The sequence below is a fragment of the Polynucleobacter sp. es-MAR-4 genome (assembly GCF_018882055.1).
In the GTDB taxonomy this organism is placed as follows: domain Bacteria; phylum Pseudomonadota; class Gammaproteobacteria; order Burkholderiales; family Burkholderiaceae; genus Polynucleobacter.
The window spans coordinates 340,817-571,502 of sequence record NZ_JACVPF010000002.1 but is presented as its reverse complement, the minus strand read 5'-3'; the positions used below and the strand labels follow the sequence as shown (position 1 = coordinate 571,502).

General features: G+C 45.1%; 239 protein-coding genes, 1 tRNA gene and 2 pseudogenes (2 of these 242 cut by a window edge). 165 read left to right on the top strand and 77 right to left on the bottom strand.

The features are described 5' to 3' along the window. The 13 genes from ICN16_RS08995 to hisD all read left to right on the top strand — a co-directional run. Positions 1–763 carry the 3' portion of a glutamate synthase subunit beta gene (locus ICN16_RS08995; RefSeq protein WP_216136693.1) on the top strand. 701 nt of this gene lie to the left of the window's left edge, so 763 of the gene's 1,464 nt are visible here — the last part of the coding sequence; its start codon lies off the left edge, out of view; the stop codon is at positions 761–763. 10 nt (positions 764–773) lie between these two features. Beyond that, the gene (locus tag ICN16_RS08990; protein WP_370625627.1) at positions 774–1,640 is read left to right on the top strand and encodes an ABC transporter ATP-binding protein; all 867 of its coding nucleotides are present in this window, start codon (positions 774–776) and stop codon (positions 1,638–1,640) included. A 17-nt stretch (positions 1,641–1,657) separates the two neighbouring features. Beyond that, entirely contained in the window at positions 1,658–2,434 is a 777-nt protein-coding gene (mlaE, locus tag ICN16_RS08985) for a lipid asymmetry maintenance ABC transporter permease subunit MlaE (protein ID WP_216136953.1), read from the top strand. A 21-nt stretch (positions 2,435–2,455) separates the two neighbouring features. After that, a complete protein-coding gene (gene mlaD, locus ICN16_RS08980) occupies positions 2,456–2,938 on the top strand; it encodes an outer membrane lipid asymmetry maintenance protein MlaD (protein ID WP_216136692.1) in 483 nt (160 codons plus the stop codon). Further along, a complete protein-coding gene (locus tag ICN16_RS08975; protein ID WP_216136690.1) occupies positions 2,935–3,687 on the top strand; it encodes a VacJ family lipoprotein in 753 nt (250 codons plus the stop codon). Before mlaD ends, ICN16_RS08975 begins: the two co-directional genes overlap by 4 nt. 70 nt (positions 3,688–3,757) lie before the next feature. Further along, positions 3,758–4,399: a phospholipid-binding protein MlaC gene (locus tag ICN16_RS08970; protein WP_216136688.1), complete on the top strand. Its 642-nt coding sequence runs from the start codon at positions 3,758–3,760 to the stop codon at positions 4,397–4,399. 18 nt (positions 4,400–4,417) lie between these two features. Next, positions 4,418–4,678: a lipid asymmetry maintenance protein MlaB gene (locus tag ICN16_RS08965; RefSeq protein WP_216136686.1), complete on the top strand. Its 261-nt coding sequence runs from the start codon at positions 4,418–4,420 to the stop codon at positions 4,676–4,678. Between the two features lies 1 nt (position 4,679). Beyond that, a complete protein-coding gene (locus ICN16_RS08960; RefSeq protein ID WP_216136685.1) occupies positions 4,680–5,432 on the top strand; it encodes an ABC transporter ATP-binding protein in 753 nt (250 codons plus the stop codon). Next, positions 5,429–6,217 (top strand): ABC transporter permease, encoded by a 789-nt coding sequence (locus tag ICN16_RS08955; protein ID WP_216136683.1) that lies wholly within the window; start codon positions 5,429–5,431, stop codon positions 6,215–6,217. Before ICN16_RS08960 ends, ICN16_RS08955 begins: the two co-directional genes overlap by 4 nt. A gap of 61 nt (positions 6,218–6,278) precedes the next feature. After that, positions 6,279–6,527 (top strand): BolA family protein, encoded by a 249-nt coding sequence (locus tag ICN16_RS08950; RefSeq protein ID WP_216136682.1) that lies wholly within the window; start codon positions 6,279–6,281, stop codon positions 6,525–6,527. Between the two features lie 33 nt (positions 6,528–6,560). Further along, the gene (murA, locus tag ICN16_RS08945) at positions 6,561–7,835 is read left to right on the top strand and encodes a UDP-N-acetylglucosamine 1-carboxyvinyltransferase (RefSeq protein WP_216136681.1); all 1,275 of its coding nucleotides are present in this window, start codon (positions 6,561–6,563) and stop codon (positions 7,833–7,835) included. A 20-nt stretch (positions 7,836–7,855) separates the two neighbouring features. After that, positions 7,856–8,482 carry an ATP phosphoribosyltransferase gene (hisG, locus tag ICN16_RS08940; protein WP_088526716.1) on the top strand — a complete coding sequence of 209 codons (627 nt, stop codon included), beginning with the start codon at positions 7,856–7,858 and terminating at the stop codon, positions 8,480–8,482. An 11-nt stretch (positions 8,483–8,493) separates the two neighbouring features. Further along, a complete protein-coding gene (gene hisD, locus ICN16_RS08935; RefSeq protein ID WP_216136680.1) occupies positions 8,494–9,816 on the top strand; it encodes a histidinol dehydrogenase in 1,323 nt (440 codons plus the stop codon). A 35-nt stretch (positions 9,817–9,851) separates the two neighbouring features. Here hisD and hisC read toward each other — a convergent pair whose 3' ends face one another. Beyond that, complete coding sequence (hisC, locus tag ICN16_RS08930; RefSeq protein ID WP_216136679.1) at positions 9,852–10,925, bottom strand: histidinol-phosphate transaminase; 1,074 nt, start codon at positions 10,923–10,925, stop codon at positions 9,852–9,854. A gap of 126 nt (positions 10,926–11,051) precedes the next feature. On the opposite strand from hisC, the gene hisB reads away from it, so the two are divergent. The 10 genes from hisB (at position 11,052) to tatC (ending at position 16,759) form a co-directional block, all read left to right on the top strand. Beyond that, positions 11,052–11,639, top strand: a complete 588-nt coding sequence (hisB, locus tag ICN16_RS08925) for an imidazoleglycerol-phosphate dehydratase HisB (protein ID WP_062307133.1) — start codon at positions 11,052–11,054, stop codon at positions 11,637–11,639. A gap of 62 nt (positions 11,640–11,701) precedes the next feature. Then, entirely contained in the window at positions 11,702–12,364 is a 663-nt protein-coding gene (hisH, locus tag ICN16_RS08920; RefSeq protein WP_216136678.1) for an imidazole glycerol phosphate synthase subunit HisH, read from the top strand. Positions 12,365–12,384: 20 nt separating this feature from the next. Beyond that, on the top strand, positions 12,385–13,146 hold the full coding sequence (hisA, locus tag ICN16_RS08915; protein WP_216136676.1) for a 1-(5-phosphoribosyl)-5-[(5-phosphoribosylamino)methylideneamino]imidazole-4-carboxamide isomerase: 762 nt from the start codon (positions 12,385–12,387) through the stop codon (positions 13,144–13,146). Between the two features lie 11 nt (positions 13,147–13,157). Next, entirely contained in the window at positions 13,158–13,916 is a 759-nt protein-coding gene (hisF, locus tag ICN16_RS08910; protein ID WP_216136674.1) for an imidazole glycerol phosphate synthase subunit HisF, read from the top strand. Positions 13,917–13,955: 39 nt separating this feature from the next. Continuing rightward, positions 13,956–14,360 carry a phosphoribosyl-AMP cyclohydrolase gene (hisI, locus tag ICN16_RS08905; protein ID WP_216136951.1) on the top strand — a complete coding sequence of 135 codons (405 nt, stop codon included), beginning with the start codon at positions 13,956–13,958 and terminating at the stop codon, positions 14,358–14,360. 44 nt (positions 14,361–14,404) lie between these two features. Beyond that, complete coding sequence (locus tag ICN16_RS08900; protein ID WP_216136672.1) at positions 14,405–14,806, top strand: phosphoribosyl-ATP diphosphatase; 402 nt, start codon at positions 14,405–14,407, stop codon at positions 14,804–14,806. 3 nt (positions 14,807–14,809) lie between these two features. After that, entirely contained in the window at positions 14,810–15,166 is a 357-nt protein-coding gene (locus tag ICN16_RS08895; protein WP_216136670.1) for a histidine triad nucleotide-binding protein, read from the top strand. A 16-nt stretch (positions 15,167–15,182) separates the two neighbouring features. Continuing rightward, positions 15,183–15,413 carry a Sec-independent protein translocase subunit TatA gene (tatA, locus tag ICN16_RS08890; protein ID WP_216136669.1) on the top strand — a complete coding sequence of 77 codons (231 nt, stop codon included), beginning with the start codon at positions 15,183–15,185 and terminating at the stop codon, positions 15,411–15,413. 27 nt (positions 15,414–15,440) lie between these two features. Continuing rightward, positions 15,441–15,917, top strand: a complete 477-nt coding sequence (gene tatB / locus ICN16_RS08885; RefSeq protein ID WP_216136668.1) for a Sec-independent protein translocase protein TatB — start codon at positions 15,441–15,443, stop codon at positions 15,915–15,917. Positions 15,918–15,949: 32 nt separating this feature from the next. Continuing rightward, positions 15,950–16,759, top strand: a complete 810-nt coding sequence (gene tatC / locus ICN16_RS08880; protein WP_216136667.1) for a twin-arginine translocase subunit TatC — start codon at positions 15,950–15,952, stop codon at positions 16,757–16,759. On the opposite strand, the gene ICN16_RS08875 is transcribed toward tatC, so the two are convergent. Next, positions 16,744–18,219: a tetratricopeptide repeat protein gene (locus tag ICN16_RS08875; RefSeq protein ID WP_216136666.1), complete on the bottom strand. Its 1,476-nt coding sequence runs from the start codon at positions 18,217–18,219 to the stop codon at positions 16,744–16,746. The two genes, tatC and ICN16_RS08875, sit on opposite strands and share 16 nt — an antisense overlap. A 208-nt stretch (positions 18,220–18,427) precedes the next feature. Here ICN16_RS08875 and ICN16_RS08870 point away from each other — a divergent pair, with 208 nt between their 5' ends. After that, on the top strand, positions 18,428–19,714 hold the full coding sequence (locus tag ICN16_RS08870) for a porin (RefSeq protein ID WP_216136664.1): 1,287 nt from the start codon (positions 18,428–18,430) through the stop codon (positions 19,712–19,714). A 182-nt stretch (positions 19,715–19,896) separates the two neighbouring features. Here the strand turns inward: ICN16_RS08870 and ICN16_RS08865 are convergent, their stop codons facing one another. Next, positions 19,897–22,326, bottom strand: coding sequence for a tetratricopeptide repeat protein (locus ICN16_RS08865; protein ID WP_216136662.1), 2,430 nt, complete (start codon positions 22,324–22,326; stop codon positions 19,897–19,899). Between the two features lie 128 nt (positions 22,327–22,454). Continuing rightward, entirely contained in the window at positions 22,455–22,877 is a 423-nt protein-coding gene (gene mscL, locus ICN16_RS08860) for a large conductance mechanosensitive channel protein MscL (protein ID WP_216136660.1), read from the bottom strand. 137 nt (positions 22,878–23,014) lie between these two features. Here mscL and petA point away from each other — a divergent pair, with 137 nt between their 5' ends. The 9 genes from petA (at position 23,015) to ICN16_RS08815 (ending at position 30,412) form a co-directional block, all read left to right on the top strand. Beyond that, entirely contained in the window at positions 23,015–23,617 is a 603-nt protein-coding gene (gene petA / locus ICN16_RS08855; RefSeq protein WP_215302386.1) for a ubiquinol-cytochrome c reductase iron-sulfur subunit, read from the top strand. A 10-nt stretch (positions 23,618–23,627) separates the two neighbouring features. Further along, positions 23,628–25,028 carry a cytochrome bc complex cytochrome b subunit gene (locus ICN16_RS08850; protein WP_216136659.1) on the top strand — a complete coding sequence of 467 codons (1,401 nt, stop codon included), beginning with the start codon at positions 23,628–23,630 and terminating at the stop codon, positions 25,026–25,028. A 29-nt stretch (positions 25,029–25,057) separates the two neighbouring features. Continuing rightward, positions 25,058–25,831, top strand: coding sequence for a cytochrome c1 (locus tag ICN16_RS08845; RefSeq protein ID WP_370625626.1), 774 nt, complete (start codon positions 25,058–25,060; stop codon positions 25,829–25,831). A 79-nt stretch (positions 25,832–25,910) separates the two neighbouring features. Further along, on the top strand, positions 25,911–26,522 hold the full coding sequence (locus tag ICN16_RS08840; protein WP_062307169.1) for a glutathione S-transferase N-terminal domain-containing protein: 612 nt from the start codon (positions 25,911–25,913) through the stop codon (positions 26,520–26,522). A 28-nt stretch (positions 26,523–26,550) separates the two neighbouring features. After that, positions 26,551–26,952, top strand: a complete 402-nt coding sequence (locus ICN16_RS08835) for a ClpXP protease specificity-enhancing factor (RefSeq protein WP_216136657.1) — start codon at positions 26,551–26,553, stop codon at positions 26,950–26,952. Between the two features lie 18 nt (positions 26,953–26,970). After that, positions 26,971–27,046 (top strand) — tRNA-Thr (locus ICN16_RS08830). A gap of 127 nt (positions 27,047–27,173) precedes the next feature. Continuing rightward, entirely contained in the window at positions 27,174–28,859 is a 1,686-nt protein-coding gene (locus ICN16_RS08825; protein WP_216136655.1) for a tetratricopeptide repeat protein, read from the top strand. Then, positions 28,852–29,532 (top strand): glycosyltransferase, encoded by a 681-nt coding sequence (locus ICN16_RS08820; protein WP_216861911.1) that lies wholly within the window; start codon positions 28,852–28,854, stop codon positions 29,530–29,532. The genes ICN16_RS08825 and ICN16_RS08820 overlap by 8 nt, the downstream gene beginning before the upstream one ends. A 166-nt stretch (positions 29,533–29,698) precedes the next feature. Then, a complete protein-coding gene (locus tag ICN16_RS08815) occupies positions 29,699–30,412 on the top strand; it encodes a hypothetical protein (protein WP_216136653.1) in 714 nt (237 codons plus the stop codon). Positions 30,413–30,433: 21 nt separating this feature from the next. Here ICN16_RS08815 and ICN16_RS08810 read toward each other — a convergent pair whose 3' ends face one another. The 6 genes from ICN16_RS08810 to hemA all read right to left on the bottom strand — a co-directional run bounded on the left by ICN16_RS08810 (position 30,434) and on the right by hemA (position 36,735). Beyond that, a complete protein-coding gene (locus tag ICN16_RS08810) occupies positions 30,434–31,732 on the bottom strand; it encodes an MFS transporter (RefSeq protein ID WP_216136651.1) in 1,299 nt (432 codons plus the stop codon). 27 nt (positions 31,733–31,759) lie between these two features. Next, positions 31,760–33,034: a DNA recombination protein RmuC gene (gene rmuC / locus ICN16_RS08805; RefSeq protein WP_216136648.1), complete on the bottom strand. Its 1,275-nt coding sequence runs from the start codon at positions 33,032–33,034 to the stop codon at positions 31,760–31,762. A 33-nt stretch (positions 33,035–33,067) separates the two neighbouring features. Next, positions 33,068–33,376, bottom strand: coding sequence for a Grx4 family monothiol glutaredoxin (grxD, locus tag ICN16_RS08800; protein ID WP_216136645.1), 309 nt, complete (start codon positions 33,374–33,376; stop codon positions 33,068–33,070). 91 nt (positions 33,377–33,467) lie between these two features. After that, positions 33,468–34,406 carry a peptide chain release factor N(5)-glutamine methyltransferase gene (prmC, locus tag ICN16_RS08795; RefSeq protein WP_370625625.1) on the bottom strand — a complete coding sequence of 313 codons (939 nt, stop codon included), beginning with the start codon at positions 34,404–34,406 and terminating at the stop codon, positions 33,468–33,470. Further along, the gene (gene prfA / locus ICN16_RS08790; protein WP_216136642.1) at positions 34,339–35,418 is read right to left on the bottom strand and encodes a peptide chain release factor 1; all 1,080 of its coding nucleotides are present in this window, start codon (positions 35,416–35,418) and stop codon (positions 34,339–34,341) included. The genes prmC and prfA overlap by 68 nt, the downstream gene beginning before the upstream one ends. Further along, entirely contained in the window at positions 35,419–36,735 is a 1,317-nt protein-coding gene (hemA, locus tag ICN16_RS08785) for a glutamyl-tRNA reductase (protein ID WP_216136639.1), read from the bottom strand. Position 36,736: 1 nt separating this feature from the next. Here hemA and ICN16_RS08780 point away from each other — a divergent pair, with 1 nt between their 5' ends. After that, positions 36,737–37,036: a hypothetical protein gene (locus tag ICN16_RS08780; RefSeq protein ID WP_255533712.1), complete on the top strand. Its 300-nt coding sequence runs from the start codon at positions 36,737–36,739 to the stop codon at positions 37,034–37,036. On the opposite strand, the gene ICN16_RS08775 is transcribed toward ICN16_RS08780, so the two are convergent. Genes ICN16_RS08775 through ICN16_RS08760 form a run of 4 tightly spaced genes read right to left on the bottom strand, consistent with a single transcriptional unit; the run spans position 37,033 to position 41,589 of the window. Then, positions 37,033–37,809, bottom strand: coding sequence for a uracil-DNA glycosylase (locus ICN16_RS08775; protein WP_216136637.1), 777 nt, complete (start codon positions 37,807–37,809; stop codon positions 37,033–37,035). The genes ICN16_RS08780 and ICN16_RS08775 overlap by 4 nt on opposite strands. Continuing rightward, complete coding sequence (locus tag ICN16_RS08770) at positions 37,809–39,593, bottom strand: M61 family metallopeptidase (protein WP_216861910.1); 1,785 nt, start codon at positions 39,591–39,593, stop codon at positions 37,809–37,811. Before ICN16_RS08770 ends, ICN16_RS08775 begins: the two co-directional genes overlap by 1 nt. Positions 39,594–39,605: 12 nt before the next feature. Next, positions 39,606–40,322 carry a DsbC family protein gene (locus ICN16_RS08765; protein ID WP_216136634.1) on the bottom strand — a complete coding sequence of 239 codons (717 nt, stop codon included), beginning with the start codon at positions 40,320–40,322 and terminating at the stop codon, positions 39,606–39,608. Further along, positions 40,315–41,589 (bottom strand): FAD-dependent monooxygenase, encoded by a 1,275-nt coding sequence (locus ICN16_RS08760; RefSeq protein WP_216136631.1) that lies wholly within the window; start codon positions 41,587–41,589, stop codon positions 40,315–40,317. The genes ICN16_RS08765 and ICN16_RS08760 overlap by 8 nt, the downstream gene beginning before the upstream one ends. 39 nt (positions 41,590–41,628) lie before the next feature. Here ICN16_RS08760 and ychF point away from each other — a divergent pair, with 39 nt between their 5' ends. After that, the gene (gene ychF, locus ICN16_RS08755) at positions 41,629–42,723 is read left to right on the top strand and encodes a redox-regulated ATPase YchF (RefSeq protein ID WP_216136628.1); all 1,095 of its coding nucleotides are present in this window, start codon (positions 41,629–41,631) and stop codon (positions 42,721–42,723) included. Positions 42,724–42,787: 64 nt separating this feature from the next. Here the strand turns inward: ychF and ICN16_RS08750 are convergent, their stop codons facing one another. Further along, the gene (locus ICN16_RS08750) at positions 42,788–43,138 is read right to left on the bottom strand and encodes a hypothetical protein (RefSeq protein ID WP_216136625.1); all 351 of its coding nucleotides are present in this window, start codon (positions 43,136–43,138) and stop codon (positions 42,788–42,790) included. Positions 43,139–43,277: 139 nt separating this feature from the next. Here ICN16_RS08750 and ICN16_RS08745 point away from each other — a divergent pair, with 139 nt between their 5' ends. After that, complete coding sequence (locus tag ICN16_RS08745; protein WP_216136622.1) at positions 43,278–43,808, top strand: hypothetical protein; 531 nt, start codon at positions 43,278–43,280, stop codon at positions 43,806–43,808. On the opposite strand, the gene trpC is transcribed toward ICN16_RS08745, so the two are convergent. The 5 genes from trpC to rpe are packed head-to-tail and all read right to left on the bottom strand — an operon-like array spanning position 43,805 to position 48,446. Further along, positions 43,805–44,608, bottom strand: coding sequence for an indole-3-glycerol phosphate synthase TrpC (gene trpC, locus ICN16_RS08740; protein ID WP_216136620.1), 804 nt, complete (start codon positions 44,606–44,608; stop codon positions 43,805–43,807). The genes ICN16_RS08745 and trpC overlap by 4 nt on opposite strands. Positions 44,609–44,619: 11 nt before the next feature. Beyond that, a complete protein-coding gene (gene trpD, locus ICN16_RS08735; protein ID WP_216136618.1) occupies positions 44,620–45,642 on the bottom strand; it encodes an anthranilate phosphoribosyltransferase in 1,023 nt (340 codons plus the stop codon). 23 nt (positions 45,643–45,665) lie between these two features. Next, positions 45,666–46,232 (bottom strand): aminodeoxychorismate/anthranilate synthase component II, encoded by a 567-nt coding sequence (locus ICN16_RS08730; protein ID WP_215334222.1) that lies wholly within the window; start codon positions 46,230–46,232, stop codon positions 45,666–45,668. Continuing rightward, a complete protein-coding gene (gene trpE / locus ICN16_RS08725; protein ID WP_216136615.1) occupies positions 46,216–47,721 on the bottom strand; it encodes an anthranilate synthase component I in 1,506 nt (501 codons plus the stop codon). Before trpE ends, ICN16_RS08730 begins: the two co-directional genes overlap by 17 nt. Next, positions 47,721–48,446: a ribulose-phosphate 3-epimerase gene (rpe, locus tag ICN16_RS08720; RefSeq protein ID WP_216136612.1), complete on the bottom strand. Its 726-nt coding sequence runs from the start codon at positions 48,444–48,446 to the stop codon at positions 47,721–47,723. The genes trpE and rpe overlap by 1 nt, the downstream gene beginning before the upstream one ends. Before the next feature lie 49 nt (positions 48,447–48,495). On the opposite strand from rpe, the gene apaG reads away from it, so the two are divergent. The 3 genes from apaG (at position 48,496) to ICN16_RS08705 (ending at position 50,950) form a co-directional block, all read left to right on the top strand. Further along, positions 48,496–48,870: a Co2+/Mg2+ efflux protein ApaG gene (gene apaG / locus ICN16_RS08715; protein WP_015420328.1), complete on the top strand. Its 375-nt coding sequence runs from the start codon at positions 48,496–48,498 to the stop codon at positions 48,868–48,870. 124 nt (positions 48,871–48,994) lie between these two features. Further along, the gene (locus tag ICN16_RS08710; protein ID WP_216136609.1) at positions 48,995–50,149 is read left to right on the top strand and encodes a murein transglycosylase A; all 1,155 of its coding nucleotides are present in this window, start codon (positions 48,995–48,997) and stop codon (positions 50,147–50,149) included. Between the two features lie 24 nt (positions 50,150–50,173). Next, entirely contained in the window at positions 50,174–50,950 is a 777-nt protein-coding gene (locus ICN16_RS08705; protein ID WP_216136607.1) for an enoyl-CoA hydratase, read from the top strand. 20 nt (positions 50,951–50,970) lie between these two features. Here the strand turns inward: ICN16_RS08705 and ICN16_RS08700 are convergent, their stop codons facing one another. From ICN16_RS08700 to bioA, 4 genes are read right to left on the bottom strand one after another with little or no spacing between them, the layout of a single operon-like run. After that, positions 50,971–52,164, bottom strand: coding sequence for a M20 aminoacylase family protein (locus ICN16_RS08700; protein ID WP_216136605.1), 1,194 nt, complete (start codon positions 52,162–52,164; stop codon positions 50,971–50,973). Positions 52,165–52,183: 19 nt separating this feature from the next. Beyond that, the gene (gene bioD, locus ICN16_RS08695; protein WP_216136602.1) at positions 52,184–52,906 is read right to left on the bottom strand and encodes a dethiobiotin synthase; all 723 of its coding nucleotides are present in this window, start codon (positions 52,904–52,906) and stop codon (positions 52,184–52,186) included. Beyond that, the gene (locus tag ICN16_RS08690; RefSeq protein ID WP_216136600.1) at positions 52,903–54,132 is read right to left on the bottom strand and encodes an 8-amino-7-oxononanoate synthase; all 1,230 of its coding nucleotides are present in this window, start codon (positions 54,130–54,132) and stop codon (positions 52,903–52,905) included. Before ICN16_RS08690 ends, bioD begins: the two co-directional genes overlap by 4 nt. Next, positions 54,129–55,475, bottom strand: coding sequence for an adenosylmethionine--8-amino-7-oxononanoate transaminase (bioA, locus tag ICN16_RS08685; RefSeq protein ID WP_216136597.1), 1,347 nt, complete (start codon positions 55,473–55,475; stop codon positions 54,129–54,131). Before bioA ends, ICN16_RS08690 begins: the two co-directional genes overlap by 4 nt. Positions 55,476–55,564: 89 nt before the next feature. On the opposite strand from bioA, the gene bioB reads away from it, so the two are divergent. The 19 genes from bioB to lpxC all read left to right on the top strand — a co-directional run bounded on the left by bioB (position 55,565) and on the right by lpxC (position 76,547). Continuing rightward, positions 55,565–56,602, top strand: coding sequence for a biotin synthase BioB (bioB, locus tag ICN16_RS08680; RefSeq protein ID WP_216136594.1), 1,038 nt, complete (start codon positions 55,565–55,567; stop codon positions 56,600–56,602). Positions 56,603–56,615: 13 nt separating this feature from the next. Next, positions 56,616–57,245, top strand: coding sequence for a 2-polyprenyl-3-methyl-6-methoxy-1,4-benzoquinone monooxygenase (gene coq7 / locus ICN16_RS08675; protein ID WP_216136591.1), 630 nt, complete (start codon positions 56,616–56,618; stop codon positions 57,243–57,245). Positions 57,246–57,519: 274 nt separating this feature from the next. Then, entirely contained in the window at positions 57,520–57,948 is a 429-nt protein-coding gene (mraZ, locus tag ICN16_RS08670; RefSeq protein WP_216136937.1) for a division/cell wall cluster transcriptional repressor MraZ, read from the top strand. 12 nt (positions 57,949–57,960) lie between these two features. Next, a complete protein-coding gene (gene rsmH / locus ICN16_RS08665; RefSeq protein ID WP_216136588.1) occupies positions 57,961–58,911 on the top strand; it encodes a 16S rRNA (cytosine(1402)-N(4))-methyltransferase RsmH in 951 nt (316 codons plus the stop codon). After that, entirely contained in the window at positions 58,908–59,174 is a 267-nt protein-coding gene (ftsL, locus tag ICN16_RS08660) for a cell division protein FtsL (protein WP_088527827.1), read from the top strand. Before rsmH ends, ftsL begins: the two co-directional genes overlap by 4 nt. Further along, on the top strand, positions 59,171–60,943 hold the full coding sequence (locus ICN16_RS08655; protein WP_216136585.1) for a penicillin-binding protein 2: 1,773 nt from the start codon (positions 59,171–59,173) through the stop codon (positions 60,941–60,943). Before ftsL ends, ICN16_RS08655 begins: the two co-directional genes overlap by 4 nt. After that, positions 60,940–62,493 carry a UDP-N-acetylmuramoyl-L-alanyl-D-glutamate--2,6-diaminopimelate ligase gene (locus ICN16_RS08650; RefSeq protein ID WP_216136584.1) on the top strand — a complete coding sequence of 518 codons (1,554 nt, stop codon included), beginning with the start codon at positions 60,940–60,942 and terminating at the stop codon, positions 62,491–62,493. The genes ICN16_RS08655 and ICN16_RS08650 overlap by 4 nt, the downstream gene beginning before the upstream one ends. After that, positions 62,490–63,938 (top strand): UDP-N-acetylmuramoyl-tripeptide--D-alanyl-D-alanine ligase, encoded by a 1,449-nt coding sequence (gene murF, locus ICN16_RS08645; RefSeq protein ID WP_255533708.1) that lies wholly within the window; start codon positions 62,490–62,492, stop codon positions 63,936–63,938. The genes ICN16_RS08650 and murF overlap by 4 nt, the downstream gene beginning before the upstream one ends. Next, positions 63,929–65,098: a phospho-N-acetylmuramoyl-pentapeptide-transferase gene (gene mraY, locus ICN16_RS08640; protein WP_216136581.1), complete on the top strand. Its 1,170-nt coding sequence runs from the start codon at positions 63,929–63,931 to the stop codon at positions 65,096–65,098. The genes murF and mraY overlap by 10 nt, the downstream gene beginning before the upstream one ends. 10 nt (positions 65,099–65,108) lie before the next feature. Then, positions 65,109–66,728 carry a UDP-N-acetylmuramoyl-L-alanine--D-glutamate ligase gene (gene murD, locus ICN16_RS08635; RefSeq protein WP_216136578.1) on the top strand — a complete coding sequence of 540 codons (1,620 nt, stop codon included), beginning with the start codon at positions 65,109–65,111 and terminating at the stop codon, positions 66,726–66,728. After that, positions 66,725–67,996, top strand: a complete 1,272-nt coding sequence (ftsW, locus tag ICN16_RS08630) for a putative lipid II flippase FtsW (protein WP_216136575.1) — start codon at positions 66,725–66,727, stop codon at positions 67,994–67,996. The genes murD and ftsW overlap by 4 nt, the downstream gene beginning before the upstream one ends. Continuing rightward, complete coding sequence (gene murG, locus ICN16_RS08625; protein WP_216136573.1) at positions 67,993–69,066, top strand: undecaprenyldiphospho-muramoylpentapeptide beta-N-acetylglucosaminyltransferase; 1,074 nt, start codon at positions 67,993–67,995, stop codon at positions 69,064–69,066. Before ftsW ends, murG begins: the two co-directional genes overlap by 4 nt. Then, positions 69,063–70,499 (top strand): UDP-N-acetylmuramate--L-alanine ligase, encoded by a 1,437-nt coding sequence (murC, locus tag ICN16_RS08620; protein ID WP_216136572.1) that lies wholly within the window; start codon positions 69,063–69,065, stop codon positions 70,497–70,499. The genes murG and murC overlap by 4 nt, the downstream gene beginning before the upstream one ends. Positions 70,500–70,506: 7 nt before the next feature. After that, complete coding sequence (locus ICN16_RS08615) at positions 70,507–71,505, top strand: D-alanine--D-alanine ligase (protein WP_216136933.1); 999 nt, start codon at positions 70,507–70,509, stop codon at positions 71,503–71,505. Continuing rightward, positions 71,502–72,368, top strand: a complete 867-nt coding sequence (locus ICN16_RS08610) for a cell division protein FtsQ/DivIB (protein ID WP_255533707.1) — start codon at positions 71,502–71,504, stop codon at positions 72,366–72,368. Before ICN16_RS08615 ends, ICN16_RS08610 begins: the two co-directional genes overlap by 4 nt. A 9-nt stretch (positions 72,369–72,377) precedes the next feature. Then, positions 72,378–73,607, top strand: a complete 1,230-nt coding sequence (gene ftsA, locus ICN16_RS08605) for a cell division protein FtsA (RefSeq protein WP_173959480.1) — start codon at positions 72,378–72,380, stop codon at positions 73,605–73,607. 45 nt (positions 73,608–73,652) lie between these two features. Then, the gene (gene ftsZ / locus ICN16_RS08600) at positions 73,653–74,993 is read left to right on the top strand and encodes a cell division protein FtsZ (RefSeq protein ID WP_216136571.1); all 1,341 of its coding nucleotides are present in this window, start codon (positions 73,653–73,655) and stop codon (positions 74,991–74,993) included. A gap of 111 nt (positions 74,994–75,104) precedes the next feature. Beyond that, complete coding sequence (locus ICN16_RS08595) at positions 75,105–75,605, top strand: peroxiredoxin (RefSeq protein ID WP_215387106.1); 501 nt, start codon at positions 75,105–75,107, stop codon at positions 75,603–75,605. A gap of 27 nt (positions 75,606–75,632) precedes the next feature. Then, on the top strand, positions 75,633–76,547 hold the full coding sequence (gene lpxC, locus ICN16_RS08590) for a UDP-3-O-acyl-N-acetylglucosamine deacetylase (protein WP_216136570.1): 915 nt from the start codon (positions 75,633–75,635) through the stop codon (positions 76,545–76,547). A gap of 2 nt (positions 76,548–76,549) precedes the next feature. Here the strand turns inward: lpxC and ICN16_RS08585 are convergent, their stop codons facing one another. After that, positions 76,550–77,053 carry a hypothetical protein gene (locus ICN16_RS08585; RefSeq protein ID WP_216136569.1) on the bottom strand — a complete coding sequence of 168 codons (504 nt, stop codon included), beginning with the start codon at positions 77,051–77,053 and terminating at the stop codon, positions 76,550–76,552. Between the two features lie 55 nt (positions 77,054–77,108). Here ICN16_RS08585 and secA point away from each other — a divergent pair, with 55 nt between their 5' ends. The 4 genes from secA to ICN16_RS08565 all read left to right on the top strand — a co-directional run bounded on the left by secA (position 77,109) and on the right by ICN16_RS08565 (position 82,473). Beyond that, complete coding sequence (gene secA, locus ICN16_RS08580) at positions 77,109–79,874, top strand: preprotein translocase subunit SecA (RefSeq protein ID WP_216136568.1); 2,766 nt, start codon at positions 77,109–77,111, stop codon at positions 79,872–79,874. Positions 79,875–79,939: 65 nt separating this feature from the next. Beyond that, positions 79,940–81,175, top strand: a complete 1,236-nt coding sequence (gene argJ, locus ICN16_RS08575) for a bifunctional glutamate N-acetyltransferase/amino-acid acetyltransferase ArgJ (protein WP_216136567.1) — start codon at positions 79,940–79,942, stop codon at positions 81,173–81,175. 11 nt (positions 81,176–81,186) lie between these two features. After that, positions 81,187–82,047, top strand: coding sequence for an ATP-binding protein (locus tag ICN16_RS08570; RefSeq protein ID WP_216136566.1), 861 nt, complete (start codon positions 81,187–81,189; stop codon positions 82,045–82,047). A 6-nt stretch (positions 82,048–82,053) separates the two neighbouring features. Continuing rightward, positions 82,054–82,473, top strand: coding sequence for an NUDIX domain-containing protein (locus tag ICN16_RS08565; protein ID WP_216136563.1), 420 nt, complete (start codon positions 82,054–82,056; stop codon positions 82,471–82,473). Here the strand turns inward: ICN16_RS08565 and zapD are convergent. The 6 genes from zapD to ICN16_RS08535 are packed head-to-tail and all read right to left on the bottom strand — an operon-like array spanning position 82,470 to position 87,795. Then, positions 82,470–83,222 (bottom strand): cell division protein ZapD, encoded by a 753-nt coding sequence (zapD, locus tag ICN16_RS08560; RefSeq protein WP_216136560.1) that lies wholly within the window; start codon positions 83,220–83,222, stop codon positions 82,470–82,472. The two genes, ICN16_RS08565 and zapD, sit on opposite strands and share 4 nt — an antisense overlap. Positions 83,223–83,257: 35 nt before the next feature. Continuing rightward, positions 83,258–83,920 carry a dephospho-CoA kinase gene (gene coaE, locus ICN16_RS08555; RefSeq protein WP_216861908.1) on the bottom strand — a complete coding sequence of 221 codons (663 nt, stop codon included), beginning with the start codon at positions 83,918–83,920 and terminating at the stop codon, positions 83,258–83,260. Beyond that, positions 83,875–84,324: an A24 family peptidase gene (locus tag ICN16_RS08550; RefSeq protein WP_255533706.1), complete on the bottom strand. Its 450-nt coding sequence runs from the start codon at positions 84,322–84,324 to the stop codon at positions 83,875–83,877. Before ICN16_RS08550 ends, coaE begins: the two co-directional genes overlap by 46 nt. A gap of 50 nt (positions 84,325–84,374) precedes the next feature. After that, complete coding sequence (locus ICN16_RS08545) at positions 84,375–85,433, bottom strand: type II secretion system F family protein (protein WP_216136555.1); 1,059 nt, start codon at positions 85,431–85,433, stop codon at positions 84,375–84,377. 5 nt (positions 85,434–85,438) lie between these two features. Further along, entirely contained in the window at positions 85,439–86,509 is a 1,071-nt protein-coding gene (locus ICN16_RS08540; protein ID WP_216136554.1) for a GspE/PulE family protein, read from the bottom strand. Beyond that, a complete protein-coding gene (locus tag ICN16_RS08535) occupies positions 86,506–87,795 on the bottom strand; it encodes an HlyC/CorC family transporter (protein ID WP_216136553.1) in 1,290 nt (429 codons plus the stop codon). Before ICN16_RS08535 ends, ICN16_RS08540 begins: the two co-directional genes overlap by 4 nt. Before the next feature lie 117 nt (positions 87,796–87,912). On the opposite strand from ICN16_RS08535, the gene ICN16_RS08530 reads away from it, so the two are divergent. Then, positions 87,913–88,407, top strand: coding sequence for a methylated-DNA--[protein]-cysteine S-methyltransferase (locus tag ICN16_RS08530; protein ID WP_216136552.1), 495 nt, complete (start codon positions 87,913–87,915; stop codon positions 88,405–88,407). Here the strand turns inward: ICN16_RS08530 and ICN16_RS08525 are convergent. Beyond that, complete coding sequence (locus tag ICN16_RS08525) at positions 88,404–89,393, bottom strand: squalene/phytoene synthase family protein (RefSeq protein ID WP_216136551.1); 990 nt, start codon at positions 89,391–89,393, stop codon at positions 88,404–88,406. The genes ICN16_RS08530 and ICN16_RS08525 overlap by 4 nt on opposite strands. 108 nt (positions 89,394–89,501) lie before the next feature. On the opposite strand from ICN16_RS08525, the gene ICN16_RS08520 reads away from it, so the two are divergent. Beyond that, a complete protein-coding gene (locus ICN16_RS08520) occupies positions 89,502–90,917 on the top strand; it encodes a sodium:solute symporter family protein (protein WP_216136550.1) in 1,416 nt (471 codons plus the stop codon). Between the two features lie 101 nt (positions 90,918–91,018). Beyond that, positions 91,019–92,038, top strand: a complete 1,020-nt coding sequence (locus ICN16_RS08515) for a 2-dehydropantoate 2-reductase (protein ID WP_215387118.1) — start codon at positions 91,019–91,021, stop codon at positions 92,036–92,038. Positions 92,039–92,158: 120 nt separating this feature from the next. Here ICN16_RS08515 and ICN16_RS08510 read toward each other — a convergent pair whose 3' ends face one another. Then, positions 92,159–92,926 (bottom strand): fumarylacetoacetate hydrolase family protein, encoded by a 768-nt coding sequence (locus ICN16_RS08510; RefSeq protein WP_216136549.1) that lies wholly within the window; start codon positions 92,924–92,926, stop codon positions 92,159–92,161. Positions 92,927–92,981: 55 nt separating this feature from the next. On the opposite strand from ICN16_RS08510, the gene ICN16_RS08505 reads away from it, so the two are divergent. Beyond that, on the top strand, positions 92,982–93,917 hold the full coding sequence (locus ICN16_RS08505; RefSeq protein WP_216136546.1) for a glycine/sarcosine/betaine reductase selenoprotein B family protein: 936 nt from the start codon (positions 92,982–92,984) through the stop codon (positions 93,915–93,917). On the opposite strand, the gene ICN16_RS08500 is transcribed toward ICN16_RS08505, so the two are convergent. Then, the gene (locus ICN16_RS08500; RefSeq protein ID WP_216136541.1) at positions 93,914–94,918 is read right to left on the bottom strand and encodes a polyprenyl synthetase family protein; all 1,005 of its coding nucleotides are present in this window, start codon (positions 94,916–94,918) and stop codon (positions 93,914–93,916) included. The two genes, ICN16_RS08505 and ICN16_RS08500, sit on opposite strands and share 4 nt — an antisense overlap. A gap of 75 nt (positions 94,919–94,993) precedes the next feature. Here ICN16_RS08500 and rplU point away from each other — a divergent pair, with 75 nt between their 5' ends. From rplU to proB, 4 genes and pseudogenes are all read left to right on the top strand, one after another. After that, the gene (gene rplU / locus ICN16_RS08495) at positions 94,994–95,305 is read left to right on the top strand and encodes a 50S ribosomal protein L21 (protein WP_041484800.1); all 312 of its coding nucleotides are present in this window, start codon (positions 94,994–94,996) and stop codon (positions 95,303–95,305) included. Positions 95,306–95,338: 33 nt separating this feature from the next. After that, complete coding sequence (rpmA, locus tag ICN16_RS08490) at positions 95,339–95,599, top strand: 50S ribosomal protein L27 (protein WP_215328605.1); 261 nt, start codon at positions 95,339–95,341, stop codon at positions 95,597–95,599. 87 nt (positions 95,600–95,686) lie between these two features. Next, positions 95,687–96,781, top strand: a complete 1,095-nt coding sequence (obgE, locus tag ICN16_RS08485; RefSeq protein WP_216136538.1) for a GTPase ObgE — start codon at positions 95,687–95,689, stop codon at positions 96,779–96,781. Between the two features lie 29 nt (positions 96,782–96,810). Beyond that, a pseudogene (gene proB / locus ICN16_RS08480) lies at positions 96,811–97,587 on the top strand (glutamate 5-kinase); the annotation flags it as partial. Positions 97,588–97,619: 32 nt separating this feature from the next. On the opposite strand, the gene ICN16_RS08475 reads toward proB, so the two are convergent. Continuing rightward, a complete protein-coding gene (locus ICN16_RS08475) occupies positions 97,620–98,189 on the bottom strand; it encodes a CNP1-like family protein (RefSeq protein ID WP_255533705.1) in 570 nt (189 codons plus the stop codon). Continuing rightward, positions 98,186–98,782 carry an RNA pyrophosphohydrolase gene (locus ICN16_RS08470; protein ID WP_216136533.1) on the bottom strand — a complete coding sequence of 199 codons (597 nt, stop codon included), beginning with the start codon at positions 98,780–98,782 and terminating at the stop codon, positions 98,186–98,188. The genes ICN16_RS08475 and ICN16_RS08470 overlap by 4 nt, the downstream gene beginning before the upstream one ends. Before the next feature lie 50 nt (positions 98,783–98,832). Here ICN16_RS08470 and ICN16_RS08465 point away from each other — a divergent pair, with 50 nt between their 5' ends. Next, complete coding sequence (locus tag ICN16_RS08465) at positions 98,833–100,575, top strand: proline--tRNA ligase (protein WP_216136532.1); 1,743 nt, start codon at positions 98,833–98,835, stop codon at positions 100,573–100,575. Between the two features lie 19 nt (positions 100,576–100,594). On the opposite strand, the gene ffh is transcribed toward ICN16_RS08465, so the two are convergent. After that, positions 100,595–101,977 carry a signal recognition particle protein gene (ffh, locus tag ICN16_RS08460; RefSeq protein WP_215376715.1) on the bottom strand — a complete coding sequence of 461 codons (1,383 nt, stop codon included), beginning with the start codon at positions 101,975–101,977 and terminating at the stop codon, positions 100,595–100,597. 20 nt (positions 101,978–101,997) lie between these two features. On the opposite strand from ffh, the gene ICN16_RS08455 reads away from it, so the two are divergent. From ICN16_RS08455 to ICN16_RS08435, 5 genes are all read left to right on the top strand, one after another. Continuing rightward, positions 101,998–102,846: an inner membrane protein YpjD gene (locus tag ICN16_RS08455; RefSeq protein WP_215376718.1), complete on the top strand. Its 849-nt coding sequence runs from the start codon at positions 101,998–102,000 to the stop codon at positions 102,844–102,846. Beyond that, positions 102,803–103,666 (top strand): 1,6-anhydro-N-acetylmuramyl-L-alanine amidase AmpD, encoded by an 864-nt coding sequence (gene ampD, locus ICN16_RS08450; protein ID WP_370625624.1) that lies wholly within the window; start codon positions 102,803–102,805, stop codon positions 103,664–103,666. The genes ICN16_RS08455 and ampD overlap by 44 nt, the downstream gene beginning before the upstream one ends. A 274-nt stretch (positions 103,667–103,940) precedes the next feature. Beyond that, a complete protein-coding gene (locus ICN16_RS08445; protein ID WP_216136531.1) occupies positions 103,941–106,907 on the top strand; it encodes a ribonucleoside-diphosphate reductase subunit alpha in 2,967 nt (988 codons plus the stop codon). Positions 106,908–106,952: 45 nt separating this feature from the next. Beyond that, entirely contained in the window at positions 106,953–108,137 is a 1,185-nt protein-coding gene (locus ICN16_RS08440) for a ribonucleotide-diphosphate reductase subunit beta (RefSeq protein WP_216136530.1), read from the top strand. Positions 108,138–108,471: 334 nt separating this feature from the next. After that, positions 108,472–108,783 (top strand): histone H1-like repetitive region-containing protein, encoded by a 312-nt coding sequence (locus tag ICN16_RS08435; RefSeq protein WP_216136529.1) that lies wholly within the window; start codon positions 108,472–108,474, stop codon positions 108,781–108,783. A gap of 203 nt (positions 108,784–108,986) precedes the next feature. On the opposite strand, the gene ICN16_RS08430 is transcribed toward ICN16_RS08435, so the two are convergent. The 7 genes and pseudogenes from ICN16_RS08430 to ICN16_RS08405 form a co-directional block, all read right to left on the bottom strand. Further along, the gene (locus tag ICN16_RS08430; RefSeq protein WP_216136528.1) at positions 108,987–109,946 is read right to left on the bottom strand and encodes a carbohydrate kinase family protein; all 960 of its coding nucleotides are present in this window, start codon (positions 109,944–109,946) and stop codon (positions 108,987–108,989) included. A 57-nt stretch (positions 109,947–110,003) separates the two neighbouring features. Then, positions 110,004–110,603, bottom strand: coding sequence for a DUF3426 domain-containing protein (locus ICN16_RS09890; protein ID WP_255533729.1), 600 nt, complete (start codon positions 110,601–110,603; stop codon positions 110,004–110,006). A gap of 27 nt (positions 110,604–110,630) precedes the next feature. Then, positions 110,631–111,551, bottom strand: a pseudogene (gene prmA / locus ICN16_RS09885) (50S ribosomal protein L11 methyltransferase); the annotation flags it as partial. A gap of 27 nt (positions 111,552–111,578) precedes the next feature. Then, entirely contained in the window at positions 111,579–112,949 is a 1,371-nt protein-coding gene (accC, locus tag ICN16_RS08420) for an acetyl-CoA carboxylase biotin carboxylase subunit (RefSeq protein WP_215334274.1), read from the bottom strand. A 52-nt stretch (positions 112,950–113,001) separates the two neighbouring features. Then, positions 113,002–113,463, bottom strand: a complete 462-nt coding sequence (accB, locus tag ICN16_RS08415; protein WP_216136523.1) for an acetyl-CoA carboxylase biotin carboxyl carrier protein — start codon at positions 113,461–113,463, stop codon at positions 113,002–113,004. Between the two features lie 36 nt (positions 113,464–113,499). Continuing rightward, positions 113,500–113,949: a type II 3-dehydroquinate dehydratase gene (aroQ, locus tag ICN16_RS08410; protein WP_216136520.1), complete on the bottom strand. Its 450-nt coding sequence runs from the start codon at positions 113,947–113,949 to the stop codon at positions 113,500–113,502. A 249-nt stretch (positions 113,950–114,198) separates the two neighbouring features. Continuing rightward, positions 114,199–114,726: a TlpA disulfide reductase family protein gene (locus ICN16_RS08405; protein WP_216136517.1), complete on the bottom strand. Its 528-nt coding sequence runs from the start codon at positions 114,724–114,726 to the stop codon at positions 114,199–114,201. Between the two features lie 26 nt (positions 114,727–114,752). Here ICN16_RS08405 and mpl point away from each other — a divergent pair, with 26 nt between their 5' ends. From mpl to mtgA, 6 genes are read left to right on the top strand one after another with little or no spacing between them, the layout of a single operon-like run. Beyond that, positions 114,753–116,159, top strand: coding sequence for a UDP-N-acetylmuramate:L-alanyl-gamma-D-glutamyl-meso-diaminopimelate ligase (gene mpl, locus ICN16_RS08400; RefSeq protein ID WP_216136515.1), 1,407 nt, complete (start codon positions 114,753–114,755; stop codon positions 116,157–116,159). A gap of 5 nt (positions 116,160–116,164) precedes the next feature. Continuing rightward, a complete protein-coding gene (gene fabG / locus ICN16_RS08395; protein WP_216136919.1) occupies positions 116,165–116,893 on the top strand; it encodes a 3-oxoacyl-ACP reductase FabG in 729 nt (242 codons plus the stop codon). Between the two features lie 2 nt (positions 116,894–116,895). Beyond that, positions 116,896–118,884, top strand: a complete 1,989-nt coding sequence (locus ICN16_RS08390; protein ID WP_216136512.1) for a ribonuclease catalytic domain-containing protein — start codon at positions 116,896–116,898, stop codon at positions 118,882–118,884. Beyond that, positions 118,868–119,728, top strand: a complete 861-nt coding sequence (locus ICN16_RS08385) for an energy transducer TonB (RefSeq protein WP_216136915.1) — start codon at positions 118,868–118,870, stop codon at positions 119,726–119,728. The genes ICN16_RS08390 and ICN16_RS08385 overlap by 17 nt, the downstream gene beginning before the upstream one ends. A gap of 41 nt (positions 119,729–119,769) precedes the next feature. Then, positions 119,770–120,678 (top strand): shikimate dehydrogenase, encoded by a 909-nt coding sequence (aroE, locus tag ICN16_RS08380; protein ID WP_216136509.1) that lies wholly within the window; start codon positions 119,770–119,772, stop codon positions 120,676–120,678. 17 nt (positions 120,679–120,695) lie between these two features. After that, a complete protein-coding gene (gene mtgA, locus ICN16_RS08375) occupies positions 120,696–121,436 on the top strand; it encodes a monofunctional biosynthetic peptidoglycan transglycosylase (RefSeq protein WP_216136506.1) in 741 nt (246 codons plus the stop codon). A 22-nt stretch (positions 121,437–121,458) separates the two neighbouring features. Here the strand turns inward: mtgA and pyrF are convergent, their stop codons facing one another. After that, on the bottom strand, positions 121,459–122,304 hold the full coding sequence (gene pyrF, locus ICN16_RS08370; protein WP_216136503.1) for an orotidine-5'-phosphate decarboxylase: 846 nt from the start codon (positions 122,302–122,304) through the stop codon (positions 121,459–121,461). Between the two features lie 74 nt (positions 122,305–122,378). Here pyrF and corA point away from each other — a divergent pair, with 74 nt between their 5' ends. Next, complete coding sequence (corA, locus tag ICN16_RS08365) at positions 122,379–123,350, top strand: magnesium/cobalt transporter CorA (RefSeq protein ID WP_215376764.1); 972 nt, start codon at positions 122,379–122,381, stop codon at positions 123,348–123,350. Between the two features lie 18 nt (positions 123,351–123,368). Here the strand turns inward: corA and ICN16_RS08360 are convergent, their stop codons facing one another. From ICN16_RS08360 to thiL, 3 genes are read right to left on the bottom strand one after another with little or no spacing between them, the layout of a single operon-like run. Further along, positions 123,369–123,893, bottom strand: a complete 525-nt coding sequence (locus tag ICN16_RS08360) for a CinA family protein (protein WP_216136500.1) — start codon at positions 123,891–123,893, stop codon at positions 123,369–123,371. Continuing rightward, positions 123,890–124,471 carry a phosphatidylglycerophosphatase A gene (locus ICN16_RS08355; protein WP_216136497.1) on the bottom strand — a complete coding sequence of 194 codons (582 nt, stop codon included), beginning with the start codon at positions 124,469–124,471 and terminating at the stop codon, positions 123,890–123,892. Before ICN16_RS08355 ends, ICN16_RS08360 begins: the two co-directional genes overlap by 4 nt. After that, the gene (thiL, locus tag ICN16_RS08350) at positions 124,468–125,490 is read right to left on the bottom strand and encodes a thiamine-phosphate kinase (RefSeq protein WP_216136494.1); all 1,023 of its coding nucleotides are present in this window, start codon (positions 125,488–125,490) and stop codon (positions 124,468–124,470) included. Before thiL ends, ICN16_RS08355 begins: the two co-directional genes overlap by 4 nt. Positions 125,491–125,574: 84 nt before the next feature. Here thiL and ICN16_RS08345 point away from each other — a divergent pair, with 84 nt between their 5' ends. Next, a complete protein-coding gene (locus tag ICN16_RS08345; RefSeq protein ID WP_216136492.1) occupies positions 125,575–127,902 on the top strand; it encodes an NADP-dependent malic enzyme in 2,328 nt (775 codons plus the stop codon). A 138-nt stretch (positions 127,903–128,040) separates the two neighbouring features. Next, positions 128,041–128,661 (top strand): barstar family protein, encoded by a 621-nt coding sequence (locus tag ICN16_RS08340; protein ID WP_015420405.1) that lies wholly within the window; start codon positions 128,041–128,043, stop codon positions 128,659–128,661. 32 nt (positions 128,662–128,693) lie between these two features. Here the strand turns inward: ICN16_RS08340 and ICN16_RS08335 are convergent, their stop codons facing one another. Beyond that, entirely contained in the window at positions 128,694–129,455 is a 762-nt protein-coding gene (locus ICN16_RS08335) for a 16S rRNA (uracil(1498)-N(3))-methyltransferase (RefSeq protein WP_216136490.1), read from the bottom strand. A gap of 43 nt (positions 129,456–129,498) precedes the next feature. On the opposite strand from ICN16_RS08335, the gene tkt reads away from it, so the two are divergent. Next, positions 129,499–131,493, top strand: a complete 1,995-nt coding sequence (gene tkt, locus ICN16_RS08330; protein ID WP_223146541.1) for a transketolase — start codon at positions 129,499–129,501, stop codon at positions 131,491–131,493. A gap of 56 nt (positions 131,494–131,549) precedes the next feature. Next, entirely contained in the window at positions 131,550–132,578 is a 1,029-nt protein-coding gene (gene gap / locus ICN16_RS08325; protein WP_215328738.1) for a type I glyceraldehyde-3-phosphate dehydrogenase, read from the top strand. 114 nt (positions 132,579–132,692) lie between these two features. Here the strand turns inward: gap and fur are convergent, their stop codons facing one another. Further along, the gene (fur, locus tag ICN16_RS08320; RefSeq protein WP_216136910.1) at positions 132,693–133,145 is read right to left on the bottom strand and encodes a ferric iron uptake transcriptional regulator; all 453 of its coding nucleotides are present in this window, start codon (positions 133,143–133,145) and stop codon (positions 132,693–132,695) included. A gap of 82 nt (positions 133,146–133,227) precedes the next feature. Between fur and ICN16_RS08315 the strand changes: the two genes are divergently transcribed. From ICN16_RS08315 to hemL, 10 genes are all read left to right on the top strand, one after another. Continuing rightward, positions 133,228–133,914 carry an outer membrane protein assembly factor BamE gene (locus ICN16_RS08315; protein ID WP_255533702.1) on the top strand — a complete coding sequence of 229 codons (687 nt, stop codon included), beginning with the start codon at positions 133,228–133,230 and terminating at the stop codon, positions 133,912–133,914. Between the two features lie 69 nt (positions 133,915–133,983). Beyond that, positions 133,984–134,784, top strand: coding sequence for a 4-hydroxy-tetrahydrodipicolinate reductase (gene dapB, locus ICN16_RS08310; protein ID WP_216136907.1), 801 nt, complete (start codon positions 133,984–133,986; stop codon positions 134,782–134,784). A 63-nt stretch (positions 134,785–134,847) separates the two neighbouring features. Beyond that, entirely contained in the window at positions 134,848–137,520 is a 2,673-nt protein-coding gene (leuS, locus tag ICN16_RS08305; protein WP_216136485.1) for a leucine--tRNA ligase, read from the top strand. A gap of 36 nt (positions 137,521–137,556) precedes the next feature. Further along, positions 137,557–138,084 carry an LPS assembly lipoprotein LptE gene (lptE, locus tag ICN16_RS08300; protein ID WP_216136483.1) on the top strand — a complete coding sequence of 176 codons (528 nt, stop codon included), beginning with the start codon at positions 137,557–137,559 and terminating at the stop codon, positions 138,082–138,084. Between the two features lie 19 nt (positions 138,085–138,103). Next, entirely contained in the window at positions 138,104–139,165 is a 1,062-nt protein-coding gene (gene holA / locus ICN16_RS08295) for a DNA polymerase III subunit delta (protein ID WP_216136481.1), read from the top strand. Positions 139,166–139,198: 33 nt separating this feature from the next. Further along, positions 139,199–140,485: a glutamate-5-semialdehyde dehydrogenase gene (locus ICN16_RS08290; RefSeq protein WP_216136479.1), complete on the top strand. Its 1,287-nt coding sequence runs from the start codon at positions 139,199–139,201 to the stop codon at positions 140,483–140,485. Positions 140,486–140,525: 40 nt separating this feature from the next. After that, positions 140,526–140,951, top strand: a complete 426-nt coding sequence (locus ICN16_RS08285; RefSeq protein ID WP_216136476.1) for a CopD family protein — start codon at positions 140,526–140,528, stop codon at positions 140,949–140,951. Between the two features lie 71 nt (positions 140,952–141,022). After that, positions 141,023–142,489, top strand: a complete 1,467-nt coding sequence (locus ICN16_RS08280; RefSeq protein WP_216136473.1) for a class I SAM-dependent RNA methyltransferase — start codon at positions 141,023–141,025, stop codon at positions 142,487–142,489. 24 nt (positions 142,490–142,513) lie between these two features. Beyond that, a complete protein-coding gene (locus ICN16_RS08275; protein WP_011902084.1) occupies positions 142,514–142,684 on the top strand; it encodes a rubredoxin in 171 nt (56 codons plus the stop codon). 54 nt (positions 142,685–142,738) lie between these two features. Further along, the gene (hemL, locus tag ICN16_RS08270) at positions 142,739–144,031 is read left to right on the top strand and encodes a glutamate-1-semialdehyde 2,1-aminomutase (RefSeq protein ID WP_216136470.1); all 1,293 of its coding nucleotides are present in this window, start codon (positions 142,739–142,741) and stop codon (positions 144,029–144,031) included. A gap of 39 nt (positions 144,032–144,070) precedes the next feature. Here the strand turns inward: hemL and ICN16_RS08265 are convergent, their stop codons facing one another. Together ICN16_RS08265 and ICN16_RS08260 are read right to left on the bottom strand one after the other, a co-directional pair. Beyond that, a complete protein-coding gene (locus ICN16_RS08265; protein ID WP_216136468.1) occupies positions 144,071–144,910 on the bottom strand; it encodes a symmetrical bis(5'-nucleosyl)-tetraphosphatase in 840 nt (279 codons plus the stop codon). A gap of 37 nt (positions 144,911–144,947) precedes the next feature. Next, entirely contained in the window at positions 144,948–146,438 is a 1,491-nt protein-coding gene (locus ICN16_RS08260) for a deoxyribodipyrimidine photo-lyase (RefSeq protein ID WP_216136466.1), read from the bottom strand. A gap of 76 nt (positions 146,439–146,514) precedes the next feature. Between ICN16_RS08260 and ICN16_RS08255 the strand changes: the two genes are divergently transcribed. From ICN16_RS08255 to ICN16_RS08220, 8 genes are all read left to right on the top strand, one after another. Then, positions 146,515–147,333, top strand: a complete 819-nt coding sequence (locus ICN16_RS08255; RefSeq protein WP_216136464.1) for a YdcF family protein — start codon at positions 146,515–146,517, stop codon at positions 147,331–147,333. Positions 147,334–147,496: 163 nt separating this feature from the next. Further along, a complete protein-coding gene (locus tag ICN16_RS08250; protein WP_370625636.1) occupies positions 147,497–148,036 on the top strand; it encodes a YqgE/AlgH family protein in 540 nt (179 codons plus the stop codon). 15 nt (positions 148,037–148,051) lie between these two features. After that, on the top strand, positions 148,052–148,444 hold the full coding sequence (gene ruvX / locus ICN16_RS08245) for a Holliday junction resolvase RuvX (RefSeq protein ID WP_216136462.1): 393 nt from the start codon (positions 148,052–148,054) through the stop codon (positions 148,442–148,444). Between the two features lie 47 nt (positions 148,445–148,491). Next, on the top strand, positions 148,492–148,992 hold the full coding sequence (pyrR, locus tag ICN16_RS08240) for a bifunctional pyr operon transcriptional regulator/uracil phosphoribosyltransferase PyrR (RefSeq protein ID WP_216136461.1): 501 nt from the start codon (positions 148,492–148,494) through the stop codon (positions 148,990–148,992). Next, the gene (locus ICN16_RS08235) at positions 148,992–149,939 is read left to right on the top strand and encodes an aspartate carbamoyltransferase catalytic subunit (RefSeq protein ID WP_216136460.1); all 948 of its coding nucleotides are present in this window, start codon (positions 148,992–148,994) and stop codon (positions 149,937–149,939) included. Before pyrR ends, ICN16_RS08235 begins: the two co-directional genes overlap by 1 nt. Positions 149,940–149,959: 20 nt before the next feature. After that, positions 149,960–151,315, top strand: a complete 1,356-nt coding sequence (locus ICN16_RS08230; RefSeq protein ID WP_370625623.1) for a hypothetical protein — start codon at positions 149,960–149,962, stop codon at positions 151,313–151,315. Positions 151,316–151,330: 15 nt separating this feature from the next. After that, positions 151,331–152,230 carry a DUF6492 family protein gene (locus tag ICN16_RS08225; protein WP_216136459.1) on the top strand — a complete coding sequence of 300 codons (900 nt, stop codon included), beginning with the start codon at positions 151,331–151,333 and terminating at the stop codon, positions 152,228–152,230. A gap of 8 nt (positions 152,231–152,238) precedes the next feature. Beyond that, positions 152,239–153,186, top strand: coding sequence for a glycosyltransferase family 2 protein (locus ICN16_RS08220; protein ID WP_216136457.1), 948 nt, complete (start codon positions 152,239–152,241; stop codon positions 153,184–153,186). A 6-nt stretch (positions 153,187–153,192) separates the two neighbouring features. Here ICN16_RS08220 and ICN16_RS08215 read toward each other — a convergent pair whose 3' ends face one another. Beyond that, the gene (locus tag ICN16_RS08215) at positions 153,193–154,074 is read right to left on the bottom strand and encodes an alpha-1,2-fucosyltransferase (RefSeq protein WP_216136455.1); all 882 of its coding nucleotides are present in this window, start codon (positions 154,072–154,074) and stop codon (positions 153,193–153,195) included. A gap of 75 nt (positions 154,075–154,149) precedes the next feature. Between ICN16_RS08215 and ICN16_RS08210 the strand changes: the two genes are divergently transcribed. From ICN16_RS08210 to waaC, 7 genes are read left to right on the top strand one after another with little or no spacing between them, the layout of a single operon-like run. Then, positions 154,150–155,220 (top strand): glycosyltransferase family 10 domain-containing protein, encoded by a 1,071-nt coding sequence (locus ICN16_RS08210; protein WP_216136452.1) that lies wholly within the window; start codon positions 154,150–154,152, stop codon positions 155,218–155,220. Positions 155,221–155,263: 43 nt separating this feature from the next. Beyond that, entirely contained in the window at positions 155,264–156,202 is a 939-nt protein-coding gene (locus ICN16_RS08205) for a hypothetical protein (RefSeq protein WP_216136449.1), read from the top strand. Between the two features lie 34 nt (positions 156,203–156,236). Next, positions 156,237–157,298 carry a dTDP-glucose 4,6-dehydratase gene (rfbB, locus tag ICN16_RS08200; RefSeq protein ID WP_216136446.1) on the top strand — a complete coding sequence of 354 codons (1,062 nt, stop codon included), beginning with the start codon at positions 156,237–156,239 and terminating at the stop codon, positions 157,296–157,298. 12 nt (positions 157,299–157,310) lie between these two features. Further along, positions 157,311–158,249 carry a dTDP-4-dehydrorhamnose reductase gene (gene rfbD / locus ICN16_RS08195; RefSeq protein ID WP_216136443.1) on the top strand — a complete coding sequence of 313 codons (939 nt, stop codon included), beginning with the start codon at positions 157,311–157,313 and terminating at the stop codon, positions 158,247–158,249. 35 nt (positions 158,250–158,284) lie between these two features. Continuing rightward, entirely contained in the window at positions 158,285–159,211 is a 927-nt protein-coding gene (gene rfbA / locus ICN16_RS08190; RefSeq protein ID WP_216136901.1) for a glucose-1-phosphate thymidylyltransferase RfbA, read from the top strand. Then, on the top strand, positions 159,208–159,786 hold the full coding sequence (gene rfbC / locus ICN16_RS08185; protein ID WP_370625622.1) for a dTDP-4-dehydrorhamnose 3,5-epimerase: 579 nt from the start codon (positions 159,208–159,210) through the stop codon (positions 159,784–159,786). The genes rfbA and rfbC (ICN16_RS08185) overlap by 4 nt, the downstream gene beginning before the upstream one ends. A gap of 35 nt (positions 159,787–159,821) precedes the next feature. Further along, positions 159,822–160,826: a lipopolysaccharide heptosyltransferase I gene (gene waaC / locus ICN16_RS08180; protein WP_370625621.1), complete on the top strand. Its 1,005-nt coding sequence runs from the start codon at positions 159,822–159,824 to the stop codon at positions 160,824–160,826. Positions 160,827–160,834: 8 nt separating this feature from the next. Here waaC and ICN16_RS08175 read toward each other — a convergent pair whose 3' ends face one another. Next, the gene (locus ICN16_RS08175) at positions 160,835–162,307 is read right to left on the bottom strand and encodes a TolC family protein (protein ID WP_255533700.1); all 1,473 of its coding nucleotides are present in this window, start codon (positions 162,305–162,307) and stop codon (positions 160,835–160,837) included. Between the two features lie 258 nt (positions 162,308–162,565). Here ICN16_RS08175 and ICN16_RS08170 point away from each other — a divergent pair, with 258 nt between their 5' ends. The 4 genes from ICN16_RS08170 to trmB are packed head-to-tail and all read left to right on the top strand — an operon-like array spanning position 162,566 to position 165,676. Beyond that, positions 162,566–163,411: an undecaprenyl-diphosphate phosphatase gene (locus ICN16_RS08170; protein WP_216136436.1), complete on the top strand. Its 846-nt coding sequence runs from the start codon at positions 162,566–162,568 to the stop codon at positions 163,409–163,411. A 40-nt stretch (positions 163,412–163,451) separates the two neighbouring features. Continuing rightward, on the top strand, positions 163,452–163,910 hold the full coding sequence (locus ICN16_RS08165; RefSeq protein WP_216136434.1) for a DUF2721 domain-containing protein: 459 nt from the start codon (positions 163,452–163,454) through the stop codon (positions 163,908–163,910). 22 nt (positions 163,911–163,932) lie between these two features. After that, positions 163,933–164,868 carry a UDP-glucuronic acid decarboxylase family protein gene (locus ICN16_RS08160; RefSeq protein ID WP_216136432.1) on the top strand — a complete coding sequence of 312 codons (936 nt, stop codon included), beginning with the start codon at positions 163,933–163,935 and terminating at the stop codon, positions 164,866–164,868. Further along, on the top strand, positions 164,861–165,676 hold the full coding sequence (trmB, locus tag ICN16_RS08155; protein WP_370625620.1) for a tRNA (guanosine(46)-N7)-methyltransferase TrmB: 816 nt from the start codon (positions 164,861–164,863) through the stop codon (positions 165,674–165,676). The genes ICN16_RS08160 and trmB overlap by 8 nt, the downstream gene beginning before the upstream one ends. 74 nt (positions 165,677–165,750) lie before the next feature. Here the strand turns inward: trmB and ICN16_RS08150 are convergent, their stop codons facing one another. The 4 genes from ICN16_RS08150 to ribBA all read right to left on the bottom strand — a co-directional run bounded on the left by ICN16_RS08150 (position 165,751) and on the right by ribBA (position 169,627). After that, positions 165,751–167,229, bottom strand: coding sequence for an NAD-dependent succinate-semialdehyde dehydrogenase (locus ICN16_RS08150; protein WP_216136431.1), 1,479 nt, complete (start codon positions 167,227–167,229; stop codon positions 165,751–165,753). 190 nt (positions 167,230–167,419) lie between these two features. Further along, positions 167,420–167,938, bottom strand: coding sequence for a transcription antitermination factor NusB (gene nusB / locus ICN16_RS08145; protein ID WP_255533699.1), 519 nt, complete (start codon positions 167,936–167,938; stop codon positions 167,420–167,422). Between the two features lie 17 nt (positions 167,939–167,955). Then, positions 167,956–168,471, bottom strand: a complete 516-nt coding sequence (ribH, locus tag ICN16_RS08140) for a 6,7-dimethyl-8-ribityllumazine synthase (protein WP_216136429.1) — start codon at positions 168,469–168,471, stop codon at positions 167,956–167,958. A 19-nt stretch (positions 168,472–168,490) separates the two neighbouring features. Continuing rightward, positions 168,491–169,627 carry a bifunctional 3,4-dihydroxy-2-butanone-4-phosphate synthase/GTP cyclohydrolase II gene (gene ribBA / locus ICN16_RS08135; RefSeq protein WP_216136427.1) on the bottom strand — a complete coding sequence of 379 codons (1,137 nt, stop codon included), beginning with the start codon at positions 169,625–169,627 and terminating at the stop codon, positions 168,491–168,493. 77 nt (positions 169,628–169,704) lie between these two features. Here ribBA and ICN16_RS08130 point away from each other — a divergent pair, with 77 nt between their 5' ends. The 6 genes from ICN16_RS08130 to ICN16_RS08105 all read left to right on the top strand — a co-directional run bounded on the left by ICN16_RS08130 (position 169,705) and on the right by ICN16_RS08105 (position 173,395). Beyond that, positions 169,705–170,082: a hypothetical protein gene (locus tag ICN16_RS08130; RefSeq protein WP_216136425.1), complete on the top strand. Its 378-nt coding sequence runs from the start codon at positions 169,705–169,707 to the stop codon at positions 170,080–170,082. Continuing rightward, positions 170,018–170,635, top strand: coding sequence for a hypothetical protein (locus ICN16_RS08125; RefSeq protein WP_216136424.1), 618 nt, complete (start codon positions 170,018–170,020; stop codon positions 170,633–170,635). The genes ICN16_RS08130 and ICN16_RS08125 overlap by 65 nt, the downstream gene beginning before the upstream one ends. Then, the gene (locus ICN16_RS08120) at positions 170,632–170,961 is read left to right on the top strand and encodes a hypothetical protein (protein ID WP_216136423.1); all 330 of its coding nucleotides are present in this window, start codon (positions 170,632–170,634) and stop codon (positions 170,959–170,961) included. The genes ICN16_RS08125 and ICN16_RS08120 overlap by 4 nt, the downstream gene beginning before the upstream one ends. Beyond that, positions 170,954–171,520, top strand: coding sequence for a GspH/FimT family pseudopilin (locus ICN16_RS08115; protein WP_255533698.1), 567 nt, complete (start codon positions 170,954–170,956; stop codon positions 171,518–171,520). Before ICN16_RS08120 ends, ICN16_RS08115 begins: the two co-directional genes overlap by 8 nt. A gap of 88 nt (positions 171,521–171,608) precedes the next feature. After that, positions 171,609–172,724, top strand: coding sequence for a bifunctional diaminohydroxyphosphoribosylaminopyrimidine deaminase/5-amino-6-(5-phosphoribosylamino)uracil reductase RibD (ribD, locus tag ICN16_RS08110; protein WP_216136422.1), 1,116 nt, complete (start codon positions 171,609–171,611; stop codon positions 172,722–172,724). Between the two features lie 53 nt (positions 172,725–172,777). After that, positions 172,778–173,395, top strand: a complete 618-nt coding sequence (locus tag ICN16_RS08105) for a riboflavin synthase (RefSeq protein WP_216136421.1) — start codon at positions 172,778–172,780, stop codon at positions 173,393–173,395. A 6-nt stretch (positions 173,396–173,401) separates the two neighbouring features. Here the strand turns inward: ICN16_RS08105 and queC are convergent, their stop codons facing one another. From queC to tolQ, 7 genes are all read right to left on the bottom strand, one after another. Continuing rightward, positions 173,402–174,142 carry a 7-cyano-7-deazaguanine synthase QueC gene (gene queC, locus ICN16_RS08100; protein ID WP_216136420.1) on the bottom strand — a complete coding sequence of 247 codons (741 nt, stop codon included), beginning with the start codon at positions 174,140–174,142 and terminating at the stop codon, positions 173,402–173,404. Positions 174,143–174,154: 12 nt separating this feature from the next. Then, the gene (gene ybgF, locus ICN16_RS08095) at positions 174,155–174,886 is read right to left on the bottom strand and encodes a tol-pal system protein YbgF (RefSeq protein WP_216136418.1); all 732 of its coding nucleotides are present in this window, start codon (positions 174,884–174,886) and stop codon (positions 174,155–174,157) included. Between the two features lie 5 nt (positions 174,887–174,891). After that, the gene (gene pal / locus ICN16_RS08090; protein ID WP_216136415.1) at positions 174,892–175,392 is read right to left on the bottom strand and encodes a peptidoglycan-associated lipoprotein Pal; all 501 of its coding nucleotides are present in this window, start codon (positions 175,390–175,392) and stop codon (positions 174,892–174,894) included. A 130-nt stretch (positions 175,393–175,522) separates the two neighbouring features. Beyond that, complete coding sequence (gene tolB / locus ICN16_RS08085; RefSeq protein ID WP_216136891.1) at positions 175,523–176,776, bottom strand: Tol-Pal system beta propeller repeat protein TolB; 1,254 nt, start codon at positions 176,774–176,776, stop codon at positions 175,523–175,525. A gap of 57 nt (positions 176,777–176,833) precedes the next feature. Continuing rightward, the gene (gene tolA / locus ICN16_RS08080; protein WP_216136412.1) at positions 176,834–177,640 is read right to left on the bottom strand and encodes a cell envelope integrity protein TolA; all 807 of its coding nucleotides are present in this window, start codon (positions 177,638–177,640) and stop codon (positions 176,834–176,836) included. A gap of 19 nt (positions 177,641–177,659) precedes the next feature. After that, on the bottom strand, positions 177,660–178,079 hold the full coding sequence (locus tag ICN16_RS08075) for an ExbD/TolR family protein (RefSeq protein WP_216136889.1): 420 nt from the start codon (positions 178,077–178,079) through the stop codon (positions 177,660–177,662). A 2-nt stretch (positions 178,080–178,081) separates the two neighbouring features. After that, a complete protein-coding gene (tolQ, locus tag ICN16_RS08070; RefSeq protein ID WP_216136409.1) occupies positions 178,082–178,738 on the bottom strand; it encodes a protein TolQ in 657 nt (218 codons plus the stop codon). Positions 178,739–178,814: 76 nt separating this feature from the next. Between tolQ and glyA the strand changes: the two genes are divergently transcribed. Further along, on the top strand, positions 178,815–180,059 hold the full coding sequence (gene glyA, locus ICN16_RS08065; protein ID WP_216136406.1) for a serine hydroxymethyltransferase: 1,245 nt from the start codon (positions 178,815–178,817) through the stop codon (positions 180,057–180,059). Between the two features lie 36 nt (positions 180,060–180,095). Further along, positions 180,096–180,542 carry a transcriptional regulator NrdR gene (nrdR, locus tag ICN16_RS08060; RefSeq protein WP_015420459.1) on the top strand — a complete coding sequence of 149 codons (447 nt, stop codon included), beginning with the start codon at positions 180,096–180,098 and terminating at the stop codon, positions 180,540–180,542. Between the two features lie 22 nt (positions 180,543–180,564). Here the strand turns inward: nrdR and ICN16_RS08055 are convergent, their stop codons facing one another. The 7 genes from ICN16_RS08055 to ICN16_RS08025 form a co-directional block, all read right to left on the bottom strand. Further along, on the bottom strand, positions 180,565–181,527 hold the full coding sequence (locus ICN16_RS08055; protein WP_370625619.1) for a GDP-mannose 4,6-dehydratase: 963 nt from the start codon (positions 181,525–181,527) through the stop codon (positions 180,565–180,567). Between the two features lie 4 nt (positions 181,528–181,531). Continuing rightward, positions 181,532–182,197 carry an adenylate kinase gene (gene adk, locus ICN16_RS08050; protein WP_216136404.1) on the bottom strand — a complete coding sequence of 222 codons (666 nt, stop codon included), beginning with the start codon at positions 182,195–182,197 and terminating at the stop codon, positions 181,532–181,534. A 104-nt stretch (positions 182,198–182,301) separates the two neighbouring features. Next, a complete protein-coding gene (kdsB, locus tag ICN16_RS08045; protein WP_216136403.1) occupies positions 182,302–183,057 on the bottom strand; it encodes a 3-deoxy-manno-octulosonate cytidylyltransferase in 756 nt (251 codons plus the stop codon). Between the two features lie 26 nt (positions 183,058–183,083). Further along, positions 183,084–183,263, bottom strand: coding sequence for a Trm112 family protein (locus ICN16_RS08040; protein ID WP_216136400.1), 180 nt, complete (start codon positions 183,261–183,263; stop codon positions 183,084–183,086). A gap of 18 nt (positions 183,264–183,281) precedes the next feature. After that, positions 183,282–184,382: a tetraacyldisaccharide 4'-kinase gene (gene lpxK, locus ICN16_RS08035; protein WP_216136397.1), complete on the bottom strand. Its 1,101-nt coding sequence runs from the start codon at positions 184,380–184,382 to the stop codon at positions 183,282–183,284. Positions 184,383–184,398: 16 nt separating this feature from the next. Further along, on the bottom strand, positions 184,399–184,854 hold the full coding sequence (locus ICN16_RS08030) for a biopolymer transporter ExbD (RefSeq protein WP_216136394.1): 456 nt from the start codon (positions 184,852–184,854) through the stop codon (positions 184,399–184,401). Then, the gene (locus ICN16_RS08025; RefSeq protein WP_216136392.1) at positions 184,851–185,501 is read right to left on the bottom strand and encodes a MotA/TolQ/ExbB proton channel family protein; all 651 of its coding nucleotides are present in this window, start codon (positions 185,499–185,501) and stop codon (positions 184,851–184,853) included. Before ICN16_RS08025 ends, ICN16_RS08030 begins: the two co-directional genes overlap by 4 nt. 314 nt (positions 185,502–185,815) lie before the next feature. Here ICN16_RS08025 and xseA point away from each other — a divergent pair, with 314 nt between their 5' ends. Further along, positions 185,816–187,021 carry an exodeoxyribonuclease VII large subunit gene (gene xseA, locus ICN16_RS08020; RefSeq protein ID WP_216136390.1) on the top strand — a complete coding sequence of 402 codons (1,206 nt, stop codon included), beginning with the start codon at positions 185,816–185,818 and terminating at the stop codon, positions 187,019–187,021. Between the two features lie 86 nt (positions 187,022–187,107). Further along, complete coding sequence (locus tag ICN16_RS08015) at positions 187,108–188,157, top strand: GSU2403 family nucleotidyltransferase fold protein (RefSeq protein ID WP_216136388.1); 1,050 nt, start codon at positions 187,108–187,110, stop codon at positions 188,155–188,157. A 4-nt stretch (positions 188,158–188,161) separates the two neighbouring features. Here ICN16_RS08015 and murB read toward each other — a convergent pair whose 3' ends face one another. Then, positions 188,162–189,202 carry a UDP-N-acetylmuramate dehydrogenase gene (gene murB, locus ICN16_RS08010; protein ID WP_216136385.1) on the bottom strand — a complete coding sequence of 347 codons (1,041 nt, stop codon included), beginning with the start codon at positions 189,200–189,202 and terminating at the stop codon, positions 188,162–188,164. A gap of 129 nt (positions 189,203–189,331) precedes the next feature. Between murB and ICN16_RS08005 the strand changes: the two genes are divergently transcribed. From ICN16_RS08005 to ICN16_RS07970, 8 genes are all read left to right on the top strand, one after another. Further along, complete coding sequence (locus ICN16_RS08005; protein ID WP_216136384.1) at positions 189,332–189,817, top strand: YajQ family cyclic di-GMP-binding protein; 486 nt, start codon at positions 189,332–189,334, stop codon at positions 189,815–189,817. Continuing rightward, complete coding sequence (gene xerD / locus ICN16_RS08000; protein WP_216136884.1) at positions 189,801–190,733, top strand: site-specific tyrosine recombinase XerD; 933 nt, start codon at positions 189,801–189,803, stop codon at positions 190,731–190,733. The genes ICN16_RS08005 and xerD overlap by 17 nt, the downstream gene beginning before the upstream one ends. Before the next feature lie 77 nt (positions 190,734–190,810). Next, positions 190,811–191,446, top strand: coding sequence for a glycerol-3-phosphate 1-O-acyltransferase PlsY (gene plsY / locus ICN16_RS07995; RefSeq protein ID WP_216136383.1), 636 nt, complete (start codon positions 190,811–190,813; stop codon positions 191,444–191,446). Further along, a complete protein-coding gene (locus ICN16_RS07990) occupies positions 191,443–191,814 on the top strand; it encodes an MAPEG family protein (RefSeq protein ID WP_216136382.1) in 372 nt (123 codons plus the stop codon). Before plsY ends, ICN16_RS07990 begins: the two co-directional genes overlap by 4 nt. Positions 191,815–191,856: 42 nt before the next feature. Further along, positions 191,857–192,651, top strand: a complete 795-nt coding sequence (locus tag ICN16_RS07985; RefSeq protein ID WP_216136381.1) for a GTP cyclohydrolase I — start codon at positions 191,857–191,859, stop codon at positions 192,649–192,651. Between the two features lie 4 nt (positions 192,652–192,655). After that, positions 192,656–192,880, top strand: coding sequence for a hypothetical protein (locus ICN16_RS07980; protein ID WP_216136379.1), 225 nt, complete (start codon positions 192,656–192,658; stop codon positions 192,878–192,880). Positions 192,881–193,047: 167 nt separating this feature from the next. After that, the gene (locus ICN16_RS07975) at positions 193,048–193,356 is read left to right on the top strand and encodes a high-potential iron-sulfur protein (protein ID WP_216136376.1); all 309 of its coding nucleotides are present in this window, start codon (positions 193,048–193,050) and stop codon (positions 193,354–193,356) included. Between the two features lie 111 nt (positions 193,357–193,467). Next, positions 193,468–194,007, top strand: coding sequence for an HPP family protein (locus tag ICN16_RS07970; RefSeq protein ID WP_216136373.1), 540 nt, complete (start codon positions 193,468–193,470; stop codon positions 194,005–194,007). Positions 194,008–194,090: 83 nt separating this feature from the next. On the opposite strand, the gene ICN16_RS07965 is transcribed toward ICN16_RS07970, so the two are convergent. Next, positions 194,091–194,237 carry a hypothetical protein gene (locus ICN16_RS07965; RefSeq protein ID WP_216136372.1) on the bottom strand — a complete coding sequence of 49 codons (147 nt, stop codon included), beginning with the start codon at positions 194,235–194,237 and terminating at the stop codon, positions 194,091–194,093. 188 nt (positions 194,238–194,425) lie between these two features. On the opposite strand from ICN16_RS07965, the gene ICN16_RS07960 reads away from it, so the two are divergent. From ICN16_RS07960 to ICN16_RS07910, 11 genes are all read left to right on the top strand, one after another. After that, positions 194,426–195,895, top strand: a complete 1,470-nt coding sequence (locus ICN16_RS07960) for a mannose-1-phosphate guanylyltransferase/mannose-6-phosphate isomerase (protein WP_216136371.1) — start codon at positions 194,426–194,428, stop codon at positions 195,893–195,895. A gap of 53 nt (positions 195,896–195,948) precedes the next feature. Beyond that, positions 195,949–197,076, top strand: coding sequence for a GDP-mannose 4,6-dehydratase (gmd, locus tag ICN16_RS07955; RefSeq protein WP_216136370.1), 1,128 nt, complete (start codon positions 195,949–195,951; stop codon positions 197,074–197,076). 12 nt (positions 197,077–197,088) lie between these two features. Beyond that, a complete protein-coding gene (locus tag ICN16_RS07950) occupies positions 197,089–198,069 on the top strand; it encodes a GDP-L-fucose synthase (RefSeq protein WP_216136369.1) in 981 nt (326 codons plus the stop codon). A 64-nt stretch (positions 198,070–198,133) separates the two neighbouring features. Then, a complete protein-coding gene (locus ICN16_RS07945; RefSeq protein ID WP_216136368.1) occupies positions 198,134–199,144 on the top strand; it encodes a hypothetical protein in 1,011 nt (336 codons plus the stop codon). Positions 199,145–199,156: 12 nt separating this feature from the next. Next, the gene (locus tag ICN16_RS07940; RefSeq protein ID WP_216136367.1) at positions 199,157–200,563 is read left to right on the top strand and encodes a hypothetical protein; all 1,407 of its coding nucleotides are present in this window, start codon (positions 199,157–199,159) and stop codon (positions 200,561–200,563) included. A 3-nt stretch (positions 200,564–200,566) separates the two neighbouring features. Then, entirely contained in the window at positions 200,567–201,577 is a 1,011-nt protein-coding gene (galE, locus tag ICN16_RS07935) for a UDP-glucose 4-epimerase GalE (RefSeq protein WP_216136366.1), read from the top strand. Between the two features lie 41 nt (positions 201,578–201,618). Further along, entirely contained in the window at positions 201,619–202,911 is a 1,293-nt protein-coding gene (locus tag ICN16_RS07930) for an oligosaccharide flippase family protein (RefSeq protein ID WP_216136364.1), read from the top strand. Continuing rightward, positions 202,908–204,122 (top strand): glycosyltransferase, encoded by a 1,215-nt coding sequence (locus tag ICN16_RS07925; RefSeq protein WP_216136362.1) that lies wholly within the window; start codon positions 202,908–202,910, stop codon positions 204,120–204,122. The genes ICN16_RS07930 and ICN16_RS07925 overlap by 4 nt, the downstream gene beginning before the upstream one ends. Further along, positions 204,122–205,279 carry a glycosyltransferase family 9 protein gene (locus ICN16_RS07920; RefSeq protein WP_216136360.1) on the top strand — a complete coding sequence of 386 codons (1,158 nt, stop codon included), beginning with the start codon at positions 204,122–204,124 and terminating at the stop codon, positions 205,277–205,279. The genes ICN16_RS07925 and ICN16_RS07920 overlap by 1 nt, the downstream gene beginning before the upstream one ends. Continuing rightward, positions 205,276–206,322: a glycosyltransferase family 9 protein gene (locus ICN16_RS07915; RefSeq protein ID WP_216136358.1), complete on the top strand. Its 1,047-nt coding sequence runs from the start codon at positions 205,276–205,278 to the stop codon at positions 206,320–206,322. Before ICN16_RS07920 ends, ICN16_RS07915 begins: the two co-directional genes overlap by 4 nt. Next, on the top strand, positions 206,312–207,439 hold the full coding sequence (locus tag ICN16_RS07910) for a glycosyltransferase family 9 protein (RefSeq protein WP_216136356.1): 1,128 nt from the start codon (positions 206,312–206,314) through the stop codon (positions 207,437–207,439). The genes ICN16_RS07915 and ICN16_RS07910 overlap by 11 nt, the downstream gene beginning before the upstream one ends. Before the next feature lies 1 nt (position 207,440). Here ICN16_RS07910 and ICN16_RS07905 read toward each other — a convergent pair whose 3' ends face one another. The 3 genes from ICN16_RS07905 to ICN16_RS07895 form a co-directional block, all read right to left on the bottom strand. Continuing rightward, positions 207,441–208,271, bottom strand: a complete 831-nt coding sequence (locus ICN16_RS07905; protein WP_216136354.1) for a glycosyltransferase family 32 protein — start codon at positions 208,269–208,271, stop codon at positions 207,441–207,443. Positions 208,272–208,301: 30 nt separating this feature from the next. Further along, entirely contained in the window at positions 208,302–209,636 is a 1,335-nt protein-coding gene (locus ICN16_RS07900) for an exopolysaccharide biosynthesis polyprenyl glycosylphosphotransferase (protein ID WP_216136353.1), read from the bottom strand. A 64-nt stretch (positions 209,637–209,700) separates the two neighbouring features. Then, positions 209,701–210,798 carry an EpsG family protein gene (locus tag ICN16_RS07895; protein WP_216136352.1) on the bottom strand — a complete coding sequence of 366 codons (1,098 nt, stop codon included), beginning with the start codon at positions 210,796–210,798 and terminating at the stop codon, positions 209,701–209,703. A gap of 131 nt (positions 210,799–210,929) precedes the next feature. On the opposite strand from ICN16_RS07895, the gene ICN16_RS07890 reads away from it, so the two are divergent. From ICN16_RS07890 to ICN16_RS07795, 20 genes are all read left to right on the top strand, one after another. Next, positions 210,930–211,802 carry a GNVR domain-containing protein gene (locus ICN16_RS07890; RefSeq protein ID WP_216136350.1) on the top strand — a complete coding sequence of 291 codons (873 nt, stop codon included), beginning with the start codon at positions 210,930–210,932 and terminating at the stop codon, positions 211,800–211,802. A 78-nt stretch (positions 211,803–211,880) separates the two neighbouring features. Next, positions 211,881–212,849, top strand: coding sequence for a UDP-glucose 4-epimerase GalE (gene galE, locus ICN16_RS07885; RefSeq protein WP_216136348.1), 969 nt, complete (start codon positions 211,881–211,883; stop codon positions 212,847–212,849). Then, complete coding sequence (locus tag ICN16_RS07880; protein WP_216136347.1) at positions 212,849–213,511, top strand: hypothetical protein; 663 nt, start codon at positions 212,849–212,851, stop codon at positions 213,509–213,511. The genes galE (ICN16_RS07885) and ICN16_RS07880 overlap by 1 nt, the downstream gene beginning before the upstream one ends. Beyond that, positions 213,504–214,595, top strand: a complete 1,092-nt coding sequence (locus ICN16_RS07875) for a hypothetical protein (protein WP_216136346.1) — start codon at positions 213,504–213,506, stop codon at positions 214,593–214,595. Before ICN16_RS07880 ends, ICN16_RS07875 begins: the two co-directional genes overlap by 8 nt. Positions 214,596–214,644: 49 nt before the next feature. Continuing rightward, entirely contained in the window at positions 214,645–215,415 is a 771-nt protein-coding gene (gene rfbF, locus ICN16_RS07870; RefSeq protein WP_216136345.1) for a glucose-1-phosphate cytidylyltransferase, read from the top strand. Then, entirely contained in the window at positions 215,409–216,500 is a 1,092-nt protein-coding gene (rfbG, locus tag ICN16_RS07865; protein WP_216136344.1) for a CDP-glucose 4,6-dehydratase, read from the top strand. Before rfbF ends, rfbG begins: the two co-directional genes overlap by 7 nt. Positions 216,501–216,545: 45 nt before the next feature. After that, complete coding sequence (locus tag ICN16_RS07860; protein WP_216136342.1) at positions 216,546–218,288, top strand: glycosyltransferase family 39 protein; 1,743 nt, start codon at positions 216,546–216,548, stop codon at positions 218,286–218,288. Further along, positions 218,281–219,456 (top strand): glycosyltransferase family 2 protein, encoded by a 1,176-nt coding sequence (locus tag ICN16_RS07855; protein WP_216136340.1) that lies wholly within the window; start codon positions 218,281–218,283, stop codon positions 219,454–219,456. Before ICN16_RS07860 ends, ICN16_RS07855 begins: the two co-directional genes overlap by 8 nt. 182 nt (positions 219,457–219,638) lie before the next feature. Continuing rightward, complete coding sequence (rfbH, locus tag ICN16_RS07850; RefSeq protein ID WP_370625635.1) at positions 219,639–220,982, top strand: lipopolysaccharide biosynthesis protein RfbH; 1,344 nt, start codon at positions 219,639–219,641, stop codon at positions 220,980–220,982. 3 nt (positions 220,983–220,985) lie between these two features. Then, positions 220,986–221,543, top strand: coding sequence for a dTDP-4-dehydrorhamnose 3,5-epimerase (rfbC, locus tag ICN16_RS07845; RefSeq protein ID WP_216136338.1), 558 nt, complete (start codon positions 220,986–220,988; stop codon positions 221,541–221,543). A gap of 1 nt (position 221,544) precedes the next feature. Then, on the top strand, positions 221,545–222,453 hold the full coding sequence (locus ICN16_RS07840; RefSeq protein ID WP_216136335.1) for an NAD(P)-dependent oxidoreductase: 909 nt from the start codon (positions 221,545–221,547) through the stop codon (positions 222,451–222,453). Continuing rightward, on the top strand, positions 222,437–223,042 hold the full coding sequence (locus ICN16_RS07835; protein WP_216136334.1) for a DapH/DapD/GlmU-related protein: 606 nt from the start codon (positions 222,437–222,439) through the stop codon (positions 223,040–223,042). The genes ICN16_RS07840 and ICN16_RS07835 overlap by 17 nt, the downstream gene beginning before the upstream one ends. 9 nt (positions 223,043–223,051) lie before the next feature. Further along, positions 223,052–224,035 carry a glycosyltransferase gene (locus ICN16_RS07830; protein ID WP_216136333.1) on the top strand — a complete coding sequence of 328 codons (984 nt, stop codon included), beginning with the start codon at positions 223,052–223,054 and terminating at the stop codon, positions 224,033–224,035. A 38-nt stretch (positions 224,036–224,073) separates the two neighbouring features. After that, positions 224,074–225,378 carry a hypothetical protein gene (locus tag ICN16_RS07825; RefSeq protein ID WP_216136332.1) on the top strand — a complete coding sequence of 435 codons (1,305 nt, stop codon included), beginning with the start codon at positions 224,074–224,076 and terminating at the stop codon, positions 225,376–225,378. After that, positions 225,375–226,304: an NAD-dependent epimerase/dehydratase family protein gene (locus tag ICN16_RS07820; RefSeq protein WP_216136331.1), complete on the top strand. Its 930-nt coding sequence runs from the start codon at positions 225,375–225,377 to the stop codon at positions 226,302–226,304. The genes ICN16_RS07825 and ICN16_RS07820 overlap by 4 nt, the downstream gene beginning before the upstream one ends. A gap of 74 nt (positions 226,305–226,378) precedes the next feature. Beyond that, on the top strand, positions 226,379–227,644 hold the full coding sequence (locus ICN16_RS07815) for a glycosyltransferase (RefSeq protein WP_216136330.1): 1,266 nt from the start codon (positions 226,379–226,381) through the stop codon (positions 227,642–227,644). Further along, entirely contained in the window at positions 227,634–228,818 is a 1,185-nt protein-coding gene (locus ICN16_RS07810; protein ID WP_216136329.1) for a hypothetical protein, read from the top strand. The genes ICN16_RS07815 and ICN16_RS07810 overlap by 11 nt, the downstream gene beginning before the upstream one ends. Before the next feature lie 6 nt (positions 228,819–228,824). Then, positions 228,825–229,625 carry a glycosyltransferase family 2 protein gene (locus ICN16_RS07805; RefSeq protein ID WP_216136326.1) on the top strand — a complete coding sequence of 267 codons (801 nt, stop codon included), beginning with the start codon at positions 228,825–228,827 and terminating at the stop codon, positions 229,623–229,625. Positions 229,626–229,803: 178 nt separating this feature from the next. Then, complete coding sequence (locus ICN16_RS07800) at positions 229,804–230,310, top strand: acyltransferase (protein ID WP_216136324.1); 507 nt, start codon at positions 229,804–229,806, stop codon at positions 230,308–230,310. A 1-nt stretch (position 230,311) separates the two neighbouring features. Next, positions 230,312–230,686: the 5' end (the start) of a glycosyltransferase gene (locus ICN16_RS07795; RefSeq protein ID WP_216136322.1), read on the top strand. Its footprint extends 771 nt past the window's final position; only the first 375 of its 1,146 coding nucleotides appear in the window; the start codon lies at positions 230,312–230,314; the stop codon falls past the right edge of the window.

Sequence of the window (230,686 nt, the reverse complement as noted above, 5' to 3'; positions counted from 1 at the left end):
ACCTGATCAGTTGATGAAAGATTTTGACGCTGTTGTTATTAGCGGTGGATCTGAGCAGCCACGTGACTTGCCAGTACCTGGTCGCGAATTGAAGGGCGTTCACTACGCTCTAGAATTCTTGATTCCACAGAACAAAGAAAACGCAGGCGATTTCAAAAATGAAATTTCTGCAGCCGGTAAGCATGTAGTAGTCATTGGTGGTGGTGACACTGGATCTGATTGCGTGGGAACATCCAATCGTCATGGCGCTGCCAAGATCACGCAATTTGAATTGCTTCCACAGCCACCAGAAGTAGAAAACAAGCCTTTGGTATGGCCTTATTGGCCAACTAAGTTGCGAACATCCTCTTCGCATGAAGAAGGTTGTGAGCGCGATTGGTCTGTTGCAACTAAGCGTTTTGAAGGCAAAGACGGCAAACTTGAAAAGTTGATTTGCGTGCGCCTGGAATGGAAAGACGGCAAAATGACAGAAATGCCAAATTCTGAATTTGAGATTAAGGCGGATCTCGTGTTCTTGGCGATGGGCTTTGTGTCTCCTGCAGCTCAGGTTCTCAATGCTTTTGGTGTTGAAAAAGATGCTCGCGGTAACGCAAAAGCCACTGTCGATGGCCAAAATGCCTATCAAACTAATATTCCTAAGGTATTTGCTGCTGGCGATATGCGTCGCGGACAATCTTTGGTGGTTTGGGCGATCCGTGAAGGCCGTCAGGCTGCCCGTGCAGTGGATGAGTATTTAATGGGGTCTTCTGTTCTGCCGCGATAATATCGAGGATATGAACAGTAGCCACTCCAACTTGATGGAAAAGAAGCAGCAAACCTCTAGTGGTGGCCATGGCGAAGTTGTCGTTGCAATTAAGGATGTCAACTTTTCCTATGCTCCCGGGGAGCGGCAAATTCTTTCGGGACTCAATATGGAGTTCCGTCGTGGGCAGGTGGTTGCCGTCATGGGTGGTTCCGGTTGTGGCAAGACTACTATTCTGAGACTCATTGGCGGTCAATTCGCTGCACAGTCTGGACAGGTTTTGTTTGAAGGCCAAGATATTGGCAAAATGAATGGCGCCGAGTTAATGGCCGCCCGTCGTCGTATGGGAATGCTTTTTCAGTTTGGCGCACTCTTTACTGATCTCAGTGTTTTTGAAAACGTCGCTTTTCCTTTGCGTGAACATACCAACTTAAGTGAAGAGTTACTGCGCTCATTAGTGCTCATGAAACTTAATGCTGTTGGCTTGCGTGGCGCACGTGATTTGATGCCAGCACAAATTTCTGGTGGCATGGCGCGTCGTGTTGCATTGGCAAGAGCGATTGCGCTTGATCCACCTTTGATCATGTATGACGAGCCCTTTGCAGGCTTAGACCCTATTTCTTTAGGAATTACTGCACGCTTGATTCGCGATCTAAACCAAGCCTTGGGTGCAACCAGCTTATTGGTTACTCACGATGTCGAAGAAACTTTTGAAATTGCCGATTACGTTTATTTCATTGCTAATGGCCGCATTGGTGCAGAAGGCACTCCAGAGGAATTAAGTCGCTCAAGTGATCCATTTGTGCGTCAATTTTTGGATGCCTCCCCTGATGGCCCCGTACCGTTTCATTACCCTGGTCAAAGCCTTGCAGAGGATTTTGGAGTGAGCTTGAAATGAGCATACTTCATAAGACCATGGATCTTTTCGGCGACCTCGGATTTTTTATTCGTCGCAATTTAACGAGTCTTGGGCTTGCAGCGCGCATGTTTGCTGCCGTAATCTGGCGCTCTGGATTTTTATTAAAGAGACCCCGTTTAGTTTCTGATCAAATTCTTTTTGTGGGTAATCACTCTTTTGTGATCATCGCAGTATCTGGTTTATTTGTTGGCTTCGTTTTGGGTCTGCAGGGTTATTACACCCTCAATCGTTATGGTTCAGAGCAGGCTTTGGGTTTATTGGTTGCGCTTTCACTGACCCGAGAATTAGGTCCAGTGATTACGGCTTTGTTGTTTGCTGGCCGTGCTGGTACCTCGTTAACTGCTGAAATTGGCCTGATGAAAGCCGGTGAACAATTGAGTGCTATGGAAATGATGGCTGTAGATCCATTAAGCCGTGTGATTGCACCGCGCTTATGGGCTGGCATTATTGCGATGCCGATTTTGGCTACGATTTTTACTGCTGTTGGTGTGATGGGTGGTTACTTTGTTGGCGTTCCTTTAATTGGGGTTGATTCTGGAGCCTTCTGGTCTCAGATGCAGGGCGGAGTAGATCTCTTTTCCGACATTGGGAATGGCCTAATTAAAAGTTTGGTATTTGGTGTGGCAGTGACTTTTATTGCCTTGTATCAAGGTTATGAGGCTAAGCCGACACCAGAGGGTGTGTCGCAAGCAACCACAAGAACTGTGGTGATTTCCTCCTTATCGGTTTTAGCATTGGACTTCTTGCTTACCGCGATGATGTTCTCGAATTAGAAAGAATAAACTGGGACTCTTATGAGAAAAAGTGCAATTGATGTTTGGGTTGGAATCTTTGTAGCCATTGGATTATTGGCTGCCTTGTTTCTTGCATTAAAAGTCGGCAATATGAATGCTGTTTCTTTTGCACCTACTTACAAAATTTCTGCGCGTTTTGATAATATCGGTGGACTTAAGCCACGTGCACCCGTTAAAAGTGCTGGTGTAGTTGTTGGCAGAATTGCCAACATCTCTTTTGATGACAAGACTTATCAGGCAACCGTCACCATGACGATTGAGGATACCTATAAGTTTCCAAAAGATTCTGCAGCAAAGATTTTGACATCGGGTTTGCTGGGTGAGCAGTATATCGGCCTTGAAGCAGGCGGATCAGACGATATGCTAACTAACGGCGAGAAGATTTCTCAAACACAGTCAGCGATTGTTTTGGAAAATCTGATCAGTCAATTTCTTTACAACAAAGCAGCAGACAGCGGCCAAGAAAAGGGCGCAGCGAAATGACGTTGTTTGTTTTGCGAAAGATCAGGACAGCAATTTTGCTTGGTCTGATTGCTGCCACAGTTGGTTGCGCATCGATTCCTGCTGGCGCAGAGCGATCACCTCAAGATCCGTGGGAGCCATTTAATCGCTCAGTATTTGAGTTTAATGAAGGCTTAGATGCTTATGTTTTAAAGCCAGTAGTTGCTGGCTATCGCTTTGTATTGCCCGAGTTTGTGCGCGATGGAATTTACAACTTCTTTAGTAATTACAACGATATCTACACTGCGCTCTTTAACTTGCTACAAGGTAAGCCGGGTTATGCATTCAATGATTTCATGCGGGTAGTGGTCAATACAACCATGGGTTTGGGCGGACTGTTAGATCTGGCAACACCTGGTGGCTTGGAAAAGCATAAAGAGGATTGGGGTCAAACTTTGGGTGTTTGGGGTGTGCCTTCTGGCCCATATGTTGTTTTGCCCTTCTTTGGGCCAAGCAATGTGCGCGATACCTTTGGTACTGTGGCCGATTTAGAGTCTGACTACCTTTTCACTTACGTGAAAGATATTGGCTTAAGAAATAGCATTACCGGTTTGCGCGTAGTAAATGCTCGCAACACGTATTACGAAGCTGGTGATTTGTTGGATGGCGCTGCAATTGATAAGTACAGCTTTATGCGCGATGCTTATATTCAAAGACGGGCATATCAAATTAATGAGGGTCGTAATGATGAAGAGCCCCTCATGCCGGTTTACGAAAATCCCTATGAATAAGCAGTTCATCAATTCGATTTGAAGTGACTAAAATGAGTCTCAATATAGATAAAGATTGTGGGCGTGGAATATGAAAATTTTTAAAAAAATCAGCAGTTTTATTTTTGCAGGCTTGCTGTTTGCGGTCGGCACTGCTTTTGCTCAGACCCCTGATCAATCCACTCCGCCAGACGCTTTAATCAAGATGGTTGTTACGGATGTAATGGCAAGCGTCAAGGCTGATCCTGATATTCAGAAGGGCAACATTCCGAAGATTGTGGAATTGGTAGAAAAGAAAATTGTTCCTTATACCGATATGCGTCGCACAACAGAAATGGCGATGGGACCTAATTGGAAAAAAGCAACACCAGAGCAGCAAGCGCAACTTTCGATGGAATTTAAAAATTTACTGATTCGTACCTACTCAGGTGCTTTGAGTCAATTGCGCGACCAAACTGTGCAATTCAAAGCTTTGCGCGCGGCGCCAGACGATAAAGAGGTGGTTGTGAAAACGGTTGTAATTGGCCGTGGTGACCCAGTGCCCTTGGACTATCGCCTTGAGAAAACAGCCAATGGCTGGAAGGTTTATGACATGAACATCATGGGCGTTTGGTTGGTTGAAGCCTACCGCAACCAGTTTTCTAATCAAATTAGTCAAAATGGCATTGAGGGTTTGGTGAAGTTCTTGCAAGACCGTAATAAACAATTGGCTACCGCTAAGCCAAGTAATTAATTGTTAAATAAAGACACCATGCCTTTTCTTTTGCCGAAAAACGTTACGCAAGAAAATGCCTTGCAGTTGCAAAAAGAGGGCTTGTTAAATATCCCCAGTTTGCAGTCGATCGATTGCTCTGCGCTAAAAGATTTTGACTCGACAGTATTGACTGTTTTGTTGGCATGGCAAAAAAATCTCTTTTCTGAAGGTAAGTCTATTTCGATAGAGCATGCGCCAGAGAAGCTAAAAGTTCTAGCTGGCGTATATGGCGTTGCTGAGTTGCTAGGCTTGTCATAGCATGCACTCTGCAATATCGATTAAAAACGTATCAAAAAATTATGGCGCACTCCAAGCGCTAGACGATGTTTCCTTATCAATTGAGCAAGGCGAGTTCTTTGGCTTACTTGGCCCTAATGGTGCAGGCAAGACAACACTGATTTCTATTCTGGCTGGTTTAGTTACTGCTGATAGGGGTCATGCTGCAATCATGGGGGCTGATGTTCAAAGTCAATTCCGTGATGCTCGCCGGATGTTAGGAGTCGTGCCGCAGGAGTTGGTATTTGATCCTTTCTTTACCGTTAGAGAGACGCTGCAATTTCAGTCTGGTTATTTTGGGATTCGTCATAACGATGCCTGGATTGACGAGATCATGGCTAATCTAGATCTCACGAATAAAGCTGATAGCAATATGCGTTCTTTATCTGGTGGTATGAAGCGCCGGGTATTGGTGGCTCAAGCTTTGGTTCACAGGCCGCCTGTAATTATTTTGGATGAGCCTACTGCTGGCGTTGATGTAGAGCTACGTCAATCCCTCTGGCAATTTATCAGTCGCCTAAATCAAGATGGGCACACGATTGTATTAACAACTCATTACCTTGAAGAGGCTGAGGCATTGTGTCAGCGTATTGCTATGCTTAAACAAGGCAAGATTGTTGCTTTAGATACCACGGCCAATTTATTGAGTCAGTATGGCTCGGTGAAAAAAGATGGCGAGGGCAAGACGGATCTCGAAGATGTATTTGTCAACATCATGTCGGGAGGTGTGCGATGAAGTCTACTTTGAATAAATTACCCATCTCTTATGGCAGCGGTTTCCCAACACTACTCCGTAAAGAAATTAAGCGTTTTTATAAGGTTGCGTTCCAGACTGTTGCTGCGCCAGTACTGACTGCTGTCTTGTATTTAATGATTTTTGGTCATGTCCTTGAGGGCAAAGAAGTTTATGGTCGACTGAATTACACGGCCTTCCTGATTCCGGGCTTAGTGATGATGAGCGTGTTGCAGAACGCATTTGCCAATACTTCTTCATCACTCATTCAATCCAAGGTAACTGGCAATCTTGTTTTTGTTTTGCTTGCCCCTTTTAGTCATCTAGAGTTTTATGCTGCCTATGTCTTAGCTGCAGTGTTCCGTGGAATCGTGGTGGGCTCAGGCGTGTTGCTAATCACGGCATGGTTTGCAATGCCATCCTTTGAGTACCCACTATGGATCATGGCATTCGCACTGTTGGGTGCTGCAATTTTAGGAAGCATGGGTTTAATTGCTGGCATTTGGGCTGATAAATACGATCAATTGGCTGCTTTTCAGAATTTCATCATCATGCCGGCGACTATGCTGTCTGGTGTGTTCTATTCCATTCATTCTCTGCCTTCAGCATGGCAAGTGGTGTCGCATTTCAATCCATTCTTCTACATGATTGATGGCTTTCGTTACGGTTTCTTTGGGGTATCAGATATATCGCCTTGGAATAGTTTGGCGATTGTTGCTTGTTTCTTTTTTTTGGTTTCTGCTATTGCTTTGCGTTTACTCCAAAAAGGTTACAAGCTAAGAAACTAGCAGCAGATGCTCGTGCTTAAAAATACGTATTAAAGAATGATTAAGAAATTAGGAGATTGTGATGTTGCCAACCCCAGAACAAATTGAAGGCTATATTCAGCAAGGCCTGGCATGTACTCATGTCAAGGTAGAGGGTGATGGACAACATTTCTTTGCGACGATTGTGAGTCCGGAGTTTGAAGGCAAGCGTTTGATTCAGCGTCATCAGCTGGTGTATGGCGCTATGGGTGATCGCATGAAGGCAGAGGTACATGCTTTATCAATTAAGGCGTTTACTCCTGCAGAGTTCTCGCAAAATAGCCCAACTTAAATTACGACATTAGATTTTTACTGGAATAGATTCATGGACAAATTACGAATGGTTGGCGGCACTCCGCTCAAGGGCGAGGTAGTGATTGCTGGCGCTAAGAATGCAGCACTTCCTATTTTGTGCGCCTGCTTGCTTACTGATCAACCTATCACCCTGCGTAATGTTCCAGACTTGCAAGATGTGCGGACGATGCTCAAGCTCCTGCAGGAGATTGGCGTAACAGTCACTTTTCCAGATGTGAATGATCGTAATTGCGTGGTACTAAACGCGGCAAATATTAAAAGCTCTGAAGCAACTTACGAAATGGTGAAAACCATGCGCGCCTCCATTTTGGTTCTGGGCCCATTGCTTGCCAGAATGCATAGCGCCAAGGTTTCTTTACCTGGTGGTTGCGCCATTGGTGCCCGTCCAGTCGATCAGCACATTAAGGGCTTAAAGGCCATGGGTGCCACCATCAAGATCAAGAGTGGTTATATTCAAGCAGAAACTAAATCTGCCACGGGCCGCTTGCAAGGCGCTTCGATTTTGACTGACATGATTACTGTGACTGGCACAGAAAATTTACTGATGGCCGCTACCTTGGCATCTGGCACAACGATTTTAGAGAATGCCGCCCGTGAGCCTGAAGTAGGGGACTTGGCTGAGTTACTTGTCAAAATGGGTGCGAAGATTACCGGTATTGGAACTGATCGCTTGGTTATTGAAGGCGTTGAAAAGCTCCACAGTGCAGAACATGCCGTCATTGCTGATCGTATTGAGGCGGGTACATTCTTATGTGCAGTCGCTGCTGCTGGTGGTGAAGTGTTGGTAAAACACTGTCGCCCAGACACATTGGATGCTGTGATCGTCAAACTCAAAGAAGCTGGCTTAGAAATGGAAGTGGGCACTGATTGGATCAAAGCCTCTATGAAAAGTCGCCCTAAGGCTGTTAGTTTCCGCACTTCTGAGTACCCAGCCTTCCCGACAGATATGCAGGCTCAGCTCATGGCGGTGAATGCGATTGCCCAGGGCAATGCCACCATTACTGAAACTATCTTTGAAAATCGCTTTATGCACGTTCAAGAGATGAACCGCCTTGGTGCTGATATCGCCATTGAGGGTAATACCGCTATTGCCCAAGGTGTGGAGAAGCTATCCGGCGCCATTGTGATGGCTACCGATTTGCGTGCATCTGCTAGCTTGGTGATTGCAGGTTTGGCCGCCCAAGGCGAAACCCAGGTAGATCGGATTTATCACTTAGATCGCGGATATGACCGCATGGAGCAAAAGTTGACCCTCTTGGGCGCCAACATTCAGCGAATCAAGTAAGCCTGATAGATAATTAGTCCATGAAGTTAACTTTAGCCCTCTCGAAGGGGCGTATCTTCGAAGAAACCGCCGAGATCTTATCCAAGATCGGTATCCGTCCGCTTGAGGACCCAGAAAAGTCACGCAAACTGATTATTGAGACCTCCAATCCGGATGTTCGCCTGATCATTGTTCGTGCTTCGGATGTGCCAACCTATGTTCAGTTTGGTGGCGCAGACTTCGGTGTTGCAGGTTTGGATGTATTGATGGAAAACGGTACCGACGGTCTATATGTTCCTTTTGATTTGAACATTGCTAAATGTCGTATGTCAGTTGCCGTCAAAGAAGGTTTTGATTACGCCGCTGCTGTAAAGCAGGGGTCACGTTTAAAAGTTGCCACCAAGTATGTCAATTGCGCACGTGAACACTTTGCTAATAAAGGCGTGCACATCGACACCATTCATTTGTATGGCTCCATGGAGTTAGCCCCTTTAGTTGGTTTGGCGGATGCGATTGTAGATTTGGTGTCTACAGGTAATACCTTGCGTGCTAATGGCTTGGTTGAGGTTGAGCCTATCGCTGACATCAGTGCACGCTTGGTTGTCAATCAGGCATCCTACAAGCGTAAGCGCACGCAATTACAGCCATTCTTTGAATTGTTGAAGTAAAGAAAATTCTCATGTCAGCAGAAGTCAAAGTCAAACGCCTTAATAGTAAAGATGCAGGGTTTAAAGAAACTCTGCTCTCTAGCCTTTCTTTGCCAATGGCAGATGATGAAGCGATTGATGCTGCGGTAGTAAAAATTCTGGCCCAAGTCAAAAGTGAAGGTGATGCAGCTGTACGCTCCTTTACAAAGCAGTTTGATCGCTTAAATGTGGCTAGCGTTACTGAGTTAGAGATTTCTCAAGAAGAATTAAAAATAGCTTACGAAGGTTTATCAGCTGAACAAAAAAATGCTTTGGATATTGCCGCGCAAAGAGTGCGCGCGTATCACGAGAAGCAAAAGATTGAAGCAGGTTGCCACTCTTGGGAATATGAAGAGGCCGATGGCACACGCTTAGGTCAGAAGGTTACAGCCTTAGATCGCGTGGGTATTTATGTTCCAGGCGGTAAAGCGGCTTACCCATCTTCCGTATTAATGAATGCGATTCCCGCAAAAGTGGCTGGCGTCAAAGAAGTCATCATGGTGGTGCCAACCCCCGATGGCGCTCGTAATCCTTTGGTCTTGGCTGCCGCCTATTTATCTGGCGTTGATCGTGTCTTTACAATTGGTGGCGCCCAAGCTGTTGGCGCCTTGGCTTATGGCACACAAACTATTCCGCCAGTGGACAAAATTGTTGGCCCTGGTAATGCCTATGTAGCCGCTGCCAAGCGCAGAGTGTTTGGCACTGTTGGTATCGACATGATCGCTGGCCCTTCAGAAATTTTGGTTCTCTGTGATGGCTCTAGCAATCCCGATTGGATTGCGATGGATTTATTTTCGCAAGCTGAACACGATGAGTTGGCTCAATCTATTTTGCTTTGCCCAGATGAGAAATTTATTGAGCAAGTGCAAGCAAGTATTAACAAGTTACTGCCTGAGATGCCGAGAAAAAAAGTGATCGAAGCATCGCTTGCTAATCGCGCTTTATTAATTCATGTCAATAATATGAGTGAGGCTTGTGAAATCGCTAATGCGATCGCTGCTGAGCATTTAGAAGTTTGTGCAACTGAGCCACGTAAATGGGCTGAGTTGATTCGTCATGCTGGCGCTATCTTTATGGGTAACTACACCAGCGAATCTCTGGGTGATTATTGCGCAGGTCCAAACCACGTTTTACCAACAGCGCGTACTGCGCGCTTCTCTTCGCCTTTAGGTGTCTATGACTTCATCAAGCGCTCAAGCATGATTGAAGTGAGTGAGGCAGGCGCTCAAACCCTGGGTGCTGTGGCCAGCACGCTTGCACACGGTGAAGGTCTGACGGCTCATGCTCGTGCAGCTGAGATGCGCCTGAAAAAATAAACTCAATCGCGGTTGAGAAAAAATTGCAGTACAACTTAAGCGCTAGCTAGAATCTCTTTCAGGGCAGCAATCAATTCGTTGGTTTGATCATCGGTACCAATGGTGATGCGCAGGAATTCTTCAATGCGTGGTGATTTGAAGTGACGCACGATAATTCCACGATCGCGTAATGCTTGATACAGCTTCGCTCCGGCATGTTCTGGGTGACGTGTAAAAATAAAGTTGGCTGTTGATGGCAGCGTATTAAAACCCAATGTGCTTAATTCAGTGACTAAGCGTTCGCGAGTTTGAGCTACTTTTTTGCTGGTAGATTCCAAATGGGCTTGATCTTGAATTGCAGCAATTGCTCCAGCTTGCGCCAAACGTCCTAGTGGGTAGGAGTTAAAACTGTTCTTCACTCGCTCTAGGCCTTCAATCAATGCTGGGTGGCCCACTGCAAATCCAACGCGAAGTCCTGCTAGGGCACGTGACTTCGATAGGGTATGAACGACCAAGAGGTTTTCTGGGCACGCATTTCCGCGAAGCAGGGGGATGCAAGACTCAGTCCCGTAATCGACATAGGCCTCATCAATCACCACGACTGAATCTGTATTTCTGCTCAACAGAGCTTCGATATCTGATCGCGGAATGGCTCGACCAGTAGGGGCATTGGGATTGGGGAAAATGATTCCACCATTGGGGGTTTTGAAATCCTCTACCCGAATCTCAAAATCAGGGCCCAGGGCCACTGTTTGATGGTTAATGCCAAATAACTTGCAATAGACTGGGTAGAAGCTATAGGTGATATCTGGAAATTGAACTGGTTTTGCTTGTTTGAGCAGACCTAAAAATACGTGGGCTAGGACCTCATCAGAGCCATTCCCTAAAAACACCTGTTTCGGGTTCAGTCCATGTAAATCGGCAATGGCTTTTTTCAGTGCCACCCCTTCAGGGTCGGGATAGAGCCTTAAATCATCCGTATTTTGTTGATTTATGGCGGCTAGAGCCTTGGGGGATGGACCATAAGGGCTCTCATTCGTATTGAGCTTTACCAACCGCTCCATTTGCGGTTGCTCCCCAGGAACGTAAGGGGTGAGGGTCTGAACAACGGGGCTCCAAAAGCGGCTCATGTGGGACTCTAGTCAAAAATCAGCAAAAGTGAATAAACGCTAGTAATCAAAATCGGCATTTATATCTGTATTAGGAATGATATTATGAGGCTTCAATCAACACTTCGCCTCGCGGCGCACTGAAGCATGCGGCAAGCCGACGTTACCCGAAACACTTCGGAAACCAAAATTCAAATTGCTATCAATTTAGATGGCACAGGTAAAGCTGAGCTAGCCTCTGGCGTACCCTTCCTAGACCATATGTTGGATCAAATTGCCCGTCACGGCATGATCGACCTTAAAGTGGTCGCTAAGGGCGATACCCATATTGATGATCACCACACTGTTGAGGATGTGGGTATTACCTTGGGTCAGGCGTTTGCTAAAGCAGTAGGTGACAAAGCCGGTATCACTCGTTACGGCCATTCTTACGTGCCTTTAGATGAAACCCTTTCTCGCGTAGTAATCGACTTTTCTGGTCGACCAGGACTGGAATTTAACGTGCCATTTACCCGCGCACGCGTAGGTGACTTTGATGTTGATCTCAGCATTGAGTTCTTCCGTGGTTTTGTAAACCATGCAGGAGTGACTTTGCACATCGATAATTTACGTGGCATTAATGCTCACCACCAGATTGAGACTGTGTTCAAGGCCTTTGGCCGTGCATTGCGCATGGCTTTGGAGTTGGATCCACGTGCTTCTGGTGTTGTTCCTTCTACTAAGGGCAGCCTCTAATCTAGAAAATTTCTAGTGTTGAGTAGAAGACTGTCAAAAAACCACAGAACATAGGCTAACAATTGGCGCAAACTATTGCGATCGTTGACTACGGAATGGGGAATCTACGTTCCGTATATCAGGCCTTTCATCATGTGGCTCCCGATGCCAATGTTTTGATTGCGCACACCCCTGAAGAAATTCTCTCCGCAGAGCGGGTAGTGCTCCCAGGGCAGGGTGCTATGCCAGATTGCATGAAACATCTAGAGGAGTCTGGTTTATTGGAGGCGTTGCTAGATGCCGCTAAAAATAAACCGCTCTTGGGTGTTTGTGTGGGCGAACAGATGCTGTTTGATCAAAGTGCCGAAGTGCGAGCCAATTCCAATGCTGCTTGGACACCTTGCTTGGGATTAATTCCTGGTGAGGTGCGACGCTTTGAATTGGCTGGCAAATTGCAGCCAGATGGATCAGCTTACAAGGTTCCCCATATGGGCTGGAACCAAGTACGCCAAGATCGCCAGCATCCACTTTGGGATGGCATTCCAGACTTGGCCAGTTTTTATTTTGTTCATAGTTACTATGTTGTGCCGCAGCGCAAGGAAGATATTGCGGGCTCTACCGAATATGGTGATTGGTTTACTTCTGCAGTTGCAAGGGATAATATTTTTGCAACGCAATTTCATCCAGAAAAAAGTGCAGAATACGGATTAAAGCTCTACAAAAATTTTGTTTCTTGGCAACCTTAATACTTATCTAAGCTAACGCTATGCTGCTGATACCCGCGATTGATTTAAAAGATGGCCACTGTGTTCGACTCGAGCAAGGTGACATGGATAAAGCCACTGTATTTTCCGAAGATCCAGGCGCCATGGCTGCGCATTGGATTGGTAAAGGCGCGCGTCGTTTACATCTCGTCGATCTGAATGGTGCATTTGCTGGCAAGCTGAAAAATGAGTCTGCGATTAAGTCGATCCTCAAGGCGGTTGGTGACGAGATTCCGGTTCAACTGGGTGGCGGTATTCGCGATCTTGAAACAATTGAACGTTTATTAGATGACGGTATTAGTACAGTGATTATTGGTACTGCTGCAGTCAAGAGCCCTGGTTTTGTTCAGGATGCCTGCACAGCTTTCCCTGGCCACATCATGGTTGGCTTGGATGCGCGTGATGGCAAAGTGGCAACAGATGGTTGGAGCAAGATCACGGGTCATGAAGTAATCGACCTTGCTAAGAAGTTTGAAGATTACGGCGTTGAAGCAATCATCTATACCGACATTGGTCGCGATGGCATGATGAAGGGCATCAACATGGATGCCACAGTTAAGTTGGCTCAGGCTATTCGGATTCCGGTGATTGCCAGCGGCGGTTTATCTAACAATCAAGATATTGAAGCGCTCTGCGAAGCAGAGGCTGAGGGTGTGATGGGTGTAATTGCTGGGCGCTCAATTTATGCTGGCGACTTAGATTTAACTGCTGCGCAAAAATATGCCGATGAGTTAACGCTTAAGTTCGCCAAGAAAATTATTTAGATTGCTCAATAGTGCTCACTAAACGAATTATTCCTTGTCTTGATGTGACGGCAGGGCGCGTTGTGAAAGGCGTGAACTTTGTTGGTTTGCGCGACGCAGGTGATCCTGTTGAGATTGCTAAGCGCTACGACACACAAGGTGCAGATGAGCTTACCTTCTTGGATATCACCGCCACCTCAGATGGTCGTGATCTGATATTGCACATCATTGAAGATGTTGCTTCTCAAGTATTTATTCCTTTAACAGTTGGCGGTGGTGTGCGCGCAGTTGCTGATGTTCGCCGCTTGCTGAATGCGGGCGCTGACAAAGTGAGTATGAATTCTTCTGCAGTGGCGAATCCAGATTTAGTTTCGGATGCGGCTGCTTATTACGGTTCGCAATGCATTGTTGTAGCGATTGATGCCAAGAAGACTGAGGCAGGAAACTGGGAAGTCTTCACTCATGGCGGCAGAACTGCGACTGGCATGGATGTCGTTACATGGGCTTCTGAAGTTGCTCAGCGTGGTGCCGGAGAAATTCTTCTCACTAGTATGAATCGCGATGGTAGTAAAGACGGTTTTGATCTTGAGTTAACTGCAGCCGTTAGTGATGCGGTTAGCGTTCCGGTGATCGCATCTGGTGGCGTCGGCAATTTGCAGCACTTAGTCGATGGCATTACTAAAGGTCATGCTGATGCAGTGCTTGCGGCAAGTATTTTTCATTATGGTGAATACACTGTTGGTCAAGCAAAAGAATATATGGCGAGCCAGGGTATTCCCATCCGCATTTAAGTGCAGACGATCCACTAAGAAAATAATTCGAAGATGAGCATGAAAAATACCTTCACTCCAATTGAGTCTTTAGAGGCTGGAGCATGGCTAGATGCCGTTACTTGGAATGAGCAAGGTTTGGTTCCAGTGATTACTCAGGAAGTGGGTAGTAAAGATATTTTGATGATGGCCTGGATGAATCGCGACGCTTTGTTGGCCACTTTGCGCTTAGGCGAGGCTGTGTATTGGACTCGCTCCAGACAAAAACTATGGCACAAGGGTGAAGAATCTGGCCATACTCAAAAGGTAAAAGAAATCCGACTCGATTGCGATGGCGATACCATTTTGCTGATGGTTGAGCAAAAAGACGGTATTGCTTGTCACACTGGCGAACATAGTTGTTTCTTTATGCGATGGGATTCGGCTAAATCTGCCTGGGATGACGAGTCTAAGGACCCTAAATAACCCATCCCTCGTCTTCCTAGCAATAAAAGACATAAAATCACCTGATGACTAGTTCAGCACAAAATCCTTCTAATTTAGACTCCGCCTTGGCTCATCTGGCCAATGTGGTTGACCAGCGTCGAGATGCATTTAAGGCTGGCCAGGCCGATCCCAAGACCTCTTACACCGCCTTACTCTTTTCTAAGGGTGATGATGGGATCTTGAAAAAGATTGGCGAGGAAGCCACAGAGGCGGTGATGGCGGCCAAAGATGCGCGTAACTCCAATCTGGCTCCAGAACAACAAAAGCTCTTGGTGGGTGAGATGGCTGACCTTTGGTTTCATTGTCTTATTGCCTTGTCACAGTTTGGTTTGAGGCCTGAAGACGTGATTTCTGAGTTGGAGCGTCGCCTAGGCACTTCTGGCATCGAAGAAAAAGCTGCCAGAAAAGCTGCAAGCAAGGAGTAATTCATGTCCCACGATCCAAATTGCCTGTTTTGCAAGATTTCTCAAGGCTTAATACCATCCCAGAAGGTCTATGAGGATGAAGAAATCTATGCTTTTAAAGATATCAACCCAGCTGCGCCAATCCATTTTTTGATGATTCCCAAAAAGCATATTCCTATGCTGGAGTCTGCGGAAGTGGTGGATGCGCCATTGCTAGGTAGAATGATGGAATTAGCACCGCGTCTCGCCAAAGAGCAAGGCTGTCGTCCCGGAAAGGATGGTGGTTTTAGATTAGTGGTGAACAATGGTGCAGATGGTGGGCAAGAGGTTTATCACTTGCACTTGCATGTGATGGGCGGTCCGCGCCCCTGGAAAAAATAGTCCAAGGAGATTAAAAATGGGTTCATTTAGCATTTGGCATTGGTTGATTGTTTTGGTGATCGTGATGTTGGTATTCGGTACCAAAAAATTGCGCAATATCGGCTCTGACTTAGGTGGCGCTGTTAAAGGCTTCAAAGATGGTATGAAAGCCCCTGAGGGAGCTGAAGAGCCAAAAGAACAAATTCAGAGCGCTGCTGCATCAACAGAAAAAACTGTAGATGTACAAGCAAAAGACGTAAACAAGTAATTCAGATTTAAATAATGCGCAGCTGCAATGATTGATCTCGGAGTTTCAAAGCTTGCACTCATTGCAGTAGTTGCATTGGTGGTGGTTGGTCCCGAGCGTCTTCCTAAGATCGCCCGCATGGCAGGTAATTTATTTGGGCGCGCTCAACGCTATATGGCTGAGGTCAAGTCTGAGGTGAGTCGACAGATGGATGTTGAGGAGTTTAAGAAACTCCGTGAAGAAAGCGTTTCCGCATTTAAAGATGTTGAGAACTCTATTCAGTCTACTGTTCAAGAGGCTGGTGCGAATCTCAGCGATCAAGCTGATATTTATGAGAATAATTTCACGAGAGCCCCTCTTGATGAAAAAGAAGTATTTCGTAAGTCTATGCGCCAGGGTCGTAAAAGTTGGGGTGTGAGACGTGCCGCTAGGCCGGTATGGTTTAAGCATTCCACTGGCATGCGTACTAGAGTCCAATCAGGCGCTGCACGCATGAAGCGCTTTCATCACAGTGCTGGTAAATAAACCAGCCCAAATAAAAGCAAATACGAATAGTAATGACGCAAAATAATTCAACAGAAGATTCAGGCTTACAAGAATCTTTCTTGTCTCATTTATTTGAGTTGCGTGATCGCATCATTAAGTCAGCCTTAGCAATCATTGTGGTGTTCGTTTGCTTGGTTTATTGGGCGCCTGATATTTTTCATTTGTTTGCCCAACCATTGCTTCAGGCATTGCCCGCTGGCGGAAAGATGATCGTTACTGATGTGACGGGTTCATTCTTTGTACCTATGAAAGTCACGATGTTGGTTGCTTTCTTAATTGCCCTGCCGGTAGTGATGTATCAGTTATGGGCGTTTATTGCCCCGGGTTTATATCAACACGAGAGAAAGTTGATCGTGCCCCTGGTTATAAGTAGCTACAGCCTTTTCATTTTTGGTATGGCGTTTGCTTACTTCCTGGTGTTCCCTACCGTGTTTCAATTCATGGCAAGTTACAACGCACCTTTAGGCGCAGAGATGTCGACAGATATTGATAACTATCTTAGCTTTGCGATGACTACCTTCTTGGCGTTTGGCATTACCTTTGAGGTACCAGTAGTTGTCGTGGTGCTTGTGCGCATGGGTATCGTGCCACTAGCTAAGCTCAGAGAAATTCGTCCATACGTCATTGTTGGTGCATTTGTAATTTCAGCGATCGTGACGCCACCAGATGTGCTCTCGCAATTGTTGTTGGCAGTGCCAATGAGCTTGCTCTATGAGCTGGGATTGTTGATAGCGCGTTTCTATGTTCCCAAACCATCAGAGGATGATGGAGATACAACCGACACCAAATCAAAAGACATCGACCCTCAAGCCACTGCTTGATCTTGTGAGAAGGTGGTTTTAAGCCACTCGCTTACTCTATCAAAGCGATAACGTCGTTGTCGCAAATTACCCTCTTGGTCTGCTTCACTGCCTGCAAAAGCCTTGCCTGCTGCTAAGAGTGAGCGACGTTGTTGGGTGGTATCAATTTGGATCAATCTAGGTAGAATTTTTGGCAACTCATGCCGAATATCTACTACGACACAATGCTCATGCTGCAGTTCGCCAACATCACATAAAAGCAATTCAGCTTTGCTGAAGTTAAATTGATTCGCGATGATGAGTCTATGGCACAGCAAGATCCACTCATGATCAAGCTTATATTCCGCATGATGATTTAATGCTTCTTCTGCGAATGTTGCTAACTCATGCCAATCATTTTCTTTCGGGTTAGAAACATTCTCCAAAATCTTCCCTAGCAATTCTTTTGCCTCAGGCACTCCTTGCTGGTGTGCTTGCCAAATCCAATAAGAGGCTTGAAGACCCCGAATTTTCTCTTCTACTTTTTCACGCTTGCGCCATAAGTTTGCGCCTCTTCTAAATTGTGCTTGCGCATGACCTAGATCTGCGGCACGATCAAAACACCGATCACTTTCAGCAGCGTTATATCCGGAGAACTGAGGACGGCGATAAATTTCTCCTAATGCAAACCAAGCATCGCGATCACCATCTTTGGCAGCCAGCTCTAACCAATAGGCTGCTTTCTTGAGGGAGGCATTGGATTTACCTACAGGCTCATTCACAAGCTTGCCAGCAGGTTCATTCTCATTAAATTGCGCTAGACGTAAACCTAGCGTGAGTTTGGCAATCGTCAATCCCAGCTCAGCTGCTTGCATGAGTGCTGCTTCGTTCTTGTCGGAGATCCAAGCATTCCAAAGAGAGGAAAGTGCCTCATCTTTTGGTTGCAGCTGAATTAATAGTTCTTTCGCAGAATTGGTAAACGCCGTATCTGAGTCAGCTAGCCCTAGAAGAAATTCCTTTGCCGTCTTTTGCAAAGAAAAAAAATCAGCTCCATCATTTCCTTGCTTCAAAAGCCACGCTGAAAGCTCTTCCTGTAAATCTTTTTTATTGGGGTTGAGTAAAAGTTCTGCAAGTTGCCATTGGGCTGCATAGCTGGCATCAATATCAGATTGGGCAATCCTCCAAAATGATTCCCAGCCAAAAGAAAATGCCGGTGAATTAAAGGTTCCCTCCAAAGGCACGGCCGAGATTTGCTCTAGGATTTCTAAAATTTCTGGTGAATAGCCACCCAAATCAGAAATTTCAGTATTACTTAAGCTTAACTGGCTAACTATCTGATTCTGAAGGGATAAGTAGGCTTTTTCCAGCCAAATCAATGCGTTAGCTGGTTGAATTGGAGTTTTCAAGGCGCCAGTCAAATAGGCATATGCCAAATTTTGTTGTGCGGATACATCACCTAATCGTGCAGATTGGAGGATTTTTAAGAATTCACGACTTGCCATGTGACAATTTTGGCATTCCAGGCCTTAAAAGAACAGAAATCAAAGCTCTTGTTGCCCTGATACAACGAAGAAAGCCAAAAAACTGCCTTTTGACAAGCAAAAAGAGCTCCTAATTGCCCTTAACCCCAGTCTAGCGGGGCAAAACAAGCAAAATTCATAGGTCCCAGTTTTATTCGGGCATTACTTTCAATTTATGGAGATTTAAAGAATGAAAAAATCGCTATTAGCAGTTGCAGCAATCGGCGCGTTTGCGTCAGCAGCTCAAGCTCAGTCATCTGTGACTGTTTACGGTATTTTGGACGTTGGTTATGTTGGTGGCAATGCAAAAGCTTCCACAGTTAACGCTACTGGTGGACAAATTACACCAGCTGAAAACGTTAGCTTGTTTGGCCAATCTGCTCAAACAACTAGCCGTTTAGGCTTCAAAGGTACTGAAGATTTGGGCGGCGGTTTGTCAGCTCTTTTCACATTTGAAACAGGTCTTCAGCCACAACAAACTTCACTCTCTTCCTTTAATAACCGTCAAGCATTTGTTGGCTTGGCTAAAAAAGGTGCGGGTAATGCACGTATCGGTACTCAGTACACTCCAATTCACGAAGCTGTAGGCGCTACTGGTGCTAACCAACAGAACAACTTAGTTGGTGACGTAATCTACCCACAAAATACTGGCCTCACAAACCGCGACGGTAGCGCAAGCAACGCCAACGCTGGTTACACAGTACGTTCAAACAACATGTTGCGCTTTGAGTCAGAGTCTTTTGCTGGTTTCACTGGTAAGGCTTTCATGGTTCAAAATGCACGTAATGAGAACCAAACTTCATACGCTACAAATTCAACATCTACTGCAACTGCTGCTTACACAAGTGGTCTAGGTTACGTTGGTGGCAACACAAATAGCAATGGTTGGGGTCTTGGCGTTAACTACACATGGCAAAAATTGTTGGTTTCAGCTAACTACCAGTCATTCACTACAGAAAACGCATGGAATCAACAAACTAATCAAGTTGCTGTAGGCGTTGCTGGAACTACTCCTGTGACACGTACTCAAGCTGCTCAAACTGGCATCTTGACTAACATGAAAGACAACCAAGTTTACGCTGGTGCAACTTATGACTTCGGTATCTTGAAGGCTTACGCTCAGTACGTAAACCGTAAAGAGACTTCTGGTCTTGATTCAAATGCATACGCTAAGCGTTCAGCTCAGCAAATCGGTGTACGTAGCTTCGTAACACCAACTGTTGAAGTTTGGGCATCTGGTGGTATGGGCCGTTACACAGCATTCGGTTACGCTAACCCAACAACTGACTTTACTGGTTACCAGTTGGGTGCTAACTACTGGTTGAGCAAGCGTACAAACTTGTACACAATCTTTGGTGCAACTAATACATCACAAAGCTCTGGCCAAGTTGTTCTGTCAAACGGAACTACTTCTATGGCTCGTTCATTCAGCGCAAATGCTAATAACTACGCTGTTGGTGTACGTCACACTTTCTAATTGGATGCTAGCTTAGGCTAGTTGAAAGTTAGTTTGGTATTAAATGAACCCACTGTGGAAACACAGTGGGTTTTTTCTTGGGGATAGAAATTGAAGCGCCAGTACTGCTATAGATTGGTGATTGCTACAATGACTGAAAAAGCGGAGTTAAATTCCGTCATAAGAAAAGCTTGAGCAATGCTTTAAATGGTGGGGCTTGAAGAAGACCCACGAAGTTTATCTATTAGGAAGTATTCTAGGGCTCTGACAACGCTAGTATCCTCGTAGAGTAAATGCTTCATTTCATGCATTTGCTTTCTTACTTCCCCGGAGAATTGTTGATCTTGAGCTAACTTAACAGCTAACTCAATGTACTCAACATCATCGGATGCAATTAGTCGAGATAGCCCAATTCGTCTTAGTAGACCAACGGCAAGACGGCCCCGCATAAATCGATCATCTTTTGTCACGATTGGTAGCGTGCATTCAATGGCCTGTATTGCAGTATTAAACCCAGAAAAACCTATCGTGTCTAAAAAAACACTGGATTTACCCATCAACCCATAAAATTGGCTCGAATTAAGCCAAGGAATGAAGACAACGAATTCATCAATAGATAGGTTCGCAGCATTAAATTTTGCTGTGAGGCGCAGTTTCACTTTATGAGATAGATCTTCATGGTGATGAAAGAAGACTAGCTTGCATTTCCCCAGGCGCTTTGCAATTTCAACCAAAATCCAATCATTTTTAGGATCATATTTATAGGGCGTTCCAGGGCATAGCAAAATCGGCGTTTCTTCATCAAAAGAGACTCCCTCGAGCACAGGCTGAACCGGCGTTATAGGAATCCGGTAGTAGCAACTGGCTAAATTGGGAAGTTGAATAAGGGTTTCCGTATAAGCATCAATGCCTTGTGGCTCATATAATTCCCCCGATAAATAGTAGTCAATAGTTGGCAGGCCAGTCGTTTCTGGGTGCCCCCAGGCCACCATTTGTAGATCACTCAGCCGAAGGCTTGCAAGTTGAGCGGTTAATTGATGCATTCCAATTTCTGGATAAATTAATGCATCAATATTTTTTTCAGAAATTAATTTAGCCCACGAAAGAAGCGAAGACTCGCCATTTGAGAAGGAGGTGGATTTTAGTTTTGCGAAGTTTGTTTCTTCATCAAGCACAGCCCCCAAATAAAATAGATGCACTTCAAATCGATTTGGATCTAAGTTACTTAAAAAACCTTTTGTGATTGCATGCCAAACTGAGTGGTCATAAATATGACTACTAACAATGCCAATCTTAATTTTGCTGTATTCAATCTTTTTTGATGGACCTATTTGATTTGTCAGCTGCCAATGATGCATGAATCGATCGCAAATCAGTCCGTACTCTTTAAGCAGTTCCTTATTATTCAAATTTTGGTAAGCCAAATAGAATGGCTGGTGCATTCCAACTACTTTGTGTAGGCCATCTAATTTGTTATCAGAGATCGATTCATTCAATAGCTTTAGTTCAAGTAAAAATTGATTTCTTAAAAATTCAAGATCTTCATCTTCACTCAAAAGAGTGGGGATATAAGTAAAAGCTTTAGTCCATCTTGCAGGATAAAAATCAGGATTTAAATCTAACGCTTTTTGAAAATGTGATCTGGCTTCAAGTGCTTGCGATAACTCTAGATAGGTGGCACCCATGCTGAACCAGTAGTCTGGTTTATTGGGATCAATCTCAAGTGCTTTCTTAAACTCAACTATGGCCTGCCTGTAGCGCTTTGTTTGGCTTAGTGCAACGCCCTTATGATAATAGGAGTCAGCAAAATGAGGGTTAAGCTCAATAGCCTTGTTGTATTCGTATAGGGCATCGGAGGGTCGATGCAGCTTATGGAGAGCAACTCCCTTCCCATAAAAATTTTCATACAAATTCGGATTGAGATGAGTTGCTTTGTCAAAATGAATGAGCGCTTGGTTATATTGCCCAAGCTCATTAAGGGTAATGGCCTTATTGGAATGAGCTTTGTCAGATAGGGGCTGGAGTCGCAATGCTTCATCACAGGCAACCAGGGCTTCATGATGTTTCCCCAGTTTATTGAGGGGTAGACTTTGATTTAGCCAAGCCTCAAATAAATGTGGATTTAGTCTACACGCTTCTTGATAGGATTTAATTGAATCGTCAAATAAATTGAGACTGCAAAGAGAACTTCCTCTGTTTATCCAGGCCTCTGGGATTTGAGGGTTAACTTTAATTGCTTGGTCTGCATTGTTTAAGGCGTGTTGATATTCTTTTAATTCGTTATAGGCTGAGCTGACATTGATCAGTGTGTCTGCATCATTAGGGTCAATCTTTAACGCTAATTCATAGGCCTTAATTGCTTCTTGATTGTTACCACTCAATGAATAAACTAAACCTAGGTTGTAATAAATTTTTATTTGATCAGTTATTTTTGAGCTTAAGCTTTTTAGTATGAGTAGGGCGTCTGGCAGTTTGCTGTGTTGTGCGCACGAAATACTTAATTCAAGTAAGTAGTTGATGTTTGCTGCGCCCTGCTCTACAGCAGTAAAAATTAAAGCTTCCTGATTTACAAGCGTGTTATTTCGTATGCGATCAATGATTTCTAAAATGATCTGTGGCGGATTTGCATTCATTACTAATCTTATTAAATAACTCTTGTTCTAAGTTAATGAATTTACGCCCCATCAATGTAGCCTGATTTATAACCCGCAAAAGTAAGGGCTATCGGCGATGGGCTGCCACACATTAAACGGGGGAGTGCTTATTTTTTAAGGCTGTCACGAATTTCACGCAAAAGCATAATATCTTCCGGTGTTGGTGGTGCTGGTGGAGCATCCATGACCCGAATCTTATTAACAACTTTCACCATCTGAAAGATCACAAAGGCCAGTAGGATGAAGTTAATGGAGATGGTGATGAAGTTGCCATAGGCAAAAATGGGCACCCCAGCTTTCTTAAGAGCATCAAAAGTTCTTGGAACGCCCTCTGGAATCTTGCCCAGCACCAAAAATAGGTTGGTAAAGTCAATATGACCCCCTAAAAGGGTGGAAATGACCGGCATCACGATGTCATTGACTAATGAGTCCACAATCTTTCCAAATGCTCCGCCGATGATTACACCCACGGCTAGGTCAATCACATTGCCTTTAACTGCAAAGTCCCGAAATTCCTTTAAAACAGCCATAAATCCCCCTCTTTTCTAATTCATTGGGATTATCTCAAGATTAACCCCATAACTTTGTTGCATACCCCATTTTTTACTTTAAAATCTTACCTTTAAGCAATTTCCACCTATAAATGCTCTTCCGAGGAATTTTGTAAATGAGTGACAAGCCCTGTATGGACAAGGATCGCCGCAATTGGTTGATCGCTACTTCAGCGGTTGGCGGCGTAGGCGCAGCCGCAGCCCTTTACCCTTTTGTTGATAGTTTTGAGCCTTCTGAGCGAGCTAAAGCCGCTGGGGCTGCGGTAGAGATCGATATTGCTGGCATGCAGCCAGATGAGATGAGAATGGTTGAGTGGCGCGGTAAGCCTGTATGGGTTGTCCGTCGCACTCCTGAGCAGGTTGCAGAGCTATCTAAAATTGATTCAGAGCTCGCAGACCCTGATTCTTTAAGGGATCCAGCCCAATTTACACCTCCTTATGCCCAAAATCAATGGCGCTCTATTAAGCCTGAGTACCTCGTAGTTGTGGGTATTTGCACCCATTTAGGCTGCTCCCCAACGGCGAAGTTTGAATCGGGCCCACAGCCATCATTGCCAAATACTTGGCCAGGTGGCTTCCTTTGCCCATGCCACGGCTCTACATTTGATATGGCAGGCCGCGTATTTAAGAACAAACCAGCCCCAGACAATATGGAAGTGCCGCCACATATGTATTTGAGCGATACCAAGATTCTGGTTGGCGAAGATAAGAAGGCCTAAGGAGAGATAAATGGCATTTCACGAAAAAGAAGTCCCTGCGGATGCTTCCGGCGCACAAAAGCTCATGGCTTGGGTGGATTCACGCCTACCAGTAACAGAAGCGTTTAAGCGTCACATGAGCGAGTACTACGCTCCAAAGAACCTCAATTTTTTCTATATTTTTGGTGCATTAGCTATTGTTGTTTTGGCTATTCAGATCATTACCGGCATTTTCTTGGTAATGAACTACAAACCAGATGCTGCTAAAGCGTTTGAGTCTGTTGAATACATCATGCGTGAGGTTCCATGGGGCTGGCTGATTCGCTACATGCATTCCACTGGCGCTTCGATGTTCTTTGTAGTGGTTTACATGCACATGTTCCGTGGCTTGATCTACGGCTCTTATCGCAAGCCGCGTGAACTGATTTGGATTTTCGGTTGCGCGATTTTCTTGTGTCTGATGGGTGAAGCATTCTTCGGTTACTTGCTCCCATGGGGTCAGATGTCTTACTGGGGTGCTCAGGTTATCGTGAATTTATTCTCTGCGATTCCATTGATTGGGCCAGACCTGTCTTTATGGTTGCGTGGCGATTACGTAGTTGGTGATGCAACATTGAATCGCTTCTTCGCATTCCACGTAATTGCTATTCCATTGGTCCTCATTGGATTGGTTGCTGCCCATATTCTTGCCTTGCATGAAGTTGGCTCAAACAATCCGGATGGTGTAGAAATTAAAGATACGCTGGATGCTAATGGCCATCCAGTTGACGGAATTCCTTTCCACCCTTATTACAGCGTTCATGATGTCATGTACTTGGGTGGATTCTTGATGGTGTTTGCTTGCATCGTGTTCTTTGCCCCAGAGATGGGCGGTTACTTCTTAGAGGCAAATAACTTCATTCCTGCAAACCCATTTGTTACTCCAACACACATTGCACCGGTTTGGTATTTCACGCCGTTCTACTCAATGTTGCGTGCAACTACTTCAAACTTCTTATTGCCTTTGTGGATCTTCTTAGCAGTGATTTTGGGTATGTTTGCCCTCAAGTCCAAAGACATTAAAGTGAAGGGCGCATGTGCAGCAATTGCATTGGTGCTCGCCGCTGGCTTCTATGCATTTGATGCCAAATTCTGGGGAGTTGTGATCATGGGTGGTTCAGTAGTGATCATGTTCTTCTTGCCTTGGTTAGATCACTCTCCAGTGAAATCGATTCGTTACCGTCCTGAATTCCATAAATATATCTACGGTGTATTTATTGTTAGCTTCGTGATTTTGGGTTACTTGGGTATCGAGCCACCATCACCTGTATTTGAAAAGATTTCTCAGATTTGCACTATTTATTATCTGGGCTTCTTCTTGGCAATGCCATTCTGGAGCAAGCTTGGTACGTTCAAGCCAGTCCCAAATCGCGTTACTTTTAAGTCCCATTAATTCAGATACCCGAGAAATTAGGAACTAGTATGAAACGAATTCTGCAAACTTTGATGGGCGTCTGCCAAGCAACTGTTTTAGTTGCTGCCCTAGGCTTTGGCGTGAGTGCTAATGCCAATGAAGGTGGCTTCCCATTAGATACTGCACCAAACCGCGTAAGCAATAACGCTTCATTGCAAAACGGTGCCAAGTTATTTGTGAACTATTGCTTGAACTGTCATGCAGCCTCAAGCATGCGCTACAACCGCATGCGTGATATTGGTTTGACAGATCAACAAATCAAAGATAACTTGATTTTGACTGATGCCAAAGTTGGCGATCTCATGACGATCTCCATGACGCCAAAAGAAGGCAAGGCGTTCTTTGGTAAAACTCCTCCTGACTTATCTGTAGAGGCGCGAGCACGTGGTACTGACTGGCTCTATACCTACTTCCGTACTTTCTACAAAGATGACACCACCCAAACTGGCTGGAATAACTTGGTATATCCAAACGTAGGTATGCCACACGTTCTCTGGCAGTTACAGGGTGAGCGCGCTGCGAAGTTTGAAGAGCGCAAAGACCCGCATGACGAAAGTCGTATGGAGAAGGTATTTGTTGGTTTTGAGCAGCTAACACCTGGAACTATGAAGCCACAAGAGTATGACGACAATATTGCTGACTTAGTTGCATTTATGTCCTGGATGGCAGAGCCTGTTCAGCTTCAGCGTAAGCGTCTTGGTGTTGTTGTGCTGCTCTTCTTGGCGATTTTCACTCTGTTGGCCTGGCGTTTGAACAAGGCTTACTGGAAAGATATTCACTAAGTCAAAATTGCAATGGATTTAAAGTCGCATTAGTTTGTGCGTTTGTTGTATTGAAGTAGATATTTAAGGAAATAAATTTATGATGGTGTTGTACTCGGGTACTAACTGCCCATTCTCGCAACGCTGCCGTTTGGTGCTTTTCGAAAAAGGCATGGATTTTGAGATCCGTGATGTTGACTTGTTTAACAAGCCAGAAGACATCTCGGTTATGAACCCTTATGGCCAAGTTCCAATCTTGGTTGAGCGTGACTTAATTTTGTATGAGTCAAACATCATCAATGAATATATTGATGAGCGTTTTCCTCACCCGCAATTGATGCCGCCTGATCCTGTAGCTCGTGCACGTGCGCGCCTTTTCCTCTTTAATTTTGAGAAAGAGTTATTTGTGCATGTGGCTGCCTTAGAGAATGAAAAGGGCAAGGCCGCAGAGAAGGTTCACGAAAAAGCGCGTTTAGCGATTCGTGATCGCTTGACTCAGTTGGCTCCAATTTTCGTGAAGAATAAGTACATGTTGGGCGAAGAGTTCTCCATGCTTGATGTTGCTATTGCTCCTTTATTGTGGCGTTTAGAGCATTACGGTATTGACCTCTCTCGAAATGCGGCTGCTTTGTTGAAATACGCCGAGCGCATTTTCAGCAGACCCGCTTATATCGAGGCTTTGACCCCTTCTGAAAAGGTAATGCGCCGCTAAGCGGTTCATTACTCAGGCGGCTAACAGCATGTCTGATATTCCAAGCAATAAACCCTACCTAATCCGTGCGCTACATCAGTGGTGTACGGATTTTCGTTTTACCCCCTTTATCGCTGTTTTTGTAGATGAAAATGTAGAGGTGCCTATGGAGTTTGTTAAGAATGATGAAATCGTTCTTAATTTGTCTCTTGAGGCCTGCCATCAGCTGAATTTAGATAATGACTGGATTAGCTTTCAGGCTAGATTTGGTGGGGTTCCTAGAAAGATCATGGTTCCCGTTACACATGTACTGGCGATTTATGCCCGAGAAAATGGCCAGGGAATGTCCTTCCCATTTGACGCTTCAAAGCTGCCGGCTCCTAGCCCTCAGGAAAATGAGCCTGCTGAAAAGTCAAAGATAAACAGACCTTCCTTGACGATTGTGAAATAGGTTAAAATATTATCCGTTGCCCCTTTAGCTCATCTGGTAGAGCAACTGATTTGTAATCAGTAGGTGGTCTGTTCGAGTCGGACAAGGGGCACCAAATTCAAAGGCTCACAGATATATTATTTGTGGGCCTTTTCTTTGGTCTTCCCGGAAAAAATACCTGCTTTGCCCATATTCCCATTGCTGTTAGACTAGTTGGCACCCCCTCAATCGCATTGCAATCAATGAATCAACAATTAATATTTTTTCTTAATCAAGCGATCCAATACATTAGAGCTGGAAATTTTGATTCTGCGGAGTTGATGTTGAGACAGGCCCTCAAGTTGCCCGGTAAAAATCCTGAAGTATTGCGTTTATTAGGCGTAATAGAGGCTAAAAAAGAAAATTACGAAGCTGCTTTAGGTTATTTAAGTGATGCATCTAGATTGGCGCCTAAGAGCGGAATTATTTATAGCAACAAAGGAAATGCCCTGCAAGGATTAAAGCGCTATGAAGAAGCAATTAAAGCCTATGATCAAGCAATCATGATTGAGCCTAATTATGCAGAGGCTTATAGCAACAAAGGAAATGCCCTGCAAGGATTAAAGCGCTATGAAGAAGCAATTGGGGTCTATGATCAAGCAATCATGATTGAGCCTAATTATGCAGAGGCTTATAGCAACAAAGGAAATGCCCTGCAAGGATTAAAGCGCTATGAAGAAGCAATTGGGGTCTATGATCAAGCAATCTTGATTGAGCCTAATTATGCGGAGGCATATAACAATAAAGGAAATGCCCTGCAAGGATTAAAGCGCTATGAAGAAGCAATTGGGGTCTATGATCAAGCAATCATGATGGAGCCTAATTATGCGGAGGCATATAACAGCAAAGGAAGCGCTCTTGTAAAGCAAGCACTATACAGCGAAGGTTTATCCCTGTTTGAGAAAGCGACCACGATAAATCCAGAATTTGGTGACGCAAACTTTAATATTGCAGTGCTAAATTTAAAGTTTTTTCAGTTTGGAGTTGGCTGGGAAAAATATATCTGGCGATGGAATTCCAGAAATTTTAACTCTTTGCCACTCATCTCGAGCAAGGGAGATTGGAGTGGCCAGGAGTCCCACAAAAAAATATTGGTGTGGGCAGAGCAGGGGATCGGCGACCAAATTCTTTTTGGAAGCATGTTTAGCGAATTAAAAAAAATGGCCCCTAACCTTACAATTTCGGTCGATAGAAAATTACTAACTATTTTTAGAAGGTCATTTCCACAGATTGAATTTATTGATAGTTCTTATCCTATCCCTGAAGACTCCTATGATGAGCAAATTTCAATGGGTGCTTTGGGAGGGGTGCTTAGGGGCAGTATTGAAAGTTTTAAAAAATCAACAGTCCCTTATTTGGTCGCCGATGAAGAAAAGACTGCGAAACTCAAAAGTCAAATTCATCCCCCTGGGAAAAGTCTGTGTGGAATTTCATGGCGCAGTGCAAATAAAGACATTGGGGAAGATAAAAGCATACCAATTAGTGATCTAGCCCCGTTGTTAATGACTGAAAAATTTAAATTTATAAATTTACAGTACGGAGATGTGGAAGAGGATCTGAAGATTATCGGTGAGATGGTTGAAAATAAAGTTAACTTCATCAAAGAAGTGGATTTGTATGGCGATGTTGATTCTGCACTTTCGCTTATTGACTCATGCGATCTAATTGTCACTTCCAGCAACTCCACTGCCCATATGGCTGGAGCCTTAAGTAAAAAAACCATCCTCATTCTCCCATTTGAGTCCGGAAAAATATGGTATTGGCATGTGAATGACGGGGATAGTCTTTGGTATCCTTCAGTGAAAATTTTTAGTCAGACTCGGCAGGGAGATTGGACTGAAGTGATTGAGAGGGTAAAAATTTACATGGAGTCATTGTCTTTTGAATAAATCAATTTCCTTGGCAGTTGGCTTTGATCAAAGAGAAGCTATTGCTTACCATGTCTTTTGTCAAAGTGTTATAGATCGATCAACTGTACCAGTTCAGTTCATGCCGCTTGCTGAAAATACTTTGAATGAGTACAAAGAGATGCACACTGATGGCAGCAATAAATTTATTTACTCAAGATTTCTAACTCCGTATTTGATGGGATTTTCTGGTTGGGCAATCTTTGCAGATGGCGACATGGTTTGTCAGGCTGATATTTCTGAATTATGGGCTTTGCGTGATAAGACGAAAGCTGTCCAGGTAGTAAAGCATGATTATCAAACCAAGGCCAATACGAAATACCTCGGCAATAAGAATGAAAACTATCCGAGAAAAAATTGGTCTAGTGTAATTTTATGGAATTGCGCTCACCCGTCTAATGCGGTTCTCACTCCTGAGTTCATTCAAAATCAGCCAGGCTCCTACCTTCATAGATTCTCATGGCTCAGTGATAATTTGATTGGAGATCTTCCAATTGAGTGGAATTGGCTTGCGATCGAGTATCCAGAAAACCCCAACGCAAAGTTAATTCATTACACACTAGGAACCCCTTGTTTTAAAAATTATGCCAACGAATCTATGTCGGAACAATGGAAAAAAATGCACGACAGATGTGTTGAGGGTTTTGATTATTGATTGGCAGGCTGAGAATTAATGCCGTTTTTTTAGAAGATAATAGAAGCTAGCAAATTTAAGTTATGAATCTTAGTTTCCTTATATATGTAGTTCTGTTAAGAAAAACTATGAGTTAATTTTCTATTTTTATAGAAATAGTGACTCTGACACCTCTCTGATTGTTTATATGTATAGAATTGCATTCTTCTGGGTAGGCGGCGATATAAGCATTCCAAAATGTTATGTCGAATCTATTCGCATGATTTATGGTGATGGTATTGAAATTTTGCAGTTAAGTGATGAGAATACGGAGTCGATTTCTGGTGTTGATGCCGTGATAAGAAAAAATTTGCCTGCTTCTATTATGTTGGCGCGTCTTGAGGCATATAGCCAGGTTAGGATGGACGACAGATATACGTTTTTTACTGATGCAGACAGTTTGCTCATTAATCGGCTGAATATTAAAGCAGGAAACGATATTCTTCTTACTCCGCGGATTCTAGATTTCCCTATCAATCCAAATTATCCCGAGTACTACGAGGAGTTCGTGGGCAAAATGATAGGAGAGGTGATGCCATTTTTATTTGGAGCTATTGCGCTTAAGGGTAATAATGAATTTTTTAAAACCCTATTAGCAATTTGTGAAAAATTACCCACTCGTTTTCATCGATGGTATGGTGATCAATATGCATTGCATAAGGCAATAAAAAATCAGCTATTTTCATATGATTTATTGGATCCCAATATCCATTTGCGAATTACAAAAACTGCCCCAACAATTTGGGAGTTAACTCAATTGCGAAATGATGGTGTCCAGTTGATTACGTTTAAGGGGCCGGATAGTAACAAATCAGAAAACATGCCAATTGCACTTAAAAATTTACGTCAATTAGTCCAGTAGCGTAAAAATCAATTTCATCAACTAAATACTTAAATTATTTTTTTTGGTCTCTGGTAAAAAGATTAATCCTACAACTGCTCCACTGGCTAAGAAAATAGTCGGATACCAAAGCCCTGCAATATTGCTTTCCCAATATTGATTTAACCAGGTAACAATCAGAGGTAGCAGTCCGCCTATCCAACCTGCAGCAAGATTGTGTGGAAGTGTTGCTGCACTATTTCTGGTTTTTGCGGGAAACAGTTCTGCTAGTAATGCTGTTTGTGGGCCAACTACAAGCGCGAGAATGGCTGATAGGGTAATTAGTACCCCAATAGTTGCGATCGTTGAGTTATTGCTCAAATTTTGCAGTAAGTTAAATGCTGGCAAAATGAATATTGCTCCTAAGGCCAAGCCGCTCAGGACTACAGGCTTTCTGCCGATTTTGTCTGAGAGCCATCCTGCCAGCACAGTGAGCGGTAGAAGCGCTACTGTTGCAAAAGCGCTGAGCTGGTCTACAAGCTGTGGCGCAAGCATGACGGAAGTTTTCAGAAAGATCGATGTGTAAACCTGAACACAGAAAAAAAGTACCGCACCGCCAGCAGAGATGCAAAAGAAGAGAAGAAACATTCGTTTGCGAGTTTCTGGATCCCTGAGGTTGTCTCGAAGTGGATTCTTAGATTGCCCCTCTTCTTTGCTGAGTTGCAAATAGATGGGTGTTTCCTCTAAAGCCATGCGCGCTTTGAATGCCACCAATAACAAGATTAGCGATACCCAGAAAGGTACGCGCCAGCCCCAGGATAGAAATTCTTCTGGGGTGAGATAGCTTTGCAATAGAGCGATCTGCAAAGTTGAAACTAAAATTCCTAGTGGCCCCATTAATTGCAGAAAGCTAGTCTTAAAACCGCGATTAGAGTTGCCGGAATGCTCGGTAAGGTAAACAGCGCTACCACCAATTTCACCACCAGCTGAGAGGCCCTGAAGCAGTCTTAAGCCAACTAAAAGAATGGGGGCCCAAATCCCGACTTGAGCATAGGTTGGTAAAAAACCTACGCAGACTGTAGCAATCCCCATGAGGGTGATAGTAATCATGAAAACGGGGCGACGACCAATACGATCGCCAATGCTGCCGAATATGGCGGCGCCAATAGGGCGTACAACCATTCCAACCCCAAAGGTGGCCAAGCTTGCTAAAAGTCCGGTACTTGGGTCGCTTGATGGGAAAAATAAAGGCCCAAAAACTACTGCCAAGGTGGCGAATGTTAAAAAGTCATACCACTCTAAAAAGGTCCCAAAACAGGCGGCGATAGCAACTCGTCTGTAGGAATGAGATGAGGCTTGCATTGCTGACGGGCTGATTGCAGTTAACTTTTATTCTGAATCTGAGGAGGATTCAATGAGGGGGGCAGATAAATTTTTACTTGGTTTAACACCAAGTTCACGCACTTTCTCTGCCGTGCGAATGAGATTGCCTTTGCCTGATTTAAGTTTATTAAAGGCATCGTGATAACTGGTTTGAGCCTGATCTAGGCGTTGACCAAGTTTTTCTAGATCATCCACAAAGCCAACAAACTTATCGTAGAGCGTGCCACATTGCTTAGCAATCTCAAGCGCATTACGGTTTTGTGAATCTTGACGCCACAGATGCGCAACAGTTCTCAGTGTTGCCATCAATGTGCTTGGGCATACCAACACAATATTTTTCGCTAAAGCTTCTTGATAAAGATTTGGTGCAGTTTTGAGGGCTAACAAGAAGGCGGGCTCGATGGGGACAAACATGAGTACAAAGTCGACTGAACCAATACCATACAAAGAACTGTAGTTTTTACTTGAGAGCCCTTGAATGTGTTGACGCAAGGATTGAATGTGAGCAGCAAGTTCTTGCTCCGCAACCACTGGATCTGATGACTCGGCATGGCGTGAGTAGGCGGTAATGGAAACCTTGCTATCAACTACCAGGCTTCTACCCTCAGGAAGTTTTACGACAACGTCTGGCTGCAGACGTGAACCGTCTATTTGGGTATGGCTATCTTGGACTAAATACTCTTCACCTTTGCGCAGGCCAGAAGATTCCAGGATGGATTCGAGCACTAATTCGCCCCAATTACCCTGTACCTTCGAGTCGCCCTTGAGTGCTTGGGTGAGCGAGCGAGTTTCATCTGACATGCGCAGATTCAGATTGGCAAGTCGTTCGATCTCACTTTTGAGGGCAAAGCGTTCGCGCGCTTCGTTGCCGTAAGAGGTATTTACCTGCTCCTTAAATTCGGACAACTTTGTTTGAAGGGGTTTAAGTAGAGCATCTAAATTGGCGACATTTTGCTCGGTAAAGCGCTTTGACTTGTCTTCTAAAATTTCATTAGCCAGATTCTTGAACTGACTAGTCAGGGCTTCTTTGGCTTCGTTGAGCGACTCAATTCTGCCAAGACCTTGTTTGCGTTCGGAGTCCAGAGCCGCCTCAAGTCGAATGGCATTTTGCATTGCCTGATCACGCTCTGCGCGCAGGCTAATAGCCAGTGCGGCTTCAGTTTGGGCCTGCTGCTCAACGCGAGAAAGTGTTGAGCGTAAGTTTAGTACGTAGACTAAAAGGCCTGCACATAAACCGAATGGCAGGCCAAATAGAAGAAGGGAGCTTAAGTCAAAGGTCACTGATGGTTGCTTCTGGTTTTACTCGCTGAGTAATTAAGCCTTTACTAGACTTTGCAATTCACCGCTTTGGAACATCTCCGTCATGATGTCTGAGCCACCAATGAACTCACCATTGATGTAGAGCTGTGGAATAGTTGGCCAGTTAGCAAATTCTTTAATGCCCTGACGAATTTCTGCATCTTCCAATACATTGACGGTATGCAGTTTTTCTACGCCACATGAGCGCAAGATATTGACCGCATTTCCGGAAAAGCCGCATTGTGGAAACTGGGCATTGCCCTTCATAAACAATACAACGGGATGACTAGAAACGATTTCTTGAATTCTTGCTTGGGTATCCATAATTTTTTCCTGAATTTGTGCTGTGAGGCAATGTTAGTTTGAGACTAACAATAGTGATAATTTTAAGGCTATCTGGAGAAAAAGGTTAATTCTATCTATTACTGCTAAGGTCTCTTCGCCCAGATGCCGCGCGACTGTGGCCCGCTAAATCAAGGTGAACCTGAATATCTATTAGGCCTGCAGTTTCCATGAGCCCAACCACTGCTTCAGATTGATCAAACCCATGCTCTACAACAATCAGGCCACCAGGTTTTAGGTGTTTATCCGCACCGGAGATGATGATCTCTAAACAGCTTAACCCGCTGGCATGGTCGGTTAGCGCTGAAGGCGGCTCAAATCGAAGGTCTCCTTGGATGAGATGGGGGTCCTCGGCGGCAATATAGGGTGGGTTGCTGACAATCACATCAAAGTGCTTTTGTGGGACCGCCGCTTCATACCAATTTCCTTGTGAAAACTGGACTTGCTCTGCCAGATTCAGAAATTGAGCATTGTGCTTTGCAATACCTAAAGCCTCTGATGATCGATCTGTTGCGATTAGGGTGGCTAATGGAGTTGCGCTTGCGATAGCTAGTGCGATAGCGCCAGAGCCTGTACCCAGGTCCAGGATTGTGCAGGGTTTGTTGAGTTTGGCAATTTCAGCTAGTGCAATCTCTACCAGCAGCTCAGTTTCTGGACGAGGAATTAGTACTCCAGGCCCTATCTGTAGCTCAATATTATGAAAGCCCTTCTTACCCAAGATATAAGCGATTGGCTCACCATTTACTCTTCTGGAGACTAGGCTTTCCCATTCCTGAAAAGCTTGCCCACTCAGATTCATATCGTCACGAGATAGCAGAGCAGAGCGTGGGAGTTGGTAGTGTTTCTCTAGTAGGTGGGCTAGCAATATCCGCGCTTCATTGGCTGGCAATGCGCAGTGGCTAATTAATTCACGTAAAGATTGGCCGTCACTCATTCCGCTTGTATTAACTGTCACCAAGAGCTGCAAGAAGTTCAGCTTGATGTTCTGATGCCAGCGCATTGCATAGATCATCTAAATCACCATCCATCATGGCATCAATTTTGTACAGCGTGAGATTAATGCGGTGATCAGTGATCCGACCTTGAGGGAAGTTGTAAGTACGAATACGATCACTACGATCACCAGAGCCAATGAGGGATTTACGGGTTTGCGCTTCCAGTTGGTGTTTTTCACGTTCACGCGCATCCATGATGCGTGAGACTAGCACCTTCATCGCTTGTTCACGGTTGCGATGTTGGCTGCGATCATCTTGACACTCGACTACTGTGCCAGTTGGCAGATGGGTAATACGCACGGCAGAATCTGTTTTATTAATATGCTGACCGCCAGCACCAGAGGCGCGGAAAGTATCAATCCTTAATTCTGCAGGATTAATTTTGACTGCTTCTAGCTCATCAGCCTCGGGCATCACTGCTACCGTGCAGGCTGAAGTATGAATTCGACCCTGAGTCTCTGTTTGAGGTACACGCTGTACGCGGTGACCGCCGGATTCAAACTTGAGTCGTGAGTAAACCGATTGACCGACTAAACGCAGAACAACTTCTTTATATCCACCCAGGTCGGATTCGGCAGCATTCACTATCTCGACTTTCCAGCCCTGACGCTCTGCAAAGCGTGTGTACATGCGGAGCAAATCACCAGCAAAGAGGGCGCTCTCATCACCACCGGTGCCCGCACGAATCTCCAAGAAGACATTGCGTTCATCATTCACATCTTTAGGTAGTAAAAGTTTTTGTAGGATGCCTTCAAGCTCTTCCATGGTGGCTTGAGCTTGCTTTTGTTCTTCATCAGCAAAGTCCTTCATCTCAGGATCTTTGCGCATCTCTTCCGCAGCTTGAGCATCGGCTTCAGCCTGCTTATATAAGCCAAATTGCTCTACTACCATCGCAATATCAGAATGCTCACGTGTGAGCTTCCGATAGTTGTCCATGTCTTTTGTGGACTCTTCGGTAGTTAATAAGGAATTGAGTTCGGCTAAGCGCGTGTCTAGGTGGTCTAGCTTAGCCCGCATGCTGGGCTTCATCTAATGGTCTTCTGGCTTGGAGTGCGAGGCGAATAATTTGGGGAGCAACTTAATCAGGGCGTCACGCTCAGCGCCATTAGAGTGTTGTAAAGCATGCAATGAGCCGTGTAAGAACTTATTGGTTAAACCTTGCGCCATTGCATTGAGAACTTCTTGGGGATCTTCACCGCGCATTAATCGTTTCATGGCACGATCTAACTCTAGCTGCCTTAGGTGTTCACCTTGTTGTTGAATATCCTGAATGAGTGGAACAGTTTTCCGGCCCTGCATCCAGTGCATAAAATTACCAACGCGATCTTCAATGATCGCTTCGGCTTGACTTACTGCTGCCTGACGAAGAGAGGCGCCGGTTTGAATCATTACACCTAAATCATCTACCGTATAAAGATAGATGTCGTTTAAGCGAGCAATCTCTGGCTCAAAATCGCGAGGTACTGCTAAGTCGATCATCACCATCGGTTTATGACGGCGTTGCTTCAGTGCGCTCTCCACCATGCCCAGGCCAATAATCGGAAGTGAAGATGCTGTGCTCGAAACGATGATGTCAAATTCGTGAAGGCGAGAAGGTAGCTCAGAAAGCTTAAAGGACTCCGCTTCAACATCTTGAATAGAAATCGAGTCTGCTAATTCTTGGCCGCGTTCAATAGTGCGATTGGCAATCGCGACTGCTTTCGGTTTTCGTGCGACGAAATGGGTGGCACATAAAGTGATCATGTCGCCAGCACCAATAAAGAGTACGCGTTGATCAGCAATGCTTTCGAAGATGCGTTCAGCTAGCCGAACAGAGGCTGCTGCCATTGAAATCGAATGTGCACCAATTTCCGTTGAACCACGAACCTCTTTTGCAACGGCAAACGTTTTCTGAAAGAGTTGGTTGAGATAAGTGCCAAGAACGCCTGCATCATTTGCAGTGCGCACAGCATCTTTCATCTGGCCCAAGATTTGGGTTTCACCAATCACCATTGAATCCAATCCACAGGCAACTCTGAAAGCGTGACGTACTGCATCCGATTGCGGTAGTGAATAAATGTGCGGCTCTAAGCTGCTTGGAGCAAGTTGTTGAGTTTTTGCCAACCAATCAAAAGTCGCTTCATGCAAGAGACTGGCTGCATCTGCATCATTAGCGGCGCAATAGACTTCGGTGCGATTGCATGTGGATAAGATGGTGGCTTCTGGCAGCCCGGCCTGATTCGCGCCAACGAGATGTTGGCGAAGATCGTGCAACGCTTCTTGAAGAAATTCAGGGTCAAAGGCGACCTTTTCCCGAATGGCGACCGGCGCTGTGTGATGATTGATGCCGAGTGTCAACAACTTCATAATGGTGATTATAGATTTGATGGCAGCAACAATGGGGGTGGCAATGGGGTTTTTAGCTTTTCTAGTGATCGGCGGCTTAACGGGCGTATTTGCCCTGGTTTTTTACCCGGGACAGCGTCAATTCAAGCCTAAAGCTAAGCAATTCCTCATTGCCATGGGTATTGGCTTCTTGGCTGCCCTAGCCAGCTCCTATATCGGACAATTTACAGGCTTATTTCAGTCGGGTCAGATGCTTGAGTGGCTCAGCGCCATAGTGGCTTCTTGCCTTGTGGGTTGCCTTTATACGGCAGTAAAGAGCTAGTTAAATAGGGCGGTCTGGGGGCTGGTATTGGTGTTTTGCCCATTTAGGGCATTCCAGCGAATCGGGGTTTCATGGTGCGCCACTAGCCATTCATTTGTTTTGGTGAAATGCCCACAGCTTGTCACTCCACCAGGCTTCAGAAATGGCCGATCTGTTTTATAGACCCCAAGCCCAGAGGGGTGGGAGGATTGCAAGATCAATTGATCTGAGCCTACCTCAATGAAAGGTAGCTTCGACTGGGCATGGCCGCCCCAAAGCATCCAGACTAGATGCGGTTTTTGCTTTGCCAGGCCGCCAATAAGTCTATCAACAAGGGATCTCCATCCAAGATTGGCATGGCTAGCCGCTTCACCTAATTTAACGCTCAGAGCAGTATTCAGCAGTAGTACACCTTGCTCAGCCCAGTCGTGTAGATCACCATTGGGAAGGGAGCCAAAACCCTCCAAGCTTAGTGCTTTGCTGATATTGCGCAAGGAGCTGGGAAATTGTCGAGAGTTGGTAGGAATATCGCTTGGGATGGAGAAGGCTAGGCCTTGAGCTAGTCCAGGTGAGTGATACGGATCCTGCCCCAAGATGATGACCCTGACTTTCGCGAGCGGGGTTAATTTCAGCGCTTTGAAGAAATTCTGTGGCTCAGGGCGAATTTCCACTGCATCTTTGCTCAGCTCAGCTCTGAGATTAGTCTGAAGTACTTGCCATTCTGGGGATTCAAAATAATCGCCGAGTAGGACGCGCCAGTCCTCGGGAATGTCAGCTGCAGAAAACGAATGCATTACTCGGTTGGAGTGAGTGTGTACTGGCTTGGAATTTGATCATCCTCAAGAATGGTCATGCACTCATGCTCCAAATCATCTCGATAAAAGCAAATTTGGATTGATTGTCCTGAAATTAAGCTAGACAAGACTTTATCCCAGCGAGCGGGAGTAATGCGCTCACCATTAATGCTGGCTAAAAGGTCTCCAGCGGCTAGACCTGCTAATTGCGCAGCTCCACCATCAAGTACATGGGTTACCTTTAACCAACCATTGCTATCGCTATGACGCAAGCCGAATTGCAGCTTGATCTTCTCAATTTTGGAATGGGTTTTCTGTTTAACCAAAATCGCTTCGGAATCAATCCATTTCTGAATTGGAATATCTTCAACGCCAAAGATGTAACGTGACTTAAACTCATTCCAAGTTTTATTAAAGCCCGCACCCAGAAGTGTTTGCATTAAGTCATCTAGACCATCTTCGGTAATCCCATCAAGCGTAACTCCATGTGTTTGCCAGATGAGACGCATCAAATCATCTAAGGATTGACGGTTGCTTGTGAATGCACGAATCTTGAGATCTAAACCTAAGGCAAGCAAAGCGCCCTTACCGTAATAACTTACGACCGCATTCGGCGTATTTTCATCTGCTTGGTAGTACTTAGTCCAGGCATCAAAAGAACTATCTGCAAGGCTTTGCTTCAATCTACCTGGCCCGCGCAAAATACCATTCCAATTATTCGCAACTAGCTTGAGATAGGTTTTGAGGTCAATACGTTTGCTGCGGAATAATTGCAAGTCATCGTAGTAGCTAGTGAAGCCCTCGAATAACCACAGTAAGCGCGTATGGTTTCTACGATCGAGTTGATAGGGTTGGAACGCCTTGGGTTGAATGCGTTTGACTAGCCAGGCATGAAAATACTCATGACTACAAAGACCTAAAAACTCACGATAGGATGCTTCATCCAAAGGAGTATTGACTTGAGGAATCTGATCGCGACGGCATAGCAATGCAGTGCTATTGCGATGCTCAAGTCCACCGTATCCAGAAAGAACTGCATTGACCAAAAATAGGTAGTTCTGAAAAGGAGCTTTCTTGGTCTTGGGTTCAAAGAGGTTGATGGTGCAAGTACAGATAGCCTGAAGATCTGTCGCCAAGCGCTCTAAATCAACTTCATGAATACAGCCCTGAATTGCCATGCTATGGGATACACCATTGGATTTCCAATGAGCAATCTGAAACTCACCCATAGCAATCGGATGATCCAGTAGATCGTCATAATTTTTGGCGAGATAAAAGCCGTAACCTTGGTTATCTACTTTGGCTGCTTGCAGGCCGGTCTGCACAGTCCAAGAATTCGTGCAAGTATCTTTAGGTGGAATTAATACTAAGGCGCATGGCAAAGACTCTTGACCTTTGACTGCCAAACATAAGCTACTTGGATTGATAAACGCACGCTCGGTGTCTAGATAAGCGGCGCGCACCGAAGTATCAAATGCATATACTGTTGTGAGGATCTCTACTGCGCCACCTACCTTAGGCAAGCGCCACTGATCGTTATCAATTCGCTCTAGCAGGAGTGCTTCATGTGGGTTATTGACTGCGAAGGCTTCAATGGATTCAATTTGTTTGCTGAAGTCTCGTATTAAATAACTGCCCGGAATCCAGGCGGGCATTTGCACAATCTGCCCATTTGGTAATGGGTTCTCAATACGCAATTTCACATGAAATCGGTGGCCGTGTAAATCTGCCGACCAAATCGTGTACTGGATTGCAGGCAGATCAGAGATATTCAAGGTGTGCATAAGTATGAGTAATTACTTCAAGCTGCTAAATTTCTTTTCAATATCAGTGATTTGAACGGCACCCGGGAAGCGACTACCATCAGTAAAGAAAATAGTCGGAGTGCCTGTAATGCCATAGGTTTTGGCAAACGCCATATTCTTGTCCAAAGGAGTAGCGCAGTCGCCTTTGCCGCTCGGAGTAATACCATTGATCATCCAGTCAACATAAGCCTTTTGCGGGTCAGCAGAGCACCAAATTTGTTTAGATTTTTGTGCAGAGTCGGCGGAAAGAATTGGAATTAAGTAGGTGTAGACAGTAACATTATCTAATTGCTGCAAAGATTTTTCCAAACGCTTGCAGTAACCGCAATTCGGGTCAGAGAAAATAGCCAGCTGTCGACTGCCATTTCCACGTACTGCTTTTAGTGCATTGGATGGGTTCAGTTCGGACCATTTAATGCGATTCAGGTCTGCCTGTTTTTGTTCAGTAATATTTTTCCCTGTTGCAATCTCAATGATTTCACCCTGAATTAAATACTTGCTACTCGCATCGGTATAAAACACATCGTTTCCAACCAACACTTCGTATATGCCTGGAATGGGTGATGGAGAAACACTTTTAATTTTGGTGTTGGCGCCAATCTTCTTTTGCAATTCAGCTCGGACCTGTTGTTCTGATTGTGCGTTGACTATTCCCGCCAGAAGGCTGAGGGAGAGTGCTAACGCAAAAGTAGAAAATAATTTATTCAAAATCAGAATCTCCGAGGGCGCGCTCAATGAGGCGTCGTTTAATAAAGTGACTACGATTGACCATGCCTAGTCCCCAGTTACGTAATTGCATTTCAGTGCCGCTGCTTGCTGAGAATAGCTTCTTCAGTTTGTCTGTCACCCAGAGCAAGGCGCTGGTGTCGCCTTGACGCTGACGTTCGTAACGGCGTAGCAATACTTTATCGCTCGGCAAGCGGAAGGACTCCCGCTTACTCAAAATATTTAACAGTGTTGCCACATCTCTCAATCCTAAGTTCAAGCCTTGTCCAGCGAGGGGATGCATCACATGAGCAGCATCACCAATTAGCGCAACCTTGGGATTGTCATCTGGCCCGATAAAGCGACTTGCACGAATTCTCCTTAATGGAAAAGCGGCTGGCGTCGAATTGAGCGTAAGCGATCCAAGTTGCTCGATGATTGCCCCATTAGCAATTGAGGAAAATTTTTCATTCCAGCCGGATTGATCAAGCTTTAAAAGTTCAGCAGCATTTTCAGGCGAGGTTGACCACACCATAGAGACTTGCTTATTTGGCAATGGCAACATCGCCACAATATCGCCACCTGGCAAAAACCATTGGTAGGCGGTTTCTAAATGCGCATTACTGCAAATCCAATTGGCTACTACGGCGCTTTGTGAATAGCTTTCTTCTTTTATTGAAATTCCTAGCTCAGTTCGAATGGGTGAATTAGCTCCATCAGCAGCAATGATGAGTTGAGCACGCAGAGTAGATCCATTTGTGAGGTGAAGGGTTGCCCCGTCGGAATCTACTTGAATGTTTGTTACTGCGTCATTGATGCGCTCCAATTTATTTTGGAAGCGTGAGGCTTGATCTAGGGTGTGTTCGATCACATTTGCTTCGCCAATCCAGGCCAACTGGGGCGTGCCTGCTTCAAAAGCAGATAGATGCAGTCGATCATGTTTTTCTCCGCGATCGCCATAAATTCGCATATCTCGAACAGGCTGCATACGACTGTGATCAATTGCATCCCAAATCTGTAGATGGGACAGTAATTTTTGGGTGCTCGGAGAAAAAGCGTAAATACGTTGTCCCCATTGATCCCCTTGGGGGGCAGGAATAGCGTGCCCAAGGTCGGGAGCAATTTGAATGGTTTGTAGACCAAGTTGAGCTAGGCCTAGTGCACAAGCCTTGCCTGCTATGCCTGCGCCTACTACGACAACATCAACCGTCCGCATTTGGGGGGTATTTTTAGGCAAACTAGCGTGGGTATTTTGGCGAACTTCTGACATATCTCGATGATATCGAAACTAGCCCTTTACAATACGGCTATGTCTTTGAAATGTGGCATCGTCGGCCTGCCTAACGTCGGCAAATCTACCCTCTTTAACGCGCTTACCAAGGCTGGAATCGCGGCGGAAAACTATCCTTTCTGCACGATCGAGCCTAATGTGGGTGTGGTCGAGGTTCCTGACCCCCGTCTAGCCGCTCTGGCTGAGATTGTGAAGCCTGAGCGCATCCTGCCTGCTGCTGTCGAATTTGTCGATATTGCGGGTTTGGTGGCTGGCGCCTCTAAAGGTGAGGGCCTGGGAAATCAATTCTTGGCCAACATTCGTGAAACAGACGCGATTACCCATGTGGTTCGTTGTTTCGAGGATGCTAACGTGATTCACGTGGCTGGAAAGATCGATCCAATTTCCGATATCGCGGTGATTGATACCGAGTTGGCTTTGTCAGACTTAACTACCGTTGAAAAGACCCTACAGCGTTCAAGTAAGGCGGCTAAGTCAGGGAATGATAAGGATGCGGCAGCCCTAGTTGCCGTTCTGACTAAGGTGCAGGCGCATTTGGATCAAGCTCAGCCTGTACGAAGCTTGAAGTTAACCGAAGAAGAAAACCTACTCTTAAAGCCGTTGTGCTTAATTACTGCAAAGCCTGCGATGTATATCGCTAACGTTAAAGAAGATGGCTTTGCTAACAATCCGCATTTAGAAGCAGTGATTCAGCATGCAGCTAAGGAGGGCGCACCGGTGGTTGCCGTATGTGCAGCAATCGAGGCTGAGATCGCCGATTTAGACGATGCTGACAAAGCAGAGTTCTTGGCAGACCTCGGTATGGAGGAATCTGGATTAGATCGCGTGATTCGTGCGGGTTATAAGTTATTGGGTCTACAGACTTACTTCACGGCTGGCGTCAAAGAGGTGCGTGCATGGACTATTCATCAAGGTGATACTGCTCCGCAGGCTGCCGGAGTGATTCATACAGACTTTGAGCGTGGCTTTATTCGTGCGCAAACCATTGCTTTTGAAGACTTTATTCAATTCAAGGGTGAGTCTGGCGCCAAAGAAGCCGGAAAGATGCGTGCTGAGGGCAAGGAGTATGTTGTTAAAGATGGTGATGTCTTGAACTTCCTTTTCAACGTTTAAATCAGCAGCTCAAAAGCAAAAAGCCCTTAATAAATAAGGGCTTTTTGCTCTATTTGGACCTGAATTAGCTTGCTTTAACAGCTTTTTCTAAACACTTGGAGATTTCTTCGTAGCGTTTGATGGCTATCTTGCTGGGCACCACTTCTTTTTTGCGCCCATCTTCATTTGCAGCCATCTTGATATAACCCATGGCACTGAGATTTTTGAGTCGCCCATGAAGGGTTGCTTGGGAGCCGAGATCAGATAAAGAAATAAGATCGCCAACCAAAATGGACTTCTTGTCATGAAAGCTCAAAATAATTTTATCTAAAAGACTTTCTTCAATAGAGTCGAGCTTTTTCCCAGGATTGATGCGGTCAAGCACATCAATCAGGTTTAAAAATCGAATGTAGCAAGAAGATTTGACGGTGGACATGGCTTTATATTGGTGTTGTTAGAGGCTATTAGCCTCAGGGTTAGTCTCAGTATATTCCCTAATTCATGGGCTGGTAGTATGAGCCAATAATTCATAAATAACCATGCTGATAGTCATGAAAAGAATATTCTCGGAATCGATGACAGGCTTTTTGGTTAGTATTTTCTCCTATTCAATTCTGTTTTATCTCAACGATTGGCTTACAAGCCATCTAGCTTATGGGTTGGGTGTGAATTGGATTTACCTTCCCGCCGGCTTACGTTTATTCCTGACGCTCGTTTTTGGCTTATCCGGCGCTGTTGGAATTGCGCTCGCATCTTTCATGATTTGTTATTTTGGGCAATTTCCACCAGAGCTCACTACCTGCATAGGAATTGGCTTGATATCTGGATTTGCTCCTTATCTAGCAAGAATTTTTGTAGTGAGCAATGTAAATGTCTCGCCCGACCTCAGTAATTTGAGCTTACCAAAATTAGCACTATGTATTTTGATCTACGCCCTATTAAGTGCAGGCTTGCATCAATGGTGGTTTGCGGTCAGGGGTCTTGATGAGACTGGAAGCTTTAATCACTTCCTTGTGATGCTGCTTGGTGATGTATTGGGAACAGTGCTACTAGTTGGTCTTATTAAAGCTGGGCTTGATTTACTCAAGCGTTCTCAGCGCGCTTAATTAAATAGTTCGCTTAAAGCCGCGCCCGGATCATTCGCGCGCATAAATGCCTCGCCCACCAAGAATGCATTGATCTGATGATCACGCATCAACTGCACATCAGCACGACTCATGATGCCCGATTCAGTAACCAGTGTTTTTCCAGTAGGCACCATCGATAGTAAAGATAAGGTTGTTTGAAGGGTAACTTCGAAAGTCTTTAGATTACGATTGTTGATACCGAGTAACGGCGTCTTTAACTCGAGGGCCTGCTCCAATTCTGGAGCGTTATGAACCTCAACCAATACGTCGAGACCAAGTTCATGAGCACAAGCTTCCAACTCTTTCATTTGATTGAGCTCTAAGCACGCCACAATTAATAAAATAGCATCGGCACCGATTGCTCTAGCTTCATAGACTTGATAGGGATCAATCGTAAAGTCTTTACGTAGTACGGGAATTCCACAAGCGGCTCTAGCAGCCTGAAGATAAGCATTAGATCCTTGGAAATAATCCTTGTCTGTGAGAACGGATAAGCAGGCCGCACCGTTTTTTTCATAGGATTGTGCAATCTCAGCAGGCTGAAAGTGCTCGCGTAAGATTCCTTTGCTAGGGCTAGCTTTTTTAATCTCCGTAATCACTCCAGCTTTGCCTGCAACAATCTTTTTCTCGATAGATTGAATAAAGCCCCGTGGTTTTAACGCTGCGTCACGATTATTTTCTTCGGCTTGATCGCGTTGGTTGGCTAAGGAGATTTTTTTTGAATCAGCGGCAACCTCAATTTTTTTGGTGGCAACAATTTTATCGAGGATATCGCTCATGAAGTTCTTAATTAATTTTGGGTTGCAGCTACAAATTGGTTTAACTTTTGCAGGGCGGCGCCAGATGCAATAGCAGCTTGCGCCATCTGAATGCCGCTGGCAATACTCGGCGCTACATCCGCTACATACAGCACTGCGCCAGCATTGAGGCAAACGATGTCGCTCGCTGGGCCAGGTGTTTTGTTGAGGACATCCAAAACAATGGCTTTAGATTCTTCGGCATCAGCTACCTTAAAGCTATTGGTCGGTGCAGTATTTAGACCAAAGTCTTGCGGATGAATTTCATATTCACGGACCTGACCATCCTTTAATTCGCCTACGAGAGTAGGGCCCTCGAGGGAGATCTCATCCAAACCATCGCGGCCATAGACTACCAGTGCGTGATCCATACCCATAGCTTGTAGAACGCGTGCTTGAATGCCAACTAAGTCAGCATGGAATACGCCCATCAGAATGCGCTTGGCATCTGCCGGGTTAGTGAGTGGCCCTAAGATGTTGAATATCGTGCGCACGCCCAAATCTTTACGAATTGGCACAACATTTTTCATTGCAGGATGATGATTTGGTGCAAACATAAAGCCTGCCCCAACCTCTGAAATGCACTTTGCCACTTGCTCTGGGGAAAGTGATAACTTCACACCTAGAGACTCCAGAATATCTGCGCTTCCGGATTTACTGCTGACGCTACGATTGCCGTGCTTAGCAATTTTGGCCCCGGCAGCTGCCGCCACAAACATTGCTGCGGTAGAAATATTAAAGGTATGGGCACCATCACCCCCAGTACCAACTACGTCAACTAAATTTTTTCTATCCGCTACATGAACTGGTGTCGCAAATTCGCGCATGACTTGTGCGGCTGCGGCAATTTCACCAACAGTCTCCTTTTTAGTGCGTAGGGCAACTAGTAGGCCGGCAACTAAAGTGGGTGGCATCTCACCACTCATAATCAGACGCATCATGGCTGTCATTTCATCATGAAAGAGTTCGCGATGTTCAATGCAACGTTGTAATGCTTGCTGAGGAGTAATAGGCATAGAGCTTCTTGGAGTACTTTTAGTTATTTTGCTTGTAGAAAATTCTTCAGCAGCGCATGGCCATGCTCAGAAAGAATCGATTCTGGATGAAATTGCACACCCTCAACTGCCAATTCTTTATGGCGCACACCCATGATTTCACCATCGGATGATGTAGCTGTAACTTCAAGAGCTGCTGGCAATGAACTCTTCTCAATCGCAAGAGAGTGATAACGCGTCACCTTAAATGGGTTGGGCAGGTCTTTGAAAACGCCAACACCAGTGTGATGAATGTCATCCGTTTTGCCATGCATCACTTTTTGGGCGCGAATAATCTTGCCACCAAAAGCTTCGCCGATAGCTTGATGCCCAAGACAGACCCCAAGAATCGGAATCTGTCCAGCATAGCGTTGAATAGTCGCTACTGAGATGCCTGCCTCCGCAGGACTGCAAGGCCCTGGTGAAATACAAATACGCGCAGGATTGATTTTGGCAATCTCTTCAACCGAAATTTCATCATTACGGAAAACTTTTACCTCCTCACCAAGCTCTGCAAAGTATTGAACCAGGTTGTAGGTAAATGAATCGTAGTTATCAATCATGAGGAGCATCAAGACCTCCTTGAACTAAGTCTGCTGCCATTAATACTGCGCGTGCCTTGGCTTCGGTTTCTTTCCATTCAGCAGTGGGGTCCGAGTCCGCAACTACGCCAGCACCCGCCTGAGAATGTAATACGCCATCACGAATCACGCCGGTGCGAATAGCGATTGCTACATCCATATCTCCAGAGAAGGAGAGGTAGCCTACCGCACCACCATAGACGCCACGTTTCACAATTTCCATCTCATCAATAATTTCCATCGCCCGAATTTTTGGGGCGCCCGATAAAGTGCCGGCCGGGAAGGTTGCCCTCAAGACATCCATATTGCTCATATTGTCTAGCAGCTCACCCTCAACCGAACTAACAATGTGTTGTACGTGAGAATACTTTTCAATTGACATTGAATCGGTTACCTTGACGGTACCCGTCTTTGCAATGCGGCCCACATCGTTACGCGCTAAGTCAATCAACATGACATGCTCAGCAATTTCTTTTGGGTCGGCAAGTAATTCTGTAGCAAGGCGTTCATCTTCTTCAGGCGTGGCACCACGAGGACGTGTGCCAGCTAGAGGGCGAATTGTCACAATCTTCTGGCTTTCACGTTGCTCTTGGCGTACCAGGATCTCTGGAGAAGAGCCCACCACTTGCAAGTCACCAAAGTCGTAGAAGTACATGTAAGGCGATGGATTCAAAGATCGCAAAGCGCGGTATAGAGCGAGAGGTGAGTCTGTAAATGGTTTGCTGATGCGTTGACCAATTACCACCTGCATGCAATCACCAGCCAAAATATATTCTTTGGTTTTGAGAACAGCATTTTCAAAATCAGTCGCTTTGAATTTACGTACCAATTCAGTTTTAGTGCTTGGTAGAGAGGCTGGCATGCTCACCGGTTTGCTTAGGCAAGCAAGCAATTCTTTTAATCGAGCCTGGCCTTTTTCAAAGCTATCAGTAACACTGGGGTCTGCATAGACGATTAAATAAATACGACCTGCGACGTTATCAACCACTGCCAACTCTTCGGTGAGCATCAGTTGAATATCAGGCACACCCAATTCATCTGGCAGATTGTGTTTCGCTAAACGCGATTCAATATAGCGAACTGTGTCATACCCAAAGTATCCCGCAAGGCCGCCGCAGAAGCGGGGTAGACCAGGCTGTACCGCTACTTTGAAGCGCTTGAAATAAGCATCTACAAAATCTAATGGGTTGTCATGATTAGTTTCAATCACTTTGTCATTAAAAAGTATTTCAGTCTTTGGTGAATCTGGCGTACCCACTGTTCTCAATACAGTTTTTGCGGGCAGGCCAATAAAGGAGAAGCGACCAAAGCGCTCGCCACCTAAAACAGATTCCAGAAGGTATGTATTCTTTTGTCCAAAGGCTTGTGTGAGTTTGACGTAAAGCGAGAGAGGTGTCTCCAAGTCGGCTAAAACTTCTTTTACCAATGGAATGCGATTGAAGCCCTGTTTTGCTAGAGCAAGAAATTCTTCGTGCTGCATTACGCTTTTCCTGACGTCGCTAGTTCTGCACGCATCGCCTTAATTACATCAGCATAATTTTCTTTGCCAAAGATTGCGGAGCCTGCAACGAATGTATCTGCACCAGCTTTGGCTACTTCTGCAATATTGTCGACTTTAATTCCACCATCAACTTCAAGTCGAATATGGCGACCAGTTTCTTGTTGATGGCGATCTAAGCGTGCACGCACCTGAGCAATTTTATTGAGAGTGCTTGGAATGAATGACTGACCGCCAAAGCCTGGGTTCACTGACATCAACAAAACTAGATCGAGCAATTCAAGGGTGTGATCGAGGTGATCAAGTGGAGTGGCTGGATTTAAAACTAAGCCAGCCTGACAACCTTGATCGCGAATCAAATTAATTGTGCGGTTCACATGAGGGCTTGCTTCTGGATGAAAGCTAATAAGGTTTGCTCCTGCCTTCGCAAAATCTGGGACGATGCGATCTACTGGCTCGATCATTAAATGCACATCGATCATGGCCGGTTTGGCATTCTTAGTCGCATGCGGGCGAATTGCTTCACAAACCAAGGGCCCAATAGTGAGGTTTGGAACGTAATGGTTGTCCATCACATCAAAGTGAATCCAGTCTGCGCCCGCTAAGAGAACATCTTGAACTTCTTTGCCTAGGCAGGCAAAGTCAGCTGACAAAATGGAGGGGGCGATGACAAACTGGGTATTTGAGGGTGATTTCTGGCTATCCATCCCTAGATTCTAGCTTGCAGTTGGCCTTAGGATGGAGCAGAATTCGAGCATGAATCCTCATGAAATCAGCATTACGGTCAAAACCCAGTATTTGCCCGACCAGTCCGACCCTGATAACCGCCAGTTTGCGTTTGCCTATACGGTCACTATCAGAAACACTGGTACGGCAAGTATTCAGCTCATTGCCCGTCATTGGTTTATTACGGATGGGGACAATGATGTCCAGGAGGTCCGCGGCTTAGGGGTTGTAGGTCAACAACCCCTCTTAAGGGCGGGGGAGCAATTTGAGTACACCAGCTGGGCCACTTTACCGACGCCAGCCGGTACGATGCGTGGAGAGTATTTCTGCGTAACTGAAGAGGCCCAGTTTTTCCAGGCTCCGATCCCTGAATTCGCCTTGGTAATGCCTAGAACCCTGCATTAGGCTCCCAAAGCACTACTTTTTCCCCTTACCGGTCCAAAGGACAATAAAGAGTAGGAGCGCTAAAGCGATCCCTCCCTCTACCGCAAATAGGATCATTGGGTATTCATCGAGTAAATTGGCAATCATGATTTCTATATCCAAATTAATAAGTCGCGAGACTACTTCACGAATTCTTCTCTGCAGTGTATTCGCTATCACCCTTGCTAGTCTCTTGGCGGCTTGCTCCACACCTCCTACCCGAGGATCTGGCTACCGCTCTAGCGGTGGCGCCCCATCCTCCTATAGCTCCTCAATTGCTAGCTTTCGATCAGCGTCATGGCAAGACTTGCCTGGCTGGCAAGGGGATGATTTAACGCAAGCATGGCCGGCTTGGCTCAAGAGTTGTGATGCCTTGCGTAAGCGCAATAGTGAGGTTAACTGGCGTCAGGTATGCGCTCAAGCCAGTAGCGTTTCAGGTCGAGATGGACGTGCGATTCGCCAATATTTTGAGGAGAATTTTCAGGTCTATGAGGTGAGTAACAGTGCTACTGGGAAAGAGTCTGGACTAATCACAGGTTATTACGAGCCTGTTATGAGTGGCTCTCAGACCCGGACGTCCACTTATACCGTTCCCTTGTATGGCCTGCCCAATGCGTGGAAGGGCGCCAAGCCAAGCCCTGCACCAACGCGTGCAGAGCTGATGAGTTCTGGGGTGCTGCGGGGCTCAGAAATTGCCTGGGTGCAAGATCCTGTGGCTGCTGCCTTCATGCAAATTCAGGGCTCTGGAAAAATTCGTTTGGAAGATGGGCGCGTATTACGACTTGGTTATGCCGGTACCAATGATCAGCCCTTTAAGTCGTTTGCACAGTGGCTATTGGATCGTAAAGAAATTTCCCGCAGTCAGGCGACCATGCAAGGCATTAGTGCGTGGGCTAAACGTAACCCAGGCCAAGTGGAAGAGATGCTAAATGCCAATCCGCGCTTTGTATTCTTCAAGGAGTTGCCAGGTAATGTCAGCGCCGATTTAGGCCCTAACGGTGCTTTGGGAGTGCCTTTAACAGCAGAACGCAGTATTGCTATTGATCTGAAGGCGATGCCTTTGGGTGCCCCGGTATTTTTGAGTACGACTAGACCATTGAGTAGTCAAGCCCTGCAAAAATTGGTGATGGCCCAAGATACAGGTAAAGCCATTGTGGGTGGGGTACGAGCGGATTACTATTGGGGATCAGGAGATGCGGCCGGAGAATTGGCGGGGCGCATGAAGCAAGATGGCAAGATGTGGTTATTGTTGCCACGCTAAACAAATCACTTTTGAAAGAGATCGATGACTTACAACACCATATTGACTGAAGTAGATGGCAAGGTTGCCGTCATTACTCTTAACCGCCCGCAAGTATTAAACGCCCTGAACGATGAGCTGATGGATGAGTTGGGCAAAGCCCTGTTAAGTTTTGATGCTGATGACAATATTGGATGCATTATTGTCACCGGCAGTGAAAAAGCATTTGCCGCTGGCGCAGATATTGCAACGATGGCGAAGTATGGATTCGCTGATGTGTATCGCGGTGACTTTATCTCTCGCAACTGGGAGCAAATTAGAAAAGTACGTAAGCCAGTGATTGCGGCAGTATCTGGATATGCTCTTGGTGGCGGATGTGAATTGGCGATGATGTGCGACACCATCATGGCCGCTGACAGTGCTAAGTTTGCACAACCCGAAGTAAAGCTGGGGATCATTCCAGGTGCTGGTGGTACGCAGCGATTACCGCGCGCAGTTTCCAAAGCAAAAGCAATGGACTTAGCATTGACGGGCCGTATGATGGATGCTGCCGAAGCTGAGCGCTCGGGCCTGGTCGCTCGCATCTTCCCTCAAGCTGATTTGCTAAAAGAAGTCAAAGCGATTGCAAAGACAATTGCAGACATGCCATTACTTACTGCAATGATGGTGAAAGAGGCAATTAATACCGCTTATGAAACTACGCTCTCAGAAGGCATTCATTTTGAGCGTCGTTTATTTCATTCTTGCTTTGCGACCAAGGATCAAAAAGAAGGTATGGCAGCTTTTATGGAAAAGCGCCCAGCTAAATTTACGAACTCGTAAAACTTCAGTACTCAGAGTAATTATTTTTCTAAGTAGCGTTGAGCTAGCTTGACCCAGTAGTTCACGCCAACAGGAATCAATGCATCATTGAAGTCATAAGAAGGATTGTGAAGATGGCATGGACCCATGCCATGTCCTACTGCGCGGTGATCGCCATCACCATTTCCCAGGAACACATAGCAACCAGGTTTCTCCAGCAACATGAATGCAAAGTCTTCGGCGCCCATCGTGGGATCAATTGAGGTATTGACATTTTGTGCTCCGACGAGCTCCCCCATCACTTCACTAGCAAACTCTACTTCTTTATCGTGATTAATGAGTGGGGGGTAGTTGCGAGCAAAACTCACTTCTGCTTGACAGTCAAAGGCACTAGATACGTTGTGTGAGATTTCTCGTAAACGCTGTTCAATTAAGTCCAAAACTTCTATTGTGAATGTGCGAACGGTTCCGCCGATAAACGCGCTGTCAGGAATAACATTGCTCGTCTCGCCTGCATGAAACTGCGTTACTGATAAGACAGCTGCATCCACTGGACGCTTGTTTCGGGTAATGATGCTTTGTAGTGCTTGGACAACTTGAGCTCCGGCCAGTACGGGGTCAGCACTATTGTGTGGCAAAGCAGCGTGCCCACCTTTACCGCGGATAGTGATTTCGAAAGTATTGCTTGAGGCCATCATCGGGCCGGAAGTCACGCCAAAATGGCCTTCGGCAAGTCCTGGCCAGTTGTGTAAACCAAAGACAGCATCGCAAGGAAATTGTTTAAATAATCCATCGTTAATCATTTCTTGCGCACCAGCACCGCCTTCTTCTGCAGGCTGAAAAATAAAAATCACCGAGCCTTTGAAGTCGCGATGATTGGATAGGTATTGAGCAGCACCTAAGAGCATTGCTGTATGGCCATCATGACCACAAGCATGCATTTTCCCGGGATTCTTTGAGGTATGTTCAAAGGTGTTGTGTTCTTGCAATGGCAGTGCATCCATGTCGGCACGCAAACCAATCATCTTGCCTGGACCTAAGTCACCATCAAGCTTGCCGACGACCCCAGTTTTTCCAAGGCCACGATAAACCGTGATTCCCCAGCTCGAAAGTGCTTCCGCTACAAGATCAGAGGTGCGGTTTTCTTCAAAACGCAATTCTGGGTGCGCATGAATATTGCGGCGAATCTCTTGAATGGCTGATGCGGAGTCGATGATTTCTGGAAGTAATCGCATAGCTTCATCTTATCTGAATTTACTCAGGCAGCTTTATATGCCCTGCAGCAAATCGTAAGGCCTCTATGGAGTAGGGGGTATTCTCGGGTTTCTGAAGCTGCTGCGGAAGGGTGGGGATGACACCTAAAAATGGCGCAAAAATTCGATCTTTTAAGGTTTGAATGTTCTCTTCTAAAAAAGGCATTTCCTCTGAAAGCGTATTCGCTACCCAGCCGGCAATCGTTAATTGACGCGACTGAATTGCTTCGCAAGTGAGAAGGGCGTGATTAATGCATCCCAAGCGCATACCCACTACGAGGATGACTGGTAAATCGATTGCCTGAGCTAGGTCACCTAAATCTTCTTGTTCATTCAAGGGAACTAAAAATCCGCCCGCACCCTCAACAATGACCACTTCAAATTGTTGATTCAGAGAATGCAAATCACCCAAGATGATGGTGGAATCAAGATAGATATCATTTGTCTGGGCAACAAGATGTGGGGCTGCCGCCTGATCAAGAACGTAAGGACAAAGACTTTGTTCATGAGGATTTAATCCTGCGGCAATCCTCAATGTCTCCAAATCTTCATTCAATTGATGACCGCTCGCGTCAATATAGGTGCCGGCAACCACAGGCTTAAAGCCAATTGCACGTGTACCCGCTTCCTTTAACTTGAGAATCAGGGCGCCACTAGCTAAAGTCTTCCCAACCTCAGTATCCGTGCCCGTTACAAAATAACCAGTAGATGTATTCAATGTCATGAATTACTTTCTACTGTTTGTTCAATGATTTTCAATACCTGAATCAACTCGCGTACGTCATCAACAGTATGGTTTGCAGAAAAAGTAATGCGTAAACGCGAACTACCAACTGGAACGGTGGGCGGGCGGATTGCTGGAATCCAATAGCCTGCTTCATCCAAGAGCTTAGCTACTGCTAATGCGTTGGCATTGCTTCCTAAAATGACGGGCTGAATTGGAGTAGATGAAGGAGTTTTTTTCCAGCCTGAGAATGTCATTTCATCGCGCCAAATCTGAATGAGTTCATTAAGTTGTTTGCGACGAGCAATGCCTTCAGCACCTTCGATCAACTTAAGGCTGCTAAGTAAGGTGTGAGCAATCGCTGGGGGTGTAGCTGTACTGTAAATGTAGGGCCGCCCCTTTTGAATGAGCCATTCAATAAAGAATTCAGTTGCGCAAATAAATGCACCACTAACCCCGGCTGCTTTACCTAGCGTGCCGACATAAATGATTCGTTCGGAATGCACGCCTGCTTGTTCCAAAATACCGTGACCTTGCTCACCAAGCACGCCAAATCCATGCGCATCATCTACCATCAACAAGGCGTCATATTGTTCGGCAAGGTGAAGGAGTTTTTCTACGGGCGCGATATCCCCATCCATGCTGAATACACCATCGACCACAATTAACTTGAGGGGGTGGGTATCTTGCTTTAGGGATTCTTCCAGTGAGTCAAGATTTTGGTGATCAAACAATGCCACCTTAGCTTTAGTTTGTGCGCTAGCTAGACGGACACCGTCAATCAAAGAGGCGTGATTGAGTTTGGCTGAATAAATACTTGCTTTACCTTGTTCCGCTAATCTAGCTAGGCCAGTAATCGCATTGATATTGGCAAGATAGCCAGTGCTAAAGAACAGTGCCCTTGCATTGGGAATATGTTTACTCTCGCAGGCAGCTAATTTTTTTTCAAGCAAGTCATGCGCAATGCTGTGACCGCTAATTAAGTGCGATGCGCCGCTACCAACCCCATATAGTTTTCCACCTTCCGCAAGTGCGGCAATCAATTCAGGATGGTTGGCTAGACCTAAGTAATCGTTACTACAAAATGCTTTAAGTTCTCGCTGATCAACATAGACTTTGGTGTCGCAGGGTGATTCATTGGTACGCAGTTTACGTCTCAGTAATTGCGTATCTAAGTCGGCAATCTGGTGTTCTGCCATATTGCGAGCTGTAAATAGTTTACTCATGCCAGCACCTGATTTAGAGCTCTTTGTACGGAGGCACCCATTTGCATTGCTTCCTCAGTGGTGAGGATGTACGGCGGCATCACATAAATCGTATTGCCAATTGGTCGGATGAGAATGCCCTCTGCCATGCTTGCTGAAAACATGTCACGTGAAAACGTCGCAGAATTTTTTAGTGATTCAGGTTTGATATCAAAGGCCAGGATCATGCCTTGCTGGCGGAAATGTTCAATATGAACATCTTCCTTTGCCCAAGAAAATGCACTTGCGAGATCTTTACTACGCCCAATATTTTTTTCAAGAACAGATTCAGTTTCAAAAATTTCTAAACACGCAAGTGCAGCGGCGCACGCTAATGGATTCCCTGTATAGGAATGCGAGTGTAAAAAGCCTTGTTGCATTTGATCGCCATAGAAGGCTTTATAAATTTCATCAGTTGTCATGGAGAGTGACAAGGGCAGGTAGCCGCCGCTAATGCCTTTAGATAATGTTAAAAAGTCTGGCCAAATTCCTGCGTGCTCACAAGCAAAAAATTTTCCTGAACGACCGCAGCCTACGGCAATCTCATCGGCGATGAGGTGAACGCTATAGCGATCGCAGAGCGAGCGCACTAAGCGTAAATATTCTGGTGAGTACATCGCCATTTGCCCTGCGCATTGAACGAGTGGTTCAATGATGATGGCCGCAATATAGCGATGCTCTGCTTCTAGCAACAACTCTAATTTTTTGGCAGCTTGCCTAGCAACATCATCAGCACTTTCACCAGGCTTTGCTTTTCGCGCATCAGGTGAAGGTACGGTGAAAACATCTTGCAAAAGTGAGCCGTAGGCTTCACGAAAAATCGCAACATCTGTAACTGCTAATGCACCTAAGGTTTCTCCGTGATAACCATTTTCTAGGCAGACAAATTTTTTCTTTTGCGGTAGATTGTTTAGACGCCAAAAGTGATGACTCATCTTCAAAGCAATCTCTACTGCAGAGGCGCCATCAGACGCAAAAAAAACGTGACCCAAATGACCTTGAGTTAAGGCGGACAGTTTCTCGGAAAGCTCCACTACAGGTGGGTGAGTAAATCCGGCGAGCATGACGTGCTCAATTTTTTCTAGTTGACTGCTAATGGCTTGATTGATGCGCGGATTGGAGTGACCAAACAGATTCGTCCACCAAGAGCTAATGCAATCGAGTAGCGCATTTTCCTTGTCATCAAATAACCAAGCACCCTTACCCTTAGTAATGGCAATCAAGGGCAATGACTCGTGATGCTTCATCTGAGTGCAGGGATGCCAAACGGCATCTAGGCTGCGATCAACCAGGGTGGTTTGATTTGGATCAGAAATAGGCTTCATGTTTGGTATTTGACCACTAGTTTTTCCTAATTTAGGCCTGTATCTGTTATGTTTATGCCTTGAATTGATCTATTTTCTGGAATTCGACCATGCAGGCCACCCAAACTACTGAAAAACCCCTCACCCAAGTCAAGTCCCAAAAGGATTTGCATAAAGAGGTCGACGCATCAGGCGCTTGGTCGGTGGCTCAAATTGAGGCTCTATTTGCCCTTCCATTTAGCGAATTGATGTTTAAAGCGCAAGAGACCCATCGCGCTAACTTCCCTGATGGCGATGTGGAATTAGCTACGCTCTTATCAATTAAGACTGGTGGGTGCCCTGAAGATTGTGGCTATTGCCCCCAGGCAGCCCGTTACGACACTGACGTGAAGGCTAATAAGTTGATGGATCTGGACGAGGTGCTTGAGGCTGCTAAGGCTGCCAAGGCCGCCGGATCTAACCGTTTTTGTATGGGCGCCGCCTGGCGGGAGCCCAAAGACCGAGATATTGAAAAAGTCACTGCCATGATTAAGGGTGTGAAGGCCTTAGGCCTTGAAACCTGTGCCACTCTAGGGATGCTGGAAGCCAATCAGGCCCAAGCCCTTCAAGAGGCTGGCTTGGACTTCTATAACCACAATTTGGATACCAGCGAGGACTTCTATCGCTCAGTCATCTCTACTCGGGGATATCAAGACCGTTTAGACACGATTTCTAATGTGCGTGCAGCAGGCATGTCAGTGTGTTGCGGCGGTATTGTGGGCATGGGTGAGTCCCGTGAACAGCGCGCAGCTTTCCTAGCGCGTTTGGCCAATTTAAGCCCGTATCCAGAATCAGTTCCAATTAACCACCTGGTTCCTGTTGCAGGCACTCCACTGGAAGATCAGAAGCCCTTGGATCCTCTGGAATTCGTGAGAACTATTGCTGTAGCTCGGATTACGATGCCGCGTGCACGAGTACGTTTATCGGCTGGTCGGCAGGAGCTCGGCAGGGCAGTTCAGGCCATGTGCTTCCAGGCCGGTGCGAATTCTATTTTCTATGGTGAGCAACTACTTACTACCGGCAATCCCGAGGCAGAACAAGACCGTGAGCTATTGGCTGAGCTGGGCTTGAAGACCAAACAAAGCTGCAAAGCAGAGGTTTTAGTCTAGTTTTGGCAAGCCTATGGCGCTAATCGACCGCTTCATTATTGAGTTTGATACAGCCTTACGTTCAGTCGTGGGGGGTGCTCATGCTCATCGTCCAACTCCGGGCTCAGATAAGCAATCTACTGCTTTGTTAGATCCGATAGAGCGAGAGCATGCTGCTGGATTAATGCGCGTTAATCATGTGGGTGAGGTTTGTGCTCAAGCGCTCTATCAATCGCAAAAATTAGTTGCTCGCAATCCTGAAATTCGACAGATGTTGGATCACTCTGGACAGGAAGAAATGGATCATTTAGCTTGGTGCGAAACACGCCTTCAAGAGCTAGGTTCGCACACGAGTTATCTCAACCCAATTTGGTATGCAGGATCCTTTGCAATCGGCTTGGCTGCTGGCTTAGCGGGCGATAAGTGGAGCCTGGGATTTGTGGCGGAAACAGAAAAGCAGGTTGAAAATCATCTCGAGAGTCATCTCAAAAAATTACCTGTAGAAGATGAGCGTTCTCGTGCCATTGTTGACCAAATGCGAATGGATGAAATTGAGCATGGACAGGCCGCAATTTCTGCTGGTGGTGCGGTCTTGCCCGAACCAATTCAGAAGCTCATGCAAGCGATGTCAAAAGTCATGACAAGCACTGCTTACAAAATTTAGTTCTAAATTAATTATTTTGCATATTTTTATTTGTAATACTGTTTATTAATACAGTATATTTATCCATTATTAGGCTAAATAGCTAAGACCTATTCTTAAGTATATTTTCCAAGCCGTTGTTTCAAGTAGCATTTTTATAGTCACCATTTTATCAAGACATGACGCTAAGTGTTTGTAATCACTAGGAAATTTCCTAAAAAATTACCCAAAAACACTTGACCCTCTTATTGCGATCCTCTAAAGTGGGAGGAAGTGTGAAAAAGTGGGGTAAATGGTGTTTCAAGGTGCGTCAGCTCTCAATTTAGATGCAAAAGGCCGCATGTCTGTGCCGGCAAAGCATCGTGACGCCTTGTTAGTTCAAGGTGAGGGTCGAATTACGCTTACAAAACACCCTGATGGATGCCTCCTGTTGTTCCCACGTCCTGAGTGGGAAACCTTCCGCTCACGTGTAGCTCAATTGCCGATGGATGCCCATTGGTGGCGCCGAATCTTCCTTGGTAATGCCGCGGAAGTGGATTTAGATAGCGCAGGAAGAATTTTGGTGAGCCCAGAGTTGCGATCAGCTGCAAACATTGAAAAAGAAGTGATGCTACTCGGCATGGGTAGTCATCTAGAGTTGTGGGACGCCGCTACTTACGCTGCAAAAGAACAGGCTGCCATTGCACAAGGTATGCCTGAAGCCCTGAAGCAATTTAATTTTTGATGACAGGGTGCCATGAACATAACTCATCGCCCAGTATTACTGGCCGAGGCGGTGACGGCGCTGATCAGTGGCCCACGCATCACCTCTCCCGAAGCATCAAAAAATCTACTCTTGATCGATGGAACCTTTGGGCGTGGCGGTCATACGCAAGCACTGCTTTCGCGATTACCTCCGAGCGCGCGAATGATTTCTTTCGACAAGGATTTAGATGCGATCGCAGTAGCGGAAAAAATCAACGATTCACGTTTACGAATCGTGCACGACAGTTTTGCGCAGATGGATCAGTATGCGGAGCCAGAATCAGTCGATGGCATTTTGCTAGATCTCGGCATCAGCTCTCCACAGGTGGACGAAGCACATCGTGGCTTTTCCTTTCGCAAGGATGGCCCGCTCGATATGCGCATGAACACAGATCATGGTTTGACGGCAGCAGAATGGTTAGAGCAAGCATCACAAGAGGACATCACGCGCGTGATTAAGACTTATGGCGAAGAACGTTTTGCATTTCAGATCGCTAAAGCTATTGTGGCAAAGCGAGAAGAAGGCTTGTCTCCAAAAACCACTTTGCAATTAGCGAGCTTAGTAGCCAGCGTTGTTCGTACAAGAGAAGTTGGGCAAGACCCAGCCACTAGAACTTTCCAGGCCTTACGCATTTTTATTAATCGTGAATTGGAAGATTTGGAGCTCGGGTTAAAAGCAGCCCTGAATTTATTAAAGCCAGGTGCGCGCTTAGCGGTGATTAGCTTCCATTCCTTAGAAGACCGAATTGTGAAGCAGTTTCTACAGTCACATGCGAAGGTTGAAGTGCCGCGTGGATTGCCTGTTCGTGATCGAGATCTACCGCAGAGTGCTTTGGAAATTATTGGACGTATTAAGCCAAGCGATGAAGAGGTTCGAGAAAATCCTCGTGCTCGTTCGGCAATCATGCGCGTTGCTGAAAAACGTCCAGGGGTGATGGCTTGAATCGCGCAACGCTTACCTTGCTTGTACTGCTATTAGTCTGCGCCCTATCCTTGGTTGCAGCACAGCAGCGTGCACGTAAATTATTTATCTCTTTAGAGCGTGCGCAAATTGAAGAGCGCAAACTCAATCAAGACTGGTTACGTTTGGAGTATGAGCAGCGCAATCTCTCTAAATCTGCGCGGATTCGTGATGTTGCCCGCAATCAGTTGCACATGGTTCCCATATCTCCAGAGCGTACTTTGTACTTGAAGGAGGCTAGATGAGGCCAGTAGGTTTTTCAACTACGCCCAATTTAGTATTGCGTCTGCCAATGTGGCGGTCACGCCTCATGCTGTTCATGTTGTTCTTCGTATTCATGTTGCTATTGATCCGCGCCTTCTGGATCCAAGGTCCAGGAAATGCCTTCTATGAAGCTAAAGGCGTACGTGGTACTCAGCGTGAATTAGAGTTACCTGCTTCGCGCGGAAAAATATTGGATCGCAATGGCCAGGTGATTGCCACCAGCCTTGAGGCAAAGTCGGTCATCGCCTATAACGATACCGTGCCTGATGATTTGGCTGCAGATAAGGTGCAGAAGTTAGCGGGCTTATTGCAGATGAGCGAATCAGAGTTGCGCAAAAAACTGAAAGAGGAACGTAAGCAGATTTTCCTAAAGCGCCAAGTAGATCCAGAAGTGGCGCAACAGATTAAGCAGTTAGAAATTCCAGGCATTGGCTTGAATAACGAATATCGTCGCTTTTATCCAGAAGGTGAAGCAATGGCGCACGTCGTTGGGTTCACTAATGTGGAAGATCGCGGTCAAGAGGGCATGGAGCTCTCGAGGGAAAAAGACCTGGCTGGACATCCAGGTGCTCGCCGAGTGGTTGTGGATCGACTTGGTCGTGTTGTTGAGGATGTTGCGATTTTGCAGTTACCTCAAAACGGCAAGGATTTACAACTTTCGATTGATAGCAAGATTCAGTTTCTGGCATATAACGCTGTCAAGAGTGCTGTTGAGCAACATCGTGCAAGCGCTGGCGGCGCTGTAGTGTTGGATACACATACCGGCGAGATCTTGGCTTTGGCAAATTACCCAAGCTATAACCCAAATGATCGTAAGAAGTTGACGGGTGAGCAGTTACGTAATCGCGTATTAACCGATACTTTTGAGCCTGGCTCAACTATGAAGCCCTTAACGGTAGCGATTGCTTTAGAGAAGGGTGTAATCACTCCTAATACCAATATGGCAATTGGTGCTAAATATTTGGTGGGCCCAAAACCGATTACAGATACCCATCCTTATGGCAACTTGACTGTTGCTCAAATTATTCAGAAATCTAGCAATATTGGTACAGCCAAAATTGCGATGAATAATTTAAGCGCAGAAGAGATGTGGAATTTTTATACATCCGTTGGCTTAGGTCAGGCGCCAAAGATTGGTTTTCCTGGGGCAGTGGCTGGAACAGTGCATCCCTTTAAAAAGTGGATGCCAACCGATCAGGCGCGGATTGCATTTGGCTACGGTATTTCAGGTTCACTATTTCAGGTAGCTCGTGCTTACACGATCTTTGCGCGCGATGGCGAATTAGTCCCGCTCACGATCGAACGTAGTCCAGAGTTCAAGCCTGGCACACATATTATTTCTGCTAAGACTGCGCTTGAGATGCGCAGCATGATGGAGTCGGTAACAGAACCTGGTGGTACTGCAATCAAAGCACAGGCTGAGGGTTACCGGGTTGGTGGAAAAACAGGTACAGCGCATAAATTAGTGGGTAAGGGCTACGGTAATAAATACCGTGCTTACTTTGCAGGTCTTGCGCCAATTAGTGCGCCTCGCATTGTGGTTGCCGTGATGATTGATGAGCCGACAGGTGGCAGTCACTATGGCGGTGATGTTGCCGCCCCTGTTTTCTCTACTATTGTGAGTGAGACTCTGCGTACTTTAAATGTGTTGCCAGATAGCCCCATTAAGCAGAAAGCAATGCAGGATCAAAGTCCTGTAGAAATTCAGAGTGCTGCAGTTAAAACAAATGCTGTGGTTTTAAAGAGATGATGGCAATGGTAAATATTGAACCTCATCTTTTGATCTCGAATTTGCGCGATCTCACATCTGCAGATGCAAAAGTAACTGCTGATAGTCGTCAAATCCAATCTGGCGATATATTCTTTGCATACCCCGTTGGTCATGGCAATGCCCTACGTGATGGTCGTGATTACATCGCAGCTGCCTTAGCAAATGGTGCGGCAGCAGTGGTATTTGATCCTGCGGATGGTGTTGCTAATGAATACTTAGACCGACCAGAGTGTTTTGCTATTGAAAATTTATCCAGCTTGGCTGGAGCACTTTGTTCTGAGTGGTATGACTTCCCAAGTGAAAAGCTTAATGTCATTGGTGTTACAGGCACTAATGGCAAGACCAGTATTACGCAGTGGCTGGCACAGGCATTAGATCAACCCAATCATCGTGCTGCAGTTTTGGGTACGTTGGGTACCGGTTTTCCGGGCGCATTGATCGAGACTGGTTACACCACCCCAGATGCACCTCGATTACAAACCCAATTAAAAGAATTGCTTGATGCGGGTGCTGAGCAAGTGGCCATAGAGATTTCCTCTCATGCACTTGATCAAGATCGTATTGCTGGGCTAAATGTGCGCAGTGCGGTATTTACCAATTTAACTCAAGATCACTTGGATTATCACGGCACGATGGGTGAGTATGCTGAGGCAAAAGCGAAACTATTTCAGCTGCCGCAAGTTGAAAATGCCATCATCAATTTTGATGATGCATTTGGTCGCGAATTAGCAATGAAGCTCCTCGCTGTCGATGGTCCTCAAGTATGGGGCTACGCATTGTGCAGCAATGCCTTTGCTGGATTTGAAAAATTTGGCGATCGATTGAAGCGGGTGTATGCAGAAAATACTGAATTCACACCTACTGGTTATGCATCTCAATTTAATTGTGATGCTCTAGGCTCAAGCCTTGTTCAGCTTGCGGTATTGGGTGAATTTAATTTGAGTAATTGTCTTGCTGTTTGGGCAATTCTATTGGCGCAAGGCATAAGTCCAGCTGAGGCCGCTAAGCGCATGAGTAATTTGAGACCTGTTTCTGGTCGTATGGAGCTTGTTCGCGTTCATAAATCTCAGAAGAGTGATGGGCCATTGATTGTTGTGGATTATGCGCACACACCCGATGCCCTTACTAAGGCATTGACGGCATTACGCCCTATTGCAAATCAACGCGATGGAAAAGTGTGGTGCGTCTTTGGTTGTGGCGGCGATCGAGATGTAGGTAAGCGCCCGCAAATGGGTAAGGCTGCTCAAGACTTTGCTGATCATGTTGTGATTACAAGCGATAACCCAAGATCTGAAGACCCAGCATCCATAATCGCCATGATTCAAGCTGGCATGTCGGGTGATTTGGTCAATATTCAAGCTCTGCCTGATAGAGCGGCTGCCATTATGGCTGCAGTACGGCATGCTGATATCAAGGATATTGTTTTGGTTGCCGGCAAAGGGCATGAGTCCACTCAAGAAATCAATGGCAAGAAATTTGATTTTTCAGATCAAGAGCATATTCGTTTGGCGGCAGGGGGAAGCGTATGAGTGCACCCATGACTACCCTTGCTCAAGTGCATGCCATGTTGCCAGGCAGTCAGTTGATTCATGCTGATGCAAAGTCTGTTGAAGCAATTTCTATTTCTCGTGTTGGCAGCGATAGTCGTCAGATTCAGGCTGATGAATTATTTATTGCTTTATCGGGCGATCGTTTCGATGCGCATGATTTCTTGGGTGATGTGGCAACGGCAGGCGCAAGTGCGGCACTGATTAGCCATAAAGAAAAATGCCCTACAAACTTACCTGCAGTATGTGTCCAGGATGTTAGACAGGGTTTGGGTGAGCTGGCAAAAGCATGGCGTGCACAGTTTTCCATCCCAGTGGCTTTAGTAACGGGCTCTAATGGCAAGACCACTGTAAAAGAGATGATTGCTTCGATCTTCAAGTCGGTTGCTGGTGAAGAGTGCACCCTGGTTACTAAAGGTAACTTCAATAATGATATTGGCTTACCTTTAACCTTGCTACGCATGCGATCAACCGATCGCTTAGCTGTGATTGAGTTGGGAATGAATCATCCTGGTGAAACTGCAGAGTTAGCTCATATTGCCCAAGCAAATATTGCCTTGATCAATAATGCGCAGCGCGAGCATCAAGAATTTATGGCGACTGTCGAAGCAGTTGCAAAAGAACATGCAACTGCTTTGAGCGCTCTTCCTGCAGACGGTGTTGCAGTATTCCCAGCAGATTCTGAATTTTCTGATGTTTGGTATCAAGCTGCCGCAGGACGTAAGGTCATTGACTTCGCCTTATCTTCGGGCCCTGTTTTAGCTAAGGCTTCAGTGACCGGTAAGTTATTGGCTAGTGGAAGAGTTGAAATTACAACCGAACTAGGCAAGATCGAGGTACAGCTCAATACCTTAGGAAGTCACAATGTGCGCAATGCTTTAGCAGCTAGCGCAGTTGCTTTGGGCGCCGGTTTAAGGCTCGAACAAATTAAAGCTGGTCTGGAATCTTTTGTCCCGGTCAATGGCCGCATGCAATCAAAGCCTTTAAATGCGGTTCGCACCTTGATTGACGATAGTTACAACGCGAACCCTGATTCTGTAAGGGCTGCTATTGATGCGCTTAAACAGTCTGGCAATACTGCTTGGTTGGTATTGGGTGATATGGGTGAGGTAGGTGATCAAGGCCCTGCGTTCCACGAGGAAGTTGGAGCCTATGCTGCTGAACAGGGAATTAGTAAGTTATTTGCCCTCGGAGAGCAGTGCAAATTTGCGGTGCAGGGTTTTAATGATTCAGGAAAGACTGAGCTTGCTAGCGGTGCTACACATTTCACCACACTAGATCAGTTGCTTGACGAGCTCAATGTGGCACTGGCGGATGAAGAGTCAGGCAAACGGCAGCACTTAGATATTTTGGTTAAGGGATCTCGTTTTATGCGCATGGAGCGTGTAGTACAGGCCTTGTTAGAGGAGGCTAAAACATGCTCTTAATATTGGCGCAATGGTTACAGGATGATTTTGGATTTTTCCGAGTCTTCAATTACATTACTTTTAGAGCGGTAATGGCAACAGTGACTGCTTTGTTGATCGGCTTAGTGTCTGGCCCATGGGTTATTCGCAAGTTGACTGCATTGAAGATGGGTCAAGCGGTTCGTACCGATGGCCCACAAACCCATTTAGTGAAATCAGGCACCCCAACAATGGGTGGTGTACTGATTCTGTTGGGTATTTTTATCTCCTGCATGCTGTGGGCCGATCTAAGTAATCGCTTTATATGGATTGTGATGATTGTGACTTTTGGATTTGGGTTGGTAGGCTGGGTTGATGATTACCGTAAAGTGGCGCGTAAAGATCCTAAGGGAATGGCCTCTAGAGAAAAGTTTTTTTGGCAGACTTTGATTGGATTATTTGCTGCTATCTATTTAGCTTTCTCGGTATCTGAAGTGAATAACCTCAAGGTCTTGCAGTTGTTCTTTGATTGGCTTAAGAGCGGCTTTGCTTTAGATTTACCTGCCAAATCAAACTTACTCATTCCATTTATGAAAGAAGTGAGTTATCCCTTAGGTGTGATGGGCTTCATCATTTTGAGTTACTTGGTGATTGTTGGTAGCAGCAATGCTGTGAATCTCACCGATGGACTCGATGGTCTGGTCATCATGCCAGTGATATTAGTTGGTGCTGCTCTGGGTGCTTTTGCTTATGTGATGGGAAATGCAATTTACGCAAAGTATTTATTGTTCCCATATATCCCTGGTGCAGGTGAGCTCATGATTTTCTGTGGTGCTATGGGTGGCGCAGGCTTAGCATTCCTTTGGTACAACACCCATCCTGCTCAAGTGTTCATGGGTGACGTTGGTGCGCTTGCATTAGGTGGTGCACTTGGAACAATCGCTGTGATTGTTCGTCAAGAAATCGTGCTCTTTGTCATGGGCGGAATCTTTGTGGCAGAAACACTGTCAGTAATGCTGCAAGTGTTCTGGTTCAAATTTACCAAGAAGCGTTTTGGTGAGGGCCGTCGTATTTTTAGGATGGCACCACTGCATCACCATTTCGAATTAGGTGGCTGGCGCGAAACACAGGTAGTCGTTCGCTTCTGGATCATCACCATTTTATTAGTCCTCATTGGCCTCTCCAGCCTGAAATTAAGGTAAGCCAAAGAATATGCATAACTTAGACCAAGCCTTCTCTAACCCAGCGCTCATTGCAGATGAGGGCTATCAAGCACCTCAACATTTCTTGATTTTAGGATTGGGTGAGTCTGGCTATGCCATGGCAAAGTGGTGTTTACGGAATGCCGCAAAGGTCAGTTTGGCTGATACGCGTGATCGCGAAAATCTGAATGAGCGACAAAGGGCCTGGTTAGCTGAGCTTGAATTTGCAGGACTTCAAGCAGCCTTCTTTGGGCCCCTTGATAACATTGATTTAAAGAAGATGGATGTCATCGGAATTAGTCCTGGTTTATCTCCGCTTCAAGAGCCAATCGCCTCATTCTTGGTTAAGGCGCAAGAATCCAATATTGATATCTGGGGAGAGTTGGAATTCTTTGCGAGAGCGATTGCTGCATTGGATCGCATGGCTCAGGTTGAAGAATCTCAATATAAACCAGCTCTATTGGCTATTACCGGAACAAATGGAAAGACAACAACGACGGCACTGACTGGGCAGCTGTGTGAGCGTGCCGGTAAGAGGGTTGCTGTTGCAGGAAATATCAGCCCAGCAGCTCTAGATAAGTTGATGTCTTGCCTGGATGAATCCGATCAAGTTGCCGATATGCCTGAGATTTGGGTGCTTGAACTCTCTAGCTTCCAATTGGTTTACACAAGCACCTTTAATGCTACAGCAGCAACTGTATTAAATATTACGCAAGATCATTTGGATTGGCACGGTGATATGCAGGCATATGTTGATGCAAAAGCGAATATTTTTGGGCAAGACACTATCTGCATTCTGAATCGTGATGATTCACTAGTAATGAATCTGTTGACTGACGAGCAAAAAGCAAATAAATCAGTTATTACTTTTGGCGCAAGTCGTCCTGATGAGCAGGGAGCTTTTGGCATTGAGCATGATCTACGTGCCGGTGGAATTGATTGGTTAGTCTGGGCAGAAGTGGATGAAGATCTTGAGCCTCAACCAAAACGCCGTCGTAAAGCAGCAGTTGTAGAGGAAGAGCCATTAAGACTTAAGCGTTTAATACCTGCCGATGCTTTACGTATTCGTGGTCGCCACAATGCTTTGAATGCTTTGGCTGCGTTAGCTCTGGCACGAGCAGCTGGTTTGCCAATGAATATGCTCTTGCATGGTTTACGCGACTACCATGGTGAGCCTCATCGTGTTCAAAGTGTTTCCATCGTATCGAATGTTGAATATGTAGATGACAGTAAAGGTACCAATGTAGGGGCAACAGTTGCGGCATTAAATGGCCTGAGCGCTAATGAGGCTGGTAAACGCATTTGGTTGATTGCTGGTGGTGAAGGTAAGGGTCAGGACTTTAGCCCTTTACGTGATCCGGCATTACGTTTTGTAAAAGGCGTTTTCTTAATTGGCAAAGATGGGCCAATCATTGCTGAAGCTTTGGCTGATTCAGTGCCATGCGTCATGAGTGAGACTCTGCAAAATGCAGTTACCGAAGCTGCAAAGCGGGCGCAGTCTGGCGACATCGTTTTACTGTCTCCCGCTTGCGCTAGCTTTGATCAGTTCAGTGATTACGTTGCGCGTGCTGAAGCATTTGTTGCGGAAGTTCAAGAATTGGGAATGCAATTCGAAGGAGCTAATGCATGAGTTTGAAGGAAAAACTTTTTCCTGAGAATCGTTTGGGTCTTGGCCGCTTCTGGAATTTCTCCAGAGGTGGGATAGATAATTTCCGCAGCGGCTTAAGAGATGCGGTTTCTGGTGTTGAGCAAACGCGCTCACGCATGATGGACTATGACCAGTTGCTAGTTTGGGCAGTACTGTCTTTAGCCTTGATTGGTTTGGTGATGGTCTACTCCGCATCTATTACTTTGGCTGATGGCCCTAAGTATGCAAATTACAGCAGCAACTTCTTCCTCATTCGGCATTGCATTTCATTGGCTATTGCCATTGGGGTTGCTATTTGGGTATTTAAGATCCCAACTCATGTATGGGATCGTTATTCACCAGTAATTTTTGGTTTCACGGTCTTGCTATTAATTGCTGTACTCATCCCTGGTGTTGGTAAAGGTGTAAATGGTGCAAAGCGTTGGATTCCATTGGGCCTGATGAATTTTCAGCCATCTGAATTAATGAAGTTTGCTGCAGTGATATTTGCTGCAAGCTACACAGTACAGCGCCAAGAATATCTGCACTCATTTGTGAAGGGTATGTTGCCGATGGGTATCGCTGTTGCCTTAGTCGGCGGCTTACTTATGGCCGAACCTGACATGGGTGCATTTGTGGTGGTTGCTTTAATTGCATTTGGAATTTTGTTTTTAGGCGGAATTAATGCCAAGCTATTTGGCGGCCTAATCTTGGTTGGTTTAATGAGTGGCGCAACCATGATTGCACTTTCACCATTCCGTCGCGGTCGCATGCTGGCCTTTATGGATCCATGGCAAGTCGACAATGCAGCAAATAAAGGATATCAATTAACCCATTCGCTCATGGCATTTGGTCGTGGTGAATGGTTTGGGTTAGGTTTAGGTGGTAGCGTTGAAAAATTACATTACCTGCCTGAGGCACATACCGATTTCATCATGGCCGTGATAGGTGAAGAGCTTGGATTTGTTGGTGTAGTGGTGATGATCTTTTTGTTCTATTGGATCGTACGTCGGGCATTCCTCATTGGCCGTACCGCCTTGCAGTTAGATCGCAGTTTTGCTGGACTTGCCGCTAAAGGTGTGGCTATATGGATTGGTTGGCAAGCATTTATCAACATGGGTGTGAACTTGGGCTTACTTCCTACTAAAGGGTTGACTCTTCCTTTAGTTAGTTATGGCGGCTCAGGGATTTTAATGAATGCAGTTGCAATAGCCATGCTGCTTCGTATCGATTATGAAAACCGTATCTTGATGCGGGGTGGCAAATTATGACCAAGCCATCCATTTTGATTATGGCCGGCGGTACTGGGGGGCATATTTTCCCAGGCCTAGCTGTCGCTGAATATTTACGCATCTGTGGCTGGAAGGTATTTTGGCTGGGTAATCAAAGCGGCATGGAATATCGCTTGGTAAAAGCTTGCGACTTCCCATTTGAAGCGGTCGAGTTTGGCGGCTTGCGCGGCAAAGGTATAAAAGCAAAATTGATGTTGCCATTTAATCTTGCAAGGGCGAGTTTTCAGAGTTTGAAAATCATGCGCCGTATCAAGCCAAATGTTGTTCTAGGAATGGGTGGATACATCACATTTCCTGGTGGCTTAATGACTAAGTTTTTGAAGAAGCCATTAGTTCTACATGAAGCTAATTCTGTAGCAGGAAGTGCTAATCGTGCTCTGGCCAAAATTGCCATGCGCACCTTAACTGGTTTTCCAGACACGATGACTCACGCTGAGTGGGTGGGAAATCCAATTCGCGAAGAGTTCGAAGTCGTAGGTCCGCCAGCAAAACGATATGAAATGCGAACTGGACCTTTGTCGATTTTGGTAGTTGGTGGCAGCTTAGGTGCGGCCGCCTTAAATGAAGCGATTCCAGCAGCCTTGGCATTGATGGATAAAGATGCGCGTCCGAATGTGATTCACCAAGCGGGCGATAAGCATCTCGTAGATTTACAGCAGCGTTATGCCGACTTGGGTGTATCCGCAGATATTCGCCCTTTCATTGACGACATGCCAGCTGCTTATGCTCAAGCAGATTTGGTGATCTGTCGCTCTGGCGCAATGACCGTATCAGAAATTGCAGCATGTGGCGTTGCATCTTGCTTGATCCCATTTCCATATGCAATTGATGATCACCAAACTGCAAACGCACGTTTTTTGTCGGATGCAGATGCGGCCATTCTATTGCCGCAACAAGATCTAAATCCACAGGATTTGGCATCTATGATTCAAAACTTTAGTCGCCAAGATTTACAAGTGATGGCTGAGCGGGCTCATGCTTTAGCTAAACCTCATGCAACTCAGCGCGTGGCTGAAGTATGTGCAGACTGTGCAGGAGTGGGTATATGAAACATATTGTTCAGCAAATACATTTTGTTGGCATCGGCGGTGCGGGTATGAGCGGTATTGCCGAAGTCTTATTGAATCTAGGTTATCAGGTATCTGGATCCGATTTGACTGAAGGTGTTACAACTAAGCGCCTAAAAGATTTGGGCGCGGTAATTCATATTGGACATGATCCTAAAAATATTGGTACTGCAGAGGCGGTGGTGATTTCTACTGCGGTTGCAGGCAATAACCCAGAGGTGCTGGCTGCTCGTGCGGCCAAGGTTCCTGTTATTCAGCGCGCAGTCATGCTTGGTGAACTCATGCGTTTAAAGCAGGGTATTGCGATTGCGGGTACTCATGGAAAAACAACTACAACTAGTTTAGTTGCCTCAGTCTTAGCTGAAGGTGGTTTAGATCCAACCTTTGTGATCGGTGGAAAGTTAAATTCTGCCGGCGCCAATGCACGATTAGGTCAGGGTGACTTCATTGTGGTTGAGGCTGATGAGTCTGACGCTTCTTTCTTGCAATTATTCCCGGCTATGGAAGTAGTTACCAATATCGATGCGGATCATATGGATACGTATCAACATGACATGGCGAGATTGAAGCAAGCATTTGTCCAGTTCATCCAACGTATGCCTTTTTATGGTGTTGCAGTGCTGTGCATTGATGATGCTAACGTTCGAGACATTATCCCGTTTGTATCTCAGCCAGTACTGCGCTATGGCTTATCTGAAGATGCGGATATTCGTGCAAGTAATGTGCGCGCTGAAGGTACTCGTATGCACTTTACGGTAGATCGTAAAACTGTGCGACGTCACGGCAATAAGCCGGGGCGTCTTGAGGTGCAATTAAATTTACCAGGCTTGCATAACGTTCGTAATGCCTTAGCGGCAATTGGTATTGCAACGGAATTGGGTGTTGGCGATGAAGCCATCATGAAGGCTTTATCTGAATTTAGTGGTGTTGGTCGTCGCTTCCAAAGATATGGGGATATCCCGCTCGCATCTGGTGGAAGCTTCACATTGATAGATGATTACGGACATCATCCTGTTGAGATGGCAGCTACCTTATCTGCTGCGCGTGGGGCTTACCCTGATCGTCGTTTGGTATTGGCATTTCAACCCCATCGTTTCACAAGAACGCGTGATTGCTTTGGTGAATTTGTGCAAGTGCTGAAAAACTTTGATGCGCTGGTGTTAACTGAGGTGTATCCAGCTGGTGAAGCTAAGATTCCAGGCGCTGATGGTCAAAGCCTCATGAAGGCAGCGCTTGCAGCTGATAAAAATTTGACTGGCTCCTTAGACAGCAGGGCTGTGGCCTTTGCGCCAAGCGTTGCTGACATGCCAGAAAAACTCAGAGCCTTATTGCGTGATGGCGATGTTTTAATCACGATGGGCGCAGGCTCGATTTCAGGATTGCCTCATGTGTTGGTGGAGGCAAAAAATGTCTAATCAAACTATGGCTTTGAGTTCTTGGGGTCAGCGAGTAAAGCAAGAGCTCGCAAACTTAGATGTCAAATCTCTTGGTCGGGTGGGCGTACTGCTTGGTGGTCGATCTGGTGAGCGTGAGATTTCGCTAATGTCTGGCGGAGGTGTTTTAGAAGCTTTGCTTTCCAAAGGGGTAGATGCACATCCATTTGATCCAGGCTTACGCTGCCCAACTGAAATAGCAAATGAAAAATTTGACCATGTGTTTATCTCCTTGCATGGACGTTATGGTGAGGATGGCACGATTCAGGGCTTACTAGATCTCTTAGGTTTACCGTATACCGGTAGCGGTGTACTAGCATCTGCGCTGGCGATCGATAAAATTGCGACTAAGCTTGTTTGGCTCAGTAGCGGTCTTTCAACCCCAGAGTTTGAGGAATTGAAGGCTGATAGCGACTGGAATGCAGTGGTGAAGCACCTGGGTCTGCCATTGATTGTTAAACCCGCACATGAAGGATCTTCACTTGGTTTGACTAAAGTGAAATCTGTCGATGAGTTGCCCGCAGCTTATACCTTAGCTGCCGCAATGGATAAGAAGGTGATTGCTGAGACTTGTATTGTTGGTGATGAGCTCACTTGCCCATTAGTTGGATTTGGAGCAGATGCTGAGGCTTTACCAGTAATCAAAATTATTCCACCAGAAGCCAATTACGATTTTCATAATAAGTATTTCTCTGATGAGACCAAATACTTGTGCCCAACTGATCTAGCGCCAGAAGTAAATAAAGCGGTTCAAGAGTTGGCATTAGCCGCTTATCGCGCGCTCGGCTGCAGAACTTGGGGTCGGGCTGATGTGATGCTTGATCAAAAAACGGGTAAACCTTATCTGCTTGAGATGAATACCTCTCCAGGAATGACCTCGCATTCTTTGGTTCCAATGGCTGCAAAAGCGGCCGGTATTGAATATGCAGAACTAGTTCTCTGGGTTATTAGTCAGACCTTAAACGGTAAGAGAGCTGCGCAAATATGAGTCGAATGAGCGCCTTCTTAAACGGCTTCGGTGAAGTCTTTGTTTCATTGGCATCCCCAATTTGGAATCATCCAGAGCGGATGCAGAAGTTGAGCCGTTTCTTGATGCGCTGTTTTGCAGTCATGGTGTGCGTTGGAGTTCTGGTATGGCTAAGTCAGCGACCTGTCTTTGCCTTACGACAAGTTGTCATTGAGCCGGTAGCTGGGCAAACGCTCAAACATATTAATAAGCCGGTCGTGAAGCAGCAGGTCTTAGAAACAGTCCAGGGAAATTTCTTTAGCGTGAGATTGGAAGATGTGAAGCGTGGATTTGAGTCTATGCCTTGGGTTCGTCACGCTAACGTCCGCAGAGTCTGGCCCAATGGATTGATTGTAAGCATTGAAGAGCAGAAGCCTTTCGGTACTTGGGGTGGGGCTGATAGTCATACCTTAATGAATACCCATGGAGAACTCTTTGCTGGGCGCGTTTCTGATGTCGGTGATGGTATTCAGTTAATCGACTTCTCGGGACCGGAAGATGCCAGCAAAGAAGTGATGCGTTTATATGAGAAAGCGAACGCGTGGTTTAAGCCCTGGAGTGCGGAGGTAAAAAGCTTAACGCTCTCCGAACGCTATGCCTGGCATGTGAAGTTATCCAATGGCATGAAGGTAGAGTTCGGTCGAGATGAAGAGAATTCGGACAAAACGTTAACCGAGGACCGCGTCGCGCGCCTCTTTAAATATTGGCCGCAGGTTCAAGAAAAGTGGGCTAATCGTGTAGATGCAATTGATCTGCGATATGCAAATGGTTTTGCGGTACATCTTGCTTCGGCAAGTTTGAAAAAAAATGAAGCAGATGGCAAAAAAAGTGAGCAGAAGCAATGAGGAATGAGAATGAGTAAAGACAACCGCGATTTATTGGTCGGATTAGATATTGGGACCTCCAAGGTGGTTGCTTTGGTTGCTGAATTGGCACCAGATGGCCAATTTAATGTTGTTGGCGTTGGTCAAACTGCGTCCAAAGGCTTGAAGAAGGGTGTGGTTGTCAATATTGAAGCTACTGTCCAGTCCATTCAAAAAGCGCTTGAAGAAGCTGAGGTCATGGCAGATCGCCAGATCGTACAAGTCTTTACTGGCATCGCTGGAAACCATATTGTCAGTTTTAACTCTAGCGGTATGGTGGCTATTCGCGATAAAGAAGTCAGTGCTGGTGATGTTGAGCGTGTTCTAGAAACAGCAAAAGCAATCAATATTCCAACAGATCAGCAAATCCTTCACATTCTTGTTCAAGAATTCATTATTGATGGACAAGAAGATGTGCGCGAGCCAATTGGCATGAGCGGTTTACGCCTAGAAGTAAAGGTGCATATTGTTACTGGCGCTGTTAGTGCTGCACAAAATATTGTGAAGTGTGTACGCCGTTGTGGCTTAGAAGTAAACGATCTCATCTTGCAACCACTTGCATCCAGTTTGGCTGTACTGACAGAAGATGAAAAAGAGTTAGGCGTTGTCTTGGTTGATATTGGTGGCGGTACAACTGATATTGCGATCTATTGCCAGGGCTCTATTCGTCATACTGCTGTAATTCCGATTGCGGGCGATCAAATTACCAATGACATAGCGATGGCATTGCGTACGCCGACGATTGATGCTGAAGATCTCAAGATTCAATATGGTATTGCTCGCCAAGACATGGCCGACCCAACCACCATGATTGATGTACCTGGAGTTGGAGATCGCGAACCGCGCCCAATGTCTAAGCAAGCCTTAGCAGCAGTCATTGAGCCGCGTGTAGAAGAGTTATTTACCTTGGTGCGTGGCGTAGTTCGAGATTCAGGTTACGAAGATATGGTGTCTTCAGGAATCGTACTGACTGGTGGAACTTCTTTAATGCCAGGCATGGTTGAGCTTGCTGAGCAAGTGTTCTTGCGCCCGGCACGTATCGGTACTCCTGAGTACCGTGGCCACTTACATGAAGTGTTGCGTAGCCCTCGTTTTGCTACCAGCATCGGTTTATTAATGGAAGGTCAGGCGCAGTTGTTGCGTGGCCGTCGAGTATCTCAGTCAGGCGCGTTGCAAAGTGTGATTTCGCGCATGAAGGAATGGTTCGCAGGAAATTTTTAAGTTTTTCGTCGTCGTCAATGTAGTACTTATTACCTAGGAGGGTATATGGAATTTGAAATGTTAGATCAAGAAACAGCCGGCAAAACCATTATTAAAGTGGTTGGAGTTGGTGGTGCAGGTGGTAATGCAGTTCAGCATATGATTCGTCGCGGTGTTAACGGCGTAGAGTTTATTTGCATGAACACCGATGCTGGCGCTTTACAGCGTTCTGAGGCATCTGTGAATTTGCAACTAGGCTCTAGCGGACTCGGTGCTGGCGCAAAACCTGAAATCGGTGCAGCTTCTGCTGAAGAGGCTCGTGCACGTATTGCGGATACATTGCAAGGTGCACATATGGTATTCATCACAGCCGGTATGGGTGGTGGTACAGGTACTGGTGCAGCTCCAATCGTTGCTCAAGTTGCTAAAGAGATGGGTATCTTAACTGTTGGTGTTATCAGCAAGCCATTTGACTTTGAAGGTGTGAAGCGTCTCAAGGTTGCAGAGAATGGCGCCACCGAACTCGAAGCCTATGTTGATTCATTGATCGTTGTTCTCAACGAAAAACTCTTTGAAGTGATGGGTGAAGATGCTGAGTTTGATAAGGCATTTGCATGCGCTGATGATGTATTACATAACGCCGTTTCAGGTATTGCTGAAATCATTAACGTACAAGGTTTGATCAACGTCGACTTTGAGGACGTGAAAACAGTGATGGGTGAACAAGGTAAGGCGATGATGGGAACTGCAACAGTTTCTGGTATGGATCGCGCACGTTTGGCTGCTGAAGCTGCAGTTGCCTCACCATTGCTCGAAGGAGTTGATTTGTCTGGTGCACGCGGCGTATTGGTAAACATCACCGCTAGCCGTTCATTGAAATTGTCTGAGACTCGTGAAGTGATGGCGGCAATCCGTGGCTATGCTGCAGATGATGCTACTGTAATCTTCGGTACTGTCTATGACGAGAGCTTGGGTGATGCCTTGCGCGTTACTGTGGTGGCTACTGGCTTGAATAATCCACAAGCACGTCAACATCATCAACCGGAAGTAGTTTGGAGACAAGCTACTGGTACGCATGATGCGATGCCAACAATGGCTGACTTGAATAGCTTTGCTCCAGCAAGCGCTTCGGCAGCAATGAGCAAGGTAAGCCTTGATTCAGCTTTGAGCACTAGCGCTGGTTTGGCAATGACAGGTGCGGGTAGTGCGCCTTCGATGGCCGCTCAACCAGCAACAAGCGGAGTTGATTACAGTCAATATGATTTGCCACGTGTATTCCGTAGTTCACGTGAAGCGACACCAGCCCCTACATTAGGTGCTGATAGCTCACCGCAGGCAAAAACCATGTTGGATAAAGGGGCTGATTACTATGAAATCCCAGCTTTTTTGCGTAAGCAAGCAGATTAATTAACTGCTTAATACAATAGGTAATGCAGAATGCCAGCGCGGCGCCCCTCCGGACGACGAATCCCGCGCTTGCGTTGGCATGCTAAATAACAATTACTTATTGGAGATGTCATGATTGCTGTTGGACAAAAATTACCAAACGCTACTCTTTACGAGTTTCTAGATGAAGCGAGCGAAGGTTGCGCTATTGGACCAAATGCATTTGAAGTTGAGAAATTGACTGCTGGAAAAAAAGTAGTGATCTTTGCATTGCCTGGTGCATTTACACCAACTTGTTCTGCTAAGCACGTTCCTAGTTATGTTGAGCACTTTGATGCAATCAAAGCAAAAGGCGTTGATGAGATTTGGTGTATTTCAGTAAATGATCCATTTGTAATGGGCGCTTGGGGTCGCGATCAAAAAGTAGGTAAAAAGATTCGCATGCTGGGTGATGGTAGCGCTGAATTCACTAAGAAACTTGGCCTCGAATTAGATTTGACTGCTCGTGGTTTGGGTGTTCGTTCAGATCGCTATGCCATGATTGTTGAAAATGGTGTGGTAACAACCTTAGATCGTGAAGCGCCTGGTAAGTTTGAAGTCAGTGATGCTGCTTCAATTTTGAAAAAGCTTTAAGAAATTATTCCTGAATTTATAAAAACTATGATGAAGCAACGCACAATCGCTACTCCGATTAAAACCGTGGGGATTGGCTTGCACTCTGGGCGCAAGGTGACCCTATCTATCAAGCCTGCGCCAGTAAATTCAGGAATCTTATTTGTACGTGTAGATACCCCAGAGCAATCGGTTGTGCCGGCTACCGCTCTGGCGGTTTGCGATACCCGCCTGGCATCCGTGATTCAAAAAGATGGGGTACGTGTTTCCACGGTGGAGCATTTACTTTCAGCATGTGCGGGCCTAGGTCTAGATAATTTATTGATTGAGCTTGATGGTGAAGAAGTTCCCATCATGGATGGCAGCGCCGCTTCATTTTTGTTCTTAATGGAATCGGCTGGTATTGCTGAGCAAGAGGCTCCAAGACAGTTTGTAGTAATTAAAAAACCTGTAGAAGTGAGGGAAGGCGATAAGCTCGCACGTCTAGAGCCTTTCTTTGGGTTTAAGTTGGACTTCACAATTGACTTTAAACATCCGGCGGTAGATAAGACTGGACAGCGTTTTGTAGTGGACTTTGCAGAACATGCGTATCGAAGTGAGATTGGCCGTGCCCGCACTTTTGGCTTTGCTCATGAAGTTGAGGCATTGCGAGAAATGGGGTTGGCGCGTGGTGGCAGTTTAGATAACGCGATTGTGCTCGATGAACATCGCATCCTTAATAACGAAGAGTTACGTTATGAAGATGAGTTTGTGCGTCATAAAATCCTAGATGCTATCGGTGACCTCTATTTAGTTGGGCATCCCATTATTGGCTCTTATGTGGCCGAAAAATCAGGCCATGCCCTCAATAACGCACTCTTGCGTAAGCTTTTGGAAGATCCTAGCTCTTACGAAATCAGCGGCTTTCAAGAAAATAAGGCTCCAGCGGCCTATTCCAAAGAGAGTCAACCCCTCTTTTTCTAGGTTTATTTGGGTTTGTTTTGAAGTAGGCGCTCAACCGCCTTGCGTAAATCAGAATCTGGCGCCAATTTCTCCAATAAAGATTCCCAGGAAGCTCTCGCTGCAGCATTAAACCCTTTTGGCCTCTGACTAAGCTGGCCTACTTCGCGAGGCTTAATTTCCCAGGCTGGTGGAGCTGGCTTAAGGCGTACCTTAATACTGGTGCAGATTACCCCTTTTTTTGCTAACCCATTGATTAGGCTAGGTAAAACTTGCTGAAGGCGGGTGGCAACACTGGCTCCGGTGACCAATAGAAAGAGCTCATTTTGACTACCAGTGCGCCATCCAGCCTCAATTTTGGGCGCTAAGTTATCCAAATCTAACTCAAATAGAGCCGCTTTGAGGGCAATTTTGAGTTTGGCTAGATCTTCTGTTTTTGCCAAAATTCCACCCAAGCCCTCAGAGTCGCGCAAATAATCCAGCCATTCATGGGCGGCTTTCGTGCGGATGGGTTTAGGGGCAAAGTTCATATAAAAAAGAGGGTGCGGGTGATAAACTCAAGGTCTTAATTTACTTCAATATCCCATGGTAATCGGTCTTCTTAAAACCCTGGTCGGCAGTCGTAACGACCGCCTCTTAAAACAGTATCGCAAAGTGGTTGCCAAAGTTAGCGCTTTCGAGTCTAGCCTGCAAGCTTTGGATGATGCCGCATTGCAAGCAAAAACTGCTGAGTTCAAGTCACGTTTGGCTGCTGGCGAGTCATTAGATGATATTGCTCCAGAGGCTTTTGCTGTAGTTCGTGAGGCGAGCTCACGGGTGATGAAGATGCGCCATTTTGATGCACAGATGATGGGTGGTCTTGCATTACATCAAGGAAAAATTGCTGAAATGGGGACCGGTGAAGGTAAGACCTTAACCGCTACGCTGCCCGTATATTTAAATGCCTTAACCGGTAAGGGCGTTCACGTCATTACAGTAAATGATTACTTGGCTCAGCGAGATGCTGAGTGGATGTCAACGCTCTATAACTTCTTAGGCATGAAGGTCGGTGTCAATCTATCCCAGATGGATCACAACACTAAGCAAGAAGCTTATGCGGCAGATATCACCTACGGTACTAATAATGAGTTTGGCTTTGATTACCTCCGTGACAACATGGTGCAAGATTTGGGCCAACGTGTTCAACGTGGTTTAGCTTATGCGATTGTTGACGAGGTTGACTCTATTCTCATTGATGAGGCGCGTACGCCATTAATCATTTCTGGTCAGGCTGAAGACCACACTGATTTATATATCAAGATCAATGCATTGCCTGCTTACTTGGAACGTCAAATCGGCGAAGAAAAAGCAGATGGTACTGGCGTTGAAAAGCCAGGCGATTACTGGGTTGATGAAAAGTCTCAGCAGGTTTATTTAACAGAGCGTGGTCATGACAAAGCTGAGACAGTTTTAGTTGAGCTTGGTGCATTGAATGACGGCGACTCCTTGTATGCCCCACAAAATATTACCTTGATGCATCACGTGTATGCAGCATTGCGCGCGCATACTCTGTACAACCGTGATCAACAGTATGTTGTTCAGAATGGCGAAGTCATTATTGTTGATGAGTTCACAGGCCGCTTAATGCAGGGTCGCCGTTGGTCCGATGGCTTACATCAGGCTGTTGAAGCTAAAGAAGGTGTGCAGATTCAGAATGAGAATCAAACTTTAGCCACAATTACTTTCCAGAACTACTTCCGTATGTACGGCAAGTTGGCTGGTATGACTGGTACCGCTGATACTGAAGCTTATGAGTTCAAGGAGATTTATAACCTTGAAACGGTGGTCATCCCTCCAAATCGGATCAGCCAAAGAAAAGATCGCCAAGATCAGATCTATAAGACATCACGTGAGCGTTATGACGCAGTGATCAAGGATATTGAGGATTGCTACAAGCGCGGTCAGCCTGTATTGGTTGGTACAACCTCAATTGAGAACTCAGAATTAATTGCTGGTTTACTGGATCAACGTCAATTACCTCATCAGGTTTTGAATGCGAAGCAACATGCTCGCGAAGCAGAAATCATTGCGCAGGCTGGCAGACCAAAGATGATTACCATTGCTACCAATATGGCTGGTCGTGGAACAGATATTGTTTTAGGTGGCAACGTTGGTAAACAATCCTCTTTAATTGAGGCAGATGCTGCCCTTTCAGATGCAGAAAAAGCAGCCAAGATTAAGACTTTGCAGGACGAGTGGCAAAGCCTGCATGATCAAGTATTGACTGCTGGCGGTTTGCACATTATTGGTACAGAGCGCCACGAGAGCCGACGTATTGATAATCAGCTTCGTGGTCGCGCTGGTCGTCAAGGTGACTCAGGTTCTTCTCGCTTCTATCTTTCTTTAGATGACTCTCTCTTGCGCATCTTTGCTGGCGATCGTCTGCGCGCAGTTATGGATCGTCTCAAGATGCCTGATGGCGAGCCGATTGAAGCTGGTATGGTGACTCGTTCGATTGAGTCCGCTCAGCGTAAGGTTGAGGGTCGTAACTTTGATATTCGTAAGCAATTGTTGGAATACGACGACGTTGCCAATGATCAGCGTAAAGAAACCTATCGCTTAAGAAATGAAGTTCTCGAAAGTGCCGATGTTGGTGAGCTGATTGCCAATTTACGTGAAGATGTGTTGCGTGGCATTTGTACTGTATATGTCCCTATGCAATCGATGGAAGAGCAATGGGATTTAGTTGGCCTAGAGAATGTATTAGCTAGCGACTGGGGTTTAGCTGTTGACCTGAAAAATTGGGTTGAAAATGCCGAGTCTATGGACGATGAGCAGATTGTTGATCGTGTATTAGAGGCTGCAAAAGAAACCTACGATGCAAAAGTAGAGCTTTCTGGACGTGCATCTTTTGCTGGCTTTGAGCGCTCAGTCTTGCTCTATAGCTTAGATACCCATTGGCGCGAACATTTAGCTGCTTTGGACCATTTGCGTCAGGGTATCCATTTGCGTGGCTATGCTCAGAAAGATCCAAAACAAGAATACCGCCGCGAAGCATTCGAGCTTTATGGTGAGTTGCTTAACGTGATCAAGAATGATGTTGTGAAAAGCATCATGACAGTACAGATTCGTAGCGCTAGTGAGTTAGACGAAGCCTCTGAGTCCATGAATGAAGATTTGGCTAAGCTCTCAGATGTGCAATATCAGCATGCCGATGCAGACCTTGAGTTGGCTGGATCAACCGGTGATCGTGGTGCGGCTATTGAAATTGCTCCAGCACCTATGCGCTCTGGGCCTAAGGTTGGTCGTAATGACCCCTGCACCTGCGGCAGCGGCAAGAAGTATAAGAACTGCTGCGGCGCATTAAGCTAAACAGAGTTTAAAAAGAGCTGCCAGACCCGGCAGCTCTGCAGTGCCTCATCTACAATTGTCAGATCATGACAGTTAATCTACCACTCCCCCAAAAAGACCAACTTAAACCTGTAAAAGGTTTTCAGATGGGTATCTGTGAAGCTGGAATTAAAAAAGCCAATCGCAAGGATTTATTGGTGATGACTTTAGCTCCCGGCTCCCAAGTTGCCGGAGTTTTTACTTTAAATCGATTCTGCGCTGCGCCGGTTCAGGTTTGTAAAGAGCATTTGGCCCTCGATGGTGCTAGAGGGGAGATTCGTGCTTTGGTCGTGAATACTGGAAATGCCAATGCGGGAACTGGTGAGCTGGGCATGAAAGATGCTTTAGCAACTTGTGCTGAGTTAGCGAAAGAACTTAAGATCAATCCAGAACAAGTTCTGCCGTTTTCAACGGGCGTAATTCTTGAGCCACTTCCAATTGATAAATTGATATCTGGATTACCTAAGGCGGTTGCTAGCCTAGGCGAAGACCACTGGCTTGATGCTGCAGAAGCCATTATGACTACGGATACGCAGCCTAAGGCTACATCCATGACTGTACAGACTCCATCTGGACTTGTGACCATCACCGGAATTTGCAAAGGTGCTGGCATGATTCATCCGAATATGGCGACTATGTTGGGGTTCATTGCAACCGATGCTGGTTTTGCTCCAGGCTTGCTTACTCAGCTGACTCGGGAAATTGCTGATCTCTCATTTAACGCAATTACGATTGATGGCGATACCTCGACGAACGATTCATTCATCATCATGGCAACTGGCCAGTCAGCAGTGCAGATCCAATCTACTGGCGATGCTAGTTATGGTTTAGTTCGGTCCGCATTAATTGATCTCTCGCGCAAGCTTGCTCAAATGATTGTGAGAGACGGCGAGGGAGCAACAAAATTTATTACGATTGATGTACATGGCGGCAAGACTGAAGAAGAATGCCGCTTGGTTGCAGAGGCAATCGCCCACTCCCCGCTTGTTAAAACTGCTTTCTTTGCTAGTGACCCCAACTTAGGCCGAATTCTGGCTGCAATTGGCTATGCAGGCATTGCCGACCTTGATGTTAATCAGGTGCAAATGTGGCTTGGTGATGTGTGGGTTGCCAAGAATGGTGGCCGCCACCCTGATTACCAAGAGGCTGATGGACAGAGAGTGATGCAGGCTCCAGAAATTACCATCAAGATTGACTTGGGGCGCGGATCAGCGCAACAGACAATGTGGACTTGTGACTTATCGCATGACTACGTTTCCATTAATGCTGATTACCGTTCATAGGAATTCATCAAATGAATGAAAAATTAGAGCAGCTCTTAAGCCATCTTGAAACTTTTTTACCAAAGCAGCTAACTGAAGAGCAGTGGAAATCCTCTACTGCATTTAGATGGCGTCGTCGCGATAGCATCTTCGGCAGTATTGGATTTTTGCAGCCAGTAAAGCATGTTGCAGATATTACTTTCGAAGATCTAAAAAATATTGATCGTCAACGTGATGCGATCCGTGACAATACGAAAAACTTTATTCAGGGTAAGCCTGCGAATAATATTTTATTAACCGGCGCACGCGGTACGGGGAAGTCATCGCTCATTAAAGCCAGTTTGCATGAGTTTGCTGGCCAGGGCTTGCGTTTAGTTGAAGTAGAAAAAGAACATTTGGCAGACTTGGCTGATATCACGGATTTATTGGCTGATCGCCCAGAACGCTTCATTATTTTTTGCGATGATCTTTCGTTTGAGGATGGCGAGTCTGGTTATAAGGCCATGAAGTCTGCTTTGGATGGTTCTGTATCAGCTCAAGTCGACAATATCTTAATTTATGCCACCTCCAACCGTCGTCACCTCTTGCCTGAATATATGAAGGACAACGAGGGTTATGTCCATGGTGATGATGGAGAGATTCATCCAGGTGAGGTGGTTGAGGAAAAGATTTCTCTTTCAGAGCGTTTTGGTTTGTGGCTTTCTTTCTATCCACCAAAGCAAGATGAGTACCTGGAAATTGTTGCTCATTGGTTACGTCACTTTGGCTTGAGTGATGCCCAGATTGAGAGCGCTCGAGCTGAAGCTTTGGTTTGGGCTTTGGAGCGTGGCTCACGCTCTGGCCGTGTAGCTTGGCAGTTTGCCAAGCACTGGGCTGGCTCGCATGCCGCTTAATTATTCATGAGTGATGCCAATCGCCCTGTAACAGAGGTAGCTGCTGGAGTCCTGCTGGATTCAGAGGGGCGTTATCTTCTGGGCCAGCGTCCAGAAGGCAAGCCTTATGCAGGTTACTGGGAAGTTCCGGGTGGAAAGATAGAGGCTGGTGAATCAGTTTTCATGGCACTGAAACGCGAATTACAAGAAGAGCTTGGAATTGATATTGAGTCTAGCGAAGAGTTGGTTGTTTTAGAGCATGACTATCCACACGCTTATGTCCGTTTGCATGTCAGCATCATTCGAAAATGGAATGGAGTACCTAAGGGCTGTGAAGGTCAGGCCTTATCTTGGCAATTACTGAGTGATGCACTTCCAACAGTAGAGCCTTTATTGCCGGCTGCATGGCCAATGCTGGAAAAGCTGAGGATGCTAATAAAGACTTAGAGCTGGCAGAGAGTGAGTCTGAATGGCACATCATCATTCATAATCTGCGGTTTTTTATCTTGATCAATCTTCAGAAAGCGAATCGACAATAGATATTTATTGGCGCTAATTTCTGAGAAGAGGCTATCGTCTTCAACGGCGATGCGCATCAATTGATATACCTTGCCAGATGGCGCTTGTTGATATGAGCCTTGGTGTGCAACAACATCTTTGGCTTCCCCGGATTGACGCAGCAATCTCAAGAAAATTTGGCAAGCTTCATGCCAAGGTAAAAGTGGTGCAATATATTTTTCTAATAACTCCCTACGTTGAGTGGAGGGAGTATTTTTCCAAGCATGGTAGCTGGGCAAATCAATCGGACTTGTTCCGCCTGGAATATTTAATCGAGTGCGAATGGCATTAAGCCATTCACTTTCAGTAATTGCAGAATTTGGCTTGCCCATCGATTGATTGATGTTCATGGCAGCTTTGTCAATTTCAGATAGCGTTTGTGTCAACGCTTCTTGGTCCACCTTCTGGGAAGACTTTAAACCATTTAGAGCGTATTTTTGACGTTCGAATTCTTTGAGTAGCAGAGACTTGATATCGCCTCGAGAGCCAATATCACCCAAGTCAAATAACATCGCAATAGCATTGTGGTGTAACTCAGGATCATCGGATCGGAGAAAGTGATTGAAACGGGCGAACAAGTACTCCAGTCGAAGCATGCTTCGAACTAATTCATTGAAGGGGTATTCGTAGACAATCACAAGCCTATATTCTATGACGAACTTAGGGGCTCTTCCTAAATTTTGAGTAATTGTTGGTGCAGACTGAGAACCTCTGATTTGAGTGTATCCATGCTACCCTGATTTTCAATAACTGCATTAGCAGCTGCTAACCGGGCATTTCTGCTGGTTTGCGCTTTAAGGATATTTTCCACTTCTGAGCGGGCTATATTGTTGCGGTGCATCACTCTTTGGATTTGGGTTTCTTCCGAGCAATCTACGACCACGAGATAGTCAATTAGCTTGATCCAAGATCCGGACTCAATGAGAAGTGGCACCACAAAAACGAGGTAGGGCACTCCAGATTTAGCCAGCCCAAAGGCTTGTTTAGCAGTTTCCTGCTGAATCAAAGGGTGCGTGATTTGCTCTAAAGCCTGACGAGCACTGGAGTCTTCGAAGACTAGGGTCCTCATTTTGGAGCGGATAAGCGCGCCCTCGGGGTCAATAAAGTCAACCCCAAATGCCTTTTCAATCAACGGGATGGCTTTTCCACCGGGGGCGGTAATTTGGTGAGAAATTAAATCTGTGTCGATAATCCCGGCCCCAAACTCGCCTAGCAAATCACTAACTGCCGTCTTGCCAGATCCAATTCCACCAGTTAGGCCAATTAAAGGAATTTCTCCCTTCAAGGCTTTTAGATTGACTTGGACAGAATGAAGGTTGGAATGAGTTGAGGCCATAACAACTCAATGATGCCAGCAATAACTAAAAAGGGGCCAAAAGGAAAGGCTTGCTGTAGCTGATGGCCGCGCCATTGAAGCCAGGCGAGGCCACCCAATATTCCCGTGATGGTAGCAATGAGGAGGATGCCTGGTAGAGAGTTCCAGCCCAACCAGGCGCCCAGAGCCGCTAGGAGCTTGGCATCACCCATGCCAATGCCATTACGGTTTTTTAGAAGACGATAGCCAGCATTTAATGTCCACAGCACTGTATATCCTAGGAATGCACCAACGAATGCCAAGCTTGGTGTGGTCAGGCGCAGATCAGAGGCCCAGTTAAATGAAAGGCCTAAAAAAATTAGGGGAAGCGTAATGGCATTTGGAAGGCGGAGAGTGCGCCAATCGATATAGGCTAGATAAATCAAGGCCAGTATTAGTGGAGATTTAATTATCCAGATGCTTGCTATGGGGTCCACTAAACGATTTGCCCTAAATTAAAGATTGGTAGATATAGGATTATGACTAAGCTGCCAATGATGGCGCCAACAAAAAGAATAAGCATGGGCTCGAAACTTTGACTGAGTGCATTGAGTTGATTGCTTAGCTGTGAGCTTAGGGTGTTGGCGCGTTTATTTAGCATTTCGGCTAAGACACCACTTTCTGCGCCGATATGAAGTAGTAGTAATGTTTCTGCATCCATCAATAGAGATCTCGGGTCTGCCCGTTTGAGTGAATCTCCCAAAGGCCAGCCACGGGTGAGGTGTTTAAATATCTCTGCACTAAAGTCATGGCTCACCCAGTGATTGGAGGATTGCGCAGTAACTCGGAGTGCATCTGGGAGTGGTAAACCAGTCTCTAACAAATGGCCTAGGGTTCGACACCAATGACCAAGTGTTGCTAGTCTAAATAGGTTTCCAAAAAATGGAATGCGAAATAAGAATGCGTCGCAGTATTTTTGTAGCGTGCAGGATTTGAGCCAAGCGTATCCAAATCCTGCACTCATCACAAACATGCCTAAGCATATCTCTAGAAAGTAATTTAGGGTGGTAGTGGAAATGGTGATAAGGATTCTGGTTGGTGCTGGAAGCTCAGCCTGAAAATTCCCAAAAACCTCTTTAAATACTGGGACAACCCAAATCATCATTACTAGTACAAGCAAAAATGAAGTGAGTAAAGTGATTGTGGGGTAGGTTAGCGATTGCTGCACTTTTCTTTTTAACTCAATTTGAGCTTCTAGTTGCTGTGAAATTGTGTGCAGTGCCAAACTGAGGTCTCCTGTTCTTTCGCTTACTCTAATGAGGTTGAAAAACTCTGGGGAAAACCTTCCGTCTTGTGTGCTGAGGCAAAAAGATAGGCTATTACCGTTTTGGAGCTGAATGCGAATATCTTCTAGCCAAATTTTCCAGGATTTTGGCGCAGACTGAATTAATAGCTGGATAGCATTAAGTAAGGGAAGTCCGGCCTGAAGGAGGGTGAGCAACTGCTGGGCAAAATGTAGTTGCGCAGAATTGCTAAGTTTTCTATTAAAAATCATTAAGGCTAATGCCAAGTACCAAGTTCAGAATCCAGCGACGCCTGATCCACTAAATCAGACTTCAGTAATTGCAATCCTGCTGAGTAAATATCTAAGGCCTGATCTGGTGCCAATAACTGCTTGCTTCCCAAAACCTCGTGGACGCCAATGCGACCAAAATAGCCAGATCCCTTACAAAGTTCGCAAGGTGTTTCGCTGGGTATGGGGTTGCAATGTTTGCAGCGTTTTGGAATCAACCTTTGCGAGCTGACGCAACGAAGACAAGATTCAATAGACTCTTGATTTATCCCTAGGCTTTTTAGTCGGCTTAATGCGCCAAGAGCATTTCGTGTATGCAAGGTGCTTAGAACTAAGTGTCCCGTTTGTGCTGCTTGAATGGCAAGTTGTGCACTTGCAGTGTCGCGTATTTCACCAATCATGATGACATCCGGGTCTTGGCGAAGAAGTGCACGAATAATGGTTGGAAAGTCTAATCCTGCTTTTGGGTGATAAGCCACTTGATTTACTCCGGGAAGACGAATTTCAATAGGATCTTCGACGGTACAAAGATTGCGTTGCACTTGGTTCAATTCGCTTAAACAGCTATACAGGGTGCGAGTCTTTCCGCTCCCGGTAGGCCCTGTTACCAGAATTAATCCATTAGTTTGACTAATGGATTCTTGAAAAATTTCAAGTTGCTCTGGCAATAGTCCAATTTGATCTAGTGCTAACTCCTCTAGGTGGCTTGGCAAAATACGAACAACAGCTTTTTCACCATGTAAGGTTGGAAGAATCGATACACGACAATCAATGTTGGGATGACTAAAGTCATGGCCAATCACAAGACGTCCATCTTGAGGTAAACGCTTTTCTGCAATATCAAGGCGTGCCAGTATTTTGATGCGTGTGATCAAGCGCTCATGTAATCCAATTGGGTATTGGTTTTGCAGCGTGAGGCGACCATCTATTCTCGTACGTACTACTGTTTCTTGAGATCTCGCCTCAATATGAATATCCGTTGCCCGATGATTTAATGCATTAACAGTGATGTCGTGCCAGGTTCGAATAATGTGAGAGTCATGCTGTATGTCAATCAATCTTGATTTGATTGATTGAGGGGTTGGTATAGCTTGACTGTCTTTACTCCATGCTCATCGAACTGCACAATTTCCATCACTACGCCAGCAATTCGAATGCTGACATCATAGTCAGGAATCGCTTCGAGTTTTTCTAGAATGAGGCCATTCAATGTGCGCGGTCCATCAAGAGGGAGGTCTAATTTCAGCAGGCGATTTAAATCGCGCAATGAGGCGGTACCGCTAGCAAGATAAGTACCATCAGCCAGCCAATGAGGGTCATTCGAGAGATTGGAGAATGAGGTGGTGAACTCGCCAATCAGCTCTTCAACAATGTCTTCAAAAGTCACTAAACCAAGCACTTCACCATACTCATTCACAACCAGACTCAAGCGTTGTTGATTGTCTTGGAAAAATTGCATCTGCTGCAAAACAGGTGTTCCACTCGGAATGAAATAGGGCTCATTTAGTAAGCATCTGAAGTCTTCGTGATGAAGCTCTGCGTTACCTAGTAAGGAGAGGGCTTTTTTAACGGAAAGAATGCCTACGATACGTTCAGAGTCACCATCACATACCGGTAGTTTGTTGTGATAACAAGTTTCTAATTGCTCGACTACTTCATTAATGGGCCTTGAGAGATCCAGTACTTCAATCTTGGAGCGAGGTGTCATCACATCATCAACCAAGATATTTTCAAGATTGAAAAGATTGAGCAAGATATTGCGATGATGAGCAGAAACAAAGCGATTCGATTCTAAAACTAAGCTACGCAACTCCTCTTTACTCATAACTCGATTTTCAGTCGAGGTTTGCAAGCCGGAGACTTTCATTAATCCTGATACAAAGCTATTAATGAACCAAAGCAATGGTTTGAGAATATAAGTCAGAGGCAGGATGAACCAGCCAACATTGCTGGCAATCTTTTCGGGGAAGGCTGCGCCGATCACTTTCGGGGTGATCTCACTAAAGATGATGATGAGTAGTGCAACTACCAAGGTGGCAATTGATAGCACTAAGCCGCTATCGCCAAAAATATGTAAGGCAATACCAGTAACCAAGATTGGCAGGATGGTGTTGATGAGATTGTTGGAAATCAGCAGCACTGAAAGGAGTGAGTCAATGCGCTTCAATAGCCTTTCAGCAAGTGCAGCCCCAGCATTCCCGCTATTAGCCATTGCACGCAGTCGATGGCGATTGGAGGAAAGCATGCTGGTTTCGGCCATCGAAAAGACGCCCGATAGTGCTAGTAAAAATAGGACTAATGCGACTTGGCCAATAAAGGGCCAATCATCAAAAAAAGTGTCCATCAGTTGTGCCTGCAAAGAATAAGGAACAATCAATATAGCAAAGTGCCATTTCACTAGCTATAGCCACCTCGGAATCCTGCCTGAATTTATCCTTCAATATGTGTCAGAATCCTCCTCATGCCCACCCCTATATCAATCGAGTATTGCGTGATAGCTGCCCCTTTTGGACGGCTAGGCGTAAAAACGGAGTTGGTGGACGGCAGCTTGATGATCTCGAAAATCGATTATTTGCCCCTGGGTACTGCTTTAATCGCCCCGAGAAATGCACTGGCTAAAGCATTCTCAAAACAGTGCGATGGGTATTTCAAAGACGCTTTATCAGTGTTTGATGTTCCACTAAAGCCTGCTGGAACGACCCATCAACAAAAGGTATGGAATGCCGCTCAAGGTATTGGAGTGGGGAAGACAAATACCTATGGTGAGATAGCAAAAATTATCAAGAGCGGACCACGTGCAGTTGGGACGGCTTGTGGTGCCAATCCATATCCTTTAGTGACTCCCTGCCATAGGGTGGTCTCCGCACAAGGTCTTGGGGGTTTTATGAAGGAAGATGCGCCCGGTTTTTATCGCCAGGTCAAAATTTGGCTCTTAAAGCATGAGGGTGTACTTTAAGAATTCTTTACAGACAGTTTTCTCAGTTGCTTGGATGCGACATAAAAGAATGATTTCATCAGCAATGCATTGCTGGCTGCAAGTTTGGTGAATGTATAAAAAATCCAAACAGCATTTCTGGATAGTTTCACTTCGGACTTATTGCTAAATTCTTTTCTAGTAGCAATTTTTTCCAGCGTCATAACTGCAAGTCCAAAGGCTAGAAAGCAGAAGCGTCTTATACCCATTTCATTTTCAGGAATCAGAAGAATGTAACTCATGGAGTCTTGCAGCTTTTCATAGGCAATCTGGAGTAGCTCGGCTTGAGTCATATCTGCTGGTTTCCAGGAAACCCCGCGCTCACGATCTTCCGGTGAGTCTTTCAAAATATTAGTCATTTGCAAAGCTTGCCCAAAGGCGATGGCTAGATGCTCATGACCTTCAATTCTTTTTGCAAAACCGGGGGAGTAGTTACTAAAGATGCTTGTGAGTAACTCTCCCACCACGCCAGCTACTACATAGCAATACTCTTCAAATTCTGCGAGATCTCGTAATCCCTTTTGTGTTTGCCGGTCATGGAAATGGGACATACCATCAGACATGATTGAAACGCAACGACTAATGGCTACCTGATCTTTGTCGGGGAAGGTATGCAGAATGCGAAGAATGGTGGGGGTGTGCGCAATTAAATCGAGCTCATCGATGTTGGAGTAACCCTTCAGTGCATCTAGGCAGGGGGTTACAAAATCCTCCACTGGAATCGCGCCTAGAACTGCTTTTAAGAATAGTTTGGATAAGCCTTGCTTTTCTATTGGGCTGAGTTCGGCCGCATCTTCGATGGTATCGACAATTCGACACAGTAAATAGGTGTTGCCAACCACGACCTCAATTGCCGGAGGCAGGAGGGGGATGGTGAGTGCAAAAGTACGCGATACGGAACCTAAAATCGTTTTTTGATAGGCTAGATCCCTATTGGGGTTCTCTGTGGGGTGTATAGCAGAATTCACCCATGAATTATGTCAGACAAGACCGCTCAAATTGAAGCCTGACTGATTAAATGTCATAAGTAACAAGGTCATATAATTTGTCCAAATTCCTGAAGGAGAAATTGGGCGATGTTGATTTGGTTTGTCATCATCTATTGGGTGGTATCTGTAGGTATCGGTCTTTGGGCTGCGCTACGGGTCAAAAACACGGCTGACTTTGCAGCAGCAGGCCATAGCCTTCCTTTGCCTATCGTTACCGCCACAGTCTTTGCCACCTGGTTTGGCTCCGAAGCGGTATTGGGTATTCCAGCCACCTTTCTAAAGGAGGGGCTTGGCGGGATTGTTTCTGATCCTTTTGGATCTTCCTTATGCCTGATCTTAGTCGGACTCTTTTTTGCTCGTCATCTCTACAACCGCCGGATGCTCACCATCGGTGATTTCTTTCGGGAGAAATATGGCCGTACCGTAGAGGTTTTGGTAACTCTCTGTATTGTGGTTTCCTATTTGGGGTGGGTGGCTGCGCAGATTAAAGCTTTAGGACTTGTCTTTAATGTTGTATCTGAAGGCAGCATCACACAAACGGCCGGCATGTTAATTGGCGCTGGTAGCGTTCTGATTTATACACTTTTTGGTGGCATGTGGTCGGTTGCAATTACCGACTTTATCCAGATGATCATCATTGTGGTGGGCATGCTTTATATCGGCGGCGAGATAACAGCTCAAACTGGGGGTGTTGGTGTAGTGTTTGAGCATGCTGCCGCTGCCGGCCAGTTTTCCAACTTCTGGCCCGAGATGAATCTCGCCTCTATCCTTGGCTTTACAGCCGCCTTATGCACGATGATGTTAGGTTCTATTCCACAGCAAGATGTGTTTCAGCGGATCACATCTTCTAAGAATGTGAACATTGCAGTGCAAGCTGCTTTGCTGGGTGGAGTGCTGTATTTCGTTTTCGCATTTGTTCCACTGTATTTGGCTTACTCTGCAACCATCATTAGTCCGGATCTAGTGAAGCAGTATCTATATACAGACCCACAAATGATTTTGCCAAAACTCATTTTGAATCATGCACCACTCATTGCTCAGGTAATGTTTTTTGGTGCCCTGCTATCAGCCATCAAGAGTTGTGCCAGCGCTACGTTGCTCGCGCCATCCGTCACTTTTGCGGAGAACATTGTGCGCGGCTTCTTTAAGCATTTATCCGATCAGGACTTGCTAAAAGTCATGCGCATTACGGTTCTCTGTTTTACAGCGGTAGTTACCTTTTTTGCTATCAACTCTAATTTATCGATTTTTAAGATGGTTGAGAACGCCTACAAAGTCACTTTGGTCGCAGCTTTTGTACCACTAGCTTTTGGGGTGTATTGGTCCAAGGCAAATTCTTTGGGGGGGTTGTTATCGGTGGTCTGTGGTCTTGTAGTTTGGATCAGCTGTGAAGTACTTGCCCCTGAGGCTATTCTCCCCCCTCAATTGGCAGGTCTTTTAGCTAGCATCATCGGCATGCTTTTAGGTGGGCTAGTGCCCAGAGCGAGATTGATCGCAAGTTAACTAAAATTGCTTAAATATTAGGCACAATATTTTGTTGCACCGCAAAATATTCGCCTCTAAAATGGCATTAATTCAAAATTTTTTATCTTTATGGAGTTCTTATGAAAATCTGTGTGATCGGTGGAGGGGGCGCAATTGGCGGTTACCTTGCTGTCATGTTGGCGCGAGCTGGCAATGATGTCACGGTTGTTGCTCGAGGCGCTACATTGGCTGCGATTAAAGAGCGTGGCCTCGCATTAATTATGGATGACCAGCCTGAGCCTTTAGTGGCACAGGTAAAAGCAGTTGAAAAAATCCGAGATGCTGAGACTCCAGACGTAGTTATTTTGGCGGTGAAGGCGCATCAGGTTGAGCCGATCATCGAGGATCTTGCTGCAATCATGGGGCCGGAAACCATTTTGATTCCGATGCAAAACGGAATTCCTTGGTGGTACTTCCAGAAGCTAGGTGGCGACTATCAAGATCACTCAGTTGAAACGGTCGATGCTGGTGGTGTTGCGAAGAATGCAATTAATCCAAATAACATCATTGGATGTGTTGTGTATCCAGCAACCTTTACTCAGGCTCCTGGCGTCATTCGCCACGTTGAAGGCAATCGCTTCCCATTGGGCGAGTTGGATGGCAAGCAGACCGAGCGTATTCAGAAGATGTCTGAGATGATGTCTGCAGCAGGATTTAAGTCACCAATCTTGGAAGACATTCGTTCTGAGATTTGGTTGAAGTTGTGGGGCAATATGACATTCAATCCAATCAGCTCTCTGACCCATGGAACATTAGAAGGCATTTGCCAGTATCCACTCACTAAAGAGTTGGCTCGCAACATGATGGCTGAAGCGCAAACTATTGCCGAGAAGTTAGGCGTTACTTTCCGTGTCGATATTGAGCGTCGTATTGCTGGTGCTGAGAAAGTCGGAAAACATAAAACATCGATGTTGCAAGACTTAGAGGCGGGCCGTAGTTTAGAGATTGATGCCTTACTGGGCTCGGTGATTGAGCTTGGCAAGATTACCGAAACACCAACGCCTTGCCTCAATACAGTCTTTGCATTGACAAAGTACCTTGATGAAAATGTTCAAGCCTCCAAAGGAAGTCTGGCATTGCCATCTGTTTCTGGATATTAAGAGTCTGCAGAAATAAGTAGACTAGCGTCTGAAGTGTTCAAGTATTAAAAAACCCTCACCACTAAACATGGTGAGGGTTTTTATTTTGAAGCTTTCGTTTTAAATCAACTGTTCAGGTAATTATTCAAAACGATTATCTAGGCGTCCAACCCCATCAATGATGATGCTGACATTGCTGCCGGGCTTCATAGAGCCAACGCCAACAGAAGTGCCGCAAGCGATGATGTCGCCAGCTTGCAGTGGTACATCCTGAGAAATTAAGCTGACCAATTTTGCTGGCGGGAAAATCATGTCGGCGATGGGGTAGTTCTGACGCTCTTGATCGTTCAAGATCGTTTTAATAGTGAGCTTGCTTGGGTCTACATCGGTAGTGATGTAAGGGCCAAAGACGCCAAAGGTATTGAAACTCTTGGAACGCGTCCATTGTGCGTATCCAGGATCGCGATTCAAAATCTCAATAGCAGTGACATCATTAATACAGGTATAGCCAAAAATTGCAGCAGCTGCTTGAGCTTCGTCAACCTCATGACACGCTTTGCCAATGACAATGCCGAGCTCTCCTTCGTAAACGACTTTTCCAGAATATGACTTTGGAGTGCGAATGGTTTGATTGGCTGCCAGGAAAGAATTATTGCCTTTCAGAAAATACAAAGGTTCTACTGGCACGGCATGCTCAAGTTTTGTGACTAGCGCATGAAAGTTATCCACCATAGCAACCATCTTAGATGGGGTGCATGGGATATCGAGCGTGACATCGGATAGCTTTAATGTTTCGCCAGTGGCTTGAGGATTATTAAATAAATCGCCAGTGAACACGGCAATCAGATCGCCCTGTACTTGACCTAAACCAGATTTGCCTTGATGTTGAAATCTGAGCCATTGAGCCATAATGAATTCTCCTGATAATTAAATTTGATAAGCAATATCTTACAGGGATGGACTGATGACCAAGAATTCTGAATTGCTATTTGCACCCGAAATAGATCAGCCGGTTCGCTACATTGAGCGCACCCGTAATTACTATCTAGGTTTGGGGTATGAAACACCCTATGTTTGGGCGCATTACATTAATGTGCCGTTTACCCCACTGCAAAAGCCACTTAATCAATCAACCCTCGGTTTAGTGACTACTGCCGTCCCCTTTGATGCGAGTAAAGGTCCGCAAGGACCGGGCGCACCCTACAATGCGGCTGCTAAGTTTTATGATCCCTATACACGTTCGATTGATGCAGATGTGGACTTGCGTATTGCCCATGTCGGGATTGATAGGCGCAATGCCAATATGCAGGATAGTAATTGCTGGTTTCCATTGGATGCGGCGAAACGGGCTGCTGCAAGTGGGCGTATTCAATCCCTAGCTAAGCATTTTTATGGACTACCAACCAATCGTAGTCAACGTCATACCCTAGAGATTGATGCACCCTTGATCCTCGGCAAGATGCGCGCAGATCATGTTGACGTTGCTGTACTGATTCCGAATTGCCCAATCTGTCATCAAAGTCAAAGTTTGTTGGCGCGCTATCTAGAGGCTGCCGGCATCCCAACAGTCATCATGGGCGCAGCGAAAGATATTGTGGAGTATTGCGGTGTACCACGTCTGCTCTTTAGTGACTTTCCGCTAGGCAACGCGGCTGCACTCCCCAATAATTTGCAATCGCAAGACTCCAATTTTGAATTGGCTCTGCGTTTGCTTGAGGGTGCACCCGGACCGCGCACAACAGTGCAGTCGCCTTTAGTGTGGGCTTCAGACCCTGCTTGGAAATTGGACTATTCCAATTTAGAAAAGCTTAGCGCACAAGAGATCGAACGCCTGCGTGATGAGGCTGAGAAAGCGCGCATTACTGCGCGCGATATCAGAGTAAAAAGTGTTGGCGCTTAAGTTTGCCGAGACAAAGAGTATTTGCACAAGGCATGTAGAGCTGTTGTCGCCTCATTTTGAGGAAAGTCTTTGAGGCATTCGAGGGCGAGATCAACCTCTCGTTTTGCAGCGGCTTGGGTGTAATCCAAGGCGCCAGAATTTTGGACTGCATTCAGAATCTGTTGAAAGACATCATCGGGCAAATCTTGATTTTGTTCGATTGCTGCTCGAACTAATAAGCGTTCTTCTGTGCTGCCATTTTCAAGAAGATAAATGAGTGGCAGCGTCGGCTTTCCTTCCCTCAAATCATCGCCGGCATTTTTTCCCATTTGGGATGCATCAGCGGTGTAATCCAAAAGGTCATCCATTAATTGGAAGGCGGTGCCAATATGGCGTCCAAAAGCGGCAGATTGTTCCCGTTGCTTGGCATCAGTGCCAGCCAAAATTGCCCCAAGCTCGGTGGATGCTTCAAATAACTTGGCGGTTTTATAGCGAATCACCTGCAAATAGCTCTCTTCGTCTACTTCAGGGTCGTTCATGTTGAGGAGTTGCAAAACCTCCCCCTCGGCAATCGTATTGGTTGCATCAGACAGGATTTCCATTACCCGCAGATCATTGGGGCCCACCATCATCTGAAAGGCCCTGGAATACAGAAAATCGCCTACCAGCACACTTGCAGCATTGCCAAAAGCGGCATTCGCAGTCTCGCGACCCCTTCTCAGAGTGGATTCATCGACAACATCGTCATGGAGTAGGGTGGCTGTGTGGATAAATTCCACCACGGCTGCCAGCTCTAGGGCATGAGGAGTTTCTCTACCATTGGCTAAGGCCTTGCTAACTAGCAGCAAAAGGGCTGGTCGAACCCGTTTTCCACCTGCTTGGATGATGTAAGTCGAGATTTGGTCAATTAAAGCCACTTTTGAGGCTAAGCGTAGGCGAATAACCTCATCTAAGGCCTTGAAATCTAAGGCAATTGGGGCCAAAATTTGGCTTAATTCATTGATTTTGACAGTGCTCGTCATGCAAGATATAATAATCGGCTTAGCTCATCCAGGGTGGATTAGCTTAAATGTAGATATTAATTGAGGTTTCAAACCATGTACGCGGTCATAAAAACCGGTGGCAAACAGTATAAAGTTGCTGCAGGCGAAAAATTGAAAATAGAACAGATACCAGCGGAAATCGGCAGCGAAATCACTCTTGACCAAGTCTTAGCCGTAGGCGAAGGCGCTTCACTCAAATTGGGTGATCCATTGGTTAATGGTGCAGCTGTGATGGCCACTGTCGTCTCCCAGGGACGTCACGATAAAGTGACAATCTTTAAGATGCGCCGTCGCAAGCATTATCAAAAGCACCAAGGCCATCGTCAGAATTACACAGAAATTCTGATTAACACGATTAAAGCCTAATTTAGGCTAACGGCTAAATAGCAGGAGAAAGATATGGCACAGAAAAAAGGCGGCGGCTCGACACGAAATGGCCGCGACTCAGAATCGAAACGCTTAGGCGTTAAAGTTTTTGGCGGCGAGCAAATCAACGCTGGCAGCATCATCATTCGTCAACGTGGTACACGAGTACATCCGGGTATGAACGTTGGTATTGGTAAAGATCACACTTTGTTTGCCTTAATTGACGGACAAGTGGAATTTGGCGTTAAGGGTGCTTTGAAGAAGGCCCAGGTTTCAGTTCTCCCGCGTTCATAAGACGCCTGACTGAGACACGTTTGATTCAGATTTATTCCGAATTTAACTCTTAGGAACAGGCCTCGCTAAGCGAGGCCTTTTTTATTCATGAAATTTATAGACGAAGCTCGTATTGAAGTCATAGCTGGCCAAGGTGGCGCCGGGAGTGCCTCCATGCGCCGCGAAAAGTTTATCGAATTCGGTGGACCCGATGGTGGTGATGGCGGTAAAGGCGGAAGCGTTTGGGCTACTGCTGACCGCAATATCAACACCTTGATTGACTATCGCTACGCTAAAACGCACACCGCAAAAAATGGTGAGCCTGGCCGTGGCGCTGATTGTTATGGTCGCGCAGGCGATGATATCGAGTTGCGTATGCCAGTTGGCACCATCATTTCTGATTATGAAACTGGTGAGCCGATTGCCGACTTAACTACCCATGGCGAGCGTCTTTGCTTAGCCCAAGGTGGCGTTGGTGGTTGGGGAAATATTCACTTTAAGAGTAGTACAAACCGCGCTCCTCGCCAAAAGACAAATGGCAAAGAGGGTGAGCGTCGTAAGCTCAAGCTCGAATTAAAAGTATTGGCTGACGTTGGTTTGTTGGGTATGCCCAATGCAGGTAAATCGACTTTGATTACCGCTGTATCTAATGCGCGCCCAAAGATTGCAGACTATCCATTTACAACGCTGCACCCGAATTTAGGTGTGGTACGCGTAGGTGCTGAGCGTAGCTTTGTGATTGCTGATATCCCAGGATTGATTGAGGGTGCTGCGGAGGGTGCTGGCTTGGGTCACCGCTTCTTAAGACACTTGCAACGTACAGGCGTGCTCTTGCATTTAGTCGACATTGCACCATTTGATGACAACATTGATCCAGTGGCAGATGCTGTAGCCATCGTGAATGAATTACGTAAGTACGATGAAGCTCTGGTTGAAAAACCACGCTGGTTAGTGCTAAACAAAGTGGATATGATTCCCGAGGAAGATCGCAAAAAAGTAGTTGCAGACTTTATTAAGCGGTTTAAGTGGAAGGGCCCTGTATTTGAGATCTCTGCTTTAACAGGTTTGGGTTGCGATAAGCTGTGCTACTCATTGCAAGATTATCTAGACTCTATTCGTAAGGATAGGGATGATGAGGATGAGCGCGCTGCTGACCCACGTTATCAAGAGCAAACTCAACCAGAAGATAAAGCCCCAGATTAATCAACAGTCATTTGAGCACCGCATTTGATATGAACACTCAGAAAGCGAAGCGAATCGTAGTGAAGGTAGGCTCAAGCCTAGTCACCAATAATGGTGAGGGTTTGGACCGTGCTGCAATTGGTATGTGGGCTGAACAAATGGCTGCGTTATTAGCTGCTGGACACGAAGTGCTAATGGTAAGTTCGGGCGCGATTGCTGAGGGCATGCAACGTCTAGGCTGGGCTAAGCGCCCGACAGAAATTCATCAGCTACAAGCTGCAGCTGCTGTTGGTCAAATGGGTTTGGTACAGGTTTACGAAAGTTGTTTTGCGCGCTTTAATTTACGTAGTGCCCAAGTGTTGTTGACTAATGCTGATTTAGCGCATGCAGAACGTAATGCAAATGCCAAAGCAACTTTGGATACTTTGCTAAAACTCGGCGTTGTTCCAATCATCAATGAAAACGATACCGTAGTTACTGATGAAATTAAATTTGGTGACAACGATAGCTTGGCTGCTTTAGTGACCAATTTAATTCATGCAGATTTACTGGTGATCTTGACCGATCAAGGCGGCTTATTTACAGCCGATCCACGACAAGATACTTCCGCTATTTTGTTGAGTGATGCTACTGCTGGTGATCCTGCTTTAGAAAAAATGGCTGGGGGTGCTGCTAGTGAACTCAGCAAGGGAGGCATGCTGACCAAAGTATTGGCTGCGAAAGTTGCCGCTCAAACAGGCGCTGCAACTGTCATTGCCTCTGGGCGAGAGCCTCAGGTTCTCACGCGCTTAATGAGTGGCGAAAAAATCGGTACCCGCCTGACCGCTGCTTAAGTTTTAAAACTCAAACAATACTTACTTTAATTAATTACGCCAAACGAGTTGGTAGGTTTTGTGCCGCCAGTAAACCCATTTGGGTTTAGCGATTGAATGATGTTTTTGATGTTCTTCTCTTGTGAGTTGAAGTTACAGAATGCGCCTTGCGCTAATGCAGCTTGGTAGCGATTTGGTACGTGAGTTTGGATAGTTCTCCAACTTGAGAGTGGATTTTCTTTCCAAACACCGTTTTCAAATGTCCCATATAGACGCCACTGATATGAATCACAACGAATACCTTCATATTGAGCTTGGCTGTTGCCATTGGGACTCGTCAAAATAACGATATATCTAGTAATACCATCGTTACCAATCAAAATAGAGTCGGTGTCCACAGCGAACTTAAAAATAGTTTGCTGTGAGACATAAAAAGGTTGAATAGTTGCTTTATTGGGGGGATTCAGAGGCATTGCTGTCGCACCCTCTTTGAAGACCATCGGCGCAAAAGGATCAACCCCGCTTTCCAGGGGATCACCTGCACATCCTGCTAGGGCTAAGCTGAGAACTAGGCCAAGAGTTGAAAGTCGAAGACTGGAATTAGAGAGTTTCATCATGGCTTATCAGTGGGTTTTGCTTCTTTGGACTCATCTTCATCGCCCCCATACAGGGATTGAAATAGGTCTAGCGGGGATCCCCAGGCAAGCTGCTGCATGCGCATGCCGCGGGACAAATAGCGTGCAAGCTCAGAAAGGGCTAATTGATAGACCTCGCGCTTGAAATCAATGACGGAATCGAGTTGAATCCAAAAAGGTACCCAGCGCCAAGCATCAAATTCAGGATGTTCTGAAGCGCGCAGATGAATATCGCTGTCTAAACCCACCAAACGCAGCAAAAACCAGATTTGTTTTTGGCCGCGATAGCTGGCCCGATGAGTTTTAGAGGCATGTTGACGACGCAAGAACTCCTCCGGGACGTCATAACGAAGCCAGTCCCTGGTTCGTCCAATAATTTGGACATGTTCCGGCAGCAAGCCAACTTCCTCATGCAATTCGCGGTACATGGCTTGCTCTGGGCTCTCACCATGCTGAATCCCGCCCTGCGGGAACTGCCACGAATGCTGCCCAACGCGTTTTCCCCAGAAAACCTCGTTATGGCTATTGAGGAGGACTATGCCGACATTGGGTCGATACCCTTCACGGTCAAGCATGAGATCGTGCCTCAAATCCTTTAAAATCAATGATTTGATTATATCCATACATGAAAGCTTCACAGTCATTTCTCGCCACGCTAAAAGAAGCCCCCTCTGACGCTGAGGTGGTTTCGCACAAGCTCATGGTGCGCGCCGGTTTAATTCGCAAGCTGAGCGCTGGCATCTACAACTATTTGCCTTTGGGTTTGAAGTCTATTCGCAAGGTTGAGAACATCATCCGTGAGGAAATGAATCGCGCAGGTGCAATTGAATTACTCATGCCCATGATTCAGCCTGCCGAGTTATGGCAAGAGACGGGTCGCTGGGAAAAGATGGGGCCAGAGTTACTCCGCATCAAAGATCGTCATGATCGTGACTTTTTAATTCAGCCAACCTCTGAAGAGGTGGTGACTGATTTGGCGCGCAATGAAATCAAGAGCTACAAACAGTTGCCGGTGAACTTCTATCAAATTCAGACGAAGTTCCGTGATGAGCGCCGACCACGTTTTGGAATCATGCGTGGGCGCGAGTTCAGTATGAAGGATGCTTATTCATTCGATCGTGATACCGAGGGATTGAAGAAGTCTTACCAAATCATGTTTGATGCTTACACCCGCATCTTCAAGCGCATGGGCTTGAAGTTCCGTGCAGTAACGGCTGACAACGGAGCTATTGGTGGATCAGGCAGTCAAGAGTTCCACGTCATTGCAGATACCGGTGAAGATGCGATTGTGTATTGCCCCAACTCAGATTACGCTGCCAATTTAGAGGCTGCTGAGTCAGCCTCATTAATTGCGGTACGTGGTGTTGCAACGCAAGCAATGACAAAACTTGCGACGCCAAATCAAACAAATTGTGTAGAGGTTGCCAAGTTTTTAAAATTGCCACTAGAGCAGACTGTGAAGTCCTTACTATTTGCTGCCGATCAGGAAGCTGGCCCAGCTAAATTATTTATGGTGCTAGTGCGTGGTGATCATGAGCTCAATGAGATCAAGGCTAGCAAGATTCCTGGAATGGCAGAGTCACGCTTTGCTAGTGAAGCCGAAATCAAACAAGCCTGTAATGCACCAGCAGGTTATTTAGGCCCCGTTGGAATTGCTGCAGATGTGACTGTAGTCGCAGATCGTACCGTTGCCAATATGGCTGATTTTGTATGCGGTGCGAATGATGCTGGTCATCACTTAACCGGTGTGAACTGGGGTCGTGATTTACCAGAGCCTTTGGTAATGGATTTGCGTAATGCTGTCATTGGCGATCCCTCGCCTGATGGTAAAGGTGTTGTGGATATTTGTCGTGGCATTGAAGTGGGCCATGTATTTCAGTTGGGTACACGCTATTCCGAGGCAATGGGTTGCACTTACTTAGATCAGCAAGGCAAAGCGCAGCCCATGGTGATGGGTTGTTACGGCATCGGTGTAACGCGTTTGCTTGGCGCTGCAATTGAGCAGGGCAATGATGAGCGTGGCATTATTTGGCCGATTTCGATGGCGCCATTTGAAGTGGTGATCTGTCCAATGGGCTACGATAAATCAGAAGCTGTGAAAGCGGCTGCCGATCAGTTGCATGATGAGTTGCTTGCTGCTGGGGTGGATGTAGTGCTGGATGATCGTGGCGAAAGACCGGGCGCCATGTTTGCTGACTGGGAATTGATCGGCGTTCCATTCCGCGTAGTGATCGGTGATCGTGGTTTGGCAGATGCTCAAGTGGAATTTAAAGGCCGTACTGATGCTGAATCAGAGAATATTCCACTGCCGGAAATTAAAGCAAAAGTGATTGCTGCGGTTGATGCGGCTAAGAAACTCGTTTCTTAAACTGATCCGTTTTTAACTATTATTTTTTGAAGAGTCCGCCAATACCCTTGGCGGCTCCTTTGGCTGCCATGGATGCCATGGTGCGCGCCATTTTGCCGCCCTTAAACTGCTTCATCATAGTTTGCATTTGCTCAAACTGCGCCAGCAGACGATTAACTTCTTGAACCTCGACGCCTGCACCAGCTGCAATGCGACGTTTGCGAGTTGCTTTTAGTAACTCCGGTTTCGCACGCTCTTTTGGTGTCATGCTATCGATAATGCCGCGCATGCGCCGTGTTTGTTTATCAGCCGCACTTAAATTGGTTTTGGAGGCTGCTTGCGCCATGTGATTTGGTAGCTTATCCATCAAGCTAGCCATACCTCCCATTTGCTGCATCTGCGCCAGTTGATCTCGGAAGTCGCCTAAATCAAATCCACCTTTAGAAATCTTAGTCGCCAGTTTCTCTGCTTTAGCAACGTCGACATTTTGTTGGGCTTGCTCAACTAAGGCAAGAATATCGCCCATACCCAAAATACGGTTTGCCATGCGGTCGGCATCGAATGCTTCAAGGCCGTCCATTTTTTCGGCAACACCAATGAACTTGAGCGGCACACCGGTAACTTGGCGTACTGACAGCGCAGCACCACCACGTGAATCACCATCTAACTTAGTGAGGATGACACCAGTGAGCGGGAGTGCTTCATGGAATGCTTTGGCTGTGTTGACAGCGTCTTGACCCAACATGGCATCAACCACAAACAGTGTTTCAACCGGATTGAGATTGGCATGCAAGGTTTTGATTTCTTGCATGAGCGCCTCATCAATACCAAGACGACCGGCTGTGTCGACTAAGAGCACATCAAAATAATGACGACGCGCCCAATCAAGGGCAGCAGCGGCAATTTCACTGGGTTTTTGATTGATATTGCTTGGGAAGAATTCAGCGCCAACTTGTTTGCTGACAGTTTCTAGTTGCTCTATAGCTGCAGGGCGATATACGTCACAAGAAACTGTGAGGACTTTCTTTTTCTTTTTTTCTTGCAGAAACTTGGCCAACTTACCTACTGAGGTAGTTTTACCTGCGCCCTGTAAGCCCGCCATCAAGATTACTGCTGGAGGTTGAGTAGCTAAGTTGAGTTCGCCACTTTGAGAAGTGTCCCCACGCATGACCTGGGCTAATTCACGCTGTACTACTCCGACTAGTGCTTGGCCTGGGCTCAGGCTTCCAACCACTTCTTCGCCAAGGGCTTTAAATTTAATTTGCTCAAGTAAAGACTTCACCACGGGAAGCGCAACATCGGCCTCCAGTAAGGCTAGGCGGATCTCTCGTAGCATTTCTGCTGTATTGGCTTCGGTCAGGCGAGCTTGACCCCGCATTGTTTTAACAACGCGAGATAGGCGGTCGGTGAGATTCTCTAGCATTTATCGATTAGACTTTCCAGATGGATATTTTAGGTTACTCAGGCTCTGGATGGCTTCCATCTGCACTTTATTTGCTTCTTTTGGTCTTTTTAAGTTTGCGACCTAAGGGGAAGATTGAGTCCCCGGCTTTTACAGGCCTGGTTCAGGCCTTCATTCTCTTGATTTTGTTGGTGCACGGGATCGTGTTGCACGACTCGGTCTTTACGCCTGAAGGGTTTGTGTTTGGTTTCGCCCAGGATCTTTCTCTGATTGCTTGGGTTGGCCTTGCCTTTTATTGGTTTCAGTCTTGGTTTTTGCCAATTTCTAGCTTGCGCTGGCTGGTTTTGTGTTTTGCGCTGATCTGTTCGGTATTGCCCGCCATTTTCTCTGGCACCCTGATTTCTCCAAAGGCTGTCTCTGACCCTTGGTTTAAGGGGCACTTTATTGTTGCCACTATCTCAGTGGGATTATTGAGTTTGGCTGCAATGCACGCCATGTTGATGAGTATTCAGGATCGAGCATTGCATCGTCAGCTGGCGATCATCCCAAACAGTCGAGTAGCCCACTGGTTGGAAGATTTGCCGCCCTTGATGACAATGGAAAGCCTGCTTTTTAATTTGCTTTATGTGGGCGTGGCACTGTTGAGTTTGACCGTGTTTTCCGGCCTACTCTTTTCCCAAACCTTATTTGGTAAGCCGCTAGTTTTTGACCATAAGACTATTTTTGCTCTGATTTCCTGGGTTTTGTTTTCTGGACTCCTGATCGCCCGTTGGCGTGTCGGCTTACGAGGCCGCGTCGCTGTGCGTTGGGTCTTGAGTGCTTATACCGCCTTGCTCCTAGCCTACGTTGGCAGCAGATTTGTTTTGGAAGTCATTCTTCAGAGAGCATGACGTTTTGATTAAGTGGCTTCTACTATTTGCTGGCGCAGGCGCCTTGTACCTTTGGATAAAAGGGAAAAAACAAACGAAGCTCAATAAAGATGAGGCTGCCAAGATCAAGGCTGAGCGAAGTAAAGCTGCTGAGTCAGAAGTGATTGTTCAGTGCACCCATTGTTCAGTGCACCTTCCAAAGTCTGAGGCAATCAAGCGAGAGGATCGCTTCTATTGCTCGCAACAGCACCTCAACAGTATGGATGATCGCGGCTGGCTGGGTTCTGCTGCCTGGCGAATCTCACCCAATCAAGACGCTCGACCAGTGGGCATTGCGCCAGATTTGGTGGTGATTCATCACATTAGCCTACCGCCGAGCGGTTTTGTGGACGGAAATTCCACCGAATTTATTGTGGATTTTTTTCTGAATAAGTTAGATTCTTCATTACACCCTTACTTTGAAGAGATTGCGGATCAAAAGGTATCAAGTCATTTCTTGATTTCACGCAGTGGTGAGGTGTATCAGTTTGTCTCCACTCAAAACAAAGCCTGGCATGCTGGCGTTTCATCCTTCATGGGTCGTGAAAAGTGCAATGATTTCTCCATTGGGATCGAGTTAGAAGGCGATAGTGAGCATCCTTTTGAGGATATTCAATATTTGGTTCTCGCTAAATTAAGCGCTCAACTCAATGCCACCTACCCGAATCTTCACTTTGCCGGGCACAGCGATATTGCCCCAGGAAGAAAGGCTGACCCAGGCGTGCAATTTGATTGGAAAAGGTTTCAGAGTAAAAACAACATTCCCGTCGAAAAATTACCGTTTGGTTTAGACCCGCGTTAGGTCTCTAAATTAGTATGTGAGCACACGCTCACTTTCTTGCCCTTTGGCTAAAAAGGGCTGCAAAAATTGCACCAAAATGAGCCCTAATTTATTGAAAATATAGGGAAAAATACTTATAAATATTCGTCAGAAATATCTTACTAAATTCCGAATATTTCCCTATACTTAGTATCAAATGCACTTCGAGACACTAGATGTAGTGTTTGAATACAGCAATACCCTATTGTTTTTTAACGATTTTTTGTCCAAATAACTATATAAAAGCAGGAAAAATATGACATATGCCAACCCCCAGACAGCAGGACAGACTGCAGGCACAAATAATCCAGGAATGAACCCCTCCGAAGCCATGAACCAAGCCCCTTCTGCTGGCTTTGTTGCTGGCGGTGTTGGCGGTGGTCAAGCAACCCAATTATCTGATTACAAAATCATTCGCCGTAATGGTTCGGTGGTGGCGTTTGAGCCATCCAAGATCGCGATCGCGGTTACTAAAGCATTTTTAGCGGTTAATGGTGGTCAAGGCGCGGCTTCTGCACGCGTTCGTGAGCAAGTAGAGCAATTAACCCACGCAGTAGTGCGCGCCTTGTTGCGCAGCCGCCCAAACGGTGGCACTTTCCATATTGAAGATATTCAAGACCAGGTTGAGTTGGCATTGATGCGTAGTGGTGAGCACAACGTTGCTCGTGCCTATGTTCTGTATCGCGAGAAGCGCAATCAAGAGCGTGCAACACAGCAAGGCATTACTCAAGAGACGCAAGCTGCAACTCAAGTTGGTGAGTCTGGTATCAAGGTAACTGACAACGGTGTAGAGAAGTGGTTGGATATGGCCGCTTTGCGCACTATTATTGGCGCGGCATGCGAAGGTCTTGGCAACAATATTGATGCAAGCCCAATCATCACTGAAACCATCAAGAATTTGTACGATGGCGTACCAATGGCTCAGGTGTATGACTCAGCAATTTTGGCATCACGTACATTGATTGAAAAAGATCCCGCGTACAGTCAAGTCACTGCACGCATCTTAATGCACGTGATTCGTAAAGAAATTTTAGGTCGCGAAGTATTGCAAGGCGATATGCAAGCGGAATACAGCACTTACTTTGCTAAGTATATTAACGAAGGTATTTCTGCTGAGCTCTTAGATCCGCGTATGCGTGAGTTTGACCTGCCACGTCTGGCTGCCGCTTTGAATGCTAGCCGTGACTTGCAGTTCAACTACCTCGGTCTGCAAACTTTGTATGACCGCTACTTCTTGCATATTGAAGATCGTCGTATTGAAATGCCACAGGCTTTCTTTATGCGCGTTGCAATGGGCTTATCTTTGAATGAGTTAGATCGTGAGCGTCGTGCAATCGAGTTCTATGAAATCCTCTCTACATTTGATTTCATGTCCAGCACACCAACTTTGTTTAACTCAGCAACAACACGCCCACAGTTATCCAGCTGCTACTTAACGACAGTGGATGATGACCTTGATGGCATTTACGAAGCCTTGAAAGAGAATGCACTCCTATCCAAGTTTGCCGGTGGTTTGGGTAACGACTGGACAAACGTGCGTGCTTTGGGCAGTCACATCAAAGGCACTAACGGTAAGTCACAAGGTGTGGTCCCATTCTTAAAAGTGGTGAACGACACAGCGGTTGCTGTGAACCAAGGTGGTAAGCGTAAGGGTGCGGTTTGTGCGTACCTAGAAACATGGCACTTAGATATTGAAGAGTTCCTCGAGCTGCGTAAGAACACCGGCGATGATCGTCGCCGTACGCATGACATGAATACTTCGAACTGGATTCCAGATTTGTTCATGAAGCGCGTGATGGAGGGTGGTGAGTGGACATTGTTCTCGCCTTCAAATACACCAGACTTGCATGACAAATTCGGCAAGGCATTTGAAGAGGCTTATGTTGCCTATGAGAAAAAAGCGGATGCTGGCGACTTGAAACCATTCCGTCGTATTCCTGCGCAACAATTGTGGCGCAAGATGTTGGGCATGTTGTTTGAAACTGGTCACCCATGGATCACATTTAAAGATCCATGCAACATTCGCAGCCCACAACAACACATCGGCGTAGTTCACTCTTCTAACTTGTGCACAGAAATTACCCTGAACACAAACGAGAGCGAAATCGCAGTATGTAACTTGGGTTCTGTGAACTTGACAGCACACATGACTACCGATGCTTCCGGCAAGATGATTTTGGATCACGAGAAGCTCCAGAAAACAATTCGCACTGCAATGCGCATGTTGGATAACGTGATTGATATCAACTACTACGCTGTTGCTAAAGCGCGTAATTCCAACTTGAAGCATCGTCCAGTGGGTATGGGCATTATGGGCTTCCAGGATTGCTTGCATATGCAGCGTATTCCGTATGCTAGTGATGAGGCAGTGAAGTTTGCAGATTCTTCAATGGAGGCAGTGTGCTATTACGCCTACCAAGCATCTAATGAGTTGGCTGAAGAGCGCGGCGTTTACAGCACATACAAAGGATCTTTGTGGGATCGCGGCATTCTTCCGCAAGACTCAGTTGCATTGTTGGCAGCAGAGCGTGGTGGCTACCTTGAAGTAGATGGCTCTTCCACAATGAATTGGGATGGCTTGCGTGCCCGCATCAAGCAGCACGGCATGCGCAACTCCAACTGTGTGGCGATCGCACCAACTGCAACAATTTCTAATATTATTGGTGTGTCAGCTTGTATCGAGCCAACTTTCCAGAACTTGTTTGTGAAATCCAACCTTTCAGGTGAGTTCACCGTAGTAAACGAGTACTTGGTTCGTGATTTGAAAGATCGTGGCCTCTGGGATGAAGTCATGATTGCTGACTTGAAGTACTTTGATGGCACTTTGTCCAAGATTGACCGTGTTCCACAAGACTTACGTGACTTATATGCCACGGCATTCGAAGTGGAGCCAAGTTGGCTGGTTGAAGCTGCCTCACGTCGTCAGAAGTGGATTGACCAGGCGCAGTCACTCAATATTTACATGGGTGGCGCATCCGGTAAGAAATTGGATGACACTTACAAGTTGGCATGGTTGCGCGGTTTGAAGACTACTTATTACCTCCGCACAATGGCTGCAACACACGTTGAGAAGTCTACTGTTGCAAGCGGCCAGCTAAATGCAGTGTCTAGTGGTGGTGGTGTGAATGGTACGGATGCATCAGCAGCACAGGAATTAGATGGTCCTGCCTGCACAATGCGCCCGGGTGACGCTGGATTTGAAGAATGTGAAGCATGTCAGTAAGCTATTTGCTAACTGATCTAGAAAAATAAGAATTAGGAGAGAGTTATGTTGAATTGGGAAGAAGAAGTTGCACCGGCACTAGCGAAAGCAGGTCTCGCGCAGCAACCAGTTGTGGCTGAGCCGCAACGCCCACAAGCTGACGAGGTCGCAATTGCACCTCAAGTTGCGGCACCTGCAGCAACTGCGAGTGCAGCTTTATCTGGTGGCGCAGCTTTGCGCGTCAATGCCGCCGATAAGCGTGTGATTAATGCCAAGACTGACGTAAATCAGTTGGTTCCATTTAAATATAAGTGGGCTTGGGAGAAATACCTCGCTGGTTGCGCAAACCATTGGATGCCGCAAGAGATCAATATGAATCGCGATATCGCGCTTTGGAAAGATCCGAATGGCTTAACCGAAGATGAGCGTCGCATCATTAAGCGCAACCTTGGTTTCTTCACAACTGCGGATTCTTTGGCGGCCAACAACATTGTTTTGGGTACTTATCGCCATATTACTGCCCCAGAATGCCGTCAATATCTACTGCGCCAGGCATTTGAGGAGGCAATTCATACTCACGCCTACCAATATATTGTGGAATCTTTGGGCTTAGACCAGAGTGAAATCTTTAATGCGTACAACGAAATTGAGTCAATTCGCGCTAAAGATGAGTTCTTGATTCCTTACATTGACGTATTAACGAACCCTAATTTCAAAACTGGAACATTAGAAACTGACCAAACTTTGCTGAGATCACTCATTGTTTTTGCTTGCGTGATGGAAGGTTTGTTCTTTTATGTTGGTTTTACGCAAATACTTGCAATGGGTCGTCAAAACAAAATGACGGGTGCTGCTGAGCAGTATCAATACATCCTTCGCGATGAGTCAATGCACTGCAATTTTGGTATCGATTTGATTAACCAAATCAAGCTGGAGAACCCGCAGTTATGGACTTCTGCGTTCAAAGATGAGATCAAAGCGATCTTCGAAAAAGCAGTCGAATTAGAGTACCGTTATGCAGAGGATACGATGCCTCGCGGAGTACTCGGATTGAATGCGCCGATGTTCAAAGGTTACCTAAGATACATCTGTAATCGCAGATGTTTGCAAATAGGACTTGACGCGATGTTCCCAAATGAAGAGAATCCATTCCCATGGATGTCAGAAATGATTGATCTGAAAAAAGAGAGAAACTTTTTTGAGACACGCGTTATTGAGTATCAAACTGGCGGTGCGCTGAGTTGGGAATAAGTAGTGAATTAAAAAGCGCATGGCCGGCTAAATAGGAGATTAGACGGTTGGATAGTTTTAAAAGTCAGCAAAACCAGACTCAAATCCGAAAACCCTTGTCCAAGGGTGTCTGGGCTATTCTCTCTATTTTTTCCAGCAAATTTAAGAAGCCGTTGTCCTTTGGGGCCACGGCTTTTTTTCCAGGATTCATTAGCGTGCAGCACTTAGTATCAAGCCGCGCGCCGATGAATGGCTCGCTCGTCGGCTCCAATCGGTTGCAAAACCAGGCGGAAATGAATGGTCGGGTCTTCTTAATCGGTAGTTTGTATTAATCCTCACGTGAAGGAGCATTACTATGGCAATCGCCAAGAAAAAAGTTGCTGCAAAGAAACCAGCTGCGAAGAAAAAAGTAGCTGCTAAGAAGCCTGCTGCTAAAAAAGTAGCTGCTAAGAAGCCTGCTGCGAAGAAAAAAGTAGCTGCTAAGAAGCCTGCTGCTAAAAAAGTAGCTAAAAAGAAGCCAGCTGCTAAAAAAGTAGCTGCTAAAAAGCCAGCTGCTAAAAAAGTAGCTAAAAAGAAGCCAGCTGCTAAAAAAGTAGCTAAAAAAGCTGTTGCTAAGAAGCCTGCTGCTAAAAAAGCTGCAAAAAAGCGCGTAGCAAAAAAAAAGTAAGTAAGCCTGCTGCGAAGAAAGCGGGCAAAGCTGTAAAAAAGCCCGTGGCTAAGAAAGTTGCTGCTTCAACCACGTTGAATCCAGCTGCTGCCTGGCCCTTCCCAACTGGCACACGCCCATAAGCTCTGCTTGTAGACGTGTGAAGTTCAAAGGGATCTCTCACGAGATCCCTTTTTTATTGCTAATTTAGAAAATTGGTGGCTTTAGAGTGCAAATCCAAATGCGGATTTGAATTGACCGGCGATTTCATCTTTGCTCATTTGATGATTTTGTGGTCCCTGGTGGGTAATTTTGATTGAACCCATTAAGCTGGCTAATCGGCCAGTAGTTTCCCAGTCCATGCCATTTTCCAATCCAAATAGCAGTCCACCGCGGAATGCGTCACCGCAACCAGTCGGATCAACCACTTTTGCTGCTGGCACCGGCGGAATTGCGATACATTTGCCTTCAAAGTAGATATCCGCACCTTCAGCACCCTTGGTAACAATCAAAGCTTTCACTCTTTCGGCTACTTTTGCCAAGCTCAGACCTGTTCTTTGGGAGAGCATTTCGCCTTCGTAGTCATTCACGGCAAGGTAGCTTGCAATATCTACGAGTTCTAGCAGCTCTGGACCATTGAACATAGGCAAACCCTGGCCCGGATCAAATACAAATGGAATACCTGCTTCAGCCAGTTGATGGCAGTGCTCCCACATTCCTTGGCGACCATCTGGAGCAACGATGCCAAACTTGGCTGCGCCCTTGGCATTTTTGCTGCGTTCGGCAACCACAGTAGAAACTTGGTTTAGGTGGGATTCGCCCATTGCGCCAGGGTGAAAAGCAGTAATTTGATTATTAGCTTGATCGGTGGTGATCATTGCTTGAGCAGTGAATGACTGCTCAATTTGACGGATGTGCGTTGCATCAATATTCAGTTGCTTAAGGCGATCAAGATATGGGGCGGCATCACCGCCTACCGTTGCCATGATGATGGGGTCTCCACCAAGCAGGCTTAGGTTGTAAGCAATATTGCCTGCACAGCCACCAAATTCACGGCGCATTGTAGGGACTAGGAAGGCGACATTGAGAATATGAATCTGCTCCGGGAGGATTTGATCGGCAAATTTGCCTTCAAAGTTCATGATGGTGTCGTAAGCGATAGAACCGCAGATCAAGCTGGCCATAAATAATTACTTTCTAATAAAAATCAATTGGAATGAGGGTGCAGTAGATTTTGAAGTCTACTTTTCAGGGTAAAAAACTCGCACGCGATAGCCTGCAGCATTTTGTGGGAGGGAAATTGGCAGTACAGAGTGAAAAATTTCACCAGAAGGTGCGCCTTGACGTAAAAAATCCGGATGCGACTCTTGCCAAGTGGCGGGCAACCATTCTTGCGGAGCAAATTGAATCGTTTTGATTTCCGTTTCTTCTGCATCAGTGAGTGAAATTTCTAAATTTGGGAATAAAACAGGAAGCGCAAGGCGATTTTGTATTTCAACTTGAAGTACAGATTGATTTAAAACGTTTTTAAGGCCCTCTCGCGCATTTTCAGGTGAAAGGGTGACCGAAGTTATTTTCCAAGCAGCAAAATCGCTTACAGCGCGATTTACGCACCCTAGTGCGCGACACAATTGCTCATCTAACTTCTGTAAAAGAGAAAAACTTCTTGTTGCAATCGCAGAAGAGCTGCCGTCAACACGTGTTGCTAAGGTTGGCAGTAGAGAATTTCTAGAAAGATGCTCGCCAAAAATAATGAGCAAGAGGAAAAAAAGACCAAGAAGGATTAATTTAGGACTTTTTTTTTGAGCCGGCGCCGAAGTGTCTGTGTTTTTGACGTTCATGCTGGCTTTATCGCCTTGCGCAGGTAGCGTGCCATGCAAGCAGACCCAGCCTTCACTTTCCTTCCAAACAGAAAGAGTTAGCCACTGGCTGTACGTTTCAATAACCTCCTCTGCTTGGCGAGCAAGTACGCCTGAGAGAACAATTTTTCCCCCTGGACGCATCTTGTTTACCAAGGCAGGCGCTAAAACCTGCAGTGGATTGGCCAAAATATTAGCCATCACGATGTCGTATTTGGTTTCTGCGGCGAGTTCCGGTGCATTTTCATTGGGCAGAACAAAACGAATGGTCGTATTGTTGATTTCTGCATTGCTGCGTGCGGCAACCATGGCTTGTGGATCAATATCGGTACCAACAACCGGTTTACATCCCAGTTTTGCAGCTGCTATAGCCAGAATTCCAGAGCCGCAGCCGTAATCGAGCAAACTTTGATTTGCAAGTTGTGTATTTTGCTCAAGCCAAAGTAGGCAAAGATGCGTGGTTGGATGGCTGCCAGTGCCAAATGCCAGGCCTGGATCTACTGCTAAGCAAATTGCATTCGGGTCAGTAGGCGCTTCATGCCAAGAGGGCACCACCCAAATACGCTCACCAATTTGAATTGGGGCAAATTGACTTTGGGTTAAGCGAACCCAATCTTGCTCTTCAACTATCTTTTCTTGCGGGGCTGGAAGATTGAATCCCACGTCCTTGAGGGATGCGAGGAGCTCAGGGATGAAGCTCACTGCATCCGAATCATCAATCTCTGGATTAAAAAGCGCAGTTACTGAAGAGCGATCCCAAGCTTGAACTTCAGGTGAGAGTCCTGGCTCGCCATACAGTGGGTTTTCATCGTAACCACCCGCAGCATCGTCTTCAACGGTAACGGAGAGTGCGCCTAGTTCCAGCAGGGCATCGCCCAAAGGTTCTGCGATCTCTGCAGGTACCGTGAAAACGAGCTCACGATAGGACATGTTGACTCCAAACGGACATCAAGCGACCTAAGACTTCGGGTTGCCGCGACTAGCGGCTTGCTCTTCGAGGCGATGCTCTAGATAGTGAATGCTGGTTCCGCCTTCCATGAAGTTCGGATCGAGCATGAGTTCACGATGTAGAGGTACGTTCGTTGTAATGCCATCAATCACCATTTCAGATAGCGCAATTTGCATACGACGAATCGCTTGTTCGCGAGTATTGCCGTAAGAAATCAACTTGCCAATCATGGAGTCGTAATTGGATGGCACTACATAACCACTGTAGGCATGTGAGTCAACGCGAATGCCAGGGCCACCTGGCATGTGGAATGAACCAATTTTGCCTGGGCTTGGTGTGAACTTGAATGGATCTTCTGCATTCAGACGACATTCAATGGCGTGGCCACGGAAAACAATGTCTTTTTGGCGATAGCTCAGTTTTAAGCCCGCAGCAATACGAATTTGTTCCTGAACGATATCGACACCGGTAATCATTTCAGTAACTGGATGCTCTACCTGAACGCGGGTATTCATCTCAATAAAGAAGAATTCACCATCTTCATACAAGAATTCAAACGTACCAGCACCACGGTAACCAATTTTTCTACAGGCTTCTGCACAGCGTTCACCAATTTTGGCAATTAAGCGACGATCAATGCCTGGTGCCGGAGCTTCTTCAATCACTTTTTGGTGACGACGTTGCATTGAGCAATCACGCTCGCCTAACCAAATAGCGTTGCCGTGGGTATCGGCCAAAATCTGAATCTCTACGTGGCGAGGCTTTTCTAAAAACTTCTCCATATAGACTTCTGGATTACCAAAGGCGCGACCAGCTTCCTCTTTAGTCATATTGACTGCATTAAGAAGGGCGGCTTCGGTATGCACTACGCGCATACCGCGGCCACCACCGCCACCAGCAGCTTTGATGATGACCGGATAGCCAACACGCTTTGCTGTAGTAATAATTTCTTTTGGATTGTCAGGTAATGCCCCTTCAGATCCAGGAACGCAAGGAACACCCGCTTTAATCATGGCGCGCTTGGCTGAAACCTTATCGCCCATCAGACGAATTGAAGCTGCAGTAGGTCCAATGAATGCAAAGCCTGATTTCTCAACCCGTTCAGCAAAGTCGGCATTCTCAGAGAGAAACCCGTAGCCAGGGTGTATCGCTTCAGCATCTGTCACTTCAGCTGCTGAAATGATGGCAGGCATATTGAGATAGCTCAGCGGTGATGGGGCAGGCCCAATACAGACGGCTTCGTCTGCAAGCTTCACATATTTAGCCTCTTTGTCTGCGGTCGAGTAGACCACCACAGTTTTAATTCCCAACTCGCGACATGCGCGTTGGATACGGAGAGCAATTTCTCCGCGATTGGCAATCAGAATCTTATCGAACATGTCGGCTCTGAGTTAAGTAACGGTGGATTGGAATAGATCTAAGAAAGATCTATTAAGCGATGATGAACAGCGGCTGGTCAAACTCAACGCCTTGGCCGTTTTCACACAGAATTTGCTTAATAACGCCAGCTTGCTCAGATTCGATCTCATTTAGCAGCTTCATCGCTTCAATAATGCACAGCGTTTGACCTACTTTTACTGTGTCACCCACTTTGACGAAATCTGGAGATTCTGGATTTGGTGCGCGATAGAAAGTACCCACCATCGGTGAGCGAGCTACAAAACCAGTTTCAGCAGGCGCTTCTTCAGCAGCTGGTGCAGCTGCGGGAGCAGCTGCGGGAGCAGCTTGCATTGCCTGAGCCGGTGCTGGATTGGCGTAAACCACTTGACCAGCAGGAGCTGGAGATCCAGCATTCACGATGCGAACACGATCTTCACCTTCATTCACTTCTAATTCAGAAATTCCTGATTCAGAAACGAGGTCGATTAGGGTTTTTAGTTTTCTCAAGTCCATGGAAAGGCTTCCTCTCTTGTAATTCTTAATTAATCTTTATTTATGTAAACGTGCGATTGCAGCTTGAAGCGCTAATTCATAACCAATGGCACCCAAACCGCAGATAACACCAGTGGCAATATCGGAAAGGTAGGAGTGTTTGCGGAATTCTTCCCGCTGATGAATATTGGATAAATGAACTTCAGTAAATGGGATGGCAACACCAGCTAGCGCATCACGCAACGCAACGCTGGTATGAGTAAAGGCGCCTGGATTGATGATGATGAATTCCACCCCATCTTGTTTAGCTTTCTGAACTCGGTCAATCAGTTCACCCTCATGGTTGCTTTGGAAGGTGGATAAGTCGACGGAGTTGGCCTTGGCGATTGCGCCAAGCCTTGTATGTATATCTTCTAGGGTAGTTTTGCCGTAAACCTCTGGCTCACGGGTTCCCAGTAGATTGAGATTAGGGCCCTGAATTACGAGAATTGAAGTATTTTTCGACATAGATCGATATTTTTAGAGGCAGTTAGGTTTAATTACGTTAATAAAGCTTTTCTCTAAAACTGCTTACTTCATGAAGAATTCGCCTCACCAAGCACAGGGAAAGTATACCCCTAGAACCAGATGGGAAGCCCAAAAAATGGCCTAAAAACTAGCTATTTTTTATGAATTTAAGTGAAGATATTGCAAGATTCAGGTAAAAAGCACCCAATTCTTGCCTGAATTGGAATTTCTAACTGTATTTAAAATGGCTTATAAAGCTGATTTAATTGATTTTCTGAGCTCTTCTTCGCTTATCTTTCCCAGTTTGCTGCTAATTGCTTTACCTTGAGCATTAATGATGATGGTGTATGGAAGTGCGCCTTGGCTGTTGCCCATTTGTTTAGATAAATTACTGCCCTCTAGTCCGCCAATCACGATGGGGTAAGAAACGGGGGTCATTTCTAGGAATTGACGAATATTAGAGGGCGAATCAATGCCAATGCCGACAAATAAGACATTTTGATCCTTGAACTCTCCCTGTAATGCATCCAAAGTAGGCATTTCTTCGACACAAGGGGGGCACCATGAGGCCCAAAAGTTCACAACGAGGACTTTCCCGCGCCATTTTTCTGTATCCACTGGTTTGCCATCAGCCGCTTGCCATGGGTTGGCAAAAAAGGCTTTGATAGCGGGATCGCTTGCTAAGCTAGTTTTGTAAATCCATTGCGAAGTCAACACTCCTGCAAGCAGGGCTGCAAGACTAATTCCGGCGATGCTAATCCACTGTCTGCGGTTCATTGCTACTCCTTAGCTAAAATTCCCCAATGCATATTCATATCTTGGGCATTTGCGGTACTTTCATGGGCGGCATTGCCGCAATCGCTCGGCAGGCCGGACATCGCGTCACTGGCTGTGATGCCAATGTGTATCCGCCAATGAGCACGCAACTTGAGGCGCAGGGCATTGAGCTCATCGAGGGATTTTCGCCCGATCAATTATTACAGTTTGAAACGATGCCAGATTTATTTGTGATCGGCAACGTCGTTTCACGTGGTAATCCGCTGATGGAGGCCATTCTCAATCAAGGCCTTCCTTACACCTCTGGACCCCAATGGCTGGGTGAGCAAGTTTTATTTGGTCGCCATGTATTGGCTGTTGCTGGCACGCACGGCAAAACAACCACGTCCGCCATGTTGGCATGGATTTTGGAATTTAATGATTACAAGCCGGGCTATTTAATTGGCGGAGTGCCATTGAATTTCAAGGTGTCAGCTCGCTTAGGTGAGAGTAAATACTTTGTGATCGAAGCAGATGAATACGACACAGCGTTTTTTGATAAACGTAGTAAGTTTGTGCACTATCGTCCGCGTACCGCTTTATTAAATAATCTAGAGTTTGATCACGCCGATATCTTTGCTGATCTTGCTGCAATCGAAACGCAGTTTCATCATTTAGTTCGCACAGTGCCAGGCAATGGTCTTGTTGTGGTGAATGGTGAGGAGCCTGCTTTAGAGAGAGTCATCGCACGAGGTGCTTGGGCGCCTGTTGAAAAGTTTGGTCAAGATAAACACAATGTGTGGTCTTTGGTTTCTCAAGCAGCGGATGGCTTCATTGTTCTGCATGATGGTAAAGAAGTTGCAACGGTGACCTGGGCCCCAGACTCTGGTGTTATGGGTCGACATAATCAACTCAATGCATTGGCAGCAATTGCTTCCGCAAACCATATTGGCATTTCTCCTGCTAATGCAGCACGCGCTCTTGCTGAGTTTAAGAATGTGAAGCGTCGTTTAGAAACAATTGGTGTAGCAAATGAAGTAACGGTCTACGATGATTTTGCACACCATCCCACAGCAATTATTACCACTGTAGATGGCTTACGTCGCCGTGTAGGGCAGTCTCGAATTTTGGCGGTCTTGGAGCCTCGTTCCAACACCATGAAACTCGGAGTGATGAAGGCGCAACTACCAAGTAGCCTAGAGGCAGCCGATAAGATTTTTGCTTATGGTGCAAGTGCCGGTAAAGATTCTTTAGGGTGGGATTTAAATGAAGTCTTAGCCCCATTAAATGTAAAGAGTGACAATCGTGCCGCAGCCTTTGATGACCTATCTGCTTTGGTTAAGGCTGTTGCAAATGAAGCAAAGCCTGGCGATCACATTTTGGTGATGAGCAATGGTGGTTTTGGTGGCGTGCATCAAAAAATATTGACTGCAATACAAGAGAAAGCAAAGTAATGAGTATGAGACTAAAAGATAAAGTAGCCATCATTACTGGTGCTGCAAAAGGGATTGGCTTTGCGACCGCAAAACGGTTTGCGCAAGAAGGCGCCAAGGTCATGATTGCAGATGTGAATCCTGAGGCAGTGAAGGCTGCGGTTGACCTTATTCCGGGTTCGGAAGCTTTTGTCATGAATGTGACCGATCGCGCGAGCATTGAAGCAGCTGTTGATCAAATCATGCAGCGTCACGGGCGCATTGATATCTTGATTAATAATGCTGGCATCACACAAGATGCACGTTTAGTCAAAATGACTGAAGCACAATTTGATACGGTGATTGATGTTAATTTGAAGGGTGTATTCAATTGCACGCAATTAGTGGTGCCGCACATGTTGGAGGCGGGCAAAGGTGCCGTCGTGAATGCCTCAAGTGTTGTCGGTATCTATGGAAACTTTGGCCAGACAAATTACTCCGCCACTAAATTTGGCGTCATTGGTTTTACTAAAACTTGGGCGCGTGAATTGGGTGCAAAAGGTATTCGAGTAAATGCAGTTTGCCCAGGCTTTATTGCTACTGAAATGGTCAAAGCCATGCCAGAAAACATCCTGAAGGATATTGAAAAGCGCAGCTGGCTTGGTCGCTTAGGTACTCCCGAAGAAATGGCGAACGTGTACTTATTCTTAGCAAGCGATGAAGCCAGTTATATCAATGGCGTAGCACTTGAGGCCAGCGGCGGGATCTCACTCTAAGCATGCATCTTTTATACGAAGAGGGTGGAGACATCAAGGTCGCCACGGTCCAGTCTGCCTCGGGCGCTGGGGATGCTGAATCTTGGCAGGCGACGAGCTTGTCTGGGAAAAAGATCAAACTAAAAGCCAAAGAAGTTTGGCTGCGTTTTGAAAAACCAGAACCGCAAGCCTTAATGGATGAGGCAAATACTTTATCTAAAGAGATTGATCTACAGTTCTTATGGGACTGTGCGCCTGACGAAGAATTTGGTTTAGTGGATGTTGCTCAAGAATACTTTGGAGCACAAGCCACCATCCCGCAACAGACGGCATTAGCCATTGCCTTACAAGGTGCGCCGGTATTTTTCCGTCGTAAAGGGCGCGGACGTTTTCAAAGAGCGCCACTAGAGCAGTTGCAAGCTGGTCTGGCTGCACTCGAGCGTAAGCAAAAAGAATTAGAGCAGCAGGCCGCATGGCAAAAAGAGTTGGTGGCCGGTGTGTTTCCAGAAACGCTCCAGTCTCAAGCAAATCAATTATTGTTTTCTCCGGATAAAAATACCTCTGCCTATAAAGCTTTAATTGCGGCGTGTACCGAATCAGGTGAATCTCCTGCGCAGTTGATGATTCGCTGTGGTGCGATTGATTCGCCTTTGCAATATCACCAAGGGATGTTCTTAAAGACTCATTTCCCGCGAGGTGCTGCGCATGACCCAAGTTTGGTTGTTGACCAAGCCGCACTAGATGCTGCCATCTCAGAATTGCCCCTAGCTGAAGTCACCGCCTTCTCGATTGATGATTCAGGTACTACTGAAATTGATGACGCTTTATCAGTGACTGCGCTTGAGGGTGGTGGGCATCGGATTGGTATTCATATTGCAGCACCTGGTTTGGTGATTGCTAAGGATGATGATTTGGATATGGTCGCTCGTACCCGGATGTCCACGGTGTATTTTCCTGGCGACAAGATCACGATGTTGCCTGACACAGTGATTTCGCAGTTCTCATTGGATGAGGGTGCCGCTCGCCCAGCTTTATCGATTTATGTGGATATCGATGCTGCTGGAGTTGTAGATAAGGAGACTCTGCAGTTACGCGCCGAGATGGTTCCTATGGGAGCAAATCTGCGTCTAGAGAATTTGGAGCACCTGGTAACGGAAGAAAGTTTGGCTGATGCATCTGCTAAGTATTCGTATCGCGAAGAGTTAAGTATTTTGTGGTCAGCGGCAAAGCTATTGCATGCAGGCCGTCAAGAGCAGCGCGTAGCCAATGGATTGCGCGCTGAGCAATTAGGAGTTTTGGATCCTAACGCCTTAGCAAGAGACTTTCATTTTCAAATTAGGGAACTTAATGGCGCACAGCGAGTAGACATTACTCCGCGTCAACGCGGCTCGATTTTGGATACGATCGTTGCTGAATGGATGATTTATTGCAATAGTGCGTCAGGACGTTTGCTGGCTGACCATGGAGTACCTGGCTTATTTCGTACTCAAAAGGGCTGGGGTCCTTTGCGCACGCGTATGCAGACCACACCTGGTCCTCATGAAGGATTGGGTCTGGATTACTACGCCTGGTGTACTTCACCACTGCGCCGTTATTCGGATTTAGTGAATCAGTGGCAGTTAATTGCAATAGCCAAGCATGGCATCACTGCCAAGATGGTGGCGCCATTTCCACCACGAGATGCCGCCTTGATGGGGATCGCTGCTGACTTTGAGGCTTGTTATTCGGCCTATGCAGAATATCAAGATCGTCTTGAGAAATATTGGTGTTTGCGCTGGGCTGCTCAGGATGAAGTTCCTAAACAGGTTTTCGTACGACACCTTAAAGAGGGAATGTCCCGAGTGGAGCCTGTCCCATTGCATTTGCCGGTCCCGGAGTTGGCGACGCACCCTCGCATGACTCGAGCTGAAGTGATTATTGCTGACGTAGATCTTTTGCAACTTACCGCGGGAGTGCGCGTGCTGCATATAGAAACACCAGAAGTTCCTGAGAGTGATGCAAGTCCCACCTAAGTTTGCTAAGTTAGTGGAGCGCCTAGATGGTAGTTGGCGCCGCTATCCATTTGGATATGCCCTTGGCCTCTCTATTCTGGCTCATCTGATCTTCTTATCATTTCGCTGGGGCATGGGAGAAATTGAAAGTCGCCGTTTAAATACGCCACTGAGCGTTGTCTTGGTCAATGCCAGTAATCAGGTGGCGCCCAAGCAAGCTAACAAATTAGCGCAAGCGGATTTGCATGGAGGAGGCAATAGCCCCACTCAAGATGCTAGCGCTCTCCACCGAGCAAGGCTGGGTACAGACGCCCGCCTTGAGGCCTTAGAGAAGCAGCAAAAGCAGATGCTGGCGAAGCTCGATGCAGATCGAGCACTTTCAGGCGGTCGTAAAAGTGGTGATGAGAAAAAGGTGACGTCGCAGCTGAACTCCTTAGAAGCTGAGTTAGCGAAGCGTTTGCAGGTCAATGGGCGAGAGCCACGTCGCAAGGTCTTGACTGGGGCTAGCACCAAGGCGGTTGTATTTGCACAGTATTACGATGCTATGCGTCAAAAGATAGAGGCCTATGGGAGTGCATTTTTCCCACGGGCTAACGGACGCCCTTTATACGGCAGTTTGATCATTGTGGTGAGTGTTGATGCTCAAGGGCGTATTGCTAACAACGCTCAGGGTAAGGATGGGCTAAGCATTGGTCGAAGTTCTGGCAATCCTGAGTTAGATCGCCAGGCCTTGGCGATTGTTCGTGCTTCTGCTCCCTTTGGAGTTTTCCCTGCAGAAATGCGCAATCAGATTGATATTTTAGATTGGGTTTCTACTTTTGATTTCACAAGAGATGGATCTGATCGCTTAGATCTGCGCCCTTAATTCAGTAGACGTCACTCAATTTCGCTTATCCTGTAGTCACTATGAGTCAAGCTACTTCCGCGCAATTGCATACCGACCCCACCCAATTTCCTGGTGTGGATGTCTATGCGGTTGCAGGGAATCCAATCTCACATAGCAAATCGCCCGCTATTCATAAACGTTTTGCTGAGCAGGCGAATCAAAAGATGCACTATGGTCGTTTGCAGCCTGCACTTGATGAGTTCAAATCTGCTGCGCAATCTTTCTTTGCTGCTGGCGGTAAGGGTATGAATGTCACTGTACCATTTAAGTTGGACGCCCAGGCACTTGCAGATGTATTAACGCCGCGTGCGCAGCTGGCTGGAGCTGTAAATACTTTACGTATTGAAGATGGAAAAATCTTTGGTGATAACACCGATGGCGCTGGTTTAGTCAGAGACCTATTGGCACAGGGTATTCAGATTAAAGGCTCCCGAATTCTATTATTGGGGGCGGGTGGCGCTTCGCGTGGAGTGCTTGGTCCATTGCTGGAACAGTCGCCGAAAGAATTAATGATTGCCAACCGATCCAATGCTAAGGCTGAGGAATTGGTTCATTTGTTTGGTGGTTTGGCTGGCTCACTGAATGTTGCACTACAAGCGGTTTCTTTAAGCGATCTTGAAGATGCTAGTAAGACTGCATCTTCTTTTGATCTCATTATTAATGCCACTGCTGCTGGCTTATCCGATGCATCCCCGATTAGCGATGTGGCAGCAAGCAATATTTTTACTTCAAAATCTTTTGGCTATGACATGGTTTATGGCAAAGCCACTGCGTTTATGCAACAAGCATTACATCGCGGTTCACGGGTGAGTGATGGCTTGGGCATGTTAGTAGAGCAGGCTGCAGATGCATTCTTAATTTGGCGTGGCGCTACGCTTGCTGATGCGATTGATCCTCGCGCCGTCTTGACAGAACTTCGTACTTCCTAGTTTTTAGCTGAGCTTTGATGCGCTGGCTTTCTTACCTTCTGAAATGTTTACTGGGTGGTTTTATTACCATGCAAATGTATTTTGTCATTCAGATTGGAATGTGGACGGCACTTGATCCAAGTAGTACTGCATTTCAGAGGGCAGAGCGTTGGCGGCTTTGCGGTTTGCATTGGTCTTGCCCCGTGCAGTCGAGCTGGGTTCCTTACGACAAAATCTCCAGCAATCTCAAACGTGCTGTTTTGGTGAGTGAAGACGATATCTTTTTTCAGCACATGGGGGTGCGGGTTGAAGATATGCAAAAAGCATGGGCTAAAAATTCACAGCTCAATCAACAGGGCGGTAAATCTAAAACTACTTTACGTGGTGGTTCCACAATTACACAGCAACTAGCAAAAAATCTCTTTCTTTCATCTGAGCAGAATTATTTTCGCAAAGCGCAGGAACTCATCATTACAGGCTTACTTGAGGTAATGCTATCTAAACAAAGATTGTTCGAGATCTATCTGAATTCAGTAGAGTGGGGTGAGGGTATTTTTGGAATTGGTGCCGCCTCTCAGCATTACTATGGAGTAAAGCCAGCATCACTTGACCGTGAGCAGGCGGCAGCTTTAGCCTCTGCATTGCCAGCACCAAAGTGTTTCGACAAAGCGCAGTACTGTCGTAGGGCTAACATTCACTTCCCTACGCGGCAAGACTTTATTTTAGAAAACATGGATAGAGTAGCTTTAGCGCCCACTGCAAAACCAAAGACGCGTTAGATTTTTGTAGCCCAGCCTAATTTTATTTGCTAGCTGCAGCTCTTAATGCATCTCTAGTGGTGGCGGCCACTTTTCTAGCGGCCTGAGCAAAATCATTTCCTGAGCTTGCATAAAGAATTGCTCTAGAAGAATTAATCATCATGCCAGTACCTGGTTTATTGGGGATGCCACCAGACTTCACTGTGGCATCGATATCGCCACCTTGAGCGCCAATACCCGGGATGAGCAAAGGCATCTCACCCACAATTGCTCTCACCTTGGCAATTTCTTCGGGGAAGGTTGCGCCAACTACGAGGCTGATTTGGCCAGAGGCATTCCATTTTTGTGCAGCCAGCTTGGCAACATGCAGGTAAAGCGGTTCGCCATTGGGGGTCACATTTAAGAATTGAAGGTCAGAGCCCCCTGGATTTGAGGTGCGGCATAAAACAATCACACCCTTGCCGGCGTGCTTTAGGTAAGGCTCGATCGTGTCAAATCCCATGTAAGGGTTCACGGTAACGGCATCCGCGCCATAGCGTTCAAAGGCCTCTAAGGCATAGTGGTCGGCAGTGCTGCCGATATCACCACGCTTGGAGTCCAGTATGACTGGGATATGGGGGTATTTATCTTTAAGGTATCTAGTCAGCTTTTCTAGTTGGGCTTCGGCTCTTTGGGAGGCGAAGTAGGCGAACTGGGGCTTAAAGGAGCAGACGGTATCTGCAGTGGCATCAGCGATCTCGCGGCAGAACTCAAAAATCCCCTCAGGCTTGCCCTGAAATACACCGGGCAGGCGCTTGGGATCTGGATCAAAGCCCACACACAACATACTGCCTTGGGAAGCCCATGCAGACTGGAGTTGTTGGGTAAAGGTATTTGGGCTGGAGTTCATTGGGATTAGGCTTATTTTAGTGAAACTGTCATGTTCTATAGGATAAACTAGCGCACATTCCTTAGGAGTCCACCATGATCAACTTGTTCGTCCTGCAAAATGGCCGCCTCTCGCAAGAGCAAGTGGAAGATCGCAATGAATTGTTGCAATACTCCAACCCTATCTGGATTGACGTTGTTGATCCCGAAGAAGAGGAGCTCCTGTGGATTAAAGAGGCTTTTGGCGTTCTTTTGCCTGAATTAGATGATTTGGGCGACTTAGAAGCTTCTGCGCGTTATTTCGAGGCTGATGATGGCCACCTCCATATTCGCACTGATTTCCTATTGGACGAAGAAGAAACTTCTCGCAACGTGCGAGTTGCTTTCGTGATGACCAAGCAAGTCTTGTTCTCGATTCATGATGAAGATTTACCGGTGTTCCGTTTAGTGCGTTTGCGTGCCCGTTTGCGTCCTGGTTCAGTAAGCAATGCAAAAGATGTTTTGCTCGACCTGTACTCCACTGACGCTGAATATTCTGCCGATGCTTTGGAAGAAGTTTATGAAAATCTCGAGCAAGCAGGTAAGCGTGTTCTGCAAGATGACATCACCGATAACGATGCAGAAGAAGTGCTCGAAACGATTGCTAAGGAAGAGGATACCAACGGACGTATTCGTCGTAACGTGATGGATACCCGTCGTGCGCTATCTTTCTTAATGCGTAGCAAATTACTATCCGATGAGCAGCAAGAAGAAGCACGTCAGATTTTGCGAGATATTGATTCACTAGAAAACCATACTGCATTCTTGTTCGATAAGATTAACTTCTTGATGGATGCGACAGTCGGTTTTATTAACTTGAACCAAAGTAAGATTATCAAGATCTTCTCGGTGGTATCTGTTGCCTTAATGCCACCAACTTTATTGGCAAGCGTATGGGGAATGAACTTCCGATACATGCCTGAACTCGAAGAGACTTGGGGTTATCCAGTCGCCATTATCTCTATGGTGATCTCAGCGATGATTCCATTGGGCTACTTCCGCCACAAGGGCTGGCTAAGCTCACGCTAATTCTGTAGTGCTGCCTTGTTAGGCGTTTTTAGGTTTAAGCAATTCCAGAAATTGAGAGAGCGCAAAATCGCGTGCTTGTTCCCGCACGATTTGACGATCACCGTTGAAATGCTTGGTCAGTGTGGCGGTATTGATCACATCATTTCCAATACTCTCTTCAATTGCCCAGCCAAAGCAAACAGTACCAACTGGTTTTTCAGGTGAACCACCTGTTGGGCCAGCGATGCCGGTAATGGAGATGGCAGTGTTGACATTGGCATTGCGAAGCGCCCCCTCAGCCATGGCTTTAGCAACTTCTTCGCTGACTGCGCCAAAAGATTCAATCGTTTCCACTGGCACATCTAAGCATTCAGATTTCGCGGCATTACTATAGGTAATGTAGCCTCGCTCAAGCCAATCGCTGGAACCTGCTAAATCCGTCAGAGTTGCGCAGACAAGGCCGCCGGTACAGGATTCAGCTAAGGCAATTTTCCAACCCCGGCCCACTAAAGTCAGGGCAATTGCTCTCGCTAGTTCATGTTGAGGATCGTTGTTATTTTTCATGAGAGGTGGCTCAATCCAATATGTAAAAGCGTAATGGTGAGTAGAGTAAAAAATGCTGCAGCCAAATCGTCAGCAATGATTCCGAAGCCGCGCCAAAGCATTAAACCAAAATTGGATGGAGAGGAGTTATCGCCATTTTCTAAGCGTTTAAAGTGTCGATCAATCATTCCAATCGGACCTGGCTTGATGGCGTCAAAAAACCGGAAGAGTGCGAATGCCAAAATTTGCACCCATAGGCTTGCCGGCATAATGAAAATCAACACAATCCAGAAGGCAAGCACTTCATCCAACACAATTCCACCAAAATCTTTTTTACCCAACTCTTCGCTGACTCGTCCGCAGATCCAGCAACCTAGGAGAATCCCTGCGCTAATAATCCATAGCCATGCTTCAGTGGATAAAAAATACTCGCCCAGCAAGAAAGTTGCCCAGGCCCACAACGTTCCTGCAGTGCCAGGGGCGAATGGCGCTAAACCACTGCCCATGCCGAATGCAAGGGCGCGACTAGGTTTGCTAAAAACCCACTTTAAGCTGGGAATAAGGGCGGAGGAGTTCGGCGTATTGGTTTGGATGTTCATGCGAAGTGATCAAAAGATTTCAGCAGTAAACCTGCTTGCTGAGAATTTAATTCTTTCCCATCGTTATCGATGATGTGTATCGCAGGTGCTGAGTGTTGCATGGATTTGATGCTACCAATCTGCGTGAGTGGAAGATTCAGATCTGCACTTATTTTGGCAATGACATCCCGTTTGCTGCTTGGTGCCGTGAAGCACAGCTCATAATCGTCACCGCCACTCGCAGCATATTGATTTTGGATGGCTGCTGATTGCTTGCGCAGAGTGTCAGATTTGGGAATCTGGTCTAAAAAGATTTCTGCATCTTTTCCCGACTGTTTAAGGATGTGCTTCAGGTCGCCTAATAAGCCATCGGATACATCTAAAGCAGAATTCGCAATGCCTCTCAAGGCAATGCCTAAATCTAGTCTAGGGGTCGGTTGATGCATGCTTGCTTCAACGCTCGCCAAATTTTCTTTTGATAGCTCAATTTCATGACGCAGTGCAGCAAGTGCAAGTCTGGCGTCACCAACGGTTCCTGAAACCCAAATGTCATCACCTTCCGATGCCCCCGATCTAAGAATGGCTTTGTCTTTTGGAATGCCGCCAAAGGCGGTGATGCAAATATTGAGTGGACCAGCGGTTGTGTCGCCACCAATCAATGGGCAAGCATAGGTATTTGCAATGGCAAATAAACCATTGCTAAAGGCCTCGAGCCAGGCCGGATTCGGCTCTGGTAAGGCTAGTGACAGAGTAAAGCCCAGAGGCCTAGCGCCCATGGCTGCTAGGTCTGAGAGGTTGACGGCTAAGGCTTTCCAGCCCAAGCGCTCTGGGTTGGCATCGGCAAAAAAGTGTCGTCCGGAGACCAACATATCGCTAGTGATTGCAATTTCTTCGGTGGGTTCGGTTTTTAGTAGGGCACAGTCATCGCCAATCCCCAGCTTCACTGAGCTGGGATTATTGGCAAGCATGAGTTCCGACTGCGCTTTGAAGAAACGCTGAATCAGGTCAAATTCGCCAATTGAGGAAGTTTGAGATTGCATGCCCCATTTTATGGCTCTTAGGAATCTTTCATCCGAGAGGAATAGAATTAGAAGCTTGAATAAGTCTGATTGATGAGTGAACTGATGAGTAAACCAAGCAATAGCAGCAAAGAACAACAAATAGCGGATTTAAGAGCAGCAGCTCTCCACTATCACGAGTTTCCCGTTCCAGGAAAAATCGAAATTGCCCCAACCAAGCAGTTAACCAATCAGCGAGACCTGGCTCTTGCCTACACTCCTGGTGTCGCTGCGGCGTGTGAAGAGATTGTCAAAGATCCTGCTAATGCATTCCGTTACACAGCACGTGGTAATTTAGTCGGCGTGATTACTAACGGTACCGCGGTCTTGGGTTTAGGAAATATTGGACCATTGGCTAGTAAGCCGGTGATGGAAGGTAAAGCAGTTCTTTTTAAGAAATTTGCTGGCATTGATGTTTTCGATATTGAAGTGAATGAAAACGATCCAGATAAGTTGGTTGAAATCATTGCAGCACTTGAGCCGACCTTCGGCGGTATCAATTTAGAAGATATCAAAGCGCCAGATTGTTTTGTAGTCGAACGTAAATTGCAAGCGCGCATGAAGATCCCAGTCTTCCATGATGATCAACATGGAACTGCAATCGTAGTGGCTGCTGCGATTCTCAATGGCTTAAAAGTAGTTGGCAAAGATGTTGGTAATGTGAAGTTAGTTACCTCTGGTGCTGGGGCTGCTGCATTGGCTTGCTTAGATTTATTGGTTGACCTTGGCATCCCTCGTAAAAATATTTGGGTTACAGATTTAGCTGGTGTTGCGTACAAAGGCCGTAAAGAATTGATGGATCCAGAGAAGGAGCCATTCTGTCAAGATACGGACTTACGCACACTCGATCAAGCAATTGAAGGTGCTGATATTTTCTTAGGTCTTTCTGCTGGCGGTGTGTTGAAACAAGACATGGTTAAGAAGATGGCGCCTAAGCCATTGGTCTATGCCTTAGCTAATCCAACTCCAGAGATTCTTCCTGAAGAGGTAAAAGAAGTTCGTCCCGATGCTGTGATGGCAACTGGCCGTACTGATTATCCAAATCAAGTAAATAACGTGTTGTGCTTCCCATTCATTTTCCGCGGTGCACTCGATGTGGGCGCTACTACCATTACACGCGGCATGGAAGTCGCTGCAGTTAAGGCTGTGGCGGAATTGGCGCAAGCTGAGCAGAGCGAAGTGGTTACCTCTGTGTACGGTATTGAGAACCTGTCTTTTGGTCCAGAGTATTTAATTCCGAAACCATTTGATCCACGTTTAATTACTGTAATTGCACCTGCAGTTGCTAAAGCAGCGATGGATGATGGTGTTGCACAACGTCCGATTAAAGACTTTGATGCTTACCGTAATCAGTTGCAGCAATTTGTGTATCACTCCGGCACTTTGATGAAGCCACTGTTTAGCATTGCTAAACGTGTACCTGCCGCACAAAAACGCATTGTGTTTGCCGAGGGTGAAGATGAGCGTGTATTGCGCGCTGTGCAAATCATTACCGATGAGCACCTTGCCACACCAATCTTGATTGGTCGACCAGCGGTAATTGAGCATCGTATCGGTAAGTTTGGTTTACGCATTAAGTCAGGCGAAGATTTCGAGATTGTGAATCCAGAGAGTGATCCTCGTTATCGTGATTTCTGGCAAACCTATTTAGGCTTGACTGAGCGCAAGGGCGTTACTGAATCTTTTGCTAAGTTAGAAATGCGTCGTCGCAATAGCTTGATTGGATCAATCATGATCAGCAAAGGTATGGCTGATGGCATGATTTGCGGAACGGTTGGTAATTCAGCAACGCATTTGAAATATGTTGACGAAGTGGTAGGGCGTGAACCTGGCGCCAATGTCTATGGTGCAATGTCGGGATTAATTTTGCCAGGACGCCAAGTATTTTTATTGGATACCCATGTCAATATTGATCCAACTGCAGAGCAGTTGGCTGAATTGACCTTAATGGCTGCAAGTGAAATGCGCAAATTAGGTTTGGCACCTAAAGTTGCACTCTTGTCTCATTCCAACTTTGGTTCAAGCAGCGCTCCATCTGCAGTCAAGATGCGTGAAGTGTTGGCTTTGATTCAAAAGGCAGACCCAAGTCTCGAAGTTGATGGTGAAATGCATGGCGATAGCGCTTTGGATGAAACTATTCGTGCCAGCGCAGTGACTTCATCCCCTTTAAAAGGCGATGCCAACTTGCTAGTGTTGCCAAATATTGATGCTGCCAACATTTCTTACAACTTGCTAAAGACTGCTGCTGGTAACGGTATTGCAATCGGACCATTGTTATTGGGTGCTGCTAAGCCGATTCATATTCTGACGCCATCAGCTACTGTGCGCCGCATCGTCAATGTCACCACTTTGGCGGTAGTTGAGGCAGCAAGTAATGCTAGGGGCGTGGCTTAAGCATTAAATGTAGTCTTTTATTTATGTTAGTTAGCAATAACTAACATAAATAATTATTATATAAATCAATGGTTTATATAAAATGCACTGTAATTGGGCTTGATTTGATGGCGTGTTAAGGGTAACCTAGCACCCATCATGAATAATCGCTCTGAAAACGGCACTACAGTAGGCTTCGACGAACACAGTCGAGCTGAAAGTTGGGATAGCAACGATCGACTTGAAACCGAGTCATCTGCTGCCAACATCTATGCCGAGGGTGGTTTATCTCGTTTACAAACCTATGCAGCAAATCAAGTTTCGGGGAAAAAAGTGACAGCTTCTTGGCGTGCCGCTTTGGCCGTTCGCGATGCCGGACCGCCGGCAATGTTGCGCAGTGTGCGCCCTAATATCGTGCAATCTATCCGTGCTTTCCGCACTCCTGACTTACAGGAAGCGGCTACTGAGCTTGGTCAACACTTCATTTATGCAAATTGTGCAAATGCAATGACTAAGGGTGAAGTGTTGGAGGCAATTGCAATTGCCTATACATTTACTAAGCAACAAGCGAAGAATTTCGATCCTTTATTGGATGCTTTGACAACTACGGTTGACAAGTCTGGCCCACAGCCAGGTTTCGTAGTGGTGCTCGAAGGCTTGCCTTGTACACAGAAGTTTGACAAAGAAGCGCGCGAAACATTATTGGATGTGTTCCGTGATGCTGTCGATTTCTGGTCAGAGCGTCGCACACCTTATCGTGTGTTCTATTCATTTGCCTAATTGACTCAGCAGTAATTCAGCATAAATCGCCTCTATTTGAGGCGATTTTGCATTTCCGGGTCCCAAATACTGTTAACAGCAGTGATCGCGACAATTCCAGCGGTCTCAGTTCGCAATACTCGATCTCCTAAAGAGACTATTTGATAGCCAGCAGCTTCTGCTTGATTCTCTTCTTCTGGGGAGTGCCCGCCTTCGGGTCCAATCATCAAAATCACATCCTGCGGCGGGCTTTCAATTAATACTGAATATAAGCTTTTGTCTGTATCTGGGCTTAAAAGTAGTTTAAGTTTGGCTTTTTGTGGCTTTTGTAGATAACTTTCAAAACTTTGAATAGGCTCTACAGAGGCTAAAACCGTGCGGTCACATTGTTCGCATGCTGCCTGAACAATCCCCTCCCAGTGCAAAAGTCGCTTTTGAGCTCTGTCGGCATCGCTAGAGCGCGTTAATTTAATGACTGAGCGTTCACACTGCAAAGGCGCAATGACCTGCACCCCGGTCTCTATGGCCTTCTCAACGACCCAATCCATCTTATCGCCGCCAGCAAGTCCTTGCGCCAGGGTGATGGCATAGGGACTCTCCCGGTGCGTATCTTCGCGGACATCACTTAACTGGGCTTCCCCAGACTTATTACCTAGGGAAAGCAGTTTTGCCTTGGCAACATGACCTTTGCCATCAAAGATGGGGAAAGATTCGCCAACTTGGATGCGACGTACGCGCAAGTGATGGGCGAGCTCGGGGGTGAGGGTATTTGGCTTTTGGATTTCCCATGGCCCGGGAAGATAAAATTGAGGCATTACTGAAATATAGCTAATTAATTTTCCAGAGACCCAATTTACGATGTCAAACCTTCAAATTCGTATGGCCAACGCCATTCGCGCTTTATCCATGGATGCAGTTCAACAAGCCAATTCTGGTCATCCTGGAATGCCAATGGGTATGGCTGATATTGCAGTCGGCCTTTGGAATGAGCATCTGCAACATAACCCAACAGATCCACATTGGATGAATCGCGATCGCTTTGTTTTATCAAATGGTCATGGTTCTATGTTGTTGTATTCCTTGTTGCATCTGACCGGTTACGACTTACCAATTGGTGAGTTGAAAAATTTCCGTCAACTTCATAGTAAAACTCCGGGACATCCTGAGTATGGAATTACTCCTGGTGTCGAAACGACTACCGGTCCATTGGGTCAAGGTATATCAAATGCAGTGGGTATGGCGCTTGCTGAAAAATTATTAGCGCAAGAATTTAATCGCCCGGGCCACGATATTGTTGATCACTACACCTATGTATTTTTAGGTGATGGTTGTTTGATGGAAGGTATTAGTCATGAAGTGTGTTCATTGGCTGGCACACTCAAGCTCAATAAATTGATTGCACTATGGGATGACAACGGCATCTCCATTGATGGCAAAGTAGTTTCTTGGTTTAACGAAGATACCCCAAAGCGTTTTGAGGCTTATGGTTGGAATGTTCTGCGCGATGTCGATGGTCATGATGCAGAGGCTGTATCAAACGCAATTGCTAAAGCCAAGAAAAGTGATAAACCAACCCTGATCTGTTGTAAGACAGCGATTGGCCAAGGCTCGCCGAATATGGCTGGTAGCGATAAGGTACATGGCTCGCCATTGGGTGCGACAGAAATTGCAGCAACTCGTGTTGCGTTGAACTGGCCATATGCACCGTTTGAAATTCCAAAAGATATTTATGAGGCCTGGGATTTTAAGAAGCGCGGTCAAGCTGCTGAGCATGAGTGGAATAAAGAATTCCAAGCCTACAAAAATAAATACCCAGAATTGGCTTCTGAATTACAGCGTCGTATGCAAGGTGACTTATCTAAAGATTTCTCTAAAACTTTAGATGCTTATTTAAAAACTTGCGAAACTAAAGCAGAAACCATTGCTACTCGCAAGGCAAGTCAAAATGCCATCGAAGCATTAGCGCCTGCCTTGCCAGAGTTCATGGGTGGCTCTGCCGACTTAACGGGTTCTAATTTAACCAACTGGTCTTCATGCAAAGCTGTGCGTGGCGACCAATGGGGTAACCACATCAATTACGGTGTTCGTGAATTTGGTATGAGCGCCATCATGAACGGCATCGCTTTGCATGGTGGATATATTCCATTCGGCGGCACCTTTTTAACCTTCTCTGATTACAGTCGCAATGCTTTACGCATGGCTGCACTGATGAAGCTGCGTAGTATTTTTGTCTTCACACACGACTCTATTGGCTTGGGCGAAGATGGCCCAACACACCAGTCTGTTGAGCACGTAGCGAGCTTGCGTTTGATCCCGAATTTGATGGTTTGGCGTCCATGTGACACGACTGAGAGTGCGGTTGCATGGGGTGCAGCGATTGAGCGTAAACATGGCCCAAGCGCGCTCATCTTCAGTCGTCAAAACTGCCCATTTGTGCCGCGCAATACTCAGCAAGTAAAAGATATTGCACGTGGTGGATATGTGTTGCGTGACCCGAAGAAATCGAAGATCGATGCAGTGATCATTGCCACTGGCTCTGAAATTGCTTTGGCTTTGCAAACTGCCGAGCGTTTAGATAGTGAAGGATTTGGAATCCGTGTGGTATCGATTCCATCAACAACCGTATTTGACCAACAGGATGCCGCTTACAAATCAAAAGTCTTGCCGGCAGATATTCCACGCATTGCAGTGGAAGCAGGCGTGAGTGATTTCTGGTGGAAGTATGGTTGTGCAGCAGTACATGGTGTTGATACTTTTGGTGAATCAGCTCCAGCACCGGTGCTCTACGAATATTTTGGTTTAACGGTTGATCAGATTGCTAAAACTGTGAAGCAATGCATCGCAAAGAAATAGAAAAGACAAGAAGCAAGGTATTTATTTAAGAATTCAAAATTAGCAAGGGGAATGGAATGACAATTCGTGTCGCAATTAACGGTTATGGTCGTATTGGTCGCATGGTCTTACGTGCTTTGTATGAAGATCAAGTCAATGGCAAGCCAAGACGTGATATCAAAATCGTCGCAATTAACGCGATGGGAGATATCGACATCAATGCACACCTGACGCAATATGATTCTGCGCATGGTCGTTTCCCTGCGGAAGTAAAAGTAGATGGTGATTGCATGGTAGTCAATGGCGATCGCATCAAAATGTTCTCTACTCGCAATCCTTTAGAAACCCCATGGGGTGAGTTGGGCGTCGACTTGGTGCTCGAGTGCTCAGGCAAATTCACTTCAAAAGAAAAAGCCATGGTGCACATTTCTCAGGGCGCCAAGAAAGTATTGATCTCCGCTCCGGGCGAAAAAGATGTGGATGCCACAATTGTTTATGGCGTAAACCAACAAGTCCTAAAGCCAAGCGACGTCGTGGTTTCTAACGCGAGCTGTACGACTAACTGTTTAGCGCCGTTGGTCAAACCATTGCTGGAAAAGATTGGTATCGAGTCTGGCTTGATGACCACGATTCATGCCTTTACCAATGACCAGGTTCTTACTGATGTGTATCACAAGGATATGCGCCGTGCCCGCTCTGCAGTGACCAGCATGATCCCTACAAAGACAGGTGCAGCAAAAGCGGTTGGCTTGGTGTTGCCAGCATTAGCCGGTCGTTTTGATGGATTTGCAATGCGCGTTCCAGTTATTAACGTTTCTGTAGTCGATTTAACGTTTGCTGCTAGCCGTGCAACTAGCGTCGATGAAGTGAACTCCATCCTCAAGACGGCAAGCGAGGGTGAATTGAAGGGAATCCTTGGTTTCAACACTTTGCCTTTGGTGTCGATCGACTTTAATCATGACCCACGTCCTAGTATTTATGACGCCTCCCAAACTCGCGTTTCGGCGGATGGCAAGTTAGTTAAGGTTCTGGCGTGGTACGACAACGAATGGGGCTATTCAGTCCAAATGCTCAATGCTGCCGAAGCGTTGATGGCGGTAAAGTAAGAAATCAACCCGGTTTTAAGTCTAACAGCGCTTAAAATCTTGTTTTTGATGCAAAAAAGACCTCAATTTAGGTCTTTTTTCGTTATCTGTAGATAAAATCTAAATAATTTGGATTTAGGCCTTTACCTTATTGCGGCAATTTTTCTTTTGGCAGTGGCCATACATGGCTAGGGAGTGCTCTTGGAGCTTAAAACCGAGGTTTTTAGCAATATCGCGCTGCCTTTTCTCAATTGCCTCATCTACAAACTCCTCTACATGCCCACAATCTAAGCAAACCAAGTGGTCGTGGTGCTGTCCCTCATTAAGCTCGTAAATGGCTCTGCCATCCCCTTTGCTGGACTCAAAATGGCTGCGGAGCAATAGGCCGGCTTGTTCAAACTGGGTTAGCACCCGATATACCGTGGCCAAACCAATCTCTTTATCTTCCTTGGCTAGGGCCATAAAGACGTCTTCAGCACTAAAGTGGGTCCCGCCATTCTGATGAAAAAAGTCTAAGATTTTCATGCGTGGACCAGTTGCCTTGAGGCCAATGTCGCGTAAATCTGCTGGAGTCGGGTTTTGGTTCATATTCATGGGTTTGCGAGCTAAAATCAATGTCTTAATGATACGGCCTGCCATGCAAAATTGCCTTCAACTTTTTACCCGACTTTTGAACTCTATTTTTGGAGTTTTTGGCCTTGCTCGGTCAGGGTTAGTAATCGCCACACTGAGCTCGGTAATGATCGCTACTGGCTGCACCAGCGCTGTAGATGAAACCCAGCGCGCTTGGATGAATACATTATTTAGACCTTATGTTCCAGATGTGGTTCAGGGTAACTTTATTTCGAGTGAGCAGTACGCCAAACTGCAAGTGGGTCAGAGTCGCGAGCAAGTTCGTCAAATTTTGGGCACGCCTTTGCTGGCTAGCTATTTCCATGCCAATCGCTGGGACTATATTTTTGAATTTAAGCGCTCCGGCCAGGTAATGGGTAAAGAACGTCGCGTCACGGTATTTTTCGAAGGCGATAAATTAGTCAAATTCCAAGGCGATGCATTGCCAACAGATGTCGAGTTGGTCGCTGAAATCGATGGCTACGCAAAATCGAAGAGATCATTCTGGGATGTGGTCACGGGCTCTAATAAGCCGCCAGTTACACCTCCATTGCAGCAGCCTGAATTATTGGTGCCTAGCCCAACAGATAACTTGCCAGCGGGTGCAGTTGTGCCAGCAGCTAGCACTAGCAGTTCTTTCTGGGACTTTTTTAGCTTCTCAAAAAAATCGCCAGACGCTCAGCCCGCTCCTCAACAGTTGGGTCCTGGCGCTCTCAACGTTCCGCAGGCTGGTGAAGCTAAATAAGAATTGCTGTTGTGTTGATGCTGAGTGATTTCTTTCAGCAACCTTTAATAAGAAATGAAGATACAAATGATGAGAATCGCAATTGCTGGTGCTACCGGCCGCATGGGAAAAATGCTGATCGAGGCTGTACTGAATTGTTCAGACGCTGAGCTTGTTGGCGCGCTCGAGCATGAGTCCTGCCCTTTACTTGGTGAAGATGCCGGTGCATTCTTGGGTAAAAAAACAGGCGTAGCAATTACATCGGACATTACGAAAGCCTTGACTGGTGCTGAGTTTTTAATCGACTTCACTCGCCCAGAAGGCACGATGGCACATTTAGTTGTGGCGCAAAAGACTGGCAGCAAAATGATTATCGGCACTACTGGTTTAAGCCCAGAGCAAATCGATGGCCTCAAGAAAGCATCTGCAAATTTAGCCATCGTATTTGCGCCCAATATGAGCGTTGGTGTTAATGCCACATTCAAGTTATTGGAAATTGCAGCAAAAATGTTGAACGAAGGTTACGACATTGAAATCATCGAAGCGCATCATCGCCACAAGGTAGATGCGCCATCTGGTACTGCACTGCGAATGGGTGAGGTGATTGCGGATGCGCTTGGTGAGAAATTAGATGATGTTGCAGTGTATGCTCGCGAAGGTCATACCGGTGAGCGTAAAGCTGGCTCTATTGGTTTTGCGACGATTCGTGGGGGCGATATTGTTGGCGATCACACTGTCTTGTTTGCGGGCGAAGGTGAGCGCATTGAAATCAGCCACAAGTCTTCTAGCCGTCAGTCTTATGCACAAGGTTCTTTGCGCGCCGCACGCTTCTTGCAGGGTCAGAATTCTGGCTTGTATGACATGCAGGATGTGCTTGGCCTGCGTAAGTAATTGAAGTAAATCAGCGCAGTAAAACAGTTAGTAAATCAGAATAGAAGAAAAGAGTTGCATTGAATGAGTAAGGATTACGATCACCGCAGTATTGAAGCTGCAGCACGAGCTGATTGGGAAAGTGCGCAAGCTTATCAAGTTACTGAGAATGCGGTAGACGCTTCTGGTAAGCCAAGACCAAAATACTATGCGTGCTCTATGTTGCCTTACCCATCAGGCAAGTTGCATATGGGACATGTGCGTAACTACACCATCAATGACGTGATGGCTAGGCAGTTGCGTATGCAAGGCTATAACGTACTCATGCCAATGGGTTGGGATGCCTTTGGTATGCCCGCTGAAAATGCAGCGATTCAGAATAAAGTACCGCCAGCTAAGTGGACCTACGACAACATTGCTTATATGAAAAAGCAAATGGCAGCGATGGGACTAGCAATTGATTGGTCGCGTGAAGTTGCTACTTGTAATCCTGACTACTACCGCTGGAACCAGTGGCTCTTTTTGAAGATGCTTGAAAAGGGTATTGCTTATCGCAAGACCCAAGTGGTGAACTGGGACCCTATTGATCAAACTGTCTTGGCAAATGAGCAAGTGATTGACGGGCGCGGTTGGCGCTCTGGCGCCTTGGTTGAGAAACGCGAGATACCCGGCTATTACTTCAATATCACGGCCTATGCAGAGCAATTACTATCTGGTTTAGATGGTTTGGGATGGCCTGAGCGCGTTAAGACCATGCAGCAAAACTGGATTGGCAAAAGTCGTGGTGTGCGTTTTGCATTCAAACACGAGATTGCTGATGCACATGGTGATTTTGTTCAAGATGGCCAGCTATATGTCTTCACCACGCGTGCCGACACCATCATGGGCGTTACTTTTTGCGCAGTCGCAGCTGAGCATCCGTTAGCAACATTGGCAGCAGCAAGTAATCCTGAGCTATCCGCATTTATTGAGAAATGCAAAACAGGCAGTGTGATTGAAGCTGACCTCGCTACTCAAGAAAAAGAAGGGATGTTCACGGGTTTATATGTGACGCACCCACTGACTAATGAGCCAGTGCCTGTTTGGGTAGGTAACTATGTGTTGATGTCATACGGCGATGGCGCAGTCATGGGTGTACCTGCGCATGATGAGCGTGACTTTGCCTTTGCGCTGAAGTATGACTTGCCGATTAAGCAAGTGATTGCCTTGCGCACTCCATCGGAGATGTTCAATACTAGCCACTGGCAAGATTGGTATGCCCAAAAAGATGATGTCGTTTGTCTTAATAGTGGTAAGTATGATGGCCTGTCGCATGAGGCGGCTGTTGATGCAGTAGCTAAAGATCTAGAGCAAATGGGTATTGGTGAAATCAAAACCACTTACCGTTTGCGCGACTGGGGTATCTCTCGTCAACGCTATTGGGGTACGCCGATTCCAATTATTCATTGTGGCGATGAGCAGAATCCAGGTTGTGGTGCTGTACCAGTTCCCGAAGCGGATTTGCCGGTGGTATTGCCTGAGGATTGTGTGCCTGATGGTAGTGGTAATCCGCTTAATAAGCGCGCAGATTTCTTGAACGTGCAATGTCCAAAGTGTGGCAAGCCTGCACGTCGCGAGACCGACACCATGGATACCTTCGTGGATTCTTCATGGTATTTCATGCGCTACACCGGTCCCGATGCGAAGACCATGGTGGATGAGCGAAATGAATACTGGATGCCAATGGATCAATACATTGGCGGTATTGAGCATGCAATTTTGCATTTACTCTATGCGCGTTTCTGGACAAAGGTCATGCGTGATCTTAATCTCATTAAATTTGATGAGCCTTTCCAAAACTTGCTAACACAAGGCATGGTGCTCAATGAGACGTATTACTCCGAAGAAGCTTCCGGTAAAAAGACCTGGTTGAATCCTTTGGATGTCGAGCTCGAGTTGGATGAAAAAGGCCGCCCTCATAGCGCGAAATTGAAAGGTGATGCTTCTGGTGCCCCCGTCATTATTGGTGGCGTTGAGAAGATGTCCAAGAGCAAAAATAATGGTGTTGATCCTCAGGCATTAATTGATCAATACGGTGCCGATACTGCGCGACTCTTTGTAATGTTTGCAGCACCTCCAGAGCAACAACTTGAATGGTCTAGCGCTGGTGTAGAAGGTGCCTCTCGCTTCTTGCGCCGCGTATGGATGTATTCCAGTAGTCAGGCTGATGCAATCCGCGATGCTAGTGAAGTGTTACCAAGCGATTTAAATGATGCGGAAAAAGAATTGCGTCGCGAAGTACACACTATTTTGAAGCAGGCCAATTTTGACTACCAGCGTCGTCAGTACAACACGGTCGTCTCTGCTGCAATGAAAATGCTGAATGCCTTGGAGCCTGTGAAATTAGGTGACAAAACTGCAGTGAGGCCTGCTGTATTGCGTGAGTGTCTCAGTATTTTGATCCGGGTGCTTTACCCAGTCGTGCCTCACTTAACGCATGCCCTTTGGAATGAGCTTGGGTGTGATCAAACTTTCGGTACGCTATTAGATGCGCCATGGCCTGTAGTGGATGAGGCTGCACTGATTCAAACTGAGTTAACCATCATGTTGCAAATTAATGGCAAGTTACGTGGGGATATTCGTGTGCCTGCGGATGCCACTAAAGAGCAAATTGAGGCTTTGGCTTTGCAGAGCGAGCCTGCTGTGAAAGCGCTCAATGGTGCCGCACCTAAAAAGGTGATTGTGGTGCCAGGTCGCTTAATCAATATTGTTGCTTAGATTACTAACGAATTATTCTGAATAGAAACTAAACACATGCGCGCAAATCAACTTCGACGTTCTATGCTTGGGTTTCTCGCCTTGACTCCAGTCAGCGGTCTGATCGCTTGCGGCTATCGTTTGCGTGGCATGGTTGATTTACCATTTAAGGTGATCGCAATTACCGGCAGCCCATCACCACCTTTGCGCGCAGATTTACAGACGGCTATTTTGACTGGTACTGATGCGAAAGTAGCAATCAATCCTAAAGATGCTGATCTGATTTTAGATATCACTAGTGATCTTAATGGTCGTGAAATTTTGGCCTATAACTCGAATGGTCAGATCTCTGCCTATCGCCTAAACATCCGCGTCGGATTTAGAGCGTATGACAATGCTGGAGCTGATGTGGTTCCAGAGGCGGAGATTTATATGACCCGCGATATGGACTTCTCGGTATCGACTGTGTTGGCCACCGATGTCCAAATTCAACAATTTCTATCTTTGATGCGTAGAGATCTAGCGGTTCAGATTTTGCGTCGTGTTTCTGCTTCTGCTCGAGCACCGCAGGCTCGCAGCTTTTAAAGAATGACGGTCAAATCGCATGGTTAAGAGCGATGCCTTACAGGTACATTTGAAGTCGCTTAATTCTGCGGCTTCATTAAAGCCCCTGTATATATTTAGTGGGGATGAGCCTCTCCTCATGATGGAAGCAATGGATCAATTGCGCGCCACCGCAAAAAAAATGGGTTACACCGATCGTGAAGTCTTATTGCAAGAGCGTGGGTTTGATTGGGGTGCCTTATTAAGTGCTGGCCAAACGATGTCTTTGTTCGGAGATAAGCGCTGGGTAGAGTTGCGCATACCGACAGGCAAACCCGGTCGTGATGGTGCTGACGCACTTAAGCAGTTTTCTGCACAAATTGAGTCTCAGTCAGTAGGGCCTGAAGGGCCGGATACGATTTTTTGCATCATCTTGCCCAAGTTAGATGGCAAGACCAAAACATCTGCTTGGTTTAGCGCTCTGGATGAAGCGGGCATGGCGATTCAATTGGATTCTTTGGACCGCACGCAGTTACCGCAATGGATTGCGGGGCGTCTCAAGAGGCAGGGTCAAGAAGTGCAGTCAGGACCAGAGGGGCAACGTGCTTTAGCCTTCATTGCTGAGCAGGTAGAGGGAAATCTCATTGCCGCTCATCAAGAAATTCAGAAGCTGGGTTTATTGCATCCCATGGGAGTTCTGACTGAGGAGCAAATTCGATCAGCCATTTTGAAGGTAGCCCGCTACAACGTCTTTGAATTGACTGAAGCAATGTTAGCTGGTGATCTGCCTCGTCTAAATCGCATGTTAGATGGTCTAAAAGGGGAGGGTGAGCCTTTAGTTTTGATTCTGTGGAGCGTGACTGAAGAGCTTCGGATACTATCGAAACTGAAGGCGGCAAGTGATGCTGGAGAGTCTGTGCAGAACTTAATGCGTAGTAATCGTATTTGGGGTAATAAAGAGCGCTTATATCCTATGGCGCTCAAACGAGTGCAGCCTTTGAAGTTACGCAGAGCAATGCAAGTGGCTGCAGGTTTAGACCGTCAAGCTAAAGGATTGCACGCGGCTGAGTTACCAGCAGATCCATGGGATGGCTTGCGTTTAGTGGGCAATCTATTGCGCTAGATAAAACAATATTAATCTCGACATAGTACATATATGAGTAATTCAAAGAACACCATTCAGCAAATGATGCAAGATATTGGCCGGCGTGCTCGTCAGGCTTCACGTGCCATGGCGCGTGCATCAAGCGAGCAGAAAAATCAGGCGCTATTACATATCGCGAAGTTAGTGCGTGAGCGCTCCGAGGAAATTCAGCGAGTCAATGCACTCGATGTTGCTCGTGCGCAAACCAATGGTCAGGATGCCGCATTTATCGATCGCCTCACCATGACCCCAAAGACGATTGAGTCCATGGCTTTGGGTTTGGAGCAAATTGTTTCTCTAGAAGATCCGATTGGCAAAATAACGCCATTGCAAAAGCAAGCTTCTGGCATTGAGCTCGGCCAGATGCGTGTACCCCTTGGCGTGATCGGCATCATCTATGAGTCTCGTCCTAACGTGACAATTGATGCTGCAGCGCTATGCCTCAAATCTGGCAATGCGGTCATTTTGCGTGGTGGTTCTGAAGCGATTGATTCAAATACGCTATTGGCGCAGCTCATTCAAGAGGGTTTGGATGCCGCCAATTTACCTATGGATTCAGTACAGGTTGTGACGACTACTGACCGTAGTGCTGTTGGTGAAATGATCACCATGACTGAATATATTGATGTGATCGTTCCCCGTGGTGGCAAGAGTTTGATCTCTCGCTTGATGGCAGAAGCACGTGTACCCATGATTAAGCATTTGGATGGCATCTGTCATACCTATATTGATGCAGATGCGGATGTCGCAATGGCAATCAAGGTATGTGATAACGCCAAGACACAGCGCTATGCGCCTTGCAATGCGATGGAGACTTTATTGGTTAATAAAACTGTTGCCCCACAAGTGCTGCCAGCGCTTTGCAAGATCTACCAAGACAAAGGTGTGGAGTTGCGCGTTGATGCTCAAACCCGAAACACGCTTGAGACGGCAGGTTTTAAAGACTTAGTTACTGCTACAGAAGAAGACTGGCAAACAGAATATTTAGCTCCAATTTTGTCGATTAAGACGGTTTCAGATATCGATGAAGCAATGGGCCATATTGAGCAATACGGCAGTAAACATACCGATGCCATCATTACCAATAATCCAGCGCAAGCGAGTCGCTTCTTGCGTGAAGTCGATAGCGCCAGCGTGATGGTGAACGCCAGCACCCGTTTTGCTGATGGTTTTGAGTATGGGCTTGGTGCTGAGATTGGTATCTCGAACGATAAATTGCATGCTCGAGGCCCTGTAGGTTTGGATGGCCTCACTTCTTTGAAATACATCGTCATGGGTCATGGCGAGATTCGCACTTAATTAATTTTTATTAAAAACTGTAGAACGGAAACTATTCATCATGGGCAATGCATATTTATGGACTAAGACAATTCACATTGTCTTGATTGCCTCTTGGTTCGCAGGCTTGTTTTACCTCCCACGTATTTTCGTCAATTTGGCGGATGAGAAAAATCCCGAAGTATATGCGCGCCTTCTTGGAATGGCCGATCGTCTTTTTCGTTTCATGACTATTTTGGCGGTACCAGCAGTCTTTCTGGGTTTGACTCTTTGGTTGCATTTCAAGATTGGTACTGGCGAGGTTTGGATGCATGCCAAATTAATCTTTGTTATTTTGGTGATTGGCTATCACCATGCTTGCTGGAGCTTGCTGAAGAAATTTCGCAACGGTATGAACACTCGCTCAGGAGTTTGGTATCGCTGGTTTAACGAGGTACCCGTCATTTTTTTATTGATTGTGACGGCTTTGGTGGTGATTAAGCCTTAAGGCTACACCCTAGCAAATCGTTTAATTTTTTTATTATTTTTTTACTCTACCCTTTTTAGATTGCTAGCCTCATGAGATTTTTTGTTGTTTGTCCAGGCGGACTGGAAGTGCCTCTTGCACAAGAGCTAGCAAATATTGCGCAGCGCCCTGACTGTAAGGCCTTGGGTGCTTGGGTGATTGATCCTACGCCGACCAGCCCAACAGGTGGAGTAGGTTTAGCTGCACCAATATCTGCTGCTATGGCCTTGAATCTGCATTCACGAATTGCAAGTCGAGTTTTGTTGCAGATGGCAGAATCGCCATACCGCCAAGAGGAAGATCTTTATAAGTTAGCTAGTGGCTTGGCGTGGGAGGAGTGGTTCTCATCCAAACAAACTTTGAGAGTGGATGTGACGGCACATCGCTCCCCATTAAAGAGTCTGAATTTTGCAACCTTAAAGATTAAGGATGCGATTGTGGATCGCTTGCGTGATGTGACTGGCGATCGTCCAAGTATTGATACTGCATTTCCAGATGTGCGCGTTCAGGCGCATTTGACAGCAACACATGCCACCATTTACTTGGATACCTCTGGTGAGGCTTTGTTTAAGCGTGGCTGGCGTGATGAAAAAGGTGATGCGCCACTGAAAGAGAATCTCGCTGCAGGCATCTTATCGATTACCGGTTGGAGGCCTTCGCAAACCTTATTTGATCCAATGTGCGGTAGCGGAACCTTTTTGATTGAAGCTGCACAAATGGCTTTAGCTATTCCGCCAGGCGGTATTCGGGCGGGAATGTATGGCGATGATGCGAAACCGAGTCGTTTAGCTTACCGCCCATTGGTGACTTCAGCCCATGGTTTTGGGTTTCAGAGACTAAAGCCTTTTAATGAGGCTGCCGAACAAAAACGCTGGGGGGCTTTGAAGGAAGCAGCTCAGACTGAGATGATGGAAAAACGTAAGCAGTTCCCAGATTCAGAATCTTTGGGGATTAGCGGCGGCGATATTAATGAGCGCCTAGTAGCCATGTTTAAAGGTAATTGGCAGCGTGCGCAGTTACCTGGCCTCCCGGTGACTCGTCAAATTGATGCCTTAGCTAGCAAGCCACCAGCGAATGTCAAAGAGGGCGTCATGCTCCTGAACCCGCCTTATGGTGAGCGCTTAGTCATCAAAGGTGGACGAGGTCAGGACCGTGCTGCAGGTGGGGATATTGAGCGTGACTCCTATGAGCCAGCCGAAGAGCCAGAAGATCGATATGCTTTTAATTTGGAAACGGGCCGTCAGAGCGCTAAACGTTCTAGCCGCGAGTCTCTGAAAAAGTTGCAAGCTCAGGAAGAGCAAGATCCAAAATTTGTCGAGTTTTTGAGACAGTTTGGTCAGCACCTGAAGGATGATTTTGGCGGTTGGAATGTCTTTGTACTTACGGCAGATATGGCCTTGCCAGGGCAGTTGCGTATCAAAGAGTCTAAGCGCACACCTTTGTTTAATGGCCCACTGGAATGCAGGCTGTTTAAGTTTGAGATGCATCAAAAACGAGATGCTGCAACAGATTTAAAATAATAAATATAGACAAGGAAGACGGCGATGGAATTTAAAACATACATGTGTTTAATTTGCGGTTGGGTTTATGACGAAGCTGCAGGCCTGCCTGAAGAGGGTATTGCGCCAGGAACGCTTTGGAAAGATGTGCCTATGAACTGGACTTGTCCTGAGTGCGGTGCACGCAAAGAGGATTTTGAAATGATGGCGATCTAATCGCTTTAAATGAATTAATTACTAAAAATACTTTAGCGAAAGCAGGGCAGTATCTTGGGACAAAACGACATCTTATTTGAGCGCGCGCAAAAGACCATTCCGGGTGGAGTGAACTCGCCAGTCCGTGCTTTTCGTCAGGTGGGTGGTACCCCCCGCTTTGTTGCTAAAGCTAAAGGCCCTTATTTTTGGGATGCTGAAGGCAAACGCTACATTGACTTAATCATGTCCTGGGGGCCGATGATTGCTGGCCATGCGAACCCAGAGGTGGTTGAAGCAGTTAAGCAGGCTGCAGAAACCAGCTTTAGCTACGGCGCTCCTACCGAGGGCGAAATCGAATTAGCAGAACGCATTTGCCAGTTGGTTCCTAGCATTGAGCAAGTGCGCATGGTCTCGAGTGGGACCGAAGCAACAATGAGTGCCTTGCGTCTCGCACGTGGCTACACAGGCCGTGATCTCATCATCAAGTTTGAAGGCTGCTATCACGGGCACGCGGATAGCTTGCTGGTGAAGGCAGGCTCTGGTCTCTTAACCTTTGCAGATTCGACTCAAAATGCACCGTCGTCTGGTGGTGTGCCACATGATTTAGTGAAACATACTTTGGTATTGCCATATAACGATGTGGCGGCACTGAAGGAGGTATTTCAGAAGCAGGGCGATCAGGTTGCTGCGGTCATTATTGAGCCGATTGCCGGCAACATGAACCTCATTCAGCCGTCAACTGAGTTTTTATCGACACTGCGTCAGCTCACCAGTCAGCATGGCAGTGTATTAATTTACGACGAAGTGATGACAGGCTTTCGGGTTGCACTAGGTGGCGCCCAATCTTTGCAAGGCATCACACCCGATCTCACTTGTCTTGGTAAGGTGATGGGCGGCGGCATGCCGATGGCTGCCTTTGGCGGTAGAAAAGAAATCATGTCCAAACTTGCGCCTTTGGGAAATGTTTACCAGGCAGGTACCTTGTCGGGTAATCCGGTAGCAGTAGCAGCAGGCTTAAAGACTTTGGAGATTATTTCCCGTGAAGGTTTCTATGAATGCCTCACTGGTCAAACAGAGAAGCTGATGGCCGGCTTAAAGATTGCGGCTGATGAAGCGGGCGTGCCATTCGCTGTAGATAGCGTTGGCGGTATGTTTGGTTTTTACTTCGCCAATCAAGTCCCAACTTCTTTTGAAGCAGTGACTAAAACTGATATCGAAGCCTTTAAGAAGTTCTTCCACTTGATGTTAGATCAAGGGGTATATCTGGCGCCATCTGCTTATGAAGCGGGGTTTACTTCTATTACACATGACAATGCTGTGCTTGATGAGATCATCGCCGCAGCAAAGACTGCATTTAAGAAGTTATAAGCGGATTTCTGATTGGGCGATGGAGAGTTGTAACGATAATTACATTCTGAGTGGGTGGTCATAGCCATCCACTTGAATAATCTCAAGCGCTTTGCTGGCTTTACCCGAATCAGGTATTTCTATGGCGGTAAGCTTGCCACCCCACACGCATCCAGTATCTAGCCCAATGACATTCTCATGTCGCAGCAGTCCTAGCGTTGACCAATGCCCAAAGTAAATGAGGGAATCTTGAGTTTTCCGCTTTTGTGTTTTGAACCAAGGAATATAGCCTTTTGGACCATCTTCAAATCCTTCCTTGCTCTCAAACTCCATCATGCCTGTTGGTGTACAAAACCGAATACGGGTTAATGCATTGGTGATGATGCGCAAACGCTCATACCCTTTAAGTGAGTTGCTCCATTTGTTTGGTGTATTGCCATACATATTCGCTAAAAAATCTTTATAGGATTTTTTGCGAAGCGCTTTTTCTACTTCTTGCGCGCAATCAATGGTCTGCTGCAGATCCCACTGCGGTAGAACGCCGGCATGGACTGTTAAGACCTTACCGTTGCTGAGGGCCATTGGTCTGTGCCTTAGCCAATGAATCAATTCAGCCCTATCGGGAGCGTCAAGAATGGGTTGAACGGTATCTAGCCCCTTAGTCTTGCGGATGCCGGCATCTACTGCGAGTAAATGGAGATCATGGTTTCCGAGAATGCATTCGATGCGTTTTTCTTCTTGTAATTGCTTAAGGTAGCGCAGGGTGCCTAAGGAATCTGGTCCACGATTGACGAGATCACCCAAGAAAATCATCTTGGAATCTTTCGGGAGTTTTTTGACGAGCGCCTTGAGGGACGGTGCGCACCCTTGAATATCGCCAACTGCGTAGATCTTGCTCATGCCCTATATTAAATCGGAATGCATTACTTCTTCGGAATTAAGTTTCAGGATCGCTCGGAGTTACTTTTTTGACTACGCTATAGCGCACTAAAGTCTTCTTGCGTGCTTCATCATGATTGACGACTGGCATTGGATAGTCTCGCCCCAATAAGATGCCAGCTGCCTCAAGTTCAATATGACCAGCTTCCCAGGGAGCATGAATGGATTTCTTGGAAAGTTTATCGAGCTGTGGCAAATAGCGACGGATGAATTTTCCCTCAGGATCAAATTTTTGGGATTGGGTTATCGGATTGAAGATGCGGAAGTAGGGTTGCGCATCACATCCTGACGAAGAGGCCCACTGCCAACCACCATTATTCGAAGACAGCTCGAAGTCGTTGAGATGTTTTGCAAAATACATCTCGCCCCAGCGCCAATCAATTCCAAGGTCTTTGGTAAGAAAACTAGCAACCACCATGCGGAGACGGTTGTGCATATAGCCACTTTGATTGAGTTGGCACATAGCAGCATCAACCAATGGGTATCCGGTCTTGCCATCGCACCAAGCTTTAAATAGCTTTTTAGCGACAGCACCGCTTTCCCATTCAATATTGTCGTAGTCTGGTTTGAAGGCGGCGCCATCTGCTAGGCGAGGATGATTGGCGAGAATCATGAAATAAAAATCTCGCCAGATCAGTTCGCTCAGCCAAATCGTTGCTCCCATACTGCCTGCTAGCATGCGACGATGGGCTTCGCGTACTAAACCCCTAATAGATAGCATGCCAAAGCGTAGGTGAGTGGACAGATAGCTCACGCCTTTGATTGCTGGGAAATCTCGACCGATTTGATATTGATCGATGCGGTGAAGAAAATCCTCCAAGAAGCTTTGACCACCTTCGGACCCTGGTGGTAGATATGTCTCAATGCCTGTTGGGCTAAAGCCCATGGACTCCAGGGGTGGAAAGGGGGCTTCTAGTGCTTTAGGAATAGCTGCGAATTGCCCCTTTGTGGGTGTGCAGTCATAGGCTGCGATATCTTTTTCTTGCAAGGTCTTAAGCCAATTATTTTTGTATGGCGTAAAGATGGAAAAGACTGTATTTGAATTGGTGAGAATTTCTTTCTTCTCAAAGATGACTTGATCCTTGAAAGTCTCCAATTCAATACCAAGTTTTTCTAGTGATCTGGCAACAGAGGCATCTCGCGTAATAGCCGAGGGTTCATAGTCATGATTGGTGTAAACGGTATTAACACCCAAAGCTTCCGCAATCTTCGGAATACACGCAGTAGGTTTTCCGTACTGAACAATCAATCCACCACCTTGTTGACGTAATTGCTCATCTATCTGTTTAAGACCTTGCCATATAAAGTCCACGCGCCGATCATGTTTTAGGCCGCTGGCATCGAGATCTTCCGTTTTCAGCGGATCCAGAATTTCATTATCAAAGATAAACGCTAGCCAAACTTGGCTATTATTTTTCAGGGCATGGTGTAGTGCCGCGTTGTCATATAGACGCAGGTCACGACGGAGCCAAACGAGAGCTTTTTGCATAGCCCCTATATTAGGGCTAATTACGGTAAAGCGCTGAGGGTATGAAGATTAAGACGGGTTAAGATCGATGGTAACTATGGATACGATCTTTTTTATTTTCTCGAAAGTGGTGCAATTTTGTATTGAGCCCTTGAACTGGCTCTTCATTTTCATACCGCTAAGCTTGCTTTTCTTAAGCCTCAGAAAGCCGGATCTTTGTAAGCGCTTCTTGCTGCTAGCAATGACAGATCTATTGCTCATCGGCTATTTGCCTACGTCGGAGATTTTCTTAAGGGCGCTTGAGGATGCTGTGCCAAAAGTCAGTCTTTCAGAGTTGTCGGAAAAAGATCTTGGCGGAATTATTGTTTTGGGTGGAGCGATTGAGGGGGGTCAAATTGCCCTTGATCGGGGAGAGATCTCCATTTACTCCTCAGCGGAGCGAGTTACCAAAGCATTTGAGCTCATTCGTAAATACCCAAATCTAGCTTATATCTTTAGTGGGTATTCTGGGCGACTTTCACCCAAAGGCCTATCTGAGTCAGATGCATTCAAGCGGCTTGTTCAGGAGCAGGGCTTAAGCGACTCGAATGCCCATTACGAGAACCAGTCTCGTAACACCTACGAGAATGTGCTCTATATCAAGCCCATGATTGCGGATTTGACGCTTAAGGGTGCCAATGGAGAAGTGCAAGACTCTAAACCTTGGCTCCTCATTACCTCTGCAAGTCATATGTATCGATCGCTGAAGATATTCCAAAAACAGGGTATCGAGGTCATCCCAGTTCCAGTTGATTATCAGACGGGCAATCAGCTGCACTGGGGCGCATTTAATCTCGAGGAAGGTGCGCAACACTGGAATAGGCTCATACATGAGCTAGTTGGGCTCTTAGCGTACTGGATTACTGGCAAGCTCTAGGATTGGGAGCTTGCTTATTCACTCTGGCATTGAGTCAAATTCGGTAAAATATACCCATATGACCTCTGCTAAAAAAGCACCCTCTGCTTCAGATACAGCGCCTTCGCCAGAGTCAATAATTTCCTTTTCGGCCGATCATTTGGCTAACCAGTTATTGGTTGCTATGCCTGGCATGGTGGACCCCAATTTTGCAGGCTCTGTAATCTATCTTTTTGAGCATACCGAGAGAGGTGCTATGGGTTTGGTGGTGAATAGACCCACCGAGGTGGATTTAGCAACTTTATTTGACAAAATCGAGCTCAAATTAGAAATTGCACCCTTATTGGATCAACCCGTTTATTTTGGTGGCCCCGTACAAATCGAACGAGGCTTTGTGTTGCATGAGTCGAACCCCAGTCTTTCTTATAGCTCTTCCTTAGTGATCCCGGGTGGTTTAACAATGACCACATCCAAGGATGTCCTTGAGGCGGTGGCAATTGGCAATGGCCCAAGAAAGTTCTTGATGACCTTAGGTTATGCGGGTTGGGGTGCGGGGCAGCTGGAGGAAGAGATTACTGCAAATGGTTGGATTAATGTTCCAGTTTCGCGTGAGCAAATGAGCGAAGTAATTTTTAATACGCCATTTAGTCAGCGTTATCAAAAAGCCATGAGTCATCTGGGATTTAATTTGTCCGATCTCTCCGGTGAGGCAGGGCATGCTTAAGCAGGATTTCCTGGTATGAGTGAGCCAATTACAGTCATGGCATTTGACTATGGCACTCGTCGAGTCGGTGTTGCAGTAGGTAATTCAGTCAGTAGAAGTGGCCAGGCATTAAAAACGATTGCCACCCCCAATATCAAGGAATTGTTCCAGCAAATTGAGGGTCTTCTGAAAGAGTGGGGCCCCAATCAGCTGGTCGTTGGCCTACCCATGCATCCTGACGGTACTGCACATGAGATGACTGCCAAGGCCAAGCGCTTTGGGAATCAACTAAACGGACGTTTTGGTCTGCCTGTAGCCTGGGTGGATGAGCGTTATACATCGGCAGTTTTAGAGGGCAAGCCGGAGATGCGGGACAATCTAGATGCACAGTCCGCCGCCCTGATTCTGGAGCAATATTTTGCAGGCTAAAGCTCGAGAAGTATTGATTGGTTAATGAATAGTCTTGGAACTTGAGAATGAATGCTGAACCGTTATATAAAAAGCTCTTAGAAAATTTACGTAAGAGGACGCAGCTGGGTCCTTTTGAGTTAGTCGGCTTAGCAATGGGCGGAGCATGGATTGCAGAGCGATTGGCAAAAGATTTAGGCTTGCCACACTATGGTGTCATCAATGTTGCCTTCCATCGTGATGACTATGCTGAAAAGGGTATGACGGCATTGCGCACAGCTAGTACTATGCCAACGCACTTGCCGTTTGATGTTAACGGTGCCAGCGTCATTTTGATTGATGATGTTTTATTAACGGGTAGAACTCTGCGTGCTGCGCTAAATGAATTATTTGATTTTGGACGCCCGGCTCAAGTAGAGCTCATGGTCTTAGCTGATCGCGGCAAGCGTGAGCTCCCCGTTAGCGCGGACTTTGTTGCCGAGCATATTCAGGTTCCTGAAGAACAAATTTTAGTTTTAGAAAAAGATGCTGCTGGGAATTTCAGCTTTCAGTTAGAGGAGCGAGTTTAATGAACCAATTTAATGCTGCCGGTGAATTAACCCACCTTCTGACTTTGGAAGGTCTACCAAAAGAGCAAATTCTACATATTTTGGATACAGCCCAGCAGTTTGTCAGCGTGACAGACCCTGCTCGTGAAGTAAAAAAAGTTCCTTTATTGCGTGGAAAGAGTGTTTTCAATTTGTTCTTTGAAAACTCTACCCGCACTCGCACTACATTTGAGATTGCTGCAAAACGTTTATCTGCCGATGTGATTAATTTGGATATCTCCACTTCCTCTACCGCCAAGGGCGAGAGTTTATTGGATACGATTGATAACCTCGTGGCGATGCAAGCAGATATTTTTGTGGTGCGTCATGGCGTCTCTAAGGCACCAATTGAAATCGCGAACCATGTGCCATCTCATGTGCATGTGGTGAACGCTGGAGATGGTAGCCATCAGCATCCAACCCAAGGCTTGCTAGATATGTATACGATGCGCCACTTTAAACAGAATTTTAAGGGCTTAAAGGTGGCGATTGTGGGTGACATTGTGCACAGCCGTGTTGCTAAGTCGAATATTCATGCCCTTACAACTCTAGGCTGTGAAGATATCCGTGCAATTGGTCCTGAGAGTTTATTGCCGAGCGATTTGAATATGCTTGGGGTTAAAGTCTTTCATTCCATGGAAGAGGGTTTAAAAGATGTTGATGTCGTGATGACTCTGCGTATTCAAAAGGAGCGCATGGAGGCGGGCCAAGTTCCCGAGGGTGACGCCTTCTTTAAGCAATATGGGTTAACGCCTACCCGTTTGGCGCTAGCGAAATCCGATGCCATCGTGATGCACCCAGGACCCATGAATCGTGGTGTGGAGATTGATTCAGCAGTAGCTGATGGGCCGCAGTCAGTCATCCTCAATCAAGTGACTTTTGGTATTGCGGTCCGAATGGCGGTGATGTCTATCGTTGCCGGCAATTAACGACGAACTAGGGTTACAGGGTGACTGTTGAACTTCCGTTGTTGAGTGATAAAAAGCGTTGGCTCATTTTGTCGCATGCTTTTAATATGGATGGCCGTGCGGCGAGCTTAACCATTACGGACAAAATCCCTTATTTTCTGGAGGCTGGCGTAGAGCCAATCGTCTTTAGTGCTATCACTGGGATTAAAGATCAGCGGTTTCCGCATCATCAATTTATTGCCTGGGGCCCTTCAGGTTTTCGTTTTGATTTTCGTCATTGGGTGGCAAATAAATATGGCCGCGGCTTAATTTATAAGCTGACTACCAGAACGGTATCCATTTTGCTGGCCCCCTTAATTGCAATTGAAAAATTATGTCTTGGGTATTCGAGTCAGTGGTCCTGGTCACTTCCCGCTTTCTTGCATGGTTATAGATTAATTCGTGCTGGCAAGGTAGATGTAGTGCTCTCAGTTGGTAGTGCGTGGTCCGCACACTTGGCTGGCGTCTGGCTTAAGAAGGCAACTGGCATTGAGTTGATATCAGAGGTGCATGATCCACTGGTGATTCGTAAAAACCCAAATGATCAAGGGTTTGACAGACCTAAAAACCGTGATGCAGGCTTTCGCCATTATTTAGAAAATCAACTAACGCGATTTTCTGACAAGGTGTGGTGGTTTACAGATGGTGCTTTGCATTACGCGAAGGTGCGCAATCCCAATCTCAATACCCCAAATAATGCCCATGGATTTGTCGTGACTCCAGGAGCCCAGCCCCCTGGAAGTCTCGCCGCAAATCAAGCCCATCAATATGCCGATCAATTGAATCTATGCCACTTTGGTTCTTTGGCAAATGATCGATCTCTTTCCACCATCTTAGAAGCTTTATTGCCTTTATTTAAAAAGTATCCACAAGCCCGGGATTTAATTCGCGTGCATGCCTATGGTGCCCCCTTAGATTCTTTGTCGATTGATGCGATTCAAAAGTATGGCTTTGAAGATGTTTTATTGGCTCATGGCCGTCTTGAGGTTGACTCCATCACTGGCAAGTCTGGGCGCCAGCGCGTGGCTGAAAAAATGCAGGAAGCAGATGTATTAATTTTGCTTCATGGTAATGATGAGTGGTGTGCAGAATATATTCCGTCAAAGTTTTATGACTATCTCTGGACTGGTCGACCCATTTGGGGAATTACCCATCGCAATCCTCAGCTGGATCAAATGCTACTAGATAGGGGTGCTTACTTAAGCGCTGAGGGTGATTCAGTGGGAGTTTCTATGGCACTAGAAAGAATTTGGTTAGACTGGCAGTCAAAGCAGTTGATTGAGCCAGTTTGGAAGCCGATTGGCGTGGATCAAGCGGTGAAGACCATATTGACCCAAGTCCAAAGTCGCACAAAATAATTATAGGAAGCTCGTTTGAAAGACTTCGTTCTCTATTGCAAATCGTATTCTAGGGATTTTCTGCGCCTAAAGCGCCTGCTAGAGTCTGTAAATCAATTCAATATTGACTGCCTTGATTTTTACATCTCCACCCCAAAATCAGAAAAAGACTTGCTAGAAAACGTTCTTGGTAAGCAGGGTTATATCTGGGTGGCAGATGAGGAAATTGTTGCTGCAAATCCTAAGGCAGATTTTGCAAAATACCAAGCAATGCCCGGTGGCCTCTCACAGCAAATTATTAAGTCTGAATTTTGGCGCCTCGGATTTGCAGAAAACTATTTGTGCCTTGATTCTGATTGTGTCTTTATCCGAAATTTTTATAAAGCAGATTTTCTGATGAGTGATGGCGTACCTTACACAGTACTTCATCAAAACAAGGAGCTCTTCCAAATCGCGACTAACCGTGGCCAAGAGAAGGTGGAGAGAGATCTTCGCATGGAAGCGGAGCGCGTCAAAGCGGTGTTTGATCGAAAGGGCCCTAACTTTTATTGCGCGCCAGCACCATTCATTTGGTCTGCAAAAGTGTGGAAATCTCTGGACGAGCAATACTTGCAAGCAAAGGGCATTAGCTTATGGGAATTGATTAGCCCGGATCTGCCTGAGACCTTAATTTATGGTGAAGCATTACTCAAATACCGCGCTATTCCCCTAATTGCGATTGAGCCACTATTCCGAACCTATCACTATGACTGGCAATATTTCTTAATGAAGCGACTCGGTGAAACTGAGGAAAAGCTTGCGCAAAATTACCTCGGCATCATCTATCAGTCGGCATGGGAATCTGAGCTCAACCTGGGTCAATCACAGAAGTCTGTACCCTCCAGATTGCTAAAGCGTGTAAAGCGTTTTGGCCGTTACCTGCAAAGTTATTTATAGGCAATCTGATGAATCAGCAAAACCCCTTGGTCAGCGTTTTAATGCCTGCCTACAATTCAGATAAATATATTGCGCAGGCCATTCAAAGTATTTTGGATCAGACCTATTCAAACCTTGAGTTGTGCATTATTAACGATGGTTCAACAGATAAGACTGCGGAAGTCATTGACCAATTTGATGATCCCAGGATTGTTAAGGTAAACCATGCTGAGAATCGCGGCTTGGTAGAGACAAGAAACGCTTTAATCGAAATGGCGCGTGGTCAATATATAGCCTACTTAGATAATGATGACATCGCCTTTCCAGATAGATTAGAAAAGCAGCTTGCATTTCTAGAGGCTGGGAAGGCAGATCTTTGCAGTGGTGCATATGAAACTTACAATGAAGAAACCGGTAAGCGCCGTAAGTCTAAAGAGCGCTACACGGATGCTGATATCAAGGCGTTAATTAGCGTTTATTGCCCGCTATGTAATCCTGCCGTCATGGGTCGAGCCGAGGTTTTCAAAAAGTTCCGCTACAAGCCTGGAAATGATCATGCTGAAGATTATTCAATGTGGCAAGAAATCGCTCTAGCTGGCTATCGATTGGCTAACTTAAAAGATAAGTTAATTACATACAGATTGCACCCCAAGCAAATTAGTCGTGTGGCCAATGTCAGTGCTGCCGTCATCTTTGATCGCTGTAGGGCAGATTACATTCGTGGATTAGGTATCGATCCAGAACTTTGCCCTCAAAAAATGCCTGCAGCAGCGAGAATCTCCAAGGCACCTCAATTCCTAATGGCCATGAACCAACGGATTAAAGGTATTTCTTTTTCAGCTAACTACCAAATTTATGCCCGTTTTCAATATAGAGGCAATGGTATCTGGACGCCATTTACGCGTTTAGAGCGATTGCTTGCGTCTCTGTTTGCAACACTTCTGGGGAAGTTCGGCAAGCCCACTCTTTTGGCCTAATGGTATTTAGATTCTTTGCCACTGCCTAGGCAATAAATCATCCCAGCTTTTATTCTCATCATTGGTCCATTTATTGGGCGCAATTACATAAGCATTTTTAGTGCTACAGAGCCAAGCACCCCACCAACTGAGTGAGCTATTGGCAATTAAATGCATTTGGCATTGAGACATCAAGTAAAGCTCTTCAACAGGGGCTGCTTGGTCTTCTGAGCTTTCTATAAATGTCATTTTTTCTTGGTGGGGAAGATGGCTTTTTGCCCACTCTTGATCATCCGAAAAAATAAAGAAATGCGTATCCGGATTTTTAGCTAGGAGTAGCTCGATACCTTTCAGGTAGTAATCCAATCCCAGAAATCCATGCACTTTAGCGGCAACTGGGAGATGAACATAATCACCCCGACGAATATGAACCATGGCTGAAGGTTTAGCCTGAATTTTTTCTAAATAAGCTTGGTAGTGAGGTGATAGTCCATTGCGAGGTTGAATCTCATGCAGTAGCTCTGTTCGAATTGCATCAAAGTAATGAAATGATTGCCAATATCCCATGAGATAAATATCTTGATTAGGGTAAGGCCTGAATTGATTGAGCAATGGATTAAATCGATATGGCCTATCTTTTAAAACATAAGGACTAATCGGCAGCAGCTTCTGTAGAATTCGGCGCCATTTTTTTGGAGAGCCAATAGGCGGCTGAACTTGAACAAATTCCGCCTTAATCCCAAGATCAGGCAATAAAAAATGCCTCGGGGTAACATCTTCCCAGCCGTGCTGAAACCACTCTATGTCCAGGTGCAATTGACCCTGCAATCGCTTGCTGAGAGCCTTTGCAGTGGCATATTGGAAAAGCTGGTTCCCGAGGCCGCCTTGGATTTGGGTGGTAATGTTCATATCCCTATAATTAAAGCATTAGATTGGGTGTAAATGCCCTAATTGCATTACGGCCTTCAAATTTATAGGTAATTTATGCTCACAGGCAGTATTTATGGATGGGAGAATGGCGAGGACGATATTTTTAATCCTCACAGCCCACGTAATCGTGATGACTGTCTAGAGCCCATGCGCGTCCTGGATGCTGCGGCTAAGCAGGGCGGGATTGTTCTACATACCGCAGATGTTAATGAGCACAACGGCATCAAGCCTGACTTCTCGCTCTACGTCGAATCAATTGATTTTATTTCAAATACAGCCGGCAAGAATTATCTGATTCTTTATGAAACACCGTTGACGGTCCCTAGAAATGCCGACTGTAATTATTTGAATCAGTTTGATGCCATTTTTACTTGGGACCATCAATTGCTAAAAAATGGTTTACGAGATCAGGCTGGTAACTTCACTCCACATACTCGCTTTATTCAAATTCAGACGCCTAATCCGATTCCACAAGAATGTGGATCCGATTTTCAGAGTGCTTCATATGCGCAGCGTCAGAACTTTGTCTGTTTGATTGGCAGTAATCGCCATGCCAATTGCCTTGATGAGCGCGAGCTTTACTCACAGAGGGTTAAGGCGGTTCGTTGGTTTGAGAGGTTTGCACCTGGCAAGCTTAAGCTCTACGGTAATGGCTGGAAGGTTCCGCCAAAGCGATTTGGGGGTTTAGGCAAAGCACGTTATCGATTGGAAAAAATTATTCCTTGGCTTTCTGGTAGGCCGGTATTTCCAAGCTACCAGGGGCCTGCAAAAACAAAGTATGCCGTTTTGAGTAATACCAAGTTTTGTATCTGTTTTGAGAATGCGCGAGATATTTCTGGATATATCACTGAAAAAATATTTGATTGCCTCTTTGCTGGCTGCATTCCAATTTACTGGGGTGACGCCAATATTGCGCAATTTATTCCGGCTGAATGCTTTATCGATTTCCGCCAGTTTTCATCTTATGAAGCCTTGTATGTATTTTTGGAGTCGATGACCCCTGATCAATTTTTGAAATATCAACAGGCAGCAAGGCAATTCTTAGCCAGCTCGGAATTTACGCCATTTAGCTCACAACACTTTGCCGAGACGATTATTAGCAAAATTGTTGAAGATTTTGCATAGTTTTCATCTAAATTTACTTACAAGCGCCATGTAAAATAAGCCTATGTCATTAATAAATATAATAAAAAATTCACGAAAGCCGATTTCTCAATCGACAATTTTGTTGGCTGGGCCAGTGCGCAATGTCTCCGCTCAAATCGAGAATGAGGTAGAAAAATTAATGGCCAGCCTTGACCAATTCAAGAATGTCCTGTGCCTGGCTGTAGAAAGTGATTCAAGCGACGATACCCTTGTGAAGCTAGACATGCTTTCCAAGAAAATGCCTAATTTTTCATTTATTACCGTTGGAGAATTAAGTAAAAAACTCCACAAAAGAACAGACCGAATTGCTTATTGCAGAAATGTCATTGTTGATGCGGTCGCGAATGACCCTAATTACCAGGAAGTAGATTTCATTGCCATGGCTGATATGGATGGGATGAATGGTCTCATTACACGAGAAAAAATTGCGCAGTGCTGGGAAGTCGATGAACCATGGGATGTGGTGACTGCTAATCAATTGGGCGAATACTACGACACTTGGGCCTTAAGCCACCCTTACTGGAACCCAATGGATTGCTGGGAGCAAAAACATCGCCTTGAGGATATTTTGGGTCATCAGAGCGCACTCGATATCGCAATAGGTTGTAAGCAGTCTCCAATTGATCCGCGTGCTGATTTAATTGAAGTGGATTCCGCTTTTGGTGGCCTTGGAATTTATAGTCGCAAAGCATTTATATCTGGTAGGTATGCCGGTACTGATGATCAGGCTGGCGGTATTGATGTAGCGGACCACATTCCTTTTCACAGGGATTTACGAAATAAAGGATTTCGTATTTTTATTAATCCCGCTCTAGTGAATTGCGATAAGACGCCCGGGGGTACTGTTGAAGAGATTCAATTACCCAAGCCTAGGGGTGCCTTAAAGATAGTTAAGAAATTAGGCATTCTGACATTTGGCAAAAAACGCTTTAATAGATATTTGAAGATGATGCAGTCTTAAGCGCCCCTCTTTTCGAGATTGAAAGAATAATTTTATGATTTTAGTAACTGGTGGCGCTGGGTTTATCGGGGCAAATTTTGTTTTAGATTGGCTCGCCTCACCTAATGCAGAAGGCGTGGTGAACTTAGATAAATTAACCTATGCAGGTAATCTCACAAACCTTCAATCTCTGCAAAAAGATTCTAGGCATATCTTTGTTCATGGTGATATTGGCGATAAAGCGCTAGTCTCAAAATTACTTGCAGAACATCGCCCGCGCGCTATTGTGAATTTTGCTGCCGAGAGTCATGTGGATCGCTCCATTCATGGACCCGCTGAATTCATTCAAACCAATATTGTGGGCACTTTCAATTTGCTAGAGTGTGCCCGTGAATATTGGGGTGGACTGCAGGGCACGGCAAAAGAGCAATTTCGTTTTCATCATGTCTCCACTGATGAGGTGTACGGGTCATTATCTGCATCCGATCCAGCCTTTAGCGAAACTAATCCGTACGAGCCTAATAGCCCGTATTCAGCATCGAAGGCTGCCTCTGATCACCTAGTCCGCGCCTGGTTCCATACCTACGGATTCCCGGTTGTGACTACCAATTGTTCTAATAACTACGGCCCATATCACTTTCCTGAGAAGTTAATTCCGCTAGTAATCCTTAATGCCTTGAATGGCAAGCCTTTGCCGGTGTATGGTGATGGTCAACAGATTCGCGACTGGCTCTATGTCGGAGACCACTGCTCTGCGATCCGTGAAGTATTGGCTAAAGGTGAATTAGGTGAGACTTACAACATTGGTGGCTGGAATGAAAAAGCCAACTTAGATGTTGTTAATACTATCTGCAAAATATTGGATGAGTTAAAGCCGCGTGCTGATGGTAAAACTTATGCCGAACAAATTACTTTTGTTAAAGATCGCCCTGGTCATGATCGCCGTTATGCGATTGATGCTAGCAAAGTTGAGAAAGCACTGGGTTGGCGTCCAGCTGAAACTTTTGATACCGGCATTCGTAAGACGGTGCAATGGTATTTAGATAATCCTCTATGGGTTGATGGTGTTGTCACTGGCTCATATCGAGAGTGGCTCGATAAGCAATATCAGAGCTAGCGAATTCACATCATGAATATTCTGGTTTTTGGGAAAGATGGTCAGCTAGGTAAAGCCTTTGCTGAGCAGCTCAAAGCTGGGCAATTTAATCAAGACACGATACGCTTTGTGGGGCGCGCTGATTGTGATCTGACCAATGCGCATCAAGTCAGTGATTTAGTGCAATCGTTTCAACCCCAAGTCATTGTGAATGCTGCTGCTTATACGGCGGTAGATAAAGCTGAATCAGAGTCAGAGTCAGAGTTGGCATTTGCAATTAACGCAACAGCGCCAGAGGTAATGGCAAGATATGCTGCGCAGCAGGGCGCAACACTGCTACATTTCTCAACAGACTATGTATTTGATGGCACAAAGCAGGGCTCTTATACAGAGTTGGATCTAGCTAATCCTTTGGGCGTCTACGGAAAATCCAAAGAAGCGGGAGAGCGCGCTATCGTTCAAGCCTTTTCTAACGGCGCTGGTCAATATGCCATTCTAAGAACGAGTTGGGTTTATGGCGATGGCGGAAACTTTATTCGCACTATCTTGCGCTTGGCAAAAGAGCGCACTGAGCTAGGAGTAATTAATGATCAATTTGGTGTGCCTACTAGCGCACAGTGGTTGGCAGAAGTAGGCTCTCAATTGGTAATGAGTCTTGCTAATCAACAATTTTCTTCTGGTATCTATCATGCCGTGCCAGCAGGGGAAACCAATTGGCATGGATTGGCCCAATTGGTGGTGCAATCAGCAGTAGAGATGGGGGTAGATCTACAGGCTAGCCCTGGGACTATTGCACCCATCCCAGCCTCTGAATACCCTTCGCCAGCCCCCAGGCCAATGAATTCTCGCCTGGCTACAAACAAGCTTCAGAGTGAGCTGGAGCGCTTGGATCTTGTGTCAAAATTACCTCATTGGAATACGCCCTGGGATAAGCAAGTGACTGCTTATGTGCAGCAGCAATTGGCAGATTAAAAACGCAGAATTCAAATTAAGGTTTTAGGGTGCAAATGGTAAAAAATCGCAAAGGAATTATCTTGGCTGGCGGGTCTGGAACTCGCTTATACCCAGTTACCCAGGCGGTATCAAAGCAGTTAATGCCGGTTTATGACAAGCCAATGGTGTATTACCCGTTAACTACTTTGATGTTGGCAGGTATTCGAGATATTTTGTTGATATCAACACCACATGACACCCCACGCTTTACGGAGCTGCTTGGTGACGGCTCTCAATGGGGGCTGAATATTGAGTATTGCGTTCAACCTTCGCCAGATGGTTTAGCTCAGGCATTCACGCTGGGGAAAAGCTTTATCAATAATCATCCCAGTGCCTTGGTCTTGGGTGACAACATTTTTTATGGACATGAGTTGGGATCGAGTCTTGAAAATGCTGATGAACGCGAACAAGGTGCAACTGTATTTGCATATCACGTCACCGATCCAGAACGTTACGGCGTGGTTGAATTTGATAAACAGCACAAAGCAGTATCGATTGAAGAGAAGCCGCTAAAACCAAAAAGTAGTTACGCGGTAACAGGCCTCTATTTTTATGACAATCAGGTATGCGATATTGCTAGCTCAATTAAACCGAGCGCACGTGGCGAGTTGGAGATCACCGACGTAAACCGAGCCTATTTAGAAAAAGACCAATTAAGTGTTGAAATTATGGGCCGTGGCTTTGCTTGGCTAGATACCGGTACGCATGACTCCTTATTGGATGCGGCAGGCTTTATTGCAACGCTGCAAAAGCGCCAAGGCTTGATGGTTGCTTGCCCTGAGGAGATTGCTTATCGGCAAGGTTGGGTTGGCGCCGAAATGATTGAGAAGGTTGCGGCTCAACTCAGTAAGAATAGTTATGGCCAATATTTAACTAAAGTACTGAATGAAATTAATAGCGGCACTCAGTTAATTTCATTGGCACATAAAAGAATTAAATGATGACTTCATTAGACAAGCAGGCCAGGGTTTTGTCTACCCAAGCACCTCTAGCGGATGCATTAATTATTCAACCAAAGGTTTTTGGTGACGAGCGTGGCTGGTTTACCGAGTCCTTTAACGCCCAAGACTTTTTTGATGCAACTGGACTGGATGTGAAGTTTGTGCAAGATAACCATTCCTTTTCTCGTAAAGGGACTCTGCGTGGACTGCATTATCAAACTGAAAAAATCCAAGGAAAATTAGTTCGTGTCGTTTCGGGAAGTGTGTTTGATGTAACGGTAGATTTGCGAAAAAATTCATCGACATATGGCAAGTGGGCGGGTCTAGAATTAAGCGCGGAGAATCACAAACAACTTTGGGTACCCCCTGGGTTTGCTCATGGTTTTCTAGTGTTATCTGAGACTGCTGAGTTTTTATATAAGACCACTGATTACTATCACCCACAAAGTGAGGTGTGCTTATCCTGGAATGATCCTAGCGTTGGAATTGAGTGGCCTTTACCCGCTGGGATCGCTCCTAGTCTGAATGCAAAGGATGCAGTAGGGCTGACTTGGGAACAGGTGCCTAAGTTTTAATGAGCACTTCTAGTAAATCTCCCAAAATATTATTAGTGAAGCTATCTTCGTTGGGAGATGTGCTGCATAACTTACCAATTGTTTGGGATTTGCGAGCGCGCCTACCGGATGCGCAAATTGATTGGGTGGTGGAGGAGGGCTATGTTCATTTATTGGAACCCTTGCTCACTAAACCAGGCTTCAAAGGAATTGACCGAATTATCCCGTTTGGTCTCCGACGTTGGAAAAAGCGGATTTTTGAAGTAAGTACCTGGAAGCAATTTTTTGCGTTCAAAAATCAATTGCAGGCAGTGCAATACGACTACCTTATAGAAACCCAAGGTTTACTCAAGTCCGCCATGGTTTGCTCCCTAGCTAAAAAGAGTCCACACGCAGTGATTGCTGGGCTTGCCAATGCAACTGAGTATTCGGGGTATGAGCCCATTGCGAGATCGTTTTACAACCAGTGTGTGCAGGTGCCATTCCAATGTCATGCGGTTGACCGTTCGCGTTGGGTAATGTCCTCGGCTTTGGATTGGCCTTTGCTGCATCGAAGTGTTGCCCCGCAGTTTTATCCCCAAGAGTTTGTTGATGGTATTCCGCAAAGTGCCGTTCAGGGCTTAAAGAGCCCATATGTGCTTTGCTTTCATTCAACTGCTCGTGAGGCTAAGCGTTGGGGCAATGACCAGTGGATTGCTCTCGGTAAGAATCTATCTACTCGCGGCTATCACGTGGCATTCCCTTGGGGAAATTCCGCGGAGAGAGCGGTTAGTGAATTGTTGGCTTCGCAGATTCCAGGAGCATTGGTGCCGCCCGCATTCTCTATTGAGGATGCCTTTTCCGTGATTGCTAGTGCGGCTTTAACCATTGGCGTTGATACTGGCCTTACCCATTTAGCGGCAGTGTTGGATAGACCAACAGTAGAGATATATTGCGATTCACCGCAATGGAAGACTGAAGGCTATTGGTCGGACCGCATTGCTAATCTGGGTGACATGCAAAGTCCTCCTAGTACTCAAGAAGTTCTTGATGCCTCTCTCAAGCTTTTACAACAGGCTTAAATTTTTATTTAACGAAGCAGAGTGTTAATGGCTATCAGATCTTCATCTGATAGCGCTGCGGCATGCGCTTTCAATCTAATGGCATTGAGAATGGTGTTGTAGCGTGCCTGCTGTAATTGTGAGCGAGTGGTAATTAGGGTATCCAATGCGATCAGTACATCAATATTGATTAATGTCCCAACCTGGAAGCCGAGTTTGCTGGATTCTAGCGCTGAGCTTGATGAGCGTTCTGCAGCCTCATAGGCTTTCACGCTAGCTAAGCCACCGTAAAAGCCAGTAAAGGCAGCGCGTGTATTTTGAGCAGCAGTCCGGCGGGCATTGTCGAAGTTCGCTTTAGCAGCATCGAGCAATGCTGCATTTTGACGAATTACTGAACTATTAAATCCGCCTGAGACCAAAGGAATAGTCATCTGCAATGCAAGCGTGTTGTTATAAATATTAGTTTGTGCCGGCGTTAGGCTGTTGGATGTTCCATTGGAGGTGTTGTATCCAGCTGTGCCTACAAAGTTAACCGAAGGATAGTTCAACGCTTGCGATGCTCTGTAGGAGCTCTCAGCTAAGTTGACCGATAGCTGGCCAGCCAATACATTGAAGTTAGCAGTTTCTGCCTGCAATATCCAATCCTCTAAAGTCTGACCTTTTGGCAGCTGAGGGTTAACGCTTTCCGCAATCGGAATGCCATTGCTATCCTTACTCTTCGAGCGAGGATCTTTTAAGACCCCATCGATCTTTGCTTCCTTAACTAAGGGCTTTAATGGACCAACTGGGCGACCCACCAATTGCTCCAGTACGCCTCGCTTCACAACCAGATCTGCCTGCGCTGCAATTTCTTGGGAGTTGGCGAGATCAAGTGCTGCTTGTGCAGTATTCACATCCACAATCGTTGCAAGGCCTGCATCAAATTTGGCTTGTGCAATTTCGAGTTGCTGTTTGATCAAACTTTTTTTATTGCGATAGAGTGCAACATTATCTTGACTAGTAAGCGCATCAAAATACGCTTGTGAGACTCGAATAATTAAATCTTGTTGCGCTAAGTAAAAGCGCATATCTGCAATTTTGGTATTGAGATCACCCTGTTTAAATGCCTCAAGAGCAGCCATATTGAATACAGGCTGCGTTAGCGTAACCGTATAGTTCTTTTGGTCATATACGCGAGATCCTGTTACAGCTCCTGGAGGTGCGTTACCAGCAGTGTGTTGATAGTAGCGTGTGCCGCCCGGTACTGCGTTGGCCTGCGGCAGTAAGAGTGATAGACCCTGCCAGTAGAGCTCTTTGCTTGCTTGATAGTTGAAGCGAGCTGCATTTAAGACGGGGTCGCTAAATGCCGCTTCTTGATATAGACGAATCAGATCGGAAGCTTGTCCGAGATTGGCGTTATTCCCATCAAGGTTTGAGGGTGCGGCGTTACTCGGAATTGCTGGTTTTGGAGCAATCACCATTTGCGGCGGCATATCGAGACCCAGCAAAGACTGAGTGTTCATGGGTGTAGGGAGGGACGGCTTTGCCCCATTAGCACTTTGCGCAAAAGGGCTGGATGAGATGATGGATAGCCCGAGCGCCTGGCTTAGGATTAAGCCTAAGGTGCTGAGTTTAGAAAGGCGAAAGCGGGGCGGGGTCATCTCATTCAGATACATTTTTATGTGCCATGAAGTTTAAGGCTTATTTGGGTAAAAAGCCTTAATTGACCCTTATTTTGCCAAATCCTCGCCCAGCCTCGATCTATCTATAAAATTACGGCTATGGATCTAATTTTGCTGGGCAAAGCCTTAATACTTGGAGTGGTAGAGGGCTTAACGGAGTTTTTGCCAATCTCTAGTACTGGACACTTGATTTTAGTGGGTGACTTGCTCGACTTTAATGACGAGCGGGGCAAAGCCTTTGAAGTGATTATTCAGTTTGGGGCCATTTTGGCAGTTTGCTGGGAATTTCGGGAAAAGCTTTGGAAGGTGGCTTCTACTATCAAGACCAGCGCCATCTCACGTCGATTTGTCATCAACTTATTTATTGCCTCTATTCCTGCGATGGGCCTGGCATTTATCTTTGGTAAGCATATTAAAGCAGTCCTATTTGCCCCCATTCCTGTTGCTAGCGCTTTTATTGTAGGTGCGCTTATTATTTTCTGGGCAGAGCACAAGCAAAAAAATGTAATAGCTAAAAAGCAATATATTCAGTCGGTTGATGACCTCACGGCGATGGATGCCTTAAAGGTAGGTATTGCGCAGTGCGCAGCTTTAATCCCAGGAACTTCACGTTCTGGGGCCACCATTATTGGAGGTATGCTCTTTGGTCTCCCACGCGCAGTAGCTACAGAGTTTTCTTTCTTTTTAGCAATCCCTGTAATTGGCGGTGCTACTGCTTATGAATTACTGAAGCTTTGGAAGAATCCGGTTTCGTTGTCTGGGGACTTTACTTGGGCGATTGGGGTCGGATTTATTTCGGCATTTATTTCGGCATTTATTTGTGTCCGCTGGTTGATTCATTACGTCGCTGGCCACAACTTCATCCCCTTTGCCTGGTATCGCATTATCTTTGGTGCACTGGTATTGTTAAGCGCTTATAGTGGTTTAGTTGCCTGGTCTCATTGAGACCTCTCACGAATATAAATAAAGATCGACTGGATTTCTGATGGACGTATCAATAGACGCAATTACCAATAATATTCAGCTGGCACTTGCCCCAGTGTTTTTATTGACGGCAGTTGCAACACTCATCAATGCAATATCAGCGCGCCTAGCCAGGTCAGTTGATCGTATGCGTTCGATTCAGCATCAGATCCAAACTGGAGACATAAAAGATCAAGCTATTTTGAGTCACATGAAAAAAGAAGCTGATGAGGCAAAGACCCGTGGTCGCTTATGTACCGCAGCAATTTTCTTTGATGTGTTGAGTGGTGTTTTTATATCTTTAACCGTCTTAGAACTATTTTTCTTTCAGGCTGGCGCCGTACGATCACTACAAGCCACTTATGTCATTTGGACTTTTGTACTTGGATTGATCTCATTTATGACTTCGCTATCTATCGTATTGAGCGAGGTGGTTTATGCTTACCGATCAGCTGGCTGGAATACACCTTTTCCGAAGTAACTTACTTTAATAAAATATAGATATGAACAAAATCCTCATCACTGGTGGCGCAGGTTTTTTAGGTTCCCACCTGACTGAAAAGTTGCTTAAAGAAGGTAATGATGTCTTGGTAGTGGATAACTACTTCACAGGCTCTAAAGCCAATCTAGAACATCTTTTGGCTAATCCCAAATTAGAGTTGATGCGTCACGATGTGACATTCCCACTCTATGTAGAAACCAACCAGATTTATAACTTAGCCTGCCCAGCCTCACCTGTGCATTACCAATACGATCCTGTGCAAACAACTAAGACGAGTGTGCATGGGGCAATTAATATGCTCGGCCTAGCCAAGAGAACCAGAGCTAGAATTTTGCAGGCCTCCACTAGCGAGGTCTACGGTGACCCTGAAGTGCATCCTCAGCCAGAAGCCTATTGGGGCAAAGTTAATCCGATTGGTATACGTTCTTGCTATGACGAGGGTAAGCGCTGTGCAGAAACCCTCTTTTTTGATTACAACCGCCAGCACAACCTCGATATCAAAGTCGTGCGCATCTTTAATACCTACGGTCCCCGCATGCACCCCAATGATGGGCGAGTGGTGAGCAACTTCATTGTTCAGGCTTTACAAGGTAAAGACATCACCATTTATGGTGATGGTCAGCAAACTCGCAGCTTTTGCTATGTTGATGACTTAATTGATGCCATGGTCAAAATGATGAACTCTGAGCAAGGGTTTACTGGCCCAGTCAATATTGGCAATCCAGGTGAGTTCACAATGCTGCAGTTGGCTGAGACCATTCTGAAGCTATCTGGTAGCAAGTCCAAGATCATTCATCAACCATTGCCTTCTGATGATCCTAAGCAGCGTCAACCGAATATCGATTTAGCTAAGGCTAAGCTTGGTTGGCAACCTAAGGTGAATTTGGAAGATGGCCTGAAAGAGACGATTGCTTACTTTAAGAAGGTAGTTGCTTAAGTTGACGGTAGAGCATTCGAACAATTTAGATAAGCGATTTGATCGAATTCGCTCTTTCGTTTTAAGGGCGGGTAGAACAACTGCTGGGCAACAGCGTGCAATTGACGAATTGGGCCCCCAGTTTTTAATTCCATTCGAAGAAAAAACTTTGAACTTAGATTCCGCTTTTGGCGGATCTAAAAATCCCAAGATCTTAGAGATTGGCTTTGGAATGGGCGAGACTACCGCCAAAATTGCAGCCCTAAGAACCGAAGATGATTTTCTAGCAATCGAGGTACACCCCCCCGGAGTCGGCGCTCTTCTTAAGTTGATTGGTGAAAATAGCCTTACCAACCTGAGGCTGATTCGACATGACGCAGTTGAGGTGCTTGAAAAAATGATTGCGCCCAACTCGCTAGATGGAATTCATATTTATTTTGCAGATCCTTGGCACAAGAAGCGTCACCATAAGCGCAGACTGATTCAGGCCGAATTTGTAAAGCTACTAATCTCGCGCTTAAAGCCAGGAGCCTATCTGCATCTTGCTACAGACTGGCATAACTATGCTGAGCAAATGTTATTAGTCTTAAACAGTGAATCAACATTGTTGAGCGCTTCCGCAGAGCATATACAAATAGAAACCTTTAGTGCTGATGATGCGGCAAAAGAGGGCGACTCTAGTAAAGAATTTAAACCCACTCTGGATCAGTTGAACTCCAAGCAAGTGGGATACGTTGAGAGACCAGATTATCGACCGATTACTAAGTTTGAAAACCGTGGCCTGAAGTTGGGGCACGGAGTGTGGGATTTGGTTTACAAGAAAAAATAAGGCGGTATCTAGGTGAGCTTCAATTAAAAATAAAGCCGCTATTGAGCGGCTTTATTTATTCTTTTGATCCTGTTTTATAGGCCTAAGCAAACATATTTCAATTCTAAGTACTCATCCATTCCATAGACGCTACCTTCTCGTCCAAGTCCGGATTGCTTGACGCCGCCAAATGGACCGACTTCATTGGAAATAATTCCCGAGTTCACACCCACAATCCCGTACTCGAGCGCTTCAGCTGCTTTCCAGATTCGTCCGATATCTCTGCTATAGAAATATGAGGCTAGGCCAAACTGGCTATTATTTGCCAGTCGAATAGCTTCTTCATCGCTATCAAATGGAATAATAGGGGCAACTGGGCCAAAAGTTTCTTCATAGGTAATAAGCATGTCACTGGTGACATTCGACAAAATAGTAGGCTCGTAGAAGGTGCCGCCTAAAGGAGATGGCTTGCCACCAGCAATGAGCTTTGCGCCCTTGCTGATAGCATCAGCTACATGCCTTTCGACCTTCTCTAGAGCGGCCTGCTCAATCAGTGGTCCTTGGGTAACTCCTACTTCCATGCCATTGCCCGGTTTGATTACTTTGATAGCCTTGGCAAATTTTTCTACAAACTCATTTTGTACATTTTTGTGCACATAGAAGCGGTTGGCACACACACAGGTTTGTCCTGAATTGCGATATTTAGAGGCCATGGCACCAGAGACTGCCGCATCAATATCCGCATCCTCAAATACGATGAAGGGAGCGTGACCACCAAGTTCAAGGGCTAATTTTTTGACGGTCGGTGCACACTGCGCCATTAAGATTCGACCCACTTCAGTCGATCCGGTAAATGATAGGTGGCGCACAACAGGCGATTCACAAAGGGTTTTGCCTATGGCAATCGATTGATCGGCATCAGCCGTCAGAATGTTGATGACACCATCTGGAACGCCGGCACGCTGTGCCAGTTCAGCCAAGGCCAGCGCGGATAAGGGTGTTAGCTCTGCAGGCTTAATCACAATAGTGCAACCTGCTGCCATGGCAGGGGCAATCTTGCGAGTAATCATGGCGATTGGGAAATTCCAAGGTGTAATCGCAACACACACCCCAATCGGCTGCTTCATCACAATCATGCGTTTATCGCTCCAGGTGGTGCTGGGTAGAGATCCCGCCACTCGCTTTGCCTCTTCCGCAAACCATTCAACAAAAGAGGCGCCGTATGCGACTTCACCGCTAGCTTCGACGAGTGGCTTCCCTTGCTCAAGTGTCATCAGGGTGGCGAGATCTTGTGTATTGGCAATGATTAAATCAAACCACGTACGCATGATATTGGCGCGCTCTTTACCAGTTTTACTTTTCCATCCCGGAAATGCATTCTCAGCAGCTTGAATAGCGAGCTCAGCATCTTTGGGTTCAAGATTGCTCACTTGCGCAATCAGTTCGCCCGTTGCGGGGTTTGTAACATCAAAAGATGTTCCGGAACTCGCCTTGATCCATTGCCCATTAATAAAGGCCGCTTCCTTAAATAGGCTGGGGTCTTTTAATAATTTGCGAATATCTACTTTTTGCATGGGGCGGTCTCCAACATCAATGTTTTCATTACAGCTCAAGGTTCACTGTATTAGTAAATTGATTTTATCCTTCTAGGGCATCTTGTCGTGGAAGCGGGTATTTTTAGGGAAATAAAAACCCCTGACTCAATGAGTACAGGGGTTAGAGGATTTAAGGGCTTCGCCCAGTCCTAGGCTTTAGGTAGTTTCCTTAACCCGCCTGAATTTCCGTAGCACGTAATTTTTGAGCCAATAGATCCAGTACGCCGTTGACGTACTTGTGCCCATCGGTACCACCAAATGTCTTGGCTAGCTCTACCGCTTCATTGATGGCCACTTTGTATGGCACTGCTAAATCCATTGCTAGTTCATAGGTACCAATGAGTAGGGCCGCATGCTCTACTGGGGAGAGTTCATTGATCGGGCGATCAAGGGCTGGAGTGATGAGGCCTTCTAACTCATCAGTGTGCTCGAGGACGCCTGTAAAGATCCCTTGAAACAAATCCAGCTGGCAACGACGAAAGCCAGGATCCTCAGCCAGTTGTTTCGCAATTGCTGCTGCATTAGGTAGGCTACCTGCACGACGCATCACGAGACTTTGGTAAACGCCTTGCAGTGCGTATTCACGGGCGCGACGACGTGGCGTCAACGAGCGTTTAGGTGCGCTACTGGTGGGGCTGTTAGCAGCTATGTTTGCAGCAGCTGGTGAGGTCGGAGTATTTTTAGTCATGTGCTTTATCGAAAGAATTACTCTTGTGGCGAATTGATCTCAAAATCAATATCGGGAGTCAGTGCTAGCGCAAGATTGGCCATTTCAACTACAGCTTTAGCGCAGTCGGCACCTTTGACTTGAACGCGCACTGCGGCTTGTTCGTCTGTCTCACAAGTAAGTACACCATTAGCAATTGGTAGACCGGAATCAATAGAGATGCGGGTGATACCAGCGGCAGATTCATTGGAGACAAGTTCAAAGTGATATGTTTCACCACGAATCACCGCTCCCAGCGCTACTAGACCATCAAATTCACCAGTCTCCACTAGCTTTTGAAGTGCAAAGGGAATCTCTAATGCGCCTGGCACAGTCACTAACTTGATGTCAGATTGGGATACGCCCAGTTTGATTAATTCTTCAATGCAGGCGGTAGTCAGCGCAACACAATGCTCTTCATTAAAGCGGGCTTGCACAATACCAACGCGGAGATCTTGCCCGTTTAAATCAGCTGCTAATACGCCAACGGCTTGTTCATTATTTGATGTGTTCATGATGATCTTTGGATGCGAATTATTTTGGTTCAAATGGTGTGTAGCCGGTGACTTCAAGCTTGTAGCCCGATAGATTCGGCACGGGACTTGGGTTGGCAAGCAAACGCATTTTTCCAACACCAAGATCTTTCAAGATTTGTGCGCCTATGCCATAGCTTCGAAAATCTGTTTTACGGGCTAATGGTTTGACCGCTTCTTCAGTTTGAGTTCCATTGAGTTTATGGAACTGTGCAAGCCAGTCTGCATCGTTTGGTGCTGCGATACCTGAGGCATTGAGAAGGACTGCAACACCTGTAGGAGCCTCAGCCAGTTTTTTCAGCGCCTGAGCAAGAGGCCATGAGTGGGTACTGACATTCGCATCTAAAAAATCTAAGACGGTGACTGGCTCATGAACTCGCACGAGTGTTTCTTGAGTCTCAGAGGGCTCACCATGAATCAAGGCAAGATGGATGCAGGAGCTTGGTGTGTCGCGATAAATCACGCCTTGGAATTTCCCCCAGGGAGTATTGAACTCACGGGTACCTTCGCGCACCACAATGCTCTCATGTTGGCTGCGATATTTGATGAGATCGGCAATGCTACCAATTTTTAATTGATGTTCTTTGGCAAATTCCAGTAGATCTGGCAAGCGTGCCATGCTGCCATCATCTTTCATGATTTCGCAAATCACAGCAGTAGGCGAGCAACCAGCCATTGCCGCTAAATCACAGCCAGCTTCTGTATGACCGGAGCGAATTAAGACGCCGCCAGGTTGCGCCATTAACGGAAAGATATGCCCAGGCTGAACAAGATCATTCGGTTTTGCATGCGAAGCAACTGCCGTTTTAATAGTGTGAGCACGATCTGCAGCTGAGATGCCAGTAGTGACCCCGCTAGCTGCCTCGATGGAGACTGTGAAATTGGTGCCCATGGAGGTGCCGTTATCTCTCACCATTAAAGGGAGATTGAGCTGTTGGCAGCGCTCACGTGTCAACGTAAGGCAAATAAGTCCACGACCATGCTTCGCCATGAAGTTGACGGCTTCTGCTGTGACATGGTCGGCAGCCAGTACCAAGTCGCCTTCATTCTCACGATCTTCTTCATCAACCAAGATAACCATCCTGCCGGCTTTGAGCTCAGCAACGATTTCTTCTGTAGGGGCGAGGGTATTTTGCATAGCCCTCTATTTTAAGCTGAGGAGGCGTTTTGGGGGTGCTTACCCAGGCTTAGGCTCAATATCTACCATTTCTGACGGTGAAGATCTATCTAAGGCATGTTTTCGGCAACATTCTCTCTGGAAAATGGAGGGCGCTCCAGAAGGACGGCCTAGATATGTATTTCTCCCAAGTTATTCCTACCCCAACTTATAAAAAGAATGGCTTCATCTTGATGGAGGTATTGGTCGCGATGAGCCTGGTAGCAATCACCTGGATTGGCTTGGGAAATGCCTATCAGACCCTAGTGTTGCGTTTGGGTCTGGAGCAAAACAAACGTCTACAAATATATCGAGAGCTAGATCAACATGAATTGCATCAATCTGCGCTTCAACAATCTCATCCACCCATAAATGAATCTGCTCGAGTGTCTCGTCGCAATCGCGATCTCAATCACATTACTCGCCCCATTAATTAGAAATAGTGGGGAGTTCATCGCAAGGCAAATTGCCTATGAGAAAACCCAAGCACTCGCTCAAGATGCAGATCGGGCTTTGGAATTAATCGGCAGATCGATTCGGATGGCTGGCTATCGGAATCGATCTACCTTTTTGCAGGGCGAGAAAAAGAAATCATCTCATGCTGAGTTTTTTCAAATTCAAAAGCGTATTGGGTTTAGAGAATCAGATGCATTGACGGTAAAACATCAATTATCTGAAGGCACTGATTTGGATTGCATTGGTAATGTACTAACGGCAGACCGAACAAAAAAGAATTTAGCAGTTCAGGGATTTTTGGTTGATAGGCAAGCATCGGCCACCAAAGGTCAGCGAGTCAATGGTGGCTCTTTGATTTGCCAATCACTTGATCGACAGGGCCGTTTGCAAAATACCACCCTCATGAATGGCGTCCATCGTCTTGGCATTGAAGAGGTGGGTGGTCGAGCATTCAAGGTAAGGCTGGAGATGACTGATGGTGCCTTGATTCACCAGACTTTCGAGCGCACTTTTGCTGCGCGCAATCTATTGTGATTATTGCTTGGGTTTTATCACTATTGACCTTGTTATCTTCCTTGATTGTCTGCTTGGAGCGTATGACTGCGCTAGAGGTAATAAGTGTGATTACTGCTGTTGATGCTGGCAAACGATTTATTGCTGCGGAGAAAATGTTGCATGAATGCGAGAGCCACCTCACCCATATCGCCAGACTAGAGAGTCACTCTTGCCACATTCAGTCAGTGGGAAAGCAGCTTTGGTTGATCTCGACAATGGAGCATCCTAAGATAGAAATTCTGGTGCATTTAAATGAAAAAACAAATATAGCTACGCGCTTAAATTGGCGTCAGCAATTTGAATAAGCTCACTCCGATCGTTGATCGAGAATGCGGCAGCAGTTTGCTAGAACTAATGGCTGTTGTTCTCATAGCGGCTGTCCTGGCAACGATCACGATGCCGCTTGTTCATCAACAAATAGCAGCTCGAGAAATCGAGACTATTGCCAGGCGATTTATTGCTCATGCACAGTTCGCTCGTGGACAGGCTTTAGCTTTGGGACATGTTGTCCGCATTACTCCTTTGCATGGCAGGCTATGGGATGAGGGTTGGGTAGTGAAGAGTGCCTGTATGCAGATCAAACCAAAGTTGGCTTGCGAGGAGCGAATCTGGTTTTCTCAAGGTGACATTTACCCAGTCTATTTCAAGGGTGGGGGTAAGCAATTTATTGACCCCCATTCTTCAAAAAGAGGGATTGCATTTAATGCTGCTGGAGCTGCTAAAACGGCTCAAGGCGGTTTTGTTGCCAATCGCTTGATCTTGGGTCATGAGCGTGATGATCGGCTGGAGCGGCAGCTTATCTTGAGCAGTGGTGGTCGCTGGCGCATTTGTGACCCCAACAGAGACTTGAAGGCCTGTAGATGAGTTTCCCTCAGGCTAGCCGGAGGTAAGTCGGGGCGGGCGAGACTAGGTAAATTTGGCGCTAGTACCCACAATCGGTTTTAATAGACCCATGTATACCGCTGTTGACCATCAATTGATGAGTGAGGCCTTGGCCGAAGCTCAAAAAGCCCTCTATCTTTCCAATCCGAACCCCCGGGTGGGTTGCGTCATTGTGAAAGAGGGTCAGGTGATTGGCCGTGGCTACACCCAAAGGGTAGGTGGCGCCCATGCAGAGGTACAGGCTCTAGCTCATGCGCGGTCGCAGGGATTTGATCCTGCAGGATCCACGGTTTATGTGACCTTGGAGCCCTGCAACCACACAGGCAGAACCCCCCCTTGCGTTGATGCCTTGATTGCTGCCAAGCCTGCAATGGTAATTGCGGCAATGTTGGATCCAAACCCCTTGGTGAGCGGCAAAGGCTTGGAGCGATTAAAGGCCGCTGGTATCGATGTGCGCTGTGGCTTGTTGGAATCCGAAGCCCATGCTCTCAATCTGGGATTTGTTTCTCGTATGAAGCGCGGCTTGCCTTGGGTGCGACTAAAGATTGCCGCAAGCTTGGATGGCAAGACCGCTTTGCCGAATGGCCAAAGCCAGTGGATTACTGGGCCGCTCGCAAGAGCGGATGGTCATCATTGGCGTGCCCAAGCTTGCGCTATTTTGACGGGTGTAGGGACGGTTAAAGAGGATGATCCAACACTGAATGTCAGGGATGTGAAGACCGAACGCCAGCCTTGGAAAATTATTGTCGACTCTAAGTTGGAGACTCCGCTCAATTCCAAGGTATTTAGCAATCTTGATCAATCTGGTGTAATCCTGGTTTGCGCCTCTTTGGACTCTGCCCAAGCGCAAGAAAAAGTAAAAGCATTCGAGGCTCTTGGTGCTGAAGTGCTTGTCATGGCGAATGCTCATGGCAAAGTAGATTTACCCAAGCTATTCAACTACTTGGCACAAGAGCGCCATATGAATGAAATCCATGTTGAAGCAGGCTTTAAGCTCAATGGCTCCTTGCTTAGGGAGGATTGCGTTGATGAGCTTTTGTTGTATTACGCACCATTCTTGATGGGCGATGGTATCGGCATGGCTAACATTTCCCCATTGACGGCTTTGGATCAACGTCAAGATTGGCAATTCATCGATCAAAGTCTATTTGGCCCCGATCTTCGCCTGCGTCTCGGCAAGAAATAAAAAACAAGAAGTAACGACCCAAGAAAATTACAAAACTTTTTTAAGATCTCACTATGTTTACTGGAATTATTACTGCCGTTGGCCAAATTCAGAGCGCTCAAGTCAAGGGCGATGGCATGTACTTGGTAGTTGAGGTGCCTGCTGGCTATCTTGAGGATGTTGTCTTGGGGGATAGCATTGCCATTCAGGGCGCTTGCATGACCGCAACGGAATTAACTCACAATACATTTGCTTTGGATATCTCACGTGAGTCCCTGAATAAGACTGTTGGTTTAGATCAGGTTGGTCCAGTCAACTTAGAAAAAGCACTACGCCTTAATGATCGCCTAGGCGGGCATCTTGTTAGCGGTCATGTGGATGGCGTTGGTAAAGTAGCCCACTTTGCTACTGTGGCACAAGATCCTTACGGATCCTGGTTATTGCAGATCGAAGCCCCCAAGGAATTGGCGCCATTCTTGGCTTATAAGGGCTCCATTGTTGTAAATGGTGCTTCTCTGACAGTCAATAAAACACAAGACAGTCAAAATGCTTGTGTCGTAGATATCAACATTATTCCGCACACCCTTGAGAACACCACATTGGGTAATCTCAAGAAAGGTGATGCAGTTAATCTAGAGATTGATTTAATTGCGCGTTATGTTGCGAGAATGCTAGAAACGCAGTCCAAGTAATTTAAATTACTTTTTCTGATAGCGCGTTGGGTCGCTCAGATTGGCTTTTTTAAAGCCTACCTGTCTTAAGCGACAGGACTCACATTCACCACAAGCCTCACCTAAATCATTGGCTTGGTAGCAAGAAACTGTTTGCGAGTAATCCACGCCTAACGTGGTTCCTAGTTGAATGATTTCTGCTTTACTCATACTAATAATGGGAGCGTGCACTCGAAAGCGATTTTCATTGTTTAGCGCCTCTACACCAGCCTTAGTCGCCAGGTTGGCCATCGTTTCAAATGAGGCAACATATTCTGGGCGGCAGTCCGGATAGCCGGAGTAATCGACTGCATTGGCGCCATAAAAAATATCAAGACCACCCAATGATTCTGCCCAGCCTAATGCTAGCGAAAGCAGAATTGTGTTGCGCGCGGGTACATAAGTCACCGGAATCTCTTGATCTTTGCCGGGCGTAATGGGCACATCAATAGTTGAGTCTGTGAGTGCGGAGCCGCCAAAGCGCGTGAGATCTAAATTCACTACCTCGTGACGAATCACGCCCATCTTCTTAGCAATATGTTTTGCTGCTGCTAACTCCGAGGAGTGGCGTTGCCCATAACTTACTGACAAAACATAGGGGGCGTAACCGAGATCTTTAGCTAGCGCGAGAATCGTACTTGAATCTAAGCCGCCAGAGAACAAAATAACAGCGGGCGCATTTGGTTTGCGCGGGGCGATATTCTGAAATGCGGCCGATAGAGAAGACATGACAGACAGAACTTACTTGATTGCAGCGTTCAGTTGCTGAGCATCCTTAGCTGCTTCAGTATCTGGGTATTTGCTAATAATCTCAGCAAATGTTTTCTTGGCGGCTGCTTTGTTGCCACTTTCCAATTGCGCATTACCCAGCGTTAACAGCGCAGATGGAATGCGTGGATGATTTGGGTAGCGCTTAATGAGGCTTTGTAATTGAGCGATAGCGCCGGTGTAGTCCTTATTAGCGTATTTGCTATTGCCACTCCAAAAGAGTGCGAGTGGTGCGTAGGGGCTCTTCGGGTATCGATTAACAAAAGCTGAAAAACCTTCATCAGCTTTCTTGAGGTTGCCCGCCTGAAATGCTTTTAAGGCATCGTCATACGCTTTTTTCTCGCCAGGTTGCACTGTGCCGCTTACGCCTTCAACTGTGGCTGTACGGGGCTCAAAATTACCCAAGCGCGAATCGAGATCTTGGTAGTAAGTCTTTTGGCTGGTGCTGATATCTTCCCCTTGCTTCTCAAGGGTCTCTACCTTGCCGCGTAACTCTGCATTATCAGCTTTGAGTTTCTCAATTTGATTTTGTAAGTCCATTTGCGTTGTTGCTAGGGACTTTCGTAAATCCAGAATAGCTTTGCGAGCATCATCATCCGCAAAGAGCGCCCAAGCACTACTGGACATTCCAAGGCAAATGGCGGCAGCGCTTAAACAAAACGCTCGTGAGAGCGTTTGTTTGAAACAGTGATTTGGCTTACGCATGAACATTAGTTTGTGATGTACACAATATCAGCGCGGCGATTCTCGGCCCAGGCGGCTTCGTTATCACCTTCAGCTTTTGGCTTCTCTTTACCAAAGCTTACCGCTTCCATTTGATCGTCAGATACGCCCATTAAATTAAGTGACTTACGCACTGCATCTGAACGACGTTGGCCTAAGGCCAAGTTGTATTCAGCTGTGCCGCGTTCATCGGTATTGCCTTGAATAATGATCTTCTGCTTTGGGTTGGCTTTCAAGAAGCTTGCATGAGCAGAAAGTTGTTTTTGGTATTTAGTTTGAACGGTGTATTCATTGAAATCAAAGTACACGCTGCGTTGGAATAACGGGCTGCTTGGATCATTCCATGGCTGTGAGCCAAAGTTACCACTGCCACCACCATTGGCGCCATCAACATCATCCAATTTGACGCTTGAGCAAGCTGCCAAGAGGAGGGCGGTTGCGCCTACAAGAGTGAGTGTTGCGGCACGGCGTGCGATAGAAATCTTCATGATCTGTCCTTTTTCCTACAAACTAAGTGACTAAATAAGCTAATAGCCAATATTATGCCCCCAAGAGCCCAATATTGGCTATTTAGCCAGAAACAGTTTGCGTTGGAGTCGGATGCCTAAGGGCAGCCCCTTAGTCCATAAACGGACCCCAGGATGGCTGACGCACATCAGATCCTGGAATACTTAATACCTGTTTGGAGTTGCCGTCTACAGAGACTGCTGCCAATACCCGCTTGCCGCCGACCTTGGTGGAGTAGAGCACATAGCGTCCATTCGCAGCAAAAGAAGGGGATTCATCACTCGTGCCATCAGTTAAGGCCTGTGAGTCGCCGGTTGCCAAGTTCAGGATATAAAGACGGAACGCTCCGCCAATATTGGCGATATAGGCTAGATACTTGCCATCTGGTGAGATGCGTGGAGAAGTCACAAAACCTTGCTTATAGGTAATACGCTTGGCGCCTTCTACCTGCTCGCCTTCAGCGCTCATGCGATAGATTTGTGGATTGCCACCACGATCACTGGTGAAGTAGATGTAACGACCATCAGCTGAATATTGTGGCTCCGTATCAATCGTACGACCACGGGTGAGGCGGTGAAGTCCACTGCCATCTGCATTGATGCCATAGATCTGGGTATTGCCATCCTTGGAGAGTGAGACAGCCAATCTTTTACCGTCTGGTGACCACGCAGGAGCGCTGTTATTGCCCTTTTGATTGGAGAGGGAAATACGACGACCGGTAGCGAGCTCGTGAACATAGATCACGGGCTTACGATCTTCAAAAGATACATAAGCTACTTTTTTACCGTCTGGTGACCAAGATGGAGAAATAATCGGTTCGCCGCTGTTCATGGCATTGCGAATATTCTGACCATCCGCATCAGAAATGACGAGGCGATAACGTTTACCTTCCTTAATTACATAAGAGAGCCGTGTCGAGAAGATGCCGCGCTCACCCAGTAATTTGTAAATGATGTCATCAGCAATTTTGTGAGCTGCTGCGCGCAAGTTGTCAGCGCTGGAATTGAGATTTAAACCGCCCAGACTTTCTGATTTACGAACATCAAAAAGCTTGTAGCGAATCTCAAATTGGGAAGCGCTTGTTTGAACAACTGATCCCACAACCAAGGCATCCGCTCCGCGGGCTGCCCAGGATTTATAGTTTGGAGTACCTTCATCACTTTCACTCGCATTGCCATTTTCGGTATTTTTAAAGTAGCCACTACGCGCTAAGTCTTGGCGAATGATTTCGGTAACGCTGGTGGGGAGTTTGTTCTCGTCCTTAAAGCGCATCACCGCGATGGGATAAAGGGACTGACCGACACCAGTAATTTCAATATTCATTTGCGCTACAGCAGGTGTGCTCAATCCAGTGATTGATAGCATCACTACGAATACGGATACCGCTGATAAAAAATACTTTTTAGCTACTGGCAACATGCATTAGTCCTTGGGTTTAAAGGTCAGCTTAACTTCTCTTTGAGGAATTTTTCCATTGTCGTCTTTTGGCAGACTCTCCGCACGGGTTAGTGCCAGCAATACTGCACGGTCCCAGCCAGCGTTGCCGCTAGAGGTGATGAGATCAGTGCTTAAGATTGCGCCATCGGGTGCGAGGTTCACTTTAACGACTGCCGCAGGATTACCACTAATAGACTCTGGGTTAAACACAATCAGAGGCTTCACTTTTTTGACAACTTTATCTGTCCAGCCAGGGGGCGCATTGCCGCCACCGCCAACACCGCTGCCACTCGTGCCTCCACTACCGCCTTCAGCACCAGCAGCTGCTCGCAAACGCGCTAACTGATCTGCGCGGACTTTTTCGGCTGCAGCATTGGCCTTTGTCTCTGCGGGAGATGTTGCTTTCGGAGCTTCGGCTTTCTTGGGCTTTTCTTTTTCCTTCTCCTTGGGTGGAGTAGGTTTGACGGGAGTAACTGGCTTAGGCGTTTCTTTCACCTCTTTTTTAGGAGGCTCTTTTTCCACCTTCTTTTTCTTAATGGCGATGTCAGCCGCTTCCTCTTTCATTTCTGTTTTGAGTTCTGGCACGACAGGGGTTTCCACCTGTTGACTGGCATCCCACAACTCCACTTCAACGCCTGAGGGGGTGGAGTTATTCCAGCTAATTCCAATTACCAAAAATGCGAGCAAGCCTAAGTGGGCAGCAAGCGAGAAACTGAAAGCACGCTTCGTACTTTCATTTGCTGTTAGACGACCTCTAGAAAAGGTAGAGTGAAAAGTTTGCGCGCTATTCATGAATAAAAGACAAAGAGGCTTACTGACTCTTCACGGCAAGACCAACACGCTTCACACCATTTTCTTTGAGCTTAGACATGACATCCATCACTACTTCATATTTAATGGATTTATCTGCAGCCAGCACAACGGGTTGCTCGGCTGACTTTTCTGCTTGTGATCTGGCAAACGCACCTAGTTCAAACTTATTTAGCGTCTGCACGGGATCGCCATCTTTGCGCACAATGACATTCTCATTGGCATCGATGGTTAAAAAGACTGGCGGCAAAGATTGCACTTTTGCGCCACCAACAGTCGGAAGATTGACAACGCCTGGATTGACCATGGGCGCGGTTACCATGAAGATCACAAGCAGCACCAGCATCACGTCGATGTAAGGCACCACATTGATGTCGGACATGGCCCGACGTTTAGAAGATTTTCTGAGTGATCCGGCCATGCTCATTTACCTGCAGCTTGACGTTGCAAGATGTTGGTGAATTCTTCAATAAAAGTCTCAAAGCGGATGGAGAGGCGATCTACATCAGTGGCAGCGCGGTTGTAGGCAACCACCGCAGGAATCGCGGCAAACAAGCCAATCGCAGTAGCAACTAGTGCCTCTGCAATACCGGGGGCTACAGCTGCCAGCGTGGCGTTTTGAACGTTAGCTAAGCCGCGGAAGGCATGCATGATTCCCCAAACCGTACCAAACAGGCCGATATAAGGAGAAACTGAGCCTACCGATGCCAAGAATGGCAAATTGGCTTCCAGGGCATCCATTTCTCGTTGGTAGGTGGCTTTCATGGCGCGGCGAGCGGCATCGATTTCACGAACTTTCATGAACTCCTGCATGCCAGCTTCAAAGATATGCTCCAAAACGGCATCGCTACGGGTATTACGCTGAGCGGCATCTAAAAGGGTATTCAGGTCTCCGCCAGACCAAAAGTCACGCTCAAAACGCTCGGTATCGCGTCTTACGCCTCGCAGAATGGCGGTTTTCTTGAAAATAATGGTCCAGGAGGCTACGGACATCCCTAGTAATAACAACATTACCAACTGGACTAATAGGCTGGCATTAAGGACTAGGGAGAGGAATGAGAGGTCTTGAGTAGGTGTCATGGTGGATTTTGTATGATGTAGGTTGATTTTACTAAGTTAATTAACTCAGCAATCCAACTTCATTAGGATTATCACCATGTTTGACCGCCAAAACACTTTAGCCAAAACCGACCCAGAGTTGTGGGCAGCAATTCAGAATGAAAATAAGCGTCAAGAAGACCATATTGAGCTCATCGCTTCTGAGAACTACACCTCCCCAGCAGTAATGCAGGCACAGGGCTCTCAGCTGACCAATAAGTATGCTGAAGGCTATCCAGGCAAGCGTTATTACGGTGGTTGCGAGTTTGTGGACGTTGCTGAGCAATTGGCGATTGATCGCGTTAAGGCCTTGTTTGGTGCTGAAGCGGCTAACGTGCAGCCCCATTGCGGCGCATCTGCTAACCAAGCAGTATTCTTGGCCTTCTTAAAGCCTGGCGATACCTTTATGGGGATGAGCTTGGCTGAAGGCGGTCACTTGACTCACGGTATGGCTCTAAACATGAGCGGTAAGTGGTTTAACCCGATCGCTTATGGTTTGGATAAAAACGAAGAGATCGATTACGAGCAGATGGAACGTTTGGCTCGTGAGCACAAACCAAAATTGATTATTGCTGGTGCGTCTGCTTATTCCAGAAAAATTGATTTCGAGCGCATCGGTAAATTAGCCAAAGAAGTGGGCGCGATTTTCATGGTGGATATGGCGCACTATGCTGGCTTAGTAGCTGCTGGTGTATATCCAAACCCAGTGCCCCATGCTGACATTGTTACTTCCACTACTCACAAGAGCTTACGTGGTCCACGTGGCGGCATCATCTTGATGAAAGCCGAGCATGAGAAAGCAATTAACTCTGCGGTATTCCCAGGCTTGCAAGGTGGTCCTTTGATGCATGTAATTGCTGGTAAAGCTGCAGCATTTAAAGAGGCACAAGAGCCTAGCTTTATTGATTATCAAAAACAAGTAGTCGCTAATGCCAAAGCTTTAGCTGAGACATTGATCGAGCGCGGCCTGCGCATCGTATCTGGTGGTACAGATTCTCACGTGATGTTGGTGGATCTCCGTGCCAAGAAGATGACTGGTAAAGAGGCTGAGCGTGTATTGGGTGAAGCGCACATTACTTGCAACAAGAACGGCATTCCAAACGATCCAGAAAAGCCAATGGTAACGAGCGGTATTCGTTTGGGTTCTCCAGCAATGACAACGCGTGGCTTTAAAGAAGCTGAGGCGCGTCAGGTTGGTAATTTCATTGCGGATGTCTTAGATAATCCAAATGATGCTAACAATATCGCCAAGGTTCGTGCTCAAGTAGCTGAACTCACAAAACGCTTCCCGGTTTACGGCTAAGCCATTACTCAAACTCAACAGTAAAGAAGACCTTCATTGCGCTGCCCTTTTTGCCATAACGACGATACCCAGGTACTAGATACCCGGGTATCGGACGAAGGCGATACCATTCGCCGCCGCCGCCGTTGCGCTAAATGCGATAAACGCTTTACGACCTATGAGCGTGTTGAGTTGGTATTGCCAGCAATCGTTAAGAAGAACGGCAGCCGTGTTGAATATAGTCATGACAAGTTAGTGAGCTCGGTTAAGCTGGCATTGCGTAAGCGCCCAGTCTCATCGGATTCAGTGGATGAATCCATTGCCCGCATTGAGGAGAAGTTACTCAGCCTTGGTGAAAAAGAAATTCCGAGTGAACGCGTAGGTGAGTTGGTAATGCGTGAACTGAAGCGTCTGGATAAGGTGGCTTATATTCGTTTCGCCTCTGTCTATCGAAGCTTTGCCGACATTGAATCTTTTGAGAGTGCGCTCAAAGAGCTGAAATAGTAAAAAAGTATTTCAGCAGTTTCTAATACTTTTTCTCTTGAGCTTCGCACATCATTTTGATCACGCCATCGATATCGGTTGGATCTTTCCAGCCTAATGTTTTGATGGCTTTCTGAGGATTTCCGACGCTGCAGAGAATTTCATTTGGTCGGAAAAAACTCTGCTCAATCTCTACGTGAGCTTGCCAATCTAAACCAAAATATTCAAATGCTTTTTCAGCAAAATACTTGAGTGATTCCATGCGACCTGTGGCAATAACAAAATCATCGGGCTTGTCTTGTTGCATCATCAGCCACATTGCTTCTACATATTCAGGCGCCCAGCCCCAGTCTCGGGAAATATCTAAATTACCCAGTTGAAGTTTTGTTGCTAGACCAGCTTTGATTTTTGCGGCACCGGCGATGATTTTTTGGGTCACAAAACGCTCGGGTCGGAGTGGCGACTCATGATTAAACAAAATGCCAGTACAGGCGTATAGACCATAAGATTCACGATAGCTGTTGATGAGCCATTTGGCGGTCGATTTAGCTACGGCGTAAGGGCTTCGTGGTGCGAAAGGTGTATTTTCATCTGCAGGAATGCTGCCGGTATCTCCAAAGCATTCGCTTGAACCAGCGTTATAAAAACGGACTGGCTTATTCAGGAGGCGAATCACTTCAAGAATGTTGAGTGTGCCGATAGCAATACTCTCAATTGCTTCTACTGGCTGGTCAAACGAGAGTCCTACAGAAGTTTGTCCAGCTAAGTTGTAAATCTCATCCGGATTAAATGACTGAATCGCATTAAAAACGCTTCGAAAGTCATTAATGGAAACGGAGATTAACTTAACCTTGTCGCGAACTCCCAGCGCATTGAGATTGCCAAAAGAAGAGGCCATCACATCACGTGATGACCCTGTAACCTCATAACCCTTGGACAGCAGATGTTTTGCTAGGTAGGCACCGTCTTGACCAGTGATACCAATGATTAATGCTTTTTTTGGCACTGTTCTACTTGAGTTCTGCAAAGATTGAAGCAGTAATGTTTTCAACGCTACCTGTGCCGCTGACTTTGCGATAAGCAGGAGCCTTCACTTTATCGGCAGGGTTGCTCTGAGTTGCCCAAGTGGAGTAATACTCTACCAAGGGACGAGTCTGATCGTTGTATACCTGTAGGCGCTTGCGAACAGTTTCTTCTTTATCGTCATCACGCTGAATTAAATCTTCGCCGGTTACATCATCCTTGCCTGCTACTTTAGGCGGGTTGAACTTGATGTGATACGTGCGGCCGGAAGCAGGGTGAACGCGACGACCGCTCATGCGATCAATGATGGCTTCAAATGGCACATCGATTTCTAAAACGAAGTCGATTGGCACGCCAGCATCTTTCATAGCTTGCGCTTGGGGAATAGTTCTTGGGAAACCATCAAATAAGTAACCCTTGCTGCAATCAGGTTGGGTCAAGCGATCTTTTACTAGGCCAATGATGATGTCATCGGAAACTAGGCCACCCGCATCCATAATTTTTTTAGCGGCAACACCGAGTTCAGTACCAGCTTTAACAGCAGCACGCAACATATCGCCCGTTGAGATTTGTGGAATTGCAAATTTTTCGCAAATGAACTGAGCTTGTGTTCCCTTGCCAGCACCTGGTGCACCGAGCAGAATTAACCGCATTGTTTTCCCCTTAGAAGACCTACATTGTCCCGTATTTTTTCGGGTTACTTTGTAACTAATTCCTAGGATTATCCCCGAGAACCCTTCAGGCTCGGGATTCTGGCTTAGGAGGCCAAGATGCGACGGACCCGCTCAAGATCTTCTGCCGTATCTACCCCTGCTGGCGGGGCTTCGCTGGCGGTATGGACAGCGATGCGGTAGCCATTCCAGAGGGCGCGAAGCTGTTCTAGAGCCTCGGCTTGCTCGGGAGGGGCTGGCTCTAGGCGGGTATAAGCCTGCAGAAAGTCTGCGCGATAGGCATAAATGCCCAAATGGCGTAAGTGAGCCGCATGGTGAGTTGATTCTGGATCGCGCACAAATGGAATATTCGCCCTTGAGAAGTACAAGGCTTCCCCGGCTTTGTTGAGAACCACTTTAACCACGTTAGGGTTAGAGATCTCAGCGGCATCCTGAATTGGTACCGCAACAGTAGAGATGGCGCAGGCAGGATGATTGGCTAAGGTTTGAGCTACCTGATTAATCAGCTCGGGTGGAATCAGAGGTTCATCGCCCTGTACATTCACAACGAGAGTATTGGCTGGCAACTTCAATAATTGAGCAACTTCTGCAATCCGATCAGTTCCTGTTGGGTGATCTGGACTAGTCAGAAGGCACTCAATGCGATGCTCATCACAAGCGGCTTGGATTTCTGGTGAGTCAGTTGCAACAACTACGCTTTGTGCCAACGATTCTTGAGCGCGCTCGGCAACCCGAATCACCATCGGTTTGCCACCAATATCTGCAAGCGGTTTACGAGGCAAGCGCGTAGATCCGAGCCTTGCTGGAATCACTACTAAAAATTCTGGGGATAGATTGCTCATCTAAACATTCATCGCTTGCGATTGAATTAACTACATTCATCAGCCGAGAGGCTGCGGGCTTCATCAACCAGCATCACAGGAATATCGTTGCGAATTGGGTAGGCTAAGCGATCTGCCTTGCAAATCAACTCATGCTTTTCGCTGTCTAAATGCAAAGTGCTTTTGCATAAAGGGCAAACCAAAATCTCTAGTAAGCGCTTGTCCATATTCGTTCTTGATATCTTTTATAAAGTGTATTGATTTGGATCGGGTCTTTGCAAAATGGACTGCAACCAATCTGCCAGTGCGTTCGGGATTTCTAAATGCATTGGAACTACCCAAATACGTGCATCGTTTATTAAGGTGCATTTTACGGCATCCTTCTCCGTAATCAGAATGCATTCCGCATTAATAGAGGCGAAAAATTCTGGGGTAAAGGTGCTGTGATCTGGTAGACCCTTGCATTTGCCTGCAATGCCTTGTTTGAGCAAGTCATCAAAAAAGCGCTGTGGATTACCAATGGCTGCAACGGCAGTGATTTTGCTGGGGATATAGGTATCAGCGATTGAAGCCAGGGACTGAGTATTGTCGGGATGATTGAGTTGATAGGGTACGCCTAATTGAGTGCACAAGGTAAATGCACGTCTTCCCAAAAAATACTCGTCGATCACATTTGCGGGGGTAGTCATCCCCATCATGAGTGTGGCATCACGCTCGCGCGATGCTGGCTCACGCAAAGGGCCGGCAGGTAATAAGAAGCCATTCCCTTCGCCGCGCTGATCACGTACTACGAATTCAATATCACGGCCACCCTCTCTTGCGGGCCAGCGTGTTAAGGCACGATGTTGCAAGCCATCATCACTGATGATGACATTTACTTCAGGATGATGTTTGAGTAAAGCGCGAATACTGTCCACTCGTTTTGGATGAACCCAAATTGGAAACTGATCATGTGTCCGCTTAGCAAGGAGGACGGGCTCATCGCCGACTTGTGTTGGATTGGAATCACTGTGTACGGGGATTGGATGAGTTGCAGGAGATGCTCCATAACCTCGACTAATAATTCCAGGCTTCCATCCCATGCGTGCCAAACGTTCTGCAAGCGCAATGACGATCGGTGTTTTTCCTGTTCCACCGACGCGGATATTGCCAACGATAATGATGGGGACTGCTTGAGACTTGCGGCCCATCAAACCTAAATCGGAGGTGAGATCAAGGGCGCGATTAATCAGGCCGTAGATCCACGACAGCGGCCAAAGCACTAGGCTGGTGGGCCCGCGCCGTTCCCAGAACTTGGGGGCTGAGTTGAGCTGCACGAAGCGAGAGGCGTTTTTAGAAGATGACATTCAAAATCACCAGGTCTTATTTCTTGGTCTGACTACTAAAAACAATATTCGATAAATTCGCATCGCGTGCAGACTCTAAGGCGATCATGACAGCTTGATGAGGCGCTCTTGCATCAGCATCAATATTGACTTGAATGTTGCCATCTTTGCCTAAGTTCACTGAATTGAGTTGGCTGCTTAGTTGACTGCGATCAGTCACCTTGCCGTTAATAGCGAAACGTCCATCACGACTGACTGCAATATGAATTTGCTTTACTTCTGCTTGGCTAGCTGTGCCATTGGCAGAGGGCAGTGTGATAGCGAGTTCTTGATAGCGTGTAAAGGTGGTTGAGATCATCAAGAAAATCAAGACAACCAAAAGCACATCGATAAAGGGAATGAGGTTAATCTCTGGTTCTACTGAAGTAGGTCTAGCACCAAGAGAGAATCGCCCGTGGTGACCAGTGTTAGCACTAGCGCTGAGCCAACTCATTTTGTATCCACGGAATGAGCGCTGCCTGAGTTCAGCTTTTTAAATAATTGGCGAGTAAATTCTTCGCACTCATGTTGACGTTGATTGGCCATTGCACGTAATCCACGCCAGGCAGCTAAAGCAGGAATTGCGATAAGTAAGCCAAAGGCGGTGTTGTAGAGCGCCACAGAAATACCATGAGCCAATTGCTGAGGGCTACCGGCACCCCCACTAATGGCACCTTGACTGCCAAAGATTTCAATCATGCCGACAACGGTGCCAAATAAACCGAGTAGAGGCGCAACGGTCGCGATGGTAGCTAGTGCACCCAAATAGCGATCCAGCTTGAGCCAAGTGGTCTGAGCAGTGGCTTGAAGCTCTTCCAAGGCCGAGTCTGCTGAGCTGCCAAGGATCTTTTCGTGCAATACGCAGGCAAATAGTGAGCCCACGGGGGAGAGTTGGCCAACGGCGGTAATTTCGGCCTCAGAAACCGATTTATTCCCAGAAATAGCATTTGCCAACCCAAAAACAGACTCCAGACTGTCTTTCGGGAAAATATGAATTTGGCGCAAATACCAAGCTCGCTCCAAGATGATTGCCAGCCCGATAATCGAGATAATGAGTAAGGGCCAGATAGGCCAGCCTGCAGACAGTAAGATTGAGTACATAAGCTCAGTACTTTAGCTGAATTAAAAACCCACTTTCTGAAAGCTAGCCTGTGGATAACTCTGTGCAAAACTTTTGAGGAAAAGCCTTGTAAGTCCTTGATAGATCGTGGTTGGGGGTATTTTGAGCTTGAATGCTGATAAATAAGCGGTATAAATTATCTATATAAATCAATTACTTAAAGTAAATATGTTGGATTTATGAGACGTTTTGGGTCAGTGATTGCTTACTTCTAATGCTTAAATCTTTAGAGAATGCGTATCTGTGGATATTTATTGGTCGCTAAGCCTGATGGCTGCGTAGAAAAAGAGAAAAAATGTCGGAAATATCAAGAGAAATCCTGAGTGTTGGCGATCTCAACCGTGCCATTGCTGGCTCTTTGGAGGAGCGTTTCGATGCCGTTTGGGTGAGCGGGGAGATTTCTAATTTCAAGGCATACGACAGCGGCCATTGGTATTTCTCTCTCAAAGACGAAGAGGGCCAAATCCGCTGCGTCATGTTTCGGGGTCGCAATGGCCAGGTGGGTTTCATGCCGCAATCTGGCGATTTGGTGGAGGTCGCTGCCAATGTGGGTTTTTATGTTCCTCGCGGTGATATCCAGCTCACAGTGCAAAGCATGCGTCGCGCAGGCATGGGTGGACTGTATGAGGCCTTCCTCAAGCTCAAGGCCAAATTAGCCAAGGAAGGTTTATTTGATGTAGAAAATAAACACCCCATCCCAAGTCACCCAAGAGCGATTGGTATTGTGACTTCACCGCAAGCTGCTGCCTTAAAAGATGTCTTGAGTACTTTAGCCAGAAGAGCCCCGCATATTCCGATTGTGATTTATCCAACCTTAGTGCAGGGACCAGATGCACCTGCTGGAATTATTTCCGCACTGCAGGCTGCCGAAAAAGAAAAAGCAGTAGATGTCATTTTGTTGGTACGTGGCGGTGGAAGCATTGAAGATCTATGGGCATTTAATGATGAAAAGCTGGCCTACGCAATTGCTGCCTCACCGATCCCCATCGTCAGTGGAGTGGGCCATGAAACCGATATAACCATTGCAGATTTTGTTGCCGACTTACGGGCGCCGACACCAACGGGAGCTGCTGAGCTAGCAGCGCCACGACGTGATCAAATGCTGCAAGAGTTAGATGCCATCATGCAGGCTTTGCTGCAGAGAGTGAATCAGCGTGTTGAGCGCGAAGCACAAACGCTTGATCAATTAGCATTACGTTTAAGTCATGCGCTACCAAACCCTGATCGTATGCGTGAGCAAATTACGAGTTGGCAACAGCGACTCAATCAAGCTTGGTTGGTCAGGATGGAACATTGGAAGCGAAATCAATCTCACCACCAATCTCAATTAGAAATGCTCAACCCGCAAAGAACCCTCGAGCGGGGCTATGCGGTGATTTTGAGTAAAGAGGCGCAAGCAATGCATGCAGTGCGTAATCCCCAGGAGCTCAACACTAGTGATCTATTTGAGGTGCGTCTTGCCGAGGGTCAGGTGGAAGTCAGCTTTTCTAAAATACAGTAAGGCATTGACTGAATTTATCCCTATAGGCTTCGCTAGTACTCAAGCTAAGTAGTTATTATACGATTATTTTTTTGTATAATAACGACATGAAGCACAATCTTTACACCCCCTTATCCCTATCAGCGCAAACTGCGTATGCTGAGTTACAAGATCAGTTGCGAATTCAGAGCATCGATCGCTTCCGGATATTACCGGGCGCGTTCCATAAACAAATGCAAAAAGGAAGGCCTTATATCTATTACGGCTATAGGGATTTAGATGGTACTGGTCGGATGGCTTACTTGGGGCCGGAAGATAACAGAATCCTCGATTTAATTAAAAAGCATGATGCGGTCAAGGCGGACGATTTACAGAACAAAATTAAGGCGCTAGCAAAGTCTGCTGAAGCATTGGGTTGTGCAAGTACGCTGACTAAGCATTTTCGAGTGGTTAATCGATTGGATCAGTATGGCTTCTTTGGATCCGGCGGAATATTGATTGGGACACATGCTTTTCTAGCTATGGGAAATATGCTGGGAGTTAAATGGCTTTCATCAAATTTGACGATGGATGTTGATTTTGCCCATGCCGGCAGAAATGTATCTATCGCTTTGGGCGCAAATGTCAAAATTTCAGTGCATGACGCATTAAATTCATTAGAGATGGGTCTACTGCCAATAAGCGAGTTTTCAGGTAAAACTGGCGCCCAGTATCGAAATCCGAAAGATCCGGAGTTACGTCTGGATTTCGTTACCTCTCAAACTCGGAGCGGTGGGCCGGTAGTTTTGCCAGAACTGGGTCTAGCATTGGAATGCCTGAAATTTATGGAGTTTTCTTTGATAGATACCACTCAAGCCGTCTTACTTTCAAAAGAGGGGGCTTGTATAGTGAATATTCCAGCGCCCGAAAGATATGCCGTTCATAAGCTCATTATTTATGGCGAGCGTCCAATCAGCGAGTTTTCAAAATCAAGCAAAGATTTGGGTCAGGCTGCCGCAATCTTCAAAGTACTGTTTGAGAGTGGTAACGCGGATCTAGTGAGGAGCGCGTGGACGGATGCATTATCCCGAGGTCCAGGCTGGGTAAAACGCTTAAATCAAGGGAAGCTGGCTATGCTAAAGCGTTACCCAGAGCTACTTGAATTAAATATCAACTAACTTTCTAAAAAATATTGGGTTCGATATCGAGCTGAACACCAAAAGTGTGCCGTACTTTTTCTTGAATGGTTTTGGCAAGACTCAAGATGTCGGTGGCAGTGCCGCCACCATGATTGACGAGCACAAGTGCTTGCTTTTCATAAACACCTACTGGGCCCATACGTTGGCCTTTAAAGCCGCATTGATCAATAAGCCAGCCAGCAGCTAGCTTGCGCATACCTGGCGTATCTGGGTATGACACTAAGCTTGGAAATTGCTCAATCAACTGCTCATATTGCACATTGCTCACAATGGGGTTTTGGAAAAAACTTCCGGCATTGCCTATCACTTTAGGATCGGGCAATTTCTGTGAGCGAATATTACAAACAGCAGTAAAAATTTCCTGTGCGCTGGGCGCGGTATTGGAGTTACTAAATTGTTTGGCAAGATCGGCGTATTGCAGTCGCGGTTTCCATGATTTAGGAATTTTAAAAACGACCTTTGTCACGATAAATCGATGGGGATTTTGCTTGAAGAAGCTATTGCGATACGCAAACTGGCATGCCTCTTGCGGGAGAGTGACAAAGGCATGGGCCTCAGAATCAAATGCTTCGATGCTGTCAATGTATTCACCAACTTCAAGGCCATAGGCCCCGATGTTTTGAATCGGAGCCGCTCCAACTGTTCCTGGTATTAATGCAAGATTTTCTAATCCGGGCAGATTTTGCTCTAGCGTCCAGGAAACAAAATCATGCCAATTAAGGCCAGCACCAACAGAGATCCAAGTATTTTGCTCATCTGTCTTGCAGACTTCCTGACCCAGAATGTTAATGAGTAGGGTGGCACCAGGCATGCGATTCGGGAGAATGACATTACTGCCGCCGCCTAGGGCGCGCCATACCTGTTTTTTGTCTGCTAACTCTTTGAAAAGCTCTGGCAGTTGATCTGCGGCAGTGATTTCATAGGCGACTTCCGCGATTGCATCTAGCCCAAAGGTATTGCGGTCCTTGAGTCCCAGATTGAGGGTCAATTTTGCTGGTTTGGGCGCATTTTTCGCGGAGTTCATGCCACAATCTTATTCGTGTTCGAGTTTCTAGCGGTAATTTATAGAAAACTTGAAAAGTAACAAAGCACTATGGCAAAAAGCAGATGCCATTTGCCGATTTAATGACCAAGATTATTTAAGGAGTTTGAGATGCCCTCATTTGACGTAGTTTGTGAGCCGGACATGATTGAGTTGAAGAATGCGATTGAGCAATCCAACAAAGAGATCACCAATCGTTTTGATTTCAAGGGCTCTGATAGCCGTGTTGAGCAAAAAGATGAAACACTCATTTTGTTTGGCGATGATGACTTCAAATTAGGTCAAGTGCGGGATGTCTTGATTAGTAAGATGGCTAAGCGCAATGTGGATGTGCGTTATCTCAAAGATGACAAAACAGAAACTATTGGTGGCGACAAGCGTAAGCAAACCATGAAGATTCAGAAGGGCATTACTTCTGATTTGTCCAAGAAGGTTGTGCGCATTATTAAAGACAGCAAAATTAAAGTCCAGGCCAGCATTCAGGGTGATGCAGTACGCGTCACTGGTGGCAAGCGTGATGACCTGCAGGAAACTATGGCATTGCTGAAGAAAGAAGTCACAGAAGCACCATTGGGCTTTAATAATTTCCGTGACTAAAGATGTACTCACGATTGCGCCAGCAAGCCAGGAGGCTATTGAACGCTTTTGTGATGCCTGTTGGCTTGAGGATGGGTTGGCACAAAATAGCTTGTCAGCCTATCGCCGTGATCTCTTGCTGTTAGCTCAGTGGCTTTATAAGGCATCGGGTGCTGATCTTTATGCGGTGACCGAAAAAGATCTCACTGCTTACATCGCCCATCGACGTGCCGATAAGGCTACTACCGCAAATCGTCGGCTCACAGTCTTTAAGCGTTTTTATCGTCATGCCCTGCGCATGAATTTAGTGAAAAGTGATCCTTGCATTGGTTTGCGCGCTGCTAAGCAAGCGCTACGTTTTCCTAAGACCTTGAGTGAAGATCAGGTAAGCGCATTACTCAACGCTCCCGATGTGGAGACGGCACTGGGACTGCGTGATCGCACCATGCTGGAGTTAATGTATGCCAGTGGCTTGCGTGTTTCCGAGATTGTTTCCTTAAAGACCGTTGCTCTCGGATTAAACGAAGGTGTTGTACGAGTAATTAACGGCAAGGGAGGCAAGGAGCGCTTAGTGCCTTTTGGTGGGGAAGCAGGTCAGTGGTTACGTCGTTATCTAGCTGAAGCAAGAACGCCATTATTGGAAGGTAAAACTACCGATGCTGTTTTTGTAGGTCGGCATACGGGTACAGGACTAACTCGCCAAGCTTTCTGGGCGCTGATTAAGCGCTATGCCACGATTGCCAATATTCCCGTGGCCTTATCCCCCCATACCTTGCGGCATGCTTTTGCTACCCATTTGCTCAACCATGGCGCAGATTTGAGGGTAGTGCAGCTGCTTTTGGGGCATGCCGACATCTCCACTACCCAGATCTATACCCATGTGGCGCGAGAGCGCCTTAAATCGATTCACCAGCAACATCACCCCAGGGGCGCTTAAGTAATCAGCGCGGCTCGTCTAGAAGCCAGTTCGGGCGTTCGAAAATAATATCCACGATAAGTGTTTAAGATACCAGTATGAATTTCTCTTTAGATCTCTTGCTTATTCCGATTGCCTATTTCATCGGATCCATTTCATTTGCAGTTGTGGTGAGTAAATGTATGCGTTTGCCTGACCCCCATTCTTATGGCTCTGGTAACCCAGGCGCTACCAATGTCCTGAGAACAGGCAATAAACTTGCCGCAGTGCTGACCCTGATCGGTGATGCCCTTAAAGGCTTCTTGGCGGTGATGCTAGCCCGCGTGCTCTTAGGCGATGAATCTCTCACCTCAACACTCAATTCTTGGCTTTTATGTGGTGTGGTCTTGGCTGTTTTCTTGGGACATCTATTCCCCATCTTCCATGGCTTTAAGGGTGGTAAGGGTGTTGCTACTGCTTGTGGCATCTTGTTCGGTATCAACTGGATTCTGGGTTTAGCCACATTAGCGACCTGGATGATTGTGGCGATGTTTATGCGTTACTCTTCATTGGCTGCTCTAGCTGCAGCCATATTTGGCCCCGTTTACTTTGTATTCTTATTTGGCTTTCAGCCAATGGGAATTGCACTCTTGGCGGTTTGCTTTTTGCTGATCTGGCGTCATCGCGGCAACATCCGCAATCTGATGAATGGCACTGAGAGCCGCATTGGTTCTAAGAAGAAAGCCCAATCATGACTATTGCCTATTGGTGCGTTCTATTTATGGGCTTATTCCCTTACGTTGCCGCTGGCATCGCTAAAAAAGGTTTTGAAGGCTATGACAATGCTGCGCCACGCCAGTGGTTGGCTCAGCAAACAGGATTCCGCGCGCGGGCCAATGCAGCGCAAGCAAACCTCTTTGAATCTTTACCGTTATTTTTTGCTGCAGTCATCATTGCCCATTTAGAAAATGCCCCTCAAGCAACGGTTGATCTCCTGGCTATTGGTTTTGTCATTGCCAGAATTGCTTACTTAGTTTGCTATGTTGCTAATTGGCCTACGACTCGATCGTTCGTTTGGCTTGCTGGCTTGGGATGTGTAGTAGCAATCTTCTTTCAGATTTAATACATATAAAAAATAGTTTAGAAAAATACGAGATCAATATTCATGCCAACTAAAAAGATTGCCAGTAAGACGCCAAGTAAAAAATCCACAAGCCTCAAGCCCATCAAGAAGACGGCGATAAAGACTGTGGCAAAAAAAGTGGCCACCAAGAAAAGTGATGCTGGCACACCATTATCTGTGGTGATTCGCCGTCGTATCGAAGCTCAGAAAGCTCGCTTTCATGCGAATGACAACATCTCTAAATTCATTCAGCCTGGCGAGCTAGAAGGCTTAGTGGATGAGGTTGCAGAGAAGATGCAGGCGGTATTAGAGAGCTTAGTGATTGATACTGAAAGTGACCACAATACTAAGAACACTAGCCAGCGTGTTGCAAAAATGTTTGTTAAGGAAGTGTTTAATGGTCGCTACATTGAGCAGCCAACGCTGACTAAATTTCCGAATGTCAGCCGTTTAAATGAGCTGATGATTATTGGGCCGATCACAGTTCGTAGTGCTTGCTCACATCATCTATGCCCCATCATGGGCCGCATATGGATTGGCGTTTTACCAAGCAAAGAGTCAGCGCTGATTGGTTTATCAAAATACTCGCGCCTGACTGAATGGGTGATGTGTCGCCCACAAATTCAGGAAGAAGCTGTGGTGGAATTAGCGGATATGCTGGAAAAGAAAATTAAGCCGATTGGCGTTGCGATTGTCATGGATGCAGATCACTTCTGTATGCAATGGCGTGGTGTTAAAGATCGTGACTCGAAGATGGTCAATAGCGTGATGCGCGGCGCGTTCTTAAAAGACTCTAATTTGCGTAGAGAGTTTTTATCCTTGCTAGATAAGCGATAAGGCTGTGTCACCTAAGCCTATTTTCTTGAAGACCCTGTTGACTTTCTGCGTGGCGCTCTTGCTGTTTGGATGCTCGGTATATCCAGACGTGAACAAGGATCCCGCCAAAAACAATAAAGCCACTTTCCAGCGTGATGCTGTTGATTGTGCGCAAGCCTACCCCGAGGCGGGTTCCGGGGTCCATGTGAAAGAGCGTATTCGTTGCATGAATCTCAAGGGTTGGTATTGATTTCAGGAGAAATCAAACGTTCCCCTATCAATTTATTCTTTGAGAACAATTCTCAAGTAAAAATACATATAAATCAGCAGCTTACGTTGATCATAGTGGATTAAATTGATCTGATCTATGATCCATTTAGATGCAAATTTTGTTCCATCTCACTCACTGGAGTTCACATGAAAAATAGTCGCCGCCAATTTATGATTTTGTCCGCAGCTGGTGCTTGCACATTAGCGCTGAACGGTAAAGTTCAGGCTCAGGCAATGGTTGCTGAAACCGATCAACAAGCTGCTGCTTTGGGTTACAAGGCTGATGCCTCTAAGGTAGATAAGGCGAAGTATGCCAAGTATGCTGCTGGTCAAAAGTGCGATAACTGTGCTTTGTACCAAGGTAAGGCTGGCTCTGCTGCTGGTGGTTGCTCTTTGTTTGCTGGCAAGCAAGTTGCTGGCCCAGGCTGGTGTTCTGCATACGCTAAAAAAGCCTAATCGATATAATTTAGGCTTTAGCTGAGATGGCTGCCTTGTGCAGCCATTTTTCATTGCCGCTTTAAGATGGGTGTTTAAAAACCCCATTGCAGGATTAGTGGTCTAAAAACAATGAATCACACTTTTCATTATTACCTCAAGCGTCTCTCCTTTTATCTGGGTGGGGATCAACCTCATGTGTCTTGGGTGGAGCGAATTCGTTCTGTTTTTGGGGCTTTTTTGGGCTTAATGTTGGTTCTCGGTATGGCTAAGTACCTTGGCGACCTTAGCGGCCTTGATGAGTGGCTGATGGCCTCCTTAGGTGCAAGCGCTTTATTAGTGTTCGCTCTCCCGCAGAGCCCCATGGCTCAGCCCTGGGCGGTGATTGCTGGTAACACTCTGTCTGCCTTGGTTGGCATTTCAGTAATGCATTTCATGAGCGAGCCATTGCTAGCAATGCCCTTGGCGGCTAGCCTCTCGATTTTGGGTATGTTTATATTGAGATGCTTGCACCCACCAGCAGCTGCGGTTGCTCTTATTGTGGTGCTGGGGCATGTGGGGCATTACCGGTATGCATTCTTCCCGGTTATGGTGGATTCGGTATTGCTCGTCCTTGTCGGCGCCATCTATAGCAATTTGACTGGCAAGCTTTATCCAAATAGGCCTGAATGATTTAAATTGATCTAATTACCAATAAAAATCGATTTTTAGGCCTATTTATTCACTATCTGTTGTTAACTTTCAATATCTTCTAATTATTTAGCTCTAGTAGCTGCAATGGAAGCTATACAGTCTTTAATGCCGTAATTGTGATATTTGCCTGCATTTTCCTTTTTAAGGGATTGGGCGCACTCAATTACCGAATTGCGAACATTGATTTTTGGGGTATTGCTAACTGTCATTTTGGCTCCTATCAATACATTATTGAGGTGTTTTTATCTATAGAGCGCTATTTTGCGCCCCTCATTACTGCAAAGCTTATTTTATAAAAGATTTTGGCCCTATATAAAGCGATAAAATCTAGGACTAATTGATTAAGAACGCAATTGATGCAATTGCCCAATATATTCAGAAAGTTAGCTATTTGCTTATGACGCAAGTATTACCCGTAATTCTCTGTGGGGGGTCTGGAACTCGCCTTTGGCCGCTTTCCCGGTCCGGGTTCCCTAAGCAATTTTTAGTGCTTTCTGGCGATGGTTCAAATCAAAGCCTATTTCAGCAGGCCATTGGCCGCATTCACTCGGTTGCTAGCAAAGAAATTACATTGGGTAAAACAGTTATTGTCACCAATGAAGAGCATCGTTTTTTAGCACTCGATCAATTACGTGAATTAAAAAATGCCTTACCTCGCCTTGACGCTACTTTATTGCTCGAACCTGCCGGCAGAAATACGGCACCTGCATTAACGCTGGCCGCACTCTTTGCTCAAGAGCAAGGTCAAGATCCTATTTTGGTAGTTACTCCTGCAGATCAAACCGTCACTAATCCTGCTGCATTTACTAAAGCATTGGCTAAAAGTATTGCGATTGCGCAAACTGGCGCCATTGCGATTCTAGGTATTACGCCATCTGCTCCAGAAACTGGGTACGGCTACATCAAAGTACAAAGCCCTAGCTCAGATGCGGGCCTGCTTGTGGAGCGCTTTGTAGAGAAGCCGAATGAAGCTACTGCCAAGCAGTATCTTGCAGAGGGCGGGTACTTTTGGAATGGCGGCATGTTTGTTCTCAAGGCTAGCGTTTGGCTTGCTGCACTTGAAGCGTTCCGCCCAGATATCCTAGCTTCCACTGAAAAGGCCTGGAAAGATAAGGTAGTGGATGCTTCGGGTGACGCGCAATTTATTCGCCCTGCAAAAGAATTATTTAATGCCATACCAAGCGAGTCTGTTGACTACGCTGTGATAGAAAAATGTCCAGGTAAGCTGCCTATCAAAATGGTGGAGCTCGATGCTGGCTGGAATGACTTAGGTGCGTGGGATGCGGTTTGGCAAGTAGGCAAGCAAGATGCGCAAGGCAATGTCACCAGTGGCGATGCACTTGTCAGCAATTCTAAGAACTCACTCATTCATGCAAGTAGTCGCTTGGTGAGTGCGGTTGGTGTTGAGAATCTCATCATTGTTGAAACTGCAGATGCGGTGCTTGTTGCTGATCGTAAAAATAGTCAAGATGTCAAAAATATCGTTAATAAGCTCGAATCACAAAAGCGTGAAGAGAAAAGCTTGCACCGTAAGGTCTCTCGTCCTTGGGGTTGGTATGACAGCGTCGATGAAGGTGAGCGCTTCAAAGTAAAGCGCATTCAAGTCAAACCAGGTGCTAGCCTATCTCTGCAGATGCATCACCATCGAGCTGAGCATTGGATTGTGGTGAAGGGTACTGCTGAGATTACCAATGGCGATCAGGTATTGCTGCTTACTGAAAATCAAAGTACTTATATCCCGCAAGGACAAACCCATCGACTAGCTAACCCAGGTAAGACTCCGCTGGAGATTATTGAGGTGCAGTCAGGCAGCTATTTAGGTGAAGACGATATTGTGCGTTTTGAAGATACATACGGCAGAAGTTAAATAAAAGTAGTGAATCAATTTAGTAAATTAAGAAAATAAAGAAGAGTCAATATATGAACAAACAAAAAGTCGCGTTAGTTACTGGTATTACTGGTCAAGATGGTTCCTACCTTGCCGAGTTCTTATTAGAAAAAGGCTACATTGTTCATGGCATTAAGCGCCGCGCCTCTTCTTTTAATACTGAGCGTATTGATCATATTTATCAAGATCCGCACATCAATCATCCAGATTTGATTCTTCACTATGGTGACTTAACCGATACCAGTAACTTGGTACGCATCATTAAGCAGTGCCAGCCGGATGAGATTTATAACTTGGGCGCACAAAGTCACGTGGCCGTTTCATTTGAGTCTCCCGAATACACTGCAGACGTAGATGCAATGGGTCCATTACGTATGCTGGAAGCGATTCGTATTTTGGGTTTAGAGAAGAAAACTCGCTTCTATCAAGCATCTACTTCTGAACTCTATGGTTTGGTGCAAGAGATTCCACAAAAAGAAACTACACCGTTTTATCCAAGAAGCCCTTATGCAGTTGCCAAGATGTATGCCTATTGGATTACTGTGAATTACCGTGAAGCTTATGGCATCTATGCTTGTAACGGCATTTTGTTTAACCATGAGTCTAAGCGCCGTGGTGAAACATTTGTAACTCGTAAAGTGACTCGTGGCTTAGCCAATATTGCTCAAGGTCTTGAAAAGTGCCTCTACATGGGTAATATCGACGCCTTGCGTGACTGGGGTCATGCAAAAGACTATGTGCGTATGCAGTGGTTAATGCTTCAGCAAGATAAGCCAGAAGATTTTGTCATTGCGACAGGTGTGCAGTTCACTGTCCGTGAATTTATCATCCGTAGCGCTAAGCAATTGGGTATTACCTTGAAGTTTGAGGGCTCTGCCGAAAACGAAAAAGCGATTGTTGCTGCTATTGAGGGTGATAAGGCGCCAGCGCTCAAAGTGGGTGATGTTGTTGTTCAAATTGATCCACGCTACTACCGTCCAACTGAAGTAGAAACCCTCTTGGGTGATCCTACCAAGGCTAAAGAGAAGCTTGGCTGGGTTCCAGAAATTACCTTGGATGAAATGATTGTTGAGATGGTGGCAAGTGACCTGGATAAAGCTAAGCAACATGCATTATTAAGTAAGCATGGCTTCTCAGTATCAGTTGGCAAAGAAAACTAAAAAATTCAATACATGCCAATAGATTTAAATCAAAAAATTTATGTAGCAGGTCACCGCGGTATGGTGGGCTCAGCCATTGTTCGTAATTTGAAGGCACAGGGCTATCAAAATATTATTGAGCGTACTCATGCCCAGTTGGACTTAACCAATCAAGCCGCTGTTCAAGCTTTTTTTGAAGCAGAAAAACCGGATCAGGTTTACTTGGCAGCAGCTAAGGTTGGTGGCATTCATGCGAACAACACTTTCCCGGCAGAGTTTATTTACGATAACTTGATGGTTCAAAATAATGTTATCCATCAAGCGTTTTTGAATGGTGTTAAAAAACTCTTATTTTTGGGATCTAGCTGTATTTATCCAAGACTGGCTCCTCAGCCTATGAGAGAGGATGCGTTGCTAACTGGCAAGCTAGAGCCAACCAACGAACCCTATGCGATTGCAAAGATCGCGGGCATTAAGATGTGCGAAAGCTATAACCGTCAATACGGCGCGTCGCACGGCATTGACTACCGTTCAGTGATGCCGACCAATCTTTATGGCCCTGGTGACAACTACCACCCTGAAAATAGTCACGTTATTCCGGCGCTCATTAGAAGATTCCATGAGGCTAAATTAGCCAATGCTCCAGAAGTATTAATTTGGGGCACAGGCACGCCAAAGCGTGAGTTCTTATTTGTTGACGATATGGCAGCTGCTTCAGTGTTTGTGATGCAGTTGGATAAGGCGCAATATGATGCGCAAACTGAGCCGATGCAAAGCCATATCAATGTAGGATTTGGTGATGATGTGTCGATTGCACAATTGGCTACTGCAGTTGCTAAGGCAACTGGCTATCAAGGCAAGATTGGTTTTGATCCTAGCAAGCCTGATGGCTCCCCCAGAAAGCTGATGAACTCATTACGTTTAAATCGTATGGGTTGGAATCCGCAGGTCAATCTAGAGCGGGGCCTGGCCGTTGCTTATCAAGAATTTTTACAAGGTGACGCTCGGGAATAATCCTGGCACATACATGATCAATTGCACATTCATTGCATTAGTAAAAAATTAGCCTGAGAAAATTGTGAAGCGATCCTTTCGAATTGATCATGCCTTTTTACATCTACTCCTTGGTAGACGCTGGAGGGATAAAGTCTGGGCATCTAAGGCAGACGTTAGAAGCCTGCATACCCAGATTATCGTCTCGGGCACGCCGTTCATTAGTGACTTTGATGCAGTCACCAGAATTAAACTCAATTTAGATTTACCCAATTTCCCATTTAACCCGGGATTACTGAAACTCAGTGATGGGTATTTGATGACGGTACGCTGCCGTGCCTCGAATTGCTTTAATGATCAGACTTTTATTCACAACCCTGACTCACCGGTGGATGTGAATTACCTCATTTATTTAAATGAGCAATACCAAGTCACTAAAACTGTCGTTTTAGATGAAAGCATCTTGGTGCGTGATGAATCATCTTGGACCCCGCCATTAGAAGATATTCGGCTTTTTACTTGGGGTGATGATGTTTGGGCGATCGGCGCCATTCATGATCGAGGTGCTCGCAAGATTGAGCAAGCTATTTGCAAAATACAGGGTGATGCGATTGTTCAATATCAGGTACTGACATCACCAGTAGGATTAACTATTGAAAAGAACTGGATTCCGGTTCCAGTCAATGGCAAGTTGAAGTTGATTTACAGCTTTGATCCATTTCAAGTGATGAGTATGGATGCGCCAATGGGCAAGCTTCAGGCTAGCAATATTCAAGCGGATGATAGCGATCATCCCTTCCGTGGCGGCACGCCTCTAGTTTCTTATGGCACTGGCTATATTGCTTTAGTTCACTCAGCTCCCATGGAGTACCGGGGCGCTCGCTTATATACGCATCACTTCGTTCTATTTAATAAAGATCTTCAGCTTGCTGAGATTGGTAGACCATTTTTCATTGAGCATCATGGTGTTGAATTTGCAGCGGGTATTGTGGTGCAGCAAGATGGGGTGCTCATTTCGTATGCAGTAGGTGACAGGGTAACCCGTTTGATGCAAATCCCGAATGTAGTCATCGAGAAGTTCTTGTCAGTTGAATAGGGTGTTTAAACGATGATAGTTCGCAAGAACAGCAATGTCTTGGGTTTGGTGCTCATTCTGATGAGCAGTGTGCTCCTGGGGGTCTGGGCGGTTAAAAATACGATTGCCCTCCGAAATATTCTCTTATTTGTGGGCGCCCCTCTAGCGGCGCTCTATTGCTATTGGCAATATCAAGAAATTCGTTTAAAGCAAATCAAGATTCCAATTAAATATTATTTGCCAATCCTATTGGTGTTACTAATGTTTGCTTGGGTGCTATTTCATTATCTTTTCTTGTCTCGTTTTCCAGAGATTCAATGGTCTGAATTAAGGTCTACCTGGCTCAGGGCGCTCATGGCATCGATTCTGGGCCTCGGTACGGGATTGGCTATTTTAAGAAGGCCAAATGCTATTAATTTCCTTTGGCTCGGTATTCTCCTGAGCTTTGCTTATCTCTTTTATCAATACGTACCCAAAGCATTAGCCGCACACAGTCTTTTTGCGCCGGATTACGATGGATATATCTTCTACGGAAAGATTAGTGCCGTTCTATCCGGAACAATATTAATTTGCGGTTTACTCGGAACGGTTTTATCTCGATTTACCTTTCTTTGTTCAAAAGCAAAGTGGGCATTACTAGCATTTTGGTTGTTTGGTACTAGCGTTGCGTTGTATGCCTCCGTATTTATTTTTGATACTCGCAATGGCGTTGGCTTGGCTCTTTTGCTTTTTGGTGTTGTGGCGACCGGTCTCTTCGTGCGCCTGATCATGACATTTTTTTCCAAGCCAAGTATTCAAAAGATTTTAGTGAACGTGCTTTTTTTGGTCTGTTTACTTGGCATTGGCGGTTGGTTTGGTTGGAGTCAATTCAAACTCAACCCAGGTTGGGCTACCATGTTTGAAGATGTGCAGGTTGCGATGCAGGTAGACAAATATCCGAATTGGCAAAATCCAGCCAATTTGGGTTTTCCGAACAATGCCTTAGGAAAAGAGGTTAGGGGCAATACTTACGAGCGGGTTTCCTGGGCAGTTGCAGGTATGACTATCTTGGCTCCTGAAAATCCATTGGGTGTAGGAATATTGGTGAGGCCTTTTGGGGTACTGCTGAATGAGAAATACCCCGACAGTGCTAAAGGCATCATGTCCTCACATAGTGCCTGGGTCGAATTTACTCTAGCATTTGGATATCCTGGAATATTGCTAACGCTAGGCGCTTTAGTGATGATCTTAGCGCTTTCATTTTCAGGATTGTCGAAAGCGCATCAAGATGATCAACACCCGTTTAACTACCTTGTAGCCACTCTGGCTTTTGGTGTCATTGCCTTGTATACCGTGGGAGAGGTGAGCTCACAGCATGGCGCAGAGATGCTTTATTTCTTGATCACATTGATGGCTGGTCTTTTATTTCCGATTTTGTCTCAGCAAGTAAAGAAGATTTAAGAGATGAATATCCTTCTGACAGGTGGCCTTGGATTTATTGGTAGTCATACCGCAGTAGTGCTTGCTTCAGAAGGTCATTCTGTAGTGATTGTAGATAATCTTTGCAATAGTCAGCAGCAGACTTTGGGCAATCTAGAGCTTATCACCGGAAAAAAATTGCCTTTCTACGAGGGCGATGTTCGGGATGTTGATTTGCTTAAGAAGATTTTGCGTGACCATCAAATTGAGTGCGTAATTCATTTTGCGGGCCTGAAGTCAGTGGCTGAGTCAGGCGCTGATCCCCTCAAATACTTTGATAACAATGTAAGTGGCTCGATCGTCTTGATTGAGGCTATGCAGGCTGAAGGGGTCAAGAAACTCATCTTTAGTTCTAGCGCGACTGTCTATGGAGTGCCGCAGTATTTGCCTTACGATGAAGAGCATCCTTTGGCCCCTATGAATGTCTATGGCAGAACCAAGCTTCAGGTTGAGGAGATTTTGCAAGATCTCTCTAAATCAGATCCTGATTGGTCAATTGTTTGTCTGCGTTATTTCAATCCTATTGGCGCTCATGAATCGGGTCTTATTGGCGAATTACCTCAAGGCATTCCGAATAATTTAATGCCCTATATTTGCCAAGTTGTATCAGGAAAATTGCCACATCTGAATGTGTTTGGCGATGATTACGATACTAAAGATGGTACTGGTGAGCGTGATTATATTCATGTGATGGATCTGGCAGAAGGTCATGCTGCAGCGTTAGCATTTACCAATCATCATCAGGGCTGGGAAGCGATTAACCTTGGCACGGGCTTTCCATATAGCGTATACGACCTTATTAGTGCTTTTGAGAAGTCAGCCAAACAGTCGATACCTAAGGTGGTAAAAGAGCGTAGAAGTGGTGATTTACCGATTTACTATGCCAAAGCGGACAAAGCAAAGAATTTACTCAATTGGCAAGGCAAGCGTGACTTGCAATCGATGTGCGATAGCTCTTGGAATTACCAAGATCAACTCACTCGGGTTCCCAAGTGACTTTGCTCGATTGATCGCTAATACGGCACACTATCAATAGCATGCATAAACGAATTATTAAAAGTTCATTTTTCTTATTGGTCGATCGCGGATTTCGATTGGCGATTAGTTTTGTATTGGGTGTTCTGATCGCTCGGTTTTATGGCCCTGCAGAATTTGGACAGCTTAATTATGTTTTAGCTACTGCGAGCGTATTTGGCAGTCTGTCCTCATTAGGTCTTGATGACATTGTCCCTCGGGATATGGCAGCGCTAAATCAAGCAGGATTATCTCGGGATGATATTCAGAAAACCGCCTTCATACTGAGACTTATTGGTGGCACAGCTGCATATATATTGGTATTGATGCTGACGTTTTATGAATCAGGAGCATCGCGCTTATTTCTGATCGCGTGTTTATTGGCTTTATATCTCCCTATTCAGGCTGGCGATATTTATGAGTATCGCTTGAGGGTTGAGGATGAATTTTCCAAGATTGCCTTCAGTAGAAGCTTGGCTGCATTTTTGGCAAATGTGCTCAAGGCGCTTGTATTGATATTTGCTCTTCCAATTGGATATATAGCAACAGCCATGACCAGTGAGTTTGCGATGACGTCGACTTTCTTCAAATTATGTTTGAAGAAAAAAGGTTTTATGCCTGGTGTATTTCAGCTGGATTACGCGAAAGACTTGTTGGCGCGCTCATGGAAGATTATTTTTGCTGGGTTATTAATTACTTTTCAAGCTAGGGTTGAATATTTCTTGATTGAAAAGTTTTTAGGTTGGCAAGAAGTGGGCCAATACTCTGCAGCCCTCAAGATCTTTGAAATTATCGATGTAGTATGCGTTATTTTGGTATCGGTTCTGATGCCAAAGCTGGCCTCCATTGTTAACTCTGAAAATGCAAGACTTTATGGCAGGCGAACCTATTTAATTGGTTTTGCAATTTATTTTCTGCTGATACCAGTCATGATTCTTTTGGTGGTTGTGTTCCCCTACGTATATGGCGTTCAATATGCTGAGGCGGCAGCCATCTTGCCTTGGCTATTGTTGAGACCGCTTTTTGGGATGCTAGGCTCCATTCGCAACATGTTTATCGTGCTCGCAGATAATTATTGGTATCCAGCCTTATCTTCGCTTTGTAGCCTGATGGTGAGCATTTTGGCTGGCTATAGTTTGATCCCTCAGTATGGCTTATATGGTGCAATTGCCTCTAGTATGTTGGGCTTACTTACACTGACCATCCTGACCGATTTGGTGTTTTACAGAAAGAACTCCATTGCTGTATTTACCTGTTTTTATGAATGGCCTTATTTTAAGAGCCTCATTCAGGGAAGTATTCGGAGGAAGGTATGAAAATTCTCCTGTATTGGCATGATATTTATTTGCCCTACTCAGATTATTTGATAAGAGGATTTGCCGCTAATCCTGGCATCACACAGTTGTGTGTTGTTGGTCCGGATGAGTATGAGGCTGATGCCATTTACTCTGGATCCGAAAATCACCAGTCTTTTTCAGAGAAGGTTTTTTTCAAAAAAATAAAAACATATTCGTTTAGAAAAAAGTGGGGGCCGATTTCTGAATTTAAAAAATGTATTCAAGAATTTAAGCCTGATTGCATCATTGTTTTAGATGAAGCATTCTCGGTGAATGTTTTGAATGCTGCTATTGCTAACCATTGGGCTAATAATCAAGCAACTGTGCTGTTTTATGGCTTTGAGAATATCAAGCAAACACCCCCATTTCGATTTCTTGTGGAAAATTTCTCCCTGAAAAATACTTGGGTATTTATACGTAAAACAATTCGTTATTGGATTGCAGATGCTTTATTGCAGCCGGTGCGTTCTCGTTTAGTGAGTGGCGGCCTAGCTTGTTATCAAGAAAGCGTGGATGTAGTTCATCAATTTGGTTGGAATCCAAAAGTGCAAATCCAGTGGTGGGGTCTGGACCTAAAGCCATTTTTAAGATTAAGCAGCGAACCCTCAGCTCAACATCAAAAGCCTTTTAAGACAATTGGATATGTTGGTCGTTTTATTGAGGAAAAAGGTATTTTGGATCTTCTGGCCTCCATGTCCTTACTAGGTCAGGAGTATCGTCTAGTCCTAGTAGGCGGCGGGCCATTGGATGAGCAGCTGAAACAAAAAACGCGCCAGCTTGGGCTGCAAGATCGGGTGCAATTCATCCCACCAAAATCTCGTGATGAGCTTGCGGGGCTCTATGCAAGCTTTGACTTATTAATTTTGCCCTCTAGAACAGATTACTTTTGGAAAGAGCAGTATGGCAGGGTGCTAGTTGAAGCTATGGCTTGTGGCACGCCAGTGGTGGGCAGTCAGTCTGGTGCAATCCCTGTGGTAATTGGTGACCCAGCGCGCTGCTTTCCTGAGGGTAATGTTGCGCAGATGGCAAAGATTATTCAGGACGCCATTACCTCATCAGAGCTTGGCAGTCCTCGGAGCGTACGAAATCCATTAGTTGAGCGCTCGCAATTAGGTGATATAGATCATTTTGTGAAAAGCTTTATCGAGCTGCACCTTGAATTGAGTGGCAATAAACGGGCGACCAATTGATGAAGCGGTTCATTTCCTCCTCTATCCCATACCTCCGTCGCAATCCATGGGCGATTACTAAATTATTATTCAGTGATTTGTATTACTGGTTTTATGCAAAAGTATTTAGACGAAATATAGATTTACCTGAGACCTTGGGCCGAGTGTTGCTGGTAAATCCAGCGCATTTGGGCGATGTTGTGATTAGTACGGCAATCTTGAGAGATTTAAAGCTTAAGCTACCAGACTGCAGCGTTGATTTTTTGGTTGGTGATTGGGCGGCACCTGTTGTTAAAGGTCATCCTGGACTCAATCAATCTTTCTTTATTAGTCATTGGCAGGCAAATCGTGGCGACGAGTCGCGAATTCAGAAAAAACAACACTATCAGCGGCAGGTCAATCGCGTGGTATCGGAATTGAAGCAGGGCGCATACGATGCCATTTTCTTTCTGAACTCATATGAGCCTTCATTTATTTCCTTATTTAAAGGCTTTCGGTGCCCATTGATTGGTATGGTAAGTGCCGGTGGCGGGCCGTTACTGAGCTTTAGCGGGGATGGGTCTGCGACTCATGAAGTGCAAATTCAGGCAAGCATATTTAAGCCATGGCTTGGAGAGGTGAAAAGTGCGGATTACTATCAGCCTTGGCTCAAAGCCTCCGTAGCCTCAGATAGATTGAGGACTGAGTTAGGTCTTAATAAAACCTATGTTGTTATTCATCCGGGATCGGGCAATCCTGCAAAAGAATGGCCTATTAGGAATTGGGCTGAAGTAATTAGTGCTCTAGCGCAATATGATTTGGATATTGTTATTACGGGCCATGGCGAGCGTGAGAAAAACCAAGCTGAACTTCTCACAAGCGATCAAATAATCAACTTGGTCAACAAGCTTAATTTTGACCAATTTACTGGTGTCGTAGAGGGGGCTTCGGCTGTTTTCTGCGTAGACTCGTTAGCTGGACATATCGCGGGTGCCTACGATTTGAATGCCATCATCATCGGCAATGGCTTAAGCAAAATTGAGCGCTGGCATCCCCTGGGAAAAAAGAGTCAACTACTAGTAAAAATGATGCCTTGCTCACCTTGCCATAGTCACCCCTGCAAGGAAAGAGCTTGCGTGACAGGCATTACCCCAAAAATGTTGATTGATCGATTGCCTGCAGTATTGGATGGCCAATGAAAAACATTTCGATCGTTAAATTAGGCGCTATTGGGGATGTGATTCAGGCTGCTGCTGCAGTAAATGAATATAAGCAATTGCATTCAGACGTAAAAGTAAATTGGATAGTTGGGAAGCCCTTAGAGCCATTCTTATCCAGCATGAGGGTCGCAGACCGCATTATCGCCATCAATGATCAACGGATTCTACATGGATCACTGATTGAGGGGGTTAACTCTCTATTGAAGTCTTTTTATCAAATTTTTATCCAGATAAAAAATTGCGATGAGCTTTATATTGCCCATTCGAATTGGCAATACAGCGTCTTTGCGATTCCCTTACTTCTGAGGAATCCAACCCTGTTATTTGGAGGCATTAAAAGATTCTTTCCTATAGTAAAAGAGTATCGAGTTAGCGAATATTTTCACTTTCTATCAGAAGAGGCTATTAGTGTGGAACGGAGTGATTCTTCGCTTCAAAGTATTGGAAAAAATATTATCAGTACAGACTCGGGATTTCAATTCATAGCCGATCCATCAAAAAAATGTGTGGCATTAGTGCCGGGTGGTAGTAAAAATATGATGCGAGATGATTTTCTGCGTCGCTGGCCAATAGATAACTATCTGGAATTGTCTCGTCGATTGATTGCTGATGGATATGATGTGGTTTTAGTTGGCGGTAAAGGTGATGCTTGGGTTAAACCTTATTTCTCAGGTATTCAAGCGAGGGATTTCATTGGCGAGACAAGTATTAATGATGTGGTTAATATTTTTTCTAAAGTGAATTTGGTAGTTAGTCACGATACGGGACCACTGCATTTAGCCACTATGACTGCAACCCCCTTGGTGGCAATTTTTGGTCCAACACCTGCCTCTGCAGTTGTGCCTATTGGAAGAAAATCTTTGGCCGTATTGAGGGCGGGAGCTAATGTCGCATGTGCGCCTTGTTATGACGGAGTGAACTATGCTCCTTGTAAACACCCTATTTGCATGAAATCCACCACTGTTGACATGGTGTACGAAAAGGCAATGGCACTCCTGAGTGAGGACAGTTTTGGAGCGTAATAATCAACTGCTGAAGAAATTAGATTTCTGGGTGGGCATTCCATTGCTATATTGCCTCTCTTTATTCAAGGGAAAATCAGCAACTAGGCCAACAGAAATTCAATCGATTGGGATTTTCGCTTTTGCTGCAATTGGCGACTCCATTCTATCTTCCAGTCTTTTCCCTGCATTAAGAAAACAATACCCAAAGGCAAAAGTGATTGTATTTGCCTCGCCAGCTAATGCAGCTATTTATCCGATTTTGACTGGATATGATGAGTTGGTAGTTCTGCCAATTACTAAGCCTATTAATGCGTTCAAGATCCTGAGGGCCTACTCCTTGGATATATTGATTGACACTTCTCAATGGACTAAGTTGAGCGCTCTCTATAGTTATTTTATTAAAGCCAAGTTCAAGATTGGATATAGCACTTCGGGTCAATACCGTCATGTTGGGTATGACTCAAAGGTAATTCATTCCAACTCAATTCATGAATTGGAAAACTTTCAGAAGCTACTTAATCCGCTAGGCATAACATCCACTGAATCACCCCAGCTGAATGCGGAGAGAATTAAAAGTCAGGATTTGACTTCAGGGGAACTGCAACACCTAAGGCCTTATATTGTTTTTCATCCCTGGGCCAGCGGGACTAGATCAGAGTTGCGTCAGTGGCCTAGTAGCTCTTGGATTGAATTGGCCAAATTTGTGTTGGCTCAGAACTTCAATATCCTGATTACCGGATCATCCCAAAATCAAGCTGATGCCCTAGAGCTAGCAGACTTAATGGCGAATGGGTCGGCAGGCGAGGGGATTTATGTTGCCGCGGGAAAGGCTTCGCTTTTAGAGACCGGCAAACTAATTTTAGGTGCCAGGGCTGTGGTGAGTGTCAATACAGGAATTGCTCACTTAGCTGATCATCTGCATGTTCCTACTGTAGCGCTCAATGGACCTACTAATTCAGCTAGATGGGGAGTGGTCAATTCTGCCTCTAGAAACATTGATGTTCCCAAAAATAGTGGTGGAGCTTTTTTGAATCTAGGATTCGAGTATCCCAGCAACCCTAAATACAGCATGAATCTAATCTCCGTACAAGAGGTTGAGCATTTACTGAAGCAGCTTCTAGCTGCTAGCAACTAGCTTATAAGGCAATCGGCCTATTTTGAAACTTGCTATAGGCTGGTGATGTGAAATAGCGAGACCATGACCCAGGCATTTCTGGGATGGCGTGTCCGTTGTAATCGATGCCTGCTTGATTTAGGTGTAGCCCAGGATTTTCCAGGAGAACTTTACGAATCACTCTAGTTAGCATTCCGGTTGCAGTGAAACTCAAAATGGCATCCTTCGGATTTTCAAAGACCTTATCTTTGAAGTAAGGGTAGAAGTTGCAAATTTCTTCAATCATCATGTTGGTAACGGGATGATTTTTTGCAAAACCAAATGACCATTGCATTGCTAATTTGGTTGGTTGTTGCACTCTATCCATGATCGCTTGCTCAGGCAAGATGATGCAATTATTTTTCTCATAAGAAATAAGGCAATCAGAATCCGGTTTTAATAGCATTCTGAGTGGTACTGAACATCCCTTATTAATATCGAAATAGAATCCGCCGCGTTCGTTCAGAATGCAAACTCTAAAAATATCCGCCTTCGATGGTCCAAATTGTGATTTTTGATAGATTTGAAAAATGGGATGCTTACCCCAAAATTCTTCCATATAAGCTTCAATCTTCTGATTATCAAAAAGATGGAAATTAAGATCAGGATTTAGCCTTCTAAAGCCCGCGATGTTATTAAACAGCGTTTTGCCAAATTGACGATTAACCCATGTTTGATAAACATGAGGCGGAATGTGAGCATGCTCAAATTTCTCAGTAGCAACTTGGTCATCCAATAATTGATAGGGCCTCTCTAATACCAGCTGAGCCCTTCTAATGGATTTTTTAAGCTGATTAATTAGTTGAGTAGACATGCCAATGGATTTGTAGGTAATTAAGTTGGATTAACGGGTAGAGTGATTCTTGGACAAGAATGGCTCTATTGCAGTTAGGAGGATAATTTTAAGATCAAGCAGCAGCGACCAGTTCTCAATATAGAAAAGATCGTACTCAATGCGCTTATTAAGGTCTGTATCACCGCGTAATCCATGTATTTGCGCCCAGCCAGTGATGCCGGCCTTTACCAAATGCTTTTTAGCGTAGTTGGGGATCTCTCTAGAGAACTGCTCGATGAACTGCACCCGTTCAGGGCGTGGGCCAACAATGGACATTTCACCTCGCAAGACATTAATGAACTGGGGTAGCTCATCTAAGTTCATGCGACGCATCCACCTGGAAAACGGGTGCGCTATCTTTGACTCTGAATTACCCCATTGCGCCCCGTTCTTTTCAACATCCGCTGGCATAGAGCGAAACTTCAGCATCATGAATGGCCGCCCATTAAGACCTACTCGCTCTTGTCTATACAGTATTGGGCCTGGCGATGTGATTTTTACAGCAACGGCCAACACCAGCAGTAAGGGGCTTAAGCAGATCAGGATAAAGAGTGAAATTACAAAGTCCTCAATATTTTTGATGAGCAATGCCTCGCCGGAAAATGGGGAGGCATTGAGGTTTAGCATATCGATGCCCATTACTTCAGTCGATCCATGATTGATCAGTCTGAGGGTAAAGAGATCTGGAGCGTATTTAATGCTTGCTGAGCTAAATCGTAGTTGGTGAATGATTCCTGGGAGCTTGCCGGCTTCATGGATGGGTAAAGCAATCCATATCTCATCCAATAAATGATTCGATAGCTCTTCTATCGCATCTTCATCGCCAATCTCAAAAATGGTGTGGGCTAATTCAAATTCAGCGTGAGCTTGTCGCTGAATCTGATCAATTAGTTGCTCGGCAATAACTCCGGTGCCAATAATCGCAACTCTCTTTTTGTTGAGCCTAAATCCATAGAGTCGCCAAGTTATTTGTTCAATAGAAAAATTACCAATTAGTAAGAGTAACCAGGCAAGTCCTGCCCATAGAATCAACCAAATCCTGGATAGAAGATTGCCACTTTGGGTAAAAATAATTGCAAGTGAAATTACTAAAAACGTAAGCGCCCAAATCTTGCTAACCCTACTCATCATTTGAGTAAAGGAAGACAGGCTTGTCTGAAATGATGATTGTGATGAGCTAAGTAAATAAATTAAGCATGCACCAACTATAAAGTTGTTGTAAGCATCATTTGGTATTGCTACTTCCCAAAAGCGAATGTGTAGAGCCAAGAAACCCGTTGCGAAAATAATCCCACTATCAAGCAATCGATAGATATAAGAAGTTAAGGAAGCGGGTATTCGCATATTTCTTTTCGTAATGAAAAGGGTGGTAGGGATGGAGCACTAGTAATGCACGTAATACGACAGTTTAACCAAGTATCCAATTATGAATCAATTCCATGCGGGCATAGAGCAGGACAGCTAAACCTAAGGTTGCGAATAGATTAATTTTATTTAACTTTAAATTGCCAGCTAGGAAAACTAAGGGGGCAACATAAAAATCAAATAGACGTGTTTGCGCCGCATGAATTGGCGCAAAAAACCATGCTAGAAAAACTGCTAAACAAATGCTCGCAATGGCGTATTTCTCAGTGGTGCCATTCTCCAGATGAAGTTGATCAAAGAATAAAATAAAAATTACATACCCTATGGTTAGCAAATGCGCTAGAGGAAAAATTCTTTCGCTGGAAAATAACCCCAATTGATACTGTTCCCAATATGCCGCTGACTCATTTTTACTTAAAATTGATAGCTGTTCAAACGAAGGGGTCCATTGGAGGTAGATAAAGATGGTAAAGATAATGATTGCTGTAATTGCAAGATACTTATTTTTGACTATCCGATGAAATGGGATAATGCCAATTGAAAAAATGCCCTGCGAATGAAATAAGTAGTTTCCAAGCAAAACGCTTGCCCCCATAATTTTTTGAGAGCGCGTCAGAAAATAGAAGCCCACAAAAAAGGCTGTGAGAGCTACTCCGCCCCTAAGTAGGGTAAAGTCGTAATAAAGATAAATAAGGGGGATAAATAGAGTAAGAGCTAGTAATTTTTGACGACATAATCGATAAACAATCAGCAGCTGAATAAAAACGCCAATACTACTAAGAGCCAGGACTGCGCGCTCACCTGGCATAAACGACTTAAGGATGCTCACCAAGAAATACCAGGCCCAGTCTCTTGAGTATTGCATAGGGCGGAAGCACTCTGTGAGTGGACAAATCTCAGATGCCCACCATCTATAAGCCGCTAAATCATCTCGAGCAATGCCCATGGGGCGTAGGGCGCTAAATATAACTAATATGCATGAAAACACCCAAAATAGATACTTTTCCAGCTGAGTATTTGCTCTTACGGTGAATAAGAAGCTTAGGGCAGTTAAGAGGCTAAAAAAATATATAAATCCCCATGAGTAAATTCCGCCCGTATGGCCACTAAAGTTAATTAAATCAGGCAGAAATTGACTCATGCGGATATTGGTATGAAAAGCGCTGATGTGTTTTAGGCAGTATCGATTATAAGTCAATGAAAGGGATTTCTAGTCCTGGGTGTATGGGATAATTACGACTTACTAATGCTAATAATTAAAGCGATTTATTTGTGAATGATTCTCGCCCGTATTCAGGTAATCAAGATAAACTACTCTTGGGCTCAAAAGAGGGTGATATCTCGTTTATTGATATCCTGTGCTTTCTAAAGAGTGTCTATAAAATCATTGCCATTGCTGGTGTTGCTGGGTTAGTTATCTCAGTAGGATATTTAACTGTTATCCCAAAGCAGTACGAAGCCGTTGCCCAAATCGCGATGGCGCAAGTTAGCGCTGCTAACAACAACACCAACAACAAGCCCAACTTTCTGTTTGTTAATATTGAGGAGCCAGCCCTCTTGATCGCTCGCTTATCTTTGCCTACCAGCTTTACGCCACAGGTGATAGAGGCTTGCGGCTTCCAGGATCAAGCAAATGCTGCACTGGCCCTCAGCAAATCCATCAAATTGACCGCCCCCAAAGGAATTGCCAACTTGGTTGAGTTGACGACTTTCGGGCCCACCTCCCAGAGTGCCCAGGAGTGCAATTTAGGGGTGTTCGAGCTCATCAAAACCACTCAGTCCCAAATCGTGGCTCCTTATATTACTGATGTAAAAGTAATCTTAGATGACGATATTGAGCGCCTAGCAAAGGCTAGGGAGTTAGTGAGTAGGGCTGATAAGTCCGGTTCTGCTATTGGGGCAGCCTACCTCTCAACCCGCGATGAAATCCGCGACTTGCTTAATGAGATTGCAATGTTGAGAAACGTGGTTATCTCGAGCCAGAATAGGGCTACTCGGCTAGTTGCTCCGATTTATGCCAACAATACGCCTATTGCTCCTAAGAAAGTCATGGTACTTGCCGCTGGAATTTTCGGTGGGCTCTGCTTAGGTATTCTGATCGCATTGGTTCGCCAGGCAGTTTTAAGGCTGCTAAAGAGGGTCTAATGGCGTGGCAAAAGGAAGCGGGCGACCGGGATCGGGCATTAGTGGGTTTGAATCTCATCTAAAGTAGAAAAGTTGAGCATGAATATTCTATTGAATGGTGGATCTGTGTATATTGGTGCTTATACCGCAGAAGTGCTATCGCAAGCCGGTCATGAAGTGGTGCTATCAGATAACTTTTGTAATAGCAATCCAAGCGCTCTAGATCGACTCCAGAAAATTTTAGGTAAAGCCTTGCCCTGTATTGAAGGGGGTGTGCGAGATGCCGATATTGTTGAGAGGGTTTTGCGCGAATACAAAATTGATCCCGTGATTCACTTTGCGGGATTAAAAGCGGTAGGTGAGTCTGCTGAGAAGCCGATTGAGTATTACGCTAATAATGTACAAGGCGCCCTTAGCCTCCTTGAGGTTATTAAGTTATGCAGTATAAAAACATTGGTTTTTAGTGCAGGTGCAACTGTTTATGGTGACCCCCAATACCTCCCTTACGATGAGAATCACCCTACTGAGCCTACGAATATTTATGGGCGAACTAAGCTTCAGGCTGAGGAAATATTAAAAGGTGTGGCTAGTGCCGATCGACGATTGCGAATTGTTTGTCTGCGGTACTTTAATCCTGTAGGGGCTCATAACTCTGGTTTTATAGGGGAGGACCCACACGGGGGTCCTGATAACCTTTTGTCTTTCTTAATGCAGGTAGCATCTGGAAACCTGTCAAGGTTGAATATTTATGGCACCGGCGAGCGCGACTATATCCATGTAATTGATTTGGCAGAGGGGTATGTGGCATCGCTTTCATGCTTGAAAAATTGCATCGGATTTGGTTGTATCAATTTGTGTACAGGCATAGCAAGGAGTGTCATTGAATTAATCAAAATATTTGAATTGGCAACTGGTCAAAAAATTGAGAGTGAAACAGCTTCACGTCGAAAAGGTGATCTTCCAGTTTATTGCGCAAATTCCCATCTTGCAAATGAACTGCTTAGGTGGCGCCCAAAAGAGATGCTTGAGGGTGCCTGGAGTTGGCGATTAAATAGCCTAATAGATTGATGAATAAATTAAATTTTTACCAAGAATGCAATAAGATAATTTTGCTTGGTAATAGCGAGAAGTTTTCATTTCTCTTTGGCAAATTATTTGGCAATGCGTCCATCGCCATCGTTTCGTGGAGGCACTGTGGCCAAGTAATTATGAGTGATCTAATAAACCACAATCAGAGTCCTGACTTAATTGTGGTGTGTGGCTACGATTATAGAAGTGGGTGGTACAGCTATAGGGATTATCTTGAGGCTAATATTGCGGCTCCCCTAAGATTGATCGACAAGTTAACAGGAAAAAATACATGTATTCTGTATATTGATACGGGAGATGATTTGAAAACAGTAACCTATTCTCGCTACCGTTTTGCCAAAAATAGTTTGGCATTAGAGTTAAGAAGATATGGAAAGCAATATAAACGAGTTACGCTTCCAGTATTAATTGACAGCAATGGGTTGGCCAGTATTTATGGTGGCAAAGTTACAAAAGTGATATTTAACTTATTAATTAAGCTCGGCTTTGTGCAAACCACCAATCCAAATGCATTAATGAGCCTCATCAACCAATCATTAAATTCCGACCTTATACCCGATCCAGGGGTGTTAATGCCAAGATATCTGGATATTAAAAGATCAGTTTTTTTAGACCGAGTATTGAGGTTTATTTGTGGGTGAAGTCACTATTGTTGGAGGAGGGTTTTCTGCTTATCTAGCTAAGCTCTTGCTTGGCGAAAGGGTAACAATACTATGTGGGACAGATTTTATTAATCTAGGGCCAAATCAAATACAAAGACGTAGAGTCTTTGAGGTAAATAAATTATTTGGAAAAAAAAGCTATTCAGCAACTAAATTAAAGCCGTCAATTAAGAAGCTTAAGTTGCATGATCGCCTTATTAATGGTGGAAATTCAAATATTTGGGGTGGAGTTATAGATGCTAGTGACCTGCCTAGACCTATTATAGAGGCCCTTAATAAAAGTGGAGTTACATTACAGCCGCTCTCATTTAAAAAAACAGGTAGCATTTCTAGTAAGTCGCAGTTCGCTCAGTTATTGGATTCTTCCGGCAGAATATTGGATGTTAGTAAATATTTTCAAGGGCGCACAAATCATTTTCTCGAATCATTCTTTATGGATGGCGATCGGATAGGCTTAAGGATTGTCCAAACTGGAGATCATGCATTACGTAAAACAATTTATACAAAGCAGTTAATTATTTGTACTGGTGTTGTCCAAACCATTGATCTTCTATATCGATCTGGATTTATAAATGAGGGGGATAAGCTGACTTTATGTGAGTTTGGACATCAAATTTCCATAACCCCAACATTTCATTTGGAGAAATTTAAAATCACGGGAAATAAGGCTATAGTTCGGTTTGATATAGTTCGAGCAATTTGCCATTTTTTGGGAATTCAAAAAAAATTATGGCTATCCAATTTAACTCGATATATTCCAATTTATGTTGATCAAATTTTTTTAAAAGGTAGATCTAAATATATGTTGCAGGTTATTAATGGGAATTTGATAGATTTACCCTCTGACCTTAATTTAGATTCTTTATTAAGTCCTGCATATGGGAGTTCAATCCATTACTGCAATTTAGAGATAAATGCAATAAATGCTAATCAGTATTTGCAATCTATTGGCGCCGGATTAATTGGTATTGGAATGGCATTTGTCGATCAAAAGGAGCCTGGGCCAATATCCAATGATATTATTCAAGATGCTGTTCGAAAGCTAAGCCCTGATCATATTTAAATTTCAAAATGTATTCAGAAGATAATAAATTAAGCGCAAAGATTAAACAATGAAAGCGGTCATTTTGGCTGGTGGCTTAGGCACCCGAATCTCTGAAGAAAGCGCTTCCCGTCCCAAGCCGATGATTGAGATCGGCGGCAAGCCTATTTTGTGGCACATCATGAAAATATATTCCTTTTATGGCATTCATGATTTTGTTATTTGCTGCGGCTACAAGGGGTACATGATCAAGGAGTACTTTGCCAACTACTTTTTGCATATGTCTGATGTCACCATCGATATGCAAAACAATAGCATGCAAGTGCACCAAGGGTATGCCGAACCATGGAAAGTAACTTTAGTTGATACTGGTGAAAATACCATGACTGGTGGCCGCTTAAAGCGCATTGGTCAGTACGTCAAAGATGAAGAAGCTTTTTGCTTTACATATGGTGATGGCGTTTCCAATATCAATATTGGCGAATTGATCAATTTTCATCTTGCTCAAAAAGTCAAAGCAACGCTTGCTGCAGTCCATCCTCCAGGCCGCTTCGGAGCCATAGACCTTATTGGCGATAAAGTCATGGCTTTTAAAGAAAAACCTAAGGGTGATGGTGGCTTGATTAATGGCGGTTTTTTTGTGCTGTCGCCTTCAGTATTAAGTCTGATTAAGGATGATGCAACCGTGTGGGAAAAAGAACCATTGGAGACTCTAGCGAGTGATGGTCAGTTGGCGGCATTCGCTCACACCGGTTTTTGGCAGCCAATGGATACTTTGCGCGATAAAAATTACTTGGAAGAGCTTTGGGCGAGTGGTCAGGCCCCTTGGAAGGCATGGTGATGATTTCAAGAGGGGTGGATGCTAATTTTTGGCAGGGTAAGACGGTTTTTTTGACTGGACATACCGGCTTCAAAGGAAGCTGGCTCTCCTTATGGTTGAGTTCTTTGGGTGCAAAAGTCTGCGGATATGCCTTGGCACCCAGTACTACGCCCAATCTTTTTACGGTATTGAATCTGCAAGATTCATTAAAGTATTCTCAGATTGCAGACATTCGTGATTTAGATGCTTTGCAAAAAGCAGTGATTAAAGCCCAGCCAGATATCGTGATTCACATGGCGGCTCAACCGTTAGTGCGCTACTCTTATACGCATCCAGTAGAAACTTATGCAACTAATGTGATGGGCACCTTAAATTTGCTTGAGAGCTTGCGCTCTATTGATTCGGCGAGAGCTACAGTGGTAGTGACGACTGATAAGTGCTACGAAAATAACGAGCGCTTAGCTGGCTATCAAGAACATGAGCCGATGGGCGGGCATGACCCATACAGTAATAGCAAGGGCTGTGCTGAATTAGTTACCGCTGCATATCGCCGGTCCTTTTTTTCGGCCGATCAATATTTAGAGCATCACAATGCTATTGCCTCTGCCAGGGCGGGTAATGTAATTGGTGGTGGCGATTGGTCTGAGGATCGCCTTATTCCTGATGCCATCAAAGCTTTCGAAGCTAATAAACCATTGATAATTAGAAATACTCTAGCAACGCGACCTTGGCAACATGTACTTGAACCCCTTTCAGGTTATTTGGTTTTAGCCCAGGCGCTCTATGAAGAAGGAACTGCATTTGCACAGGGTTGGAACTTTGGACCCAAGGATAGCGATGCCCGTCCAGTACAAGAGGTTGTAGAGTTGTTAATTTCAGCATGGGGATCACCAGCCTCATGGGTGCATGATGGGTCCGAGCATCCTCACGAGGCGAAATCACTTAAACTTAACATCACTAAGGCTCGCGAAAATCTTGGTTGGGTGCCAAAGTGGACTTTAGAGACCGCCATTGAAAAAATCGCTCACTGGCAAAAAGCTTATCAAAATAAGCGAGATATGAAGTCAATCAGTCTGAACCAAATTCGTGAATATAGTCAGTCTTGAGCAATCACTCCGATTGCTATAAATAATAAAATCTAAAATATTAAAATGATATTTTTTTCAGTATATATAAGTATATTAGTATATTTATTATCAATTTTTTCATTATATTTAGATTTAACCAATAAATACCTATTTATAATTTTTTCAATTACTACATTATTAGCATACATAATTAATAAAAAATTAGATAATAGATATTTTACTAAACCTGAAATTATTTGGATTACTCTAGCAGTAGCGATACCTTTTTTAGCGCTTTTTCTAGTGAGCGCAATGCCAGTATTCACGGGCGATGAAATAGCTTACAGCGTTGCCTTACCTAAGTTATATGCTGATGCAAAAAGAATATTTTATGTATCAGACTATGGTCCATATTCAGCATTTCCTCAGAACTATGAAGCACTGACTACGCTATCTTTTATAGTATTTGATAGTCCAATATTATCTAAAATAATTAATCTAATAATGGTGCTAAGTATCTCATGTATTGGATGGGATATTTCAAGAAGGCAGGGATGCAATAAAATAATTTCAACATTAACACCATTATTTTTTCTAACATCATCTGTTGTAATTACATATAGTCCAATAGCAAAAAATGATATTGCAAATGGATTTTTTCAAATTTTATCTTTATATTTTATATATCAATATAACTATAATAAAAAATTAATAAATATTATTTTATGCGCCTTTTTTGCGGGATTATCCCTAGGAACAAAGCTAAATAGTCTATTTTTTATTTCTATATTAACAATATTCGTCCTTTATTACCTTACATTTTTAGGAAATAAATATGAAAAGAAATCTAAAAATTTAGCCATATATTTTTTTGTATTAATTATTTCTGCAAGCCCGTGGTATATTAATAATTTATTATTATTCGGAAATCCATTATACCCAGCCTTTAACGAGTATTTTCTATTGCATAATAGTTTTAATATAAATTACGTAAGAATGTTCAGGGAGCTATTTTTTCATGACATAGCAGATTTTTCATGGAGTGCGGGAACAATAAAAGGTTTTTGTATAAAATTTTCTAAAGAGTTCGGATATATCGTCTTCAGCGCTGGTTTAATTGGTGGAATTTTGGCCTCTTTTACCAGCAATAAAATCTCAGTTAAATTATTCGCAAACTTTACCTTACTACTTACACTCATAACCTTATTATTTTCTTTCTGGGAGCCAAGATATAATCTAAGCCTACTATTTTTAATGTGCATAAATTCAACTTTTTTGGTTAATAAAGTTATTGGCAATTACAAATACAGAAAAAATATGTCAAAATTTATTTTGACAACCGTAATTATAATCGGAGTAATAAATTTTTATAATATATATTACAAAATGTCGTATGAATATATTGTTATGAAGAGGGATGAATTTATGATAAAATATATCCCATGGTGGGAGGCGACTGAATATATTAATAATAATATTGACAAAAATAAAAAAATAGCGATTGCTTCTGTTCAACCTTTTTATTATTTAAGCGGTTTTAGCTATTATCATATCCACCCATTAATGGAGAAGGGTGATTTGCTATCTATAAAAAATGGCAAGGAATTTGAAGCATTATTATGTAAGCAGCAGGTTAATTACATAGTATTTGATGATTGGCCTATAATAAGACCTGATAATATTAATACCCCAATAATAAATAAATTTTGTAGAAATATTTTTAAGCTTGCAATTCCTGAACTGATAAAAAATAATCAATTATCATTAATTAAAAAAATAAACAATATACAGATTTATAAATTTAAATGTCAGAATAAAAATGAATAAAAAATATACTATATTGATGCCCTGTCTTAATGAAGCCTTAACATTGGGTAAGTGTATTGAGGCAGCTAACATTGGCATATTGTCATCTGGAATTGATGCTGAAATTTTAATTGCAGATAATGGTAGTACCGATGGATCGCAAAAGATTGCAGTAGATTTGGGAGCTAGGGTTATAAAAGTGCCCGAAAGGGGTTATGGTAGCGCTTTATATTTTGGGTGCTTATCTGCCAAGGGCGATCTGATAATAATGGCCGATTCAGATCAGTCCTATGATTTTTCTAGGCTAGAGAAGTTCGTCGATAGCTTCAATCAGGGATATGATTTTGTTATTGGAAATAGATTTCTTGGGGGCATATCAGCTGGTGCAATGCCCTGGAAGAATAGGTACATAGGAAATCCGGCATTAACTTTGATTGGAAAAATTTTATTTAAAGTCCCAATTAACGACTTTCATTGTGGTATGAGGGCTATAAAAAAAAGTGCTTTCAACAGGCTTGATTTGCGAACAACCGGTATGGAGTTCGCAACTGAAATGGTAATAAAAGCTAAATTGGCTGGGTTGAGGATGACAGAGATCCCAGTGACTTTAGATAAGGATGGTAGAGATAGGGCACCTCATCTACGGCCGTGGAGAGATGGTTGGAGACACCTTCGCTTCATGTTCCTATTTTGCCCAAGATGGTTATTTATTATTCCTGGGGCCGTTATGTTCCTCACAGGTTTTTTTTGCTACGTGCTTATCTTATTTAGGGGGAACGTAGATTTAACACATAGCATAAAACTTGGTATACATACTTTATTCTATATGCAGACACTTTTTTTGATGGGGTATCTCACATTACTTTTTGGCTTCATTGTCAGAGTATTTGCTGCTCGAGAAGGAATTCTACCCAATAAAACGCTGTTAAACAAAATTCAAAAAAAATCAATACTTGAAACTGGAGGTTTGTTTAGCATTGCGCTTATTTTCACTGGAATCTACATAGGAATTATCGCAGTAAAGTCGTGGGCTCATTCGTTATTTGGTGAATTGACAAGCTATGAATTATTAAGCCTAGTAAGTCTCTCCACAAGTTTTATCACAGGGGGATTTATAACTCTGCTAGGTTCGCTGTTGTTAGGTTTTTTATCCCACCCTATGACAAGAAATTCAAGTGGAGGCGATTGATTGGTGCAGGCATTAATGCTTGATAAAGCTATATCAATTCCATAACCAGTCAAGCGTAGTTTTTTTCAGATAAATCAAAACTACTCTTAGGAAAATGTTGCATTCAGTAACAAATTTCTTATTTAAATTGTTCGTAAAATTTAAATAAGAAATTTATATTCATTAATTCGGAGCTCAGAGTGATAAACATAAAAATAATAGACGCCAATAAGGTGGAGCAGGAAAAATTGCGTAAGCAGATTGCTGCGCTGGTAGATCAATACGCAGCTATTGAGTTTTCGCCGAAAATTTTTTCCCCAGGTGAGACTATAGTGCCACCCTCCGGTAAATTAATAGGTGCTGAAGAGTTAAAAAATATGATTAGCGCCTCTTTAGATGGCTGGTTAACTACCGGTCGTTTTAATGAGGAGTTCGAAAAGAAGTTGGCTGAATTTATCGGTGTAAATCATGCGCTTACAGTTAACTCGGGCTCATCCGCTAATTTGGTAGCATTTTCTACGCTAACTTCTACCAAATTAGGCGATCGCGCAATAAGGCGGGGCGACGAAGTGATCGGCGTGGCTGCCGGATTTCCTACAACGGTCAATCCGATTATTCAATTTGGTGCGATTCCAGTGTTTGTGGATGTGGATAAATATACGCATAACATTGACTCCTCAAAAATTGAAGCGGCGATTAGCCCCAAAACCAAAGCAATCATGCTCGCCCATTCCTTGGGAAATCCATTTAATTTGGATGTAGTTACTGCACTTTGCAAGAAGTACAACTTATGGTTGGTGGAAGATTGCTGTGATGCACTCGGCAGTACTTATAAAGGTCAAATGGTGGGTACCTTTGGCGACATTGGAACGCTGAGCTTCTATCCTGCACATCACATTACGATGGGTGAGGGCGGCGCAGTATTTACTAATAATTTCGAGTTAAAGCAGATTGCCGAAAGCTTCAGGGATTGGGGTCGTGATTGCTACTGCCCTCCTGGAAAAGACAATACTTGCGGTAAACGTTTTTGTTGGAAGTTGGGTGCATTGCCGGAAGGGTATGACCATAAATATACTTATAGTCACGTGGGCTACAATCTTAAAATTACGGATATGCAAGCGGCTTGTGCTTTGGCTCAGCTAGAAAAAGCACCGGCATTTATTCAGGCGCGTAAGGATAATTTTAAATTTTTAAAAGAGCGTCTTAGTTTTTGTGAGGAGTTTTTGCAATTGCCGGAAGCAATTGAGCACTCTGATCCTTCTTGGTTTGGTTTTCCTATTACCGTGAAGGAGGGAAGCCCGGTCTCCCGTGATGAGTTGACCGCCTACCTTGATCAAAATAAGGTTGGTACACGACTTTTGTTTGCCGGAAATATAACAAGACAGCCTTATATGGAAAATGTTGCCTATCGAATTAGCGGGGATTTGGCAAATTCAGATAATGTAATGAACAATACATTTTGGATTGGTGTGCAGCCAGCATTGACAAAGGAAATGTTAGAGTTCGTTGCTTCAAAAATTGAAACCTACTTAGGCGTCAATTTTTAAATAATGGATGCAATAAAAACTCAAATTAATGGTTGCTTTGAGTTGCAACCGAAGATTTTTGATGACGCTCGCGGACGCTTTATAAAAGTATTTAATCAAAATGTATTTGAAGAAAATCACCTAGAAACAATATTTTCTGAAGAATTTTACTCAACTTCAATTAATAAAGTCGTAAGGGGACTGCATTTTCAATCCCCACCCTATGATCAGGTAAAGTTAGTTTATTGCCCCTATGGAGAAATATTTGATGTAGTAGTGGATTTAAGAATGGAGTCCCCAACTTATGGAAAATATGCCACGTTTATAGTCAGTTCAAAAAAAGCAAATAGTATCTATATTCCAAAAGGAATGGCGCATGGTTTTTATGTTAAGAGTGAAATTGCAGTGGTATCCTACTTGGTGAGTCATGTGTATTCAGAAGAGCACGATTTAGGAATTAAATGGAATTCAGTTGGTATACCGTGGCCCTCAAAAAATGCCATACTATCAACGAGAGATGCTGAGTTTCCGTGCTTTGAAAACTTTATAAGCCCATTCAACAAAGCCTGGAGTGAGGGCTAATATGAAAGCGCTAATCACTGGAAGTTCGGGATTAGTTGGCGGATATCTATGTAATCACTTGAGGGAAAGCGGTTTTGAGGTGGATGGTGTCAGTAGGCACGATGATCATGGGTTGACATGGGATATGCTGAATTTTGAAAAAATTTCAAATCAGAAATCTAATAAAAATTACGACATCGTTATTCATGTTGCTGCAGCGAATGAAGTTGATTGCTTGGCACATCCTGCGCTAAGTTATGCAATTAACGTGGCTGGAACCAGAGCCGTAATAGAATTTTGTAAACTCAACAAAATAAACACTCTAATTTATATATCAACAGCACAGGTATTTGGCATGTGCTGCGATACTATTACTGAGTCAGTTGAGCCAAACCCAGTGAATACATATGGTCAAAGTCATCTTATGGCAGAGCAATTACTTAGATTGGTTGCTAGAGAGGGTAGTCTAAAGGTGGGGATCATAAGGGTCGGGAATTTATTCGGCTTTCCAGCCAATCTTAATTTATTTAAACGGTGGACGCTGGCCCCTTATGACTTTTATAAACAGGCAGCAAAAAATTTTAGAATTGAATTAAAGACAGATGGTAGCGGTAAAAGATCTTTCGTTTCATTGCAATTTTTAGCAAACTCAATCATGAATTTAATTCTTGGGGGTAATTTGCCAATCCTTACGCATATTGGAGGTGGCATGACTATTAGCATAAAAGACCTAGCATTGAAGACGTCAAAATTATGTCAATATTATTTGAATAAAGAAATTCCAGTAATCGTTAAAAAAAGCGAAAATAATGCCTCTTCAAATTATAGTTTTATCAGTGAGGTAGAGATATTTAATGAGGAAATAACTGTAGCGGAATTTCAATATAAAAATTTTATAGAATCCATGGTTTTGAATGATAATAAACTTTGACAATAAAAATAGTTTATCCAATAAGATAATAACGAAATTTGATAAATTCTGGACTCTTATTTTTTTAAGGTTTCAGTTTTATAAAATAGGAAAAAAAGTTATCGTTAGGTCTCCTAGATATATCTATAATTCGGCCAGTATACAACTAGGCGATAACGTAACAATAGGCCCTGGTTGCCGTATTGAGGCATATAACAGCTACAGCTTGAAGAATCCATCTTTAATAATCAGCGAAGGCGCATCAATTCAGCATGGAGTGCATATTTATAGTGCGGGTAAATTAACTATCGATAGAGACTGTTTGGTCGGAAGTGGCTGCATGATTACTGATAATAATCATGGTATGAGCCCTATTTCAGGTCCGTATAGAACGCAGCCATTAGAGGTCAAAGAAACGCATATTGGAGAAAATGTATGGCTTGGAGAAAATGTTGCAGTGCTCGCTGGGTCTGAGATTGGAAGCAATAGCATTATTGGTGCAAATAGCGTTGTAACTGGGTTTATCCCGGAAAACTCAGTTGCGGTTGGGATTCCTGCGCGGGTAATAAAAAAATATGACTTTGACTTAAATAAATGGATTAAATGTTAAAAATTTCTTATGCCTATTAAATTATCCGTAGGAATACCCACATATAATCAGGGGCGTTTTTTAAAAAAAACTATTGAGTCGCTCCTTGAGCAGAAAATAAAGCCATATGAAATTATAGTTTCTAATAACCATAGCACAGATGAAACAGTAGATATATTAGCCGAGTTCAAGGATTTAATTACCGTAGTTATGCCTGATAAGCATATGGAAATGACTGACCATTACAACTTTGTGGTATCTCAGTTATCGGGAGATTGGTTTTGTTTATTGAGTAGCGATGATATTGCAAAAGAAAACTATATTGCTAGACTTATCGAGGGGGCAGAATTATCTAAAAATAGTATTCTTGTTCGGGGTGGCTGGGAAAATATTGATCAAAATGGTAAGGTAATTTCAAAGAGATATTTGCTAAGTGTCGATAGGGTGACTAGTCCACCAAACACATTTCATGAAAATTTACTTGGCCCAAAAATTTCATTTGCTGCATTTGCTTGTAAAAAAAATATATGGCAAAAAGTAGGCGGATTTCCCAAGGAGTGCTCTTTAATTTCAGACTGGGGATTTTGGATATTAATTTCTCCGCATGGAGATTTTGTATATCAGCATGAAATTATAAGTCAGTATAGGGTAAATTACAGGCCCGGAATAGAACAATCGCGCCTATTTGAATGGTTGCAAGATGAGTTTACCATTTCTTCCAAGATTATTCCTAAAATAGCTAGTAGTTTTCAGGGAATTGAAGCAGACTATTTAAAAAAATATTCAAGAAAAAGGTTCTGTCAATCACTAGATACTCTATTTGAAAATAACTATTTTCTTTTGCCTGAGGTGGTCGATAAATTAGAAGATTGGGCTAAATACTGTAATGGACTAAAAGAGTTTTTAGATTTTAGGAATGGAAAGAGAGTAAGCATTATAAAGATAGCTAAAAAATATAATTTAATATTTAAAAACAAAATCCTGAGAACTGTAGTTGCTTTTTTATATCGATGACAATTTTTAAGAGCATTAAAAAAGGAGTCGGCGCTAACTTGTTTGCGCAGCTTGTCACATTATTAATTCAATTGATATGTATTCCAGTATTTATATCTGCTTGGGGAGTTAACTTATATGGGGAGTGGTTAGTGTTGTACTCCATTCCATCACTATTAATTCTTAGTGACTTAGGTTTCACAAGTGCCGCATCTAATGTCATGACTATGGAGTATAGAAAAAAAAATTATTATTTTGTTAATGAAATATTTCAAAGTACTTTTGTATTGCTCGTAGTATTTAGTTTCGGGATATTATTATTAACGCCAACATTATCATCAATTTTGTACAATAATGAATTGATTATTTTAAATTACATAAGTTATGTAAATTTTATAAAAATAGTTACAATTTTCTCAATTTATATAGTAATAATATTCCAGTGTAATTTAATAAATGCATACCTTAGGGCTAAAGATATGTATCATACTGGGGTTTATATTGAAAATCTAACTCGACTCTCAGAGTTTGGGTGCATCATAATTATGTTGTGTAATAAGCTAAATCCTGAGTATATAGCTTTTGGGTATTTACTAGGAAGATTGTTTGGCTTTATATTATATTTGTGTGTATTTTTAATTGATAAAAGTGTAATTAATTATGGATTTAAGAGCTTTAAGATGGCTACTATAAATAATTTAGTTAAACCTTCCTTAGCATTTATGGGATTTCCTATCGGAAACGGGTTAAATAACTTTGGTCTAACATACATAATAAACATTTTAATAGGTCCAAGCGGCGTGGTAGTTTTTAATACTGTTCGTACAGTTACTAGGTCCGCTCTTCAAGGTGTGAATATTGTAAATAACGCAGTTTCTCCGCAGATGTCTATAGCTTTTTCGTCTAATAATATCAAATTACTAAAAAAATTAAATTTAAATTGCTGTAGATTTTCTTTTTTTGGGTCCGGATTTGTAGGTATCCTCTTATTCTTTTTTGGCATATATATTATTCAATATTGGACTAAAGCTAACTTGGAAGTAGATCGACATTTCTTCTTTACAATACTTTTTTCTCTTCCTTTTAGTGCGCTATGGTTATCGAGCTCTGTGATACTTGCCTCCACCAATTCACATTTTTTGATTGGTAAAATGTATTTTTTATTATCCATATTGCTTCTTCCACTCGCCTATTTTTTTTGTATTAAATTTGGAATTTTTGGAATCGGATTAGCATTATTTTTACTTGATTTTTTTATGCTGATTTGTGTTTTATATGAATCACTTAATATGCTTAATGTTAGATTATATGATTTTATATTGCAGCTATTTTTTATTGAGAAAATTAAAAAAATTATATTATGAATTGCTTAATAATGGGTGGAGCTGGCTTTATAGGATCGCATCTAGTTGATGCGCTTCTCTTAAATGGGCATAAGGTTAGTGTATTTGATATGCCATCAGCTGACATGTCAAATCTTTCGGGCGCCATTTCTCGTATCAATTTCCATCGAGGGGACTTCCTAAATGAAGATGATGTTAAAAAATCTCTTGCTGGGATTGAAGTTGTTATTCACCTCGTTAGTTTAACCACCCCTATGTCCTCAAATCGAAATTTTACTTTTGACATCGATGCTAATTTAGTGGGCACCATTAAAATGCTTGAGCTGGCCAAGAAGGCTGGCGTAAGAAAAATTGTCTTTGCATCATCTGGGGGAACTGTATACGGAAATCCAACCCAGATCCCTACCTTAGAAACAGATCCCAATGATCCAATCTGCTCATATGGGATTACAAAGCTGGCCATTGAAAAACACCTATATCTTTCTCATTATCATTATGGTTTGGATTATACGATTCTACGTATTTCCAATCCTTATGGTGCAAGGCAAAATCTAGGCGGTGGGCTCGGGGCTGTTACCACTTTTATATGGAAAGCTTTAAATGATCAACCCATTACTATTTGGGGGGATGGCGAGGTAGCTCGAGATTATTTATACATAAGCGATCTGATTTCTGCTTTTATAAGTGTGATTGAAACCACGCCTCTGTCGAAGATCTATAACATCGGTGCCGGTAGAGCTTATTCACTTAATGAAGTTGTGTCACTCATAAATCAGCATCTGGGAAGAAATGTTAAGGTAAATTATTCTGAATCTAGAAAGTTTGATGTTGCTGTAAGTTACCTTAATATAGATAGAGCAAGAAATGAACTTTTGTGGGTGCCTAAAATTCCACTTTATCAAGGTATAGCAAAAACTTTTCAGGCTCTACAAATGAATTTTAATTGATTAAATTGGGCCCCACATGCATCACTGAAAGTCTTTCTTTTAAAGTCGTATGAAAATTATTTGAAATCTTAAGTTTGAAAAAAGTACTAATATCTAACGGCCACTTCAAGTTTATCTTAGGCGCTACTGCTGTTGCCGCAGGTAAATCATATATTCTTGATGCCTATATAACTGCTGGGTATCCAAAGAAGTCATTGGTGCTAATGATTAAATTCTTGCAATTAAATAAATTTAAAAGCATAGCTCGACTTTTAGATCGCAGGGAGAATTTGCCTGATAAATATGTACACCCCATTTGGATTTCAGAGGTGATAATGCAAATCGCAATGCTTTTGAATAAATTCCAATTGAATAAGCGGGCTTGTAAATACATTGAATATATTGCCATGAGGGTTTATATCAATTTTTCTAAATCAATAATCAATAAATCAAAGGCGAGTATTTATCACTTTCGATCTGGCTATGGTGGCGATTCAATTGCAGAGGCTCGTAAAAGAGGTATGATGGTGGTCTGTGATCATTCTATAGTCCACCCTTACCTATATAATTATCTATTGGAAAATATGGGTGAAATTAATGATTTTTCCAATAATAATCATGTACGGCTAGATAAGTTTTGGAATTTAATCCTATCTGACATTAATAATTCTGATTATGTAATTGTAAACTCTGATTTTGTCAAGGAGACTTTTATTAAGGTTGGGTTTGAGCCATCCAAAATATTTGTTTTATATCATGGCATTGATGATAAATTCCTTGACGCTATAAATAAAAGAACTGCTCTTACCTTCGCCAAAAACACTAAAACCTATCTATTTGCAGGCGATTTGAATGAGCGAAAGGGCGGTCATCAGCTTTTAAGGGCATTTACAGAATTAAAGTGTCAAGATTGGACGCTTACATTGGTTGGTAACATTGACAGAAGTTTTTATGATGAGTACCCAAAATTTTTTAGGGATTTGAGAGTAAGGGTTCTTGGCTTAGTTCCGCGAATGGAGTTAATTACGGTAATGTCATCCTCCAACTTCTTTGTATTTCCAAGCCTTGCAGAGGGTTCTGCTCGAGTGATATTTATGGCGCTCGCGTGCGGTTGCTATGTTATCACCACGAAAAATTCTGGATCTGTGGTTGTCGACAATATTCATGGCAAAGTTATTGAGGCTGGAAATGTTATGGAGTTGAATTTGGCGATACATGACTCAATGCAATTGAGTCAATCTTATCTAAATTCAGTCCAAGAAAATAATTATAAATATATAAAAAATAACTATTCTATTGAAAACTATCGATTAAGTCTTTTGAAGATTTATGCTAAGATTAGTAATATTAATGTTTTATAAAATTACCTCATTTTGTATTCCCGCTTTCATTTTCTTAGAAATAGAATATATAGGAAGGGTATTTATATCTGATATCTTAGTGATTGCAGTTTTCCCTTTTATTTTATGGAGTTTTCGTAATTATCCTTTAAATAAAATTTTTTTAAAAGTACTTCTTTTTTCCTGTTTATGGTTAATATGTCAGGCATTATCTGACTTAATAAATTTATCTAATGTTAATGATTTATTAAGGGGAAATTTTAAAATAATATTATTTATATTTTATTTTATTGTTTTCTATTTTCTTATCGTTGCGGATAAAATTAATTCAATAATTTTGTTATGTGGACTTATATTCGGTCTTTTTCTTTCTTTTCTGTTCTCACCAAATCAATTTGCTATTAATGGCGACTACTGGAAATTTGGAGTTGGTTATGCTTCAACACTAGCAATATTTTTGTTTATAAGTGTATATAAATTTCCATACACCTCTCTTATCTATATTATTTTAGCTTTTGTAAATATTTATTTAGGCTATAGATCACTTGCTCTGGTTTGTTTAGCATGCTCAGTCTATCAAATATCATTAAAATATAATTTTATAAAATTTCAGTTTAATATTAAAAATATTATAAAGCTAGTATTTTTGCTGATTAGTATTTTTATTTCAGCTGCCTCTTATAATTATCTTGCATCGAGTGGTTACCTTGGGTTTGAACAGCAATTTAAATATCAATTTCAAACCACTGGAAAATATGGCCCGCTTATAGGAGCTCGTCCCGAGTTATTGGGCTCTATTCATGCAATTCTTGATGAGCCAGTTTTGGGTCATGGTTCCTGGGCAAGAAATGTAAAATATAAGGAACTATTAAAAGAGGAGGTTGTCACTGCCGGATATGGGGATCACGGAATTACAGAAGATGATTTAATTCCATCTCACTCCTATCTTTTTGGTGCGTGGGTTGAATCTGGTGTTATGGGTGCAATATTTTGGTTATACATCGTATTTTTGATATTCCGAGGATTTCGTATCAATAGATTCGCCCCTGATTCTTACTGCAGTCTTTATCCATTTCTAGCAACTTGGCTATTATGGAACATATTATTTTCACCTTTTGGTGCAGAGGCGAGAATATATGCTAGCCTATCTATTGCTTTATTGATCCTATATCCTAAATTGTATAAATTAAAATAAATAGTTATGAAGATTTCATTGGTATCAATTTCATTTAATCAGGTTGATTACTTAAGGTATTGCATTGATTCAGTTGTTAGTCAAAATTATGGAGATTTAGAATACATATTAGTTGACCCTGGCTCTATTGATGGTAGCCGTGAATTAATTGATGAATATCAAAATCTACTAACAAAAAAAATTTTTTCTGCCGATAAGGGCCCGGCTGACGGTCTAAATAAAGGATTTGCCTTAGCAACGGGAGAAATTTTTGGGTTTTTAAACTCAGACGATATCTTGATGCCCGGCTCCTTAGAGCAGATTGCAGGATTTTTCGAGCGCAACCCTGAGATTGATGTTGTTTCTGGGCACTCTTTTATTATCAACGGCGAAGGCCGTATTTTGCGTAGGTGTTTCTCGGAGACATTTTCGCTGCCTATGTTTGCGCACAATTCTTGCATTCTTATGCAGCCATCAACTTTTTTTCGCTCTAGAGCCTTTAGACTATCACCGGGTTTTAATGTCCTAAATCGAACAAATTGGGATGGAGAGTTTTTTGCTGAATTAGCATTGGCGGGTGCTAGATTTGCATTGATTGATTCTTTTTTAAGTGGTTATAGGCTTCATCCTTCCAGCATAACTTCTTCTATGAAATTGCATAGTGGAATGAAGGATTATCAAAAAAAGCTGTTTAGAAAAATTATGGGCCGAGATCGCAAGCTTTATGATGTGCCGGTAGGCGTTTTCTTGAGACTCTATAAGCACGTAAGAAGTCCAAGAGGCCTTCTTGAAAGAATAATTAAGGGGCCAATTTATGGTCGTAGTTAGATTATTTGAAATTATGGTTATTTAATTGCGGATCGCACTATATCTTTCTACGATGCTTTTTCCTTGGTTTTTGAGAAGAAGGCTTTTGCGTATTTTTTTTGGCTTTAATATTGCGCCCTCAGCACGGATAGGTCTTTCATTTATTTTGACATCCAACTTATCAATGGGGGAGGGGGCGATGATAGGTAATTTTAATGTCATTAAAAATTTAGAGTCCCTAGTTATGGGGGAGAGTGCAACTATTGGTCAAGGTAACTGGATTAGTGGGTACTTGGGTGATCGTCACTATTCAAATGAGGTGAGTCGTAGATCAGAATTTATCCTAGCCCCACATTCCGCCATTACAAATAGACACATTATTGACTGCACAAATACAGTATCCATAGGTGAGTTCACTATTCTTGCGGGTTATGGCACTCAAATTCTGACTCATTCCATAGATCTCAAGCGCAACAAGCAGGCTTCGTCCCCAGTTGTAATTGGTTCTTATTGCTTTGTGGGTACGGATTGCTGTTTGCTGTCGGGTGCCGCTTTACCAGATCGCTCATTCTTATCTGCCAAGTCTTTGCTAAATTCTAAATTGGAGGATGTTGGCTGCATATATGGAGGTATTCCTGCGAGAAGGATTAAATTAATTGACGCCGAAACTCTATTTTTTAAACGAAATATAGGGTTTGTTAATTAGCATGAAAATTCTTCAGGTAATAAGCACTCTTAATCCAGCCTTTGGTGGCCCAGTGGAGGGCCTAAAACAAATGGTTCAAGCGATTGCTGAGGAGGGTCATGAAGTATCTGTTTTGACGCTTGATGATCCAGGAGAGACTTGGTTTGAAGGTTTTCCCGCCTCAGTTATAGCTGTTGGCCCTAGTTATTTCAAGTATGGATTAAATTTTAAGCTTATAAGCTGGCTTAAAAATAATGCAAAATTATTTGATGTCGTAATTGTTAATGGCATTTGGCAGTTCCATAGTTATGCTGTTTGTAGGGCGCTGAAGGGTACTGCCACCCCCTATTTTGTCTATACACACGGAATGTTAGACCCATGGTTTAGATTGGCTTAC

Coding starts and splice junctions, on each gene's coding strand:
- ICN16_RS08990 (WP_370625627.1), top strand. CDS start 774: ATGAACAGTAGCCACTCCAACTTGATGGAAAAGAAGCAGCAAACCTCT.
- mlaE (WP_216136953.1), top strand. CDS start 1,658: ATGGATCTTTTCGGCGACCTCGGATTTTTTATTCGTCGCAATTTAACG.
- mlaD (WP_216136692.1), top strand. CDS start 2,456: ATGAGAAAAAGTGCAATTGATGTTTGGGTTGGAATCTTTGTAGCCATT.
- ICN16_RS08975 (WP_216136690.1), top strand. CDS start 2,935: ATGACGTTGTTTGTTTTGCGAAAGATCAGGACAGCAATTTTGCTTGGT.
- ICN16_RS08970 (WP_216136688.1), top strand. CDS start 3,758: ATGAAAATTTTTAAAAAAATCAGCAGTTTTATTTTTGCAGGCTTGCTG.
- ICN16_RS08965 (WP_216136686.1), top strand. CDS start 4,418: ATGCCTTTTCTTTTGCCGAAAAACGTTACGCAAGAAAATGCCTTGCAG.
- ICN16_RS08960 (WP_216136685.1), top strand. CDS start 4,680: ATGCACTCTGCAATATCGATTAAAAACGTATCAAAAAATTATGGCGCA.
- ICN16_RS08955 (WP_216136683.1), top strand. CDS start 5,429: ATGAAGTCTACTTTGAATAAATTACCCATCTCTTATGGCAGCGGTTTC.
- ICN16_RS08950 (WP_216136682.1), top strand. CDS start 6,279: ATGTTGCCAACCCCAGAACAAATTGAAGGCTATATTCAGCAAGGCCTG.
- murA (WP_216136681.1), top strand. CDS start 6,561: ATGGACAAATTACGAATGGTTGGCGGCACTCCGCTCAAGGGCGAGGTA.
- hisG (WP_088526716.1), top strand. CDS start 7,856: ATGAAGTTAACTTTAGCCCTCTCGAAGGGGCGTATCTTCGAAGAAACC.
- hisD (WP_216136680.1), top strand. CDS start 8,494: ATGTCAGCAGAAGTCAAAGTCAAACGCCTTAATAGTAAAGATGCAGGG.
- hisC (WP_216136679.1), bottom strand. CDS start 10,925: ATGAGCCGCTTTTGGAGCCCCGTTGTTCAGACCCTCACCCCTTACGTT.
- hisB (WP_062307133.1), top strand. CDS start 11,052: ATGCGGCAAGCCGACGTTACCCGAAACACTTCGGAAACCAAAATTCAA.
- hisA (WP_216136676.1), top strand. CDS start 12,385: ATGCTGCTGATACCCGCGATTGATTTAAAAGATGGCCACTGTGTTCGA.
- hisI (WP_216136951.1), top strand. CDS start 13,956: ATGAAAAATACCTTCACTCCAATTGAGTCTTTAGAGGCTGGAGCATGG.
- ICN16_RS08900 (WP_216136672.1), top strand. CDS start 14,405: ATGACTAGTTCAGCACAAAATCCTTCTAATTTAGACTCCGCCTTGGCT.
- ICN16_RS08895 (WP_216136670.1), top strand. CDS start 14,810: ATGTCCCACGATCCAAATTGCCTGTTTTGCAAGATTTCTCAAGGCTTA.
- tatA (WP_216136669.1), top strand. CDS start 15,183: ATGGGTTCATTTAGCATTTGGCATTGGTTGATTGTTTTGGTGATCGTG.
- tatB (WP_216136668.1), top strand. CDS start 15,441: ATGATTGATCTCGGAGTTTCAAAGCTTGCACTCATTGCAGTAGTTGCA.
- tatC (WP_216136667.1), top strand. CDS start 15,950: ATGACGCAAAATAATTCAACAGAAGATTCAGGCTTACAAGAATCTTTC.
- ICN16_RS08875 (WP_216136666.1), bottom strand. CDS start 18,219: ATGGCAAGTCGTGAATTCTTAAAAATCCTCCAATCTGCACGATTAGGT.
- ICN16_RS08870 (WP_216136664.1), top strand. CDS start 18,428: ATGAAAAAATCGCTATTAGCAGTTGCAGCAATCGGCGCGTTTGCGTCA.
- ICN16_RS08865 (WP_216136662.1), bottom strand. CDS start 22,326: ATGAATGCAAATCCGCCACAGATCATTTTAGAAATCATTGATCGCATA.
- mscL (WP_216136660.1), bottom strand. CDS start 22,877: ATGGCTGTTTTAAAGGAATTTCGGGACTTTGCAGTTAAAGGCAATGTG.
- petA (WP_215302386.1), top strand. CDS start 23,015: ATGAGTGACAAGCCCTGTATGGACAAGGATCGCCGCAATTGGTTGATC.
- ICN16_RS08850 (WP_216136659.1), top strand. CDS start 23,628: ATGGCATTTCACGAAAAAGAAGTCCCTGCGGATGCTTCCGGCGCACAA.
- ICN16_RS08845 (WP_370625626.1), top strand. CDS start 25,058: ATGAAACGAATTCTGCAAACTTTGATGGGCGTCTGCCAAGCAACTGTT.
- ICN16_RS08840 (WP_062307169.1), top strand. CDS start 25,911: ATGATGGTGTTGTACTCGGGTACTAACTGCCCATTCTCGCAACGCTGC.
- ICN16_RS08835 (WP_216136657.1), top strand. CDS start 26,551: ATGTCTGATATTCCAAGCAATAAACCCTACCTAATCCGTGCGCTACAT.
- ICN16_RS08825 (WP_216136655.1), top strand. CDS start 27,174: ATGAATCAACAATTAATATTTTTTCTTAATCAAGCGATCCAATACATT.
- ICN16_RS08815 (WP_216136653.1), top strand. CDS start 29,699: ATGTATAGAATTGCATTCTTCTGGGTAGGCGGCGATATAAGCATTCCA.
- ICN16_RS08810 (WP_216136651.1), bottom strand. CDS start 31,732: ATGCAAGCCTCATCTCATTCCTACAGACGAGTTGCTATCGCCGCCTGT.
- grxD (WP_216136645.1), bottom strand. CDS start 33,376: ATGGATACCCAAGCAAGAATTCAAGAAATCGTTTCTAGTCATCCCGTT.
- prmC (WP_370625625.1), bottom strand. CDS start 34,406: ATGATCTATGCAATGCGCTGGCATCAGAACATCAAGCTGAACTTCTTG.
- prfA (WP_216136642.1), bottom strand. CDS start 35,418: ATGAAGCCCAGCATGCGGGCTAAGCTAGACCACCTAGACACGCGCTTA.
- hemA (WP_216136639.1), bottom strand. CDS start 36,735: ATGAAGTTGTTGACACTCGGCATCAATCATCACACAGCGCCGGTCGCC.
- ICN16_RS08780 (WP_255533712.1), top strand. CDS start 36,737: ATGGTGATTATAGATTTGATGGCAGCAACAATGGGGGTGGCAATGGGG.
- ICN16_RS08775 (WP_216136637.1), bottom strand. CDS start 37,809: ATGCATTCGTTTTCTGCAGCTGACATTCCCGAGGACTGGCGCGTCCTA.
- ICN16_RS08770 (WP_216861910.1), bottom strand. CDS start 39,593: ATGCACACCTTGAATATCTCTGATCTGCCTGCAATCCAGTACACGATT.
- ICN16_RS08760 (WP_216136631.1), bottom strand. CDS start 41,589: ATGTCAGAAGTTCGCCAAAATACCCACGCTAGTTTGCCTAAAAATACC.
- ychF (WP_216136628.1), top strand. CDS start 41,629: ATGTCTTTGAAATGTGGCATCGTCGGCCTGCCTAACGTCGGCAAATCT.
- ICN16_RS08750 (WP_216136625.1), bottom strand. CDS start 43,138: ATGTCCACCGTCAAATCTTCTTGCTACATTCGATTTTTAAACCTGATT.
- ICN16_RS08745 (WP_216136622.1), top strand. CDS start 43,278: ATGACAGGCTTTTTGGTTAGTATTTTCTCCTATTCAATTCTGTTTTAT.
- trpC (WP_216136620.1), bottom strand. CDS start 44,608: ATGAGCGATATCCTCGATAAAATTGTTGCCACCAAAAAAATTGAGGTT.
- trpD (WP_216136618.1), bottom strand. CDS start 45,642: ATGCCTATTACTCCTCAGCAAGCATTACAACGTTGCATTGAACATCGC.
- ICN16_RS08730 (WP_215334222.1), bottom strand. CDS start 46,232: ATGCTCCTCATGATTGATAACTACGATTCATTTACCTACAACCTGGTT.
- trpE (WP_216136615.1), bottom strand. CDS start 47,721: ATGCAGCACGAAGAATTTCTTGCTCTAGCAAAACAGGGCTTCAATCGC.
- rpe (WP_216136612.1), bottom strand. CDS start 48,446: ATGGATAGCCAGAAATCACCCTCAAATACCCAGTTTGTCATCGCCCCC.
- apaG (WP_015420328.1), top strand. CDS start 48,496: ATGAATCCTCATGAAATCAGCATTACGGTCAAAACCCAGTATTTGCCC.
- ICN16_RS08710 (WP_216136609.1), top strand. CDS start 48,995: ATGATTTCTATATCCAAATTAATAAGTCGCGAGACTACTTCACGAATT.
- ICN16_RS08705 (WP_216136607.1), top strand. CDS start 50,174: ATGACTTACAACACCATATTGACTGAAGTAGATGGCAAGGTTGCCGTC.
- ICN16_RS08700 (WP_216136605.1), bottom strand. CDS start 52,164: ATGCGATTACTTCCAGAAATCATCGACTCCGCATCAGCCATTCAAGAG.
- bioD (WP_216136602.1), bottom strand. CDS start 52,906: ATGACATTGAATACATCTACTGGTTATTTTGTAACGGGCACGGATACT.
- ICN16_RS08690 (WP_216136600.1), bottom strand. CDS start 54,132: ATGAGTAAACTATTTACAGCTCGCAATATGGCAGAACACCAGATTGCC.
- bioA (WP_216136597.1), bottom strand. CDS start 55,475: ATGAAGCCTATTTCTGATCCAAATCAAACCACCCTGGTTGATCGCAGC.
- bioB (WP_216136594.1), top strand. CDS start 55,565: ATGCAGGCCACCCAAACTACTGAAAAACCCCTCACCCAAGTCAAGTCC.
- coq7 (WP_216136591.1), top strand. CDS start 56,616: ATGGCGCTAATCGACCGCTTCATTATTGAGTTTGATACAGCCTTACGT.
- rsmH (WP_216136588.1), top strand. CDS start 57,961: ATGAACATAACTCATCGCCCAGTATTACTGGCCGAGGCGGTGACGGCG.
- ICN16_RS08655 (WP_216136585.1), top strand. CDS start 59,171: ATGAGGCCAGTAGGTTTTTCAACTACGCCCAATTTAGTATTGCGTCTG.
- ICN16_RS08650 (WP_216136584.1), top strand. CDS start 60,940: ATGATGGCAATGGTAAATATTGAACCTCATCTTTTGATCTCGAATTTG.
- murF (WP_255533708.1), top strand. CDS start 62,490: ATGAGTGCACCCATGACTACCCTTGCTCAAGTGCATGCCATGTTGCCA.
- mraY (WP_216136581.1), top strand. CDS start 63,929: ATGCTCTTAATATTGGCGCAATGGTTACAGGATGATTTTGGATTTTTC.
- murD (WP_216136578.1), top strand. CDS start 65,109: ATGCATAACTTAGACCAAGCCTTCTCTAACCCAGCGCTCATTGCAGAT.
- ftsW (WP_216136575.1), top strand. CDS start 66,725: ATGAGTTTGAAGGAAAAACTTTTTCCTGAGAATCGTTTGGGTCTTGGC.
- murG (WP_216136573.1), top strand. CDS start 67,993: ATGACCAAGCCATCCATTTTGATTATGGCCGGCGGTACTGGGGGGCAT.
- murC (WP_216136572.1), top strand. CDS start 69,063: ATGAAACATATTGTTCAGCAAATACATTTTGTTGGCATCGGCGGTGCG.
- ICN16_RS08615 (WP_216136933.1), top strand. CDS start 70,507: ATGGCTTTGAGTTCTTGGGGTCAGCGAGTAAAGCAAGAGCTCGCAAAC.
- ICN16_RS08610 (WP_255533707.1), top strand. CDS start 71,502: ATGAGTCGAATGAGCGCCTTCTTAAACGGCTTCGGTGAAGTCTTTGTT.
- ftsA (WP_173959480.1), top strand. CDS start 72,378: ATGAGTAAAGACAACCGCGATTTATTGGTCGGATTAGATATTGGGACC.
- ftsZ (WP_216136571.1), top strand. CDS start 73,653: ATGGAATTTGAAATGTTAGATCAAGAAACAGCCGGCAAAACCATTATT.
- ICN16_RS08595 (WP_215387106.1), top strand. CDS start 75,105: ATGATTGCTGTTGGACAAAAATTACCAAACGCTACTCTTTACGAGTTT.
- lpxC (WP_216136570.1), top strand. CDS start 75,633: ATGATGAAGCAACGCACAATCGCTACTCCGATTAAAACCGTGGGGATT.
- ICN16_RS08585 (WP_216136569.1), bottom strand. CDS start 77,053: ATGAACTTTGCCCCTAAACCCATCCGCACGAAAGCCGCCCATGAATGG.
- secA (WP_216136568.1), top strand. CDS start 77,109: ATGGTAATCGGTCTTCTTAAAACCCTGGTCGGCAGTCGTAACGACCGC.
- argJ (WP_216136567.1), top strand. CDS start 79,940: ATGACAGTTAATCTACCACTCCCCCAAAAAGACCAACTTAAACCTGTA.
- ICN16_RS08570 (WP_216136566.1), top strand. CDS start 81,187: ATGAATGAAAAATTAGAGCAGCTCTTAAGCCATCTTGAAACTTTTTTA.
- ICN16_RS08565 (WP_216136563.1), top strand. CDS start 82,054: ATGAGTGATGCCAATCGCCCTGTAACAGAGGTAGCTGCTGGAGTCCTG.
- coaE (WP_216861908.1), bottom strand. CDS start 83,920: ATGGCCTCAACTCATTCCAACCTTCATTCTGTCCAAGTCAATCTAAAA.
- ICN16_RS08545 (WP_216136555.1), bottom strand. CDS start 85,433: ATGATTTTTAATAGAAAACTTAGCAATTCTGCGCAACTACATTTTGCC.
- ICN16_RS08535 (WP_216136553.1), bottom strand. CDS start 87,795: ATGGACACTTTTTTTGATGATTGGCCCTTTATTGGCCAAGTCGCATTA.
- ICN16_RS08530 (WP_216136552.1), top strand. CDS start 87,913: ATGCCCACCCCTATATCAATCGAGTATTGCGTGATAGCTGCCCCTTTT.
- ICN16_RS08520 (WP_216136550.1), top strand. CDS start 89,502: ATGTTGATTTGGTTTGTCATCATCTATTGGGTGGTATCTGTAGGTATC.
- ICN16_RS08515 (WP_215387118.1), top strand. CDS start 91,019: ATGAAAATCTGTGTGATCGGTGGAGGGGGCGCAATTGGCGGTTACCTT.
- ICN16_RS08510 (WP_216136549.1), bottom strand. CDS start 92,926: ATGGCTCAATGGCTCAGATTTCAACATCAAGGCAAATCTGGTTTAGGT.
- ICN16_RS08505 (WP_216136546.1), top strand. CDS start 92,982: ATGACCAAGAATTCTGAATTGCTATTTGCACCCGAAATAGATCAGCCG.
- ICN16_RS08500 (WP_216136541.1), bottom strand. CDS start 94,918: ATGACGAGCACTGTCAAAATCAATGAATTAAGCCAAATTTTGGCCCCA.
- rplU (WP_041484800.1), top strand. CDS start 94,994: ATGTACGCGGTCATAAAAACCGGTGGCAAACAGTATAAAGTTGCTGCA.
- rpmA (WP_215328605.1), top strand. CDS start 95,339: ATGGCACAGAAAAAAGGCGGCGGCTCGACACGAAATGGCCGCGACTCA.
- obgE (WP_216136538.1), top strand. CDS start 95,687: ATGAAATTTATAGACGAAGCTCGTATTGAAGTCATAGCTGGCCAAGGT.
- ICN16_RS08475 (WP_255533705.1), bottom strand. CDS start 98,189: ATGATGAAACTCTCTAATTCCAGTCTTCGACTTTCAACTCTTGGCCTA.
- ICN16_RS08470 (WP_216136533.1), bottom strand. CDS start 98,782: ATGCTTGACCGTGAAGGGTATCGACCCAATGTCGGCATAGTCCTCCTC.
- ICN16_RS08465 (WP_216136532.1), top strand. CDS start 98,833: ATGAAAGCTTCACAGTCATTTCTCGCCACGCTAAAAGAAGCCCCCTCT.
- ffh (WP_215376715.1), bottom strand. CDS start 101,977: ATGCTAGAGAATCTCACCGACCGCCTATCTCGCGTTGTTAAAACAATG.
- ICN16_RS08455 (WP_215376718.1), top strand. CDS start 101,998: ATGGATATTTTAGGTTACTCAGGCTCTGGATGGCTTCCATCTGCACTT.
- ICN16_RS08445 (WP_216136531.1), top strand. CDS start 103,941: ATGACATATGCCAACCCCCAGACAGCAGGACAGACTGCAGGCACAAAT.
- ICN16_RS08440 (WP_216136530.1), top strand. CDS start 106,953: ATGTTGAATTGGGAAGAAGAAGTTGCACCGGCACTAGCGAAAGCAGGT.
- ICN16_RS08435 (WP_216136529.1), top strand. CDS start 108,472: ATGGCAATCGCCAAGAAAAAAGTTGCTGCAAAGAAACCAGCTGCGAAG.
- ICN16_RS08430 (WP_216136528.1), bottom strand. CDS start 109,946: ATGGCCAGCTTGATCTGCGGTTCTATCGCTTACGACACCATCATGAAC.
- ICN16_RS09890 (WP_255533729.1), bottom strand. CDS start 110,603: ATGAACGTCAAAAACACAGACACTTCGGCGCCGGCTCAAAAAAAAAGT.
- accC (WP_215334274.1), bottom strand. CDS start 112,949: ATGTTCGATAAGATTCTGATTGCCAATCGCGGAGAAATTGCTCTCCGT.
- accB (WP_216136523.1), bottom strand. CDS start 113,463: ATGGACTTGAGAAAACTAAAAACCCTAATCGACCTCGTTTCTGAATCA.
- aroQ (WP_216136520.1), bottom strand. CDS start 113,949: ATGTCGAAAAATACTTCAATTCTCGTAATTCAGGGCCCTAATCTCAAT.
- ICN16_RS08405 (WP_216136517.1), bottom strand. CDS start 114,726: ATGAACCGCAGACAGTGGATTAGCATCGCCGGAATTAGTCTTGCAGCC.
- mpl (WP_216136515.1), top strand. CDS start 114,753: ATGCATATTCATATCTTGGGCATTTGCGGTACTTTCATGGGCGGCATT.
- fabG (WP_216136919.1), top strand. CDS start 116,165: ATGAGACTAAAAGATAAAGTAGCCATCATTACTGGTGCTGCAAAAGGG.
- ICN16_RS08390 (WP_216136512.1), top strand. CDS start 116,896: ATGCATCTTTTATACGAAGAGGGTGGAGACATCAAGGTCGCCACGGTC.
- ICN16_RS08385 (WP_216136915.1), top strand. CDS start 118,868: ATGCAAGTCCCACCTAAGTTTGCTAAGTTAGTGGAGCGCCTAGATGGT.
- aroE (WP_216136509.1), top strand. CDS start 119,770: ATGAGTCAAGCTACTTCCGCGCAATTGCATACCGACCCCACCCAATTT.
- mtgA (WP_216136506.1), top strand. CDS start 120,696: ATGCGCTGGCTTTCTTACCTTCTGAAATGTTTACTGGGTGGTTTTATT.
- pyrF (WP_216136503.1), bottom strand. CDS start 122,304: ATGAACTCCAGCCCAAATACCTTTACCCAACAACTCCAGTCTGCATGG.
- corA (WP_215376764.1), top strand. CDS start 122,379: ATGATCAACTTGTTCGTCCTGCAAAATGGCCGCCTCTCGCAAGAGCAA.
- ICN16_RS08360 (WP_216136500.1), bottom strand. CDS start 123,893: ATGAAAAATAACAACGATCCTCAACATGAACTAGCGAGAGCAATTGCC.
- ICN16_RS08355 (WP_216136497.1), bottom strand. CDS start 124,471: ATGAACATCCAAACCAATACGCCGAACTCCTCCGCCCTTATTCCCAGC.
- thiL (WP_216136494.1), bottom strand. CDS start 125,490: ATGCAATCTCAAACTTCCTCAATTGGCGAATTTGACCTGATTCAGCGT.
- ICN16_RS08345 (WP_216136492.1), top strand. CDS start 125,575: ATGAGTAAACCAAGCAATAGCAGCAAAGAACAACAAATAGCGGATTTA.
- ICN16_RS08340 (WP_015420405.1), top strand. CDS start 128,041: ATGAATAATCGCTCTGAAAACGGCACTACAGTAGGCTTCGACGAACAC.
- ICN16_RS08335 (WP_216136490.1), bottom strand. CDS start 129,455: ATGCCTCAATTTTATCTTCCCGGGCCATGGGAAATCCAAAAGCCAAAT.
- tkt (WP_223146541.1), top strand. CDS start 129,499: ATGTCAAACCTTCAAATTCGTATGGCCAACGCCATTCGCGCTTTATCC.
- gap (WP_215328738.1), top strand. CDS start 131,550: ATGACAATTCGTGTCGCAATTAACGGTTATGGTCGTATTGGTCGCATG.
- fur (WP_216136910.1), bottom strand. CDS start 133,145: ATGAACCAAAACCCGACTCCAGCAGATTTACGCGACATTGGCCTCAAG.
- dapB (WP_216136907.1), top strand. CDS start 133,984: ATGAGAATCGCAATTGCTGGTGCTACCGGCCGCATGGGAAAAATGCTG.
- leuS (WP_216136485.1), top strand. CDS start 134,848: ATGAGTAAGGATTACGATCACCGCAGTATTGAAGCTGCAGCACGAGCT.
- lptE (WP_216136483.1), top strand. CDS start 137,557: ATGCGCGCAAATCAACTTCGACGTTCTATGCTTGGGTTTCTCGCCTTG.
- holA (WP_216136481.1), top strand. CDS start 138,104: ATGGTTAAGAGCGATGCCTTACAGGTACATTTGAAGTCGCTTAATTCT.
- ICN16_RS08290 (WP_216136479.1), top strand. CDS start 139,199: ATGAGTAATTCAAAGAACACCATTCAGCAAATGATGCAAGATATTGGC.
- ICN16_RS08285 (WP_216136476.1), top strand. CDS start 140,526: ATGGGCAATGCATATTTATGGACTAAGACAATTCACATTGTCTTGATT.
- ICN16_RS08280 (WP_216136473.1), top strand. CDS start 141,023: ATGAGATTTTTTGTTGTTTGTCCAGGCGGACTGGAAGTGCCTCTTGCA.
- ICN16_RS08275 (WP_011902084.1), top strand. CDS start 142,514: ATGGAATTTAAAACATACATGTGTTTAATTTGCGGTTGGGTTTATGAC.
- ICN16_RS08265 (WP_216136468.1), bottom strand. CDS start 144,910: ATGAGCAAGATCTACGCAGTTGGCGATATTCAAGGGTGCGCACCGTCC.
- ICN16_RS08260 (WP_216136466.1), bottom strand. CDS start 146,438: ATGCAAAAAGCTCTCGTTTGGCTCCGTCGTGACCTGCGTCTATATGAC.
- ICN16_RS08255 (WP_216136464.1), top strand. CDS start 146,515: ATGGATACGATCTTTTTTATTTTCTCGAAAGTGGTGCAATTTTGTATT.
- ICN16_RS08250 (WP_370625636.1), top strand. CDS start 147,497: ATGCCTGGCATGGTGGACCCCAATTTTGCAGGCTCTGTAATCTATCTT.
- ruvX (WP_216136462.1), top strand. CDS start 148,052: ATGAGTGAGCCAATTACAGTCATGGCATTTGACTATGGCACTCGTCGA.
- pyrR (WP_216136461.1), top strand. CDS start 148,492: ATGAATGCTGAACCGTTATATAAAAAGCTCTTAGAAAATTTACGTAAG.
- ICN16_RS08235 (WP_216136460.1), top strand. CDS start 148,992: ATGAACCAATTTAATGCTGCCGGTGAATTAACCCACCTTCTGACTTTG.
- ICN16_RS08220 (WP_216136457.1), top strand. CDS start 152,239: ATGAATCAGCAAAACCCCTTGGTCAGCGTTTTAATGCCTGCCTACAAT.
- ICN16_RS08215 (WP_216136455.1), bottom strand. CDS start 154,074: ATGAACATTACCACCCAAATCCAAGGCGGCCTCGGGAACCAGCTTTTC.
- ICN16_RS08210 (WP_216136452.1), top strand. CDS start 154,150: ATGCTCACAGGCAGTATTTATGGATGGGAGAATGGCGAGGACGATATT.
- ICN16_RS08205 (WP_216136449.1), top strand. CDS start 155,264: ATGTCATTAATAAATATAATAAAAAATTCACGAAAGCCGATTTCTCAA.
- rfbB (WP_216136446.1), top strand. CDS start 156,237: ATGATTTTAGTAACTGGTGGCGCTGGGTTTATCGGGGCAAATTTTGTT.
- rfbD (WP_216136443.1), top strand. CDS start 157,311: ATGAATATTCTGGTTTTTGGGAAAGATGGTCAGCTAGGTAAAGCCTTT.
- rfbA (WP_216136901.1), top strand. CDS start 158,285: ATGGTAAAAAATCGCAAAGGAATTATCTTGGCTGGCGGGTCTGGAACT.
- rfbC (WP_370625622.1), top strand. CDS start 159,208: ATGATGACTTCATTAGACAAGCAGGCCAGGGTTTTGTCTACCCAAGCA.
- ICN16_RS08175 (WP_255533700.1), bottom strand. CDS start 162,307: ATGAACACTCAGTCTTTGCTGGGTCTCGATATGCCGCCGCAAATGGTG.
- ICN16_RS08170 (WP_216136436.1), top strand. CDS start 162,566: ATGGATCTAATTTTGCTGGGCAAAGCCTTAATACTTGGAGTGGTAGAG.
- ICN16_RS08165 (WP_216136434.1), top strand. CDS start 163,452: ATGGACGTATCAATAGACGCAATTACCAATAATATTCAGCTGGCACTT.
- ICN16_RS08160 (WP_216136432.1), top strand. CDS start 163,933: ATGAACAAAATCCTCATCACTGGTGGCGCAGGTTTTTTAGGTTCCCAC.
- ICN16_RS08150 (WP_216136431.1), bottom strand. CDS start 167,229: ATGCAAAAAGTAGATATTCGCAAATTATTAAAAGACCCCAGCCTATTT.
- nusB (WP_255533699.1), bottom strand. CDS start 167,938: ATGACTAAAAATACTCCGACCTCACCAGCTGCTGCAAACATAGCTGCT.
- ribH (WP_216136429.1), bottom strand. CDS start 168,471: ATGAACACATCAAATAATGAACAAGCCGTTGGCGTATTAGCAGCTGAT.
- ribBA (WP_216136427.1), bottom strand. CDS start 169,627: ATGCAAAATACCCTCGCCCCTACAGAAGAAATCGTTGCTGAGCTCAAA.
- ICN16_RS08125 (WP_216136424.1), top strand. CDS start 170,018: ATGAATCTGCTCGAGTGTCTCGTCGCAATCGCGATCTCAATCACATTA.
- ribD (WP_216136422.1), top strand. CDS start 171,609: ATGTATACCGCTGTTGACCATCAATTGATGAGTGAGGCCTTGGCCGAA.
- ICN16_RS08105 (WP_216136421.1), top strand. CDS start 172,778: ATGTTTACTGGAATTATTACTGCCGTTGGCCAAATTCAGAGCGCTCAA.
- queC (WP_216136420.1), bottom strand. CDS start 174,142: ATGTCTTCTCTATCGGCCGCATTTCAGAATATCGCCCCGCGCAAACCA.
- ybgF (WP_216136418.1), bottom strand. CDS start 174,886: ATGCGTAAGCCAAATCACTGTTTCAAACAAACGCTCTCACGAGCGTTT.
- pal (WP_216136415.1), bottom strand. CDS start 175,392: ATGAAGATTTCTATCGCACGCCGTGCCGCAACACTCACTCTTGTAGGC.
- tolB (WP_216136891.1), bottom strand. CDS start 176,776: ATGCTATCAATCACTGGATTGAGCACACCTGCTGTAGCGCAAATGAAT.
- tolA (WP_216136412.1), bottom strand. CDS start 177,640: ATGAATAGCGCGCAAACTTTTCACTCTACCTTTTCTAGAGGTCGTCTA.
- ICN16_RS08075 (WP_216136889.1), bottom strand. CDS start 178,079: ATGGCCGGATCACTCAGAAAATCTTCTAAACGTCGGGCCATGTCCGAC.
- tolQ (WP_216136409.1), bottom strand. CDS start 178,738: ATGACACCTACTCAAGACCTCTCATTCCTCTCCCTAGTCCTTAATGCC.
- glyA (WP_216136406.1), top strand. CDS start 178,815: ATGTTTGACCGCCAAAACACTTTAGCCAAAACCGACCCAGAGTTGTGG.
- adk (WP_216136404.1), bottom strand. CDS start 182,197: ATGCGGTTAATTCTGCTCGGTGCACCAGGTGCTGGCAAGGGAACACAA.
- kdsB (WP_216136403.1), bottom strand. CDS start 183,057: ATGAGCAATCTATCCCCAGAATTTTTAGTAGTGATTCCAGCAAGGCTC.
- ICN16_RS08040 (WP_216136400.1), bottom strand. CDS start 183,263: ATGGACAAGCGCTTACTAGAGATTTTGGTTTGCCCTTTATGCAAAAGC.
- lpxK (WP_216136397.1), bottom strand. CDS start 184,382: ATGTCATCTTCTAAAAACGCCTCTCGCTTCGTGCAGCTCAACTCAGCC.
- ICN16_RS08030 (WP_216136394.1), bottom strand. CDS start 184,854: ATGAGTTGGCTCAGCGCTAGTGCTAACACTGGTCACCACGGGCGATTC.
- ICN16_RS08025 (WP_216136392.1), bottom strand. CDS start 185,501: ATGTACTCAATCTTACTGTCTGCAGGCTGGCCTATCTGGCCCTTACTC.
- xseA (WP_216136390.1), top strand. CDS start 185,816: ATGTCGGAAATATCAAGAGAAATCCTGAGTGTTGGCGATCTCAACCGT.
- ICN16_RS08015 (WP_216136388.1), top strand. CDS start 187,108: ATGAAGCACAATCTTTACACCCCCTTATCCCTATCAGCGCAAACTGCG.
- murB (WP_216136385.1), bottom strand. CDS start 189,202: ATGAACTCCGCGAAAAATGCGCCCAAACCAGCAAAATTGACCCTCAAT.
- ICN16_RS08005 (WP_216136384.1), top strand. CDS start 189,332: ATGCCCTCATTTGACGTAGTTTGTGAGCCGGACATGATTGAGTTGAAG.
- plsY (WP_216136383.1), top strand. CDS start 190,811: ATGAATTTCTCTTTAGATCTCTTGCTTATTCCGATTGCCTATTTCATC.
- ICN16_RS07990 (WP_216136382.1), top strand. CDS start 191,443: ATGACTATTGCCTATTGGTGCGTTCTATTTATGGGCTTATTCCCTTAC.
- ICN16_RS07985 (WP_216136381.1), top strand. CDS start 191,857: ATGCCAACTAAAAAGATTGCCAGTAAGACGCCAAGTAAAAAATCCACA.
- ICN16_RS07975 (WP_216136376.1), top strand. CDS start 193,048: ATGAAAAATAGTCGCCGCCAATTTATGATTTTGTCCGCAGCTGGTGCT.
- ICN16_RS07970 (WP_216136373.1), top strand. CDS start 193,468: ATGAATCACACTTTTCATTATTACCTCAAGCGTCTCTCCTTTTATCTG.
- ICN16_RS07965 (WP_216136372.1), bottom strand. CDS start 194,237: ATGACAGTTAGCAATACCCCAAAAATCAATGTTCGCAATTCGGTAATT.
- ICN16_RS07960 (WP_216136371.1), top strand. CDS start 194,426: ATGACGCAAGTATTACCCGTAATTCTCTGTGGGGGGTCTGGAACTCGC.
- gmd (WP_216136370.1), top strand. CDS start 195,949: ATGAACAAACAAAAAGTCGCGTTAGTTACTGGTATTACTGGTCAAGAT.
- ICN16_RS07950 (WP_216136369.1), top strand. CDS start 197,089: ATGCCAATAGATTTAAATCAAAAAATTTATGTAGCAGGTCACCGCGGT.
- ICN16_RS07940 (WP_216136367.1), top strand. CDS start 199,157: ATGATAGTTCGCAAGAACAGCAATGTCTTGGGTTTGGTGCTCATTCTG.
- galE (WP_216136366.1), top strand. CDS start 200,567: ATGAATATCCTTCTGACAGGTGGCCTTGGATTTATTGGTAGTCATACC.
- ICN16_RS07930 (WP_216136364.1), top strand. CDS start 201,619: ATGCATAAACGAATTATTAAAAGTTCATTTTTCTTATTGGTCGATCGC.
- ICN16_RS07925 (WP_216136362.1), top strand. CDS start 202,908: ATGAAAATTCTCCTGTATTGGCATGATATTTATTTGCCCTACTCAGAT.
- ICN16_RS07920 (WP_216136360.1), top strand. CDS start 204,122: ATGAAGCGGTTCATTTCCTCCTCTATCCCATACCTCCGTCGCAATCCA.
- ICN16_RS07915 (WP_216136358.1), top strand. CDS start 205,276: ATGAAAAACATTTCGATCGTTAAATTAGGCGCTATTGGGGATGTGATT.
- ICN16_RS07905 (WP_216136354.1), bottom strand. CDS start 208,271: ATGTCTACTCAACTAATTAATCAGCTTAAAAAATCCATTAGAAGGGCT.
- ICN16_RS07900 (WP_216136353.1), bottom strand. CDS start 209,636: ATGCGAATACCCGCTTCCTTAACTTCTTATATCTATCGATTGCTTGAT.
- ICN16_RS07895 (WP_216136352.1), bottom strand. CDS start 210,798: ATGAGTCAATTTCTGCCTGATTTAATTAACTTTAGTGGCCATACGGGC.
- galE (WP_216136348.1), top strand. CDS start 211,881: ATGAATATTCTATTGAATGGTGGATCTGTGTATATTGGTGCTTATACC.
- ICN16_RS07880 (WP_216136347.1), top strand. CDS start 212,849: ATGAATAAATTAAATTTTTACCAAGAATGCAATAAGATAATTTTGCTT.
- rfbF (WP_216136345.1), top strand. CDS start 214,645: ATGAAAGCGGTCATTTTGGCTGGTGGCTTAGGCACCCGAATCTCTGAA.
- rfbG (WP_216136344.1), top strand. CDS start 215,409: ATGGTGATGATTTCAAGAGGGGTGGATGCTAATTTTTGGCAGGGTAAG.
- ICN16_RS07860 (WP_216136342.1), top strand. CDS start 216,546: ATGATATTTTTTTCAGTATATATAAGTATATTAGTATATTTATTATCA.
- ICN16_RS07855 (WP_216136340.1), top strand. CDS start 218,281: ATGAATAAAAAATATACTATATTGATGCCCTGTCTTAATGAAGCCTTA.
- rfbC (WP_216136338.1), top strand. CDS start 220,986: ATGGATGCAATAAAAACTCAAATTAATGGTTGCTTTGAGTTGCAACCG.
- ICN16_RS07840 (WP_216136335.1), top strand. CDS start 221,545: ATGAAAGCGCTAATCACTGGAAGTTCGGGATTAGTTGGCGGATATCTA.
- ICN16_RS07835 (WP_216136334.1), top strand. CDS start 222,437: ATGATAATAAACTTTGACAATAAAAATAGTTTATCCAATAAGATAATA.
- ICN16_RS07830 (WP_216136333.1), top strand. CDS start 223,052: ATGCCTATTAAATTATCCGTAGGAATACCCACATATAATCAGGGGCGT.
- ICN16_RS07820 (WP_216136331.1), top strand. CDS start 225,375: ATGAATTGCTTAATAATGGGTGGAGCTGGCTTTATAGGATCGCATCTA.
- ICN16_RS07810 (WP_216136329.1), top strand. CDS start 227,634: ATGTTTTATAAAATTACCTCATTTTGTATTCCCGCTTTCATTTTCTTA.
- ICN16_RS07805 (WP_216136326.1), top strand. CDS start 228,825: ATGAAGATTTCATTGGTATCAATTTCATTTAATCAGGTTGATTACTTA.
- ICN16_RS07800 (WP_216136324.1), top strand. CDS start 229,804: ATGATAGGTAATTTTAATGTCATTAAAAATTTAGAGTCCCTAGTTATG.